The sequence below is a fragment of the Hansschlegelia sp. genome (genome assembly GCF_035538955.1).
Lineage (GTDB): Bacteria > Pseudomonadota > Alphaproteobacteria > Rhizobiales > Methylopilaceae > Methylopila.
In genome coordinates this window covers 1-223,636 of record NZ_DATLJK010000010.1, presented here as the reverse complement: position 1 = coordinate 223,636, position 223,636 = coordinate 1, and the positions used below count along the sequence as shown (strand labels likewise).

At 69.3% G+C, this 223,636-nt stretch carries 208 protein-coding genes, 4 tRNA genes, 1 other RNA gene, 2 pseudogenes and 2 riboswitches (1 of these 217 cut by a window edge); of the genes and pseudogenes, 79 read left to right on the top strand and 136 right to left on the bottom strand.

The genetic code is table 11. The annotated features are described in order from the left end of the window. The 21 genes from ftsZ to VM780_RS07275 all read right to left on the bottom strand — a co-directional run. On the bottom strand, positions 1 to 455 hold the beginning of the coding sequence (gene ftsZ, locus VM780_RS07375) for a cell division protein FtsZ (RefSeq protein ID WP_325446621.1). The gene continues 1,228 nt to the left of window position 1, outside the view; 455 of the gene's 1,683 nt are visible here — the first part of the coding sequence; its start codon is at positions 453 to 455; its stop codon lies off the left edge, out of view. Positions 456 to 559: 104 nt separating this feature from the next. Continuing rightward, positions 560 to 1,885, bottom strand: coding sequence for a cell division protein FtsA (gene ftsA, locus VM780_RS07370; RefSeq protein WP_325446620.1), 1,326 nt, complete (start codon positions 1,883 to 1,885; stop codon positions 560 to 562). Then, positions 1,882 to 2,799: a cell division protein FtsQ/DivIB gene (locus tag VM780_RS07365; RefSeq protein WP_325446619.1), complete on the bottom strand. Its 918-nt coding sequence runs from the start codon at positions 2,797 to 2,799 to the stop codon at positions 1,882 to 1,884. Before VM780_RS07365 ends, ftsA begins: the two co-directional genes overlap by 4 nt. A 77-nt stretch (positions 2,800 to 2,876) precedes the next feature. Beyond that, on the bottom strand, positions 2,877 to 3,797 hold the full coding sequence (locus VM780_RS07360; protein WP_325446618.1) for a D-alanine--D-alanine ligase: 921 nt from the start codon (positions 3,795 to 3,797) through the stop codon (positions 2,877 to 2,879). Between the two features lie 230 nt (positions 3,798 to 4,027). Next, a complete protein-coding gene (gene murB, locus VM780_RS07355) occupies positions 4,028 to 4,942 on the bottom strand; it encodes a UDP-N-acetylmuramate dehydrogenase (RefSeq protein WP_325446617.1) in 915 nt (304 codons plus the stop codon). Next, positions 4,939 to 6,357, bottom strand: coding sequence for a UDP-N-acetylmuramate--L-alanine ligase (gene murC / locus VM780_RS07350; protein WP_325446616.1), 1,419 nt, complete (start codon positions 6,355 to 6,357; stop codon positions 4,939 to 4,941). The genes murB and murC overlap by 4 nt, the downstream gene beginning before the upstream one ends. Before the next feature lie 15 nt (positions 6,358 to 6,372). Continuing rightward, positions 6,373 to 7,506: an undecaprenyldiphospho-muramoylpentapeptide beta-N-acetylglucosaminyltransferase gene (gene murG / locus VM780_RS07345; RefSeq protein WP_325446615.1), complete on the bottom strand. Its 1,134-nt coding sequence runs from the start codon at positions 7,504 to 7,506 to the stop codon at positions 6,373 to 6,375. Then, positions 7,503 to 8,678 (bottom strand): putative lipid II flippase FtsW, encoded by a 1,176-nt coding sequence (ftsW, locus tag VM780_RS07340; RefSeq protein WP_325446614.1) that lies wholly within the window; start codon positions 8,676 to 8,678, stop codon positions 7,503 to 7,505. Before ftsW ends, murG begins: the two co-directional genes overlap by 4 nt. A 90-nt stretch (positions 8,679 to 8,768) precedes the next feature. Beyond that, positions 8,769 to 10,079, bottom strand: coding sequence for a UDP-N-acetylmuramoyl-L-alanine--D-glutamate ligase (gene murD, locus VM780_RS07335; RefSeq protein ID WP_325446613.1), 1,311 nt, complete (start codon positions 10,077 to 10,079; stop codon positions 8,769 to 8,771). Between the two features lie 198 nt (positions 10,080 to 10,277). Next, complete coding sequence (gene mraY, locus VM780_RS07330) at positions 10,278 to 11,399, bottom strand: phospho-N-acetylmuramoyl-pentapeptide-transferase (RefSeq protein WP_325446612.1); 1,122 nt, start codon at positions 11,397 to 11,399, stop codon at positions 10,278 to 10,280. Positions 11,400 to 11,403: 4 nt separating this feature from the next. After that, positions 11,404 to 12,858, bottom strand: a complete 1,455-nt coding sequence (locus tag VM780_RS07325; RefSeq protein ID WP_325446611.1) for a UDP-N-acetylmuramoylalanyl-D-glutamyl-2,6-diaminopimelate--D-alanyl-D-alanine ligase — start codon at positions 12,856 to 12,858, stop codon at positions 11,404 to 11,406. Beyond that, positions 12,855 to 14,315 carry a UDP-N-acetylmuramoyl-L-alanyl-D-glutamate--2,6-diaminopimelate ligase gene (locus tag VM780_RS07320; RefSeq protein ID WP_414652800.1) on the bottom strand — a complete coding sequence of 487 codons (1,461 nt, stop codon included), beginning with the start codon at positions 14,313 to 14,315 and terminating at the stop codon, positions 12,855 to 12,857. The genes VM780_RS07325 and VM780_RS07320 overlap by 4 nt, the downstream gene beginning before the upstream one ends. Further along, positions 14,312 to 16,141 carry a penicillin-binding protein 2 gene (locus VM780_RS07315; protein ID WP_325446610.1) on the bottom strand — a complete coding sequence of 610 codons (1,830 nt, stop codon included), beginning with the start codon at positions 16,139 to 16,141 and terminating at the stop codon, positions 14,312 to 14,314. Before VM780_RS07315 ends, VM780_RS07320 begins: the two co-directional genes overlap by 4 nt. Continuing rightward, positions 16,138 to 16,680, bottom strand: coding sequence for a cell division protein FtsL (gene ftsL / locus VM780_RS07310; protein WP_325446609.1), 543 nt, complete (start codon positions 16,678 to 16,680; stop codon positions 16,138 to 16,140). Before ftsL ends, VM780_RS07315 begins: the two co-directional genes overlap by 4 nt. After that, the gene (rsmH, locus tag VM780_RS07305) at positions 16,677 to 17,708 is read right to left on the bottom strand and encodes a 16S rRNA (cytosine(1402)-N(4))-methyltransferase RsmH (RefSeq protein WP_325446608.1); all 1,032 of its coding nucleotides are present in this window, start codon (positions 17,706 to 17,708) and stop codon (positions 16,677 to 16,679) included. The genes ftsL and rsmH overlap by 4 nt, the downstream gene beginning before the upstream one ends. Next, complete coding sequence (locus VM780_RS07300) at positions 17,705 to 18,169, bottom strand: division/cell wall cluster transcriptional repressor MraZ (protein ID WP_325446607.1); 465 nt, start codon at positions 18,167 to 18,169, stop codon at positions 17,705 to 17,707. The genes rsmH and VM780_RS07300 overlap by 4 nt, the downstream gene beginning before the upstream one ends. Before the next feature lie 353 nt (positions 18,170 to 18,522). Next, positions 18,523 to 19,503, bottom strand: a complete 981-nt coding sequence (locus VM780_RS07295; RefSeq protein ID WP_325446757.1) for an NAD-dependent epimerase/dehydratase family protein — start codon at positions 19,501 to 19,503, stop codon at positions 18,523 to 18,525. 45 nt (positions 19,504 to 19,548) lie between these two features. Then, positions 19,549 to 19,953: RNase P RNA component class A (rnpB, locus tag VM780_RS07290), an RNA gene on the bottom strand. A 67-nt stretch (positions 19,954 to 20,020) separates the two neighbouring features. Continuing rightward, a complete protein-coding gene (locus tag VM780_RS07285) occupies positions 20,021 to 20,887 on the bottom strand; it encodes a lytic transglycosylase domain-containing protein (RefSeq protein ID WP_325446606.1) in 867 nt (288 codons plus the stop codon). 117 nt (positions 20,888 to 21,004) lie between these two features. Further along, positions 21,005 to 21,766 (bottom strand): N-acetylmuramoyl-L-alanine amidase, encoded by a 762-nt coding sequence (locus VM780_RS07280; protein WP_325446605.1) that lies wholly within the window; start codon positions 21,764 to 21,766, stop codon positions 21,005 to 21,007. Continuing rightward, positions 21,763 to 22,503, bottom strand: coding sequence for a TerB family tellurite resistance protein (locus VM780_RS07275; protein WP_325446604.1), 741 nt, complete (start codon positions 22,501 to 22,503; stop codon positions 21,763 to 21,765). Before VM780_RS07275 ends, VM780_RS07280 begins: the two co-directional genes overlap by 4 nt. A gap of 157 nt (positions 22,504 to 22,660) precedes the next feature. On the opposite strand from VM780_RS07275, the gene VM780_RS07270 reads away from it, so the two are divergent. After that, positions 22,661 to 23,536 (top strand): DMT family transporter, encoded by an 876-nt coding sequence (locus tag VM780_RS07270; protein ID WP_325446603.1) that lies wholly within the window; start codon positions 22,661 to 22,663, stop codon positions 23,534 to 23,536. Positions 23,537 to 23,542: 6 nt separating this feature from the next. Here the strand turns inward: VM780_RS07270 and panB are convergent, their stop codons facing one another. The 3 genes from panB to VM780_RS07255 all read right to left on the bottom strand — a co-directional run bounded on the left by panB (position 23,543) and on the right by VM780_RS07255 (position 28,960). Continuing rightward, a complete protein-coding gene (panB, locus tag VM780_RS07265) occupies positions 23,543 to 24,406 on the bottom strand; it encodes a 3-methyl-2-oxobutanoate hydroxymethyltransferase (protein WP_325446602.1) in 864 nt (287 codons plus the stop codon). A gap of 5 nt (positions 24,407 to 24,411) precedes the next feature. Then, positions 24,412 to 28,050 carry a hydantoinase B/oxoprolinase family protein gene (locus tag VM780_RS07260; protein ID WP_325446601.1) on the bottom strand — a complete coding sequence of 1,213 codons (3,639 nt, stop codon included), beginning with the start codon at positions 28,048 to 28,050 and terminating at the stop codon, positions 24,412 to 24,414. Between the two features lie 73 nt (positions 28,051 to 28,123). Continuing rightward, positions 28,124 to 28,960, bottom strand: a complete 837-nt coding sequence (locus tag VM780_RS07255; RefSeq protein ID WP_325446600.1) for an extensin family protein — start codon at positions 28,958 to 28,960, stop codon at positions 28,124 to 28,126. A gap of 146 nt (positions 28,961 to 29,106) precedes the next feature. Between VM780_RS07255 and VM780_RS07250 the strand changes: the two genes are divergently transcribed. Next, complete coding sequence (locus VM780_RS07250; protein WP_325446599.1) at positions 29,107 to 29,709, top strand: isochorismatase family protein; 603 nt, start codon at positions 29,107 to 29,109, stop codon at positions 29,707 to 29,709. Between the two features lie 10 nt (positions 29,710 to 29,719). Here the strand turns inward: VM780_RS07250 and VM780_RS07245 are convergent, their stop codons facing one another. After that, the gene (locus VM780_RS07245; protein WP_325446598.1) at positions 29,720 to 30,172 is read right to left on the bottom strand and encodes a GatB/YqeY domain-containing protein; all 453 of its coding nucleotides are present in this window, start codon (positions 30,170 to 30,172) and stop codon (positions 29,720 to 29,722) included. A 134-nt stretch (positions 30,173 to 30,306) separates the two neighbouring features. Between VM780_RS07245 and carA the strand changes: the two genes are divergently transcribed. The 4 genes from carA to VM780_RS07225 are packed head-to-tail and all read left to right on the top strand — an operon-like array spanning position 30,307 to position 33,725. After that, positions 30,307 to 31,512: a glutamine-hydrolyzing carbamoyl-phosphate synthase small subunit gene (gene carA, locus VM780_RS07240; protein WP_325446597.1), complete on the top strand. Its 1,206-nt coding sequence runs from the start codon at positions 30,307 to 30,309 to the stop codon at positions 31,510 to 31,512. A 16-nt stretch (positions 31,513 to 31,528) separates the two neighbouring features. After that, the gene (locus tag VM780_RS07235) at positions 31,529 to 32,032 is read left to right on the top strand and encodes a hypothetical protein (protein ID WP_325446596.1); all 504 of its coding nucleotides are present in this window, start codon (positions 31,529 to 31,531) and stop codon (positions 32,030 to 32,032) included. After that, positions 32,029 to 32,547: a GNAT family N-acetyltransferase gene (locus VM780_RS07230; protein ID WP_325446595.1), complete on the top strand. Its 519-nt coding sequence runs from the start codon at positions 32,029 to 32,031 to the stop codon at positions 32,545 to 32,547. The genes VM780_RS07235 and VM780_RS07230 overlap by 4 nt, the downstream gene beginning before the upstream one ends. Continuing rightward, entirely contained in the window at positions 32,544 to 33,725 is a 1,182-nt protein-coding gene (locus VM780_RS07225; protein WP_325446594.1) for an MFS transporter, read from the top strand. Before VM780_RS07230 ends, VM780_RS07225 begins: the two co-directional genes overlap by 4 nt. 3 nt (positions 33,726 to 33,728) lie before the next feature. Here the strand turns inward: VM780_RS07225 and VM780_RS07220 are convergent, their stop codons facing one another. Continuing rightward, positions 33,729 to 34,262 (bottom strand): cupin, encoded by a 534-nt coding sequence (locus VM780_RS07220; RefSeq protein WP_325446593.1) that lies wholly within the window; start codon positions 34,260 to 34,262, stop codon positions 33,729 to 33,731. A 288-nt stretch (positions 34,263 to 34,550) separates the two neighbouring features. Here VM780_RS07220 and VM780_RS07215 point away from each other — a divergent pair, with 288 nt between their 5' ends. Beyond that, a complete protein-coding gene (locus tag VM780_RS07215) occupies positions 34,551 to 34,754 on the top strand; it encodes a cold-shock protein (RefSeq protein WP_325446592.1) in 204 nt (67 codons plus the stop codon). 159 nt (positions 34,755 to 34,913) lie between these two features. On the opposite strand, the gene VM780_RS07210 is transcribed toward VM780_RS07215, so the two are convergent. Continuing rightward, positions 34,914 to 35,699 carry an SDR family oxidoreductase gene (locus VM780_RS07210; RefSeq protein WP_325446591.1) on the bottom strand — a complete coding sequence of 262 codons (786 nt, stop codon included), beginning with the start codon at positions 35,697 to 35,699 and terminating at the stop codon, positions 34,914 to 34,916. Between the two features lie 165 nt (positions 35,700 to 35,864). Between VM780_RS07210 and carB the strand changes: the two genes are divergently transcribed. Next, entirely contained in the window at positions 35,865 to 39,188 is a 3,324-nt protein-coding gene (gene carB / locus VM780_RS07205) for a carbamoyl-phosphate synthase large subunit (RefSeq protein ID WP_325446589.1), read from the top strand. 115 nt (positions 39,189 to 39,303) lie between these two features. Continuing rightward, the gene (greA, locus tag VM780_RS07200; RefSeq protein WP_325446588.1) at positions 39,304 to 39,777 is read left to right on the top strand and encodes a transcription elongation factor GreA; all 474 of its coding nucleotides are present in this window, start codon (positions 39,304 to 39,306) and stop codon (positions 39,775 to 39,777) included. 86 nt (positions 39,778 to 39,863) lie between these two features. On the opposite strand, the gene VM780_RS07195 is transcribed toward greA, so the two are convergent. The 6 genes from VM780_RS07195 to VM780_RS07170 all read right to left on the bottom strand — a co-directional run bounded on the left by VM780_RS07195 (position 39,864) and on the right by VM780_RS07170 (position 45,433). Next, the gene (locus VM780_RS07195; protein ID WP_325446587.1) at positions 39,864 to 40,031 is read right to left on the bottom strand and encodes a hypothetical protein; all 168 of its coding nucleotides are present in this window, start codon (positions 40,029 to 40,031) and stop codon (positions 39,864 to 39,866) included. Positions 40,032 to 40,152: 121 nt separating this feature from the next. Beyond that, positions 40,153 to 41,043: a LysR family transcriptional regulator gene (locus VM780_RS07190; protein ID WP_325446586.1), complete on the bottom strand. Its 891-nt coding sequence runs from the start codon at positions 41,041 to 41,043 to the stop codon at positions 40,153 to 40,155. A gap of 42 nt (positions 41,044 to 41,085) precedes the next feature. Beyond that, complete coding sequence (trxB, locus tag VM780_RS07185; RefSeq protein WP_325446584.1) at positions 41,086 to 42,054, bottom strand: thioredoxin-disulfide reductase; 969 nt, start codon at positions 42,052 to 42,054, stop codon at positions 41,086 to 41,088. Continuing rightward, entirely contained in the window at positions 42,051 to 43,031 is a 981-nt protein-coding gene (locus tag VM780_RS07180; RefSeq protein WP_325446582.1) for an ELM1/GtrOC1 family putative glycosyltransferase, read from the bottom strand. Before VM780_RS07180 ends, trxB begins: the two co-directional genes overlap by 4 nt. Positions 43,032 to 43,103: 72 nt before the next feature. After that, positions 43,104 to 44,309, bottom strand: a complete 1,206-nt coding sequence (locus VM780_RS07175; protein ID WP_325446581.1) for a lytic murein transglycosylase — start codon at positions 44,307 to 44,309, stop codon at positions 43,104 to 43,106. Between the two features lie 95 nt (positions 44,310 to 44,404). After that, positions 44,405 to 45,433: a DNA topoisomerase IB gene (locus VM780_RS07170; protein WP_325446580.1), complete on the bottom strand. Its 1,029-nt coding sequence runs from the start codon at positions 45,431 to 45,433 to the stop codon at positions 44,405 to 44,407. Between the two features lie 183 nt (positions 45,434 to 45,616). On the opposite strand from VM780_RS07170, the gene VM780_RS07165 reads away from it, so the two are divergent. Further along, a complete protein-coding gene (locus tag VM780_RS07165) occupies positions 45,617 to 46,627 on the top strand; it encodes an asparaginase (RefSeq protein ID WP_325446578.1) in 1,011 nt (336 codons plus the stop codon). Here the strand turns inward: VM780_RS07165 and VM780_RS07160 are convergent. Beyond that, entirely contained in the window at positions 46,624 to 47,934 is a 1,311-nt protein-coding gene (locus VM780_RS07160; RefSeq protein WP_325446576.1) for a hypothetical protein, read from the bottom strand. The two genes, VM780_RS07165 and VM780_RS07160, sit on opposite strands and share 4 nt — an antisense overlap. Before the next feature lie 516 nt (positions 47,935 to 48,450). Between VM780_RS07160 and VM780_RS07155 the strand changes: the two genes are divergently transcribed. Both VM780_RS07155 and VM780_RS07150 read left to right on the top strand, forming a co-directional pair. Then, entirely contained in the window at positions 48,451 to 49,107 is a 657-nt protein-coding gene (locus VM780_RS07155) for a class I SAM-dependent methyltransferase (protein ID WP_325446574.1), read from the top strand. A 331-nt stretch (positions 49,108 to 49,438) separates the two neighbouring features. Beyond that, entirely contained in the window at positions 49,439 to 50,329 is an 891-nt protein-coding gene (locus tag VM780_RS07150; RefSeq protein WP_325446572.1) for a hypothetical protein, read from the top strand. Between the two features lie 4 nt (positions 50,330 to 50,333). Here the strand turns inward: VM780_RS07150 and VM780_RS07145 are convergent, their stop codons facing one another. Further along, a complete protein-coding gene (locus tag VM780_RS07145) occupies positions 50,334 to 50,561 on the bottom strand; it encodes a hypothetical protein (protein WP_325446570.1) in 228 nt (75 codons plus the stop codon). A gap of 255 nt (positions 50,562 to 50,816) precedes the next feature. On the opposite strand from VM780_RS07145, the gene VM780_RS07140 reads away from it, so the two are divergent. Then, positions 50,817 to 52,280 (top strand): hypothetical protein, encoded by a 1,464-nt coding sequence (locus VM780_RS07140; protein WP_325446568.1) that lies wholly within the window; start codon positions 50,817 to 50,819, stop codon positions 52,278 to 52,280. A 63-nt stretch (positions 52,281 to 52,343) separates the two neighbouring features. On the opposite strand, the gene VM780_RS07135 is transcribed toward VM780_RS07140, so the two are convergent. The 9 genes from VM780_RS07135 to VM780_RS07095 form a co-directional block, all read right to left on the bottom strand. After that, positions 52,344 to 53,648 carry a hypothetical protein gene (locus VM780_RS07135; RefSeq protein WP_325446566.1) on the bottom strand — a complete coding sequence of 435 codons (1,305 nt, stop codon included), beginning with the start codon at positions 53,646 to 53,648 and terminating at the stop codon, positions 52,344 to 52,346. A gap of 113 nt (positions 53,649 to 53,761) precedes the next feature. Further along, entirely contained in the window at positions 53,762 to 55,045 is a 1,284-nt protein-coding gene (locus tag VM780_RS07130; protein ID WP_325446564.1) for an MSMEG_0569 family flavin-dependent oxidoreductase, read from the bottom strand. Positions 55,046 to 55,049: 4 nt separating this feature from the next. Next, a complete protein-coding gene (locus VM780_RS07125; protein WP_325446562.1) occupies positions 55,050 to 55,337 on the bottom strand; it encodes an MSMEG_0570 family nitrogen starvation response protein in 288 nt (95 codons plus the stop codon). Then, positions 55,330 to 56,481 (bottom strand): MSMEG_0565 family glycosyltransferase, encoded by a 1,152-nt coding sequence (locus VM780_RS07120; protein ID WP_325446560.1) that lies wholly within the window; start codon positions 56,479 to 56,481, stop codon positions 55,330 to 55,332. The genes VM780_RS07125 and VM780_RS07120 overlap by 8 nt, the downstream gene beginning before the upstream one ends. Next, positions 56,478 to 57,458 (bottom strand): sll0787 family AIR synthase-like protein, encoded by a 981-nt coding sequence (locus VM780_RS07115; protein WP_325446558.1) that lies wholly within the window; start codon positions 57,456 to 57,458, stop codon positions 56,478 to 56,480. The genes VM780_RS07120 and VM780_RS07115 overlap by 4 nt, the downstream gene beginning before the upstream one ends. Continuing rightward, entirely contained in the window at positions 57,458 to 58,000 is a 543-nt protein-coding gene (locus tag VM780_RS07110) for an MSMEG_0567/Sll0786 family nitrogen starvation N-acetyltransferase (RefSeq protein ID WP_325446556.1), read from the bottom strand. Before VM780_RS07110 ends, VM780_RS07115 begins: the two co-directional genes overlap by 1 nt. After that, complete coding sequence (locus VM780_RS07105) at positions 57,997 to 59,130, bottom strand: MSMEG_0568 family radical SAM protein (protein WP_325446554.1); 1,134 nt, start codon at positions 59,128 to 59,130, stop codon at positions 57,997 to 57,999. The genes VM780_RS07110 and VM780_RS07105 overlap by 4 nt, the downstream gene beginning before the upstream one ends. Further along, positions 59,036 to 60,091: a Nit6803 family nitrilase gene (locus VM780_RS07100; protein ID WP_325446552.1), complete on the bottom strand. Its 1,056-nt coding sequence runs from the start codon at positions 60,089 to 60,091 to the stop codon at positions 59,036 to 59,038. Before VM780_RS07100 ends, VM780_RS07105 begins: the two co-directional genes overlap by 95 nt. Before the next feature lie 26 nt (positions 60,092 to 60,117). After that, positions 60,118 to 60,600, bottom strand: coding sequence for an MSMEG_0572/Sll0783 family nitrogen starvation response protein (locus VM780_RS07095; protein WP_325446550.1), 483 nt, complete (start codon positions 60,598 to 60,600; stop codon positions 60,118 to 60,120). A 280-nt stretch (positions 60,601 to 60,880) separates the two neighbouring features. Here VM780_RS07095 and VM780_RS07090 point away from each other — a divergent pair, with 280 nt between their 5' ends. Then, a complete protein-coding gene (locus tag VM780_RS07090) occupies positions 60,881 to 62,263 on the top strand; it encodes a PLP-dependent aminotransferase family protein (protein ID WP_325446548.1) in 1,383 nt (460 codons plus the stop codon). On the opposite strand, the gene VM780_RS07085 is transcribed toward VM780_RS07090, so the two are convergent. The 10 genes from VM780_RS07085 to VM780_RS07040 form a co-directional block, all read right to left on the bottom strand. Then, on the bottom strand, positions 62,260 to 63,057 hold the full coding sequence (locus VM780_RS07085; protein ID WP_325446546.1) for an ABC transporter ATP-binding protein: 798 nt from the start codon (positions 63,055 to 63,057) through the stop codon (positions 62,260 to 62,262). The genes VM780_RS07090 and VM780_RS07085 overlap by 4 nt on opposite strands. Further along, the gene (locus VM780_RS07080) at positions 63,054 to 63,875 is read right to left on the bottom strand and encodes an ABC transporter permease (protein WP_325446544.1); all 822 of its coding nucleotides are present in this window, start codon (positions 63,873 to 63,875) and stop codon (positions 63,054 to 63,056) included. Before VM780_RS07080 ends, VM780_RS07085 begins: the two co-directional genes overlap by 4 nt. A gap of 100 nt (positions 63,876 to 63,975) precedes the next feature. Beyond that, the gene (locus VM780_RS07075) at positions 63,976 to 65,034 is read right to left on the bottom strand and encodes a putative urea ABC transporter substrate-binding protein (protein ID WP_325446542.1); all 1,059 of its coding nucleotides are present in this window, start codon (positions 65,032 to 65,034) and stop codon (positions 63,976 to 63,978) included. 99 nt (positions 65,035 to 65,133) lie between these two features. Continuing rightward, a riboswitch (guanidine-I (ykkC/yxkD leader) is annotated at positions 65,134 to 65,242 on the bottom strand. A 127-nt stretch (positions 65,243 to 65,369) separates the two neighbouring features. Then, positions 65,370 to 66,161: a trehalose-phosphatase gene (gene otsB / locus VM780_RS07070; RefSeq protein WP_325446540.1), complete on the bottom strand. Its 792-nt coding sequence runs from the start codon at positions 66,159 to 66,161 to the stop codon at positions 65,370 to 65,372. A 90-nt stretch (positions 66,162 to 66,251) separates the two neighbouring features. Then, a complete protein-coding gene (locus VM780_RS07065) occupies positions 66,252 to 67,358 on the bottom strand; it encodes a DUF1513 domain-containing protein (RefSeq protein ID WP_325446538.1) in 1,107 nt (368 codons plus the stop codon). Positions 67,359 to 67,361: 3 nt separating this feature from the next. Next, positions 67,362 to 68,411 carry an imelysin family protein gene (locus VM780_RS07060; protein ID WP_325446536.1) on the bottom strand — a complete coding sequence of 350 codons (1,050 nt, stop codon included), beginning with the start codon at positions 68,409 to 68,411 and terminating at the stop codon, positions 67,362 to 67,364. A gap of 19 nt (positions 68,412 to 68,430) precedes the next feature. Continuing rightward, the gene (locus tag VM780_RS07055; protein WP_325446534.1) at positions 68,431 to 69,678 is read right to left on the bottom strand and encodes a di-heme oxidoredictase family protein; all 1,248 of its coding nucleotides are present in this window, start codon (positions 69,676 to 69,678) and stop codon (positions 68,431 to 68,433) included. Continuing rightward, the gene (locus VM780_RS07050) at positions 69,675 to 71,135 is read right to left on the bottom strand and encodes a multicopper oxidase family protein (RefSeq protein ID WP_325446532.1); all 1,461 of its coding nucleotides are present in this window, start codon (positions 71,133 to 71,135) and stop codon (positions 69,675 to 69,677) included. The genes VM780_RS07055 and VM780_RS07050 overlap by 4 nt, the downstream gene beginning before the upstream one ends. Positions 71,136 to 71,215: 80 nt before the next feature. Beyond that, positions 71,216 to 72,490 (bottom strand): imelysin family protein, encoded by a 1,275-nt coding sequence (locus VM780_RS07045; protein ID WP_325446530.1) that lies wholly within the window; start codon positions 72,488 to 72,490, stop codon positions 71,216 to 71,218. A gap of 216 nt (positions 72,491 to 72,706) precedes the next feature. Then, positions 72,707 to 73,873, bottom strand: a complete 1,167-nt coding sequence (locus VM780_RS07040; protein WP_325446528.1) for an Mrp/NBP35 family ATP-binding protein — start codon at positions 73,871 to 73,873, stop codon at positions 72,707 to 72,709. Between the two features lie 259 nt (positions 73,874 to 74,132). On the opposite strand from VM780_RS07040, the gene mobA reads away from it, so the two are divergent. The 4 genes from mobA (at position 74,133) to VM780_RS07020 (ending at position 77,066) form a co-directional block, all read left to right on the top strand. Then, positions 74,133 to 74,720, top strand: a complete 588-nt coding sequence (gene mobA, locus VM780_RS07035) for a molybdenum cofactor guanylyltransferase (RefSeq protein WP_325446526.1) — start codon at positions 74,133 to 74,135, stop codon at positions 74,718 to 74,720. Between the two features lie 64 nt (positions 74,721 to 74,784). Further along, positions 74,785 to 75,579 (top strand): transporter substrate-binding domain-containing protein, encoded by a 795-nt coding sequence (locus VM780_RS07030; RefSeq protein WP_325446524.1) that lies wholly within the window; start codon positions 74,785 to 74,787, stop codon positions 75,577 to 75,579. A 30-nt stretch (positions 75,580 to 75,609) separates the two neighbouring features. Beyond that, positions 75,610 to 76,350: an ABC transporter permease subunit gene (locus VM780_RS07025; RefSeq protein ID WP_325446523.1), complete on the top strand. Its 741-nt coding sequence runs from the start codon at positions 75,610 to 75,612 to the stop codon at positions 76,348 to 76,350. Then, complete coding sequence (locus VM780_RS07020) at positions 76,347 to 77,066, top strand: ABC transporter permease subunit (protein WP_325446521.1); 720 nt, start codon at positions 76,347 to 76,349, stop codon at positions 77,064 to 77,066. Before VM780_RS07025 ends, VM780_RS07020 begins: the two co-directional genes overlap by 4 nt. Before the next feature lie 6 nt (positions 77,067 to 77,072). On the opposite strand, the gene VM780_RS07015 is transcribed toward VM780_RS07020, so the two are convergent. From VM780_RS07015 to VM780_RS06995, 5 genes are all read right to left on the bottom strand, one after another. After that, complete coding sequence (locus tag VM780_RS07015) at positions 77,073 to 77,504, bottom strand: periplasmic heavy metal sensor (RefSeq protein ID WP_325446519.1); 432 nt, start codon at positions 77,502 to 77,504, stop codon at positions 77,073 to 77,075. A gap of 1 nt (position 77,505) precedes the next feature. Next, entirely contained in the window at positions 77,506 to 77,940 is a 435-nt protein-coding gene (locus VM780_RS07010) for a hypothetical protein (RefSeq protein WP_325446516.1), read from the bottom strand. Then, positions 77,937 to 78,581, bottom strand: coding sequence for a sigma-70 family RNA polymerase sigma factor (locus VM780_RS07005; protein WP_325446514.1), 645 nt, complete (start codon positions 78,579 to 78,581; stop codon positions 77,937 to 77,939). The genes VM780_RS07010 and VM780_RS07005 overlap by 4 nt, the downstream gene beginning before the upstream one ends. Positions 78,582 to 78,609: 28 nt before the next feature. After that, a complete protein-coding gene (locus tag VM780_RS07000) occupies positions 78,610 to 79,158 on the bottom strand; it encodes an EF-hand domain-containing protein (RefSeq protein ID WP_325446512.1) in 549 nt (182 codons plus the stop codon). A 91-nt stretch (positions 79,159 to 79,249) separates the two neighbouring features. Next, positions 79,250 to 79,888, bottom strand: a complete 639-nt coding sequence (locus VM780_RS06995; protein WP_325446756.1) for a uracil-DNA glycosylase family protein — start codon at positions 79,886 to 79,888, stop codon at positions 79,250 to 79,252. A gap of 108 nt (positions 79,889 to 79,996) precedes the next feature. Between VM780_RS06995 and VM780_RS06990 the strand changes: the two genes are divergently transcribed. Further along, a complete protein-coding gene (locus VM780_RS06990) occupies positions 79,997 to 81,556 on the top strand; it encodes a sensor histidine kinase (RefSeq protein WP_325446510.1) in 1,560 nt (519 codons plus the stop codon). Between the two features lie 3 nt (positions 81,557 to 81,559). On the opposite strand, the gene cobT is transcribed toward VM780_RS06990, so the two are convergent. After that, positions 81,560 to 82,609, bottom strand: coding sequence for a nicotinate-nucleotide--dimethylbenzimidazole phosphoribosyltransferase (cobT, locus tag VM780_RS06985; RefSeq protein ID WP_325446508.1), 1,050 nt, complete (start codon positions 82,607 to 82,609; stop codon positions 81,560 to 81,562). Positions 82,610 to 82,727: 118 nt separating this feature from the next. Here cobT and cobS point away from each other — a divergent pair, with 118 nt between their 5' ends. From cobS to VM780_RS06970, 3 genes are read left to right on the top strand one after another with little or no spacing between them, the layout of a single operon-like run. Beyond that, complete coding sequence (cobS, locus tag VM780_RS06980; protein WP_325446506.1) at positions 82,728 to 83,540, top strand: adenosylcobinamide-GDP ribazoletransferase; 813 nt, start codon at positions 82,728 to 82,730, stop codon at positions 83,538 to 83,540. 58 nt (positions 83,541 to 83,598) lie between these two features. Continuing rightward, positions 83,599 to 83,811 (top strand): DUF1289 domain-containing protein, encoded by a 213-nt coding sequence (locus VM780_RS06975; protein WP_325446504.1) that lies wholly within the window; start codon positions 83,599 to 83,601, stop codon positions 83,809 to 83,811. Then, positions 83,808 to 84,107 (top strand): hypothetical protein, encoded by a 300-nt coding sequence (locus VM780_RS06970; protein ID WP_325446502.1) that lies wholly within the window; start codon positions 83,808 to 83,810, stop codon positions 84,105 to 84,107. Before VM780_RS06975 ends, VM780_RS06970 begins: the two co-directional genes overlap by 4 nt. A gap of 10 nt (positions 84,108 to 84,117) precedes the next feature. Here the strand turns inward: VM780_RS06970 and VM780_RS06965 are convergent, their stop codons facing one another. From VM780_RS06965 to VM780_RS06955, 3 genes are all read right to left on the bottom strand, one after another. Next, positions 84,118 to 84,957, bottom strand: coding sequence for a sulfite exporter TauE/SafE family protein (locus VM780_RS06965; protein ID WP_325446500.1), 840 nt, complete (start codon positions 84,955 to 84,957; stop codon positions 84,118 to 84,120). A 7-nt stretch (positions 84,958 to 84,964) separates the two neighbouring features. Beyond that, positions 84,965 to 85,996, bottom strand: coding sequence for a tRNA dihydrouridine(20/20a) synthase DusA (dusA, locus tag VM780_RS06960; RefSeq protein WP_325446498.1), 1,032 nt, complete (start codon positions 85,994 to 85,996; stop codon positions 84,965 to 84,967). A 71-nt stretch (positions 85,997 to 86,067) separates the two neighbouring features. Then, positions 86,068 to 86,877, bottom strand: a complete 810-nt coding sequence (locus VM780_RS06955) for a transglutaminase family protein (RefSeq protein WP_325446495.1) — start codon at positions 86,875 to 86,877, stop codon at positions 86,068 to 86,070. Between the two features lie 157 nt (positions 86,878 to 87,034). Here VM780_RS06955 and VM780_RS06950 point away from each other — a divergent pair, with 157 nt between their 5' ends. After that, on the top strand, positions 87,035 to 88,417 hold the full coding sequence (locus VM780_RS06950; RefSeq protein ID WP_325446493.1) for a DUF6716 putative glycosyltransferase: 1,383 nt from the start codon (positions 87,035 to 87,037) through the stop codon (positions 88,415 to 88,417). 3 nt (positions 88,418 to 88,420) lie between these two features. On the opposite strand, the gene VM780_RS06945 is transcribed toward VM780_RS06950, so the two are convergent. The 8 genes from VM780_RS06945 to VM780_RS06910 form a co-directional block, all read right to left on the bottom strand. Beyond that, a complete protein-coding gene (locus VM780_RS06945; protein ID WP_325446491.1) occupies positions 88,421 to 89,590 on the bottom strand; it encodes an acylneuraminate cytidylyltransferase in 1,170 nt (389 codons plus the stop codon). 74 nt (positions 89,591 to 89,664) lie between these two features. Then, complete coding sequence (locus tag VM780_RS06940) at positions 89,665 to 90,540, bottom strand: N-acetylneuraminate synthase family protein (protein WP_325446488.1); 876 nt, start codon at positions 90,538 to 90,540, stop codon at positions 89,665 to 89,667. Between the two features lie 75 nt (positions 90,541 to 90,615). After that, the gene (locus tag VM780_RS06935; protein ID WP_325446486.1) at positions 90,616 to 91,917 is read right to left on the bottom strand and encodes a DUF6716 putative glycosyltransferase; all 1,302 of its coding nucleotides are present in this window, start codon (positions 91,915 to 91,917) and stop codon (positions 90,616 to 90,618) included. After that, positions 91,914 to 93,014, bottom strand: coding sequence for a hypothetical protein (locus VM780_RS06930; RefSeq protein WP_325446484.1), 1,101 nt, complete (start codon positions 93,012 to 93,014; stop codon positions 91,914 to 91,916). The genes VM780_RS06935 and VM780_RS06930 overlap by 4 nt, the downstream gene beginning before the upstream one ends. A 59-nt stretch (positions 93,015 to 93,073) precedes the next feature. After that, entirely contained in the window at positions 93,074 to 94,456 is a 1,383-nt protein-coding gene (locus VM780_RS06925) for a glycosyltransferase family 4 protein (RefSeq protein WP_325446482.1), read from the bottom strand. 7 nt (positions 94,457 to 94,463) lie between these two features. Next, complete coding sequence (gene ade / locus VM780_RS06920; RefSeq protein WP_325446480.1) at positions 94,464 to 96,185, bottom strand: adenine deaminase; 1,722 nt, start codon at positions 96,183 to 96,185, stop codon at positions 94,464 to 94,466. Between the two features lie 68 nt (positions 96,186 to 96,253). Next, positions 96,254 to 97,549 (bottom strand): NCS2 family permease, encoded by a 1,296-nt coding sequence (locus tag VM780_RS06915; RefSeq protein ID WP_325446478.1) that lies wholly within the window; start codon positions 97,547 to 97,549, stop codon positions 96,254 to 96,256. Between the two features lie 77 nt (positions 97,550 to 97,626). Then, the gene (locus VM780_RS06910) at positions 97,627 to 98,787 is read right to left on the bottom strand and encodes an aminotransferase (RefSeq protein ID WP_325446476.1); all 1,161 of its coding nucleotides are present in this window, start codon (positions 98,785 to 98,787) and stop codon (positions 97,627 to 97,629) included. A gap of 396 nt (positions 98,788 to 99,183) precedes the next feature. Here VM780_RS06910 and VM780_RS06905 point away from each other — a divergent pair, with 396 nt between their 5' ends. After that, a complete protein-coding gene (locus VM780_RS06905; protein ID WP_325446474.1) occupies positions 99,184 to 100,254 on the top strand; it encodes an ATP-binding cassette domain-containing protein in 1,071 nt (356 codons plus the stop codon). 10 nt (positions 100,255 to 100,264) lie between these two features. Here VM780_RS06905 and VM780_RS06900 read toward each other — a convergent pair whose 3' ends face one another. The 4 genes from VM780_RS06900 to VM780_RS06885 all read right to left on the bottom strand — a co-directional run bounded on the left by VM780_RS06900 (position 100,265) and on the right by VM780_RS06885 (position 103,747). After that, positions 100,265 to 102,088: a diguanylate cyclase domain-containing protein gene (locus VM780_RS06900; RefSeq protein WP_325446472.1), complete on the bottom strand. Its 1,824-nt coding sequence runs from the start codon at positions 102,086 to 102,088 to the stop codon at positions 100,265 to 100,267. Between the two features lie 97 nt (positions 102,089 to 102,185). Beyond that, positions 102,186 to 102,959: an SDR family NAD(P)-dependent oxidoreductase gene (locus tag VM780_RS06895; protein ID WP_325446470.1), complete on the bottom strand. Its 774-nt coding sequence runs from the start codon at positions 102,957 to 102,959 to the stop codon at positions 102,186 to 102,188. 105 nt (positions 102,960 to 103,064) lie between these two features. After that, positions 103,065 to 103,247, bottom strand: coding sequence for a hypothetical protein (locus VM780_RS06890; protein WP_325446468.1), 183 nt, complete (start codon positions 103,245 to 103,247; stop codon positions 103,065 to 103,067). A gap of 200 nt (positions 103,248 to 103,447) precedes the next feature. Further along, positions 103,448 to 103,747 (bottom strand): hypothetical protein, encoded by a 300-nt coding sequence (locus tag VM780_RS06885; RefSeq protein WP_325446466.1) that lies wholly within the window; start codon positions 103,745 to 103,747, stop codon positions 103,448 to 103,450. Positions 103,748 to 106,080: 2,333 nt separating this feature from the next. Between VM780_RS06885 and VM780_RS06880 the strand changes: the two genes are divergently transcribed. Continuing rightward, complete coding sequence (locus VM780_RS06880) at positions 106,081 to 106,566, top strand: hypothetical protein (protein ID WP_325446464.1); 486 nt, start codon at positions 106,081 to 106,083, stop codon at positions 106,564 to 106,566. Here the strand turns inward: VM780_RS06880 and msrP are convergent. The 6 genes from msrP to VM780_RS06850 form a co-directional block, all read right to left on the bottom strand. Beyond that, a complete protein-coding gene (gene msrP / locus VM780_RS06875) occupies positions 106,530 to 107,519 on the bottom strand; it encodes a protein-methionine-sulfoxide reductase catalytic subunit MsrP (protein WP_325446462.1) in 990 nt (329 codons plus the stop codon). The genes VM780_RS06880 and msrP overlap by 37 nt on opposite strands. 108 nt (positions 107,520 to 107,627) lie before the next feature. Next, on the bottom strand, positions 107,628 to 108,158 hold the full coding sequence (locus VM780_RS06870; RefSeq protein WP_325446459.1) for a DUF992 domain-containing protein: 531 nt from the start codon (positions 108,156 to 108,158) through the stop codon (positions 107,628 to 107,630). Between the two features lie 70 nt (positions 108,159 to 108,228). Beyond that, the gene (locus VM780_RS06865) at positions 108,229 to 109,431 is read right to left on the bottom strand and encodes a pyridoxal phosphate-dependent aminotransferase (protein WP_325446457.1); all 1,203 of its coding nucleotides are present in this window, start codon (positions 109,429 to 109,431) and stop codon (positions 108,229 to 108,231) included. A gap of 71 nt (positions 109,432 to 109,502) precedes the next feature. After that, the gene (locus VM780_RS06860; protein WP_325446455.1) at positions 109,503 to 109,862 is read right to left on the bottom strand and encodes a DMT family protein; all 360 of its coding nucleotides are present in this window, start codon (positions 109,860 to 109,862) and stop codon (positions 109,503 to 109,505) included. Positions 109,863 to 109,916: 54 nt separating this feature from the next. Beyond that, entirely contained in the window at positions 109,917 to 110,837 is a 921-nt protein-coding gene (locus VM780_RS06855; protein ID WP_325446453.1) for an NAD(P)-dependent oxidoreductase, read from the bottom strand. Positions 110,838 to 111,017: 180 nt separating this feature from the next. Continuing rightward, entirely contained in the window at positions 111,018 to 111,323 is a 306-nt protein-coding gene (locus tag VM780_RS06850) for an usg protein (protein ID WP_325446451.1), read from the bottom strand. Positions 111,324 to 111,557: 234 nt separating this feature from the next. Between VM780_RS06850 and VM780_RS06845 the strand changes: the two genes are divergently transcribed. Both VM780_RS06845 and VM780_RS06840 read left to right on the top strand, forming a co-directional pair. Further along, complete coding sequence (locus tag VM780_RS06845) at positions 111,558 to 112,073, top strand: hypothetical protein (protein WP_325446449.1); 516 nt, start codon at positions 111,558 to 111,560, stop codon at positions 112,071 to 112,073. After that, positions 112,070 to 112,540: a DUF488 domain-containing protein gene (locus tag VM780_RS06840; RefSeq protein ID WP_325446447.1), complete on the top strand. Its 471-nt coding sequence runs from the start codon at positions 112,070 to 112,072 to the stop codon at positions 112,538 to 112,540. Before VM780_RS06845 ends, VM780_RS06840 begins: the two co-directional genes overlap by 4 nt. Positions 112,541 to 112,550: 10 nt before the next feature. Here the strand turns inward: VM780_RS06840 and VM780_RS06835 are convergent, their stop codons facing one another. The 5 genes from VM780_RS06835 to VM780_RS06815 form a co-directional block, all read right to left on the bottom strand. Continuing rightward, on the bottom strand, positions 112,551 to 114,089 hold the full coding sequence (locus tag VM780_RS06835) for a cryptochrome/photolyase family protein (RefSeq protein ID WP_325446445.1): 1,539 nt from the start codon (positions 114,087 to 114,089) through the stop codon (positions 112,551 to 112,553). 32 nt (positions 114,090 to 114,121) lie between these two features. Continuing rightward, the gene (locus tag VM780_RS06830; protein WP_325446443.1) at positions 114,122 to 115,732 is read right to left on the bottom strand and encodes a molybdopterin-binding/glycosyltransferase family 2 protein; all 1,611 of its coding nucleotides are present in this window, start codon (positions 115,730 to 115,732) and stop codon (positions 114,122 to 114,124) included. After that, positions 115,729 to 116,415 carry an XdhC family protein gene (locus tag VM780_RS06825; RefSeq protein ID WP_325446441.1) on the bottom strand — a complete coding sequence of 229 codons (687 nt, stop codon included), beginning with the start codon at positions 116,413 to 116,415 and terminating at the stop codon, positions 115,729 to 115,731. Before VM780_RS06825 ends, VM780_RS06830 begins: the two co-directional genes overlap by 4 nt. Beyond that, on the bottom strand, positions 116,412 to 116,720 hold the full coding sequence (locus VM780_RS06820; protein ID WP_325446439.1) for an XdhC family protein: 309 nt from the start codon (positions 116,718 to 116,720) through the stop codon (positions 116,412 to 116,414). Before VM780_RS06820 ends, VM780_RS06825 begins: the two co-directional genes overlap by 4 nt. 70 nt (positions 116,721 to 116,790) lie before the next feature. Next, complete coding sequence (locus VM780_RS06815) at positions 116,791 to 117,648, bottom strand: penicillin-binding transpeptidase domain-containing protein (RefSeq protein WP_325446437.1); 858 nt, start codon at positions 117,646 to 117,648, stop codon at positions 116,791 to 116,793. A gap of 312 nt (positions 117,649 to 117,960) precedes the next feature. Between VM780_RS06815 and VM780_RS06810 the strand changes: the two genes are divergently transcribed. The 6 genes from VM780_RS06810 (at position 117,961) to VM780_RS06785 (ending at position 123,490) form a co-directional block, all read left to right on the top strand. Then, positions 117,961 to 118,878, top strand: a complete 918-nt coding sequence (locus VM780_RS06810; RefSeq protein ID WP_325446435.1) for an ABC transporter permease subunit — start codon at positions 117,961 to 117,963, stop codon at positions 118,876 to 118,878. Positions 118,879 to 118,885: 7 nt separating this feature from the next. Further along, positions 118,886 to 120,196, top strand: a complete 1,311-nt coding sequence (livM, locus tag VM780_RS06805) for a high-affinity branched-chain amino acid ABC transporter permease LivM (protein ID WP_325446433.1) — start codon at positions 118,886 to 118,888, stop codon at positions 120,194 to 120,196. Next, positions 120,193 to 121,077 carry an ABC transporter ATP-binding protein gene (locus VM780_RS06800; RefSeq protein WP_325446431.1) on the top strand — a complete coding sequence of 295 codons (885 nt, stop codon included), beginning with the start codon at positions 120,193 to 120,195 and terminating at the stop codon, positions 121,075 to 121,077. Before livM ends, VM780_RS06800 begins: the two co-directional genes overlap by 4 nt. An 8-nt stretch (positions 121,078 to 121,085) precedes the next feature. Continuing rightward, positions 121,086 to 121,796 (top strand): ABC transporter ATP-binding protein, encoded by a 711-nt coding sequence (locus VM780_RS06795; protein WP_325446755.1) that lies wholly within the window; start codon positions 121,086 to 121,088, stop codon positions 121,794 to 121,796. 175 nt (positions 121,797 to 121,971) lie between these two features. Continuing rightward, entirely contained in the window at positions 121,972 to 122,328 is a 357-nt protein-coding gene (locus VM780_RS06790; protein ID WP_325446429.1) for a DUF6867 family protein, read from the top strand. Positions 122,329 to 122,389: 61 nt separating this feature from the next. After that, a complete protein-coding gene (locus VM780_RS06785; protein ID WP_325446427.1) occupies positions 122,390 to 123,490 on the top strand; it encodes a branched-chain amino acid ABC transporter substrate-binding protein in 1,101 nt (366 codons plus the stop codon). A gap of 279 nt (positions 123,491 to 123,769) precedes the next feature. Here the strand turns inward: VM780_RS06785 and VM780_RS06780 are convergent, their stop codons facing one another. Next, positions 123,770 to 124,504 (bottom strand): cytochrome c biogenesis CcdA family protein, encoded by a 735-nt coding sequence (locus VM780_RS06780; protein WP_325446425.1) that lies wholly within the window; start codon positions 124,502 to 124,504, stop codon positions 123,770 to 123,772. A 174-nt stretch (positions 124,505 to 124,678) separates the two neighbouring features. Here VM780_RS06780 and VM780_RS06775 point away from each other — a divergent pair, with 174 nt between their 5' ends. After that, complete coding sequence (locus VM780_RS06775) at positions 124,679 to 125,374, top strand: hypothetical protein (RefSeq protein ID WP_325446423.1); 696 nt, start codon at positions 124,679 to 124,681, stop codon at positions 125,372 to 125,374. Here VM780_RS06775 and VM780_RS06770 read toward each other — a convergent pair. Next, a complete protein-coding gene (locus VM780_RS06770) occupies positions 125,369 to 128,365 on the bottom strand; it encodes a TrlF family AAA-like ATPase (protein WP_325446421.1) in 2,997 nt (998 codons plus the stop codon). The genes VM780_RS06775 and VM780_RS06770 overlap by 6 nt on opposite strands. Positions 128,366 to 129,451: 1,086 nt before the next feature. Between VM780_RS06770 and ettA the strand changes: the two genes are divergently transcribed. From ettA to metH, 6 genes and pseudogenes are all read left to right on the top strand, one after another. Continuing rightward, positions 129,452 to 131,104 (top strand): energy-dependent translational throttle protein EttA, encoded by a 1,653-nt coding sequence (ettA, locus tag VM780_RS06765; protein ID WP_325446419.1) that lies wholly within the window; start codon positions 129,452 to 129,454, stop codon positions 131,102 to 131,104. A 7-nt stretch (positions 131,105 to 131,111) separates the two neighbouring features. Beyond that, positions 131,112 to 131,885: a trans-aconitate 2-methyltransferase gene (gene tam, locus VM780_RS06760; protein ID WP_325446417.1), complete on the top strand. Its 774-nt coding sequence runs from the start codon at positions 131,112 to 131,114 to the stop codon at positions 131,883 to 131,885. 9 nt (positions 131,886 to 131,894) lie between these two features. After that, complete coding sequence (locus VM780_RS06755; protein ID WP_325446415.1) at positions 131,895 to 132,485, top strand: MOSC domain-containing protein; 591 nt, start codon at positions 131,895 to 131,897, stop codon at positions 132,483 to 132,485. Positions 132,486 to 132,544: 59 nt separating this feature from the next. Then, entirely contained in the window at positions 132,545 to 133,567 is a 1,023-nt protein-coding gene (locus tag VM780_RS06750) for a metalloregulator ArsR/SmtB family transcription factor (protein WP_325446413.1), read from the top strand. Further along, positions 133,567 to 134,481, top strand: coding sequence for a methylenetetrahydrofolate reductase [NAD(P)H] (gene metF, locus VM780_RS06745; RefSeq protein ID WP_325446411.1), 915 nt, complete (start codon positions 133,567 to 133,569; stop codon positions 134,479 to 134,481). The genes VM780_RS06750 and metF overlap by 1 nt, the downstream gene beginning before the upstream one ends. A 44-nt stretch (positions 134,482 to 134,525) precedes the next feature. After that, a pseudogene (gene metH, locus VM780_RS06735) lies at positions 134,526 to 138,339 on the top strand (methionine synthase). Positions 138,340 to 138,350: 11 nt separating this feature from the next. Here metH and VM780_RS06730 read toward each other — a convergent pair. From VM780_RS06730 to ppdK, 10 genes are all read right to left on the bottom strand, one after another. After that, entirely contained in the window at positions 138,351 to 138,887 is a 537-nt protein-coding gene (locus VM780_RS06730) for a GNAT family N-acetyltransferase (RefSeq protein WP_325446409.1), read from the bottom strand. 89 nt (positions 138,888 to 138,976) lie between these two features. Beyond that, positions 138,977 to 139,837 carry a glutamate racemase gene (gene murI / locus VM780_RS06725; RefSeq protein WP_325446406.1) on the bottom strand — a complete coding sequence of 287 codons (861 nt, stop codon included), beginning with the start codon at positions 139,835 to 139,837 and terminating at the stop codon, positions 138,977 to 138,979. 122 nt (positions 139,838 to 139,959) lie between these two features. Then, positions 139,960 to 140,163, bottom strand: a complete 204-nt coding sequence (locus tag VM780_RS06720; RefSeq protein WP_325446404.1) for a hypothetical protein — start codon at positions 140,161 to 140,163, stop codon at positions 139,960 to 139,962. A 199-nt stretch (positions 140,164 to 140,362) separates the two neighbouring features. Further along, entirely contained in the window at positions 140,363 to 141,376 is a 1,014-nt protein-coding gene (locus VM780_RS06715) for a P1 family peptidase (protein ID WP_325446753.1), read from the bottom strand. Between the two features lie 24 nt (positions 141,377 to 141,400). After that, on the bottom strand, positions 141,401 to 142,801 hold the full coding sequence (locus VM780_RS06710) for a cell wall hydrolase (RefSeq protein ID WP_325446402.1): 1,401 nt from the start codon (positions 142,799 to 142,801) through the stop codon (positions 141,401 to 141,403). 122 nt (positions 142,802 to 142,923) lie between these two features. Next, positions 142,924 to 143,877 (bottom strand): methylmalonyl Co-A mutase-associated GTPase MeaB, encoded by a 954-nt coding sequence (locus tag VM780_RS06705; protein WP_325446400.1) that lies wholly within the window; start codon positions 143,875 to 143,877, stop codon positions 142,924 to 142,926. A 79-nt stretch (positions 143,878 to 143,956) separates the two neighbouring features. Then, the gene (locus VM780_RS06700) at positions 143,957 to 144,343 is read right to left on the bottom strand and encodes a hypothetical protein (RefSeq protein ID WP_325446398.1); all 387 of its coding nucleotides are present in this window, start codon (positions 144,341 to 144,343) and stop codon (positions 143,957 to 143,959) included. 100 nt (positions 144,344 to 144,443) lie between these two features. Then, on the bottom strand, positions 144,444 to 145,394 hold the full coding sequence (gene egtD, locus VM780_RS06695; RefSeq protein WP_325446396.1) for an L-histidine N(alpha)-methyltransferase: 951 nt from the start codon (positions 145,392 to 145,394) through the stop codon (positions 144,444 to 144,446). Then, complete coding sequence (egtB, locus tag VM780_RS06690) at positions 145,394 to 146,662, bottom strand: ergothioneine biosynthesis protein EgtB (RefSeq protein WP_325446394.1); 1,269 nt, start codon at positions 146,660 to 146,662, stop codon at positions 145,394 to 145,396. The genes egtD and egtB overlap by 1 nt, the downstream gene beginning before the upstream one ends. Positions 146,663 to 146,805: 143 nt before the next feature. Further along, complete coding sequence (gene ppdK / locus VM780_RS06685; RefSeq protein ID WP_325446392.1) at positions 146,806 to 149,499, bottom strand: pyruvate, phosphate dikinase; 2,694 nt, start codon at positions 149,497 to 149,499, stop codon at positions 146,806 to 146,808. Between the two features lie 222 nt (positions 149,500 to 149,721). Between ppdK and VM780_RS06680 the strand changes: the two genes are divergently transcribed. Beyond that, positions 149,722 to 151,098, top strand: coding sequence for an Nramp family divalent metal transporter (locus tag VM780_RS06680; protein WP_414652799.1), 1,377 nt, complete (start codon positions 149,722 to 149,724; stop codon positions 151,096 to 151,098). 240 nt (positions 151,099 to 151,338) lie between these two features. Here the strand turns inward: VM780_RS06680 and VM780_RS06675 are convergent. Next, positions 151,339 to 151,830: pseudogene (locus tag VM780_RS06675) on the bottom strand (polysaccharide deacetylase family protein); the annotation flags it as partial. A 144-nt stretch (positions 151,831 to 151,974) separates the two neighbouring features. Between VM780_RS06675 and VM780_RS06670 the strand changes: the two are divergent. After that, a complete protein-coding gene (locus tag VM780_RS06670) occupies positions 151,975 to 153,192 on the top strand; it encodes a PQQ-dependent sugar dehydrogenase (protein WP_325446390.1) in 1,218 nt (405 codons plus the stop codon). A 9-nt stretch (positions 153,193 to 153,201) separates the two neighbouring features. Here VM780_RS06670 and msrB read toward each other — a convergent pair whose 3' ends face one another. Both msrB and VM780_RS06660 read right to left on the bottom strand, forming a co-directional pair. Then, positions 153,202 to 153,606: a peptide-methionine (R)-S-oxide reductase MsrB gene (gene msrB, locus VM780_RS06665; protein ID WP_325446388.1), complete on the bottom strand. Its 405-nt coding sequence runs from the start codon at positions 153,604 to 153,606 to the stop codon at positions 153,202 to 153,204. A 49-nt stretch (positions 153,607 to 153,655) separates the two neighbouring features. After that, positions 153,656 to 155,614, bottom strand: a complete 1,959-nt coding sequence (locus VM780_RS06660; RefSeq protein ID WP_325446386.1) for an AI-2E family transporter — start codon at positions 155,612 to 155,614, stop codon at positions 153,656 to 153,658. 1,142 nt (positions 155,615 to 156,756) lie between these two features. On the opposite strand from VM780_RS06660, the gene VM780_RS06655 reads away from it, so the two are divergent. After that, positions 156,757 to 157,479, top strand: a complete 723-nt coding sequence (locus tag VM780_RS06655) for a hypothetical protein (RefSeq protein ID WP_325446384.1) — start codon at positions 156,757 to 156,759, stop codon at positions 157,477 to 157,479. A 179-nt stretch (positions 157,480 to 157,658) separates the two neighbouring features. Here VM780_RS06655 and aqpZ (VM780_RS06650) read toward each other — a convergent pair whose 3' ends face one another. Then, a complete protein-coding gene (aqpZ, locus tag VM780_RS06650; protein ID WP_325446382.1) occupies positions 157,659 to 158,399 on the bottom strand; it encodes an aquaporin Z in 741 nt (246 codons plus the stop codon). A 189-nt stretch (positions 158,400 to 158,588) separates the two neighbouring features. Here aqpZ (VM780_RS06650) and uvrB point away from each other — a divergent pair, with 189 nt between their 5' ends. From uvrB to VM780_RS06630, 4 genes are all read left to right on the top strand, one after another. Then, positions 158,589 to 161,306: an excinuclease ABC subunit UvrB gene (uvrB, locus tag VM780_RS06645; RefSeq protein ID WP_325446380.1), complete on the top strand. Its 2,718-nt coding sequence runs from the start codon at positions 158,589 to 158,591 to the stop codon at positions 161,304 to 161,306. Between the two features lie 250 nt (positions 161,307 to 161,556). Further along, positions 161,557 to 164,190, top strand: coding sequence for a calcium-binding protein (locus VM780_RS06640; RefSeq protein WP_325446378.1), 2,634 nt, complete (start codon positions 161,557 to 161,559; stop codon positions 164,188 to 164,190). Positions 164,191 to 164,307: 117 nt separating this feature from the next. Next, the gene (gene arfB, locus VM780_RS06635) at positions 164,308 to 164,727 is read left to right on the top strand and encodes an alternative ribosome rescue aminoacyl-tRNA hydrolase ArfB (RefSeq protein WP_325446376.1); all 420 of its coding nucleotides are present in this window, start codon (positions 164,308 to 164,310) and stop codon (positions 164,725 to 164,727) included. Between the two features lie 145 nt (positions 164,728 to 164,872). After that, the gene (locus VM780_RS06630; protein WP_325446374.1) at positions 164,873 to 165,232 is read left to right on the top strand and encodes a DUF6481 family protein; all 360 of its coding nucleotides are present in this window, start codon (positions 164,873 to 164,875) and stop codon (positions 165,230 to 165,232) included. Between the two features lie 72 nt (positions 165,233 to 165,304). Here VM780_RS06630 and VM780_RS06625 read toward each other — a convergent pair whose 3' ends face one another. After that, on the bottom strand, positions 165,305 to 165,808 hold the full coding sequence (locus tag VM780_RS06625; RefSeq protein WP_325446372.1) for a ferritin-like domain-containing protein: 504 nt from the start codon (positions 165,806 to 165,808) through the stop codon (positions 165,305 to 165,307). A gap of 216 nt (positions 165,809 to 166,024) precedes the next feature. Here VM780_RS06625 and VM780_RS06620 point away from each other — a divergent pair, with 216 nt between their 5' ends. After that, complete coding sequence (locus VM780_RS06620; RefSeq protein WP_325446370.1) at positions 166,025 to 166,744, top strand: SIMPL domain-containing protein; 720 nt, start codon at positions 166,025 to 166,027, stop codon at positions 166,742 to 166,744. Positions 166,745 to 166,840: 96 nt separating this feature from the next. Further along, complete coding sequence (locus VM780_RS06615; RefSeq protein WP_325446368.1) at positions 166,841 to 168,184, top strand: methyl-accepting chemotaxis protein; 1,344 nt, start codon at positions 166,841 to 166,843, stop codon at positions 168,182 to 168,184. A 43-nt stretch (positions 168,185 to 168,227) separates the two neighbouring features. Here the strand turns inward: VM780_RS06615 and VM780_RS06610 are convergent, their stop codons facing one another. Continuing rightward, entirely contained in the window at positions 168,228 to 168,728 is a 501-nt protein-coding gene (locus VM780_RS06610) for a ferritin-like domain-containing protein (protein WP_325446366.1), read from the bottom strand. A 301-nt stretch (positions 168,729 to 169,029) separates the two neighbouring features. On the opposite strand from VM780_RS06610, the gene VM780_RS06605 reads away from it, so the two are divergent. Then, entirely contained in the window at positions 169,030 to 169,365 is a 336-nt protein-coding gene (locus VM780_RS06605; protein WP_325446364.1) for a hypothetical protein, read from the top strand. A 58-nt stretch (positions 169,366 to 169,423) separates the two neighbouring features. Here the strand turns inward: VM780_RS06605 and VM780_RS06600 are convergent, their stop codons facing one another. After that, the gene (locus tag VM780_RS06600; RefSeq protein WP_325446362.1) at positions 169,424 to 169,744 is read right to left on the bottom strand and encodes a DMT family transporter; all 321 of its coding nucleotides are present in this window, start codon (positions 169,742 to 169,744) and stop codon (positions 169,424 to 169,426) included. Between the two features lie 104 nt (positions 169,745 to 169,848). After that, positions 169,849 to 169,925, bottom strand: a tRNA-Pro gene (locus tag VM780_RS06595). Positions 169,926 to 170,086: 161 nt separating this feature from the next. On the opposite strand from VM780_RS06595, the gene VM780_RS06590 reads away from it, so the two are divergent. After that, on the top strand, positions 170,087 to 170,395 hold the full coding sequence (locus VM780_RS06590; RefSeq protein ID WP_325446360.1) for a hypothetical protein: 309 nt from the start codon (positions 170,087 to 170,089) through the stop codon (positions 170,393 to 170,395). 62 nt (positions 170,396 to 170,457) lie between these two features. Beyond that, positions 170,458 to 170,640: a CsbD family protein gene (locus VM780_RS06585; protein WP_325446357.1), complete on the top strand. Its 183-nt coding sequence runs from the start codon at positions 170,458 to 170,460 to the stop codon at positions 170,638 to 170,640. 8 nt (positions 170,641 to 170,648) lie between these two features. On the opposite strand, the gene VM780_RS06580 is transcribed toward VM780_RS06585, so the two are convergent. Beyond that, positions 170,649 to 174,185, bottom strand: coding sequence for an ATP-binding protein (locus tag VM780_RS06580; RefSeq protein ID WP_325446355.1), 3,537 nt, complete (start codon positions 174,183 to 174,185; stop codon positions 170,649 to 170,651). A gap of 186 nt (positions 174,186 to 174,371) precedes the next feature. Here VM780_RS06580 and VM780_RS06575 point away from each other — a divergent pair, with 186 nt between their 5' ends. After that, positions 174,372 to 174,524, top strand: a complete 153-nt coding sequence (locus tag VM780_RS06575) for a hypothetical protein (protein ID WP_325446353.1) — start codon at positions 174,372 to 174,374, stop codon at positions 174,522 to 174,524. 113 nt (positions 174,525 to 174,637) lie between these two features. Here the strand turns inward: VM780_RS06575 and VM780_RS06570 are convergent, their stop codons facing one another. Both VM780_RS06570 and VM780_RS06565 read right to left on the bottom strand, forming a co-directional pair. Beyond that, positions 174,638 to 174,979, bottom strand: a complete 342-nt coding sequence (locus VM780_RS06570) for a hypothetical protein (protein ID WP_325446351.1) — start codon at positions 174,977 to 174,979, stop codon at positions 174,638 to 174,640. Between the two features lie 316 nt (positions 174,980 to 175,295). Further along, positions 175,296 to 176,324 carry a hypothetical protein gene (locus tag VM780_RS06565; protein WP_325446349.1) on the bottom strand — a complete coding sequence of 343 codons (1,029 nt, stop codon included), beginning with the start codon at positions 176,322 to 176,324 and terminating at the stop codon, positions 175,296 to 175,298. Positions 176,325 to 176,341: 17 nt separating this feature from the next. Here VM780_RS06565 and VM780_RS06560 point away from each other — a divergent pair, with 17 nt between their 5' ends. Further along, on the top strand, positions 176,342 to 176,779 hold the full coding sequence (locus VM780_RS06560) for a hypothetical protein (RefSeq protein WP_325446347.1): 438 nt from the start codon (positions 176,342 to 176,344) through the stop codon (positions 176,777 to 176,779). A 117-nt stretch (positions 176,780 to 176,896) separates the two neighbouring features. Here the strand turns inward: VM780_RS06560 and VM780_RS06555 are convergent, their stop codons facing one another. From VM780_RS06555 to VM780_RS06490, 14 genes are all read right to left on the bottom strand, one after another. Further along, a complete protein-coding gene (locus VM780_RS06555) occupies positions 176,897 to 177,349 on the bottom strand; it encodes a hypothetical protein (protein WP_325446345.1) in 453 nt (150 codons plus the stop codon). Positions 177,350 to 177,748: 399 nt separating this feature from the next. Beyond that, a tRNA-Lys gene (locus tag VM780_RS06550) sits at positions 177,749 to 177,824 on the bottom strand. Between the two features lie 70 nt (positions 177,825 to 177,894). Continuing rightward, the gene (locus tag VM780_RS06545; RefSeq protein ID WP_325446343.1) at positions 177,895 to 179,400 is read right to left on the bottom strand and encodes a tripartite tricarboxylate transporter permease; all 1,506 of its coding nucleotides are present in this window, start codon (positions 179,398 to 179,400) and stop codon (positions 177,895 to 177,897) included. Positions 179,401 to 179,412: 12 nt separating this feature from the next. Then, positions 179,413 to 179,880, bottom strand: a complete 468-nt coding sequence (locus VM780_RS06540) for a tripartite tricarboxylate transporter TctB family protein (RefSeq protein WP_325446341.1) — start codon at positions 179,878 to 179,880, stop codon at positions 179,413 to 179,415. Between the two features lie 36 nt (positions 179,881 to 179,916). After that, complete coding sequence (locus tag VM780_RS06535) at positions 179,917 to 180,861, bottom strand: tripartite tricarboxylate transporter substrate binding protein BugD (protein ID WP_325446751.1); 945 nt, start codon at positions 180,859 to 180,861, stop codon at positions 179,917 to 179,919. 117 nt (positions 180,862 to 180,978) lie between these two features. Continuing rightward, positions 180,979 to 182,253 (bottom strand): YbfB/YjiJ family MFS transporter, encoded by a 1,275-nt coding sequence (locus VM780_RS06530; protein ID WP_325446339.1) that lies wholly within the window; start codon positions 182,251 to 182,253, stop codon positions 180,979 to 180,981. 106 nt (positions 182,254 to 182,359) lie between these two features. Beyond that, positions 182,360 to 183,910, bottom strand: coding sequence for a 2-isopropylmalate synthase (locus tag VM780_RS06525; RefSeq protein WP_325446337.1), 1,551 nt, complete (start codon positions 183,908 to 183,910; stop codon positions 182,360 to 182,362). A gap of 298 nt (positions 183,911 to 184,208) precedes the next feature. After that, complete coding sequence (locus VM780_RS06520) at positions 184,209 to 184,913, bottom strand: NUDIX hydrolase (RefSeq protein ID WP_325446335.1); 705 nt, start codon at positions 184,911 to 184,913, stop codon at positions 184,209 to 184,211. After that, a complete protein-coding gene (locus VM780_RS06515; RefSeq protein ID WP_325446333.1) occupies positions 184,910 to 186,121 on the bottom strand; it encodes a glycosyltransferase family 87 protein in 1,212 nt (403 codons plus the stop codon). The genes VM780_RS06520 and VM780_RS06515 overlap by 4 nt, the downstream gene beginning before the upstream one ends. Positions 186,122 to 186,191: 70 nt before the next feature. Continuing rightward, entirely contained in the window at positions 186,192 to 187,040 is an 849-nt protein-coding gene (pdxY, locus tag VM780_RS06510) for a pyridoxal kinase PdxY (RefSeq protein ID WP_325446331.1), read from the bottom strand. A 72-nt stretch (positions 187,041 to 187,112) separates the two neighbouring features. Further along, on the bottom strand, positions 187,113 to 189,056 hold the full coding sequence (locus VM780_RS06505) for a putative bifunctional diguanylate cyclase/phosphodiesterase (RefSeq protein ID WP_325446329.1): 1,944 nt from the start codon (positions 189,054 to 189,056) through the stop codon (positions 187,113 to 187,115). Positions 189,057 to 189,223: 167 nt separating this feature from the next. Next, a complete protein-coding gene (ilvC, locus tag VM780_RS06500; protein WP_325446327.1) occupies positions 189,224 to 190,243 on the bottom strand; it encodes a ketol-acid reductoisomerase in 1,020 nt (339 codons plus the stop codon). A gap of 350 nt (positions 190,244 to 190,593) precedes the next feature. Continuing rightward, on the bottom strand, positions 190,594 to 191,145 hold the full coding sequence (ilvN, locus tag VM780_RS06495) for an acetolactate synthase small subunit (protein ID WP_325446325.1): 552 nt from the start codon (positions 191,143 to 191,145) through the stop codon (positions 190,594 to 190,596). Positions 191,146 to 191,286: 141 nt separating this feature from the next. Beyond that, positions 191,287 to 193,050 carry an acetolactate synthase 3 large subunit gene (locus VM780_RS06490; RefSeq protein WP_325446323.1) on the bottom strand — a complete coding sequence of 588 codons (1,764 nt, stop codon included), beginning with the start codon at positions 193,048 to 193,050 and terminating at the stop codon, positions 191,287 to 191,289. 321 nt (positions 193,051 to 193,371) lie between these two features. On the opposite strand from VM780_RS06490, the gene VM780_RS06485 reads away from it, so the two are divergent. The 6 genes from VM780_RS06485 to metC all read left to right on the top strand — a co-directional run bounded on the left by VM780_RS06485 (position 193,372) and on the right by metC (position 197,908). Next, positions 193,372 to 193,872, top strand: a complete 501-nt coding sequence (locus tag VM780_RS06485) for a hypothetical protein (RefSeq protein WP_325446321.1) — start codon at positions 193,372 to 193,374, stop codon at positions 193,870 to 193,872. A gap of 43 nt (positions 193,873 to 193,915) precedes the next feature. Then, positions 193,916 to 194,018, top strand: a riboswitch (TPP riboswitch). 73 nt (positions 194,019 to 194,091) lie between these two features. After that, entirely contained in the window at positions 194,092 to 195,093 is a 1,002-nt protein-coding gene (thiO, locus tag VM780_RS06480) for a glycine oxidase ThiO (protein WP_325446319.1), read from the top strand. Beyond that, the gene (thiS, locus tag VM780_RS06475) at positions 195,062 to 195,259 is read left to right on the top strand and encodes a sulfur carrier protein ThiS (RefSeq protein ID WP_325446317.1); all 198 of its coding nucleotides are present in this window, start codon (positions 195,062 to 195,064) and stop codon (positions 195,257 to 195,259) included. The genes thiO and thiS overlap by 32 nt, the downstream gene beginning before the upstream one ends. Position 195,260: 1 nt before the next feature. Continuing rightward, positions 195,261 to 196,031, top strand: a complete 771-nt coding sequence (locus VM780_RS06470) for a thiazole synthase (protein WP_325446315.1) — start codon at positions 195,261 to 195,263, stop codon at positions 196,029 to 196,031. After that, positions 196,028 to 196,645 carry a thiamine phosphate synthase gene (locus VM780_RS06465; protein WP_325446313.1) on the top strand — a complete coding sequence of 206 codons (618 nt, stop codon included), beginning with the start codon at positions 196,028 to 196,030 and terminating at the stop codon, positions 196,643 to 196,645. The genes VM780_RS06470 and VM780_RS06465 overlap by 4 nt, the downstream gene beginning before the upstream one ends. A gap of 84 nt (positions 196,646 to 196,729) precedes the next feature. Further along, positions 196,730 to 197,908 carry a cystathionine beta-lyase gene (gene metC / locus VM780_RS06460; RefSeq protein WP_325446311.1) on the top strand — a complete coding sequence of 393 codons (1,179 nt, stop codon included), beginning with the start codon at positions 196,730 to 196,732 and terminating at the stop codon, positions 197,906 to 197,908. Between the two features lie 78 nt (positions 197,909 to 197,986). Here metC and pqqA read toward each other — a convergent pair whose 3' ends face one another. The 4 genes from pqqA to VM780_RS06445 all read right to left on the bottom strand — a co-directional run bounded on the left by pqqA (position 197,987) and on the right by VM780_RS06445 (position 200,143). Further along, a complete protein-coding gene (pqqA, locus tag VM780_RS17585; protein ID WP_128779492.1) occupies positions 197,987 to 198,067 on the bottom strand; it encodes a pyrroloquinoline quinone precursor peptide PqqA in 81 nt (26 codons plus the stop codon). 241 nt (positions 198,068 to 198,308) lie between these two features. Then, positions 198,309 to 198,617 (bottom strand): MoaD/ThiS family protein, encoded by a 309-nt coding sequence (locus tag VM780_RS06455; protein WP_325446309.1) that lies wholly within the window; start codon positions 198,615 to 198,617, stop codon positions 198,309 to 198,311. Beyond that, positions 198,610 to 199,692: a sialidase family protein gene (locus tag VM780_RS06450; RefSeq protein WP_325446307.1), complete on the bottom strand. Its 1,083-nt coding sequence runs from the start codon at positions 199,690 to 199,692 to the stop codon at positions 198,610 to 198,612. The genes VM780_RS06455 and VM780_RS06450 overlap by 8 nt, the downstream gene beginning before the upstream one ends. 13 nt (positions 199,693 to 199,705) lie before the next feature. Beyond that, positions 199,706 to 200,143, bottom strand: a complete 438-nt coding sequence (locus VM780_RS06445) for a VOC family protein (RefSeq protein WP_325446305.1) — start codon at positions 200,141 to 200,143, stop codon at positions 199,706 to 199,708. Positions 200,144 to 200,298: 155 nt separating this feature from the next. On the opposite strand from VM780_RS06445, the gene VM780_RS06440 reads away from it, so the two are divergent. Continuing rightward, positions 200,299 to 200,670 (top strand): YciI family protein, encoded by a 372-nt coding sequence (locus tag VM780_RS06440; protein ID WP_325446303.1) that lies wholly within the window; start codon positions 200,299 to 200,301, stop codon positions 200,668 to 200,670. Continuing rightward, the gene (locus tag VM780_RS06435) at positions 200,667 to 201,899 is read left to right on the top strand and encodes an RNA polymerase sigma factor (RefSeq protein ID WP_325446301.1); all 1,233 of its coding nucleotides are present in this window, start codon (positions 200,667 to 200,669) and stop codon (positions 201,897 to 201,899) included. The genes VM780_RS06440 and VM780_RS06435 overlap by 4 nt, the downstream gene beginning before the upstream one ends. 7 nt (positions 201,900 to 201,906) lie before the next feature. Here the strand turns inward: VM780_RS06435 and VM780_RS06430 are convergent, their stop codons facing one another. Further along, a complete protein-coding gene (locus VM780_RS06430) occupies positions 201,907 to 202,773 on the bottom strand; it encodes a LysR substrate-binding domain-containing protein (RefSeq protein ID WP_325446299.1) in 867 nt (288 codons plus the stop codon). 194 nt (positions 202,774 to 202,967) lie between these two features. Between VM780_RS06430 and VM780_RS06425 the strand changes: the two genes are divergently transcribed. From VM780_RS06425 to VM780_RS06375, 11 genes are all read left to right on the top strand, one after another. Continuing rightward, positions 202,968 to 203,735, top strand: a complete 768-nt coding sequence (locus VM780_RS06425; protein ID WP_325446297.1) for an ABC transporter ATP-binding protein — start codon at positions 202,968 to 202,970, stop codon at positions 203,733 to 203,735. 17 nt (positions 203,736 to 203,752) lie between these two features. Further along, positions 203,753 to 204,472: an ABC transporter ATP-binding protein gene (locus tag VM780_RS06420; RefSeq protein ID WP_325446295.1), complete on the top strand. Its 720-nt coding sequence runs from the start codon at positions 203,753 to 203,755 to the stop codon at positions 204,470 to 204,472. Continuing rightward, complete coding sequence (locus tag VM780_RS06415; RefSeq protein WP_325446293.1) at positions 204,472 to 205,335, top strand: branched-chain amino acid ABC transporter permease; 864 nt, start codon at positions 204,472 to 204,474, stop codon at positions 205,333 to 205,335. Before VM780_RS06420 ends, VM780_RS06415 begins: the two co-directional genes overlap by 1 nt. Continuing rightward, positions 205,332 to 206,246 carry a branched-chain amino acid ABC transporter permease gene (locus VM780_RS06410; protein ID WP_325446291.1) on the top strand — a complete coding sequence of 305 codons (915 nt, stop codon included), beginning with the start codon at positions 205,332 to 205,334 and terminating at the stop codon, positions 206,244 to 206,246. Before VM780_RS06415 ends, VM780_RS06410 begins: the two co-directional genes overlap by 4 nt. Further along, a complete protein-coding gene (locus tag VM780_RS06405; protein ID WP_325446289.1) occupies positions 206,246 to 206,791 on the top strand; it encodes a carboxymuconolactone decarboxylase family protein in 546 nt (181 codons plus the stop codon). Before VM780_RS06410 ends, VM780_RS06405 begins: the two co-directional genes overlap by 1 nt. 29 nt (positions 206,792 to 206,820) lie before the next feature. Beyond that, the gene (locus VM780_RS06400; protein ID WP_325446287.1) at positions 206,821 to 208,047 is read left to right on the top strand and encodes an ABC transporter substrate-binding protein; all 1,227 of its coding nucleotides are present in this window, start codon (positions 206,821 to 206,823) and stop codon (positions 208,045 to 208,047) included. Positions 208,048 to 208,145: 98 nt separating this feature from the next. Further along, the gene (locus tag VM780_RS06395; protein ID WP_325446285.1) at positions 208,146 to 209,474 is read left to right on the top strand and encodes an LLM class flavin-dependent oxidoreductase; all 1,329 of its coding nucleotides are present in this window, start codon (positions 208,146 to 208,148) and stop codon (positions 209,472 to 209,474) included. Further along, positions 209,471 to 209,983 (top strand): flavin reductase family protein, encoded by a 513-nt coding sequence (locus VM780_RS06390; RefSeq protein ID WP_325446283.1) that lies wholly within the window; start codon positions 209,471 to 209,473, stop codon positions 209,981 to 209,983. The genes VM780_RS06395 and VM780_RS06390 overlap by 4 nt, the downstream gene beginning before the upstream one ends. Before the next feature lie 318 nt (positions 209,984 to 210,301). Next, entirely contained in the window at positions 210,302 to 211,348 is a 1,047-nt protein-coding gene (locus VM780_RS06385; RefSeq protein ID WP_325446281.1) for a hypothetical protein, read from the top strand. 424 nt (positions 211,349 to 211,772) lie between these two features. Beyond that, entirely contained in the window at positions 211,773 to 212,642 is an 870-nt protein-coding gene (locus tag VM780_RS06380) for a polysaccharide pyruvyl transferase family protein (protein WP_325446279.1), read from the top strand. A 351-nt stretch (positions 212,643 to 212,993) separates the two neighbouring features. Next, complete coding sequence (locus VM780_RS06375; protein WP_325446277.1) at positions 212,994 to 213,452, top strand: hypothetical protein; 459 nt, start codon at positions 212,994 to 212,996, stop codon at positions 213,450 to 213,452. On the opposite strand, the gene VM780_RS06370 is transcribed toward VM780_RS06375, so the two are convergent. The 5 genes from VM780_RS06370 to VM780_RS06350 all read right to left on the bottom strand — a co-directional run bounded on the left by VM780_RS06370 (position 213,449) and on the right by VM780_RS06350 (position 215,522). After that, entirely contained in the window at positions 213,449 to 214,207 is a 759-nt protein-coding gene (locus VM780_RS06370; protein ID WP_325446275.1) for an SOS response-associated peptidase, read from the bottom strand. The genes VM780_RS06375 and VM780_RS06370 overlap by 4 nt on opposite strands. A gap of 25 nt (positions 214,208 to 214,232) precedes the next feature. Next, a complete protein-coding gene (locus VM780_RS06365; protein ID WP_325446273.1) occupies positions 214,233 to 214,757 on the bottom strand; it encodes a histidine phosphatase family protein in 525 nt (174 codons plus the stop codon). 262 nt (positions 214,758 to 215,019) lie between these two features. Continuing rightward, positions 215,020 to 215,096: transfer RNA gene (locus VM780_RS06360), tRNA-Arg, on the bottom strand. 7 nt (positions 215,097 to 215,103) lie between these two features. Further along, positions 215,104 to 215,412, bottom strand: a complete 309-nt coding sequence (locus VM780_RS06355; RefSeq protein WP_325446271.1) for an ETC complex I subunit — start codon at positions 215,410 to 215,412, stop codon at positions 215,104 to 215,106. 33 nt (positions 215,413 to 215,445) lie between these two features. Beyond that, a tRNA-Pro gene (locus VM780_RS06350) sits at positions 215,446 to 215,522 on the bottom strand. 149 nt (positions 215,523 to 215,671) lie between these two features. On the opposite strand from VM780_RS06350, the gene VM780_RS06345 reads away from it, so the two are divergent. The 6 genes from VM780_RS06345 to VM780_RS06320 all read left to right on the top strand — a co-directional run bounded on the left by VM780_RS06345 (position 215,672) and on the right by VM780_RS06320 (position 219,377). After that, the gene (locus tag VM780_RS06345) at positions 215,672 to 215,893 is read left to right on the top strand and encodes a hypothetical protein (RefSeq protein WP_325446269.1); all 222 of its coding nucleotides are present in this window, start codon (positions 215,672 to 215,674) and stop codon (positions 215,891 to 215,893) included. A 10-nt stretch (positions 215,894 to 215,903) separates the two neighbouring features. Further along, positions 215,904 to 216,338 (top strand): thermonuclease family protein, encoded by a 435-nt coding sequence (locus VM780_RS06340; RefSeq protein WP_325446267.1) that lies wholly within the window; start codon positions 215,904 to 215,906, stop codon positions 216,336 to 216,338. Beyond that, entirely contained in the window at positions 216,335 to 216,775 is a 441-nt protein-coding gene (locus tag VM780_RS06335) for an HD domain-containing protein (protein WP_325446265.1), read from the top strand. Before VM780_RS06340 ends, VM780_RS06335 begins: the two co-directional genes overlap by 4 nt. Before the next feature lie 304 nt (positions 216,776 to 217,079). Beyond that, the gene (locus tag VM780_RS06330) at positions 217,080 to 217,499 is read left to right on the top strand and encodes a hypothetical protein (RefSeq protein WP_325446263.1); all 420 of its coding nucleotides are present in this window, start codon (positions 217,080 to 217,082) and stop codon (positions 217,497 to 217,499) included. Between the two features lie 85 nt (positions 217,500 to 217,584). After that, positions 217,585 to 218,901: an SDR family oxidoreductase gene (locus tag VM780_RS06325; RefSeq protein WP_325446750.1), complete on the top strand. Its 1,317-nt coding sequence runs from the start codon at positions 217,585 to 217,587 to the stop codon at positions 218,899 to 218,901. After that, positions 218,901 to 219,377, top strand: a complete 477-nt coding sequence (locus tag VM780_RS06320) for a DUF2269 domain-containing protein (protein WP_325446261.1) — start codon at positions 218,901 to 218,903, stop codon at positions 219,375 to 219,377. Before VM780_RS06325 ends, VM780_RS06320 begins: the two co-directional genes overlap by 1 nt. Positions 219,378 to 219,789: 412 nt before the next feature. Here the strand turns inward: VM780_RS06320 and aqpZ (VM780_RS06315) are convergent, their stop codons facing one another. The 3 genes from aqpZ (VM780_RS06315) to VM780_RS06305 form a co-directional block, all read right to left on the bottom strand. After that, complete coding sequence (aqpZ, locus tag VM780_RS06315) at positions 219,790 to 220,530, bottom strand: aquaporin Z (RefSeq protein WP_325446259.1); 741 nt, start codon at positions 220,528 to 220,530, stop codon at positions 219,790 to 219,792. A gap of 553 nt (positions 220,531 to 221,083) precedes the next feature. Then, positions 221,084 to 223,012, bottom strand: a complete 1,929-nt coding sequence (locus VM780_RS06310) for a PAS domain S-box protein (RefSeq protein ID WP_325446257.1) — start codon at positions 223,010 to 223,012, stop codon at positions 221,084 to 221,086. A 94-nt stretch (positions 223,013 to 223,106) separates the two neighbouring features. After that, the coding region (locus tag VM780_RS06305; protein ID WP_325446255.1) for a hypothetical protein at positions 223,107 to 223,636 on the bottom strand (530 nt) is incomplete at its 5' end.

The window sequence follows — 223,636 nt, the reverse complement described above, 5'->3', positions numbered from 1 at the left end:
GCCTCCGCCGTCTTCATCCGGCGCTGGCCTTCGAAGTGGAACGGCTTGGTGACGACGCCGACGGTCAGGATGCCGGCTTCACGCGCGGCGCGGGCCACCACGGGCGCGGCGCCCGTGCCGGTGCCGCCGCCCATGCCGGCGGTGATGAACGCCATGTGGGCGCCGGAGAGATGGTCGCGGAGCTCGTCGATGACCTCTTCGGCGGCCGCGCGGCCGACTTCCGGCTGCGAGCCGGCGCCGAGGCCCTCGGTCACCTGCACGCCCATCTGGACGATGCGCTCGGCCTTGGAAAGCGTCAGCGCCTGCGCGTCGGTGTTCGCGACGACGAAGTCGACGCCGGCGAGCCCGGCCTCGATCATGTTGTTGACCGCGTTGCCGCCGGCGCCGCCGACGCCGAACACGGTGATCCGCGGCTTGAGCTCCCGGATGTCCGGCATCTTCAGGTTGATCGTCATCGCATGCCTCTAAGGTTCTCGCGCCATCCCGGCGATTGCCATTTCAGTTTCGGCGTTCGGGGGGCGCGCTCGCCCCATCCGACCGTCGGCCGCCGCGCCGCCGGTCAGAAACTCTCTTTCAGCCACCGCCCGACGCGGTGCATGTACGTGTTCTTCTGAGACGGGCCGCCGCGCCTCATGCGCCGCGGATCGACATGCTCGAGCCCCGCGACCTGCGGGAACACCAGAAGCCCTACAGGGGCCGCGAAAGCTGGACCCTTCGCCGCCTCGGGGAGCCCGCGCGCCCCGAGCGGCCGCCCGATCCGGACCGGACGATCGAGAATGCGGCGCGCGAGTTCCGGCAGGCCGGTGAGCTGGCAGGCGCCACCCGTCAGCACCACGCGGCGCGCCTCGGCCGCATAGCCGGAAGCCTTCAGCCGGTCCCGGACCAGCTCCAGGATCTCTTCGACCCGCGGCTTGACGATCTTCACGATCATCGACTTCGGCAGATAGGTCGTGGCGTCGAGCTCGTTCTCGCCGACCGGCGTCACGGCGATCTGCTCGCGCTCGTCGGTCAGCGAGGGGAATACGCTGGCGTGCAGGGTCTTTAGCCGCTCCGCCTCGTCGATCGAGGTCGAGAGGCCGCGCGCCAGGTCGAGGGTGACGTGGTGGCCGCCGAGCGCGACCGCGTCGGAATGCACGAAATTGCCGCCCTTGAAGACTGCGACCGAGGTCGTGCCGCCGCCCATGTCGACGAGCGTCACGCCCATCTCGCTCTCGTCGTCCACGAGCGAAGCGAGGCCGGAGGCGTAAGGCGCCGCCACCATCGTCTCGACGTTGAGGTGCGAGCGCTCGACGCAGAGCATCAGGTTGCGGAGCGGGGCGGCCTCGGCGGTAACGATGTGCATGTCGACGCCGAGATTCTGCCCGACCATGCCGCGCGGATCGCGCACGCCGCGGGTGGCGTCGAGCGCAAATCCCGTCGGGATCGAATGCACCACGGCGCGGTTTGGCCGCACCGTGTGGACGCAGCCGGCCTGCAGCACGCGGCGGATGTCGCGGTCCTCGATCGGACGGCCGGAAGCCGGAACCTCGGCGTGGAAGGTCTCGGAAGCGAGCCGTCCGGCCGACACCGACACGATCACGCTCTCGATCTGCACGCCCGCCATCCGCTCCGCGGCGTCGACCGCGAGTCGGATCGCCTGCTCGGCGGCGTCCATGTCGACCACCTGGCCGCCCTTGACGCCGCGGGAGCGCTGGTGCCCGACGCCGATCAGCTCAACCGTATGGGTGCGGTCGGGCAGCGCGTCGCCGGCCTCGACCGGCCTCAGGCGCGCGACCAGACAAGCGATCTTGGAGGTGCCGACGTCGAGCACGGACACCACCACCGCGCGCCGAGCCGGCAGGGGACGCATCTTCGGCACCACGCCGTAGGGAAAGGCGCCGCTCATGTCTGGCCCGCCTTCTTACGCGCCTTGGCGGCGGCCTTGTCGGCCTCGGCCATGATGGAAGCCGCCTCCGGCGCGAGCTGCACGACCGTGCGCTCCGGCGAACGAAGGTCGACCACTGTGATCCACTTGCCGAACAGGTTCTGACGCTCCTGCATTGTCTCCAGGCGCGCCAGCGCGGCGGAGAAGTCCGTTTCGGGCAGCTTCACCTCGACGCCCGAGCGCAGCCGCAGATTCCAGCGCCGCTCGGCGACCAGCACGGCCGCGTAGGTCTGCTCCTTGATCTTCGGAGCGAGGTCGAGGGCAGCGAGAAGCGCCTGCGCCCTGTCGTTCGCGCCTGGCCCGACGACCAGCGGCAGATGCGCGAAGCGGCTGTCGCGGAACTCGTCGATCGCCGTGCCGTCCGCGGCGAGAATCTGAACCTTGCCGTCGTGCTGCCACAGCGCGAACGGCTTGCGCTCGACCAGGTGGACGGTGACGCGATCGGGGTAGAGCTTGCGGACGGTGGCGTCGGCGACCAGCGGGTTGGCCAGCAGCCTCTCGCGCGCCGCCTTGACGTCCATGAAGGGCAGCGCGGTGTCGTCCTTCACGCCGAGCGCGAGCAGAACCTCGTCGTCGGTCAGGGCGAGTTGCCCTTCCGTCTGCACCGCGACCACGCGGAAACCGAGCGCGTTCGCGGTGGTGATGTGGAGATTCTCGAGCTCGTAGCGCACGGTCGGCCAGTGGCCGCCCTCGACCATGCCGAGCAGGCCGGTGCCGGCGTAGAAGCCGAGGGTGAGCGCGACGCCGAGCCGGCGCTTGCGGACGAGCCGCTCGAACTTGAAGCGGACGTTGGACCAGCGGCTCGCGCCGATCACCTCGTCGACGTCATCGAGGTCCGGCCGCGAGCGGCGGCCGGGCTCGTGGGCCGCGCGCATGTTGGGATCGGTTTTGTAGACCAGCCGGGGCCGGCTCTGCGCCGGACGGCCGTAGCCGAGCGGGGCAAGAGGTTCGTCTAGCGATCTAAGGAGGCGTCCTCCACTAGCCATCGAACGAGCTCACCAAACCCCATGCCGACATAAGCGGCGAGTTCCGGCACGAGCGACGTCTCCGTCATGCCGGGCTGCGTGTTCACTTCGAGGCAGACAAGTTCGCCGCTTCCGCCGTCGCGGTCGTCGAAACGGAAATCGGCCCTGCTGACCCCGCGGCACCCGAGGGCGTGGTGCGCCGCGACAGCCAGTCTTCGGGCCTCTTGGTAAACAAAGGGTGAAATTTGGGCCGGAAGAACGTGCCGAGAGCCGCCCTTCGCGTACTTCGCCTCGAAATCGTAGAAGCCGACGGACGGCAGAATCTCGATGACATCGAGCGCCTCGCCGTTCAGCACGGCGCAGGTAAGTTCCTTGCCCGCAATGAATTTTTCGGCCAGCAGGGTTTCCCCGTGGCCCCAGTCGTCGCGCGTCAGCTCCTGCGGCGGGTGGCCATGATCCTCGTTAACGATCAGCACCCCGACCGACGAACCGCCATCCACCGGCTTCAGGACGTATGGCGGTTCGAGCACATGAGCGGCGGCCGCTTCTGTTCGCGTGACCACCCGCCCCTCCGGCACAGGCACGCCGGCCGCGGCCATGACGATCTTGGCGCGCTCCTTGTGCATCGCGAGCGACGAGGCCAGCACGCCGGAGTGGGTGTAGGGGATGCCCATCACCTCCAGCAGCCCCTGCACGGTGCCGTCTTCGCCGAAGCGGCCATGCAGCGCGTTGAAGCAGACATCCGGCTTCACCCGCAGCAGCATCTCGGGCAGATCGCGGCCGACGTCGATCCGCGTGACGCGATAGCCTTCCGCCTCCAATGCGTTGGCGCAGGCGGCTCCGGACCAGAGCGAGACCTGGCGCTCCGAGGAGAGGCCGCCCATCAGGACGGCGACGTGCTTGGACATGATCGGCGTTTCCCCGGATGTTCGTGTCGTCATCCCGGCCGAAGCGGCGACAGCCGCACAGACCCGGGGTCGCTTTCATTATGGCCCGTCTGGTTCGGCCTTACCGGACCATCCACGTCGGACGTCAGGCGCGACGCTTGAGGCGGACGCCCCGGTCGAGCCGGGAGGAGGACGGGAGTCACGCCCGAGCAGGCAGACGGCTCCGGCTCTGCGCGAGCTGAAGGCCTATGTCAGGCCGCCACCCCTATCCGCTTGATTTCCCATTCCAATTCCACGCCGGAGTGGTCCTTCACCCGGCGCCGCACCTCCTCGCCCAGCGCCTCGATGTCGGCGCCCGTCGCGCCGCCGACATTGATGAGGAAGTTGCAGTGCATCTCCGAAACCTGCGCGCCCCCCACGGCGAGGCCGCGGCAGCCGGCGGCGTCGATCAGCTTCCAGGCGGAATGGCCCGGCGGGTTCTTGAAGGTCGAGCCGCCGGTGCGGCTCTTGATCGGCTGCTTGGTCTCGCGGTGCTCGGCGACGGCGTCCATCTCGGCGCGGATGGTCTCCTGCGCCTCCGCATAGCCCTGCATCAGCGCCCCAGTGAAGATCACGTCCTGCGGCGCGGCGGAGGCGCGATAGGCGTAGCCCATCTCGGCATTCGAAAAGGTGCGGCGCGCGCCGGAGCGGTCGACGCCGTAGACCTCGACGACGCGGTCGCTGGTCTCCGTCCCGTGTGCGCCGGCGTTCATCCTGAGCGCGCCGCCGATCGAGCCCGGAATGCCGTGGTAGAACGCGAAGCCGCCGATCCCCGCCTCCAGCGCCGCGATCGCGACCCGCTTGTCGGCGGCCGCAGCGCCTACCCTGAGACCGGCGTCCGCTTCGGGCGCGATGCCCGCGAACGCCTTGCCGAGTCGGACCACCACGCCCGGCATGCCGCCGTCGCGCACCAGCAGATTCGAACCGAGGCCGATCGGATAGACCGGGACGTCCTGCGGCAGACGTTTCAGGAAGTAGCCGAGGTCGTCCTCGTCGGCAGGCGAGAACAGCGCCTCGGCGGGGCCGCCCACGCGGAACCAGGCGAGGTCGGCGAGGCGCTGGCCGGCGACGAGCTTGCCGCGCAGCTCCGGCGTGAGACCGCCAAGTCTCTCGACAAGCGCGCTCACGCCGCCGCCTGCGGACCGAGCGCCGCGAGCTCCTCCGGCAGCGCCGCCGCCCAGTTGGTGCTGGTCCCGGCGCCGAGCAGCACGACGTAGTCGCCAGGCCGCGCGATGCCCGCCACCACGCCCGCCAGCGCTTGCGGACCCTCGAGCGGAACAACGTGGCGGTGTCCCCGCGCGCGAAGGCCCGCCACGAGCCCATCCTTGTCGGCGCCGGGAATCGGCTGCTCTCCCGCGGGGTAGACATCGGCCACGATGACCGTGTCGGCGTCGTTGAAGCAGCTCGAGAAGCCGTCGAACAGCGCATGCAGGCGCGAATAGCGGTGCGGCTGGACGACAGCCACGACACGCCCCTCGGTGGAGGCGCGGGCGGCCTTCAGCACCGCGCTGATCTCCACGGGATGATGCCCGTAATCGTCGAAGATCGTGACGCCGTTCCATTCGCCGACGCGCGTGAAGCGCCGCTTGACGCCGCCGAACCTCGCGAGGCCGGCGCGGATCTGTTCCGCCGAAATTCCGAGCTCATGAGCCACCGTGATCGCAGCGGTCGCGTTGAGCGCGTTGTGGTGGCCGGCCATCGGCAGCTCCAGGCCGTCGAGCGACGTCTCGCGGCCGGTCTTGCGGTCGCGCACCACGACGCGGAACCGGCAGGTCCCGCCGCGCAGGTCGAGGTCGAGCAGCCGCACGTCGGCCTGGGGGTTCTCGCCATAGGTGACCACCCGGCGGTCCTCGATCAGCCCGACCATGTCCTGGACCGTCGGGTGGTCGAGGCACATCACCGCGAAGCCGTAGAACGGCACGTTCTCCACGAAGGAGCGGAACGCCGCCTTGATGGCGTCGAAGGTTCCGAAATGGTCGAGATGCTCCGGATCGATGTTGGTCACGACGGCGACGTCGGTCGGCAGCTTCAGGAAGGTGCCGTCGCTCTCGTCGGCCTCGACCACCATCCAGTCGCCCTCGCCCATGCGGGCGTTGGTGCCGTAGGCGTTGATGATGCCGCCATTGATCACGGTGGGGTCGAGGCCGCCGGCGTCGAGCAGGGTCGCGACCAGCGAGGTGGTAGTGGTTTTGCCATGGGTGCCGGCGATCGCGACGCAGGTCTTGAGCCGCATCAGCTCCGCCAGCATTTCGGCGCGCCGCACCACCGGCAGACGCCTTTCGCGCGCCGCCGCAAGCTCGGGATTGTCGCGCTTGATCGCCGAGGAGACGACCACGACCTCGGCGTCGCCGAGATTCTCGGCCGCATGGCCGATCGTGACCTCGATCCCCCGCTCGCGCAGGCGCTTCACATTGGCGCCCTCGGCGGCGTCCGTGCCTTGCACCTTGTAACCGTGGTTGGCCAGCACCTCGGCGATGCCGGACATGCCGATGCCGCCGATGCCGATGAAGTGGACGGGGCCGATATCGCGGGGCAGTTTCATGAAGACACGGGAACCCTAGAGCACGGGAGCGGCGGCCCCGGGATAGGGGGCGAGCCGGCGATTCGCCGCCGCCAATACCACATCGGCGAGGCGCGCGGCTGCGTCGGGCGCGCCGACGCGCTTGGCCGCCTCGGCCGCCGCCGCAAGTCCTTCCGGGTCGACCAGCCGCACGCCGAGCTCCTCGGAGAGCGACTGCGGCGTGAAACGGTCCTGCGGCGTCACCACCGCGCCGCCGGCGAGCGCGAGCGCATTGGCGTTGGCGAGCTGGTCGTTGTCTAGCGCATGCGGCAGCGGCACCAGGATGGAAGGGCGGCCGATCACGGCGAGCTCGGCCACCGTCGAGGCGCCGGCGCGGGCGATGACCAGATGGGCGAGCGCCATGCGCGCGGGCATGTCGTCGAAGAAGGAGGCGAGCTCCGCCGACACCCCGGCTTCCGCATAGGCCTTGCGCGCGCTGTCGATGTCCTCGGGCCGCGCCTGCTGGATCACGTGCAGCCGGCCTCTGAGGTCGGACGGCAGCAGCCGCACGGCTGCGGGGACGACTTCGGACATCACGCGCGCGCCCTGGCTGCCGCCGAACACCAGGAGGCGGATCGGCTGCCCTTCCGTCGCCGCCTGATAGCTCACCTCGCGCGCCGCCAGCACCTGCGGCCGCACCGGATTGCCGACATGCGTGGTGGCCAGTCCCGCGGGAAGCTGCGCGACGGTCGGGAAGCCCGTGCCGATCGCGGTCGCGAGCCGGGCCAGCATCCGGTTCGCGCGGCCCATCACGGCGTTCTGCTCATGAAGGACAACCGGGATGCCGAGCAGGCGCGCCGCGACCAGCGGCGGGAACGTCGGGTAGCCGCCAAAGCCGACGACGGCGGCCGGCTTCACGCGGCGCAGGATGCCGAGGCACTGCAGCACGCCGCGTCCGAGCGTCAGGCCGAGCTTCGCATAGGCGCCCGCGCCGCGGCCTCTGAGCGTATCGGCGGGCGCGGCATGCACCGCGCGCGCCGGAAAATGCCCCGCATAAGCGAGCGCGCGCTCGTCGGTGATCAGTTCGACGGCCGCGCCACGGCGCGCGAGCTCCACCGCGAGCGCCTCGGCCGGGAACAGGTGCCCGCCCGTGCCGCCCGCCGAAAGCAGGATGGGCCCGTCGCCGCTCACGCCGGCGCTCCGGCCGGCGTGGCGTGCTGGTGGCGGGCGTGGCGCGCGATCTCGGCCGCGATCGTGTCCGCCCGCGGGCGGCGTCGCGTCAGTCCGAGAAGCATGCCCATGCCGAGAGCGAGCGCGAACATCGAGGAGCCGCCATAGGAGATGAAGGGCAGCGTCATGCCCTTGGCGGGCATCATGTGCAAGTTGACCGCCATATTGATCGCCGACTGCAGGCCGAACAGCATCGAGAGCCCGGCGATCGCGAGCCGCACGAAGCCGTCCTGCTCGCGGCGGGCGTGCATCAGGCCGCGCATCACGATGAAGGCGTAGATCGCCACGATCGCGACGCAGAACAGCAGCCCGAACTCCTCGGCCGTGACCGCGAAGATGAAGTCGGTGTGGCCGTCCGGGATGATGCGCTTGACGGTGCCCTCGCCCGGCCCCTTGCCGAACCAGCCGGCCGAGGTGAAGGCCTCGGTGGCCTTCTGGATCTGGAAATTGTCGCCGGTTTCGGGATCGAGGAAGCGGTCGATGCGGCGCGCGACGTGGGGCAGCAGTTCATAGGCCGTGGCGAGGCCCGCGGCGCCGACGCCGCCGAGACCGACCACCCAGATCCACGGCAGGCCGGCGAGGAAGAAGAGCGCGCTCCAGACCACCGTCGTCAGCACCGTCTGGCCGAGGTCCGGCTGCAGCACGAGCAGGCTGAGGACGCAGCCGAGCAGAGCGGTGGACAGCAGATGGCCGGGCACGTCCCGGCGCTGCGAGCCCTCGGCGAACAGCCAGGCGGCGAGCACCACGAAGGCCGGCTTCACGAATTCCGACGGCTGCACGACAATTCCGGCGAAGCTCACCCACCGCCGGGCGCCCTTGATCTCGGTGCCGATGAACAGCGTGGCGGCGAGCAGAACGACCCCGATCCCGAAGGTGATCCACGCGAGCCGCCGGATCTGCCTCGGGCTCAGGAACGAGACGCCGACCATGATCACGATCGCCGGCGGCAGGAACAGCGCCTGGCGATTGACGAAGTGGAACATGTCGACGCCGATCCGCTCGGCGACGGGCGGAGACGCCGCCAGCGACAGCACGACGCCGAGCACCATCAGGGCGCCGACCGCGAACAGCAGGCCGCGGTCGATCGTCCACCACCATTCGCCAAAAACGGTGCGTTCAGCGCGGGAGATCATCGACCGTCACTCCGGGAGAATTGGCCCGGCCGCCGTCGAGGCGGCCGCTCCGCGAGCATGCATTCGTTAGCGTTAATGAAGTCCGACCGCTCAGCCGGCGAGCGCCCGCACGGCCTTGCGGAAGGCCTCGCCGCGTTCCTCGAAATTGCGGAACTGGTCGAACGAGGCGCAGGCCGGCGAGAACAGCACGACCGGTTCGGCCTCCGCCGAGCGCTCTGCGTCGGCCGTGGCGTCGGCCACCGCGCGGTCGATGGTTCCGGACATGACATGGGGCACGCCCTGCGCGGCGAGCGTGCGCCCGAACGCCTCGGCGGCCTCGCCGACCAGATAGGCGCGCACGACCCGCGGGAAGAACGGCGCCAGCGCATCGATGCCGCCGGTCTTGGGCTTGCCGCCCAGGATCCAGAACACGCGCTCGAACGAGGCCAGCGCCTTTGCGGCGCTGTCGGCGTTGGTGGCCTTGGAGTCGTTGATGAAGACGGCGCGCCCCGGCCCGGGAATCTCCTCCATCCGGTGCGCGAGGCCCGGAAAGGTCAGCAGTCCGGCGCGGGCGGCGTCGTCCGGCATTCCGAGCGCGCGAACGGCGGCCAGCGCCGCGCTTGCGTTCTGGACGTTGTGCGCGCCGCGCAGGGCGCGGGCGCCGGCGAGGTCCAGAGCGTCGTTTTCCGAGATAGGGACGACTTTTACGCCGTCCTGCTGAAGCGATCTCGACATCGCCCGCGAGAATTCGTCGTCCTGCCCGATCACGGCCGTGCCGGAATTGGCGACCAGCCGGCGCTTGATCGCGGCGTAATTCTCCATCGTTCCGTGCCGCTCGAGGTGATCCTCCGAGAGGTTCAGCATGACGCCCACGGTCGGGTCGAGGCTGGGCGCGAGATCGATCTGATAGGACGAGCACTCGATGACATGAACCCGCCCCTGCGCCGGCGGCTCGAGATCGAGGATCGCGACTCCGATATTGCCGCCCATCTGCACGTCCCAGCCGCCCGCGCGCAGCAGATGCGCCGTCAGCGCCGTGGTGGTCGACTTGCCGTTGGTGCCCGTGATGGCGACGAACGGCGCGCCGGGCGCGATCGCGCGGCGCTCCCGGCAGAAGATCTCGATGTCGCCGATGATCTCGACGCCCGCTGCGTTAGCCCGCTCGACCGTCCAGTGCGGCTTCGGATGCGTCAGCGGAACGCCTGGCGCCAGCACCAGCGAGTCGAAGGCCGCGAAGTCGGCCTCGCGGAGATCGCCGACGGGCAGGCCCTCCGCCCTCGCCTTTTCCACGCTGGCGGCGGAATCGTCGAACGCCGTGACCTCCGCCCCGCCGGCGACGAGGCTGCGCACGGTCGCAAGCCCCGAGCCGCCAAGGCCGAACACCGCGACGGGCTTGCCCTTGAACGATGTTGCAGGCGTCACGACGAGCGTCGCCGTGCGCGGTTGATCCAGAGGAAGATCGGCTCGCTGGGCGCGGCGGTTCGCGCCGCGGGGCGCCGTCCTGCGAACGGCTCGCCGGCGTGAGGTTCGCGCCACCCGTCGCGTTCCTGGCTCTCCGGAACGACGCGCAGCGGCGCCCCTCGAAGAACGGCCGCCGTCTCAGCCTCGCTTCTCATCCCCTCACCTCAGCTTGAGCGTCGCGAGCCCGATCAGGGCGAGCACGACGGCGATGATCCAGAAACGCACGACGACCTGCGGCTCCGACCAGCCGAGATGCTCGAAGTGATGGTGGATCGGCGCCATGCGGAACACGCGCCGGCCGGTCAGCTTGAAGGACGCGACCTGGACGATGACCGACACCGCCTCGAGCACGAACAGACCGCCGATGATCGCCAGCACGATCTCGTGCTTGGTCGCGACCGCGACCGCGCCCAGCATGCCCCCGAGCGCGAGCGAGCCGGTGTCGCCCATGAAGATCTGCGCGGGCGGCGCGTTGAACCAGAGGAAGCCGAGGCCGGCGCCGAGCATCGCGCCGCACAGCACCGCGAGTTCGCCGGTTCCTTGCGTGAAGTGGATCTGGAGGTAGTCGGCGAACACCGCGTTGCCGGCGAGATAGGCGATGAAGCCGAAGCTCGCCGCCGCGATCATCACCGGGACGATCGCGAGCCCATCGAGCCCGTCGGTCAGGTTCACCGCGTTGCCGGCGCCGACCACCACCAGCGCCCCGAAGGCGAGGAACAGCCAGCCGAGATCGAGCAGGAAGTTCTTCAGGAACGGGAAGGCCAGCGAGGTCGAGAAGCCGAGGTCCAAGAATGGCAGGTTGTGCGAATGGAACGACGCCGGCTGGCCGGCGATCGCGATCAGATAGACCGCGACGACCGCGATCCCGATCTCGAGCGCGAGCCGCATCTTGCCCGAATAGCCGGCGTGCGTCTGCTTCGTGACCTTGAGGTAGTCGTCATAGAAGCCGATCGCGCCGAAACCGATGGTCACGAACAGCACAATCCAGACGTAAGGGTTCGTGAGGTTGCCCCAGAGCAGGGTCGTGACGATCAGACTCGACAGGATCATCAGCCCGCCCATGGTAGGCGTGCCGCGCTTCAGCAGATGCGACTGCGGTCCATCGGCGCGGATCGGCTGGCCCTTGCCCTGCTTGAGGCGGAGCTGGTCGATGATCCAGGGGCCGAACAGGAACACGAACAGCGTCGCCGTCATCACCGCCCCGCCGGTGCGGAAGGTGATGTAGCGGAAGATATTGAACCCGGGGACGACGCCCGAGAGGTCGGCGAGGAAGGTCAGCATAGGATCACTCGGCCGAGACGGTTTCGTCGGCCGCGATGGGCGCGAAGCGGGCGCAGAGCGCAGCGACCAGGGGGCCCATGCGCGAGCTGTTGGAGCCCTTGACCATGACCGCGTCACCGCCGCGCACGTTCTGGAGCAGGACGGGTTCAAGCTCGGCGGCCGTCGGGGCCCAGGCGCCACGCCGCTGGGCGGGCAGCGCGTCGTGGAGCGCGCGCATCAGCGGCCCGGCCGTGTAGACGAGATCGATCTTCGACGCGGCGACCGCCTCGGCGACCCCGGCGTGCAGCTCCTGCTCGGACGCGCCAAGCTCCAGCATGTCGCCGAGCGCCGCGATGCGCCGACCGGAGGGTCCGACCGGCGTGTGGCCGAGCAGCGCGAGCGCCGCACGCATGGACGCCGGATTGGCGTTGTAGCTCTCGTCGATGACGACCAGCGGTCCGGCGGAGGTCGCAAGCTCGTGCCGCTTGCCGCGGCCGGCGGGCGGCGCGAACCGGGCCAGCGCGAGCGCCGCAAGCGCGAGATCGGCGCCGAGGAGCTTCGCCGCGAGCAGCACGCCGAGCGCGTTCTGCACGAGGTGGCGGCCCGGGGCGCCGATCTTGAAGGTGACCGGCTCGCCAAGGATCGTGGCGGCGACGCAGGAGCTCGTCTCCTTGAGCGCCAGACGGTCCAGCCGGGCGTCCGCGGTGACGTGCTCGCCGAAGCTCATGATCTCCGCGCCGCAGGCGCGCGCCGCGGCGCAGAGCCGCTCGAAATGCGGGCTGTCGCGGTTGATGACGGCGTGGCCGCCGGGAACGAGCCCCTCGAAGATCTCGGCCTTGGCGTCGGCGATGGCCTCGACGTTCGGGAACGCCGCCAGATGCACGGGCTCGACATTCATCACCATCGCGACGTGCGGGCGCACCATCCGGGTGAGCGGCCTGATCTCGTCCGGATGGTTCATGCCGATCTCGAACACGCCGTAGGCGGCCGATTTCGGCAGACGCGAGAGCGTCAGCGGCACGCCCCAATGATTGTTGTGGGAGGCGGCGGAGGCGTGAGTCGGGCCTTCCGCGCCGAGGGCGATCCGCAGCGCCTCCTTGGTGCTGGTCTTGCCGACCGAGCCGGTGACCGCGACGATCTTCGCCTGCGACCGGGCGCGGGCGGCGAGGCCGGCGGCGACCAGCGCGTCGAGCACGTCCGCGACCACGAGCAGCGGCCCAGCGGAGGCGAACTCGGCGGCGTGCGCCTCATCCACCACGGCGAGTGCGGCATTGCGCGCGAAGGCGTCGGCCACGAAGGCATGGCCGTCCTGCCGGTCGCCCTTGATGGCGAAGAACGCCTCGCCGCGCGCGACGCTGCGGCTGTCGATCGAGATTCCGACGATGTCATCGGCCGGCGCGCCGGCGAGACGCCCCCCGGTCGCGAGCGCGAGTTCGGAAGCCGACCAAAGCGGTTCGGCGAAACTGCTGGGCGCGCTCACGCGGCGTCTCCCCTGTTGGCGAGCGTCGCCCGCACGACCTCGTGATCCGAAAACGGGAGCGTCCGATCGCCCACGATCTGGCCCGTTTCGTGACCTTTGCCGGCGATCAGCACGACATCCCCTGGTCCGGCCTCCGAGACCGCCGTCTCGATGGCGCGGCGCCGATCGCCGATCTCCTGCGCGCCCGGCGCGGCGGCCAGGATGGCGGCGCGGATCGCGGCGGGGTCTTCGCTGCGCGGATTGTCGTCGGTGATGATGACGCGGTCGGCCGCGCGGATTGCGATCTCGCCCATCAGCGGACGCTTGCCGGCGTCGCGGTCGCCGCCGGTTCCGAACACCACGGTCAGCCGTCCGGCCGCAAACGGCCGCAGCGCGGCGAGCGCCGCGGCGAGCGCGTCAGGCTTGTGCGCGTAATCGACAAAGATCGCCGCGCCGTTCGACTGCCCGACGAGCTCTAGGCGGCCCGGCACGCCCTGCAGCGCTGCGAGGGCCTCGAAGACGAGGTCGGGCGCGACGCCGGTCGCAAGCGCCAGACCGGCCGCGACGAGCGCATTCTCGACCTGGAAAGCGCCCGCGAGCGGCAGCCGAACCTTTCTGGTCGCGCCGCCATGGGTGAGCGTCAGCGACTGAGCGAGCTCGTCCCGGGCGACGTCATCGAGCCGGATCGCCTCGCCCCGGCGCCCGACCGTGAGCAGCCGCGCGCCGCGGCCGCGCGCGGCTTCGATGAAGGCGCCGGCGTCGGCGGAATCAGCCCACACGACAGCTGCTCCGCCCTCCGGAAGCAGTTCACGGAACAGCCGGAGCTTGGCGTCCCGGTAGTGCTCGACCGTCGGATGATAATCCATGTGGTCGCGTGAGAGATTAGTGAAGCCGACCGCGTTAAGGTTAACGCCGTCCAGCCTTTTTTGATCGAGGCCGTGGGACGACGCCTCCATCGCGAGATGGCTGACCCCCTCGCCGGCCAAGGCGTCGAGCGTACGGTGGAGCGACACCGGGTCCGGCGTGGTCAGCGAGCCGTAGCTCGCGCCGGACGGCTTCGTCACGCCGAGCGTGCCGAGGCTCGCGGCCTCCAGGCCGGCATGCGCCCAGATCTGCCGCAGGAAGGTCACGGTCGAGCTCTTGCCGCTGGTGCCCGTGGCGGCGGCGATCGTCGCTGGCTGGCGCGGGTAGAGCCGCGCGGCCGCCTTGGCGAGGGCAAGTCTGGCGTCGGCGACGAGCACCACCGGCACGGTCGCGCGCACCGGCGCTTCCGACAGAATCGCGACCGCCCCGGCCGCTATCGCGTCCTCGATGAAGCGCGCGCCGTCCGTCCTGGCGCCGGCGAGCGCGGCGAACACCTCGCCCGGCTTCACCGCCCGGCTGTCCGCCGTAAGGCCGGTAACCGGAAGCGACCCGACGGCCGCGTCGAGCCCCGCCTCCGGGAACAGCTCGGCAAGCGTCGGCGTGGTCGCCGTCACTCGCCGATCACCGTGCCGACCGGGATGTTTCCGAGCAGTTCGGTGGCGCTCGGCGCGTTGTAGTCCGGGGTCACGCCGAGCAGCGGCGCGACCCGCTCGACCATGTGGCCGCCGACCGGGACCGCGTTCCAGCCGGACGTCGAGAAGCCGTGCGTCTCGGGCAGCGCCTTCGGCTCGTCCAGCACGACCAGCAGCATGTATTTCGGATCGTCCATCGGGAACACGCCGGTGAAGGCCGTCAGGTTCTTCGTCTTCGAATAGCGCCCGTTCACCACCTTCTCGGCGGTGCCGGTCTTGCCGCCGACCCGATAGCCCGGGATGTCGGCCTTTTTCGCCGAGCCTTTTTCGGCGTTCAGCTTCATCAGATAGCGCATCTCGACGCTGGTCTTGGGCTGAATCACCTGCGGCGACGCCGCCTTCGCGTCCTCGACCGTCCGGTGGAGGAAGGTCGGCTTCACCAGATAGCCGCCATTGACCAGCGCGCTCACCGCCATGACGGACTGAATCGGCGCGATCGCGATGCCGTGGCCGAACGCGATGGTGATGGTGTTCAGTTCGCCCCACTTCGACGGGAAGATCGGCCGCGAACTCTCCGGCAGTTCGGTCTTCAGGCGGTCGAGCTGGCCCATCTTCTTGAGGAAGGCTTTGTGCGCGTCGATCCCAAGGGCGAGCGCGATCCGCGCGGTGCCGATGTTCGAGGAGTGCACGAAGATCTCGGGCACGTTCAGGATGCGGTGCGTGGCGTGGAAGTCGTGGATCAGGAACCGGCCGTAGCGCAGCGGCGCGCGGGCGTCGAAGCGGCTCATCAGATTGACCTTGCCGCTGTCGAGACCCATGGCGAGCGTCAGCGCCTTGAAGGTCGAGCCCATCTCGAACACGCCGACATTGACGCGGTTGATCGCGTCCGGCTTGAGCGCGTCGGAAGGCGTGTTGGGGTCGTAGTCCGGCAGCGAGACGAGCGAGATGATCTCGCCGGTCCGCACGTCCGCGATGGCGGCGGAGGCGGCGATCGCCTTGAACTTGGTCATGCCGGCGACGAGTTCGTCGCGGACGGCGTGCTGGACCTTCAGGTCGAGCGCCAGCCTCACCGGCGGCAGACGGCCGCCCTTGGCGGCGGCGGCGGCCGCTTCGGCGGTCTTGCCGCTGGTGTCGAGATATTTCTCGATCCCGGCGATTCCCTTGTTGTCGACGTCGGCGAAGCCGAGAATGTGGGAGACTTCCGGGCCGTTCGGGTAGACCCGCTTGTTCTCGGTGACGAAGCCGACGCCCGGAATTCCGAGACGGAAGATCGCGACCTGCTCGCGCGGCGAGATTTCGCGCTTGATCCACACGAAGCCGCGCTTGGTCGAGAGCTTCGCCTGCAGTTCCTTCTCGTCGAGGTCCGGCAGCGCCTGGCGCAGGAGGTCGACGGCCTCGTCGACGTCGATGATGTTCTTGGGCTCGGCGTAGAGCGAGGCGACCTTGACGTCGGTCGCGAGCACCAGGCCGTTGCGGTCGACGATGTCCGGGCGGGAGATCGCCGCCACCGTCTGCGCGACTTCCGCGGCGGTTTCGGCGCCCGGCGCGACGGCGTACTGCACCAGGCGGCCGACGATCGCGACATAGACCAGCCCGAAGGCGATCGCAGCGATCCTCAGCCGGCCGCTGGTGAGGCCGAGCCCCTCCCCTGATCCCACCAGAAGACGGATGACGCGGCGGGCGAGCCGCACGCCGGCCACCGACCATTTCCACAGATGGCGGGCGGTCGCGAGGGTGAAGCGGCCGAGCGCCGCGCCGAGCAGCGCGCCGTTGCGGAACGTTCCGTCGAGAACCTCCTGCCCGGTCATCGTGCAAGCCCCATCTTCTTCAGGAAGTCCGTGAGGTTCATCGGCGCGTTCGTCTTCGGCGTCGATGGCCGCGCGTTCGCCGGACGAGACGCCGGCGCCTTGAGCTCGGTCGCCGGCTTGACCGCGATCGTGGTCTTCTTCGCCGGCGGAGGCGGTTTGCGGACGCTCGCCGCGGCGGGCGTGTCGACCGCGATGCTGGCGTCCTCGCCCATCAGGCCGAGCGCCTCGAGCTTCTTGCCGATTTCGTCCACCGGCGCCGGCCTGTCCGGCAGCGAGGCCAGCACGACCGTCTGCTCGCGGGCCAGCGGCGCGAGTTCGAGATGCTGCTTGGCGAAGCCCTGGATCCGGTCCGGCCGCGCGAGATACGCCCACTCGGCCTTGAGCGTCTGGATCGCGTCGCGCTCGGCCGCGATCTCGCGCCTCAGCTTCGCGGCATGCTCCGCATGCATCGTCGCGTCGTATTTGATCCGGTAAACCGTGACCGCCGCCCCGACCAAGGCGCCTAGCGCTATGACGTTGAGGACGCGTGCTATTTTCATGACGCGTCTCCCATCAGCCGCGCGATCGGCAGGCGCGGGACGCCATAGGCGAGAGCGTCGCCGCCGCGCGCGGGCGCGCTGGTCCGCACCGCGGAGCGGAGCCGCGCGGAGCGCGCGCGCGGATTGCGGGCGATTTCCTCGTCGGTCGGCTTCTCGGCGCCGTGCGACAGCGGCTCAAAGGTCGCCGGCGGCACCGGCGCTTCCGGAAGGTGGCGTGAGGCGCCCGAGGCGGTCCGCGTCCGGTCGTTCAGGAACAGTTTGACGATGCGGTCCTCGAGCGAATGGAACGAGACCACGACCAGCCGGCCGCCTGGCTTGAGGCGGCGCTCGGCGGCGAACAGGGCGCCGGCGAGCTGGCGCAGTTCGTCATTGACCGCGATCCGGAGCCCCTGAAACGTCCGCGTCGCCGGATGGATGGCGTCGCTGGAGCGGCCGATCACGCGCTCCACGATGCTGGCGAGCCGGAGCGTGTCGACGATGGGCGCTTTGGCCCGTTCGGCGCAGATCGCGCGCGAGATCGCGCTCGCCCGCCGCTCTTCCCCGAGCGTCCTCAGGAGCGCGGCGAGCTCCTTTTCTTCCAGGGTCGCGATGAGGTCCGCCGCGCTCGGGCCGTCGCCCCCCATCCGCATGTCGAGCGGCCCCTCGAGCCGGAACGAGAAGCCCCGTTCGGCCTCGTCGAGCTGCATCGAGGAAACGCCGACGTCGAGCACGACGCCGTCCAGCGCCGCGATCCCAAGGTCGTCGATGGCGCTCGAGAGGTTGGCGAACCGCTCCTCCACGACCGTCAGCCGACCGTGAAATTGGGAGACCAGGTCGAAGCTCGCCGCGACCGCGTTGGGGTCGCGGTCGAGAGCGACGACGCGGCAGTCGGCCGCCTCGAGGATGGCGCGCGAATAGCCGCCGGCCCCGAACGTGCCGTCGAGAAAGATCTCGCCATCGCGGGGCGCGAGCGCGGCGAGCACCTCCGCGAGCATGACCGGTTGATGCCGAGCGTCGGAGGACGGCCGGGCGCCGCTTGGCGGGCTCATGTCCGCTCCAGCCCTTGAGGCGCGAAGGCGCGCCGGCGAAGCTCCCGCAGGGTTTCGCGCGCAGCCGCCAGATGCGCCTGGAAACGCTCCGGCTCCCAGATCTGGAATTTCGAGCCCTGGCCGACGAACGTCACCTGGTCGCGGATGCCCGCATAGGTCTTGGCGCTCTCGCTCAGCACGATCCGGCCTTCGCCGTCGATTTTGAGCACCTCGCTGACCCCGAGCAGGGCCGTCGAAAGGCTGTCCCGTTCGTCCGAATAGGGCGTCAGCGTCGCAAGCAGTTGATCGATCTCCCGCAGCAGCGCGTTGCCGCCGCCGTCGATCGCCTGAAGCTCCAGCGAGGGATGGATGAAGAGCCCCTCGAAGCCGTCGCGGGCGAGCGTCGCGCGATAGGGCGCGGGGATCGACACCCTCCCCTTGGAGTCGAGCCGGTTGGTGAAGTTGGACACGAACCGGTCCATGGCCCCCCACGCCCGTCGCGCGGGCGTCCGTCCAGCCGCCCCCCATGAACGGCTCCGCATCGAGACGGGCGTCGAGCGTCGGCTCTCCGGCCGCTTGGGCCGCAGATGAAAAAGACCAGCATCCTGCTCGGGAGCCGTCGTTACGCCGTCTCGACGGGATGATTTGGGATAACATGGGCCCCTATGGGCGTCAACGAGACCAACACGTGGTCGCCGGCGCGACGCGGCCCAGGACGCGTGACCTGACAAGGGCCGCTCGCGACCGTTGCGCGACCCGGTCAGTAGAACTTCCTTAGGGTTAAGAAGGGGTTTCGACGGAGCGCCGCGCGACCCCTCAATGGCCGCGACGAGCGTCAGTTTTCCCGGGCGAGCCGCATGGCCTCCGGCGCGTTTCGGAGCCAGGCGACGAAACGTTCGACGCCGCCCGCGACGTCGGCGCTGGTCGGAATCCCGTAGTCCGCCCGGAGCCGGCTCGAATCGCCGGCCGTAAACGGCGCGTCGCCCGGCGGCGCGGAGGTCACGCGCGTGACCGCCCGGCGGCCGCAGGCGCGCTCGATCATCGACAGGAGCTCCGCCACGCTCGTCGGAGCGCCGCCGCAGACATTGTAGATCCGGTGCGGAAGCTTGCGGTCGGGGAAGACCGGCCGGCGCGCGATCGCGGTCACGGCCGCGACGACGTCGCGAATGTCGGTGAAATCCCGCTGAGCCGCTCCGCCGTCGTGAAGCGCCACCTCGCGGCCGTTCAACGCCGCGTCGGCGAAGCTCCAGAAGGCCATGTCGGGTCGCCCCCACTCGCCATAGACGGTGAACAGCCGCAGGCCGATTTGGCGGAGCCCGAACAGCCGCGCATAGGCGAAGGACGCGAGTTCGTTCGCCCGCTTGGTCGCGGCGTAGAGCGAGGCCGGCTCGTCCGCCCGGTCGATTTCCTGAAACCGCGCGTCGTGGCGCACGCCATAGACGGCGCTCGACGACGCATAGATAAGCAGGGCCTCGGCGGCGTGGCGGCGCATGGCCTCGAGCACCGCCAGATGCCCGATCTCGTTCGCCTCCGCATAGGCGAACGGCGCCGTCAGCGAATCTCTGACGCCGGCCCGCGCCGCGAGATGGATCACCACGTCGGGCGCGGCGTCACGAACGAGTGCGGCGAAGCGTTCCGGATCGGCGACGTCGGCCGGAACGAAGCAGATGGAAGAGCCGAGCTGTTCGAGGCGGGCCTGTTTCAGCCGACGGTAGGGCTGTGCGAGATTATCGAGCCCGACGATCTCATGGCCTTGCGCCGCGAGCGCGGCGGCCACGTGGAAGCCGATGAAGCCAGCGACGCCGGTCAGCAGCACGCGCAACGGCCGTCTCCGGTCAGGGTCGCCGATGGCCGATACGAGAACGCCAGCCGGCCTGTAAGCCGGGTTCTGTATGGCGCGCGCACGAGTTTCCCCGCAACGCGCGCGTGACGACCATTCCTCTGGGACGTTCGTCGCCGAACGCCTCTAGCGACCAACCCGGGCGACGGCCCGAAAGCAGGTTGCGGCTGCGCCGAAGCGCGGTCGCGTGTCGCCCCTATTCGGTCTTGCTCCCGGCGGGGTTTGCCATGCCGCTCCCGTTACCGGTCGCGCGGTGCGCTCTTACCGCACCCTTTCACCCTTGCCTGCGGCCGAAGCCGCCGGCGGTTTGCTTTCTGTGGCACTTTCCCTGGGGTCGCCCCCGCCGGACGTTATCCGGCGCCGTGCTTCCGTGGAGCCCGGACTTTCCTCCCCGGCGTGAACCGGAGCGGCCGTCCAGCCGGCTGGCCGGTCCGATGTGGGGGCAAGCGGGCCGGCAGGTCAAGCCCGCCGGCCGCTTTGCGGCGTCGCCCGGTCAGTTTGAGGCGACGCGACGGTTCGCGGAGCCGCCGCGGGCCGCCATGAACCGCTTCACCTTCGCGCAGTAGACGGCGCCGGCGCGCGTCACGCCCTTCACGGCGTGGCCGCCCTGGTACTTCGAAACGGCCGCGCAGGTGTTGCCGCCGGACTTGCGCACCGCTTCGGCGAGATAGCGCATGCCGTAGGTCAGATTGTTGGACGGCTCGTAGAGCGCCTGCCGGCTGCCGCGGAAGCCCATGCCGCGCGCCGTGCGGTAGCTCAGCTGCATCAGGCCGATGAAGCCGCCGGCGCCCGTGGCCTGGGGCTTGTACATGGACTCGACCTGCACGACGGCGTGCGCGAGCGACGGGTCGACCCCCTGCCTTTGGGCGGCGGCGGTCACCATGTCCCGGATCGGTCCCGTCGGCAGGGCCGCAGCGGCCACTGTCGGCTTCGCCGGCATGATCTCGACGTCACGCTCGAGCGAGACGGGCTGGCTCTTTGCCGCCAGGCGACGCGCCGCCGCGCGGCTCATCGCGATGCGCTTCGGAGCGGCGTGAGACTTGGCCGCCACGCGCACCCTGCGGGGCGCGACCTTTTCGGCCACGACGGGCGCCGGGGTCGGAGCAACCGCCGGGGCGGCGTTGCGGGCCGAGGTGAAGGCCGCGGCGGCCGTCGATCGCGTCCTGACGGGAACCACCGGCGCATGAGCCGCGTTAACGGCCTGTTTAGAACTGCCCTGCTGGGCCGAAGTCGAAACTGATTGCTTCTTGATCTGGTTATGAACGCTGGCTCCCCCGCCAAGTCGTTCCTTTACCGGCGTAGCTCCCGCCGAGGCGACGGTCGCCGCGAACATAGCGACGACGATCGTCGATCTACGCATATTTACACTCCCGATTGCGTTAAGCGCCGGGAGACCAGAGCCTTGCGAAAGTGACCTCGGATCGACCACGGTCTGGTGGCAACTTGACTGCGAAGTGTCGAGAATGCGGCAGGGGTATTATCGTGCCGGCAAAGCTCGCAGCAGGTTGCGGAGCGTATCGGCCGTCGAAAAATCCGCGACGCCGTCTACCCGCGCCGGCCTGAAGTGGCGCTGGAAGGCGCGGACCACGGCCGCGGTCGCGCCGTCGAACAGACCGTCGATCTCGACGCCATATCCGTAGAGCGACAAGAGGGTTTGCAGGTCCTCCACCGGCGGTCCCTCATCGCCTTCGCGAAGCGATTCAGAGCCGTCGAGCATCGCGGTCGGCGCCACCCAGTGCCCGACGCCGGACGCCGCCAGAACGTCCCAGGGGAACTTCTCTCCGGGGTCCTGCTTTCGCCGCGGCGCAACATCGGAATGGGCCAGAACGCGTTCCGGTTGTAGTTCCCACCGCGCGCAAATGTCGCGGCTGATATCCACAACGGCGGCGATCTGCGCTTCGGGGAAATTCGGGTAGCCGAATTCGTGGCCGGGATTGGCGATCTCGATGCCGATCGACCGCGAATTGACGTCGGTCTCCCCCTCCCAGGAGGACACGCCGGCGTGCCACGCGCGCCGTTCCTCCGGCACGAGCTGCAGCGTCCGGCCGTCCTCGAGCACGACGTAGTGGCAGGAGACGCCGCTCTCGGCGGCGCACAGCCGGCGGCAGGCCTCCTCGGTGGACTCCATGCCGGTGTAGTGCAGCAGCAGGAGATCGGGCGCGCGGCCGTCGCGGCGCTCGTCATGGTTCGCGGCGGCGCGCACCTCGTGGACGAACCGGCTGTCCGGCGAAAAACTCATGCGAGACCGCGCTCGGCCCGGATGGCGTCCCAGGCGGCGTTGATCGTGGCGAGCTTGGAGCTCGCGATCCTGACCGCCTCCGCCGGCAGACCGCGGGCGAGCGCTCGGTCTGGATGGTTCTCTGCCACGAGCTCCCGGTGGCGCCGCTTCAGCTCCGCGTCGGAGGCGTCGGCCGGCGCGCCGAGCACCTCGTAGGGATCATCGTCGGGGAAGCGCACATAGGCGCCGAGCGCGCGCCGCAGGCGCGACCGCTCGAGCCCGAAGATGGTCGCGACCTCCGTCAGATAGGCCATCTCGCCTTCATGGATCGCGCCGTCGGCGGCGGCGATATGGGCGAGGCCATGCAGCACGTCCTCTAGCGTGGCCGGCTCGTCGCGGAACAGGTTCGCAAGTTGAGTGGCGTAGCTGTCGAAGCCCGCGAGATCGCGGCTCGCCACGTCGAAGGCGTGCGACACCTCGGCGACGTCCTCGGGCGCGATGTGGAAGATCTCGCGGAAGGCCGCGACTTCGGCCGGCGCCACGACGCCGTCCGCCTTCGCCATCTTGGCCGAGAGCGCGATGACCCCGATCGTGAAGGCGAGGCTGCGCCTGTCCTGCTCGGGCGAGACCGGCGGCTTGTGATGGGTTTCTTCGCGGTCGAGCAGAAAATGCCCGGCGAACGCGCCCACGATCGCGCCGAGCGGGCCTCCGAGCGCGTAGCCACCCGCGGCTCCGCCGAGCTTACCCCAAAACGACATGGCGACTCCCTGTTCGGCGCGAGTCTAGCGGGCTTGCGGCGGCGGCGGGAGAGCGCGACGCATCAATCGGCGAGATGGCCCTCATCGCCAAACGTCGTTTGCCGCGGCTTTCCGGTTCGCATTACTGCCGCCTCTCCAAACAAGCGGAGAGCCGACGGTGGATCGGGCCAAGCTGGGACTGCTGCTCGGCTTCGCCGGCGTCGTGATCTTCGGCGGCACGCTGCCGGCGACGCGGCTCGCCACGCCCGAACTGGGTTTCGGCTTCCTCGCCGCGGGCCGCGCCGCCGGAGCGGGACTCATGGCGCTGGCCGCGCTCACGGCGTTGCGGCGGCCGGTCCCGGACGGCCGGACGCTCGGCGTCCTGGTCCTGATCGCGATCTGCGTGGTCTGGGGCTTTCCGCTGTTCAGCGGCTTCGCCATGACGCGCGCCTCATCGTCCCATGGCGGGGTCGTGCTGGCCGTGCTGCCGCTCGCGACCGCTCTCGCCGGCGCGTGGCTCGGCGGCGAGCGACCATCGGCGCGCTTCTGGGCGTTCGCGGCGCTCGGCGCGGCGCTGGTGCTGGGCTTCGCGCTCTGGCGCGGCGACGGCGGAACCACAGGGGTCGGCCTCGGCGACCTGTCGCTGCTGGCGTCCGTCGCGTCAGCCTCGATCGGCTACGCGCTGTCGGCGCGCCTCGCCCGCACCATGCCGGGTTGGGATGTGATCTCCTGGGCGGTCGTCCTGTCGCTGCCGGTCTCGCTCCCGCTCGCAGTGCGGCTCGCGCCGCTCGATCCCGCCACGGTCTCCGCCGCCTCGTGGACGGCCTTCGCCTATGTGACGGCGATGAGCCAGTATGTCGGCTTCTTCGCGTGGAACGCCGGGCTTGCGCTCGGCGGGGTGGCGCGCGTCAGCCAGGTGCAGCTGCTGCAGAGCTTCGTCACCCTCGCGATCGCCGCCCTGCTGCTGGCCGAGCCGGTCGACGCGCCGACGATCGCCTGCGCCGTCGCGGTGGTCGCGGTCGTGGCCCTCGGCAGGCGCGAGCGCGCCCGCTGACGTTCCTCAGCCGGCCGCGATCTTCGGCTTGGTCGCGCCATAAAGATGCTCGTCGCCGGGGAAGCGGCGCGCCCGAACGTCGGCCGCATAGGCCTCCGCGGCGGCCTTCATGGAGGCGCCGACTTCCGCGTAGCGGCGGACGAATTTCGGCACATGCCCGAAGGTCACGCCCATCATGTCGTCGGTGACGAGGATCTGGCCGTCGCATTCGGCCGAGGCCCCGATGCCGATCGTCGGCACCCGAATGGTCGAGGTGATGCGGGCGGCGAGCGGCGCCACGACGCCCTCGATCACCACCGCGAAGGCGCCGGCGTCCGCGACCGCACGGGCGTCCGCGACGATCGCCTCGGCTTCGGCCGCCTGCTTGCCGCGCGCCGCATAGCCGCCGAGCGCGTTCACCGACTGCGGCTGCAGGCCGACATGCGCCAGCACCGGGACCCCGCGCTGCGTGAGGAAATTGACGGTCTCGGCCATCACCGCCCCACCCTCGAGCTTGACCGCGCCGCAGCCGGTCTCCGCCAGGATGCGCGCCGCGCTGCGGAAGGCCTGGGCCGGGCTCTCCTGATAGGCGCCGAACGGCAGGTCGACGACGACGAGCGCGTGCTTCGCGCCGCGCACGACCGCGGCGCCATGCGCGATCATCATGTCGAGCGTGACCGGGATGGTGCTGTCGAGGCCGTAGACCACCATGCCGAGCGAGTCGCCGACCAGCAGAAGGTCGCAGGACTCGTCGAGCGCCTGGGCGACGGGGGTGGTGTAGGCGGTCAGGCAGACCAGCGGCTGGCCGCCTTTGGCGTTGCGGATCGCCGACACCGTCACCGGCTTCGACGGCCGCCCGCCCTCCAGGGGGGTGGGTCGACGTGCGCTCATGAGGCTCAGGACTCCTCGCTGCGGCCCCAGCCGCCGCCGGTCGGCGTTTCTATGACGATCGCATCGCCAGGGTCGACCCTGATTTGGTCGCATGCAGCGACTTGTTCTAGGGCGCCGCCGGCGCGGCGCACGAAATCGCGGCCCGGTTCGCCGTCCTCGCCGCCCGCCATGCCGAACGGCCGCGTGGTCCGGCGGCCGGACAGGATCGCGCAGTCCATCGGCGCGAGGAAACGGATCACGCGGCGCACCCCGTCGCCGGCCGACCATTTTCCCCGGCCACCGGAGCCGCGGCGGATCGAGAACTCGTCGAGCACGACGGGATAGCGCTGCTCCAGAATTTCCGGATCGGTCAGCCGCGAGTTCGTCATGTGGGTGTGGATCGCGTCCGCGCCGTCGAAGCCCGGCCCCGCCGGCGCGCCGGAGCAGATTGTCTCGTAATATTGCAGCCGGTCGTCGCCGAAGGTCAGGTTGTTCATCGTCCCCTGCGCGGCCGCCATGACCTTCATGGCGCCGAACAGGCAGTCGACCACGGTCTGGCTGGTCTCGACATTGCCCGCGACGACCGCGGCCGGCGACCGGGGGCTTAGCATGGAGCCTTCCGGGACAATGATCCGGAGGGGCCTGAGGCAGCCGGCGTTCATCGGGATGTCGTCGTCGACCATGACGCGGAAGGCGTAGAGCACGGCCGCGCGGGTCACCGGCTCGGGCGCGTTGAAGTTATTCGGCTGCTGCGGGCTCGTGCCCGTGAAGTCGACGGTCGCGGTCCGCGCCGCGCGGTCGACCGTGATCTTCACCCGGATGGTGGCGCCCTGATCGGTCGCGCAGGCGAACTCGGCGTCCGAAAGCCGCTCGATGACCCGCGCGACGCTCTCGGCGGCGTTGTCCTGGACATGGCCCATATAGGCCTCGACGACGTCGAGCCCGAAGGTCGCGATCATCTTGCTGAGCTCGGCGACGCCTTTGGCGTTGGCGGCGATCTGCGCCTTGAGGTCGGCGACGTTCTGGTCGGGATTCCGCGCCGGATAGCGCGCGCCGGCCAGGATCTTGCGGATGCGCTCCTCCTGAAACCGGCCGTCCTCGACCAGCGCGACGACGTCGATCGTCACGCCCTCCTCGTCGATCGTGGTCGCGCGCGGCGACATCGAGCCGGGCGCGACGCCGCCGATGTCGGCGTGATGGCCGCGGCTCGCGACCAGGAACAGCAGGCGTTCGCCGGCGTCGTCGAACACCGGCGTGACCACCGTGACGTCCGGCAGATGGGTGCCGCCGTCGTAAGGTGCGTTGAGCGCGAAGGTCACGCCCGGCCTCAGCCGATCGCCGGCGCGGCGCAGCACGGCCTCCACCGAGCGGTCCATCGAGCCGAGATGCACCGGCATGTGCGGCGCGTTGGCGACCAGCGCGCCGTCGGGCGCAAACACCGCGCAGGAGAAGTCGAGCCGCTCCTTGATGTTCACGGAGCTCGCGGTGTTCTGCAGCACGAGCCCCATCTGCTCGGCGATCGACATGAACAGGTTGTTGAAGATCTCGAGCATCACCGGATCGGCCGACGTGCCGACCGCGCGGCTCTGGGCGCGCGGCCGGGCGCGGGTGAGCACGAGATGGTCGCGCGGGCTGAGCTCGGCCTTCCAGCCGTCCTCCACCACCACCGTCTGGTTGGGCTCCACGATCAGCGCGGGGCCTTCCACCACGTGGCCGATCCCGAGCGCTTCGCGCCGGAACCCCCCGGCCTCCCGCGCCGCGCCGCCGGAGAACATCGCCGTTACGCGCTCGGGCGCCGGCGCGGCGCTGGCTTTTGGCGCGCGCTCCGGCTCGTCGAGCCCCGAGCCGCCGCCGGAGGCCTCGACCTCAACGGCCTCGACCACCAGCGCGCGGGCCTCATCCACAAACCCGAAGCGCGCCCGGTGGAAAGCGTCGAAGTCCGCCGCGATCTTTTTGAGATCAACAGCTCGGTCGCCGGAGCTGTCCGCAGCCGCGGAATCGAGCGCGATCTCGAGCGTCGAGTCGGTGCCCTGATAGCGGATGTGAAGGCGCGTCTCGATCAGCGGGTCCGCGACCGACTGGCGACGGAGTTCCTCCCGCGCCTCCTCCGAGAGAGCCGCCGCCGCTGCAGCGATCTGCTCCGCCGCCTCGCCAAGCGGCGCGCCCAGCGTCGTCGTCCGGCTGGCGCGAATGTCGGCGAGGCCCATTCCATAGGCTGACAGCAGGCCCGACAGGGGGTGGATCAGCACCGTGTCGATGCCGAGCGCGTCCGCGACGAGCGCCGCATGCTGCCCCCCTGCCCCGCCAAAACAGTTCAGCGCGTATCTCGTGACGTCATAGCCGCGCGCGACCGAGATCGTCTTGATCGCCTCCGCCATGTTCGAGACGGCGACCGCGATGAAACCGTCGGCCACCTGCTCCGGGCTGCGGCCGTCGCCGATCTCCTCAGCCAGCGCGGCGAATTTCTCCCGCACGACCGCCGCGTCGAGCGGCTCGTCGCGGCCGGGGCCGAAGATCGCCGGAAACAGGTCGGGCTGCAGCTTGCCGACCATGACGTTCGCGTCGGTCACCGTGAGCGGTCCGCCATTGCGGTAGCAGGCCGGCCCCGGCGCGGCGCCGGCGGAGTCCGGACCGACCCGGAAGCGACCGGAGTCGTAATGCAGGATGGAGCCGCCGCCGGCCGCGACGGTGTGGATGCGCATCATCGGCGCCCGCATCCGCACGCCGGCAACTTCGGTCTCGAAGGAGCGCTCGAAGGCGCCGTCGAAATGCGCGACGTCGGTCGAGGTGCCGCCCATGTCGAAGCCGATCACCCGGCCGAAGCCCGCGGCGGCGCCGGTCGCGGCCATCGCCACCACGCCGCCGGCGGGCCCCGACAGGATCGCGTCCTTGCCCTGAAACAGGCTGGCGGAGGTGAGCCCGCCGGCCGACGTCATGAACATCAGCCGGTCGGCGTCGGCCTCCGAGAGGTTCAGCTCGTCGCGCACCTGCGCCACGTAGCGGGCGAGCACCGGCGTCAGATAGGCGTCGACCACGGTCGTGTCGCCGCGCCCGACGATCTTGGGGAGCGGCGAGACCTCGTGGCTGACCGAGACCTGCGGAAAGCCCATCTGGCGGGCGATCGCGGCTGCCGCCTGCTCATGCGCCGGATGCGCGAAGCCGTGCATGAACACGATGGCGAGGGCGCGATAGCCATCCGCCCTGAGGGCCTCCAGCGCCCGGCGGACGGCGGCGGGATCGAGGGCGCGTTCGACCGTCCCGTCCGCCCGCACCCGCTCGTCGATCTCGACCGCGCGATCGTAGAGCGCTTCCGGCTTTTCGATCTTCTTCGCGAACAGTTTCGGCCGCGCCTGATAGCCGATGCGCAGCTGGTCCCCGAGCCCGCGGGTGATGAGCAACGCAGTGCGCTCGCCCTTGCGCTCCAGCAGCGCGTTGGTGGCGACCGTGGTCCCCATCTTGACCGCGCCGATCTTCTCCGCCGGGACCGGCTCGTCGGGTCGCAGCCCGAGCAACTCGCGAATGCCGGCCACCGCGGCGTCGCGATAGGCCCGCGGATTCTCCGATAGCAGCTTGCGAACCTGCAGCGTCCCGTCCGGCGCGCGGCCGATCACGTCGGTGAACGTGCCGCCGCGGTCGATCCAGAATTGCCAGCGTTGTGAGGTCATGAGCCGAGCCCGCGCGCCGAACCGCAAGCGCCCGCAATAGCGCGTGACGGACCGCGCGCGAAGCCGCGACGTCTTATGGGGTGGGCTCTGCCGCGACCGAGCGGGCGGGCGTGACGGAGCCGGTCGAAAGATCCGTATCGGCCGCCGGCCGGGCGCGCGCGACCTCCACGCCTGCGGGCGGGGCGAAGCTCACCGCCGGAGCGTCGCCATCCGCAGGCGGAACGAGGCCAGGCAGGGCGGGCTCCGCGGGTCTCGGCCCGCACCGCGTCACGCGGCCGTCGACGTCGTAGCGCGCGAGGTCGAGATGGATGTGGTCGTCATGCGTCTTGTCGGCGCCGGGCCCCAGAACCGTCTTGAACAGCCCGCAGGCGCCGGACTGCACGTCGCTGAGGAAGGCGGCCGCGCGGGAATCGCCCATCGAGCCGACGGAGATTTCGCGGCCGTCGGCGAGGATGAAGGCCGCCAGGTCGATGCCGTTGCCGTAAGCGTGCTCCGAGAGCCGCGGCTCCCCGGGTTCTCTGCTCCTGCGACAGGCGTAGGAGCCGGCGTTGCGGATCTCCGCCACCTCGGCGCCGAAGCGGGCTCTCGCGGCCGGCTGCACGACGTCGCGCAGCCAGACGTCGAGCGCCGCGGTCATCGAGCAGCCGAGCCGCGCGCTGGGCTCGACGCCGATCGCGCCGGCCGCCAGCGCCAGCACCCGGAAGGGATGCTCGAGCCCGCACGTTTCCTGATCGACGATCTCGTCAAGCGGGCGGACAAAGGCCGTGGCCTTGACCCGGCCTTCGGCGAGGCAGGCATGCTCGGCCTCGCCGCGCCAGGCGGCGCGGTCCTGATGACCGAACGCCCCGACGCCTGCGAGCGCTACGGCCGAGCCGAAAAAGCCGACAAAGATCGCGATGCGAATTTTCATGAACCGTAGAATGCGAGGTATGTGGTTAACGGCCGATCAATCATCCCGGCCAAACGGCCGCGGCGGCTTTCCGTGAGCGGCGGCCTGGGACAGGATGGCCGCGCCCGCGCGACGAACGACGCGGGCCGCCGAGGAGCCCCGACCGCATGACCGAAACGCCCAAGACCCTTCTCGAACTCGCCGGCGCCGCGCCCGCCCCCGCCTCGCTCGCCGACGCGACCCTGGTCGTGATTGACGCGCAGAACGAATATGTCAGCGGCCCGATCGCCCTGCCCGGCGTACAGCCGGCGCTGGCGGCGATCGCGGCGTTGCTCGCCGAAGCCCGCGCGGCCGGAACGCCGGTCGTGCATCTGGTCCATCGCGCGCCCGCCGGCGTGTTCGTCGAGGGAACCGAGGGCGCCGAGATCGCCCCGCAGGCGGCCCCGGCGGAAGGCGAGCCGGTGTTCAAGAAGGAGCTTCCCAACGGCTTCACGAACCCCGAATTCGGCCGGACGCTCGAGCGGCTCGGCCGCAAGAACCTGATTCTCACGGGCTTCATGACCCACATGTGCGTGGATTCGACCGCCCGGGCTGCGGTCGACCTCGGCTACGGCGTCACGATCGTGGAGAACGCGGTCGCGACGCGGCCGCTGCCGGGCGTGCTCGGCCGCCCGGCGCGCTCCGCGCAGGAAGTGCATGACGGCGCCCTCGCAGGCCTCGCCGATCTGTTCGCGGTGGTGACGCCGGACGCCTCCGGCCTCGGCAGGTGAGCCGGCGGCGTCAGCCGCCGAGCTTCGCCTTCACGACGCCGTTCGCCGCGCCGAAATCCATCACGCCGGCATATTTGGACTTCAGGGAGCCCATCACCTTGCCCATGTCCTTGACGGAAGCCGCGCCGGTCTCGGCGATGGCGACGTCGATCGCGGCGGCGACCTGCTCGGGCGACATCTGCTCGGGCAGGAACTCCTGAATGACCAGGATCTCGGCCCGCTCCTTCTCGGCGAGCTCCGGGCGGCCGTTTTCCTGATAGATCGAGGCGGATTCCTGCCGCTGCTTGATCATCTTGGCGAGCAGCTGCTTGAGTTCGTCGTCGGTCGCCGCGCCCTTGCCGGCCCCGCGCGCCTCGATGTCGCGATCCTTGATCGCGGCTCCGACCATGCGCAGCGTCGTGGTGCGGTCGGCGTCGCGGGCCTTCATCGACTCCTTGAGAGCGGCGTTGATCGCCTCGCGCATCGTCTGATCCTCTGAGCCTGCAGGGCTGGCGCGCCGGCGCGTCGGTTGACGGGCTTCCGGGCGGCGCCTAGTTTCCGGCCACAACTGCGCTCTCGGGCGCTGCGCGGCGTTCGCGCTGGGTTAAGGCAATCGTCATGACGGGACAAGACACGGCCGACCGCGGCTGGGATGAGGCGCGCCCGACGGCGCGGCTTCTGCTCGCCGACGGCACGCTGATCGAAGGCCAGGGCATCGGGGCCGAAGGGCTCGCGGCCGGCGAGCTCTGCTTCAACACCGCGATGACGGGTTATCAGGAAATCCTGACCGACCCGTCCTATGCGGGCCAGATCATCACTTTCACCTTCCCGCACATCGGCAATGTCGGCGTCAACGACGACGACATCGAGACCGTCAACGCGGCCGCCTCCTCGGGCGTGCGCGGCGCGGTGTTCGCGGCCGACATCACCTCCCCCTCGAACTGGCGGGCGACGCGCGACCTCGACGCGTGGCTGAAGGCGCGCGGCATCGTCGGCATCGCGGGCGTCGACACGCGGGCGCTGACCACGCTGGTGCGCGACAAGGGCGCGCCGAACGCCGTGATCGCGCATGCGCCGGACGGCCGGATCGGCGAGGCGGAGCTCAAGGCCGAGCTCGAGAAGTTTCCGGGGCTGGAGGGCCAGGATCTCGTGCCGCTCGTCGCCGCTACCCAGCGCTATGGCTGGGACGAAGGCGGCTGGAGCTGGCCGGGCCAGGCCGAGCCGGGCGCCTATGGCAAGCGGCCGGAGGGCCCCTCCAAGCGCGTGGTGGCGATCGACTACGGCCTGAAGCGCAACATCCTGCGCATGCTGACCCAGGCCGGATGCGAGGTCACCGTGCTGCCGCCGACCGCGACGGCCGAAGAGGTGCTGGCGCTCGATCCGGACGGCGTGTTCCTGTCGAACGGCCCCGGCGATCCGGCCGCGACCGGGGCCTATGCGGTGCCGATGATCCAGGGCGTGCTGGAGAAGAAGGTGCCGACCTTCGGCATCTGCCTCGGCCACCAGATGCTGGCGCTCGCCGTCGGCGCCACGACGAAAAAGATGCATCAGGGCCATCACGGCGCGAATCATCCGGTTAAGGACCTGGTCACCGGCAAGGTCGAGATCACCTCGATGAATCACGGCTTCGCTGTGGATCGTGAAACTTTGCCGGAGACCGCGCGCGAGACTCATGTCTCGCTGTTCGACGGCTCGAACTGCGGCCTCGAACTCACGGACCGGCCTGCCTTTTCGGTGCAGCACCATCCGGAAGCCTCGCCCGGCCCGCAGGACAGCCACTACCTTTTCCACCGCTTCGTCGAGATGATGGACAAGCGGGCGTAAAGGACCGACGCAGGGCATGACGACGCGCAGACTTGGCCTTTTCGCCCTGCTCGCCGTCATCCTCGCTGGACCTGGCGCCTGGCTGCTGTGGCCGGCCGAGGAGGCGCCGCAGCCCGAGCCGCGGCAGGCGCAGGATTCCGGCGGAACCCGCCTCTACTGCCAGTTCTACGTGTTCACCGAACAGCGGCCGCGCGTCGCCTTCTACTTCGAGGTGGACCGCGAAGGCGCTGCGCCGGCCTACCGGCAGATCTACGTGGCCGAAGACAATGGCGAGCGCGCCGACTTCGACGGCGTCTCCGAGCCGCGGCCCGCATGGGCGTTCAGCGCCTCCGAGCCCGCCCGCATCTCCTCCCGCATCACCGTGCCCGACGCCTCCCAGGCGGCCCAGCACGAGGAGGACATCGCCATCGAGCTCCACCGATACGAGCCGAAGGCGGAGGGGCCGGTCTGGTTCGAGGCCAGCCTGAAAAACGTCCACTACCAGAATCTGCCCGGCAAGTGCCGGCAGAGCGGCGCATGAGCGGAGCGCTCCGCGTCCGTGACGCGCTCGCCTCCGATATGCCGGCGGTCCAGCGCATCTATGAGCCGGAGGTCCTTTCCGGCTTCGCCACCTTCGAGCTCGAGCCGCCGAACGTCGCCGAGATGACGCGCCGGCGCGACGCGATCGCGGCGGCCGGGCTTCCCTATCTGGTCGCCGAACGGGACGGCCTTGTGCTCGGCTACGCCTATGCGGGCGAATACCGGGCCCGTCCCGCCTATAGCCACACGGTCGAGGACTCGGTCTATGTCGCCGCGGACGCGCAGGGCCAGGGCGTCGGCCGCGCGCTGCTCGCGGAGCTGATCGCGCGCTGCGAGGCGGGGCCGTGGCGGCAGATGGTCGCCGTCATCGGGGATTCCGCGAATTCCGCTTCGGTCGCGCTGCACAGCCGCCTCGGCTTCCGCGAGGTCGGAACTCTCGAGGCGGTCGGCTTCAAGCTGGGGCGCTGGCTCGACACCGTCCTGATGCAGCGCTCGCTCGGCGGAGGCGCGGCGTGATCAGCCGCGGCGTCGTCCTGCGGCTCGGCGTCGGGCAACTCGTCTGCTGGGGCTCCACCTTCTACCTGATCGGCGCTTTCGGCGACCGGATCGCCGCCGATTTCGGCTGGAGCCTGATCGAGACCCAGGCGGGCTTCTCGATCTCCCTGCTGACGATGGGCGTGGTCTCGACGACCGCCGGCCGTATGATCGACCGGCATGGCGGCCGCGCCGCGATGGTCTCAGGATCGCTGCTCGCAGCCCTCGGCTGCGCCGCGCTCGCGGCGGCGACCGGCCCGATCAGCTATGGCGCGGCCTGGATCTGCCTCGGCGTCGCGATGCGGCTCTGCCTCTACGACGCCGCCTTTGCGGCGCTGGCGCGGATCGCCGGGCCCGAGGCGCGACGCGCCATGTCGCAGATCACGCTGTTCGGCGGGCTCGCCTCCACGGTGTTCTGGCCGCTCGGGGCGGAGCTCGCGGATCTTTTCGGCTGGCGCGCCGCGTGCCTCGTTTTCGCAGGATGCGCCCTGCTGACCGCGCCGCTGCACTGGACGATCCCGCAGGGCCGGTTTGAAGCTCCGGATCGCGCTGCGCGGCCCATCGAGCCCGCCGCGCCCGGGGCGCTGGCCCGCTCTGAGCTCCCGGCCGCCATCCTGTTCGCGACCGTCGTCGCGCTCTCGAACGCGCTGCATTACGGCATGTCCGCCCACATCATCGGCGTGCTCGGCGGCCTCGGCGTCGCCGCGGGCGCGACCGCCTGGATCGCCGCTCTGCGAGGCGTCGGGCAGTCCGGCGCCCGGCTCTGCGAGGTGCTGTTCGGGCGCAGGCTGCGCGCCGTCGACCTCAACCTCGCGGCCGCGGCCGGCCTCGCCGCCTCCTTTGTGCTGGGCTTCTGGAGCGGTGCGTCGCTTGCGACGGCTGCCACTTTCTCGCTGATCTATGGCGCGGCGACCGGACTGCTGACCATAACGCGCGGCACCCTGCCGCTCGCGCTGTTCGACCCGGCGCGTTACGGAGTTCTCGTCGGCCGGCTGATCGCGCCGAGCTTCGTGGCCTCGGCCGCAGCGCCCGTCGTCTACGGGGCCGCGATCGAGCGGTTTGGCGCTCCGGGGGCGATCTGGCTGTCGCTGGCGCTCGGGAGCGGCGCGTTCGCGGCCGCCGTCGGCCTCAAGCGCCTCTCGCTCCGTCTCGGACGCTGAACCTCAGCGTTTTTCGGTCCACCTCTGCCTCAACCCGCCGTCCGGGCCGAACACCGGGTCGGTGGCCGGCAGCGGCACCAGCGCGATGCGCGCCGCGGCTGCGTCGTGGTCGCCTTCTTCGGAGCGGATCAGGTCGTAGGGCTGATCCGGCGGATAGCAGCCGACGACCTCGAAATCCTCGCTCGCCGCGACGCGCTTGTGGCCGGTGCCGGCCGGCAGCACGGCGACGTCGCCGGCCGCGATCCGGATCGTCTCGCCGTTCTCGCCGCCGAACTGCACCTCCGCCCAGCCTCGGGCGACGCCGAGCGCTTCGTGGCAGGTCGAGTGGTAATGGTGGAAGGGATACACGCCGTCGCGCCAGAACCCGCCCCAGCCATTGGCCGCGAACAGCGCCTCGGCGCGGACTTCCGGCGCCTCTCCGGAGGCGTCGAACGCCTGGCGGTGAAGCAGCAGCGCAAAGTCGGGGTGGTTCGGCGTGGAGCCGTCGTCTGCGAAGCGGAACTCGTCTGTCGCGACCCTTTGGTCCGATGACTTCAACGCCTTGATCTCCTACGAAACGACCGCCGCAGAGGGCACTCCGACAACGATCCGGCCGTTTCGAGGTTCCGCTCCGGGAGCCGAGGCGCGTCTTGACGAAACCCTGCCCCTATGCGCCATAGTCACGTCTGCAATCAGATTTTTGGATGTCCGGACTGGCTTGCATACGGCGACCCGCCGAAGCTTCCGCCTCCACGACACGCACCAAAGTTCGGATTGTGCCCGGCCGGGGGTTTTTCGGGGCTCCCGTCCAAATGCGCACATGCGCTTGTCTTAGGGAAAGCAGAAATGGCTAGCGGCACCGTAAAGTTCTTCAACACCCAGAAAGGCTACGGCTTCATCCAGCCGACCGACGGCTCCAAGGACGTGTTCGTCCACATCTCCGACGTCGAGCGTTCGGGCCTCCACACGCTCGTCGAGGGCCAGAAGGTCGCCTTCGAGGTCGTGATGGACCGTGGCAAGACCAAGGCGTCGAACCTCCGCGCGGAGTGATCTCGGCTTCGGCCGATGGGTTAGGAACTTTGCGGGGCGCCCTCACCGGCGCCCCGTTTTCGTTCGCGCCCCGGCTCGCTCCGCCCTCGGGTCGTCGAAACAACCCCTCATCGCGCGAAGGCCTCCGCAGTCCGTAGCCGCGGGCGTCCGACAGGCCGCTCAGGTCGTGCGCTGCATCTCGTGCGCGATCCGGCGCGTCAGGCCGCGCGAGCCGATCCGGGTCATGAAGGCGCCGATCTTCGGCAGCGCGCCCGGGATCACGATGGCCTTGCGCTTCTGAAAGCCCTCGAAGCCGGCTTTGGCCACCGCATCGGCCGACACGACGCCGGTCTTGAACAGCTGCGCGTCTCCCATGCCGGCGACCTCGCCGAACTCGGTCGGAACCGGACCGGGACAAAGCGCGGTCACGGTGACGCCGCTGCGCTTCGATTCCTCGTAAAGCGCTTCGGAGAACGACAGCAGATAAGCCTTGCTGGCGTAATACACCGCCATCTCCGGCCCGGCCTGGAAGGCCGCGAGCGAGGCGACGTTGAGGATGCCGCCACGGCCGCGCGCCATCATGCCCGGGAGGAAAAAGCCGGCCAGCGCCGTCGGCGCGGCGACGTTCACCTGAATCATCTCGAGCTGGCGGTCGAACGGCAGCTTCACGAACGGCCCGCGCAGGCCGAAGCCCGCATTGTTGACCAGCACGTCAACGATGTGGCCGCGGCGCCCGATCTCGATGGCGAACGCCTTCACGCCCTCGGGCGTGGCGAGATCCGCCGGGACCGCAGTGGCGCTGACGCCGTGCTTGGCGGAAAGCTCCTCGCCGAGCGCCTTCAGCCGGTCCTCGCGTCGCGCCGCGAGCACGAGGTCGTCGCCATTGGCGGCGAACAGCCGGGCGAGCTCCAGTCCGATCCCTGAGGACGCCCCTGTGACAAGGACGGTTCGGCGCTGCGCGGTCATGATAGATTTCTCCAATGTCGGCCCTGAAGCCGTCCCGCATGTCGCGGAACGCTTCCCTGCCAGCGGCCGACTGTGTATGGAACGCCTTCAGCCACACAATCGCTCTTCACGTGCCACGCGGCGCGCGGCCCGGCCGCTCCGCGCCGCCCCGGAAAGCCCTGTTTCATGCCCAAACGCACTGACATCGCGACGATCCTCATCATCGGCGCGGGACCGATCGTCATCGGGCAGGCGTGCGAATTCGATTATTCCGGAACGCAGGCCTGCAAAGCCCTCAGGGAAGAAGGTTACCGCATCGTCCTGGTGAACTCGAACCCGGCGACCATCATGACCGATCCGGACATGGCGGACGCGACCTATATCGAGCCAATCACGCCCGAGATCGTCGAGAAAATCATCGCCAAGGAGCGCCACGTCGTGCCAGGCGGCTTCGCGCTGCTGCCGACCATGGGCGGCCAGACGGCGCTCAACTGCGCTCTGTCGCTGCGCAAGATGGGCGCGCTTGAGAAACATGACGTCGAGATGATCGGCGCGACCGCGGAGGCGATCGACAAGGCCGAGGACCGTGAGCTGTTCCGCGAGGCGATGACCAAGATCGGCCTCGAGACCCCGCGCTCGCGGCTCGCCCACAATCTGACGGAAGCCCTCGTCGCCTTCGAGGAGATCGGCCTGCCAGCGATCATCCGGCCGTCCTTCACGATGGGCGGCACCGGCGGCGGCATCGCGTACAACCGCGAGGAGTTCCTCGAGATCGTCGAGCGCGGCGTCGACGCCTCGCCGACCGACGAGGTGCTCATCGAGGAGAGCGTGCTCGGCTGGAAGGAGTACGAGATGGAGGTCGTCCGCGACAAGGCGGACAACTGCATCATCATCTGCTCGATCGAGAACATCGACCCGATGGGCATCCACACCGGCGACTCGATCACGGTCGCGCCGGCGCTGACGCTGACCGACAAGGAATATCAGCGCATGCGCGACGCCTCTCTCGCCGTGCTGCGCGAGATCGGCGTCGAGACCGGCGGCTCCAACGTTCAGTTCGCAATCGACCCGGCGACCGGCCGGATGATCGTGATCGAGATGAACCCGCGCGTTTCGCGCTCCTCGGCGCTCGCCTCCAAGGCGACCGGCTTCCCGATCGCGAAGGTCGCGGCCAAGCTCGCCATAGGCTACACGCTCGACGAGATCGACAACGACATCACCGGCGGCGCGACGCCGGCTTCGTTCGAGCCGACGATCGACTACGTCGTCACCAAGATCCCGCGCTTCGCCTTCGAGAAGTTCCCTGGCGCGGAGCCGACGCTGACCACGTCGATGAAGTCGGTCGGCGAGACGATGGCGATCGGCCGCACCTTCGCGGAAAGCCTGCAGAAGGCGCTACGCTCGATCGAGACCGGGCTGACGGGCCTCGACGAGATCGAGATCGAGGGCCTCGGCCAGGGCGACGACAAGAACGCCATCCGAGCGGCTCTCGGCAAGCCGACGCCGGACCGGCTGCTGAAGGTCGCGCAGGCGCTGAGGCTGGGCTTCCCGGCGGACGAGATCCACGAGGCCTGCAAGATCGACCCGTGGTTCATTGCGCAGCTCGAAGGGCTGGTGGCGATGGAGGAGAAGGTCCGCCGACTCGGCCTGCCGACGACGGCTGCGCCGTTCCGCAAGCTGAAGGCGCAGGGCTTCTCGGACGCCCGGCTCGCGACGCTCGCCGGCCTCACCGCCGACCAGGTCGCGGCGCGCCGCCGCTCGCTCGACGTCCGGCCGGTGTTCAAGCGGATCGACACCTGCGCGGCCGAGTTCGCCTCGCCCACGGCCTACATGTACTCGACCTACGCGCCGCCTTTCGCGGGCGAGCCGGTGAACGAGGCGCAGCCGAGCGACGCCAAGAAGATCATCATTCTGGGCGGCGGCCCGAACCGGATCGGCCAGGGCATCGAGTTCGATTATTGCTGCTGCCACGCCTGCTTCGCGTTGTCGGACGCCGGCTATGAGACCATCATGGTCAACTGCAATCCGGAGACCGTCTCGACCGACTACGACACGTCGGACCGGCTGTATTTCGAGCCGTTGACCGCCGAGGACGTGCTCGAGATCATCGAGACCGAACGCTCGGCCGGAACGCTGCACGGGGTGATCGTGCAGTTCGGCGGGCAGACCCCGCTGAAGCTCGCGAACGCGCTCGAAAAGGCCGGCGTGCCGATCCTCGGCACGACGCCGGACGCGATCGACCTCGCCGAAGACCGCGACCGCTTCAAGCGGCTGCTCGACAAGCTCAAGCTGGTCCAGCCGAACAACGGCATCGCCTATTCGGTCGAGCAGTCGCGCATCGTCGCGGGCGATCTCGGCTTCCCGCTCGTCGTGCGCCCCTCCTACGTGCTCGGCGGTCGCGCGATGGCGATCCTACACGACGAGAAGATGCTCTCGGACTACCTGCTCGGCACGCTGCCGGACCTGGTGCCGGAGGACGTCAAGCAGCGCTACCCGAACGACAAGACCGGCCAGATCAACACGGTCCTGTCAAAGAACCCGCTGCTGTTCGACCGCTACCTGACGGACGCGATCGAGGTGGACGTCGACGCGCTGTGCGACCGCAAGGACGTCTTCATCTGCGGGATCATGGAGCACATCGAGGAGGCCGGCGTGCATTCGGGCGATTCCGCCTGTTCGCTGCCGCCGCACTCGCTGTCGCCCGAGATGATCTCCGCCCTTGAGGACCAGACGCGGGCGCTTGCGCTCGCGCTCGAGGTCGGCGGCCTGATGAACGTCCAGTACGCCATCAAGGACGGCGTGATCTACGTGCTGGAAGTCAATCCGCGCGCCTCGCGCACGGTGCCGTTCGTGGCCAAGGTGGTCGGCAAGCCGTTCGCCAAGATCGCCGCGCGGGTCATGGCGGGCGAGCCGCTCGCCTCCTTCGGCCTCAAATCCGCGCCGCTCGGCCATATCGGGGTGAAGGAGGCGGTGTTCCCGTTCGCGCGCTTCCCCGGCGTCGACACGGTGCTGGGGCCGGAGATGCGCTCCACCGGCGAGGTGATGGGGCTCGACTTCGATTACGGCGTCGCCTTCGCGAAGAGCCAGCTCGGCGGCGGCACGCGCGTGCCGCTCGGAGGCACGGTGTTCGTGTCCGTACGCGAGGCCGACAAGGACCGCGTGCTGGCGCCGGTGCGGATGCTCGCCGACCTCGGCTTCAAGATCATCGCGACGTCGGGCACGCAGCGCCATCTCGCTGCGCACGGCATCGACGCGCAGAAGATCAACAAGGTTCTGGAAGGCCGACCGCATGTGGTCGACGCCATCAAGAATGGCGGCGTCCAGCTCGTCTTCAACACCACCGAGGGCGCTCAGGCGCTCGCCGACAGCAGGTCGCTCCGCCGGGCCGCCCTCTTGCACAAAGTGCCGTACTATACCACGCTGTCAGGCGCGGTGGCGGCGGCTCAGGGGATCAAAGCCTATCTTGGCGGAGACCTCGAGGTGCGCTCGCTGCAGTCCTATTTCGGCTGAAACCGGCCCTCGCCGAAACAGATGGAACGGCGGCTGGGCTTCCGGCGTTTATGGCGTCACGTGCGCGCCCCTCGGTTCGAGGGGCGTTGCGTTTGTAGTGTCGAGAGAGACTGAAATGGACAAGATCCCGATGACCGCCGCTGGTCACGCGGCGCTGGAAGCGGAGCTCAAGCACCGCGCGTCGAGCGAGCGCCCGCGCATCATCGCGGCCATCTCCGAGGCCCGCTCGCATGGCGACCTTTCCGAAAACGCCGAGTATCACGCGGCGAAGGAACAGCAGAGCCTGAACGAGGGCCGGATCGCCGAGCTCGAGAACATGATCGCGCGGGCGGAGGTGATCGACGTCTCCAAGCTGCAGGGCGACACCATCACGTTCGGCGCGACCGTCACGGTCGTGGACGAGGACACCGAAGAAGAGAAGGTCTACCAGATCGTCGGCGAGGCCGAGTCCGACGTGAAGCAGGGCCGCGTCTCGATCGGCTCGCCCATCGCGCGCGCGCTTGTCGGCAAGAAGGTCGGCGACACCGTCGAGGTCGCCACGCCGGGCGGCGGCAAGAGCTATGAGGTTCTGAGCGTCCGCTTCGCCTGAAGGCTCAGGCAGGCTCCGCGCTCGAAGCTAACAAAAACGCCCGGTCCGCGAAGCGGCCGGGCGTTTTTTTCGGTCTGCTGTAAGCTTCAGCGGGCGAAGAAGACGAGCCAGATGATCGCCATCGCGGCGGTCGCAGCCACCACGCCGACGATCACCACCAGCGGCATGCCTTTCGGCGCATCGGTGCCCTGTTTGGCTTCGACGTGGTTCACCTGCTGGCCGTGTTCGCCCTGAGTTTTGGTCTGCACGCTCATCCATGTCTCCTGATCGCCCGCGCGGGGCTATTTCCAGGAAACAACGTCGCAGCGGCCATTCCGATCCCTGCCAGGCGCGGACGCCGCTCCTGGATCAGGTGACGAAGTCGTCAACGACGGCTCAGAACTGCCAGCGCTGCGCCATCTCGACCAGGAAGTCGCGGAAGACGTGGATGCGGGCCACGTTCTTCAGCTCTTCCGGATAGACGAAATAGGCCTCGAGTGTCGGCATCTCGTCTCCGTCGAGCACGCGCTGCAACTGTGAACCCTCGTCGACGACATAGTCGGGAAGGACCGCCAGACCGACGCCGGTCTCCGCCGCGTGCTTGATCGCCGTCAGACTGTTGGCGACGAGGCTCGCCGCCCGCGGGTTGCCGGGGGCTCTGGCCGCCGTCTTGAGCCAGTTGATGCTCTGGAGGAACGGCGGCACCGGACCGCCGAACTCGATCAGCCGATGCTGCTGGAGATCATCGAGGCTCGCCGGCCGGCCGTGTCGCTTGAGGTAATCGGCCGAGGCATAGACATGGTAGTGCACCGTGAACAGCCGGCGCTGGATCAGGTCCGGCTGCGTCGGCGCGCGCAGGCGGATCGCGACGTCCGCCTCGCGCATCGCGAGGTCGAGCTCGTCGTCGCTCAGGATGAGCTGCACCTGGATATCCGGATAGGAGTCCATGAACGAGACCAGCCGCGGCGTCAGCCAGCCGGAGCCGAGCCCGACGGTCGTCGTCACCTTCAGCACGCCATGCGGGCGCTCGCGGCTGTCGGTGAGCATCGAGCGCGCCGATTCGAGCTTCGCGAACACCTCCTGGGTGGTCCGGAACAGCAGTTCGCCCTGCTCGGTCAGGATCAGGCCGCGCGCATGGCGGTGGAACAGCGGCGTCTTGAGCTCGTGCTCCAGCGCCGAGACCTGGCGGCTGACCGCCGACTGGCTGAGGCCGAGCGCCTCGCCGGCCTTGGTGAAGCTCCCCGCATCGGCGGCGGCATGGAAGATTCGCAGCTTGTCCCAGTCCATTCGGTCCCCCGCAGCCGACAGACGCGGCAGTTCTCGTCGCGCTCAGGCGGCGGTGCGCGCCGCTTCTTCGGCCGCAAGGAAGCGCTCAGCGTCGAGCGCGGCCATGCACCCCATGCCGGCGGCCGTCACCGCCTGGCGGTAAGTCTCGTCGGCCACGTCCCCCGCGGCGAACACGCCCGGCACATTGGTGAGCGACGTCCCGGGCCTCACGGCCAGATATCCGGACGGCTTCATGTCCAGCTGACCGCGGAACAGCTCGGTCGCCGGCGCATGCCCGATCGCGACGAACACGCCGTCGCAGCGGCGCACGCTCGGCGTGCCGGTGCGGGTATCCACAAGCTTCACGCCCTCGACCTTCAAGGGCTCGCCCGAGCCCAACACCTCGCCGACCGTCGCGTTCCAAACGACCTCGATCTTCGGGTTGGCGAACACGCGGTCCTGCAGGATGCGTTCGCCGCGGAACGACTCCCGGCGATGCACCAGGGTGATCTTGCTGGCGAAGTTCGTCAGGAACAGCGCTTCTTCGAGCGCGGTGTTGCCGCCGCCGACGACCACCACCTCCTTGCCCCGGAAGAAGAAGCCGTCGCAGGTGGCGCAGGCCGACACGCCGTAGCCCTTGAAGCGCTCCTCGCTCTCGAGTCCGAGCCACCGCGCCTGCGCGCCGGTCGCGACCACGAGCGCGTCGGCCGTGATGCGGCCGGACGATTCCGTCTCGATCACGAAGGGACGCCGGCCGAGATCGACCTTCGACACGTGGTCGAACAGCGTGCGCGCGCCCATGCGCTCGGCCTGGAGCTGCATCTGCTCCATCAGCCACGGCCCCTGGATCGGGTCGGCGAAGCCCGGATAGTTCTCGACGTCGGTGGTGATGGTGAGCTGGCCGCCCGGCTGCAGCCCGGAAATCACCAGCGGCTCCAGCATGGCGCGGGCCGCGTAAACCGCGGCCGTCCAGCCGGCCGGGCCGGAGCCCAGGATCGCGAGGCGCACATGGCTGATCGGCTGCGTGGTCATCGGGGAGTTGGTCCGTTGGTTTCGCGGGTCCGGGCCGGAGTCCGGCGGATGCGGTCGTTGCGCAGCGCGGCGCGCGTGGTCACAAGGGCGTGGATCGCATGCGCGACCTCGCGCGTCGAGTCGGGCGGCGCATAGGCGTAGCGCTCGACGGTCCCGGCGAACGGTCGCGTCAAGCCCTGCGCCGCAAGCGCCTCGAGATAGCGCCGCGCCGCCCATGGCGCGCCGCCGGGCGTGAACGTCATGACCGGCGCGCCGGTGGCGACCGCGTCGCTCAGGATCCGGGTGGACTGCGCCGTCACGACGAAGGCCTCCGATTGTCCAAGAATCGACATGTAGGGGTCAGGACGATCGCCTGACCATAGATAATGCGCCACCCCGGCAAGCGCCATAAGCAGCGCCTCGGACGCGCCGGCCGGCGGGCGGACGCTCAGCGCCGCCCCCTGCTCGCGCAGCCGCCGCAGCCCCGCGACGAGGCGGACGGCGTCTTCGCCGCCGATCGGCCCGTCGATCAGGACGCCGATCCGGGGTCCGTCGAGTTCGGGCGCGACCAGCGGAGGCGCGCCGCGCGCCGCGGCGAGCCTCAGGCCGTTGACCCGGCTCGGCCATGTCCGCGTCCTGAGCGCGCCTGCCGGACCCTCGCCTGCCGGCGCGACCGTCAGATCCGGCGAGAATGCGCCGGCCGATCTGCCCATGAACACGGCCACCACGGCGCCCGCGGAAGCTTTCTTGATCCGCGCCAGATAAGGCGCGGCGACCCTGCCGGAGGCGACCACGATGTCGGGCCAACTCGACCCGTCGCTCGGAAGAATGAGGCGCGAGCCCCGCTTCGGGTCGTCACGCGGGTCGATCGGCCCCCAGGGCGCGAGCCAGCGCCAGGGCGCCCGCGGCGCGACGCGCCGGCGCTCGATGCGCTCGGCGACGGCTTCGGCCACGCCGAGGCAGGCTTCTTCGCGATCCGGAGCTCCGTCCGTCAGCACCCATGCCCGCATGTCCTTGGTTGTCGGACGCGGAGCGACCGCGATCAAGGCCGCCGGTCGGAGGAGCCGGAGTTATCCGCCGGATGAAAGCGCCTCGATCAGTTCCAGGCTCGGATAGCCGTCCGCCGGCAGGCCGCGCTGGAGCTGCGCCTTGCGGGTCGCGCGCCGCGTGTCGAAGCCGAGCTTGCCGTCGACCTCCTCGGCCGGCAGCAGGCCATCGCGCGCAAGCAGCTGCTGCAGCGTGCGGATTTCGTCCCCGCTGAGCGCCCGCACCGGCGCGTTGCCCTCCCCGACCGCCGGGGCGCCGTCGAGCCGCGTCGCCAGATAGGCGGCCGTCAGCGCGTAGACGAAGGACTGGTTCCAGGTCCGGTAGACGTCGAAATTCTGATAGGCGAGGAAGGCCGGGCCGTTGCGGCCCATCGGCAGCAGCAGCGCGGCCGGCGCGTCGTCGCGGAACAGCGATCCGTTGCGCGCCCGGACGCCCCAGGCGCGCCATTCGGCGACGCTGTGCTTGGTGTCGATGTCGGCCTCCTGCCACGGCATGTCGGCCGGGACCACGACCTCCTGGATCCAGGGCTCGCCACGGCGCCAGCCGAGGTCGGCGACGTATTTGCCTGCGGAGGTGAGCGCGTCCGGCACGCTGCGCATCAGATCGCGGCGACCGTCGCCGTCGGCGTCGACGGCGGAGCGGACATAATCAGCCGGCATCATCTGGGTCTGGCCGAGTTCGCCCGCCCAGGCCCCGCGCATGTCGGCGGGCGCGAGATCGCCGCTGTCGACGATCTTCAGCACCGCGATCAGCTGAGGGCGGAAGAAATCCGGCCGGCGGCAGTCATGCGACAGCGTCGCAAGCGCGTTGCGGGTGTCGAACTTGCCGAGATTGGCGCCGAAGTCAGTCTCGAGCCCCCAGAAGGCGACGATCACCGCGCCCGGCACGCCATACTGGCGCTCGACGTCGGCAAGCAGGTCCGCCTTCTGCTTCATCATCTGCAGCCCCTTCGGGAGCCGCGGCGGCCCGGCCATCCGGCCGGCGAACTGCAGGAAGGTCTGCTGGAAAACCGACTGGGCGCGGTCCGCAGCGAGAACCTTGGGCTCGATCCGCACGTCCGCGAGCCCTTCGGCGATCGCCCTGTCGGAGACGCCGGCGGCACGGGCCTCTGCGCGCACGCCCTCGAGCCAGGAGTTGAAGTCGCCCCCGCAGGGGGCTTGCGCCGTCGCAAGCGTCGTGGACGCGGCGAGCAGAAATGCGACGGCGGAGCCGCGGGCGACAAGGGTCATGAGGTCCGTTCCGGAACGAGCGCGAGTGAGGCCAGAAAGCGGACCCTTGGATGAAGCGTCAAGCGGGCGAAGAGATGGCGAGGTTGACGCCTTCGTCATCTCCCCCGCTTCAGGCGCGACACGAGGCGCGCGAGCGTCTTCTCGGCGCGCCTCAGGCCAGGGCGGCCGCGGGCGTCCTCGTACGCCTTCTTGAGAGCCCCGGAAGCGAAAGCCTCGACCACGACGGCATGCACATAGGACTTGCGCACCACCGCCGGCGTGTTGGAGAGCCGCTCCGAAACCGCCCGCATCACGGCCGCCAGCTGGCGCTTGCGGGCCCGCTCGCTCGGCGCCGGCTCCACCTCGACGAGCTGCTCGGCCGCCGTCGCGCTGGCGCCGAGCTGGCGCAGGTCCTTGGCGGTGATCGGCAGCCCGGTGATCTCCCGCAGATAGGCGTTGACGTCGGTCGAGGTGATCCGCCTCACCTGGCCGGAATCGTCCTTGTACTGGAACAGCCGCCGCCCCGGCAGCGAGGCGACCCGCGAGAGCGCGCGCGCAAGCCGGCCGGAGCGCAGCTTGCAGCTGATGTCCTTGCCGCCCTTGCCGCGGAAGTTCAGCTGGACGCTCTCGCCTTCGACCCGCACGTGGCGCTTCAGCAGCGTGCTCGCGCCATGCGCCTGGTTGGACCGCACATAGGTCTCGCAGCCGACCCGGATGTGGGTCTCGTCGATCAGCGCGACGGCGGCCGCGAGCGCCTTGGCGCGGCTGAGCTTGGGGCTCGCCAGATCGCGCGCCACGGCGCTGCGCAGCTTCGGAAGCGCCTCGATCACGCGATCGAGCCGCTCCACCTTGCGGGTCTCGCGCACCGTGTCCCAGTCAGGATGGTAGCGGTACTGCGTCCGCCCCGCCTCGTCGCGGCCGATCGCCTGCAGGTGATGGCGCGGATCGGCGGCGACGCGGACTTCGCGGTAAGCGGGCGGAATCGCGAGCGAGCGGATGCGCGACAGCGTCTCCTCGTCCGTGATCCGATGACCCGTCCTGTCGACGTAGAAGAAGCCGCGCCCTGCGCGCTTGCGCTCGATCGACAGGTCGCGCGGCGCGGCGAGCTTCAGCCCGGCCGTCGCGGCGATCTCCTCAACGCTCATGCTTTCCGGTTCAAGTTCGGCCGTCGCGGCGTCCGCCATCCTGCACCTCATGGGGCCGCCCAACCTCGCGCCGGCCGCGATGCAGAACAGCGCGAGGCGGAGCCCGGTTCCCGCGCTTGCGGAAGGCCGCGGTTCTGCTTAGTGCGGCGCGTGTCCCGTCTTCTTCCCGACCGAGGTTCTGCGATGACAGCTTCCGCGCCGCTCGTCGAAGTCACGCGCGGCCTCTCAGTCGAGAGCCGCCACGCCGGCGCGGTCGCGATCGCGGACGTCACGGGCAAGCTCGTGTTCTCGCTCGGCGACCCGGAGCGACTGACGTTCCCGCGCTCCGGCGTAAAGGCCCTGCAGGGCCTTCCGCTGGTCGAGAGCGGCGCCGCGGCGCGGTTCGGGCTGACCGAGGCGGAGCTGGCGCTGGCCTGCGCCTCCCATGGCGGCGAGCCCGAACATGTCGCGACCGCCGCCGGGGCGCTGGCGCGGATCGGACTCACGGCGGACGCGCTCGAATGCGGCGCGCACTGGCCGTTGAACGATGCGGCGGCCCGCGCGCTGGCGGCGAGCGGCGCGGGTCCGACCACGCTCCACAACAACTGTTCGGGCAAGCACGCCGGCTTCCTGTGCCTCGCCTGCGCGATGGAGGTCGACCCCGCCGGCTATATCGAAGCCGACCACCCGGTGCAGCGGGAGGTCACCGCGGCGCTTGAAGGCATGACGGGCGTGCGCCTCGACGAGGCGCCGCGCGGCGTCGACGGCTGCGGCATCCCGACCTACGCCATGCCCCTAAGGGCGGTCGCCACCGCCTTCGCCCGCTTCGGCGTCGGCTACGGGCTTGGCGACAGCCGCGCGGCGGCCGCCCGCACATTGCGCGAGGCGGCATGGTCCGCCCCGTTCCAGATCGGCGGCTCGGGCCGCTTCGACACCGAGGCGATGCAGCTCGCGGCGGGCCGCGTCTTCGTCAAGATGGGCGCGGAGGGCGTCCATGTCGGGGCGATCCCGGAGCTCGGCCTCGGCGTCGCAATCAAGATCGACGACGGCGCCACGCGCGCGGCCGAGGCCGTGATGTCGGCCGTCCTCATCCGGCTGCTCGCGCCTGAGGGCGACTTCGCCGAATGGCTCGCGGGCCGCGCCCGGCGGCCGCTGAAAAACTGGGCGGGCGTCGAGGTCGGCGAGGTGCGGGCGACGGAGCTGCTCGCCGCCTAGCGGCGGGCGTGCATCTCCACCACCGCGCTGCCGCCCAGCGTCTGCGCCGGCCGATCCTCGACGTTGCGCAGCAGCAGCAGGCGCGACGCCTCCTGCAGGAAGGCGTCTGAGCCGAACTCCTTCTCGTAGTAGAAGAACGTCTTCGACAGCAGGTTGAACTCGCCGCCAAGGTAATATTTGACGAGTAGCTTCTGCCAATGCAGCCGGGCCAGCACACGGTTGCGGATCCGGCGGTTCGGCGCCTCGAGCGAGGCGTCGTAATCCGCCTGCGGCGTGCGCCAGTCGCCGTAGTTCTCGGTCAGATACTTGTCGGGGTCCGACGGGATCAGGAACTCGCGGCCCGCGAACTGCACCTTCGCAAACGGCGAACTGCCCTCGCTCCACCACACCGCATTGTCCCAGGCGTGCAGGTGGCTGCCATGCCACACCGTCGAACCCTGGCGGTGATGGAAGAACAGATCGATGTTGACGTTGTTCTTGTGCCTGATCTTGATGAGATCGACCGAGGGCACGAAGACTTCCGTGAACTTCGGACTGCCGGCGATCAACGACTTGATCTCGTCACGCTGGGCGTGGCCCATCACGCCGAGGTCGATGTCCTTGTCCATGCCGAGGAGCTTGCCCTCGCGAATGACGCCGAGCAGCGTGCCGCTGATCAGGAAGAACGGCGCGGCCGGCATCATGAGATCGAAGAGGTCGACCAGAGCCGTGTTGCCCGCCGCCGCCTTCATATAGGTGCGGGCCTTCGGCGCGCTGGTGAACTGGCCCTCGCCGATCCAGCGCAGGATCTCCATCATCATGTAGTAGGCGCGGTCGATCTCGTTCGCCGCGATCGCGATGTCGACCAGATGCGAGGCCTGGCTCGCCTTTGTGACGGCCGCGCGCCGGCTGCGGGTGAACGCCGCCACCGCGAGGTCGACCGTCGACGGGCCGCTCGGCAACCGCCGGTAGAGCTGCAGCGGCACGACGAAATTGTGCTCGATGATCAGCGACAGCAGGACGCTGCGCGCGCGCTCGTTCGCGCCGGTCTCGACCAGCGCGGTCGCGAGGATCACCTGAAGCGGGTAGGTCGCGAGCGATTTGTCCGACGCGTATTTGTCGAACAGCTCCAGAACCTCGGCGTAACGCGCCGTCGAGGAGTAGAGCTCAAGCAACTTTCGAAGGTAAAAAGCTCTCTTGTTGTTCTTTTCAATGTGGTCGCGCGCGAGCCGCTCGGCCTCCTCGGTGCGGCCATTCTCGATGAGCGCCGAGAACTTGTTCTCGTCGACAGCCGCCATTTTCAGCACGCGATTAACAATTGATCGCATGGGCACCTCGCTTGATCCGGCCCCACGGATAACGTGTCTGACGGCGCTTGCACAGTCGTGGGCCAACGTACGGGGGAGGCGACGACGTTGCGAGCGCGAGGGTTCACCGGATGGCCGCAGACGCGCGGCGACCAGCAGCGCGCCCCTGCCATCAAGCCGAGGCAAAACGTCGCGGCCTCGGCGCCTGTACGATCTTTGACGCGAAACTAGCCGAAGGGACGTGTTGACGCCGCCCCGTCAACGAGCAAGCCGCGTAAGCCTATTGGGAGGGGTCGAAATCGGCGCCGCGCTTCGCCGGCGGTTCCATGGTATGCGCGGTGGCCCGGACGCTTCAAGCTGATGGCCCGAATTGGGCCTTTTCGGCCGCAGCGCGGAGATGGCTTTCCGCCCGCTGCACCGCAGCAGGCTTGTTTCGCAGCGCGAACTCGGCTTCGATTGGCGCGGCCGAGCCGCGGTGTCTTCGCGTTCTCGCGAGCGCCATTCGCAGACTAGAGGTTGGGGACGATGGATACGCTAATGCATGATGCTCAGGCCGACGCCACGAAGGCCTATTGGGACAAGTTTTACGCACAGACTTGGTATTCCGATTCGTCGACGTTCTGCCGCTATGTGGCGGAGTCCACCTACTTCCGTGACGCTGTGCTCGACCTCGGATGCGGCAACGGGCGCGACTCCTTCGGCTTCGCCAAGCGCGCCGGCAAGGTGGTGGCCATCGATCAGTCCGAGGTCGCCGTCGCGAACGGCAACAGGAAGGCCGCCGAGGCCAGCCTGCCGCACATCTCCTTCGCACAGTGCGAACTGCAGGACGGAGAGAAGCTCGGCCGGATCATCGCCGAACTGAAGCAGCAGGCGCCGCAGGGCGTGCTGTTCTACTGCCGCTTCGTGCTCCACGCGATCGACGAGCCGACGCAGGACGTCCTGATCTCGGCGGTTGCGGCCGGCATGGGTCCGAACGACGTGTTCGCCGCGGAATTCCGGACCGCGAAGGACGCCGACAAGGACCACGTCCACGGCGATCATTACCGCCGCTACCAGGACGCCCCCGCTCTCGCCCGCGAGCTTTCCAGCCGCTGGGGCCTGACGGTGCGCGTCTATCAGGAAGGAAACGGCTTCTCCCCCTACAAGGACGAGGATCCGGAACTCTGCCGGATGATCGTCCTCGCGCCGCAGTAGGCCGCGCGGAACAAATCGACCGGTCATCGCGGCGCGCGAGCCGCACCTATCAGTTCGCGCGGCGCGGCGCGGACTGCGAGAACCGCCGTCACGACGGGACCGCGCCGCCGCACAGAATGAGGCGTGGTCCTGCGTCGCAGGCTGTGGCGCTTTACAAGCAAGTAGCAAACACCGCACCATCTCAGCTATGCTTTGAACGAGCGAGTATAATCGATTGCTCACTAGGGGCGTCTGCAAGACCGCCCCGAAGGCTCACCTGTCGTGATCTCGGGCCTAATGCCGAGGCCTGCTGACAGGCTTTGGAGCGAGAGTAATAATAAGGGGGCGATAGATGAGTGAGATTGTCGCCGAAGTAGCCGCGCCACCGGCGCCGCCGCAACTCGACATCGAGCTGTTGAAGGCCGACGTCGCGCATCTGTGCGCCGGCGTAAAGAAAGTGAGCGGCGGGATCGAGATCTCCGCGCTCTGCCAGCCCGCTGCACGCAAGAGCATCGCCGCGATCCACGCCGTCAGCGACAATAGCTTCAACCTGCTGTTCTTCCAGAGCGCGCCGAAAGTCGAGGGGCTGGGGCTCTCCAGCTATTCGGTGCTGGTGCCGCGCGCGCTGCTGAGCCGGAAACTGTCCTTTCAGATCATCAATCAGAACGGCGACGTCTACCCCGCCTTTACGGCGAGCCGCCGCAAGCTGAAGCTTCCCGCCAACTGGCAGTTCTCGCCGTACTTCCTGAACCTCACGCACGACCCTTCGGCCGAAGGCAAGTCGGTCGCCCCGGCGCCGGCTGGCGCGTTCATCCGCGCTTTCGCTGTGGCGCAGGACAACTTGGAGGTGGACCTGACGGTCTTCCTGAGCGGAACCGGGGAGGACGCGCCGCAGCGCGCGACGCTTGCGATCAGCCGCGACGGCTCGGACATCTTCGAGACCGACTTCGATCTCCAGCCCGCGAAGAAGGTCTTTCGAGCGGCGGCCGCGATGCACAAGCAGTACACCAACGCCCTGCCCTTCCATGGCGAGCTGTCGGTTCCGATCATGACGGCTTTCGCCGAACGGGGGCTCTACGACCTCGAGGTGAAGGTCGGTTCCGACCGCGCCAGCATTCGGCCGTACAACCGGTACTACTTCCAGAAACCGGCGGTTCTCATGGCCGAAGGAGATCTCGGGACCCATGTCATTCGTCACTTCGCCGATCCGGCCACGGGCAATATACGGATGTGGCTGGAGTAGTCGTTCAGTGGGCCGGGACCCACTGCAGCAGGAGTCCGTCGCGAGTGTCCCGCGCCCAGGAGATTTCGCCGAGGCGGCCCCAAATTCCGGCCCGCTTCAATTCGGCGACCAGCGTCTCCAGAACGTCCGCCGCTTCGACCGGCTCGGTCATCGCCGCGAGAACCTCGCCCGTCTCATGCTCCGCCTCCACGGCGTAGCCCCACTGGCGCTCGAGCTGGATCGCGCTCTTCATGCTGTCTCTTTCCTGTGTCTCTCTCTTTTCCATGGCGCCACCATAGCGGCCGGAGATGACAGTTTTGCGTAGGTCGCTCGTCTGCCCGGAAGCTGCTCGGCGCGCGGCGCGGCGCGCCGGCTTCGCCTTGCGGGGCGCGAACGCTTGCGGGTACGATCCTCGTTTGTACAAGAGGCTAAGGCGCGCCGGGCGCGCTGGTTTCGACGTGCCCTCGCCCTTCGGCGGGTTGGCGGCTAGCGAATTGGACGGAGCGTGATGAGCACGGGGGTCGCGTTGGACATCGAAATCGCCCCCGATTCGCGGATCCTGCCGCCGCGCGACCGCCGCGCGACGACCGAGGCCATCGCCAAGGTATATGGCGAGTGCGCGAGGCTGGCGGAGGAGCAGCGCGACGAGGATGTGATCGCCGCAGCCGACACGCTGTCGCTGTTCGTGAGTTCGGCCCATGCGGCGAACACTCAGCTGCACGCCATCCGCATGTGGAAGGTGAACGCGCTCGCCAATCTGGGCCGCGGCCGCGAAGCCCTGGAGCTGCTGAACTGGATCGAACGCTTCAACGGCGTCTCGTTCAAGACGCGCGAGCGCAAGGCGAAGCTGCTCGCCTATGCGGGCGACGCCGTCGGCTGCATCCACGCCTGCACCGACGCCATTATGGCGCTGCCGCTCGACAAGAAGACCTCGCGCGAGTTCCGCCAGCTCTGTCTGCTGCGCGCCGACGCGATGATCGCGAACGGCCAGCATGACGACGCGCTGCGGCTGCTGACCGATGCGCTGCGAGGCCTGGTGCCGAACTATGACGAGATGCTCACGCTGCGGCGGGCGGTGAAGACGCCGGAGGCGCTCGAACAGATGTTTCTGTTCCTCGCGCCGCACTTCTCCTACGCCGGCCATCGCGCCCGCCACGCGCTGCTGCATTACTCCGTCGCCTGCCGCGACCTCGGCCTGCTCGACCGGGCGATCTTCGCCGCGCGCCAGCGCTTCCTGATCGGCCTGCAGATCGTCCGCTACGGCGAGCGCGAACAGCAGATCAAGGAGGACTGGACCCGCCAGGCGCTGACCTCGATGCTCGACCTGCGCGCCGACCTGGGCTCTCTCGGGCTTGAGTTCTTCCTGATCAGCGGAACGCTGCTCGGCTGCGTGCGCGAAGGCGGCATCCTCAGCTACGACAAGGACATCGACGTCGGCGTGCTGACCGAGCTGCCGGCGGAGACGATCCGCCAGACGCTCGCCTCGAGCGGACGCTTCAAGGTGCGCGCGCTGACCACCGACCGCCTCGTGCAGGTGGAGCATGCGAATGGCGTCGTGATCGACGTGTTCCTGCATTGGCGCGAGAACGGCGTGATCTACCATGAGGGTCAGAAAACCCGCTGGTGGAACTCCGACTTCGAGCTCAAGGATGTCGAATTCCTCGGCGGCTCCTTCAAAATCCCGTCAAACCCCGATCAATATCTGATCGAGAACTACGGCGACAGCTGGTCGATACCGCAACCGGAATTCGAGACGTTCGTCGACACGCCGAACATGATCATTCAGGACAATGATCACATGGTGTGGTATTTCTACACCCGCCTGCACGATTACTACTTCGCGGGCAAGCGCACGCAGCTGTTTAAAGTGTGGAACGCGCTGCAGGAGCTGATCGGCCAGGATGCGGCGGTCAGCAACGCGATGGAGCGCATCAAGCTCGACTCGGCCCCGGCGCCGATGCTGAGCCGGTAGAACCCGCCGCGACGGCGCCGTCGCGTCTCGCCTCTCCGAGGCGCGCCCCGCCCTGCCCCGCCGTCAGGTGTCGGCCAGCAGGCGCGGACGGGGCGAAGCGAACGGGTGGGCGTCTTCGCGCGCGTCGGCCAGCATGATGCGCTTGGCGTTCGACAGGAAGGCGTCAGCTCCGAACGCCGCCTCGTAGGAGGCCATGGCGCGCAGCAGCATCTCGAAATCAGCGCGGTGGTAATACTTGACGAAATTCTGCCGAGAGTAGAGCTGCGCCAGCCGCACGTCCCGCACGCGCCGGTTGGGGGCCTCCAGGGACGCGTTGTACTGCCGGACAGGCGAACGCCACTCCCCGTAATTCTCCGTCAGATACCTGTCCCAGTCGGAAGGCACGAGATAGTCGCGGCCGTTGTACGTGACCGTCTCGAACTTCTCGTCGTCGCGGCTCCACCACTTGCTGTTGTCCCAGACGTGGGCCGGGCCGCCATGCCAGACGGATTCGCCGTCGACATGATGCAGGAACACGTCGACCACCACGCCGTTGCGGTGCTTCACCTTGAAGCCGTCGATGTTCGAGGAAATGTCGGGCGCGAAGGCGAAGGATGAGCCGACGGCCTGCGCCAGACGCTCCACCACCGCCGGATCAAACACGCCGACGTCGATGTCCTTGTCGAATTCGAGCAGACTGTTCTGTCGCTTGATCCCGAGCAGCGTGCCGCTGATCAGGAAGAACTCCCCTGCGCCCTTCATGAGTTCGTGAAAATCGGCCAGCGCCTTGTCGAGGTCGCCGAGACGGTCCGGCTCCGAATAGGTCACGCGCTCGGGCTTGGCGCCATCGAGCCAGCGCAGCGCCTGGTTGGTGATCTCCACGCCACGCTCCACGTCTCCGACCGCGATGGCGACCTCGACGAGATGCGACGCCTGTATGGCCTTGCGGTAGCTCGTGCGTTCGCTGCGCTGGAAGGCGGCGCAGGCCTTGTCCAGCAGGCTCGCCTCCGGCGGCAGCAGACGCAGCAGACGCAACGGGTCGGGCGACTGGTTGCGCAGCACGAGGTCGAGAATGATCTTCTCGGCCTCCTGGGCCTTGCCCTCCATGATGAGAGCGCGTGCCAGCACTCCCTGCCCGTCCTGGGTCTTGAAGATCTTGTGGTTCGATTCGCGCAGCGCCTTCACATAGCCGACGTCGCCGACGTCGAGCTTCATCTCGGCGAGCCGGCAGGCGAACCAGTCGCCCCCGGCCGAGCGGCTGCCCCGCTCGGCGACCCGCAGGCTCTCGGCCTGCGCTGCGGCCCGCATGGCCGTCTTGAGGCGCTGCTTGCGCCTCGACGTCCCGTTGCCCTGCGAAACGATTTTGCTCAGCAGCGCGGCGTAGGACATCGAGCAGGTGTCTCCGGAGCGCCGGCGGCGCAGTGCGGCGCGACTCTGCCCCGAAACAGGCCGCCGTTCCAGTGGCGCGGGCTTCTGCGACCGCCCGCCGCGCCGCGGCGCCTCTAGATGGCGGCGGCGAGCGGCTGCGGCTGGCTGCGAGACCGCCGGTTCTCGATCGCCTCCGCCAGATAGGCGGCGTCGGCCCCGACGCCGACAAAGCGGCCGGAGCCCCAGGTGTGCAGCCAGGGAAGCCCGACGACATAGAGCCCGTCGACCGAGGTGACGCCGCGCCGGTGCGCCGGATAGCCGGAGGCGTCGAGGAACGGCAGATCAACGAACGACCAGTCGGCCGCAAATCCCGTCGCCCAGACGACGCTGGCGATTCCGGCCGCCGCGAGGTCGAGCGCCCCGGCCCCCTCCGCCTCGGCGGGGCGCCAGACGGGCGTATAGCGGCCGCCCTCGGGCGCCGAGACGCCGGTCTCGGCGATGTGCCGGTCGATCAGGTCGCAGATGCCGTTATAGACGACGTCCGCCCCGTCGAGGTTGCGCGCCAGGTCGGCGCCGAACGCCATGCGTCCGCCCTCGCCGCTCACCAGCCGGCCGTGCAGCCGCATGCCCTCCAGCGCGAAGCGCCGAAGATCAATGTCACGGCCGCCGCCGCGGCCGGTCAGATAGTGGTTGGCCTGGCGGCGGACGCCCTCCTTCTTCGGATGGCGTTCCACCGGCAGGTCGTACTGCCCGAGTTCGTCGAGCCATTCGACGGCGTCGCGGCCGCGATAGACACGCGGGCAGCGCGGCGCGGAGCCGACCGCGAGATGCACCTCTCGGCCCGCCAGATGCAGGTCTTCGGCGATCTGGCAGCCAGACTGTCCGGAGCCGACCACCAGCACCGCTCCGGGCGGCGGCTGGTCGGGGTTGCGGTATTCGGAGGAGTGGATCTGGACGAGCGACGGATCGAGCGTCAGGGCGAGCGCCGGGACCTTGGGCTTGTGATAGCCGCTGACGGCCAGCACCACGGCGTCCGCCGTCACGGCGCCCTCGCTGGTCCTGACCCGGAAGCCGCGGCGCGCGTCGGGCGCGATGCGCTCGACGGCCACGCCTTCGCGCACCGGCGCGCCGGCATGGCGGGCGAAGGCCTCCACATAGGCGACGATCTCGTCCCTGCCCATGAAGCCCTTCGGATCATCCCCCTGATAGGGGAAGTCCGGCAGCCGACACTGCCAGTTGGGCGTCACCAGGCAGAAGGCGTCCCAGCGCTGGGTGCGCCAGGAATGCGCGATCCGGTGCTTTTCGAACACCACATGGTCGACGCCGCGCTTCGAGAGATGCGCGCTGACCGAAAGGCCCGCCTGCCCGCCCCCGACGATGACGACCGAGTAGTGCTCGCCTGCTGCATAGGAGGTCATGGCCTCACTCCTCGAAGGACTGGACGAAGACATGCGCGTCCGGCTCGGTCTGGAAGGCGGCCGCGGCGGTCTCGATGCGCGCCAGCTGTCCAAGCGCGCGCGAGCACGGAAAGCCGTAGCGGGCGGCGACGCGGTCGCTCGCGATGGTCAGCGCCTCGCGGGCCGACGCCACGAACGCCTCGACCGGGTAGGCCTCGCCGACGCGGAAGAAGTCGTTGATGACGAGCGAGGGCGAGTAGCAGGTCTCGCGCGCACCATCGGGCCAGCGGATCACGAAGCGCATCTCAGGCATGGGCGAGCTCCGCGAGGCCGCGATAGGCCGGCAGGTGGGCGGAGGCCACGGCCTCCCAGCCGCAGCCCGCCGCGAGGCGCGGCCCCCGGGCGGCGAAGCGCGATCGCAGCGGCTCCGCCAACGCCGCCATCAGCGCATTCGCGATCGAAGCCTCGTTCAACGGGTCGCACCAGGCGACATCGGCGTCGCCGAGATATTCCGTGAAGGGCGCGATCCGCGACGCCACGACCGGCAGCCCGCAGGCGAGCGCTTCGAGCGCGACCAGCCCAAATCCCTCGACCAGCGAGGGGAAAGCCAGCACGTCCGCGACACGGTAAAGCGCCGGCATATCCTCGTCCGGCACGAAGCCCGCGAGCGAGACTGCCTCAGGCGGCAGGCCGGCCTCGGCGCGCTCCTGCGCAAAGGCGCGGCGGTAGTCCGAATGGTCGAGCAGCGAGACCCCGCCGGCGATCACCAGCTGTGCGCCCGGCGCCATCAGCGCCAGCTGGCGGAAGGCCGCCAGGATTCGGCGGCTGTTCTTGCGGCTCTCGACGCCCCCGACCGACAGCACGATCGGCCCTGCGCCAAGCCCGAGCCTCGCCCGCAGCGCCGCTTCGCGGCCATCCGCGATCGGGGTGAAGCGCTCGGCGTCGACGCCGTTGCCGACCACGATCGGCTTCAGGCCGTGCTCGTCGGAGAGCCGCGCCCGCCAGGTCTCGCTCACCGTAAAATGGACGTCCGCCGACACGATCGCTTGGCGCTGCAGCGCCTCGAGCGCAGGGCTGGCGAAGGCGTCGACATGGTGCACCGTGCGGGCGAAGCGGTCGATCGCGCCCTGCTCCTTAAGGGTCGCCAGCGCATTGCCCGAGATGCTGTCCTGAGCGTGGAAGAGGTCGAAGCCCCGGTGCGAAGGAGCGTCGAACCAGGCGAGGTAATCGGCGATGCGCGCCTCGGCCATTTCGAGCACGCCGCCGGAGAAGCTTCGCGCGGGAATGACGACCGTCTCGCACAGGGTTTTGCGGAAGAACCCGGCGCCGGCGGGCGCAAACACCGTCGGCGCGTGGCCGAGCCGCGCCAGCGCGTCGCCGAGCTCCAGCGCATGGACCACGCCGCCGCGCGGATTGGTGGAGTGGCACAGGATCGCGATCCGGAGAGGGGCCCTCATGCCGTCACCCGCCGCCGCGCGCAGCCGATCAGAGGTTTCTGGGCGAGGTCCCACACTGTGGCGCGCGCCCCGCCTGACGCGACGGAGACCAGCCCGCCCTCGCTGATCTGGCCGCAATCGGCGGCCGCGATTCCCCGGGCGTGAAACCTGGCCAGCGTCGCGCCCACGTCGGCGGGCTGCACCGCAATCAGATAGCCGAAGCTCGGAAAGCTCAGCAGCCACCGCTCGAGGTTCACCCCCTCGGGCTTCGGCAGCGCGTCGAGATCGATCTCGATCCCGACTGCCGAGCACTCCGCGAGCATCGCGGCGGTGCCGATCACGCCGGCCTGGCTGATGTCCTTGGCGGCGCACGAGAGTCCCGCCTCGGCGATTTCGGGCAGCAGTTCGAGATCGCCGCGCAGCCGCGCCGCCGGCGCCGCGGTCGCGGCCTCCCAGTTCGAAAACGGTTCGCGGTAGCGCCCGCGCAGGTCGATCGCCACGATGAGCCGGTCCCCCGCCGCCGCGTCGAAACTGGTGAGCAGGCGCCGGGCGCGGCCGAGGATCGCCACCGAAAGCCGGCGCGCGTCCGAGGAGAGGTTTGCGTGGCCGCCCACCACCGGCACGCCGAAGCGTTCCGAAGCCGCCCGCAGCCCGTCCAGCACCGGCGCGGCCGAGGCGTCGCCGTCGGCCCACAGCGCGTCCACCACCGCGATCGGCCGGCCGCCCATGGCGGCGACGTCCGAGACGTTGACCATCACGCCGCACCAGCCGGCGAACCAGGGGTCCTGGTCGACGAACGTGTCCAAAAAGCCCTCTTGGGCGAGCAGCAGGAAGCCGTCGCCGTCGGGGATCGCGGCGCAGTCGTCGCCGACCGGGATGGCGGAGGCGCCGTCGAGCCCGAGCCGCGCCGCCGTCGCGGCGATGTCGGCCTTGGCCGCGAAGGCTCGGCTGCCGCGCAACCGCTCCGCGATCCGCTCGAGCGCGCCCTGGGCGATCATCAGGCCGCCCGCCGGGTCAGCGCCAGGAAGCCGATCTGCGGCGTCTCGAACGGCGGATAGAAGGCGAGGTCTGCCTCCATCTTGAGATGCGGGTGGCCGCGCAGCTCGATCTCCTCCAGAACACGCCAGCGCAGGCGGCGGAACAGCGGGCCGTTCTGCGCCTGCACATGGGCGAGGAAGCGCGTGCAGCCGCGGGCGTGCGCGGACGACACCGCGAGCCGTATCAGCGAGGCGCCGAGCGCGCCGACCCGCCGGTGCGACTGCGCCACGGCGAGCCGAGAGCCCCACCAGACCCCCGGCGCCTCCTCGTGGATGCGCACCGTGCCGACCACTGCGTCGGTCGCGACCACAAAGGACAACAGCGCCACGATCGGCGTCGCGAAATCGTCGATGGCGTCGCGGTCGGACGCGTCGAACAGCCCCTGCTCGGCGCAGAGCACGTCGCGCCGCAGCGCCATCGCGCCGGAGACCTCCCACGGGTCGGTCGCCCATTTGATCTGGTAGCCGCCGGGGACGAAGGGGCGAACGGGCTCGAAGATCATGACGCCAGCGCCCTCTCATAGGCGGAGAGCGCCGAGCAGGCGCCGCATTTAGCGCAGCCGGCCTTGACGTCCGTGGCCTTCAGGCCGCCCGCCACCAGCATCCGGGCGAGCGGCCGCAGGATCGCGTCCATGAAGTCGGCCGAGGGCGTCGGGTGACGCTCGAGCGGCGTGCCGGAGATCGGGACGAACGGCACCACGAAGGGATAGACGCCGAGCCCGATCAGCCGCTCGCAGGTCGCCAGGATCGCCTCCGCGGGGTCGCCGAGGCCCGCGAGGATGTAGGTCGAGACCTGCCCGCGCCCGAACACCGGCACCGCCGCCGCGAACGCCTCGTAATAGCGCGCGAGCGAGACCTGCGCCTTGCCGGGCATGATGCGGGCGCGCACCTCGGGCGTCACCGCCTCGAGATGCATGCCGAGCGCGTCGACGCCGGCTTCCCTAAGACGCCCGAACCAGGCGTCGTCGTTCGGCGGTTCGCACTGCGCCTGGATCGGCAGGTCGACCGCCGCCCTCACCGCCGCGGCGCTCTCGGCCAGAATGGCCGCGCCGCGGTCCTTGCCGGGCGGCGTGCCGGTGGTCATCACCATGTGCCGGACGCCGTCGAGCCGCACCGCGGCCTCCGCCACCTCGGCGAGCTGCGCCGGGGTCTTGCGCTCGACGGTGCGGCCGGCGGCGAGCGACTCGCCGATCGCGCAGAACTGGCAGGTCTTGGCGCGGCTCTGGTAGCGCACGCAGCTCTGCAGCACGGTCGTCGCCAGCACGTCGCGGCCGTGCAGGGTCGCGATCTTCCAGTATTCGACGCCGTCGGCGGTTCTGAGCTCGTAAAAGCGCGGCCGGAGCGGGAACGACACGTCGGCGATCACCTTGCCGTCGCGCGTCAGCCGGGAGCGCCCGAAGGCGTCCGGCTTCTCGACCAGATAGGGGCTGTCGAAGGCCGGCGCTGTGTGGACCGGCGCCATCACGGTCATGCCGTCGATGGTGATCGCCTTGTGGTCCGAAGGACCGGCGCCGCCGCGGCGGCTGTCCGCCCCGGCGCTAGGGTCGACCAGCCGCACTCCGGAGGACTGCAACGCGTTGATCAGCTCCTCCGTCCTCACGGAGATCGGAGCTTTCGGGGGCATCGGCTTCATCGTGCGTCCTCCCGGATGCGGATGAGGAATACGGGCGGCGGACCGGCGCCTGCGGCCGGTCGTCGAGCGTCACGCTGAGCAGTTCTGGGCGCGCGTAATGGCCGACCGAGTCCATCATCCGCTTGCGCTTGGTGACGAGCGCGAGGTCCAGATCGGCGATCAGGATCCCCTCGCCGGCGGTCAGCGGCGGCGCCAGATGGGCCCCTTCGGGCGACACGATCGCCGTCATGCAGCCGCCGGTGAGCGCCTTGCGCAGCCCCTCGTCGGGCGCGATCGCGGCGCGCTGTTCGTCGGTCAGCCAGCCGGTGGCGTTGACCACGAAACAGGCGCTCTCGAGCGCGTGGTGACGGATCGTCACCTCCATCTGGTCGGCGAAGATCGGCCCGACCATCGAGCCCGGAAACTGCGCGGCGTGGATCTCCTCGTGCTGCGCCATCAGGGCGTAGCGGGCGAGCGGGTTGTAGTGCTCCCAGCAGGCGAGCGCGCCGACCCGGCCGACCCTCGTGTCCACGACCTTGAGGCCGGAGCCGTCGCCCTGCCCCCAGATCATCCGCTCGTGATAGGTCGGCGTGATCTTGCGGCGCTTGAGCTTCAGGGCGCCGTCGGCGTCAAAGATCAACTGGGTGTTGTAGAGCGAGCCGTGGTCGCGCTCGTTGACGCCGAGCACGATCACGGCGCCGTGCCGGCGCGCCGCGGCCGAGACCGCGTCCGTGACGGGGCCCGGCACGACCGGCGCCTCGTCATAGAGGCGCAGGTGCTCGGCCCCGATCGCGACTGGCGGGCGCACGAAGGAGAAATACGGGTACCAGGGCACGAAGGTCTCGGGGAAGACGACGAACTCCGCCCCCTTGCCGGCCGCCTCGGCGAGCGCCGCTAGCACGCGGTCGAGCGTGCCGCCGGGCTGTTCGAGGTCGGGCGCGATCTGGACCGCCGCCGCCCGCACGATGCGCTTCTCAGCCATGCCCGCCTCCCCGGCGCGCCGGACGCTCAGAGCGTCCAGGTGTCGAGGATGAAGGCGTTGTCGCGCCGGTGCAGAAGCACGAGGTCGAGCACGTCGAGCGGGCTGATCGGCGTGATGCCCTCGATCAGCGACGGCTCGCCATGGCCGTAGAGCGCCTGCAGCGCGAACCGGCAGGCGTAGACCTTGCCGCCTTCGCTCATGAACTTGGTGATCTGGTTGTTGAAGTTCTGGTGGCCCGGGAAGGCCTCGTCGCCGAGCGTCGGGAAGCCGCGCTGCACGCCGAGCGTCACGCCCGGGCCGTAGAGCAGCACGGAGGTCTCGAAGCCCTTGCGCAGCAGGCGGGTGGCCTGCAGCAGGTTGACGAGGCCGATCGAGCCCTCGAACGCGACGGTGTGGAAGGTGACGAGCGCCTTCTCGCCCGGCAGCGCCTTCACGTCCTCGAACTTCTTGTCCTCGTAGTCGACGAAGAAATCGCCCTTCTTATGGGCGGGCTTGGTCACGGCTGGCATGAGCGCCTCTCCTCCACGCGGCGGGATCGCCGGCTACGGGCAGAGATCAGCAAGCGACGTGCCAGAAGCCGGCGCCCGGTGAGGCGCAGAGACCTCAGTCAAAATACAGTCATTGATGCATTCAATTTCCCGAGAAAATCGCCTTCCGAGCAGGCGCCCCTCGCTCAAACGCAAGGCATCCGCAGCTTTTCTGAGCGGGAGCGAAATCGTGGCCGCGCCGGAGTGACAAACGCGTCTGCAACAATATACATTCAATTATTCGCCGCCGGGGGAGCCGCCTATGAACGACTGGACTCCCGACCTCGCCGTCGGCGGAAAGCCCCATTATCTCGCCATCGCGGACGCGCTCGCGCGCGACATCGACGCGGGCCGGCTCTCGCTCGGAGATCGGCTTCCGCCGCAGCGCAAGCTCGCCCGCAGGCTTGCGATCGATTTCACCACCGTCGCGCGCGGCTATGTCGAGGCGCGCAAGCGCGGCCTCGTCGAGTCGCGCGTCGGCCAGGGGACCTTCGTGAGCGGCCGTCCGTCCGGGGCGCCGGCGCCGCGCTCCTCGCGGCCCGAACTCGTCGACCTGTCGATGAACCTGCCGCCGGAGATCGACGATCCGGCGCTCGTCGGGCGCATGCAGGAAGGGCTCGCGGAGGTCGGACGCGACCTTATCTCGCTGCTGCGCTACCACCCGTTCGGCGGCGCGCCCGCCGATAAGGACGCCGCGACCGCCTGGCTCGGCCGGCGCGCGCTGGTGCCGACGCAGGACCGCATCTTCGTCACGCCGGGCGCCCACGCCGCGCTGCTCGGCATCTTCGGCGTGCTGGCCCGCCGGTCGGACGTGGTGCTGTGCGAGGCGATCACCTATCCGGGGGCCCGCGCCATCGCCGCGCAGCTCGGTCTCAGGCTCGTCGGCCTGCCGATGGACCAGCACGGGGTGACGCCTCAGGCGCTGACGGAGGCGTGCGAGCGGCTCGCCCCGAAGGCGCTCTACCTGAACCCGACGCTGCAGAACCCGACGACGCTGACGATCCCGGAGGAACGGCGCGCCGAACTCGCCGCGATCGCTCGCAGTTTTTCGCTGCCGATCGTCGAGGACGACGCCTATGGCTTTGTGCCGACGGCCAAGATCTCGCCTTTCGCGGCGCTTGCGCCGGAGCTGACCTGGCACATAGCGGGCCTCGCCAAATGCATCGGCGCCGGGCTCAGGGCCGCCTATGTGGTGCTGCCGAGCGCCCGCGCCGGCTTTCCGTTCGCGGCCGCCCTCAAGGCCGCCAACGTCATGGCCTCGCCGCTCACCGTGGCGCTCGCCACGCGCTGGATCGAGGACGGCACCGCCGACACGATCCTGCGCTTCATCCGGCGCGAGACCATGGCCCGCCAGGCGCTGGCGAGCGAAATCTTGCCCGCGGGCGCGTTCCGCGCCGATCCGCTGAGCTTCAATCTCTGGGTCACGCTGCCGAAACCCTGGACCCGCGCGGCCTTCGTCGACCAGATGCGGCCGACCGGCCTCGGCGTCGTGGCGAGCGACGCCTTCACGGCCGGCGGCGCGCCCGAGGAGGCCGTGCGGGTCTGTCTCGGCGGCCCCGCGAGCCGCGACAAGATCCGCCACGGCCTCGAATTCATGGAGCACGCGCTCGGCGAGGCGCCGGCCGCGGTCGCAAGCTTCCTCTAGCCCGCGGCCGCCACCGTCACGCTCCAGGGCGCGCCGGCGTCCGGCTTGGCTAAGCCCAGCACCGGCACCGGGCCTTCGCGCGTCAGGTCGAGATCGTAGGTCACCCGCGCGCCATAGCGGCCGGGCGCCTGCGGGTCGTGGCGCACCTTGTCGAAGGCGATCACGCGGGTGCCGAGGTTGAAGGCCTCCTTGAGGTCGTGCGTCACCATGATGACCGTCATGCCGAGGCGCGCCCACAGCGGCTTGATCAGCGCGTGCATCTGCGCCCGCGTGCCCGGGTCGAGCGCGCCGAACGGCTCGTCGAGCAGCAGCACCTTCGGGTCCTTGGCGAGGGCCTGCGCGATCGCGAGCCGCTGCTGCATGCCGCCCGAGAGCGCGGCGGGATGCTTGTCGCGATGCGCGGAGAGGCCGACCTGCTCGATCAGCGCCTCCGCCTTGTCGCGAGCTTCGCGCCGCGCGGCCCCGAACAGGCGGCCGAGCGCGCGGGATTTTCCGAGCTCATAGGCGAGCAGCACGTTCCCCAGGACGGTGAGGTGCGGGAACACCGAGTAGCGCTGGAACACGACGCCGCGGTCGGGCCCCGGCTCGTCCGGAAGCGCCTTGCCGTCGATCAGCATCCGCCCCCGCGACGGCCTGTCCTGCCCCAGAACCATGCGCAGGAACGTGCTCTTGCCGCAGCCGGACGGGCCGACGATCGCCAGGAAGGCCCCCGAGGCGACCTCGAGATTGAGGTTTTCGAGCACGATCTGGTCGCCGAACTCGACCCAGACGTTCTCAACCGTCAGCGCGCTCATCGCCGCTCCCCCTCATAGGCCCAGGAGAAGGCGGAGCGCGCCAGCCGCGCCAGCGCCAGGTCCATCACGAAGGCGATCAGCGTGATCCAGGCGACGTAAGGCAGAATGACGTCCATCGCGAGGTAGCGGCGCACCAGGAAGATCCGGTAGCCGAGGCCGGAATCGGAGGCGATCGCCTCGGCGGCGATCAGGAACAGGAAGGCCGGGCCAAGCTGCAGCCGCACGGTCTCGATCAGCCGCGGCGTGACCTGCGGCAGCACGACCCGGAGCACGGCGGTCCAGGTCGAGGCGCCGAGGGTCTGCGCCTTGACGAGCTGCTCGGTCGGGATCGCCTGCACGGCGAGCGCGATGTCGCGCACGATCGGCGGCGCCACGCCCACGATGATGAGCACCACCTTCGACAGCTCGCCGAGCCCGAACACGATGAACAGGATCGGCAGCACCGCCATCGGCGGGATCATGGATATGACGCCGATCAGCGGCCCGCCGGCGGCGGTCGCGACCGGCAGCGCGCCGATCGCGACGCCGAGCGTGAGCCCGATCAGCGTCGCGCAGCCAAGCCCGATCGCGAGCCGGCGAAGGCTCGAGACCGTGTCGGCGACCAGCGTGATCTCGCCCGTGCGGCGGTCCTGTTCGGTTGCGAGCCGTCCCATCGTGTCGGTCATCTCGGAGACCGGCGGGAGCAGCTTGTCGTTCGGGTTCGCGGCGCGCCGCTCGGCCGAGCCCAGCACATAGACCGCAGCAAGCAGCAGGAAGGGCAGCATGGCGAGCAGAAGCCTCGCCCCGGCGCCCGGCCGGACGTTCATCGCGCGACGCATACACACCTCATCTGACGGCGACGGTCATGGGCGCGGCCGCGGCTCGGGGCGCGACCGCTCGCGTCCCGGCCCGCGGCCGGGACACAGTGGCGGGCGACGCTCAGAGCTTCCCGTCCGCAGCCATCTTCATGTAGGTCGCGTCGAAGCGCAGCTTGACGTTGCCGGCGTCCCCAAGAGTTTTGCCGCCCGGAAAGCCGATGCCGACCGCGTCCTTGGTCTTGGCGCCTTCGCCGAGCAGGCCGTGGTCGAACGAGAAGGTGCGGACCAGCTCCATGGTCTTCACCACGTCCTGGCTCTCAACCAGCGCGACGGCGTCGGCGGGATTGGAGAACAGCCTGGTGCCGCCGAGCTGCGCCTCGAAGCCGGCGAGGTCCGTGCCGGAGGCCTTGGCCATCGCGGTCTTGGCTTCGCGGGCCTTCTCGCCGTCGCCTTCCATCAGCGCGAGCGTCTCGTACCAGATGCCGACCAGCGCCTTGCCGAAGTCGGGATTGTCCTTCAGCGTCTCGGTGTTCACGCCGAGGCAGTCGATGATCTCGCCGGGAATCTTGGAGCTGTCGAACAGCTCGGTCGTGCCCGGTTCGGCCTTCACCTCGGCCAGCATCGGGTTCCAGGTGACGACATGCGTCACGTCGGGCGACTTGTAGGCGCTGGCGATGTCGGCGTCGGAGGTGTTGACGACCTTCACGTCCTTTTCGCTCAGGCCCGACATGTCGAGCGCGCGCGCCAGCAGGTAGTGCGAGACCGAGAGCTCGACGAGATTGATGCTCTCGCCCTTCAGGTCCGGGATCGCTTTCGCGGTCTTGGAGACGATGCCGTCATTGCCGTTCGAGAAGTCGCCGACGATCAGCAGGGTGGTGTCGACGCCGCCGGCGGCCGGAATTGTCAGGCCGTCCATATTGGTCAGCCCGACGCCGTCGAACTTGCCGGCGGTGAACTGGTTGATCGACTCGACGTAGTCGTTGAGCTGCGTGAGCTTGATGTCGATGCCGTATTTGTCCGCCCATTTCTTCACGATGCCGTTCTCGGCGGCGTACTGCCACGGCATCCAGCCGACATAGATCGTCCAGGCGACGTTGAAGCTCTTCTTCGGCGCGGCCTCGGCGGGCGCGGCGAAGGCCATGAGTGAGAGGGCGAGCGCGGCGGTCAGTTTGCGCAGCATGGATGCTCCTCGGTCGTGCGGCCTGTCGCGGCCATGTCGTTTCCAGGGGAGTTCGCCGCAAGCATGGAGGTCGGTTCGCGGCGGCGAACCCGTGCAGTGACCTCCCGGGCTTTTGCCCCGCCGTGTCTTCCCGCTCTGAGGCCGCGGAAAGTGCGTCTCTCGGACCAGCGCCGCCACCAGGACGGCCGGAACCCTAGACGCTCTGCACGACAAGGCTTGAGCAAGCGCCATGCCAGCCGCAAAGCTTGTGCGCCGCAACGCGCCGCGTGCGGTTCGCGCCGCGCCGGGCGCCCAACGATTGAGCAAAAGCCTAGTTATTGCGGCCTGGGGCGCCGTCAGGCGTCGGCGAGCTGCGCCAGCCAGCGGCGCGCCGCCTCCGGATCGCGCAGGCCGTGGGCGGCCGCGGTCGGGCGATCCGCGGCGCCGACGAGGATCGCGCCCCCGCCCATGGCGACGGCGGCCTCGAAGGCGAACTCGTCGGTCAGGTCGTCGCCGATCACCAGCGGGATTCTGCCCGCGAAGGGCGGCTCCGCCATCAGGGCTCGCACCGCGCCGCCCTTGTCGCAGCCATGCGGGCGGATCTCGACCACCATCTTGCCGGGCTGGAGCTCATGGTCGGGCGCGAACTGGGCGACGAGCTCGGAGACGCGCGTCCGCACCTCGTTCTCACGCTCCGGGACCGCCCGGTAATGCAGCGCGACGCTCGGCCCCTTGTCCTCCAGCAGCAGGCCGGGGCGGACGTCCACGAAAGCGGCGAGCGCAGCCCTCAGCCGCTCCGACGGCCGCTCCCCCGCCGCCGCGATGCGGCCGCCGCCGCGCCGGCGCAGCTCGGCCCCGTGAAGCGCAGCGGTCGGCAGCCGCAACGGCGCCAGGATGCCGTCGGAATCCGCGAGCGCGCGGCCGGTGATGACCGCAAGCGCGCCGCCCAGCCGGTCCGCCAGACGCCCGATCGCCGCGACCGTCTCGGGCGCGATCCGCACCGCCTCCGGCGTCGCCGCGAGATCGAGCACGGTGCCGTCGAGGTCGAGGAACAGCGCGAGCCGGTCCGGAAAACCGTCCGGGCGCGCCGGCGGAGGCGTCAGTTGCGTGGCGCCAGCGGCGCGCGCGTCGACGAGGCCATCCGGCATGGCTGCTCCCGGACCAGAACTTACGCGGGAAATCTGCGTGGGCGGCTAGATAGCAGGCTGAGGCCCGGCCGCAACCCGGCGCAGGCGGCGTCAGCCCGGCAGGGTCGCGAGATGGTTGTCCCAGCGGAGCGCGCTGATGCGGCGGCCGACGATCACCGCGCCGTCCTCGTCGGCCGCGATGCGGATGACCTCGCCGAGCCCGTTGCTGGCGACGAAGCGGCCGGGCTCCAGCTCCGCGGCGAGCCCGCAGCAGTCCGGGATCGCCACCACGCCGACAGCGTCATCGACGGCGAGATCGTAGACCACCACCACGCCGCCCTTGGGGCCGGACGCCGCGAGGAAGCGCCCGGATCGGTCGATCACGAGCGAGCCCACGGAGCCGCCGATGCGCGCATTGATGGCGTAGCCGGCGTCGAGCCATCTGAGCCGCGCGCCGTCGAGCCGGGCCACGAGCGGCCGGTCATGCGCGCCCGCGGCGGTGTCCTGCGCCGCCACCAGCACGCCGCCCTCCGGCGTCACCGCAAGATGACGCAGCGACAGCGAGGCGAAGTCGGGGCCGACCTCAGCGACCGTCTCGACCGCTCCGCTTCCCGGCCGGATGAGGGCGAGGTTGGAGCGGGCGCGCGTGGTCCCGAGCGCGGCGATGCCCGGCTCGCTCTTCGGCTCCCGGGCGCCGTTCGCGACCGCGATCAGGCCGCCGGCGGAGATGACCTCATGCGGCCCGACGCCCGCCGAGCGGAATTCGCCCGCGACCGCGTAACCGCCGCCGACGTCGCGGACCACCACGAAGCCCTCGCCCGTGACAGCGTCGATCTCAGCGGACAGGAAGCTCCGCCCGTCATCCGCATAGGCGCCATGGCCCGAAAACCGGCGGCCGGAACTCGCCCGGAAGCTCGCGCGCACGCTCCGGCCCTCGCCGTCGAGCACGAAGGAGACGTCGCCGGGCCGCCTGCCGACCGCGACCGCCTCCCGACCGTCCGGCCGCGGCGACAGCGCGTGCAGCCGCACCGGGACGGGCGCGCCCGCCGTCTCGGCGAGAGACGCGTCGAGCCGCCCGACCTGAAATGCTCCTGCCGCGTCCATCGCGGAGCCGAGCAGGCGCGGCACGAACGTCTCGGCGCGAAGCGTCCTTGGGCCCACGGTCGCGAGCCCGGCGGCGCCGAGCCCGGCGACCACGTGACGGCGCGTCAGATGCATCGCCTAGTCACCGTCCAGCGCGTTGAAGCCGAGCGGGATTCCGAGCGCCGGCGCTAGATTCTTGGCGAGGTCGTTCTGCGCCGTCTTGAGCGCCGCGATGGCGGCCTCGATCGCCGGGCGGCGCTTCGGGTCCGCAGCGGCCTGGCCGAGGTCGTCCGGCAGCTTCGCGGCGGCGGCTTCGGCGGCCGCGAAGTCCTTGTCGTCGGCGGCGGCGATGTCCTTGGGGGCGGCGGACGCGAAAATCCGCGCCTGGGCCGCGAGGCTCGCGACGGCGGCCCTGATGGCCCGCGCCGAGCGGCCGGACCGCCAGCCCTCCGCCGCCTTCGGACGCGCCATGTCGGGCGAACTCCCGAGCATCGGGAACAGCTTCATGTCGTTGACGCGCTGAAAGCCGCCCGCGAGGTCGGTCATCAGCCGCGCCGCCGCCTGGGCGGGATCGGCGAAATGCACCGGATCGCCCTCGCCGCGCTTCAGCCGCGCCAGCGGACCGTCGGGCGCGCGCCACGCCGCCACGATCTCGTCGGCGATAGCCGCGAGATTGCGCGCCACGGCGACGCCGACCCGGCAGCGCGCCTGCGGGGTCGCCTGATCGGTCTCGTAGAGCAGCCGCTCGAGCGCCGGAAAGCCCTGTCCGGCGACGCTGACCCGCTCGACTGCGTCGGCTGGAAGTTCGCCGGCTTTCGCCTTCGCCTCGAGCTCGCCGAGCGCCTTGGCGACGGCGTTGCGCCGGTCCGGGCCAAAATAGATGCGGTCCGCGCGCAGGCCCACGCTCGCCGGTCCGATTGTGACGTGCTCGACCGCGGCCCAGCCGTCGGCAGCCGTTTGGAAGCGTTCGCGCAGAATCGGAAGATCCGCCGCGAAGTCCCCGTCCCGGCAGGCCTCTTCCCACGCCTTCGCCTGCTCGGCCGTCGCGCCGCGGAAGGTCTCGTAGCGGGGCAGCAGATAGCTCTCGATCATGCCCGCGGCGAGCGGCCCCGGCGCAGGCGGCTCGGTGAGGGCGATCGCAGGAGCGCCGCCGAGCAGGAGAGCGATCAAAGCGAGCCGAAGCCGCATGGCGAGCATCCCGTTCAGATCAAAGGCCGTTGACGAAGTCCACCAGCGCCTTGCGCTCGCCGGCGGAGAGCGCGTCGAAGCGGCCGCGCGCACCGGCCGCCTCGCCGGCGTGCCAAGTGATCGCGGCGCTGACCGTGGCGGCCCGACCGTCATGCAGCAAGCCCGAACCTTGCGCCAGAGCGCGCGACAAGCCCCAGAGCGGCGCCGTCCGCCATTCGGCGCTCAGCGCGCCGGCCTCGCCCATGCCGTCGTCGAGCCCGCGCCCCATGTCGTGCAGCAGCAGGTCCGTATAGGCCGCCGCGACGCCGCCGCCCTCGAGCTTCAGCGCCGGCGCGTGGCAGGCCGCGCAGCCGATCGAGGCGAAGAGAGCCGCGCCGCGGCCGCGGGCCTTGGCGCCCAATGGCGCCGGCCGGGCTTCGAGGAACGCCATCAGGCTCGCCATCAAGGCCGGCGCGACCTCTGGCTCGCCGGGCGCGGCTCCGTGGGGGGCGGCGCGGCACGCCGCCTGAGCCTCGGTGCAGTCGCCCGCCCCGTCCGGCCGAAGCGTGGTGGAGAGCCCCAGATCGAGCGAGAAGGCGAGCGCGGCCTGCGCCTCCAGCGTCGGCTCGGCGGCCTTCCATCCGAACCGGCCGATCGCGCCGCCGCCGATCCGGTTGGCGCGGCCGGAGACGCCGTCGCCGTCGCGGTCGTCCGGATCTTCGCGCGAAACAATCTCCGCCTCGGGCACGCGCGCCAGCAGCCTGAGGCCGGCGAGCGAGGGCGCCACGCGCGGCGACAGCCGCAGGTCCGCGGAGGGCTCGCCATAGCCCCAGCCTTCGACGCGCCACTCGGGCCGCGGCGGAAAGCCGGGCGTCGCGGAGGCGAAGCGCACGGCCGCCCGGCCCTCGCCGGCCGCGTCGCCAAGCCCATCCGGCTGAAGCTCCTGGCCATAGACGGCGTCGCCGGCCCCGGCGGCGTCGCCCAGCCGGACCACGAGGCCCGGATGGGTGGCCGGATCGTCGCGCCCGAGCCGGAAGGTCGTGCGCCCGCCGCCGGCGTGACAGCTGGCGCAGGAGCGCGCGGAAAACAGCGGCCCGAGCCCATCGGCGTGCTTGGTCGAGGACGGCGCCCGCACCCACATCCGGTCGAACACCGCCTTGCCGATCGCGACGTCGAGCCCGTCGGTCGCCGCCGCGCCCACTGTCGCGGTCAAGGCGGCGGCGAGCAGGGAGAGCAGCGCCGGGCGAAGGAGGCGCCGCGCGCGACAGGCGGCGCCGTCTCCCCTCATGCCACCCTCACATAGCCCATCATGCCGGTCTCCTGATGCTCGATCAGGTGGCAATGGACCATCCAAGCGCCGGGGCCGGGCGCGACGAAGGCGATGGTGACGCGGTCGTTCGGGGTCAGCAGCACCGTGTCAGCGTAGTGCACCGGCAGATCGGCGCGGGTCGACTTCACCACCTTGAAGGTCGCGCCGTGCAGGTGGATCGGGTGGACATGCGGAGTTTCGTTGGAAAGCTCCGCCACGTAGGTGCGGCCCTCGCGCAGAGTGAACAGCGGCGGCGGCACGCGGCTGTGGTCGCCGCCCGGCCAGGACTGGCCGTTTATGCTCCAGTTGGTGGTGGTGGCCGCGCACAGGCTGTCGAGCAGCGCTTGCGACAGCGGGTCGTCATCCTTGATGGCGAGCGCGGCCTTGCCGCCCGACGCGGTCGCGAAGGCGAGCCGCAGCCGCTCCGCGCCCTTGAGCTTCGGCTCCGGGATCGGGCTGCGCGTCAGCGGCGCAGGGTCGAAGGCGCGCTTCGGCTGGGCCGCGCCCGCGCCCAAAAAGGTCGCGAGCGTCACGGGCTCGGCCGCGAAGAAGTCCATCAGCCGGCCCTCGCCGCCCGCGGCCGGGGCCCGCACCACAACGTCGAGCCGCATCGCGGGCCCGAGCCGCCACTCGCTCAGCGGGAACGGTGCGATCGGATTGCCGTCGATCGCGATCACGGCCGCCTCCATGCCCTCGAAGCCGACGCTGCCGACGCGGGTCGAGTCGAGGTTGAGCAGGCGCAGCCGCACGTCGCCGCCGGCCGGAACCTCCAGCCTCGGCGCGATCTCGGCGTTGGCGGTCCGCACCGTCCCGAAGGTGCCGGCGCGCAGCTCGCCGCGGCGGGTCGCGAAGGGCAGATAGCCGCCGGTGTTCGGGTCGAGCCGCCAGTCCTTCAGCACGAGCGCGATGTCAGCGTCGTAAGGACGGCTCTCGTCGCCCTCGACGATCATCACGCCCGCGAGCCCGCGGCCGAGCTGGGCGACGGTGTCGCAATGCGGGTGGAACCAGAAGGTGCCGGTGTCCGGCGGGGTGAAGCGGTAGGCGTGGCGCTCGCCGGGCCGCACCGGCTGCTGCGTGACGTAGGGCACGCCGTCCTGGTCGTTCGGGATTCTCAGCCCGTGCCAGTGGATCGAGGTGTGCTCCGGCAGCCGGTTCTCGAAGTCGATCGCGAGCGTCTGCCCCTGCCGGATGCGCACCAGCCGGAACGGGGCGTCGCCATAGGTCCAGATCGAGGTCGCGGGTCCGTCCGGGCCGAGCAGCCGCGCGGGCTTCTCCGAAGCGACCAGCGACAGCGAGACCTCGCCGGAGGCCGGCGCGGCGACCCTCTCCGGCAGCGCCACGGGCGTGCGCGCAAGACCCCTCGCGGAGACCAGCGCGGCGCCCACGACGGCGAGCCCGCCGCCGAGCAGCGTCCTGCGGGAGAGTGCGTTCGGCATGAAAGACGTCCGGATTGATCGCCCGGGGGGCGGCCCGGAAGGCCGGTCGGGGAGCATGCCCCGGACCGGCCGGCGCCGCTTTACTGCGTCACCTTCTCGGGGTTGTCGAGGCTGTCGGAGCCCTCGACGGAGATCTTCACGCCGAGCTTCGCCACCACGGCCTCGACGCCATGGGTCTGCGCCACCAGCGCGTCGATCACGTCCTGCACCAGCTTGTTGCCCTCGGCGTTGCCCTCGCCGATCATCTGGTCATAGGCCATGCCGCCGTCGCCCTTGTCCTTCATGGCCTGGGCCTTGGCGAGGGTGTCGGCGAACAGCGCGTCGAGCTTCTGCGCCTCCTCGGGCGCCTTCGCCTCGGCGTAGGCCTTCGGGGACGGACCCTCGACCACCGTGCCGTCGAGCCGCGTGTACTTGCCCTGCCAGATCTCGGTCATGCCGAGAATGTCGTAGAAGTGCGAGTTGTAGGTGTTGTCCGAGAAGCAGTCGTGCTCCTCCTCCGGGTCGTGTAGGATGAGCCCGAGCTTCATGCGCTCTCCGGCGAGCTCGCCATAAGAGAGGCTGCCGAGGCCGGTGAAGATCGGCGCCAGCGCGGCCCCGCCGCTCTTCTTCATCAACGCGACGCGGGCCTTGCCCTTCGGTCCCCAAAGCTTCTCCATCGCCGTCAGGTCGTCGACCAGAAGGTCGCTCGCAGCCTTCAGATAGGCGGCGCGGCGGTCGCAGTGCTCATGGGTGCAGCCGGCGCCCTGGACATAGTCGGTGGCGGGACGGTTGCCCGCGCCCGGCCCCGTGCCGTTCAGGTCCTGCCCCCACAGCAGGAACTCGATCGCGTGGTAGCCGATCGCCACATTGGACTCGACCTCGCCGGCCTCGTTCAGCGAGATCAGCAGCTTCTTGTCGATCTTCGAGGCGTCGACGGTCTTGCGGCCGAGCTTGAACTTGGGGTTGGCGATCACGTTCAGCCGGTAATACGGGTTCTCGTCCGAGGTCTCGCCATAGCTCGCGTCGACATAGTCGATCAGCCCCTCGTCGAGCGGCCAGGCGTTGACCGCCCCCTCGAGGTCGTCGACCGCCTTGTTGCCGAAGCGGAAGCCCTCGGTCTGCTGATACGGCGCGCGCGCCGCGCGCCACGCCTTGCGGGCCTCGCCGAGCGTCTCGTCGGTCGGGTTCGCGAGGAACGCGTCCACCTTGGCGTCGAGCGCCTTGGCGGTCGTGACCGCGTCGCCATACATCGCCAGCGCGACGTCCGCGTAGGTCTTGGCGACGTCCTTGGCCGCCGGCGCGTCAGCGAGCGCGCCCGAAAGCCCGAGGACGCTCAGGCCCGCCCCCGCGAGCGCCGCGATCCATCTGCTGGTCATGTGCCGTTTCTCCCCTGCCCGCCGGGCGCGATTCAGCCGCGCCCGCACAAGGCCTCGGCAGGCCCCCGCGCGTCGCGTCGGCGGCCACGGAGAACCCCTGCCGAGGGGAAGTCAATCGGCTCCTAAGGGCCTTTGATCTCTCGCCTTTTTCTGTCCCGCCATCGACTTTGAATAAGTCCAGACAGTGCAGAGGCGCGATCCGGAAGCCTTCGCGCCCTACCGCTCGATCACGATCCGCGGGCCCGCGCGACCGGGAGCGCCGGTCGAAAGCCGCGCCCACAGGGCCTCGGCGATGCGGCCATAGGCGGCGGCGTATTCCGAGTTCGGCGCCGAGGCGACGATCGGCGCGCCGGCGTCGGAGGTCTCGCGGATGTCGAGCGCGAGCGGCACTTCGCCGAGGAACGGCGTCCCCATCGCCTGCGCCTCGGCGCGCGCCCCGCCATGGCCGAACAGATGGGCCTGATGGCCGCAGTTCGGACAGTTGTAGTAGCTCATGTTCTCGACGAGCCCGAGGATCGGCACGTCGACCTTGCGGAACATCGCGACGCCGCGCCTTGCGTCCGCGAGCGCGAGGTCCTGCGGCGTCGAGACGATCACGGCGCCCGAGAGCTTGACGCGCTGCGCCATGGTGAGCTGCGCGTCGCCGGTGCCGGGCGGCATGTCGACGATCAGCACGTCGAGCTCGCCCCAGGCGACCTCCGTGAGCATCTGGGTCAGCGCCGACATCACCATCGGCCCCCGCCAGATCATCGCCGTGCTGGCGTCGACCAGGAAGCCGATCGACATGATCTTCAGGCCGTGCGCCTCGAGCGGCTGCATCATGCGGCCCTCGACCTGCGGACGCGCATGCAGCGCGAACAGCGTCGGCACCGACGGGCCGTAGACGTCGGCGTCCATCAGGCCGACCCGCAGGCCCTGCGCCCTGAGGGCGAGCGCCAGATTCGCCGCCGTGGTCGACTTGCCGACGCCGCCCTTGCCGGACGCCACCGCCACGATGTGCCGGACGCCCGGAATTCCGGCGCCGCGCGCGTCGCCAGCGGGACGCGCGGGCGTCTCCGCGCCCGGAGCCGCCGGGCGCGGCGCGCGGCCCATCGACGGCGGCTGCGGTCGGGGCGCAGGCGCGCTGCCGGGCGCGCGTTCGGCGGTGAGCGCGACCAGCACGTCGGACACGCCGGGCAGCGCCCGCACCGCCGCCTCGGCGGCGCGGCGCACGCTCTCGGCGCCCGCGGCCTGTTCGGGCGTGGTCTCGATCGAGAAGATCACGCGGCCGCCAGGCATCACCGAGATGTTCGACAGCGACGACGACTCCGCAAGGCTCGTCGCCCCATCAGGCGCGGGCACCGCAGCAAGGGCCCGCCGGATGTCGTCTTCAGTCGTAGCCATCGCGCACTCCATCTTCTCAGCCGGGCTATGGACCTTCCCGGCCCCCGAGGTCAAACGTCGCACTGTCCCGATAGCCCTTCCGAGGCGTGGCGCGCGGTCCTGCCAGCGCCCTGCCCGGCCGGATTTCGCGGCTCGCTGTCGAGGAAGAGCCCCCGGCCGCAGGCCGAAGTGGTTTGGGCGTAGAGTTCTTGCCGGTAGCCTGGCCGACCGCCGGGGCGCGGTCGCGCGGCCGACATGACGAATGCAGGGAGCCGATTTCATGAGCGTCGCCGGTCTGGTTCTGATGGGCGGCCAAGCCTCGCGCATGGGCGGCGGCGACAAGGCGCTGCTGGCGCTCGCCGGCAAGCCGATCCTCGCCCGTGCGCTCGCCCGGTTTGCGCCGCAGGTCGGGCGGCTTGCGCTGTCGGCGAACGGCGATCCGGCGCGGTTCGCGGCCTTCGGGCTTCCGGTTCTGCCCGACGACGCGAGCGCTCCCGAGGGGCCGCTCGCGGGGGTTTTCGCCGGCCTCGCCTGGGCCGCGGAGCTGCCGGGCGTCAGCCATCTCGCCACGATTCCGGGCGACGGCCCGTTCCCGCCGCTTGACCTGGTGGAGCGGCTGGCGCTGGCGGCCGGCGACGGGGCGGCCGTCGCCATGGGGCCGGACGGCGTCGAGCCGCTGCACGCGCTGTGGCCGCTCGCGGCGCGCAAGCGCCTCGCTCTGCTGGCGGCGGAGGGCGTGCGGTCGCCGAAGCGCGCGCTCGACGCGCTTGCCGCAGCCCCGGTCGATTTCGATGATCCGGACGGCTTTGTGGACGTCGACACGCCGGCTGATTTCGCGCGGGCGGAGGCGCGCGCGCTCAAGACGTAACGTCGCGTTGCCGGGCGCCCCGCGCGGTGGGATGCTCGCGCGACCGAGCCGGCGGAGACGAGTCATGGCCCCCAGACCCTTGCGCTGCGTTCTGCTGTGCCTCGCGGTCGCGGCGGCCGCGCTCGCCTCGGGCGGCGCCCGGGCGAAGCAGTGGACCACGATCCGGATCGCCTCCGAAGGCGCCTATCCGCCGTTCAACATGCTGAATTCCGACAACCAGCTCGAAGGCTTCGACATCGACGTCGCCCGCGCGGTCTGCGCCGCCGAGAAGGTGACCTGCGAATTCGTCGCGCAGGACTGGGACGGGCTGATCCCGGCGCTGCTGGCCGGCAAGTTCGACGCCGTCTTCGCCTCGATGTCGATCACCGCCGAACGCAGGAAGGTCGTCGCCTTTTCGGACAGATACTACGCCTCGCCCGCGCTGTTCGTCGCCGGCAAGACGAGCGGGCTGATGGACTCCTCGCCCAAGGCGCTGTCGGGCAAAACGCTCGGCGCCCAGAGCGGCACGGTGAGCGCGCGCTATCTCGAGGCGGTCTACGCGCCGGCCGGCGCCGAGGTGAAGCTCTACGCCACCCAGGACGAGGCCAATCTCGACCTCTCGGCCGGCCGGGTCGACGCCGTGCTGGCCGACAAGCTCGTCATGCTGCCCTGGCTCGAACACGCCGGCGACGGCGACTGCTGCCAGGTGATCGGTCAGGACGTCAGCGACCCGACCTATTTCGGCGAGGGCATCGGGGCTGCGCTGCGCAAGCAGGACACGGACCTGAAGGCGCTGATCGACAAGGGCATCGCCGACATCCGGGCGGACGGCACCTACGAGCGCATCAACGCCAAATACTTCCCCTTCAGCATCTACTGACGCCGTGACGCGCCGGAAAACGAGCGGCGCATGAGCGAGGCCCTGCGGCCCCTCGCCTTCGGCCCGGCGGGCTGGGGGGACGAACTTCTGGCGGGGCTCTGGCTCACGCTGCGGCTCGCGCTCGCAGCGCTCCCGATCGGACTTGCGATCGGCCTCGCCGCCGCACTGCTCAAGGACGCCCGCTCGGCCGTCGCGCGCGCCCTCGGCGAGACCTACACGACCGTGTTCCGCGGCCTGCCGGAACTGCTGACCATCTTCCTCGTCTACTACGGAGCCCCGCGCCTGATCAGCGGCGCGATCGCGCTCGGCGAGCGGCTCGCGGGGCGGCCGCCGTCCGGCTTCGTGGCCGGCATCGACGCCTTCGCGGCGGGCGTGATCGCGCTCTCGCTGGTGTTCGGCGCGTTCGCGAGCGAGACTCTTCTCGGCGCGATGCGGGGGGTGCCGGCCGGCCAGCGGGAGGCCGCGGAATCGCTCGGCCTGTCGCGCGCCGCGACCTTCCGGCTGGTGCTGCTGCCGCAGATCTGGCGGCTTGCGCTGCCGGGGCTCGCAAATGGCTGGCTCGTCCTGCTGAAGGACACCTCGCTGGTCTCCGTGATCGCGCTGTCGGATCTGATGCGCGTCTCCGACGTCGCGGCGCGGGCGACGCGCGAGCCCTTCCTGTTCTATCTCGTCGCCTGCCTGCTCTATCTCGCGCTGTCGGCCGCCTCGGGCTTCGTCGCCCGCAGGCTGGAGGCGCACGCCGGCCGCGGCGTCGCGCGAGCGACCGCATGAGCGGCGGCGATCTGCTGGCCCTGGCGGGCTTCGATCCGGGGCTGCTCGCGCGCTATGGCCCGAGCCTGCTCCACGGCCTTGCGACCACCCTCGAACTCGTCGCTGTCTCGGTTCCCCTCGGCTTCTGCCTCGCCGCCGGACTTGCGCTGATGCGGCTCGAAGGCGGCGTCCCGCTCCGGGCGCTGGCGGCCGGGTTCGTCGGCTTCTTCCGCGGCACGCCTCTGCTCGCCCAGCTCTTCCTGCTCTACTACGGCGCGGCGCAGTTCCACGGCGCGCTTCAGGCGGCCGGCTTATGGGGCCTGTTCCGCGACGCCTTCTGGTGCGCGGCGTTCACCTTCACGCTCAACACCGCCGCCTATCAGGCTGAGATCCTTCGCGGCGCGGCGCGATCGGTGCCCGCGGGCCAGTTCGAGGCCGGACTGTCGCTCGGCCTCTCGCGCGGCGCGGTCTACCGCCTCATCGTGGCTCCGCAGGCGCTCGCGCTGGCGCTTCGGCCGCTCGGCAACGAGCTGATCCTGATGATCAAGGCGAGCTCGCTCGCGAGCGTCATCACGGTTCTGGACCTGATGGGCGCCACCAAGCGCGCCTTCTCGGCCTCGCTCGATTTCGAAGTCTATCTGTGGGCGGCGCTGATCTATCTCGCGCTGGTCGAGATCGTCCGGCGGGTCTGGAACGCGCTCGAGCGTCGCCTCGCGCGCCACGCGCCCGCGGCTTAGGCCGACTTAGTCCGGATCGCCCCGGTCGATCTTCGCCCGGTCGGCTTCCGGCACCGCCGGCAGCGCGTCGGCGATCGCCTCGTGGATGACCTTCTGGAAGTCCGCCGCCTTGACGCGCGAATTGGCGAAGGCGGCGTCGATCCGCGCCCGGTCGAGCGGGGTCTGGCTCATCGTGTCGCGGGTGGCGCGGCGGGCGTCCTTCAGCTCCTGCAGCGCCTGGGAGAGTTCATCGCGCCGCGCCTCCAGCTTCTCCCGGATCACCGCGCCGACGGACGGCGGATAGCGGCTGCTGATGAAGCCGATCGTGGTGTCGACCGTGCGGGGCGGCGGCTTGAGATGGAAGCCCGTGACGCCGAAAAAGCCCGCCGCCGCGAGGTTCAGGGCGAGCGAAACCGCCAGGACGACGTAAAGGGCGCGAGGCGCGCGGCGTCGCGCCATGTCAGAGATCGCCGGTCGCGAGCGACACCTCGAAGGCGGCGCCCAGATCGAGCCCTGCGGCCGCGAAGGCGCTCTGCGAGGAGTTCGCGCCCGAAACGGCGCCCAGCATCAGCCCGCAGGCGAGCGCCGCCGCGCCGAGGCTCGCGCTCGCAAGGCTGAACCGGCCCGGCGAGGCCAGCCATGAAAACCGCTCGCTCCGCCGCGCCGCGACCTCGCCGACAATCCTGAACGCGAGGCCGTTCGAGACCTCCGCATAAGCCGCCGCCGACAGCAGCTCGGCGAGCCGGACGGCCGCCTGATGCATCTCGCGCGCCGCGGGCGAGCGCGCCATCAGGGCGCGCGCCTCGGCGGCCGCGCTTGCCGGCCAACGGTCGAGATCTCCGCCCAGAGCGTCGAGCCGCCGCTCGAAATCCCTCAGGCCCGCGTCCACGGTCATCCCATCTCTCCACGCGCGGCGAGCCGCATCCGAAGCGTGCGCCGGGCGCGCACCAGCATCGACTCCACCGCCTTCTCGCTCGTCTGCAAGATCCGCGCGATCTCGGCGTTCGATTTTTCCCCGTCGGCCGACAGCAGCAACGCCGCGCGCTGGCGGGCCGGCAGGTCCAGAATATCGCGGCGCACCGCCGCCACCTCATCCTGCGCCGCAAGCGTCTGCTCGGGGCCGGCTTCATCGGCGGGCGGATCGAAGCTGTCCGCGAAGGGAAGCATCCGCCGGATCCGCCGTCGTCGATCATGGTCGACGCACAGATTGACCACGATCCGATGCAGCCAGGTCGAGAACCGCGCGCCGCCGGCGGTCCAGCGCTCCGCCGAGCGCCAGACCCGCCAGAACGCCTCCTGGGCGACCTCCTCGGCGTCGCCGGCGGAGCCCGTGAAGCGGCGCGCCAGCGCCTCTGCGCGGGGGCCGTGGCGGGCGACCAGCGTCGCGAAGGCGCGCTGGTCGCCGGCCGCGATCCGCGCCATCAGGTCGTCGTCCTGGTCGGCCTCGGCGTCGGCGCGTAGCGGCCGCATGCGATCAGCGGCCGCCATACGGCCGTCGCCGAGCGTCGGCTCGATCCGTCGCGCCGCGAGCGTCATGCCGCAACCCCGCCCCCCACGCGCCGCATCAATCGTCGTCTTTGTCCGAACCGGCCTTGCCCGCGCCGGCCTTCTTGCCGCGCTCGGCGATGAAGGCGTCGAGCTCCTGCTTCGTCACCTTCTCGTCCTTGTCGGCGTCGGCGCGCACGAACCACGGCGGCATGGTCGCAAGGAATTCCTGACGGGTGACCTTGCCGTCATGGTCGGCGTCGGCCCGATTGAGCCGCGCCTGCAGAACCTTCGCGCCCTTGCCGCCGCGCCCCGCCGCCCTGTCGGTGATCGCCTTGATCTCCTGGGCGTCGAGCGCGCCATCATGGTTCTTGTCGCGCTTGTCGAACGCCTTGCCGAGCCGCGCCTCGGCCTCGGTGCGATCCAGCACGCCGTCGGAATTCTTGTCTTCGGCCTCGAAGCGCTTGTGAAGGCGGTTCGCCCATTTCTCCGCCCGGTCAGCGCGGCCGGCGCCGGCTGCCTGGCTTGGCTTCGCGGTCGGCTCGTTCGGCGCTTGCGCCGAAGCCGCGCCGGCTGCGGCCGTCGCGATGACGGCAGCGAAAACAGTGGCGGCGATGGTTCGCTCCATGAGGGAAGCTCCTTTTCTGATGTGCCCCTCGTTCTCAGTGCATCTCACGCCGCCGAAGGCCCTTCCCTGCGCGGCGTCCCCCGATACCCGGCTAACGGTCGAACGCGGCGCGGACGAGGCGGCGCAGCGCCGGCGCCGTCTCTTCCTCGAACCAGGGGTTCTTTTTCAGCCAGGCGTTGTTGCGCCAGGACGGGTGCGGCAGCGGCGCAATCCGGAGCGGGCCCGGCCGTTCCAGATATTCGCGCCAGCGCGCGACCGTCTCGGTGAGGCTGTTTCCGGCGTCCGCTCCGAGATGCCAGAGCTGCGCCGGCCGGCCGATCGCGAGCACGAGCTCAACCTTGGGCAGTTCGGCGAACACCGCGGCGCGCCAGGCCGGCGCGCACTCCCGGCGCGGCGGCAGATCGGCGCCGTCGGGCGTCAGGCCCGGGAAGCAGAAGCCCATCGGGACGATCGCGACCCGGCTCTCGTCATAGAACTCCTCGTCCGTCATGCCGAGCCAGCGGCGCAGCCTGACGCCGGAGGGGTCGGAGAACGGCACGCCGCTGGCGTGCACCCGCGTCCCCGGCGCCTGGCCGCAGATCGCGATCCGGGCGGTCGCGCGCGCCCGCACCACCGGGCGCGGCGCGTGCGGCAGCGGCCGCCTCAGCGGCGCATCGCGGCAGATCCTGCAGGCGCGGACGCGCGCGAGCAGCGCGTCGAGCTTCGCCTCGGCCTCCGGCTGCCCGTCGATCTCAAGCCCCGCAGCCAATTCGAGCGGATCTGTCAGCACGGCCTTAATCGTTTCCCGTCATGGTCGGCGCGTCTCCAGATAGGGCGCGGGGCAGGCGAAATCGTGGACATGTTCGATCTTCCGTCGGACCGGGCGTCCGACCGCAGGCCGAACGAGCCGCCCGAGCGCCGCCGCGCCGTGACCGCGAAGCTGCGCGCGGAGCGCGAGCGGCTGACCTCGTCGAGCGGGGTGCGGCCCGCCTTCGACCTCGAGCTCGCCCGCATCTATGCGCAGAACCGGCTTTCGGCGGCGGTGGTGGCGCTCGCGCTCGCCGGCGTCATCGCGGCCGTCGCGACGCTCTGGATCACGCCCCAGGCCGCGGCGGCCTGGCTGGCCGCGGTCACGCTCGGGCACGCGCTGATCGCGCTGTTCGCGCGCCGCTTTCTGCGCCGGCCGGCCGAGAAGCTGAAGATCCGGGCCTGGAAGCTGCGCTTCATTGCGGCCGAGGCGCTCAACGGCGTCGCCTGGGCGTCGATCATCGTCCTGCTCGGGCGCGCCAACGCCGGAGGCAACACGGCCGAGGTCATCTCGCTGTTCGTGATGCTGGTCGGCGTCGCGGTCGCCACCATGCTGGCCGCCAGCGTGCCGGCGGCGGTGTGGGCCGCCACCCTGCCGATCGCCTCGCTGGTGATCGCCGTCTATACGCTGCATGGCGGCGCGGCCTCGACGGCGGTCGCGGCCATGACGGCCGGCACGGAAGTCTATTTCCTGCTGCTCGCCCACCGGCTCTACCGCAACACGCTGGAGACGCTGGAGTTTCGGGCCGAGAAGGACGCCCTGATCGGCGAGCTCGAACAGGCCAAGGCCAATTCCGACGAAGCGCGCCGCCGCGCCGAGGAGGCGAACCTCGCCAAGTCCCGCTTCCTGGCCACCATGAGCCATGAGCTGCGCACGCCGCTCAACGCCATCCTCGGCTTCTCGGAGGTCATGAAGTCGGAGATTTTCGGCCCGCACGCGACGCCGACCTACAAGGAATACGCCGGCGACATCCACCAGAGCGGGCAGCATTTGCTCAATCTGATCAACGAGATCCTCGACCTGTCGCGGATCGAGGCCGGGCGCTACGAGCTCAACGAGGAGAGCGTCCACCTCGCCTATGTGGTGGAGGATTGCCACCATCTGCTGAAGCTGCGCGCCAAGAACCGCGGCATCGTCATCCGGGAGGCGGTCGAGGCCGGCCTGCCGCCCGTCTGGGCGGACGAGCGCGCAATGCGGCAGATCACGCTCAACCTGCTGTCGAACGCCATCAAGTTCACCCCCCAGGGCGGCGAGATCCGGCTCAAGGTCGGCTGGACCGCCTCGGGCGGCCAGTACATCTCAGTCGCCGACACCGGACCGGGGATCCCGGAGGAGGAGATCCCGACCGTGCTGGCCTCGTTCGGCCAGGGCACGCTTGCGATCAAGACCGCCGAGCAGGGCGCCGGCCTCGGCCTGCCGATCGTCAAGGGGCTGATCGACCTGCATGGCGGCACGTTCGCGCTGAAGAGCCGGCTGCGCGAGGGCACGGAAGTGATCGTGACGCTGCCGGCGACCCGGGTAATGGCCCCGCTCGCGCCGATCCCCGAAAAGGGCGCGCCGGCCCGCGCCCGGGCGGAAGCCCCGGCGGCCGCGCTGCGGCGCGCGGGCTGAGCCTCAGCCCTTCTCCGACACCGCAGCTTCCGCGAAAGTCGCCATGCCGGTGTGGCAGGCGACCGCGGCCTTGACGACCGCGACCGCGAGCGCGCCGCCGGAGCCCTCGCCGAGCCGCATGTCGAGCTCGAGGATCGGCTTGAGCTCGAGCCGCTTCAGCAGCCGCTTGTGGCCGGCCTCGGCGGATCTATGGCCCGCCACGCAATGCGCCAGCGCGCTGGCGTCATAGGCGTGCAGCACCGCTGCCGCCGCGGTCGCCACGAAGCCGTCGATCACCACCGGAACGCCTTCCAGCCGCGCCGCCAGGATGGCGCCGCCGATCGCCGCGAATTCGCGGCCGCCGACGCGGCGCAGCGCCTCGAGCGGGTCGTCGAGGTTGCCGGCGTGGCGTTCGAGCGCGGCCTCCACGGCCGCGACCTTGCGGGCGATCCCGTCCTCGTCGACCCCTGTGCCGTGGCCGATCCAGTCCGCCGGCTCGCCGCCGAACAGCGCGGCCGCGAGCGCGGAGGCCACGGTGGTGTTGCCGATGCCCATCTCGCCGACCACCAGCAGGTCCACGCCGCCCGCGATCGCCTCCATGCCATAGGCCATGGTGGCGGCGCATTCGGCCTCGGTCATCGCCGCGTCCTGCGTGAAGTCGGGCGTCGGCTTCTCGGTCGCGAGATCGAACACCTTGAGGCCGATGCCGAAGGCGCCGCAGATCTGGTTGATCGCCGCCTGGCCGGACGAGAACGCGTCCAGCATCTGCCGCGTCACGGCGGCCGGATAGGCCGAGACGCCGCGCTCCGCGACGCCATGCGCACCGGCGAAGATCGCGACCAGCGGCCGGTCCACGGAGGGTTTCGGCTTGCGCTGCCAGGCGGCGAGCCACTCGGCGATTTCTTCGAGCCTGCCGAGCGCGCCGGCCGGCTTGATCAGCTCGGCCTCGCGCGCGCGAACCGCCGCGGCCGCGACCTCGTCGGGCCCCGGCATGCGGCCGAGCAGCGCCCTGATGTCGTCGAAAGGCAGGCCCGTCGGGTTGGGCGGGATGACCGCGCCGGTCGATTGCGGCATGACGGAACCGTGGCGGGTGACGGGAGGAGCGGCATAGCCGAACCGCCGACGCGCGCCAACCCAGACCAAGCGCCGCGGCGCCGTGCTAAACGCAACCCGACTCATCCGGAACCGGCGCATGACGCAAAATGGCCCGACGCCTGCTCCCGATCGCCCGTTCGCCCGCAGGACGCTCGACGCCGTAGGCGACGCGCTCCGGTTCTTCACGCGGCTGCCGGTGCCGGCGGCCTGGTCGGCGGCGCAGCCCAAGGGAATTTTCGACGGCGTCGCCGCCGCGGCGCCGCTCGCGGGCGCGGTGACGGGCGCCGTCGCGGGCGAGGCGCTCGCCGCCTGCCTCGCGCTCGGCCTGCCGCCGCTGCCGGCCGCCGCCTTCGCGGTGATCGCCGGCGTCGCGCTCACCGGCGCGCTGCATCAGGACGGGCTCGCCGACGTCGCGGACGGCTTCGGCGGCGGCGGATCGCGCGAGCGCAAGCTCCAGATCATGCGCGACAGCAGCGTCGGGGCCTATGGGGCGTCCGTGCTGACGCTCGCGCTCGGTGCGCGGATCACGTTGGTCGCGGCGCTCGCCGAACGGCTCGGCGAGGAAGGCGCGCTGCTCGCGCTGATCGCCGCGGCGGCGCTGTCGCGGCCGCTCGCGCTGCTGCCCGCCCTGCTGCTCAAGCCGGCGCGCGACGACGGCGCTGGCCGGGCGGCCCGGCCGCGCGCCATCTGCGTCGCCACCGGGTGCGGGATCGGCGCGCTCGCGGCGCTGATGCTCGCCGGCGCCGGACCGGGGCTCGCCGCGATCGCGGCGGCCGGCGTGACCGCGCTCGGCGTGACCGTGCTGTCGCGGGCGCAGATCGGCGGCTACACCGGCGACGTCTGCGGCGCGGCCACCGAGCTCGCCGAGATCGCGGCGCTCGCCGCCCTGGTCGCGTCCGCCGCCGGCTGAACCGCAGCGCACGAAATCGCGCCTTGCGTCGCTCCGCGCCCCGCGCCATCCATCGCCGATGTTCGACCGTCGACCGATCAAGAGCCCCTGCATCTCCGTCTGCGTCATGGACCCGGCGACCGGCTGGTGCGAGGGCTGCCTGCGGACGCTCGCCGAGATCGGCGCCTGGGGCCAGCTCTCGCCGGAGGAGCGCGAGCGGGTGATGCGGCTGCTGCCGGCCCGCCGGAAGGCGGCGCGCGCCTCCTCCTCGCGCACAGGATCGGGCGGATGAAGCGCCGCCGCGTCTCCGAGATGCTGGTCGCTGTCACGCTTGCGGCGATCGCGACCTTCGTGGTGGCGGATCTCGCAGGCGGCTTCGGGGCCTTCCCGAACGCGCAGTGGGCGAGCGCGATCGCGATGATCTGCCTCGCAGTCTGGATCGGCCCCGGCCTGCTGCGGCGCTATGCGGGCGACGGCGGCGGCGCGCTCCGGGCGGTGGCGATCTGGCTCGCCATCATCTGCGCGTTCGCGCTGCTCTACGTCTACGGCAAGGATTTCCTGGTCGGGCTCGGCGTCAACATCGACTGACGCGCTCGCTTCAGGTCAGCAGGTCGACGATGAAGCGCGTCGCGACCAGCGCCAGGAAGCAGCCGAAGGCGATCCGCAGCCGCCGTTTCGACAGGCCGTGCGCCAGCCGCACGCCGAGCGGCGCGGCGAGCACCGAGACCGGCGCCATCAGCGCGAGCCCGAGCAGCGAGACATAGCCGACCGAAAGCGGCGGCAGCTCCTGGAGATGCGGCAGCCCGGCGACCGCGTAGCCGATCGCGCCCGGGATCGCGACCAGCACGCCGAGCCCGGACGAGGTGCCGAGTGCGGTGTGGATCGGCCGGTTGTGCAGCGTCAGGAACAGCGCTCCGAGCGCGCCGCCGCCGATCCCGATCAGCGCGGACAGCACCGCGATCAGAAAGCCCCACATCGCCGTGGCGGCGGGCCGCGGAAGATCGTCGGCGAGCCGCCAGTGGTCGCGCCCGAACAGCATGTTGGCCGACATCGAGAAGGCGAACAGCGCGAACACCGCCTTGAGCGCGTCGGAACTCGCGACCGCTGCGATCGCGGCGCCGACGGCCGCGCCGGCCGCGACCGGCAGGATCCACAGCCGCAGCGCCGCCATGTCGACCGCGCCGCGGGCGCGCTGGGCGGCGAACGACCGCAGCGAGGTCGGGATGATGATCGCGAGCGACGTGCCGATCGCGAGGTGCATCTGGACCTCGTCGCTCGCGCCGACATGGTCGAACAGCTCGGCCAGCACCGGCACGATCACTGCGCCGCCGCCGACTCCGAACAGTCCGGACAGGATGCCGGTGACGATCCCGCCGACCAGGAGCCCTGCGACGAGCCAGGCGAGTTCGCCCACCGGCAGCGCGGCGATCAGATCCACGAGGGCGTCACGCCGCGACTTCGATGGCCGGGAGGCCGGCCGGAGCCCGCGCGTCGCCGACGAGGTCGAGCGCAGCCCGCAGCACGTCGAGCCCGGCGCCGGCCCGCGGCGCTTGCTCGCTCAGCAGCCGGCGGAAGGCGCGCGCGCCCGGACGGCCGGGGAACAGGCCGAGCATGTGGCGCGTGAAATTCGACAGCCGGCCGCCGCGCGCGAGATGCGCCTCGATCGCCGGGAACAGGCTCTCGACCGCAGCGCGGGCGTCGTCATGCGGCGCGGCTTCGCCGAAGAACAGCGGGTCGACGGCGAGCAGCAGTTCGGGGTTTTGGTAAGCGGCGCGGCCGAGCATCACGCCGTCGAGCGTCACGCCGTCGCGCGGCTCGAGCAGCGCCTTCGCCTGCTCGATCGAGCCGATCCCGCCATTGATCGAGACCGGCAGGTCAGGGAACCGCCGCTTCAAGCGGAAGACGCGGTCGTAATCGAGCGGCGGGACGTCCCGGTTCTCCTTCGGGCTCAGCCCCTTCAGCCAGGCCTTGCGGGCGTGGACGATCAGCGCGTCGCAGCCGGCCGCGACGACCGCGTCCGCGAGCCGGTCGAGCGCCTCCTCGGGGTCCTGGTCGTCGATCCCGATGCGGCACTTCACCGTCACGGGGATGGAAACTGCGGCCTTCATGGCCGCGACGCCTCGGGCGACGCGGTCCGGCTCGGCCATCAGGCAGGCGCCGAAGCGGCCGTCCTGCACGCGGTCGGACGGGCAGCCGACGTTGAGGTTGATCTCGTCATAGCCGACGCCCTCGCAGATCCGCGCCGCCTCGGCGAGTTCTTCGGGCTCCGAGCCGCCGAGCTGCACCGCAAGCGGCTGCTCCTCGGGCGAAAACCCGAGCAGCCGCTCGCGCGGGCCAAACCGGACGGCGCCGGTCGTGACCATCTCGGTGTAGAGCAGCGCTTGGCCGGTCAGCGCACGGTGGAACAGCCGGCAATTCCGGTCGGTCCAGTCCATCATCGGCGCGACGGAGAAGCGGTGGGAGCGAAAGCGGGTCAATAGCGTCTTGGATCGGGAGGCCGGGAGGCCGGGTTATACGCGAGGCGCGGCCGCGCCGAAACCGGGCGCCGCTATACGGTGACCTCGTCGGTCCAGACCTTGAAGCTCTTCAGCTCTCCGGGTCCGAAGGTGTTGGTGAGCGCGACGTCGGCGGCGTCGCGGCCGCGGCCCATCACGATGCGGCCGATCCGCCGGCGGTTGTGGCGCGCGTCGAACGTGTACCAGCGCCCGCCCAGATAGGCCTCGAACCAGGCGCTGAAATCCATCGGCGCCGGGTCCTTCGGCACGCCGATGTCGCCGAGATAGCCGGTCGCGTAGCGCGCCGGGATGTTCATGCAGCGGCACAGCGTGACCGCGAGATGCGCGAAGTCGCGGCAGACGCCCCGCCGCTCCTCATGCGCCTCGTAGGCCGATTTGGTGGCGCGCGCGTGCTCGTAGCCGAAGGAGATGCGGTCATGCACATAGTCGACGATGGCCTGCACCCGGGCCCAGCCGACCGGCGTGTCGCCGAACAGCGACCAGGCCGTCTCGCTCATCCGGTCGGTCTCGCAGTAGCGGCTGCCGAGCAAATAGATCAGCGCGTCGTCCGGAAGATCCTGCACCGCGATGTGGGCGGCGTCTGGCGCGTACAGGTCGGGCTCGCCGCTGTCGGCCACCAGCGCGTCGGTCTGCAGCGTGAAATCGCCGGCGGGCGCCACCATCCGGCTGCAGACATTGCCGAAACCGTCGAGATAGGTCGTGATCGGCGTGTGCGGCCAGGCCGTAATCCGGTCGGCGATGAGAAGATCCTTCTCACGGCTCGGATGCACGTTCAGCACCGCCAGCAACGGCGTCGGCTGCGGGAAGGAGTGGACGATCTCGAATCCGATACGAATTCTCATGGGTGCCGCCGGGTGCGCGCCTCGCGGCGGAAAAATGAATATAGGACATTGGGCCTGAGATTCGAGCGATCGCAGGCCTGAGCGGGGCTGCGCCGCCTCGCCCCGTTCCGCCGGCCTGCGCTCCCCGAAGCCCCTCGCACGAGATCATCCTGCCCGCATGAGTGAGCGCCGCGTCCTGTTCGCCTGCGACCTCGACAGCCAGGTCTTCGGCGCGCTGCCGCTCGCGCTCGCCTTCGAGGCGCGCGGCTGGCGGCCGACCTTCGCGATTGACGCCGGGCGGGGGCTGACCACGTCGGCCGCCGAGCGCCTCGGGGGACGGTTCGAGATCATCGAGCGCTCGCTTGGCGCGCTCGCCCTCGACGAGGCGGCGCTCGGCAGCGACGCCGTCGGGGTCTACGCCACCGGCAGCCGCGTGCTGCTGTTCCGCCATGTCTGCGAGCTCGCGGCCCGCGCGCTGGAGCGGCCGCGCCCGGCGCTGTTCTGCGGCTTCAACGGGCTGGTCCTCGGCCGCTTCGAGGAAGGCGTCGCCTGGCGGCTCGGCTACGACCAGATCTGCCTCAACGGACCGCGCGACCGCGACGCCTTCGCGGCGTTCCTGGCGACCACCGAGTTTTCGGGCCAGCCGGCCGTCATAACGGGGCTCAGGCGCCGCCCCGACTCCCCGCTGCGCGGCCTCAAGCCGCCGCCTGAGGACGGCCGGCGCAAGGTGTTCGTGTTCGCCGAGCAGGTGGCGGTGCCGGGCGATCCGAGGCGGCGGGGCGAGCTCGTCGCAGCGCTCGCGGGGCTCGCCGCCGCGAGCCCCGACTGGGACTTCGTGGTCAAGGCGCGCGTCCGGCCGGAGGAGCAGACGTTTCACGACCAGACGCGCCATGTCGAGCATCTGGTGGCGAAGCTGAATGCGCGCCCGGCCAATCTGCTGATCTCCTACGCCCCGATCGACGACCTGCTGGCGTCCGCCGACCTGTTCGGCACGATCTCCTCGACGGCGCTGTTCGACGCGCTCGACCACGGCGTTCCGGCCGTGCTGGCGGCGGATTTCGGCGTCCGCAACGCCCATGGCACCCATCTGATGCTCGGCAGCGGCGTCTCTGTGCGGCTCAGCGAACTCGGCTCGCTCGACGCGGCGCCGCGGCGTCGGCCGAACCCGCGCTGGCTCGACCGGGTCGGCTATGGGCCTGCTCACTCGGCGGGCGCGCTGATCGACCGGCTCGAGGCGTTCGATCCCGCGGCGCGCCTGCCGCCTGCGCTCTACGGCTTCGACGAGGCGGCGCGCGGCGCAGCGCCCTCGGGGCGCTACTCCGGGCCGATCTCGGCGGCGCGCGCGGCGGCCGAGGCCGCGCTCGCGGCTGGCGACCAGGCCGGCGCCCGCGCCGCGCTCGAAACGCTCGGCGCGGCGCTCGCACGCTCGGACCGCCAGCGCGCGATCGACGAGGCCTGGCGCACCCGCGAGGGCAAGGGCGCGCGCTATGCGCGGCGGCTCGGCCTGTACGGAACCTACAAGACGCTCAGAACGCGGCTGCTCGGCGAGTTTCCGGGCTGAAGGTCAGCCGCCCTCCGCCGCCCTAATCAGCGCCTCGCAGAGCTCGCGCAGCGCGCCGCGGCCGCCGGGCGCGGCGGTGACGTGGCGCGCCGCCGCGAGCGCCTCGGGCCGCGCGTCGCACGGCGCGACCGGAAAGCCGACCGCGTTCAGACAGTCGAGATCGTTGACGTCATTGCCAATATAGACCGTCTCGGCGCGCGTCACGCCGTTCTCGGCGAGCCAGCGGTCGAGCTCCGGCAGCTTGTCCAGAATGCCCTGCCGGGCCTCGATCTTGAGCTTCTTGGCCCGCGCCGAGACCACCGGGTTGACCTCCTTGGACAGGATCAGCGTGCGGATCGCGGTCAGCTTGCGCAGCCGGTCGAGCCCCATCCCATCCGAGCGGCTCGCGAACACCGCCTCGCGGCCGTCCTGGTCGACCAACACCCGGTCGTCGGTGAACACCCCGTCGAAATCCATCACCAGCGCCTTCACCCCGCCCGGAAAGGCGAGCGGCCTGGGGCCGGCGGGCGCGAGAAACGCCTCCGCGAGCGCGAGATCGGCCGCGCTGTCGATCTCGACCGGCGGCGTCTCCACCGGCACCAGCGCGACGGGTCCGCAGAAACGCGAGCCGGCGGCGCGGAACGCGGTCGCGTCCATCGCATAGACCGCGCCGGTCTCGCGGAACTGCGGCGCAAGCTCCTGGCGGCGGCGGCGCGGGGCGGAATGGTCGTGGTTGACGCCCGTCGCGAAACCCCCCTCGCCGATCGTCCAGAGGAAGCCATGGTCGGGCGCGGCCGTGAACGCGCAGACCGCGCCGTCGCGTCCGATGGCGGAGACGCAGGCGTCGATCTCGGCGCCCTGCGTGAAGGGCGAGGTGCATTGCAGGAAGACCAGCACGTCGACCGGATCGCTCTCGGCCTCGATCATCTCGAGCGCGTGCAGCAGCGCGCTCTCGGAGGACGCCTCGTCGGTCGCGATCTCCGCCGGGCGGTCGATCACCCCGGCGCCGGCGGCGCGCGCGGCCACGGCGATCTCGGCGTCGTCGGTCGAGACGTAGACCGCCTGGACCAGCGCCGCATTCTGCGCGGCCGCGATCGTGCGGGCGACCAGCGCAACCCCGCCGAGCGGCCTCAGATTCTTGCGCGGCAGTCCCTTCGACCCGCCCCTGGCGGGGATCACTGCGACGCACCGCACGTCTGTCTGCTCCAGCTATCGAGAAGGTCAGCCGCGCGCTGTGGCACGGCGTGGGCGCGGCCGCAAGACGATCGTCAGCTGGCCGCCCGAAGCCCCGGCAGCCACTTCAGCTTCTTGCGCTGCTCCTCTTCGACGTCGAGCAGGTCCTTGTTCTTGTAGGACAAGGCGATCTCGACGTTGCGGAGGTCACGGCACAACCGGCGCAGCCCGTCCGGCTCGAGCGAGGCGGCGTGGTCGGTGCCCTTCCAGGTGCGGTCGAGGGTGAAGTGGCGCTCGACCCATTCGGCGCCGAGCGTCAGCGCCGCGACGTCGGCCGCGATGCCGAGATGATGGCCGGAAAAGCCGATCTGCTTGACCCGACCCTCGTAGACGTCCCGCAGCCGTGCCACCTCCAGCAGGCAGAGATCGTCGAAGCTGACCGGGTAGCCGGAGGTGCAGGCGTAGAGCACGACGTCCTGGGCGCGGCCGCGCTCTTCATAGAACGCGACCAGAACCTCGATCTCGTCGCGCGTCGTCATGCCGGTCGAGACGTGGATCTCGCCCGCGAAGTTCTCGCAGAGCCAGCCCTGCAGCTCGAAATTGAGGTTGGTCGCCGAGGGGATCTTGATCAGCGACGGGTTCAGCCCCGCGATGTCGCGCGCCGAGGTCATGTCCCAGACCGAGGTCGCGTAGACGATCCCGAGCTCCTCGCAATGCGCCTTGAGCTCCGCATGCTGCTCGACGGTGAACTCCAGCGCCTCGCGATGCGCGCCGTAGCTCTCGCCATAGGCGTTCGCCGGAACCGGGTGCGGCTCGCCATACTGCTTCGGCGACAGCAGTTCGCGGACGTTGCGCTTCTGGAACTTGGCGATGTCCGCCTTGCATTCGCGCGCCGCGACCTCGGCCATGCGCTTGGCGATGTCGAGACGGCCCATATGGTTGCAGCCGATCTCGGCGATCACTTTTACCATCAAGACACTCCAGCCCCGCGCCCCCTGTGGCGCAACCTAGATCAGCGGCCGCGCGAGCGACAGCGAACGTTTTTCTCAGCCGCGCGGAACAAACCTGCGCCCTTCCTTGAGGCGGTTCGCGACCGCCGCCACGAAGCCGAGCCCCCGACGGGGCTTTTCGAGCAGATGCGGCGCGTGCACCGCCATCGGGCCGCCGCGGCCGAGCGCATAACCCATCCAGTCGGGCGAGCCATAGGCCGGCGTCAGCGGCCGTCGCGGCAGCGCGGCGCCGAGCCGGTCCTGCCCGCCCAGCAGGGCGGCGCACTGGTCGAGGAGAACCTCGGGGCGCGCCACTGCGCCGGAGTTCGCGAGCCATTCCGGGCGCACGACTGCGGCCATGTCGGGCCTGAGTTCGGCGAGCGCGGCGAAGCAGCCGGAGCCGACGAAATAGGTCGTGCCCAGAAGCTCCGAGATCCCGAAGTCGGACACGATGCGGGTCGGCACGCCGCGCGCCATGGCCTCGACCGCGATGGTGGAGCTGACCGTCACGGCGAGCGAGGCGCGGTCCAGCAGCTCATGCGCGGGGTCGTGTGTGAAGCTCAGGTTCTTGGGCCTGCCGCCGCGGGCGAACAGCTCCCTTGCGATGTCCTCGAGATGGAAGCGCGTCGCGTGATGCGCGCGCTCGTCGCGCCCGTGGCGCAGCTTCACCAGCACGTCGGCCTGCGGGAAGCGCCGCGCGAGCTCGGCCAGTCCGGCGAGCAGATGGGCGCGCTGCATGCGCCGCGCCGGGATGACGGGCTGTTCGAAGAAGATCACGGTCGGTCGGCCGGATGGCGGGCTCCAGGGCCGGCGCTCCATGCCGAGCAGCCCGGTGACGACGGCGTTGGTTGAATCAACGCCGATCTCGGCGGCCGCCGCGACATAGAGCGCGCGGTCGGCCTCGGTGTTGAAGCACAGCACGTCGGCCGGGGCGCGGCTCATGAAGCCGGCGAGGTGGTCGGCCAGCACCACGCCGGGCGACGCCACCGCCACCACCGGCCGGGACGGCTCGCGCGACAGGTCGGCGGCGGCGAGCGACAGGAAAAGCTCGCGCGCGCGGCCGCCGTCCACCACGGCGATCACCAGCTGGGCGTCGCGGAACAGGCGGGAGCCGACCAGCGTCTCCGCCGCCACCACCGGCACGGTCTCATGCACGCCGCCGGCGCGCAGCTGGCGCGCGGTCAGCTGGCCCGGCTCGGCCGCAAGCGCCGCCACCCGCATGCTGGCCCCCTCGGCCTCGAACAGCCGGCCGATCTGCGCCGCGGTCTTGACGAAGCTGTCGAATGTCCCGAGCGCGAGCAGGCGCCGGCCGGCGAAGCGGCCTTCCGCGGCGGTCTCGGGGGCGGACGTGGCGCTCAAACGGGGCGGCCTCCAGCTCGATCGTCAGGCGCGCCGATGATTCGCAGGCGCGGGTTGAACGCGTCGTGGCCTGCGACCACGGCGAGGATATGGTCGCGCTGGCGGCGTAAATAGTTCACCGGCAGCGCGACGCGCAGGATCTCGAGGTCCGGATCGAGCACGCTTAGCGTGTCGGCGGCCGACGAGGCGACCACCAGAACCGCACCAGGCCGCGGACGCGTCTCCAGAAAAGCGAGTTCGGCCGGCGCGCCGTCCGCCGCCAGCGTCATGCCGCCTTCGCGGGCGAGCGCCGCGGCCCTGGCTTTGTCCTCGCCCCGGTGCGGCCGGTAGAGGAAAGGTCCGGAGCGGCCCTCCGCTTTGAGGGCCGCGAGGCCCGCCAGCACCACGCGCCGGTAGTCTCCCGCGGAGCAGATGCCGGCCTCGACGTGGTTCGAGCCCAGCAGCCAGACCTCGCCGCCGCGCGCGGCCGCGCCGGTCGCCGCGCGCCACGTCTCGTAGGCGTGCGGGAGGATCCGGTCGGAGGCCGCGACCCGCTCCCGCATCAGGCGCTCATAGATCGTGAAGTAGGCGAGCCGCGGCGGATCGGCCGGCGCGCGCTCGCCAAGCGTCCGGCGGCCGAGCTCGGTCCGCAGCCAGCCCGGCCGAAAACGCTCCGGCGACGGCGCGTCGCGGCCGGCGCGGGCGGCCGCGACCTGCGGCGCGACCGAGCCGTCGTCGAGCAGGATGAGCTCCTCATGGGCGACCGTCGCCGCCAGCGCGCGCTGCGAGACGTTGCGATAGTCGCCGAACGCCAGAAAGCGGCGGCGGCCGAGCGTCTTGGCGAGCCGCTCGAGGCTGGCGCGGTGGCCGGCGTCCAGCACGTCGCGGCCGAAGGCCGGCAGCCATCTGGACGGCCGCGGCCGCCCGGGATGCTCCAGGATCCGGCCCCACAGGGCGGCTTCGCGTTTGAGCAGGGCGAGCGCCGCGTCGCGTCCGCCGGCGCGGTCGCCGAGCAGGACGACGTCCGCCGGCCCGCCGGAGGCCCGGCGCCGCCATTCGATCGCGTTCAGAACCTGCAGGGGCGAGGAGACGACGACAAGGTCCGCGGGCGGGCTCATGACGTTCTATACACCGGCGCAGCCTCGGTGCGAGATCGCGCGCGCAGAAGAATGGTTGATCAGGCGTTTACCATGGTCTCCTGCCACAGCGACTCAAGCCGCGGGGCGAGCCGGCCGGGCGCATAATCCAGCGCCTGGCGCCGCCCTGCGGCCCCCATCCGCGCCCGCAGGGCCGGGTCGGCGGCAAGCTCCGCCAGCGCCGAGATGAAGGCCGCGCGGTCGCCGCGGGCGACGAGCCGGCCAGTCTCGCCGTCCAGCACGGTCTCGGCCAGTCCCCCGGCCGCATAGGCGACGACCGGCCGCGCGAAGGCGCCGGCCTCGAGCGGCACCCGGCCGAACGGCTCGTCCCAGAGCGTCGGCAGGGCGACGACGTCGCAGGCGGCGTAAAGCGCCGCGAGCGCCGGCGGCGCCAGCCGCCCATGCAGCCGCATGCGACCATGCGCGCCGGCGGCGATCTCCGTGAGCCGCGCGGTGTCGGGGCCGTCGCCCGCGACGTCGATCTCGGCGTTCGAAAGGCGGGCCAGCAGCTCCGGCCAGGCCTCGAGCAGATGCGCCTGACCCTTGTTGGGGTTGAGCGCGCCGCCCAGCAGAATGCGGAAGCGGCCGTCCGGCGGACGCGGCGCCGGGGCATCGGGCGGGCTCTCGACAGGGATCAGCGGCAGGCGGCGGAGCCTGTCCGCGGCCACGACGCGATCGAGAGAAGCGGCGAGCGCCCGGCTCGTCGCGGCCACGCGCGCGGCCCGCCGCAGCATGTCCTGGCGGAAGCGCAGCGCCCGTTCCGCCGCGCGCGCCGCCACGCGGCCGCGCCAGCCTTCGGCAGGGCTTTCGTCAAACCTTTGGTCGAAGCGCGCGCTGGTGAACCGGTGGTCGCGCACGATCGCGAGCAGCGGAACGCCCGTCCCTTCGAGCGCCACAGCGGCAAGCGTCACCGCGCGGGCGTTGTCGGCGTGGACCAGGCGCGGCCGCAGGCGCGCGACGAGCGCGCGCAGAATGGCCGCCGCCGCGCTTTCCGCGACCGCGACATGGTCCATCCGCAGCCCGCCGGGCGGGTCCTCGCCCGAAAACCGTACCGCAAGCGGGCCGAGGGCCGCGCGGGGATCGCGCAGCGCGCCGGCCGCGGCCTCGGCCCAGAACGCCGGCCATTTGAGCCCGAGCGGACGGCGCTTCAGCCGGTCGACCCGGGCCTGCGAGAGCCGGTGCAGCGGCCAGGCGGCCGGCGCCGGCAGGGCCAGGATCTCGACGCCGTCGAGGCTGCGCCGGCCGGGCGCGGCGAGCGCCTTGTCGAAGGTGACGACGAGCGCGCGGGCGGCGAGCGTCGGCTCGCGCAGCAGCAGATGCAGGCTGATCTCCGCGCCGCCCGCGACATCGGGCGGATAGCGGTCGGAGACCACCAGCACGTCGCGCGGCGGCAGGCTTGCGATCAGGTCGTCGAACGCGCCCACCGGACCGTCAGTCCGCCAGCACCTCGAAACGGTCGACGTCGACCATGCCGAAATCGGTGATCTTGAGATGCGGGATCACCGCGAGCGGCAGGAAGGCGACCTGCAGGAAGGGCTCGGACAGCCCGCAGCCGAGCGCGCGCGCCGCCGAACGCAGCGCGAGCAGCTTGTCGCGCACCGCCTCGTGCGGCTCGAGACTCATCAGGCCGGCGAGCGGCAGCGCGAGCTCGGCGCGCGCCTCTCCGCCCTCCGCCACCACGAAGCCGCCGCCGAGCGCGATCACCCGGTTCGCGGCCGCCGCCATCGACTCCGCGTCGGCCCCGACGACGCAGATGTTGTGGCTGTCATGGCCGACCGAAGAGGCGATCGCGCCGCGCTTCAGGTCAAAGCCCTTCACGAAGCCGCGGCCGATGTTCTGGTTGACGCCGTGGCGCGCGATGACCGCGACCGCCGCCGCGTCCTTGTCGGGGTCCGGCGGCACGCAGCCGCCACGCTCGGCGAGGTCGAGGGTCAGGCTCTCGGTCACGATCTTTCCGGGGATCACGCCGATCACCGGCCGCGGCCCGCCGGGGCCGCGCAACACGAGATCGGCGGCCGAGACGGGGCCGACCTTCATGCTGTCGAGCCCGACAGGCTTCGGCGCCTCCCGGGCCGCGAAGCGCTCCGGCGTCACCAGCTTGCCGCCGGCGATCACATGCGCGACCTGGCAGGTCTCATAGTCCGAGAGCAGGACCAGATCGGCGCGCTTGCCCGGGGCCACCAGGCCGCGGTCCCTCAGGCCGAAGGCGTTCGCCGCCGACCAGCTCGCCACACGGTAGACATGCGCGGCCGGCGCGCCCTGCGCGATCGTCCAGCGGATCATGTGGTCGATGTGGCCTTCCTCGGCGATCTCGACCGGATTGCGGTCGTCCGTGCAGAAGCCGATGAAGGCCGAGGTCTCCGGCTGGATCAGCGGCCACAGCGCGTGCAGGTCCTTGGCGATCGAGCTCTCGCGGATCAGCACGCTCATGCCCTTCTGGAGCTTCTCGAACGCCTCCTCGTAAGTTGTCGCCTCGTGGTCGGTGCGGATGCCGGCCGCCAGATAGCCGTTCAGGTCCTTGCCGCGCAGCAGCGGCGCGTGGCCGTCGATGTGGCCGAACTGGAAGGCCGCGAGCTTCGCCAGGCAACCCGGGTCGCGCGCCAGCACGCCCGGAAAATTCATGAACTCCGCGAGTCCGATGACCTTCGGATGATCGCGGAACGGCAGCAGGTGCTCGACCTCGAGCCGCGCGCCGGAGGTTTCGAGCGGCGAGGCCGGCACGCAGGAGGACAGGTTCACGCGGATGTCCATCAGCGCGGCCTCCGCGCCGGCCAGCGCATACTCGATCCCGGCTTGCCCCAGCACATTGGCGATCTCGTGCGGGTCCCAGATCGCGGTCGTGACGCCATGCGGCAGCACGCAGCGGTCGAACTCGAGCGGCGTCAGCAGCGAGGATTCGACGTGCAGATGGCTGTCGATGAAGCCCGGCACGACGGTCAGGCCGCGTCCGTCGATGGTCTCGACGCCGTCATAGGACGCGAAGGTCCCGACGATCGTGTCGCCGCAGATCGCGACGTCGCTCTCGAACAGGGTGGCGGTGACGACGTCGAGCACGCGCGCGCCCTTGATCACCAGGTCGGCGAGCTCAAGGCCCCTGCCCTGTTCGATCCGCCGCGCGATCGCGCTTTCCTGCCCGTCGGACTCATAGTTCATGGCGAAGCGTCTCCCGCGTGGGCGGCGATCTTGGCCCGGCGCTGGCCCCGGTCAAGCGCGGCGGAGCGCTAGCCCGCAGGCATCAGCGCGTAGCGCAGCAGGAACAGGGCCGCGACGACCCAGACCACCGGCTTCGCCTCACGCGCGCGGCCGGTGACGAGCTTCAGCGCCGCGTAGCAGATGAACCCGAAGGCGACGCCGTTCGCGATCGAGTAGGTGAACGGCATGGCGAGCGCGGCGACGCAGGCCGGCGCCCATTCGGTCACGTCGTCCCAGTCGAGTTCGGCGATGTCGCGCAACATCAGGCAGGCGACGTAGAGCAGCGCCGGCGCGGTGGCGTAAGGAGGCGCCGCGCCCGCGAGCGGTGCGAAGAACAGGCAGAGGAGGAACAGCGCGGCGACCGTCACGGCGGTGAGGCCGGTGCGGCCGCCCGCCGCTGCGCCGGCGGCGCTCTCCAGATAGGCGGTCGGGCTCGACGTGCCGAGCAGCGCGCCCACGGGGATCGCGAGGCTGTCGGCGAGCAGCGCCCGGCCGAGCCGGCCGTTTCCCTGCTCCGGCGTGAGGCCGACCCGGCGCGCGACGGCGATCAGCGTGCCGGTGGCGTCGAACAGCTCCACCAGGAAGAACACGAGGATGACGTTGACCAGCCCACCGGCGAGCGCGCCGCGGATGTCGAGCGCGAACAGGGTCGGCGCGAGCGAGGGCGGCGCCGCGAACACGCCGCGGAAGACGTTGCCGGCGAACAGGAAGCTCAGCGCCGTGACGGCCAGGATGGCGGTCAGCAGCGCGCCGCTGAACCCGCGCGCCGAAAGCCCGGCCACGCACAGGAAGCCCAGCACGGCGAGGATGACGCCCGGCGCGTGAAGATCGCCGAGCGTGACGAAGGTCGCCGGGCTCGCAGCGATCAGTCCTGCGCTCTTCAGCGCGATGATCGCGAGGAACAGTCCGATGCCGGCCGTGATGGCGATCCTGAGCGAGCGCGGAACGCCGCCGACGACCGCCTCCCGAACCCCGGTGACCGTCACCAGAATGAACAGGCAGCCCGAGAGGAACACGCAGCCGAGCGCCGCCTGCCACGTGTAGTGCATCTGCACGACGACGACGTAGGCGAAGAAGGCGTTGAGCCCCATGCCGGGGGCGATCGCCACAGGCGCGTTGGCCAGAAACGCCATCAGCAGACTGCCGAACGCCGCCGCGAGGCAGGTCGCGACGAAGGCGGCCTCTTTGGGCACGCCCGCCGCGCCGAGGATCTCCGGGTTGACGAAGGCGATGTAGGCCATCGTCAGGAAGGTCGTCAGCCCGGCGAGCATCTCCGTCCGCACGGTGGTCCCGTGTGCGCGCAGCGCGAAAATCCGTTCCAGCATGACCTCGCCTCTCGGTGCGTCCGAACGGGCAATTCGCATGCCGAAGATGACCGGCGCGTTGCCGCCGGAGCTGCGGATCAAAAGCGGCGCGTAAACGCCGCCACCCGTTCCGCGGCGCGGTCGAGCGTCGCGTCGTCCTTGGCGAAGCAGAAGCGGGCGGCGGTCGTGACCTTGCTCTCGGCGTAGAAGCTCGAGACCGGGATCGCGGCGACGCCCGCCTCCCGCACCAGACGGTCGCAGAACGCCGCGTCGTCCGTCACCCCGAGCGGCGCCAGATCGACGTTGAGGAAGTAGGTCCCGGCGCTTGGCAGCGGCGTCAGCCCGGCCTCGGCGAAGCCGGCCGCGAGCCGGTCGCGCTTGGCCTGCAGCCCCGCCCGCATGAGGTCGAACCACAGGGCGTCCTTGCCGAGGCCGTAGGCCACCGCCGCCTGCAGATTGGGCGGGGTGGTGAAGGTCAGGAATTGGTGCGCCTTGGCGATCACGCGCAACGTCGCGGCCGGCGCGCAGACGAAGCCGACCTTCCAGCCCGTCAGCCCGAAGATTTTTCCCGCGGAGCCGATCTTTACCGCGCGTTCGGCGAGGCCCGGAACGGACATCACGGAGACATGCCGCCGGCCGTCGAAGACGACGTGCTCCCAGACCTCGTCGGCGACCAGGAGGGCGTCGGAGCCGGCGAGCGTCCGCGCAAGCCCCTCCAGCTCCGCCCGGCCGTAGACCGCGCCGGCCGGATTGAGCGGATTGTTGAGCAGGACGAGCTTTGTGCGCGGCCCGACGGCGGCGCGGATCGCGGCCTCGTCGAGCCGCCAGTCGGGCGGGGTGAGGCTGACGAGCCGCGGCCGCCCGCCGGCGCGGAGCACGAGCGGCAGGTAGGCGTCGTAGAGCGGCTGCAGCAGCACCGCCTCGTCGCCGGGCTCGAGCAGCGCCAGCAGCGCGCAGGCGATCGCCTCGGTGGCGCCGGAGGTGATCAGCACCTCCCGCTCCGGATCGAGCGTTACGGCCTGGAACCGGCGGTAGTGCTCGGCGACCGCAGCCCGCAGCGCCGCCGCGCCCGCCATGGGCGGGTACTGGTTTGACTCATGGAGCACCGCCTCCGCGGCGCGGCGACGGACGTCTTCCGGCCCGGGATCGTCGGGGAAGCCCTGCCCGAGATTGATCGCGCCCGTGTCGCGCGCGAGCTGCGACATGGTGTCGAACACCGTGACCGGGAGGCTGGAGAAGACAGCGTTGAAGGACGTCATGGGCTGTTCTTTATTTAGAACGATTTGATCGGCCTTCGCGGCGGCGAAGCGGCGCCGCAACTGCGAACCAGCTCAAGAGCGTAAGATGCTCCACTTTGCCGCCGTCTTATTCAGAATTTCTTAGGATAGAAAACAGCGTTCTGGCCTTTCGGCTGATTGACACGTTCGCTACTCCGAACGAAAGTCTCCTCACCCCGTCGAGAACCGGCTGTCCCGCGTCACTCTCTCGTCGTGGAACGGGATCATCCTCTCCGCAGACGGAGAGCAGCAGGGCGAGTCGCCGTGGCGAACGTATGGAAACGTTGGCTGTTGAAGCCCTTGGCCGCGCTGTAGCGCCGCCGCCGCGTTTCCGTCTCGCCGGCCCCACGTTGGGGCACAGAATTCCGGGGTTCCGCCATGAACGCTCCGTTGCGCCTCGCGCCGACGCCTATTTTCGCCGAACCGCTGCTGCGGCTCCAGGACGTGCGCATGAGCTACGGCCTGCGCGACGGCGGGGAGCGCCTCGCGCTCGCCGGCGTGTCGCTCGACCTGCCCGCCGGCGACGTGCTGGCCCTCATCGGCTCCTGCGGTTCGGGCAAGTCGACGCTCGCGCAGCTTGCCGCCGGACTCGCCACGCCGGCCGCCGGACGCATCGCGTTCGAGGGTCTGGACATGGCGGCGGCCGGGCCGCGCGCGCGGCGCGCCATCGCGATCCTGGACGCCACGCCCGACCTGCCCTGCAGCCGCACGGTCCGCGACATCGTGACCGAGCGCCGCGCCGTCGGCGCGCACGGCCAGACCCCGGGGCTGGAGCTCGAGCGGCTGTTCGAGCTGCTCGACATGGGGGCGGACCTCGACAGCTATCCGGACGAGCTCTCGGAAGGCGCCCGCCGCCGGGCCGCGCTGGCGCGCGCGCTCGCCGGCAATCCGCGGCTGCTGATCCTCGACGAGGTCACGGCCGGTCTCGATCCCGAGGTCGCGGGCTTCTTCCTTGCGGCGCTGTCGCGCGTCAACGTCGAGACCCGGCTGACGATCCTGCTGATCACCCACGACATGGCGGCCGTCACGGCGATCGCGCCGCGGGTCGCGGTGCTGGACGGCGGCCGGATCGTCGAGCAGGGCGCGACCGCGCGGGTGCTGGCGCGGCCGGAGCATCCGGTGACGCGGCGCTTCGCGGCGGCTGCGACCGGCGCGACGCTGCCGCCCTTCCTGGCCGAGAAGCTGCAGACCGAGCCGACCCCGCGCGGCCGCGCGCTGCTGAGGCTCGCCTTCGAGGGCGCAAGCGCGACCCGGCCGGTGCTGACCAGCGTCGCGCGCGAACTCGGCTTCGACATCGGCATCGTGGCGGGTTCGCTCGGCGCGGCCGGCGGCGAGCCCTATGGGGTGCTGATCGTGGCGGCGCCGTGCGACGAGCCGTATTTCACCGCCGCCGTCGAGCGGCTGGAAGACGCCGAGCTCGCCGTCGAGGTGCTGGGCTTCGTCGCCTGACGCGTCGCCGTCAGGCGACCTTTCCGGCGCCGCCGAAGAACCGCCAGGTGGCGCGGCCGGCCTTCTTGGCGGCGTAGAGCGCCCGGTCGGCGCGGGCGACGATCTCCTCGCCGGCCGCGGATGGCGAGCTCGCGACCGCGACGCCGATCGAGACGCTCGGCTTGATGACGTAGCCCTGCCCCTCGAGCGGCTCCGACAGCACGGAGCACAGCCGCTCGGCGAGCGCGTCGAACTCGCCGGCGCTCTGGCCCGTTGCGACCACCGCAAATTCGTCGCCGCCAAGCCGCGCCGGCAGGTCGCCGCTCCGCGCCGTCGCGCGCAGCCGCTCCGCGATCGCCGCCAGCAGCGCGTCGCCGGCCGCGTGCCCGAACGTGTCGTTCACCGATTTGAAGTGGTCGACGTCGATCAGCAGCACCGCGACCCGGCCGCCCTGCCGCTCGAGCCGGCCGCCGGCGCGCTCCAGCTCGCGCTCGAACATGCCGCGGTTGGCGAGGCCGGTGAGCGCGTCATGGGTGGCGAGGTGCTCGAGCGCGCTCTCGAGCCGCTTGCGCTCGGAGATGTCGGTGTAGGTGCCGACGGCGCGGATCGCGGTCCCGTCCGGAGCGCGCTCGACGACCTTGCCGCGGTCATGGATCCAGATCCAGCTGCCGTCCTTGTGGCGGCAGCGCAGCTCCGCCTCGTAGAACGGCGTCTCGCCGCGCGCGTGCGCCTCGAACGCCGCCTTGGCGGGGCCGCGGTCGTCCTCGTGGATCAGCAGGTCCCAGCGCGCCGCGGTTTTGAACTCTTCCGGGCCGTAGCCGAACATGCGCGCGGCGCGCTGGCTGAAGAAGCCGGCCGCGCTCGGCAGGTCCCAGTCCCACAGCCCGTCATTGGCCCCCTCGAGCGCGTAGGCGAGGCGGCGCGCGTCCGCGTGCAGCGCGCGGCGGGCGCGCTCGCGCTGCGACACGATGGCGGCGACCACCAGCGACGGCAGCATGGTGAGCGCCAGCATCGCCTGCAGCGGCAGCAGCACATGCGCCGCGTTCGCGGCGGTCGCGCCCGGCCAGTAGCCAAGCATTGCGAGCGTCACCGCGCCCATCGAAAAGATCATCGCGGTGAGCGCCGTGTAGAACATGCCGAAGCGCAGCGCGAACCAGAGCAGCGCCGTGCCGGAGAGCTCGATCAGCCAGAGCTGGCCGGTGAGCGGCACCAGCGCGCCCGCCATGGTCAGGGTGAGCGAGGCCGCGGCGAGTTCCAGCGTCCTCAGCCGGCCGGAGCCGTCGCTCCCGAAGCGCCGGCGGAACTCGGCCGCGACCCGGCGCTGCTCGGCGCTGCGCCAGAACAGGCAGGGCGGCAGCAGGATCAGGAAGTTGACGGCGTCGAGCAGCCACCAGGTGAAGCTCAGCGGCGCGACCCCGACCGTGCGGCCGAGCGCGAAGGTGAGCGCCAGCCCGCCGACCACCGAGCCCGGCACAGGGCCGAGCATGGAGATGAAGAACAGGCCGAGCACCGTGCGGGTGCGGGTCGGCTGCTCCTGGGTGACGCCGGTGCGGGCCATCAGCCAGCCGGTGCCGCCGGTCGTCAGGCCGTTGGCGAAGCCGAGCGCGAGCGAGGGCACGAGCCCGTCGCCCACCGCGTAATGCGCCACCGCATTGGCGGTCGCGAGCGCCACATATTCCGGCCAGGCGTCGGCCCGCTTGAGGAAGATCAGCGCGCCGAGCGCGAGCGCGTTGACGGGCCACACCACCGCCGCCACGCCGTGGGGCCGGCCATAGCTCAGGGTCACATAGGCTATCAGCAGATAGCCGAGCGCGAGCAGGGCGCCCTGGACCATGCGCAGGCGCAACAGTGACAACGCAGGAACCCCGCGGCTTCAAACCGCTGGGATCATGCGCCCGGAGCGCCTACCATTTGGTTTCGCGGGCCGTCGAAAATTGCGCGTTTTCGCGGCCTCAGCCGCGGTGCACCGCGAACGGCCCGAACGCCTGGTCGGTCGGCATCACCTGCAGGCGGTTGATGTTGACGTGCTCGGGCAGCGTCGCGCACCAGAAGATCGTCTCGGCGACGTCGTTGGCCGTCATGCCGCGCATGTTGGCGTAGACGTCCGCCGCCTTGCCCTCGTCGCCCTTGAAGCGGACCAGCGAGAACTCGGTCTCGACCATGCCGGGCTCGATGTTCGTCACCCGCACGTTCTTGCCGAGCATGTCGGAGCGCAGCGCGAGCAAAAACTGTTTCACGAAGGCCTTGGTGCCCGCATAGGTGTTGCCGCCGGGGTAAGGGTAGTCGCCCGCCACCGAGCCGAGGCCGAACACATGGCCGCGGCCGCGCGCGATCATGCCCGGCAGGGTCGCCCGTACGGTGTTCACGAAGCCGGTGACGTTGGTGTCGATCATCGTGTGCCAGTCGGCGAGGTCGACCGTGTCGGCGGGGCCGAGGCCGAGCGCCAGACCGGCGTTCGCCGCCACCACGTTGACGCCCGAAAACGCCTCCGGCAGCTCGGCCAGCAGCTTTTCGGTCGCCGCGTAGTCGCGCACGTCGAGCTCGGCGACATGCAGCGCCTCGCCGAGCTCGGCCTTGAGCTTCTCCAGCCGCTCCATGCGCCGGCCCGTGCCCACCACCCTGGCGCCGGCGCCGACGAAGCGGCGGGCGATCGCCTCGCCGAAGCCGGAGGTCGCGCCGGTGACGAACACGGTGAGGCTTTTGGGGTCGAGCATGCCGTAGGACATCGCGCGGGGCTCCGGGATCTGGGGTCAGCCCTCCCCTAGCGCCCTCGGGCCCCGAAGGCGAGCCCAAAGCCGCCGATCAGGTCCACGCAAAAGCCCTGCGCCGCCTCAGTCCTGCGGCGGCAGCGTGGGCGGACCGCCGGGGCGCCGGCGGGCGGCGAGCTCCTTCAGCGCCTCGATCGCGATCGCTTGGCCGGCGCGGGTCTGCACCGTCGCGGCGATGTAGCCGGCGCGGGCATAGCGCTGCAGCACCGCGAGCGCGGCCGCAGGCGTCGCGGCCCGCACGCTCACGCCGCTCGGGAACTGTCAGTCGATGCGGAACATGGGTTTGGCCGGTTGGAACAGCCGGCAGAAACCAGGCGGCTCCCCTCGATTCCACCAACAGAAGCCTATTTGACGAAAAACTTCCGGAAATTTGCCTAAAAAGACCTTGTGCTGATCAAAGGCTCACCGGCCCGCGCAAAACTCGTGCGCGGGCCGGGAGCGTGGCGTCAGCGCGCCTCGATCGTGGTCTTGGTCGTGGTGTCCGGCTCGGCGGTCGTGGTGGTCTTCTTGGTGACGGTGCCGTCGCTGTGCTCGGTGACGGTCTTGCGCTTCTCGACCGTCGCGTCGCCGGCGTCATGGCTCTTGATGGTGGTTTCGCGATGCTCGGTCGCGACCGAAGGCGTGTCGGTGGTGATGGTGGTGGTCTGCGCCTGCGCAGCCCCGCTCGCCGCGAGCGCCGCAGCCACCAGCGCCGCCGGCCCGAGCCGCTTCATGCGGCGCATCATGTCGAGATTCTTCAGCGTCATTTTCGTCCTCCCGGCGGGCCCATGGGCCCGCGCAGCGTGTTGCCCTTCAGAGGGGCCAACGCAGAGCGATGGGGAGGGTTCCGGGGCCGGAGCCACAGCCGTGCGAAGCTAGTGGGACGCGTGCAGTGATCACAACGCTTTCGTTCAGAAGGTGACTTCCCGGCATAGCCTTCGCCCGCATCGACTTTGCTGCTTTAGCTTTCACCGACTCTTGCTTAGCCTTGCGCGGAGTGGAGGGGCCCGACGGAGCGCGCCTCCCCGGCGCTTCGCCTTGTCACTTTTACGCTGCTAACCTTTTTTCCACTGAGGGGCTTTCCTCAATGAAGGTTTCGCATCCTAAACATATCTACCCTCCGGTAAACCGCTGCATCTATTGCGATTCCGCAGAAGGCAAACTGAGTTCCGAGCATATAGTACCCTTTGGCCTACTTGGCAGACACGAACTACCAGAGGCAAGCTGCAGAGACTGCGCGGAAAAAACGGGAAGAATAGAAAACATCGTTCTAAAGGATTATATGGGCGGATTCCGATCAAGGATGCAGTTCCCGAACCGGCGAGGGCGAAAACGAAATTATCCGCTTAAATGTTACGAATTCATCGGATCAGACAATAGCTTCAGAGCTGTAGAAATCTCTCCAGACGAGTACCCTAAGACCCTATTTCTTCCGAAACTTTCGCGACCCGGGATGTTCCTGACGCCCGAACAAAATAGACGGATCGCGTCTGCACCACTGGAGTGGTGGATACACCATGATGATCATGGCGCCAAAATTCTAAGAGAAAAACTTGGATTCATTCCCCTATTTGTAATTGAGCCTGATGTTTCGGCTCTCGCTCATATGATCGGCAAGGTCTGCCATTCCTATGCTTGCGCGGTAATTGGGTATGAAAGGCTTAGAGAATACAAGATGTATTATCCACCCGCACTCCTCGATATGCCTCGAGAGCATATATATTTTATAGTCGGAGGATCAACACCCATTAGACAAAACAACACGTCGTACGAGATAAATATCATTGAATCAGTTATGGGAAATCTTCAGCTAGTTATTGCGACCGTAAGATTCTTAGCGTGGCTAGGAGCTCCAGCATACCGAACTATTGTTGCAAGTCGCCCGGCGCCTCCAAATGCGCCTCGATCCCCCATTCAACGCGGCTCGTTGTCGACCCCCGCACCTGAAGATAGAAATCCTTTTCCGTCGCGGTAGGTCGTCTCACTCCGCCCGCTTTCCCGGTGATCAGCCTGTTGGGCGATCGCTGCAAGCTTACCTATTCGACCGCCACATGGGGATCTAGGTATTTTTTCCTTGACGCCTCCCCTTCCCTCGTGCATGTTCAGAGGACCTTCTCCCGCGGGGAGGCGCGTCCGGACCGGCCGTTCGCGCGGGATGTGAGGGCGGCGCCTGCGGCGCGGAGGCCGGACCTTCGCGGCTCGGGACGTCGGCCTGGGCTCTCCGGCTGAGGAGTTTTGTCTTTTCTCATCCGGCGAGGACGCGAGCGCCCGCCCCGCACTAGGACGGGGCCGCGCCTTCGAGCGCCTTAAGGCGCGGGATGGCCTTGTCGGTTCGGGGCTTCTTCGGAAGCCTCAAGTCCGGAGGCCGCAAAGGGACCGACCCCGCAAGGGGCTGCGGGCCGCCCGCGACCGGAGCGCGATCCCCCCGGCCGTCGACAAGACGCCGTGCGTGGGGCGCCGGGCGACCGGCATTGAAATGTCAGATGCGGTGGCCCGGCGCCCTGCGCCTCCCCTGTTTCCCCTCACGCGGATGTCTCCGCGGGAGACGGAGACGCTTGGGCTGGAGACGGTTTTCTCGGGGGCAAAAAAGGGCCCTCACCCGGCCCTGCGGGCCGACCTCTCCCCCGCGGGGGAGAGGTGAAGAACTCCCGCCGCCGCGCCTTTCGCAGGATGGGGCGCGGAGGCGGGACGTAGGCGCGGCGCTCACCTCTCCCCGGCGGGGAGAGGTCGACATCGCGCAGCGATGGCGGGTGAGGGGGAGCGGGCGGTTTTTGGGGCGAAAGGCCCCCTCACCCGCGAGGCTTCGCCTCGCGACCTCTCCCCGCTGAGGAGAGGTGAAGAACTCCCGCCGCGCCTGTCACAAAACCGGGCGCGGCGGCGGGACGACAGGCGCGGCGCCCACCTCTCCCCGGCGGGGAGAGGTCGACATCGCGCCAGCGATGGCGGGTGAGGGGGGAGCAGGCGGTTTTTTTGGGGCGAGAGCCCCCCTCACCCGCGAGGCTTACGCCTCGCGACCTCTCCCCGCTGGGGAGAGGTGCAGAACTCCCGCCGCGCCTGTCGCAGGGCGGGACAACAGGCGTGGCGCGCGAAGGAGGTCGATATGGCGCTGGTTCCGAACTCCGTCTGGCCGAGGCCCGCCGCCCCGGTCACGACGCGGCGCGTCCCGGCGGCTGTCCCCGTCGCCCCGCCGGCGCCGCCGGACGAGGATTCCGCGCCGCCCGCCTATGGCCGCGTCGCGGCCGCGCCCTGCCCTCCCGCCGCGCCGACGCGCAGGGTCGGCATGCCGGCCGCGCCCGCCGAAGGCCTCACGGCGCGCAAAAAGCTGTCGGACGCCTATGGGCTGTGGCGCGCCTGCCTGTCGGCCTGCTGCCGGCGCGCGGGGTTCTGTCAGGCCGATCTCGGCTGCGCCTGCTTGATCGAGCAGCGCGACAAGCTCGACCTCGAAGGGCTGCGGCGCGGCCTCGCGGCCGGCGGCCGCGCGGTCCAGCCCGAGGAGGCGCCGCTCCCCGGCCCGGCACGCAGACGCAGGAGCGCGGCGCGCCGCAAGGCTCAGCGGTACAGTTCCTCGTTGCCGAGCCATTTGTAGAGGCCGGCGACCTGCTCGGCGTAGCCGTTGAACAGCAGCGTCGGCCGCATCTCGTTGGAACCCAGCACGCGCTCGCTCGCCTGGCTCCAGCGCGGATGGGCGACTTCCGGGTTCACATTGGCCCAAAAACCGTATTCGCCGGGGCCGGCGACCGCCCACAGCGTCTTCGGGCGCTTGTCGGTGAAGTCGACGCTGACGATCGCCTTGACGGATTTGAAGCCGTATTTCCACGGCACGGCGAGGCGGATCGGCGCGCCCATCTGGCGGGCGAGCGGCTTGCCATAGGCGCCGGTCGCCAGAAAGGCGAGGTCGCTGGTCGCCTCCGCCATGGTCAGGCCCTCGGTGTAGGGCCAGTCGAACAGCGGACTCGCCTGGCCGGGCGCGACGTCCGGGTTGAGGAAGGTCTTCATCACCACGTATTTGGCCGAGCCGAGCGGCTTCGCCATCGCGACGAAGTCCTTGAGCGGGATGCCGGACCACGGCAGCGCCATCGACCAGGCCTCGACGCAGCGGTGCCGGTAGAGCCGCTCTTCGGGCGGCAGCTTCTTCAGCAGGTCGTCGACGCCGATCTCGAACGGCTTTTCGACCATGCCGCCGACCTTGATGGTCCACGGCCTGATCGGCAGCGCCTGGGCGTCCTCGGCGACGCTCTTCGAGGTGTTGAAGTCGTAATAGTTGTTGTAGCCGAGATTGTAGGATTCCGGCGTCACCGGCCGGTCGAGCGTGTAGGCCGGGTTGCGCTTCACCGGGTAGAGCCCGGCCGAGGGGTCCGGCGGCTGCGGGGCGGCGGGCTTCTTCTCGCCGAAGCCGAAGAAGGCGCTCGCCGGCGACGCCGCAAGGCCCGCGCCGGCAAGGCCCGCCGCGGCCATGAAGCTTCGCCGGTTCAGCCAGACATGCTCGGGCGTCGCCTCGGACTCGGGGATCGCCCAGGACGGGACGCGTCGGATGAGCATGGTCTTCTCCGCGAAACGGGTTCGTCGCCAGGCTCTACGGACGAAAACGGCCGGAGGTTACGCCTCCGGCCGCATCACGTCGTCACAAGCCCGCGAGGGGGCGCGGGATCAGATCGGATTGAGGGTCAGCGACGAGTAGCCGGCGGCGACCGACAGGCCCGTCTGGCCCTCGAGGCTGAGCGGCTGCAGCGAGATGGTGGCGTCGGAGCCGCCGACCAGGACGTTCGCCCCGGCGCCGATCAGCGCCGCCGCGCTCGCCGAGGCGCCGCGATATTTGCCGGCGAGGTCGCCCGGCCCGAGGTCGCGCGAATGCGCCACCACCGCCCAGGCGAGCACGCCGGGACCGGTCGCGCCGACGTCGACGCCGATCTTGTTGATGTGGCCCATATAGAGGTCGACCGCGTTGCGGCCGGCGGCCGGCCGGTAGACGCAGGACAGTTCGCGGCGCGAGCCGACCACATAGCCGATCGATCCCGGCGTCTCGCAGGTCAGCGTGCCGATCTGGTAGCCCGAGACCGGCGCGTAATAGTGGCGATGCTTCGAGATCGTGACCGAGGGGTGGCCGAGATCGGCGGCGAGCGCCGCGCCGGAGGCGAGGCAGCCGGCCGCGACGAGGCCGGCCTTGAGCAATGCGTGCATGGTGGTGGGTCTCCCGAGAGTCGTCCCCGCGACCACCGAACGTCCGAACTGCGGCTTTCGTTCGACGGCGTCAGCGCAGTTCCGCGCAAAACCGCTGGATGCGGCGGCAGGCCTCCTCCAGCGTCTCGTCGGCCGCCGCATAGGAGATCCGGAAGTTCGGGCCGAGCCCGAAGGCCGAGCCGTGCACCACCGCGACGCCCTCGGCCTCGAGCAGCTCGGAGACGAAGTCCTCGTCGGTCTCGATGGTCTTGCCCGAGCCGGTGGCGCGGCCGAGCGCGCCGGCGCAGGACGGGTAGACGTAGAACGCGCCCTCCGGGGTCGGGCAGGACAGGCCGCGCGCCTGGTTCAGCATCGACACCACGAGGTCGCGTCGCCGCTCGAACGCCTCGCGGAACCCGGTCAGGAAGTCCTGTGGACCCGACAGCGCCTCGAGCGCCGCCCACTGCGCGATCGAGCAGGCGCCGGAGGTCTGTTGGCCCTGCACCATCTCCATCGCCCGGATCAGCTTGTCCGGCCCCGCCGCGTAGCCGATGCGCCAGCCGGTCATGCAATAGGCCTTGGAGACGCCGTTCATGGTCAGCGTGCGGTCGTAGAGCGCCGGCTCGACCTGGGCCGGCGTGGTGAATTCGAAGCCGCCGAACACCAGGTGCTCATACATGTCGTCGGTCAGCACCCAGACATGCTCGTGGCGCAGCAGCACGTCGGTCAGCGCCTTGATCTCGGCGCGCGAATAGGCCGCTCCCGAGGGGTTCGAGGGCGAGTTCAGCAGCACCCATTTGGTGCGCGGCGTGATCGCCGCCTCGAGGTCCTCGGCGCGCAGCTTGAAGCCATGCTCGATCCGGGTGTCGACGATCACCGGCGTGCCGCCGTTGAGCGCGACCATCTCGGGGTAGCTCACCCAGTACGGCGCCGGCACGATCACCTCGTCGCCGGGATTAAGCGTCGCCACGAAGGCGTTGTAGAGAATCTGCTTTCCGCCGGTCGCCACGATGGTCTGCGACGGCCGGTAGTCGAGCCCGTTCTCGCGCTTGAACTTCTGCGCGATCGCCTCGCGCAGCGGCGCGATGCCGGCGACCGGCGGGTATTTGGTCTCGCCGCGCCGGATCGCGTCGATCGCCGCGTCCTTGATGTTCTGCGGCGTGTCGAAGTCGGGCTCGCCGGCGCCGAGCGAAATGACGTCGCGGCCTGCCGCCTTGAGGTCACGCGCCTTCTGCGTGACCGCGATGGTGGCGGACGGCTTTACGCGCGACAGCGCGTCGGCGAGGAAGGCCATTGCGGGCTCCGGGGCTGGATTTTCGCCGGGACCCTATGTCGCCCGGCCCGCGCCGCGCAACCCGGAACGGCTCAGCGCAGCGGCCCCTTGAAGACGAAGAACGCGCCCGCCGCGATCAGCGCGAAGCCGACGATGTGGTTCACCGTCAGCCGCTCGCCCAGATAGGCGACCGAGAAGACGGCGAACACGCTGAGCGTGATCACCTCCTGCATCGCCTTGAGCTCGGCGCCCGAATAGACCGCGCTGCCGATCCGGTTCGCTGGCACGGCGAAGCAGTATTCGATCAGCGCGATGCCCCAGCTTGCGAGGATCGCGGCCCAGAGCGGCGCGCCTTTGAACTTGAGGTGGCCGTACCAGGCGAAGGTCATGAAGACGTTGGAGCACAGCAGAAGGACGAGCGGCGCGAGCGCAGGCGACAACAGGTTCGGCATGGGGACCCTGCAGAGCGGGTGGAGAGAAGCGCGAAGGGACGTCGGGCGGCCCGACTAGCCGGGCGCGACGTCGGGACGGTCGGTCAGCCGCTTGCCCGCGGCGGCCTCGAGCTGGAGCAGCAATGCGGAGTGATCGTAGCCGCCGGCGCCGAGCCTGTCGCGCAGCTCGACGAAGCGGTCGCGCACGTCCTGCGACAGCGGCAGCCTCACGCCGGCCTCGGCGGCGGCGGCGAGCGCGGTGTCGAGGTCCTTGACCTGCGTGGCCACCATCCCGCCCGGCCGGAAGTCGCGCTCGAGCATCCGGCGGCCGTGCTCCTCCAGGATGCGGCTCTCGGCGAAGCCGCCGCGGATCGCCTCGCGCACGGCGGCCGGATCGGCGCCGCCGGCGGCGGCCAGCAGCAGCGCCTCCGACACCGCGCCGATCGTCACGCCGACGATCACCTGATTGGCGAGCTTGGCGAACTGGCCGGCGCCGGCCGGGCCGACGCGGACCGCGCGGCCGAGCGGCTCGAAAACCGGCCTCGCGCGCTCGAAGGCGGCCTCGTCGCCGCCGACCATGATGGCGAGCGCGCCGGCCGCAGCCCCCCGCGTGCCGCCCGAGACCGGCGCGTCGAGATGGGCGACGCCGTGCCCGGCGAGGCGCGCGGCGTGGTCGCGCGCGAGCGACGGCGGGATCGAGCTCATGTCGATCACGAGGCTGCCCGGCTTCAGCGCGGCCGCCGCGGCGCCTGCGCCGAACAGCGTCTCGGCGACCGCAGGCCCGTCGGCCAGCATGGTGATGAGCACGTCGGAGGCTGCGGCGGCCTCGGCCGCCGAGGCAGCGACCGCGGCGCCGTCGGCGCCGAGCGCCCTCGCCTTCTCGGCGGTGCGGCTCCAGGCGATCACCTCGAAGCCGGCCCCGAGCAGGCGGCGCGCCATCGGCGCGCCCATGAGGCCGACGCCGAGGAAACCGATGCGGGGTCGAACGGACGTCATGGCGGACTCCGGGGAGAAGGCTGGCGCGTTACCGCTGCGCCCGTGCGGGCGCAAGGTGACATGAAAGCCATGTCTCTGCGCCGGCGCTTACCCCCCCGACGACGTCGCGCGGCGCCGGTCAGGGCCGGTCAGGCGATGACGCGGCCCCGGTTCCCGGGCTCGGTTCGCCCGAGAGCGATCTCAATGGAGCCGGAACTCGGCCCGCACCGGCTGGAAATCCGCCGGGCCGATCAGCGCCTTGTGCCCCACCCGCACCGAGTGCACCACTCCCTCGATCTCCTTGCGCCACCACTCCAGGAACCGCCGCAGCACCGGAAACTCCGGCGCCCGATCGTATTCCTGCCAGAGGAAGGACTGCAGCAGCTTCGGGTAATCGGGCATGCGGTAGAGGATCTCCGCAGTGATCAGCCCATAGCCCTGCATCTGAAGCTCGAAATCGGCGCTCGCCCGCCGGACGCCTGCCTTCTGGAACTCGGACTCGCTCATCGGCCATGCTCCTTCGCCTCGCGGCGCGGTTGCCGAAGCGCCGCAAAGTCAGTGTGTTACGCGACCCTCATCCATGACAATCCCCAGAAGCTAATAGGTCTTTAACTTCAATAATTTGGCAGCCCTTTGGCCGAACTGCTGCCAGCCGCTTCGCGGCGACGGGGAGGATCTGCCCAGACCCCTCGGGCGTATGACAGGATGCTCAACGTCCAGCCTTCGAGGAAGCTCGTCCCAATGACCCTCAAGCGTCTGATCCTGGTGCTCGCGCTCGCGGCCTTCCCCGGGGTTGCGGCGGCGCAGAGCTGCCTGCGGGACTGCGTAAACGCGCAGATCGCCGCCACAGCCAGCGACATCGAGATCAAGGACGCGGCGCTGGCCTGCCGCCAGACCTGCGAGGACAAGGCCCGCGGCGTGCTGGAGCGCGACGGCCTGCTGGACAAGGCGGCGAACTGCAAAGCGGAACTGCTGACGACCGACGAACTCCGAAAAGTCCGGGCGGCGAGCCCGTCCTTCTACATGCAGTCGAACGTGTTCATCTGGGACGCCAAGAACCCCTTCCCGGACCGCGTGTTGACGAAGATCGATGTGTCGGCCCAGAACCTTGATCTCAACGACGTCGGGTTCACCGGAACGGGTCTCGTCCCGCCCTCGGGCGAAGGCGCCTTCGTGATCCCGGGCTTCTACGACGGCTACCCGGCCGTCCGGTTCGCCGCCAAGGTGCAAAAGATCTGGGCCTGCAAGATCAGATGAGCCGTCTCTTCACGATCGGATATGAGGGCGCGACGCCCGGCGCTCTGGCAGATGCGCTCACGACGGCCGGCGTCGAGACGCTGGTCGACGTGCGCGCGGTGGCGAACTCCCGCCGGCCCGGCTTTTCGAAGCGGTCGCTTGCGGCGGGGCTCGAGGAGCGGGGCGTCGGCTACCTCCACATGCGCGCGCTCGGGACGCCGGCGGAGGGGCGCGCCGCGGCGCGCTCCGGGCGGCACGACGACATGCGTCGCATCTTCGCCGCCCATCTGGAGACCGAGGCCGCAAAGGAAGAGCTTGCGGCGCTGAAGCAGTTCGTCCGCACCGGACGGAAGCTTTGCCTCCTGTGCTTCGAGCGCGAGCCCGAACACTGCCACCGGCTGATGATCGCCGAACGCATCGAGGCGACGGACGCGAACGTCGCAATCGAACATCTGCACCCGCTGCCGGCGACGTTCGAGCGACCCTGAGCGGCCGCGCTCAGCCTTCGTAGGTGGCCGGCAAGTCGTCCAGGAAGGCTTTGGCGTCGCGTCGGATTTCGGCCTTGCGGCGGTCATCCATGCGATCGAGCGTTCGGTACGGCATGGCGAGGCGGTTGGCGCCGCGCAGGCGCGGCTCGTTCCGGATGAGAAAGTCCCAGTAGAGATAGTTGAACGGGCAGGCGTCTTCGCCGGACTTCAGCTTCACGTCGTAGCGGCACGAGCCGCAATAGTCCGACATCCGGTCGATATAGGCGCCGGAGGCCGCATAGGGCTTCGACGCCATCACGCCGCCATCGGCGAACAGCGCCATGCCCTGGACGTTCGGAAGCTCCACCCACTCATAGGCGTCGGCGTAAACCAGCAGGAACCAGTCCTGCACCTCCCGCGGACGCACGCCCGCCAGCAGCGCGAAATTGCCAAGCACCATCAGGCGCTGGATGTGGTGCGCATAGGCGTGGTCGCGGGTGTCGGCGACGCAATGCGCGAGGCAGTTCATGTCGGTCTTGGCCGTCCAGTAGAGGTCCGGCAGCCTGCGGTCGGCGGAAAGGTGATTGGTTTCGCCGTAATCCGGCATTCTCAGCCAGTAGACGCCACGGACATATTCGCGCCAGCCGATGATCTGTCTGACAAAGCCCTCGACCGCGTTGAGCGGCGCCCGCCCCTGCTCGTAGGCCTGGACGGCCATGTCGCAGACCTCGCGGGGGCCCAGCAGGCCGGCGTTCAGATAGGGCGAGATCAGTCCGTGGAAGATGAAGGGGCCGCCAGCCTTCATGGCGTCCTGGTAGTCCCCGAAGGCCGGCAGCGCGAGCGACACGAAATGGCGCAGCGCCTTCAGCGCGTCGGCGCGGCTCGTCGCCCAGCCAAAGTCATGGAGCGTCCCGAAATTGTCCGGGAACAGCCGCTCCACCAATTCCATGACCTCGCGCGTCGCCTGGTCCGGCGCGAAGCGCAGGCGATCCGGGATCCTGGCGTTCTTCGGCAGCCGCTTGCGGTTCTCGACGTCGTAGTTCCACTGGCCGCCGGCCGGCGCTTCGCCATCCATTAGCAGGCCGGTCCTGCGGCGCATCTCCCGGTAGAAGAACTCCATCCGCAGCGCGCGGCGGTCGCCGGCCCAAGCCTCGAAATCGGCGCGCGAGCAGAGGAAGCGGTCGTCCTCGCGCAGCACGACGTCGCAGGCGAGCCGCTCGCGCCAATCATGCATCATCTCGAGCACGCGCCATTCGCCCGGCTCGGTGAGGATCAGCAGCCGGGCGCCGTGGCGCCCGACGGCGCGCCCGACCTCGCCGCCGAGCGAGCCGGTGTTTTGGGGATCCTCGAGCGTGACGTAATCGACCCGCACGCCCTCGTCGCGGAGCTCGGCCGCGAAGCGCCGCATGGCGGCGAACAGGAAGACCAGCTTCTGCTTGTGATGGCGGACATAGCTCGCCTCCTCCATCACCTCCGCCATCAGGACGACGTCGGTCTTCGGGTCGAGCCCTCTGAGCGAGGCGACGTCGCGGGTGAGTTGGTCCGCGAGGACGAGGCGCAGCGTGGTCATCCCGCGCTATACGCGCGAGATCGGCGTTCGTCTCACCCGCGCTCCCGGACCGCCGCAAGCGCCTCGGGCGTGTCGACATCGATCAGCGCGCCATCATCCGCCTCGACCTCGCGGGCGGCGTCGCTCTGCTCGGCGAGCAGATGGCGCCCGCCGGCGTCGCCCTCGATCGCGCACAGAGCGGCGAAGAAGCGGCGACCCCACAGCACCGGATTGCCGCGCCGGCCGTCGCGGACCGGCGCGACGACATGCGCGCCGCCGGCCGGATCGAACACAGCGACGAGGCGGGCGAGCAGCGCAGGCCTCACAAGCGGCATGTCGCCGAGCAGCACGAGCGCCCCGTCGACCGAAGCCGGCAGCGCCTCGAGCCCGGCGCGCAGCGAGGTGGAGAGCCCTTCGGCGAAGTTCGGGTTCGGCACGAAGCGGACCGGCAGCCCCGACAGCGCCACCTCGACGGCCGCTCTCTGGTGGCCGGTCACCACCACGACCTCCGAAAGCCCGCCTGCGAGCGCCGCCTCGACCGCGTGGCGGACGAGCGGCCTGCCCTGCACGGTCTCGAGCAGCTTGTTCGGTCCGCCCATGCGGGTGGACCGCCCTGCCGCCAGCACGACCGCCGCGACCTTCGGAGCGCGCGGAAGATCGCGCTCCTGGCGCGGTTGCGGGCGCGCGGTGATCTCCATCAGCAGCCCTCCGACGCCCATCCGGCTGATGTCGCGGCCGTCGACCGGAAGCTTCGCCAGCAGCCGGTTGAGGATCCAGTCGAAGCCGTTCTCCTTCGGACTGCGCGCGCAGCCGGGCGCGCCGAGCACCGGCGTCCCGTGGAGGTCGCCGAGCAGCAGCAGATTGCCCGGATCGACCGGCATGCCGAGCCGCCGAATCGCGCCGCCCGCGGCCTCGAGCGCCGCAGGGATCACGTCGCGCCGGTCGGTGATGGCGGACGCGCCGAACACGATGATGATTTCCGGCCTTTCGAGCGCCACCTCGTTCAGGCTGCGGACGAGGCTGCGTTCGTCATGCGGGACGCGGCGCTCGGCGACGAGCTTCGCGCCTGCGGGGGCAAGCCGCCGCTGCAGCACCGCGATTGTCTTGTCGACCACCTTCGGATCGAGCCCCGGCAGCAGCGTCGATATCGCCGCCGCCCGCCTGACCTCGAACGGCGCAAGGCGGATCAGCGGCCCGCGCGCGCGGGCAAGCTGCTCGGCGCGGGCGACGAGGTCCTCCGGCAGCGCGAACGGGATGATCTTCACGGTCGCGGCCATCGCGCCGCGCGGCATGGCGGCGTGCTCGGCGAGGGTGGCGAGCGTCACGGCCTCGTCGATGTCGTTGAGCGCGTCGACGCCGCCGCGGTCGACCAGCAGCACGCCGGGACGCTCGGCGAAGATGTTGGCGCGGCCGGTGAAGGCCCGGTCGGCGCGCAGGCCGGGTCCGACCAAGGCGGCGGCGATGCGTTCGGCGGCAGCGTCCTCGGCGACGTCGCCAGAGGCCATTTCGGCCACGACGACCTCGCGCACCCCGCCGCGCTCGAGCGCCGCCACGTCGGCGGCCGTGATGCGCGCGCCCTTCTTCAGCACATAGCCCGAAAGCCGCAGCGCATGCGCGGCGACGCAGCCCTCGGCCCGCGAAACCTGAACCGGTCCGAATTTCACCGGCCGAGCTCCGCCCGGCGCAGCACCGCGGTGATCTCCGCCATGATCGAGACCGCGATCTCGGCGGGCGACGAGGCCCCGATCGCAAGACCGATCGGGGCGCGGATCCGCTCCAGCGCAGCCGGCGTGACGCCCTGCGCCTTCAGCCGTTCGAGCCGCGCGGCGTGCGTGCGGCGGGAGCCCAGCGCGCCGACATAGAAGCAGCCCCGGCCGAGCGCCTCGGCCAGCCCCGGATCGTCGATCTTCGGATCATGGCTCAGCGCCGCGAAAGCGGTGAACGCGTCGAGGCCGAGGTCGGGCAGCGCCGTCTCCGGCCATTCGGCCCTGAGCTCCACCGCGGGAAAACGCTCGGGCGTCGCAAAGGCGGTGCGCGGGTCGACGATCGCGACCTCGTAGCCGAGCGACGCGGCGAGCGGCGCCAGCGTCTGCGCGATGTGGACCGCGCCGGTCAGCACCAGGCGCGGCGGCGGCACATGAACGTTGAGGAACACCGCGCGCCCGGCCGCATCCTCGACGACGCCGCTCCTGGCGGACGTCAGCGCGCGCGTGATGGCTTCCTCCAGCGGATCGCCGGCAGGGTCGAGCACCAGCCGCTGCTCGTCGGTGTCGAGCGCCGTCGCCACCACCGCCGGCCGCCGCGCCGCGCGCGCTGCGTTGAGCGCACTCAGAAGGTCCAGCCTCATGCGACCTTCTCGACGAAAACTTTGATGCGGCCGCCGCAGGACAGCCCGACGCGCCAGGCGGTCTCGTCCGCGACCCCGAATTCGAGCAGCCGCGGCTTGCCGGAGGCGATGACCTCGGCGGCCTCGCTCACCACCGCGCCCTCGACGCAGCCGCCCGACACGGAGCCCTGGAAGTCGCCGCCGGCGTCGATCACCAGATGGCTGCCGACCGGGCGGGGGGCCGATCCCCAGGTCTCCACGACGGTCGCGAGCGCAACGCCGCGCCCTTCGCGGACCCACTCTTCGGCGGTCGAGAGAAGATCCATGCGTGCCTCCGTGCTGCGAGGCCGAGATAGGTCTTCGGCCTGGCGCGCACAATGACGGGCCGCGGCCGCCTCAGCGCGGCGGCGGCGCGAGTCCCATCTCAATGATGAGCTGCTTCGCCTTGTTGAGAGCGTCGTCGGCGGTCATGTTCGGCCTGCCGCTTTCGACCGCCGCTAACACCGTGCTCCGGCCGTTCCGGTCGACCCAGCCGACCGTCCAGGCGGCGTCGTCGCACGCGCCGCTCTTGAGGGCGACGTTGGCGTCCCCCCACCTCTCGGCCGGCACGATCTCGACCGTCCGCGCCTGCGATTCGGCCGACGTCGGAAGCTCGCCGCGTTTTAGGCGGGCGAGAAACTCGACCTGCTCGACGGCGTTGAGCGCGAGCCCTTCGGGGCTGTCGCCGCGGCCGAGCCGCTCCACCGGGCCGCCCGAATCGGCGTTGCCGTAGCGCATCGCCGCGAGCGCCTTGGCGAAGGCGTCGGAGCCGACCCGCCGCGACACCTCCTCATAGACCCAGGACGCTCCCGTGCGGAACGCGTTCCGCAGGCTCACCCCGTCGGGCGGATCGTCCTTGAGCGGCGAGCTGCGTTTGACCGGCGCCCCCGCGTCCGCGACGACGCCCCGGTCCAGGGCGATGACGCTCGCGGGAATTTCGAAGGTCGCGCAGGGCGGCCGGCGGCGATCGCAGGTCAGCCCGCCCGCACTCACCGCCGCGGCCCCGGGCGCCACGTCGCGAATCGCGACGCACGCGGTGGCCCCGGCGAAGACGTTTGAAAACGCGGACTCCAGATCGGGCGGCGTCTGCGCGCGCGCCATGGAGGTCGCGGCGAGCACGAGGCTCAGCGCGGCCGAGGAAGCCCTACCGACGTGACGAAATCCCCCTATGCCCGTGCTCCCCTGGCCATGCTGTTCAAGCGTGGTCGCCGTCATACGCCCCTGATCCCCGGTCGACGACTTCGCATCCGCTCCTCCGACGCGCCCGCAGCCGGAACCCGCCCGGATACGCCGTGCGCCTTCAGGTAAACCGGAATAGATAGCGCCCATGAGGACCACGGGAAGCGCCGCCTCCCGCTGACTTTTCGCCGCCGCCGGACCGCGCCGTCGGCCGGTCCGGCGCGTTGTCGCGAGCCGCTGCCCTTGCTAAAGACTGCCTTCGAACCGTGCTCGCCCACAGAAGGGGCGCCGCCTTTGGTTCGACAGGCGGAACGGACGCCAGAAACGCGAGCGAGGCGACATCAGCGGATGGAGTATTTCGCGCAGCAACTGATCAACGGCGTAACGCTCGGTTCCATCTACGGGCTCATCGCGATCGGCTACACGATGGTCTACGGCATCGTCGGCATGATCAATTTCGCTCATGGCGACATTTTCATGGTCGGCGCGTTCCTGGCGCTGATCATTTATCTGGCGCTCGCGGCGCTAGGCGTGGCCTTCGCCCCTCTGGCGCTGCTGATCGTGCTGGTCCTGGCGATGGCTTTGACGGCGCTCTATGGCTGGACTGTGGAACGCATCGCCTACCGGCCGCTGCGCGGCTCGTTCCGGCTTGCGCCGCTGATCTCGGCCATCGGCATGTCGATCTTTCTCCAGAACTACGTCCAGGTCGCCCAGGGGGCGCGCGTCAAGCCGCTGCCGCCGGTGGTGCCGGGCTATTTCTGGCAGTCGGACGGGGCCGACGGCTTCATCGTGAACATCTCGAACGTGCAGGTGATCATCGTGCTGACGACGATCGTGTCGATGCTCGGCTTCTGGCTGATCGTCGCCAAAACCCCGCTCGGCCGCGCGCAGCGCGCCTGCGAGCAGGACAGCAAGATGGCCGCGCTGCTCGGGGTCGACGTCGACCGCACGATCTCGCTCACCTTCGTGATGGGCGCGGCGCTCGCCTCCGTGGCGGGGCTCATGTACCTGCTCTATTACGGCGTCGCAGACTTCTACATCGGCTTCGTGGCCGGGGTGAAAGCCTTCACGGCCGCGGTCCTCGGAGGCATCGGGTCGCTGCCCGGCGCCATGCTGGGCGGCCTGCTGATCGGCCTGATCGAGACCCTGTGGTCCGCCTATTTCTCGGTCGAGTACAAGGACGTCGCGGCGTTCTCGATTCTGGTGATCGTGCTGATCTTCCTGCCCTCCGGTCTGCTCGGCAGGCCGGAAGTCGAGAAGGTCTGAGCGGCTCGTGGCGGACACCGCGCCGGCCCAGCCCAGTCATCCGCTCGCAGCCGCCCTTCGCGACGCGCTGATCACGGCGCTCGTGGCGCTCGGGCTGGCCGCGCCCATGATGGGGCTGGTCACGGTCCAGGGGCCCGACGGGCTCAGACTGGACCCGCACTGGCAGCGGGTGGCGATCGCGGTCGCGGTCGTCTTCCTCGGCCGCTTCGCCCTCAACCTGACGATCTGGCGGCCCGGCGCCCGGCGATCGGCGAGCTTCGTGCCGCCGCGCGTCGAGGCGACGCTGGCGAAGCTCGCCCGATGGCTGGGCCCGATCGCGATCGCGATGGCGATCGCCCTGCCCTTCCTGCCCGGCGTCGAGCGCTACACGGTCGATCTCGCGATCCTGGTGCTGACCTATGTGATGCTCGGCTGGGGTCTCAACATCGTGGTCGGGCTCGCGGGGCTGCTCGACCTGGGCTACGTCGCTTTCTACGCGGTCGGCGCCTACTCCTACGCGCTTCTCGCGCAGTATTTCGGCCTGTCCTTCTGGGTCTGCCTGCCGCTCGCCGGCATTCTGGCCGCCTTCTGGGGCGTGCTTCTGGGCTTTCCGGTGCTCAGGCTGCGCGGCGACTATCTGGCGATCGTGACGCTCGCCTTCGGCGAGATCATCCGGATCGTCCTGCTCAACTGGTATTGGTTCACCGGCGGCCCGAACGGCATCGGCGGGATTCCGCGGCCGAGCTTCTTCGGCCTCGACTTCACGCCCGGCCCCGGCGGCTTCGCGGCGACCTTCGGGCTGAAGTTTTCCGGGCTGCACCGCATCATCTTCCTCTACTACCTGATCCTGACGCTCGCGCTGATCACCAACTTCGTGACGATCCGGCTCCGCCGCCTGCCGATCGGCCGCGCCTGGGAGGCGCTGCGCGAGGACGAGATCGCCTGCCGGTCGCTTGGCATCAACACGGTCAACACCAAGCTCACCGCCTTCGCGCTCGGCGCCATGTTCGCCGGCTTCGCGGGCTCCTTCTTCGCCACCCGGCAGGGCTTCATCAGCCCCGAGAGCTTCGTGTTCATGGAGAGCGCGCTGATCCTCGCGATCGTGGTGCTGGGCGGCATGGGCTCGCAGATCGGCGTCGCCATTGCGGCCGTGGTGATGATCGGCGGCTTCGAGCTGTTCCGCGAGTTCAAGGACTACCGGATGATCGTGTTCGGAGCCGTGATGGTTGGCATCATGGTGTGGCGGCCGCGCGGGCTGGTGTCGTCCCGCTCGCCTTCGGTGTTCCTCAAGGAGAAGAAGGCGATCTCCGGCGCCCTGGTGCAGGAGGGCCATGGATGACCGTCAGGCCGCTCGACGCGCCGGAACTGCCGCCCGACGTGCTGCTGCGCGTCGAGCATCTGACGATGCGGTTCGGCGGGCTGGTGGCGGTCGACGACGTCTCTTTCGAGGTCCGGCGCGACGAGATCACTGCGCTGATCGGACCTAACGGGGCCGGCAAGACCACCGTGTTCAACTGCATCACCGGCTTCTACAAGCCGACCGTCGGGCGGCTGACGCTGCGTAAGCCGGACGGCGAGGCCTGGCTGCTGGAGCGGCTGCGCGACCATCAGATCTCGCGCGCCGCGGGCGTCGCCCGCACCTTCCAGAACATCCGGCTGTTCGGCGGCATGACGCTGCTCGAAAATCTTCTGGTCGCGCAGCACGCGCCGCTGATGCGAGCCTCCGGCATGACGCTGCTCGGCGTGCTCGGCATCGGCGGCTATGGCCGCGCCGAACGGGCGGCGATCGCCAAGGCCAAGGCGTGGCTCGAGCGCATCGGCCTCCTCGACCGCGCCGACGATCCCGCGGCGGACCTGCCCTATGGCGACCAGCGCCGCCTTGAGATCGCGCGCGCGATGTGCACCGACCCGGTGCTGCTGTGCCTCGACGAGCCGGCCGCCGGCCTGAACCCGCGCGAGAGCGCCGAGCTGAACGCGCTGCTGCGCTCGATCCGCGACGAGGGCGTGGCCGTGCTGCTGATCGAGCACGACATGAGCGTGGTGATGGAAATCTCCGATCACGTCGTGGTGCTCGACTACGGCAAGAAGATCTCCGACGGCTCGCCTGCCGAGGTGCGCGACGACCCGAAGGTGATCGCCGCCTATCTCGGGGTCGAGGACGAGGAGGTGGAAAAGGTCGAGCAGGAGATCGAGCGCATCGCCGAGGAGAGCGAGGCGTGAGCGGAACCATGCTCTCGCTCCGGGGCGTCACGGCCTATTACGGCGCGATCGCGGCGCTGAAGGGCGTCGACATCGACGTGCCGGCCGGCGAGATCGTCACGCTGATCGGCGCCAACGGCGCCGGCAAGTCGACGCTGATGATGACGATCTTCGGCGCGCCGCGGGCCCGCAGCGGCGCGATCCTGTTCGACGGCCGCGACATCACGCATCTGCCGACCTACGAGATCGCGCGGCTCAAGATCGCGCAGTCGCCCGAGGGCCGCCGCATCTTCCCGCGCATGACCGTGCTGGAGAACCTCCAGATGGGCGCGGCGGTGACCAAATTCGCGCATTTCGACGAGGATCTGCGCCGCGTCTTCGACATCTTCCCCCGGCTCAGGGACCGGCAGAACCAGCGCGGCGGCACGCTTTCGGGCGGCGAGCAGCAGATGCTGGCGATCGCCCGCGCGCTGATGAGCCGGCCGCGCCTGCTGCTGCTCGACGAGCCCTCGCTGGGGCTCGCGCCGCTGATCGCCAAGCAGATCTTCTCGGTGGTCCGCGAGCTCAACCGGTCCGAGGGGCTGACGGTGTTCCTGGTCGAGCAGAACGCCTATCACGGCCTCAAGCTCGCCCATCGCGGCTACGTCATGGTCAACGGCCAGATCACCATGAGCGGCGCCGGGCGGGAGCTTCTGGAGCGGCCCGAGGTGCGCGCCGCCTATCTGGAGGGCGGCCGGTGAGGGCGCCCCGCGGAGGCGCGGGTCTTCACCTCTCCCCGGCGGGGAGAGGTCGCGAGGCGAAGCCGAAGCGGGTGAGGGCCTGTCTTGGATCACGAAACCCCCTCACCCGGCGCTACGCGCCGACCTCTCCCCACTGGGGAGAGGTGAAGAAAGGCTCGCGCGTCCGGAGCGCCCCATGGGCCTGATCTGGGAGATTTCGCTCGCCGAGTTCGGCTTCGTCACCTTGATCCTCGGCGGCGGCGCTGCGTGGCTTGCGGGGCGCGCGCTCGCTGGCTCGTGGGAGCCGGCCTGGAAGGCGGCTGTGTGGATGGTCCCGCTCGCCGCCGCCGTGCGCTTCATCCACTACGCGCTGTTCTCAGGCAGCCTGCTGACGCTGCATTATTTCGTCGTCGATCTCGTGATCCTCGTAGCCTTCGCGCTCGCCGGCCACCGCATGACGCTCGCCCGCCGCATGGCCCGCCAATATGGCTGGCTCTACGAGCGCGCCGGGCCGTTCGGCTGGCGGCGGCGCGACCGCGGAGGCGCGGCGTGACAGACGCGGCGCGACGCGCCAACAATGGCTTCTCGACAGCGCGCTCGAAGGGACACTCGGCATGAAACGACATCTCGGAACCGCCATCGGCCTCGGTCTCGCGGTGGCGCTCGCAGGGCCCGCCTATGCGGATGTCGTGGTCGGCGTCGCAGGCCCCATGACGGGCGAGAACGCCGTGTTCGGCGGCCAGATCCGCAACGGCGTCGAGCAGGCGGTGGAGGACATCAACGCCGCCGGCGGCGTCAATGGCGAGAAGCTGGTGGTCAAGGTCGGCGACGACGCCTGCGACCCCAAGCAGGCCGTCAACGTCGCCAACCAGCTGGTCTCTGAAGGCGCCAAGGTGGTGATCGGCCACTACTGCTCGGGCTCGTCGATCCCGGCCTCCTCGGTCTACGCGGAGGAAGGCATCGTCGAGATCTCGCCGGCCTCCACCAACCCGGCCTTCACCGACAAGCGCCCCGGACCGACCATCTACCGCGTGTGCGGCCGCGACGACCAGCAGGGCGCCATCGGCGGCAAATATCTGCTCGACAACTTCAAGGACAAGAAGGTCGCGGTCGTCCACGACAAGTCCTCCTACGGCAAGGGCCTCGCCGACGAGACGCTGAAGACCTTCCGCGAAGGCGGCGGCAAGGAAGTCATGTATGAGGCGATCACCCCCGGCGAGAAGGACTATTCGGCGCTGGTCTCCAAGCTCAAGCAGGCCAATGTCGACGTCGTCTATTTCGGCGGCTACTACCAGCAGGCCGGCCTGATTGTGCGCCAGATGCGCGACCAGGGCCTGCAGGCCAAGCTGATGGGCGGCGACGCGCTGCAGTCGACCGAGTTCCTCGGCATCACCGGCAAGGGCGGCGAAGGCACCATGTTCACCTTCCCGCCGGACCAGACCAAGTCGCCGGCCGCCGGCGCGATCGTGCAGAAGTTCAAGGACAAGAAGATCGTCCCCGAAGGCTTCACGCTCTACAGCTACGCCGCGCTGCAGATCTGGGCCGCGGCCGCCAACGCCGCGAAGTCGGCCGAGGGCGAGGCCGTCTCGGCGGAGATGAACAAGCAGGACTTCAAGACCGTGATCGGCGACCTGAAGTTCGACGACAAGGGCGACCCGACCATCGCGGGCTTCGTGTTCTACGAGTTCAAGGACGGCGGCTACAGCCAGATGTGAGCCCCCTTACCCCTCCTCGCGGCGAAGCCGTGGGGAGGGTGGCCCTTCGCGCGAGCGAAGGGTCGGGTGGGGCCTTCGGGCATAGGGCTCCATCCTCGTCAGCCCGCCTTCGCGGGCATCCACGACTTCCTTCGCCGCCGAACCCACGACCCAAGTCGTGGATGCCCGGGTCAAGCCCGGGCATGACGGTTGAGGTTCAGGCCCCTCTTCCTGAACCCACCCCACCCGGCCGGGCTTCGCCCGTCCACCCTCCCCTCTGCGAGGGAGGGAAAGACAGGCTCACCCCAGCGTCGCCAGGCCCGGAAAGGTCTGCAGCAGCCAGAACGACACCGTCGAGGTCCAGCCGGCGAGGAACGCGATCCCGGTCAGCACCAGCAGGCCGCCCATCACCTTCTCGACCGTCCCAAGATGGCTGCGGAAGCGCTTGAGAAACCCCACAAAGGGCTTCATGGCGAGCGCCGCGATCACGAAGGGCAGACCGAGGCCTGCGGCGTAGACCGCGAGCAGCCCCGCGCCGCGGGCGACCGTCGCCTCCGAGGCCGCCACCGCCAGCACCGCGGCCAGCACCGGGCCGATGCAGGGCGTCCAGCCGAACGCGAAGGCGAGCCCCATCACATAGGCGCCCCACAGCCCGACCGGCTTTTCCACCTCGACCCGCGTATCGCGCATCAGGAACGGGATGCGGAAGGCGCCGAGGAAGTGCAGCCCCATCACGATGATGGCGAGCCCCGCGAGGGTCGCGAGCAGCGGCGCGTTCTGCAGCAGCAGCCCGCCGACTGCCGAGGCCGTCGCGCCGAGCGCGACGAACACGGTCGCAAACCCCGCGACGAACAGCAGCGCGGCGCCGAGCGTGCGCGCCACCGCCCGGCGCGGCGCGTCGCCGCCGATCAGGTCCTCGAGCGTGGCGCCTGCGAGGTAGCACAGATAGGGCGGCACCAGCGGCAGCACGCAGGGGCTCAGGAAGCTCAGGGCGCCGGCGCCGAAGACCGCCGGCAGCGTGACGTTGGACACCATGCGCCGCTCCCCGCGCCAGATTTTTACGCGGCGCGCGCGGGCGGCTTACCGCGGGGCGTGCGGCGATGGAAGCGCGCGCAAGGGGATGTGATGGCGCCGAGAGGCGCGCCTTGACGCTTACCCCGAAGCTGCGCCCGTGCTGAGATCGCGCCGCCCATAGCCCGAGGCTCCCGCGTGACCGATCCGCTCCCGACCTGGTTCGTGGTCTTCGCCTATGCGGACGCGCTCGCCTGCCCGGTGCTGGAGCAGCGCATCGCGGCCGGCGACCTAAAAGCGCTCGGCGCCCTGCTTGGCCAGGACGCTGGCGGCGATCCCGACCTTCAATGGGTCCACTGGCTGGACCCGCACGAGCTTGAGAGGCTGATCGCCGCGTTCGGCGTCAGTGCGACCTTCCGCGAGTACGACGCGGTCGGCGTCGCCCGCCCGAGCTCGATCCGCAACGCGCCCTACCTCGTCCACACTGGCTTCGAGCTGTTCCTGATGCTCGAGGGCCGCAAGCCCTTCGCGGCCTTCTTCAACGAGCATCCGAGCGACTGGGCGGAGGACTATCTTGCGCCATTCGAGCGAGAGGTCGCTGCGGGCCGGCTCTCCAGGCGGAGCGCCTATCAGCCGTTCCCGGAGCCTATGCCCAATCCGGCTGGCGCGCCCTCGCTGGGCGTGCGCCGCGCCTATTATGCGGCGCCCGGCGAGGAATGGCGCTTCGACGCCTATGACGCGATGCTCGCGCGGCTGAGGACGGAAGGCTGGAGCGCAGAGCTCGAGCGGCTCCAGGGGACCCTGCTCGGCTACGAGGACTGGCAGAACGACTGGTGGGCGGCGCAGCGCGCGGAGCTATGGCGACAGCGGGAAGCCCATGGCCATCTTCTATAGGCGGAGACGGAGCCGCTTAGCCCGTTCGAGGAAAGCTGACTCTCCACCCTCGAGAATTTCGCATACTTGCTTCCGGATTTCCTGGTTCTCGAGGCCGCCCGCAATGTAATTCATCGTCGGCAGAGCGCCCGGCTGATGATGCCCGGCTGTTGCAACAATTACCTGATCGGCGTCCGTGTTCACGACCAAATTTGCATTGTGCGTCACTATTATAATCTGGCGCCGAAGTTTAGTCTCGCGAAAACGCTCAACCAGTTCCTCGTACACCGACTTTGGATCAAGATTTTCTTCCGGCTGATCGATCACGAGCGGTCGGTCATCGTTACGATCGATGGACAGATACAACAGAAGCAGTACAATGCCACGAGTACCGGGCGAAAGCCGTTCGATCTCGACGCCGTCGTATTGAACACTGTAGCGAATGCGTATGTGGTCGAGGCTGTAGAGCCAAGCGGAGAGCTCTGCCGCCCATGCGCGGTATCGCTGAAGATTAGAGCGATCCTCCAAGGCTTCGGCAACAAAATCACGGTCATGTTCTGTTCTGAACTTCGCAAGCCCCGATGCAATGTCGTCGGCGCTGCCGGATTCCCAAATCGCCAGCAGCTTCGATTTGACAACATTTAGTAGGGCACCTTTGCCTTGAAAGGGCCCGGCCTTACGGGCGTCGAGCAGCTTCTCGCCGCGGGCCGCCCACCCCTCTACGTCTACAATACGGCGAACATTGAAGGTCAGCTTGCCGAGGGCACCGGGCTGACCAGCGATCTGCTCACCAAGTGGTTCGTATAGGCTTGCAAGTTCGGCGGCCTCGCCGATGATCGCGGCCACCGCCTTCTCGTAGCTGTCCGTGCGCTGCATCGCGAGCACTTTTACTTTGTCGTCGGCCGCTTCGGCCAGTTCTATGGAACGCCGCAACTTGGCAAGGCTGGCTTCGCTCTGGGTGATCTTCTCCGCAAGTCGACTGTAGCTTCGGGCGTTCTCCGTCGCGACCCCGACGACCCGCGTTAGGCGGGCAACTTCGGCATCGAGGTGACCGAGCGTTTGCTGGTCAAGCGCAACACCCTCAGCCAGCCGGGAGACCGTGAGATCAGCATCCGGAGGAAGTGGCGGAAGGGCCTCTCCGCGAAGTCCAGCCGTGCTCGTCTCGAGCTTCTTGATTGCGGCGTTGACCGTACCAGCGGGATCGCCCTTGAACTCGACTTCAAAAGTTCTCCAGTCTTCTTCTGGCAAGCCGGCTTCATTGTGAGCCTCCCTGAGGTCGCGTAGCATAGTAGGCAGGACGCTTTCCTTCCAAGAACGGATAGCATCGAGCAGTGACAGCAAGGTTTGGCGGCGGCGCTGCTGAGCCTGGATCAGGTTCCGGCGCGTGACCGCCGCCTCATCGACCCTTGCGAGAGTTTCAGACGCGGCCTTCGCACTTGCGTTACCACTGCTCACGAGTGCTTGACGGTCGCTCTTGTCCTTCGCCAGTGTTGCTTGGGCGGTGTCGCGCTGCTTCTTCAAACCTTCGAGCGTGTCTTTGCGCTGTCGCTCAACATTGATCTCGTTGGAAGTCTGGGCAATCGCCAGTTCTTGGCGTTGACGTTCAGCGCGCCAGCGTTCGGCACGCAGCGAGAGTAGCTCCCTGAAGTCGGCGGCCTCCATGCGATCTTCCTCGGGATGTGCTTGGAAGACAACCCGTTCGATTTCGGTAAGCAGTTCGTCGGTGACCCCTTCAGCGGAGCAAAGCCGATCCACAAATTGCTGCGACAAATAGCGTACTCGGGAGTCATCGAGAACGTCCTCCATCTCAACGGCCCGAAGGTCGTTGTACGTTTCACCGCCAAGCGCCCATTTCAGTGTAGCGCGGCCGGACCCGACGAGCTTGGCGGCTCGGTAGAGGAATGACTTCTTTGCTTCGTCGTCCTTGGATCGCCGGGCGGCGTAGGCTCCCGCAGCGATTATCTCAGCAAGCGCGGTTTTGCCCGAGCCGCGTGCGCCAATGATCGCAACTAGCCCTGCATTGAGGTCAATGGCTCCATTCGAAAACCACGACGCATTAGTCACAGTGACGCGCTCGATCACTTCGGACGATAGCGCCCCGGTAGGATGCGTCGGACCGACAAAGACACGCGCGTTTGGCTCGAGGACGACCTGCCTGAGGCTCTCGAAGGTGACATCGCCCTTAATCCAAGTATAGAGGTTCCTATCTGGCTTACCAACCCGGGCCAGACTGTGGGCATCGCTGCCGTGCAAGCACGGCTTGCGGCCTCCCCAGCCTAGAATGAGCTGCTCAAGGGTTGCCGCGCCAAGCCCAAGCCAGAAGTCGCGCAGTTTCTGCGATGAACCAAAGATGAAGTGCGCCGCCTTCTCGATCTCCTTCCGCATCGTCACCAGCGAAGCGTCGCCCTGTAAGCCCGCTGTCCCATCGCCTTCGCCAGCCGCCACTGCAACCAGGATGTTGCCTTGAGCCCACTCCGACTTATCGAAGGCTTCCCGGAGCTTTGAACGGCTGACTTTGAACTGATTAGCGCCCTCCCTTAGCGCGGCTTCCGGGGCGAGGTCCCGATCGCGCTTATAGTCCCGGCCCAATCGGATCAGTTCATCGCGGTCGCAAGCATAGGTTTCGCCGTATGCCTCGAAGGTCAGCTTCCGCATGAAGCTCTGCAGCTTCTCTAAGTGATCCCGCTCGTCCGGGCAGACGAGGAGATGAAAGTTGATGACGCCATCAGAGGACGTGCCCATCTCAAAGCGCATTTCGACATTGGGGAAAATCAGCTCGACCTCTTGGAGCCGCCCAGCACTCTTATAAGCGACCACCTGCTCATAGAGCCCGTAGCTGTAGTAGTCAGTGATGCCAAGAGCGCGAATGCGTGGGGATGACTGCTCGATCGCTAACAGGTATGGCTCCCAAGCATTCTGGCCGAAATTGTCCGCCAAAATGGTGCCTGGAGCGTGGATGTGTGGGTCCCAGCGATGCCAGATCGAGCCACGTCGATTCTTTTTGTCGCCCAATTTAAGCCCTCAAGTACATATCAAGAGCAGAACCGCGGCACAGCAGCATCAACTGACGCGCCCCACCCAAACGCCCAATACTACCCCGCTGTTTGAATAATGCAAATCGGCCTCCTGATTATAGGGGATCGCCGTTGGCGAAAGGCGTTCAGCGCCGAAAAAGTCTTCGCCGCCTCGCCGCGGTAGCGGCAAGCGATCCATCCTTAAGCTCGATGGAACCGCGCCTTTCGATAAAGCGCACCATTGCAGACGAAGAATGGAAAACCGCTTCTGAGATTAAATTCCTTGACACCCCTCCCCATCCGTGTTCCACTCCCCTCGTCCTTCCCCGTGCGGGGAGGCGTGTCCGGACCGGCCGGCCATGCGGGGGAGGAGCGGCGCCTGCGGCGGGGAGCACCGGAGCTTTCCGTCCCGGGACGTCGGCTGCGGGCCCCGAAAGCCCAGGCGTCCGCGCCTGAGTTTTTTTCGGGGCTATGACCGCCCGCCCCGCACTATGACGGGGCCGCGCCGTCGAGCGCCTTAAGGCGCGGGATGGGTTTTGGCGAGGCGACGGCCCGAAAGGGACGCCGCGGAGCCCAAAGCCCGCAATGGGACCGACCCCGCGAGGGGCTGCGGGCCGCCCGCGACCGGAGCGCGGTTCCGCAGCCGTCGCCAAATCGCCGCCGCGCGGGACGCCGGGCGACCGGTTCGCCGCTGAACTACGGCATGACAGGTGGCCCGGCGTTCCGCGCCTTCCCTGCGCTGTTTGATTTTTCGGCCATGACCCAACCGCGCCCCCCGCGGCGCCTCCGCGCGCCTGCAGGACGGGACGCGCCTTCACCTCTCCCCGGCCGGGGAGAGGTCGCGAGGCGAAGCCGAAGCGGCTGAGGGCCTGTCTTCAACTGGAAGTCCCCTCACCCGGCGCTGCGCGCCGACCTCTCCCCGGCCGGGGAGAGGTGAAGAGGGGCGCGGTGGCCGCCGGGCTGGCGGCGCGCCGCCCTTGCCGCTCGATGGCGCGGCGCGCTACAAGGCGCGCGACCCTTCCGACATCCGTCCGCGGCGCCCAGTGGCGCTCGCGCGAGAATTCCAGGCGAGCTCTTCCAGCCCATGGCCCAGCGCGAATTCATCTACCACATGGCCGGCGTCTCCAAGGCCTTCGGCCCCAAGAAGACGCTCGACAACATCCATCTCAGCTTCTACCCGGACGCCAAGATCGGCATTCTGGGCGTCAACGGCGCCGGCAAGTCGACCCTGCTGAAGATCATGGCGGGGATCGACAAGGAATACACCGGCGAGGCCTGGGCCGCGAAAGGCGCGCGCGTCGGCTATCTGGCGCAGGAGCCGCAGCTCGACCCGAACAAGACGGTGCGCGAGAACGTCATGGACGGGGTGGCGGCGAAGACCGCGATCCTCGAGCGCTACAACGAGCTCGCCATGAACTATTCGGACGAGACCGCCGACGAGATGACGGAACTGCAGGACCGCATCGAGGCGCTCGGCCTGTGGGATCTGGACTCGAAGGTCGACCTCGCGATGGAGGCGCTCGGCTGCCCGCCGGACGACTGGAACGTCGAAAAACTCTCGGGCGGCGAGAAGCGCCGCGTCGCGCTCTGCAAGCTGCTGCTCGAGGAGCCCGATCTGCTGCTGCTCGACGAGCCCACCAACCACCTCGACGCCGAGACGGTGAACTGGCTCGAAAACCACCTGCGGAACTACAAGGGCGCGATCCTGATCGTAACCCATGACCGCTACTTCCTCGACAACGTCACCAGCTGGATCCTCGAGATCGACCGCGGCCGCGGCATTCCCTACGAGGGCAACTACTCCTCCTGGCTGGTGCAGAAGCAGAAGCGCATGGAGCAGGAGGGCCGCGTCGAGGAGGCGCTGCAGCGCACGCTCAAGCGCGAGCAGGAGTGGATGGGCAACAGCCCGAAGGCGCGTCAGGCCAAGAACAAGGCCCGCATCCAGCGCTATGACGAGCTCGTCGCCAAGGCCTCCGAGGGCGGCCCGACGACCGCGCAGATCGTCATCCCGATCGCCGAGCGGCTCGGCGCCAATGTCGTCGAGTTCGAAAACCTGTCGAAGGGCTTTGGCGACAAGCTGCTGATCGAGGACCTGACCTTCAAGCTGCCGCCCGGCGGCATCGTCGGCGTGATCGGCCCGAACGGCGCCGGCAAGACCACGCTGTTCCGCATGATCACCGGCCAGGACAAGCCCGACTCAGGGTCGATCAAGGTCGGCGAGACGGTGCAGCTCGGCTATGTCGACCAGTCGCGCGACGCGCTCGACGCCTCGAAGAACGTCTGGGAGGAGATCTCCGGCGGGACGGACGTGATCCATCTCGGCAAGCGCGAGGTGAACTCCCGCGCCTATGTGGCGGCGTTCAACTTCAAGGGCGCGGCCCAGCAGAAGAAGGTCGGCGATCTTTCGGGCGGCGAGCGCAACCGCGTGCACCTCGCCAAGATGCTGAAGTCCGGCGCCAACGTGCTGCTGCTCGACGAGCCGACCAACGACCTCGACATCGACACGCTGCGCGCGCTCGAAGAGGCGCTCGAGGATTATGCGGGCTGCGCCGTGATCATCAGCCATGACCGCATGTTCCTCGACCGCATCGCCACCCACATGCTGGCCTTCGAGGGCGACAGCCATGTCGAGTGGTTCGAGGGCAACTTCCAGGACTACGAGGAAGACAAGAAGCGCCGCCTCGGCCCCGACGCCGTGGAGCCCAAGCGCATCAAATACCGCCAGTTCGCGCGGTGACGCCGTGATGGAGGACTGGTCGGCCGCGACCTACCTCCGTTTCGAGAACGAACGCACGCGCCCGGCAGCCGATCTGCTGGCGCGCGTGCCGCTGGAGCGCGCCGGCCTCGTGGTCGATCTCGGCTGCGGGCCCGGCAACTCGACCGAACTGCTGGCGGCGCGCTTTCCGGAGGCTGAGCTCGTCGGGGTCGATTCCTCGCCCGACATGCTGGCCGCCGCGGCCGAGCGCCTGCAGGCGGCGCGCTTCGTCGAGGCCGACGTCGCCAGCTGGACGCCCGCCGCGCGGCCGGACCTGATCTTCGCCAACGCCGTGCTGCAGTGGCTGCCGGACCACGAGACGCTGTTGCCGCGGCTCATCCGCAGCCTCGCGCCGGGCGGCGCGCTCGCGATCCAGATGCCGGACAATCTGTCGGAACCGTCGCATGTCGCGATGGCGGAGGCCGCGCGGGACCCCGCCTGGGCCGCCCGCATCGCCAACGCCGGCGGGGCGCGGACGAAGATCCTGTCGGCGGAGGGCTATTACGACCTGCTGGCGCCGGACGCAGCCGCCGTCGACGTGTGGCGGACGACCTATCTGCATCCGCTCGATGGCGCGGAGGCGATCGCCGATTGGTGCCGGGCCACCGGGCTGCGGCCCTATCTTGATCCGCTCGACGCCGCGGAGCGGGCGCGCTTCCTGCAGATCTACACGGACCGGCTGCGGGCGTTCTATCCCGAGCACGCCAACGGCAAGGCGCTGCTGCGGTTCCCGCGTCTGTTCATCGTCGCGATACGGCGCTAGGCGCGTTCCGTGGCGGACGAGAAGCCGATCGCGATCGCGCCGGCTCGCACCCTGCGGGCGGAGCTTGTGGCCGTGTTGGCCGGCGCCGACGAGGAAAGCTTCGAGACCACGCCGGTCGACGCGCTCGACCTTCGGCTCGACGGCCTGGCGGGCGACCGGCACGCCGGCTTCACGCGGCGCGCCGGCCCGCGCGAGCCGTGGCATCCACGCGGCGCGGAAATTCGGTCGGGCCGGCAGATCTCGATCGTGTCGACTGAGGAACTGGAGGAGATCGGCCGGGCCATGGGCCTCTCTGCGATTGCGCCCGGCTGGATCGGCGCGAATCTGCAGCTCGCCGGACTTCCTCGCCTGTCCTTCCTTCCGACCGGAACCCGGCTGTTCTTCGAAGGCGGCGCGGCGCTCGTCGTGGAGGCCCAGAATGCGCCGTGCCGGCACGCCGGGCGCGCGATCGCTCGCCACACCGAACGGCCGGGCGACGAGCTGACTTTCCCGAAGGCCGCGCGCCGCCTGCGCGGAGTCGTGGCCTCGGTCGAGCGCGCTGGAAAAATCCTCCCCGGCACGGAGGTTCGCGTGCGGCTGCCGGAGCAGTGGATCTATTAGCGGGCCGCGGCGCCGATCTCCCGTTGCGCCCGCGCCGCAAAACATATAAAGACATCTTTATGTCTTTTTCCGCCGCCCGATCGGCCTCTCTCAGTCTGGATTCGGCGCTTGCCGCGCTTCGCGCGGCCGGGGAGCCGACCCGGCTGCGCGTGCTCGCGCTTCTTGCCGAAGGCGAGCTTTCGGTGTCGGACCTGACCGAGATCCTCGGCCAGAGCCAGCCGCGCATTTCGCGCCACCTGAAGCTTCTGGTGGAGGCGGGATTGGTGGAGCGGCATCGGGAGGGCGCCTGGGCGTTCTTCGGGCTCGCCGAGCCGCCGCAAGGCGGGTCGGCGCTGCGCGCTGCGCTCTCAGTCCTCGACGCGAACGACCCGGCGCTGGAGCGGGACCGGCAGAGGCTTTCGGAAGTGCGCGCCGCGCGCAACGAGGCCGCCGCCCGCTACTTCAGCGCGAATGCGACGCGCTGGAACGAGGTGCGCAGCCTGCAGGTCGCCGAAGCCGCGGTCGAGCGGGCGATCATGGAGGCGCTCGGGGAGACCCGCGTCGAGGCCGCGCTCGACCTCGGCACCGGAACCGGCCGCATGCTCGAACTGCTCAGCCCGCGCGTGGGCCGCGCCGTCGGCATCGACTCGAACCGCGAGATGCTCGCGCTCGCCCGCGCCAATCTGCTGCGCGCCGGAGTGTCGAACGCGCAGGTCCGCCAAGGCGACCTCTTCGCCTTGCCGGTGGCGGCGAACTCGTTCGATCTCGTGGTCGTGCACCAGGTGCTTCACTTCCTCGACGACGGCGCCCGCGCCGTTCGAGAGGCCGCGCGGACGTTGCGGCCAGGCGGTCGGCTGCTGATCGTCGATTTCGCCCCTCATGGCATCGAGGCGCTGCGCGAAGTCCACGCGCATCGCCGGCTCGGTTTCGCAGCCGAGACGATCTCGGCGTGGCTGTCGAGCGCGGGGCTCGATCTCGTGAGCCAGCGCAGCCTGCCCCCGCCCGATCAAGCGTCCGACAATCTCACCGTGTCGCTCTGGCTGGCGCGCGATCCACGCGTCGTCTCCGACGCCCATCCCGCCTCGAGTCTGGAGGTCGCCTGATGCCGAACAAGCGTCTGTCCCGCTCCGGCCGCCGGCCGATCCGCGTGTCCTTCGAGTTCTTCCCGCCCAAGACTCCGGAGATGGAGGATTCGCTCTGGCGCGCGGTGCAGCGCCTCGCGCCGCTTGGGCCGAACTTCATGTCCGTGACCTATGGCGCGGGCGGCTCGACCCGCGAGCGCACGCACGCGACGGTCGCGCGCATGGTCAAGGAGACCGACATTCCGCCGGCCGCCCACCTGACCTGCGTCTCGGCCACGCGCGAAGAGGTGGACGCTGTCGTCGACAGCTATCGTGAGGCCGGCGTGCGCCACATCGTGGCGCTGCGCGGCGATCCTGCCGGCGGCGTGGGCGCGAAATTCGAGGCGCACCCGGGCGGCTACGGCTCGACGGCCGAGCTCGTCTCCGGCATCCGCTCCCGGGCCCCCGAGATCGAGCTCTCCGTCTCGGCCTATCCGGAACGGCATCCGGAGAGCCCGAGCGAGGAAGCCGATTTCGACGTCCTCAAGGCCAAGGTCGACGCCGGAGCGAACCGGGCGATCACCCAGTTCTTCTTCGATAACGCGCACTATCTGCGCTATGTCGACAAGGCTCGGGCGCGCGGCATCCACATCCCGATCGTCCCCGGCATCGTGCCGGTCTCGAACTTCAGGCAGACCGCCAACTTCGCCACGAGGGCCGGCGCCAGCATTCCGGACTGGTTCGCTGCGCGGTTCGAAGGCCTTGAAGACGATCCGCAGACACGCCAGCTGATCGCGGCCTCGGTCGCCGCCGAGCAGGTTCTCGACCTGGTCGATCACGGGATCAACGATTTCCATTTCTACACGATGAACAAGGCCGATCTGGTCTACGCGATCTGCCACCTGCTGGGCCTGAGGCCCACGACCGAGGCCGCGAAGCCTGCAGCTGCAGCCTGAAGCAGCGCGACCTTGTCCGAACTTCCCTCGAAAGGAGGGCCGTCATGAGCGACACCGAAGCCAAGATCCGTAAGCTCGCCGCCGAACGCATCCTGGTGCTGGACGGCGCGATGGGCACCATGATCCAGCGCCACAAGTTCTCGGAAGAAGACTTTCGGGGCGAACGCTTCGCGGACTGGAAGCGGGACCTGAAGGGCAACAACGACCTGCTGATCCTGACGCAGCCGGACGTCATCCGCGATATCCATCTTCAGTATTTCCGGGCCGGCGCGGACATCGCGGAGACGAACACGTTCTCGTCCACCACGATCGCTCAGGCCGATTACGGCATGGAAGAGCTCGCCTATGAGCTCAACGTAGAGGGCGCGCGCCTCGCGCGGCAGGCGGCCGATATCGCCGAGAAGGAGGACGGCCGCCCGCGCTTCGTCGCGGGGACGCTCGGGCCGACCAACCGCACGGCGTCGATCTCTCCGGACGTCAACAATCCGGGCTTCCGCGCCGTCACCTTTGACCAGTTGGCCGAAGCCTATGGCGAGGCCGCCCGCGGCCTGCTCGACGGCGGCGCCGACATCCTGCTGGTCGAGACCATCTTCGACACGCTGAACGCCAAGGCCGCGATCTTCGCGATTGAGCAGATTTTCGCCGACCGTGGTTCGCGCGTGCCGGTGATGATCTCGGGCACCATCACGGACCTCTCCGGGCGCACCCTTTCGGGCCAGACGCCGGCGGCCTTCTGGAACGCGCTGAACCACGCGCGGCCGCTGTCGATTGGGCTCAACTGCGCGCTCGGGGCCAAGGAGATGCGCGGGCACATCGCTGAATTGAGCCGCGTCGCCGACACGCTGATCTGCGCCTATCCCAATGCGGGCCTTCCCAACGAGTTCGGGCTCTATGACGAGAGCCCCGAGGCGATGGCCGAGCTCGTCGGCGAATTCGCCTCGTCGGGTCTCGTCAACATCGTCGGCGGCTGCTGCGGCACCACGCCGGATCATATCGCGGCGATCGCTAAAGCGGTGAAGGGCAAGGCCCCCCGGAAGATCCCGGAGATCGCGCCCAAGATGCGGCTGTCCGGCCTTGAGCCGTTCGAGCTGACCGCCGCCTGAACCCGATGGCGAGGGGCCGGATGCGGCCTCTCGCGCGCTGCGCCTCGTCGTCAACTTTCCACGGAACGGAAGCCTCATGACCTCCGCCGCCTCCCGCTTCGTCAATGTCGGCGAGCGCACCAACGTCACCGGATCGGCCAAGTTTCGGAAGCTGATCACCGCCGGGGACTACGCGGCTGCGCTCGACGTCGCGCGCGAGCAGGTCGAGAACGGCGCCCAGATCCTCGACGTCAACATGGATGAGGGCCTGCTCGACAGCGAGAAGGCGATGGTCGAGTTCCTCAACCTGATCGCGGCCGAGCCGGACATCGCGCGCGTGCCGGTGATGATCGACTCATCGAAATGGTCGGTGATCGAGGCGGGCCTGAAATGCGTCCAGGGCAAGCCGATCGTGAACTCGATCTCCATGAAGGAGGGCGAGGAGGCCTTCATCCACTACGCCCGCAAGGTGCGCGCCTATGGCGCCGCGGTCGTGGTGATGGCGTTCGACGAGATCGGGCAGGCCGACACGTTCGAGCGCAAGATCGAGATCTGCGCCCGCGCCTACAAGATCCTGACGGAGCAGGTCGGCTTCCCGCCCGAAGACATCATCTTCGATCCGAACGTGTTCGCGGTCGCGACCGGCATCGAGGAGCACGCCAATTACGGCGTCGACTTCATCAACGCCACGAAGTGGATCCGCGAGAACCTGCCGCACGCTCATATTTCGGGCGGCATCTCGAATCTCAGCTTCGCCTTCCGCGGCAACGAGCCCGTGCGGGCGGCGATGCACTCTGTGTTCCTGTATCACGCGATCGCTGTCGGTATGGACATGGGCATCGTCAACGCCGGCGCCCTGCCCGTCTATGACGACATCGACCCGGAGCTGCGCGAGCTCGCGGAGGACGTGGTTCTCAACCGCCGGCCCGACGCCACCGACCGGCTGCTTGCCGCCGCGGACAAGTTCAAGGGCGGCAAGCAGGAGGCCCGCGTCGTCGACACCAAGTGGCGCGACCAGCCGGTGATCAAGCGGCTCGAGCACGCGCTGGTGCATGGCATCACCGAGTTCATCGAGGCCGACACCGAGGAGGCGCGCAAGGAAGCCGAGCGGCCGCTGCACGTGATCGAGGGCCCGCTGATGGCGGGCATGAACGTGGTGGGCGACCTGTTCGGCGCCGGCAAGATGTTCCTGCCTCAGGTGGTGAAGTCGGCCCGCGTCATGAAGCAGGCCGTCGCCTATCTGATGCCGTTCATGGAGGAGGAGAAGCGCCTCAACGGCGGCACGGACCGCTCAAACGCCGGCAAGATCCTGATGGCGACCGTGAAGGGCGACGTCCACGACATCGGCAAGAACATTGTCGGCGTCGTGCTCCAGTGCAACAACTACGAAGTCATCGACCTCGGCGTCATGGTTCCGGTGCAGAAGATCCTCGCCGCGGCGAAGGAGCATAAGGTCGACGCGATCGGCTTGTCGGGATTGATCACGCCATCCCTCGACGAGATGGTGACGGTCGCGTCGGAGATGGAGCGCGAGGGTTTCGACATCCCGCTGCTGATCGGCGGCGCGACCACCTCCAAGATCCACACGGCGGTGAAGATCCACCCCGCCTATGAGCGTGGTCAGGCGGTTTACGTCGTGGACGCGAGCCGCGCCGTTGGCGTCGTGTCGCAGTTGCTCGCGAAGGATTCCAAGGCGGCTTACGTCGCCGACATCCAGGCCGACTACGCCCGCCTCGCCGAGAACCACGCCCGCGCGCAGGAGGACAAGGTCCGCTCGCCGATCGCGGCCGCCCGCGCCAACCGGCACGTCATCAGCCTCGACCAGGTCCAGCCGAAGCCGTCCTTCCTCGGCACGAAGGTGTTCAAGGAGATCCCGCTCGAGACGCTGATCCCCTACATCGACTGGACGCCGTTCTTCTCGACGTGGGAGCTCAGGGGCCGCTATCCCGAGATCCTTACGGACGAGAAGTACGGCGAGGCCGCCCGAAACCTGTTCGAGGACGCGACCGCCATGCTCAAGCAGATGGCGGAAGAGAAGTGGCTCGAGGCTCGCGCGGTCATCGGATTCTGGCCTGCGGCCTCCCGGGGCGACGACATCGTGCTGTTCACCGACGACACCCGCTCGACCGAACTCGCGACGCTCCACACGCTCCGCCAGCAGATGGCGCGCGGCAAGGAGCGTCCCAACCTCGCGCTGTCCGACTTCATCGCTCCTGAGGGTGCTGGCGTCGCGGACTACATCGGCGGCTTTGCGGTGACCGCAGGCATTGGCGAGGAGGCGGTGACCCAGCGCTTCGCCCGCGCCAATGACGATTACGGCGGCATTCTCGCCAAGGCGCTCGCCGACCGTCTCGCGGAGGCTGCCGCGGAGTGGATGCACGCCGAGGTCCGCCGCACGCATTGGGGCTACGCACCCGACGAGCGGCTCGAGAATGACGAGCTCATCGCAGAGGCCTACCAGGGCATCCGCCCGGCGCCCGGCTATCCGGCGCAGCCCGACCATACCGAGAAGGGCGTGCTGTTTGACCTGCTCGACGCCACCCAAGCGATCGGTCTGAAGCTGACGGAGAGCTACGCCATGTGGCCCGGTTCGGCCGTGTCGGGCCTCTACTTCAGCCACCCGGAGAGCCGCTATTTCGGCCTCGGCAAGATCGACCGCGACCAGACGGCGGATTACGCGGCCCGCAAGGGGCTCGAGCTCGCGGAGATGGAGAAGTGGCTGGCGCCGGTGCTGAACTACAATCCTACCGCGGCCGCGAAGATCGCCGCCGAGTAGGCCACGGCCGCTCAGGCGGCCGCATGCGCGGCTGCCGTACGACTGTAGACGAGATGTCGACCGCTCGGCCGATCAAGCGATCGGACGTATTCGAAGCCCAGCCGCTCGGTGACGCCCAGCGCGTGCTGGTTCTCGGCGGTGGTGACGGCGACGATCTCGCGCAGAGCCAATCGCTCGAAGCCGAGCTGGAGCGCAGCCTGGCCTAGCCGTACCGCGTTGCCCTTGCAGCGGAGCCTTGGGGAGAGCGCATAGGCGAACTCGACACCGCGGTCGCCGGCGAGTTCGCAGCGGCGAAGGCCGCCCCAGCCGGCGAAACCGCCGTCTCGCATGTCCCGCAAGAACCAGAGGCCGAAGCCAGCCTCCCGCCAATGCGCCCGCGCCCGCGCGATGAAGCCGGCTGCGCCCTCCCCCAAACGAGCCCCGCCCAGGGTCGCGACCATCGCGGGATCGGCGAAAGTCGCTGCGACCGCGTCCGCGTAGCCGTCATGCGGCACGTCGGCCAGAAGCCCGTCGATGTCGAGAATGGTCGGGTAGAGGCGGCTCAGCATCGGTTGAGTCCGATCGGTCAGAGGGCGGGCGCCATCCGCAAGCGCGAAAGTCGAACAGCCGATGATGACGAAGATGAGACGGCAAACGGTCAATTCAGCGGAAGCCGCTCGCGCTCGATCGTCCCAAGCCCGCGCGCTTCCAGCGCCGCGATGAGCGGCTTCGGCAGGGGTCGGTCGGAGGTGAAGAGGCAACGCATCGGAGCGCGAACGCGCCCCTCGGGCGACTCCCCGACCAGCGCCACCGCCCGCTTCGCCACCGCAGGCGCGGGGTCGATCCATCCCACCGGCCACGGAGCAAGCTGCTTGAAGCGCCGGGTGAGCAGCGGAAAATGCGTGCAGGCGAGCGCCACCGTATCGGTCCTGCGGCCGCCTGCCTCGACGAAGCACGGGGCGATCTCGGCCGCGAGCTCCGCATCGTCGACCGGGGCGCCGCGAAGCTCCGCCTCCGCGAACGCGGCAAGGTTGGGAGCGCCCACCAGAGTGACATCTGCGCCGCCCGCGAAGGCCTCGATCATTGTCCGCGTGTGCTCGCGGCGAACCGTGCCGGGCGTCGCGAGCACCGTCACAAGTCCAGACTGCGTCGCCGCCACGGCGGGCTTGATCGCCGGCACGGTGCCGACAAAAGGCAGATCGAAGCGGGCCCGCAGCGCGGGCAGCGCCAGCGTCGACGCGGTGTTGCAGGCCACCACCACGAGGTCCGGCCTCTCGCGCTCGATCAGTCTCCCGATCACCGCAAGCACGCGCGAGACGAGAGCCTCGTCGGTCAGTCCGCCATAGGGGAAGGCGGCGTCGTCAGCCGCGTAGACGTAATCGGCCGAGGCAAGGGCGGCGGTCAGTTCGCTCAGCACCGTGAGGCCGCCGAGTCCTGAATCGAACACCAGAATCTTCGGCGCCCTGTCGAGCCGCGGCAGCGTCGTATTGGCGAGCCCCGCGAACAGATCCACGCCCATGTCCCGCCTTCTCAATGCGCATTCGCCCCATGCGATTGAAGCGCCGGATGGTTACCGAAACGTGGCGAGACGGCGACTTAGCCGGCGCCCACCGGGGTATTTTCGGGCTGCCGCTCAGACCGTCACGCGCTGAGATCTGCCGGCGGAGTTGAGACCGGCTGGCCGATCAGCGCGACGAAACGCTGCTCGTTCCAGAGCTCCATCGCGCGGCCGTCACGGCGGCTTTCTGCTTCGGCCAACGCGTCTTCGTCCGTATCGCAATGCAGTTCGACCACGTCCGACATGCGGCCGTCGGCGCTCAGGAAATACAAGCGGTAATATGCCACGAGCTCCCCCAGCCCGCTTCGATGAAACCCTTGGGCGCGCCCCGAACCTCGCGTCCCGCGCCGGCCGGCGCTAGCGTTCTCGATGCTACACGCAACAGGGCGAGCCGCGAATCGTTTTTGCTCGCCTCGCCTCAAAGCTGACGGTCGCGCCCTTTAGGTGCGCTCTCGCTGCAGCAGGGCCCGCACGGCTCGATCGACTTCAGGCGCCGAACTTCGCCTTCCAAGACAGCTGAGCGCCTTCGAATGGAAGCGCCTCCGCTTCGTAGACGCCGCGCGCGACCGCGCGGGATAAGGTCAAGGCCGCGACGTGGCCGAGAGGCGCGAGGCCGCCGATGCGATCCCCGGCGATCTCCTTCCGGCCAGTCGCGGCGGCGAACACGATGTCGCCGTCGAGCGGCGTGTGGCACGGCAGCAGAGCGCGCGCCAGGCCGTCATTTGCGGCGCTTGCGAGCGCCTTCGCCTCCGCCTTGCTGAGCCTTGCGTCAGTCGCGACCAGCGCGAGGGTGGTGTTCGCGCCGGCGGCGGGTTTTACGGGCGCGAACCACGAGGATCGGGAGACCGATCCCGCAGGTCCAAGGCCGCCGAACTCCTCGCCCAGCTCGAATGGCGCGGCCCAGAAATGCGGCCCGTCCCCCACCGTGGCGGAGCCGAGCGCGTTGACCACCGCGAGCGCTCCGACCGTTATGCCCATCGACTCGATCACGGCCGAAGCCGAGCCGACGCCGCCTTTCAGCGTCGCCGTCCGGGCTCCAAGGCCGGCGCCGACGCTGCCGAGATCAAACTCGCGCCTGACGGAGCAGGCGGCCGCAAAGCCGAGCTCCCTATAGGGCGGATAGCGGCCCCAGTTCTTGTCGCCGCCGTTCAGCAGGTCGAACAGGATCGCGGCCGGAACGATCGGAACCCGCGCCGCGCCGACGGCGAAGCCGCGGCCCTGCTCGGCGAGCGCGGCCATCACGCCAGCTGCGGCGTCGAGCCCGAACGCCGAGCCGCCGGAGAGGCAGAGCGCGTCGATAGCGGGGACGGTGCGTTCCGGCGCGAGCAGATCGGTCTCGCGCGCGCCCGGACCGCCCCCGCGCACGTCGACCGAGGCGACCGCCGGCGCGTCGAACACGATCGCCGTGACGCCGGAGGCCAGCGCGGCATCCTGCGCGTGCCCGACGCTGACGCCGGCGACGTCGCTGATCAGATTGAGCCGGCCGGAGGACAGCTGCATGGGCAAGCTATGCGTCTTGAAGGCTCACGCGTCGAGCGGCGCGCGCCAGCGGACCCGGTAGAAGATGTGGCGACCGATCTTGTCTTCCTTGACCATGTCACGGATCCAGTTCGGCCGCACATAGGTCGCGTGGTAGTGCGTGGCGTCGCCGACCTCCGGCAGCCAGGCGCCATTCTCGGCGACATCGCGCGCGATCTGCACTGCGATCCGCCAGGAGTGGAGGTTGCTGACCCGGTCAGGGATGCGGTCGCAGGCGAAGGAGAACTGGCAGGCGTTGCGCCGGTGCTTGTTCTGATAGACGACGCCGCAGACGTCCGACGGATAGTAGCCGGAGCGGACCCGGTTCATCACCACCTGGGCGACGGCGTACTGGCCCTTCACCGGCTCGCCGCGAGCTTCGAAATAGACCGCCTCGGCAAGGCATTGCTCGGCTTTCGCGAGTTGCGCGGCCGGAATGTAGACGCGATGCGACAGGCGGGTCTCGATTCCGCCGTTCAGGTCCCCGCGCAACGCGACCGTCTCGCCCTCCGCGGTCGGGCGCTTGGTAGGCGTGAGAGCGACGTGACGGCTCCGCAGGTCCTCGCCCGGGACGCGGCCGGCGAGCGGCGTGACCGGCAGCGCAGCCACCGCGAGCGGCGTCTCTCCGGCGGGCGTTGTGGTGTGCGGCAGGACCCCGCCTGAGAGCGACGCCACCGACGGCGTCGAGCCGTCATGGTTCAGGCCGGCCTCGCGCGGCACCATCGGAATGCTGGTCAGGCCAGCCTCCGCCAGCGCCTGGTCGGCCTCCTGCGATCCAGGAGACGAGGTCCGCGCCGTCGGGGCCGCGGGGCCCGAGGAGCCCTTGGTCGCAGCCGAGGCGGCGGCTTGGTCCGACCGCGCCGGCGCGCGCGGCGCGAGGTCGCCGACCTGCGGGACGACGTTCAGTCCCGTAAGATCCGGATGGAGAAACGCATAGGCCGGCGCAAGCGCGTCGAACGCCTGGTCATGCGGCTTCGTGACGGCGGCCTCCGTCGGCCCCGCGAGACGAATCAACTGCCGGTCGCCTTTGACCGTCCGGTCGACGAACGGGGCGGGCAGTTCGCTCTTGGCCCCCGCTGCCGGCGGCGGCTCAGGCAGGTCGAGCACGCGCAGGCTCTCCCCTCCGACGAACGGGTCAGGGGCGACCAGGGGTCCGCGACCCGAGCCGAACAGATCGGCGGCTTCGAGCGAGGCGAGTTCCAACGGTTGCGCGACGGCTGCGAGATAATGGCCGCCGCCATACTCTCTCTGCTCGCCGGAGCGCGGAAGAAGGCTGAGCGCGTCCTGGCGGGCGATCGAGGTCGTGGCGAGCGGCAGGATGAGCGCCACGAGGGTGAGGCGCAGGCCCGGCGTCTTCCGGCGACGGGAGCGAGGCGGCGCAGCGAATCTCTGTCCCTGTCCCCGCATGACGCCACGCTCCCCGCGATCGGCGAGGCCTCTTCCAGAAGCGCCGCCCGACCGTTCCGACACACCGCGAAGGTTATCGGTCCTTAACCTTGAGGAGCGGTTAACGCGGCCCTGAGAGAGGGTTAGCGGGCGGTTTGAAGCCGGCCCGCGAGGAGATTTGCGGCGGCCGCCTCGCGGCTGAACGGTCCTTTTTCGGAGCCGAGCACCCCGCTGTTTCTCGCCGCCCGCACGCCTTCCGTCCCGAAGCGGCTCCTAAGCGCAGCCTCGATTCGCGCTTCAGCCTGAGTCCGGCGTCGTCGCTCCAGTCGTCCATGCTGACGCAGAAAAGCCGAATGCGCCGACAGATGTCCCGCAAGCGTATCCAGGCCTTCGCCGGTTTGGGACGAGATGAGCGCAACGGGCGGCGTCCAGCCTGCCTCTTCGCGGTTGCCGAGCGTGAGCGCGCTTTCCAGCTCGTCGCGGGCGCGACGCGCCGCCGGCCCGATATCGGCCTTTGTCACCGCCACGATATCCGGCAATTCCATCACGCCCGCTTTGATGAACTGCAGAGCGTCGCCGGAGGCGGGCTGGACGGCTAGCAGGATAGTGTCGCCCACGAGCGCGACGTCCGCCTCGGACTGGCCGACGCCTACCGTCTCGACGATCACGCGGTCGAACAGCGCGCGCATCAGCACGACAGCGCCGAAAGCTAGCTCCGACAGTCCCCCAAGCCGGTCGCGCGCCGCGAAAGAGCGGATGAACAATCCGCCGTCCTCAGGGTCCGAGGGAATGCGGGCGCGATCGCCCAGAAGGGCGCCGCCGGACCGCATCGACGACGGATCGACCGCGACCACGCCGACGGTCAGCCCCCTGTCGCGAAACATCCGCACGAGCGCGCCGGTGAGCGTGGACTTGCCGACGCCGGGCGGACCGGTGAGGCCGAGCACCTCGCCCTTCGGCGCGGCGTCCGCGGCGTCGAGAAGACGCGCGGCGTCGGCCGTGCCGGCGGCGCGCTCGAGCCGCGCCAGGGCTCGGGCGAGCCCCGGCTTGCCGCCTGCGCGCAGGCTCGGGAGATCGGGAAAGTCGCCGCGGGTCACGTCTCGTCTCGGAATGGGCTGCGCTGCGCCGCCCATCTCGCATGCCGCGTGATAGAGCGCGACGGCGCCTTCGTCGCGGCTATTTCGGCGCAGGGGCCTGCTGCGGCCGAAGTTTGTCGCACCGATCGTGCACCATCGTCTCCGCCTGCTGGAGCGCGATGTTGAACTTCATGTTCTGCTCGGCCGGCAGAACCGCGCGCTGCTCACGCGCCTTGTCGAAGTCGCCGACCGTATAGGCGTAGAAAATCATACGCTCGGTCGGATCCTTGATCTGAAAGTCCGCCACGGAGACGATGCAGCCACAGAACTCCTTCGTGGCCTGCGGCGAGCACTGCGCGAGGTAGGCGTCGTCGACCTGCTGCGCTTCGGCGCCCGGCGCCGCGGGCGCGGCGGCCCCCTGCGCGAAAGCCGACGTCATCGTCCCGAGCAGCGCCGCCGTGGCGATCGCGAGAGTCCCCTTACGCATCGAACATCCTCCGAGACGCGCCTTTCGAGGCGCTTGTTTTTCTGCGGCGGCAGGTTTGGCACGCGGCTCCGACGCCGTCACCCCATCCTTCAGCCTACCGTCAGCAAAGGCCAAGTACGGCGAACAACCGATCCGGATCAGTCCAGACCCGCTCGACGCGCCAGCCCGCGCGGCCCGCAAGGCGTCCGAATTCCTCGACCGAGTACTTGCGCGAGTTCTCGGTATGGATCGTCTCCCCGAGCGCGAAGGAGAACCGCCGGCCGGCGGCGGTCGCCGACTGCCGCCTGAGGCTTACGAGATGCATCTCGACGGCGGAATTGCGAGCGTTCCAGCGCGCCTCATGGGCGAAGCCGTCGAGGTCGAAGCTCCCGCCGAGCTCGCGATTGATCCGTCGCAGCAGGTTCTTGTTGAACTCGGCCGTCACCCCCGCCGCGTCGTCATAGGCCTGAAGCAGGATGCTGAGCTCCTTCTTCAGGTCGACGCCGATCAAGGCCCGCCCCTCGTCGCCGACATGACCGCGGACGCGCTTGAGAAAATCCGTCACGTCCGGCGGCGCAAGATTGCCGATGGTCGATCCAGGAAAGAAGCCGATGCGGGGCGGCAGCCTCGGGAGGTCTGCCGGAAGATCGAAATCCTCCGTGAAGTCCGCCACCAGAGGCCGGATCTCCAGATAGGGAAACCGGCTCTCGATCCGCGCCGCCGAGGCGGCCAGAAAGTCGCCAGCGATGTCCACGGGAACGTAGAGGGCGGGGTTCGCCAGCGCGCCGAGCAGGATCTCGGTCTTGATGCCGGCGCCGGCGCCGTATTCGATCACCACGGCGCGCTCCCCGCAGAAGGACGCGATTTCGCCGGCGCACCGCTCCAGGATCCCGGTTTCGGCGCGCGTCGGATAATACTCGGGCAGCTGCGTGATCTGCTCGAACAGTTCCGAACCGCGATCATCGTAGAGCCAGCGGCAGGGCAGCGTCTTGCAGGATGCGCTCAGGCCGTCGAGCACGTCCGCGCGAAACTGTTCCTGCTGGCGGGAATGCAGATTCACCTTCTCGAGCATCAGGCGTCCTCGGCGAGGCGGAGCCCCGAAAACTGCCATCGCTTGTCCGGCTGGAAGAAGTTTCGGTAGCTGGCGCGGATATGGCCCTCGGGGGTAGCGCAGGAGCCGCCGCGCAGCACGAACTGGCCGCACATGAACTTGCCATTGTACTCGCCGACCGCGCCCTCGGCCGGACGGAAGCCCGGATAGGGCGTGAATGGACTGCGCGTCCATTCCCACACGTCGCCAAACATCTGCTTCAGGCCGCCCTCGGCGCCGGCAGGCTTCGGCCGCAGACGGCCGGAGCCCGCAAAGTTGCCAACCAGCGGCAGGCCTGCGGAGGCGCGCTCCCATTCGGCTTCGGTCGGCAGCCGCTTGCCCGCCCATGTCGCAAAGGCGTCCGCCTCGAAATAGCTGACATGCGTCACCGGCGCGGCGGGATCGACGGGCTGCAAACCTCGCAGCGTCATGGTCCACCACTCGCCGTCACGCTGCTCCCAATAGAGCGGGGCCTCCCAGCGATGCGCGAGGATCTGCGCCCAGCCGTCCGCCAGCCACAGCAGCGGCTCGCGGTAACCGCCGTCCGCCATGAAGGCGAGCCATTCGCGATTGGTGACCAGGCGATCGGCGATCCGAAACGGCTGCAGCAGTTCCTGGTGGCGCGGGCCTTCGCAGTCGAACACGAAGCCGGAGCCGTCATGACCGATCTCGACGATGCCGCCGTCGAAGCCGAGCCAGCCGATCTCCCCGGGCGCGTCCGCGACCGCGACGGGCTCGGAGTCGCGGTAAGCCGGCCGGATCGGGTTTTGAGCGAACAGGTGGAGAATATCGGTGAGCAGGAGCTCCTGGTGCTGCTGCTCGTGGTGACAGCCGAGTTCGATCAACTCCGCCACGTCGGTCTCGACATCCGCGTCGAGCAGCGCCTCCATTGCGCGGTCGACATGCGCACGGAAATCCATGACCTGCTCGAGCGACGGCCGCGTGAGCAGGCCTCGCTTCGGACGCGGATGCCGCTCTCCGATGGTCTCGTAGTAGGAGTTGAAGAGGAAGTTGAAGGCGGGGTTGAAGACCTGATAGCTCGGCGCGTTCGGCCTCAGAACCATCGTCTCGAAGAACCAGGTCGTGTGCGCGAGGTGCCATTTAGCGGGGCTCGCGTCCGGCATGGACTGGGCGGTCGCATCGGCGTCGGAGAGCGGCTGAGCCAGACGACGGCTGTGCGCCCGCACCTCGCGGAAGCGTTCGGCCAGGTTGGAGCGGAAGTCCGGCTTGCGGGCTGAGGCGGGCGTCATTGGCACTCCTGAGGCGACTGTCAGGATACGCAGCAGGCGGAAGCCACGTTACGCATCACACCACCGGGCGGATCGCAGCTCCGCCCATCAGACGAGAACCAATTTCCGCCTGCCGCAGTTCCACAAAATGGCCGCGGCGGCCCTCACGCCGCCGGCGTACCGCTTTCCTTCCTGTTCCGCAGCGCCGCCTGAGCCGCCGCGAGACGTGCGATCGGCACCCGGAAAGGCGAGCAGGACACGTAATCCAGCCCGACTTCTTCGCAGAACGCGATCGAGGCCGGATCGCCGCCATGCTCGCCGCAGATGCCGAGCTTCAGTTTGGGTTGCGTGGCGCGACCGCGCTCGGCGCCGAGCGCGACCAGCTCTCCCACGCCCTCCCGGTCGATGGTCATGAACGGATCGCTCGGCAGCAGGCCCTTGGCGACGTAATGGCTGAGGAACGGCGCAGCGTCGTCGCGGCTGATGCCGAGCGCAGTCTGGGTGAGATCATTGGTTCCGAAGGAGAAGAACTCGGCCGTCTCGGCGATTTCCCCGGCCCGCAGCGCCGCACGCGGCAGTTCGATCATGGTTCCGACCTGGTAGGAAAGGCGCGCGCCGGCGTCAGCCTCGAGCTCCTTGGCGACGGCGTCGATGCGCGCCTTCACGAAGTCGAAATCCGCCCGTCCGACAATCAGCGGGACCATCACCTCGCAGTGCACCGGCGCGCCGGTGGCCCTCCCGGCCTCGATCGCGGCTTCGAAGATCGCGCGCGCCTGCATCTCGGCGATTTCCGGGAAGGCGATCGCCAGCCTGCAGCCCCGAAAGCCGAGCATCGGGTTGAATTCGTGGAGTTCCTCGGCGCGCCGCTTGAGCTTTTCGGGGGCGACGCCCATCGCCGTCGCAACCTCCGCAATGGCGCGGTCGCCATGCGGCAGGAATTCGTGCAGCGGCGGATCGAGCAGCCGGATCGTGACAGGCAGCCCCTGCATGATCTCGAACAGCGCGCGGAAATCGGAGCGCTGATAGGGCAGCAGCTTGGCGAGCGCCTTGCGTCGCCCGTCCTCATCGTCGGCGAGGATCATCTCGCGGACTGCGACGATGCGATCCTCGTCGAAGAACATGTGCTCGGTGCGGCAGAGGCCGATGCCCTTTGCGCCGAAGCCCCGCGCGGCGCGCGCATCCTCGGCGGTCTCGGCGTTGGCGCGCACCTCCATCCGGCTGATCTCGTCGGCCCAGCCTATCAGCGTGTTGAAGTCGCCCGACAGCTCCGGCTCCACCATCGCGACGGGACCGTCGAGCACCTGGCCTGTCGATCCGTCGATCGTGATGACGTCGCCGGCCTTATAGGTGCGACCTGCGACCGTCAGCGTGCCGCCTTTCTCGTCGATCCGGAGCGCGCCCGCCCCAGAGACGCAGGGCTTGCCCATGCCGCGCGCGACAACCGCCGCGTGGCTCGTCATGCCGCCGCGCGTCGTCAGGATGCCGGCCGCCACATGCATGCCGTGGATGTCCTCCGGCGAGGTTTCGACGCGCACAAGGATGACGCTGCGACCGCTGTTCCCTGAAACGGCGGCCTCGGCCGCCTCGGAGGAAAACACGATCTCGCCCTGCGCGGCTCCAGGCGAGGCCGGCAGGCCGCTCGCAATGACCTTGCGCTCGGCCTTGGGGTCGATCGTCGGGTGCAGCAGCTGGTCGAGCGACGCCGGCTCGATGCGCAGGACCGCCTGCTCGCGCGTCAGCACGCCCTCGGCTGCGAGATCGACCGCGACCTTGAGCGCCGCCTTGGTGGTGCGTTTGCCGTTGCGCGCCTGCAGCATCCAGAGCTTGCCGCGCTCGACCGTGAACTCGAGATCCTGCATGTCGCCATAGTGCCGCTCCAGCCGCTCGGCGACGGCGACGAATTCGCGGAACACCTCCGGCATGCGCATCTCGAGCGAGGGCGCGGCGACCCCTCCGGCGATCCGCGCCGCTTCGGTGATGGGTTGCGGCGTCCGGATGCCGGCCACCACGTCCTCGCCCTGGGCGTTCACCAGGAACTCGCCGTAGAGCGCCTTTTCCCCGGTCGAAGGATCGCGGGTGAACGCGACCCCGGTCGCGGAGGTCTCGCCCATATTGCCGAACACCATCGCCTGGACGTTGACGGCCGTGCCCCAGCTCTCGGGAATGGCGTTGAGCCTGCGATAGGTGATCGCGCGAGGATTCATCCAGGAGGAAAACACCGCGCCGATCGCGCCCCACAACTGCTCCAGCGGCGCCTGGGGAAACGCGGCGCCGGTCTCCTTCTCCACCTTCGCCTTGTAGGTCGCCACCAGCCTTCCGAGGTCTTCGACGTCGAGCTCGGTGTCTTCGACGACGCCCTTGCGGTCCTTCGCCTGCTCCAGGAGATCCTCGAACAGGTGGTGTTCGAGACTGAGCACCACGTTGGAATACATCTGGATGAAGCGGCGGTAGCTGTCATAGGCGAAGCGCCGGTCGTCGGCGTTCATCGCTAGGCCTTCGACGGTCTCGTCGTTGAGGCCGAGGTTGAGGATCGTGTCCATCATCCCCGGCATCGAAGCGCGGGATCCGGACCGAACCGACACCAGCAGCGGGTTCGCGGCGTCGCCAAACCTGCGTCCAGTGATCTTCTCGACATGCTCCAGGCCGGCTTTCACCTGCGCGTCGAGCTCGGCAGGATAGGACTTCCCGTTGCCGTAGAAGTAGGTGCAGACCTCGCTGGTGATCGTGAAGCCGGGCGGCACCGGCAGCCCGATATTCGCCATCTCGGCCAGATTGGCGCCCTTGCCGCCCAGCAGGTCGCGCATGTCGGCGCGCCCTTCCGCGCGCCCGTCGCCGAAGGTGAGCACCCATTTCGCCATCGCAGCCGCATCTCCCGCAGCGTTGGGCGGACCATTTCGCGACCGCGAACGTTCCGCGACGGCAGGGAGGTTGCACGCCCACGCCGATGTGACAAGGGCGGCGGCTGGCGGCGGCGCTCTTCGGAGCGGCCGCGTTAGCTCCTGCAAAAATGCAGTTGCGACCTACTTGCAACTGGAGGATTGGCGATCAATTATCCGGAAGCCCTCGAGGCTGGAGCCCGCATGCCGACAGGCGAGGTCAAGACTGTGACTGATGTGGCCGATGTCCCTCGTTCGACCCCGTTTTCGGGCTGGCGCGGCGCGCCGGGCGGAGCGTCGCTCGCGGAGGTGAACGCCTCTGTGTCGGTGGGGGGGCGCACGCCGCTCCGCCGGCTGCTTGCCTTTGTCGGCCCCGGCTATCTGGTCGCCGTCGGCTATATGGATCCCGGCAATTGGGCCACCTCGCTCGCGGGCGGCTCGAAGTTCGGCTACGCGCTGATGGCGGTGGTCGCGCTCTCGAGCCTGATGGCGATGCTGCTGCAGGCGCTGTGCGCCCGTCTCGGCGTCGCCACCGGACGCGACCTGGCGCAGGCCTGCCGCGACGCGTTTCCGAAGGCGGTCTCCTTCCCGCTCTGGGTCTTCGCCGAGGCCGCGATCTGCGCGACGGATCTGGCCGAGGTGATCGGGACTGCGATGGGCCTCACGCTGGTGTTCGGCATACCGCTCGAGATCGGCGTGGTGCTGACCGCGCTCGACGTCGTGCTGGTGCTGGCGCTGCAGCGGGTGGGCTTCCGCTGGATCGAAGCATTCGTCATCGGACTGCTCATGGTCATCGCCGGCTGCTTCGCCATCCAGCTTGCGATGGCGCATCCGGACTTCGCGGCGGTCATCCGCGGTCTCGCTCCGACGACCGAGCTCGTGACCAATCCGGACATGCTCTACATCGCGCTCGGCATCGTCGGCGCGACGGTCATGCCGCATAACCTCTATCTGCATTCCTCGGTGGTCCAGACCCGCGCCTATGGGCGGGACGCGGCCGGCAAGCGCGAGGCGATCCGCTATGCGGTCGCCGACTCCACGATCGCGCTGGCGTTCGCCTTCGTCGTGAACGCCTCGATCCTGGTGCTGGCGGCGGCGGCCTTCCACGACAGCGGCCATGGCGAGGTCGCGGAGCTCGGCGAAGCCCACACGCTGCTTGGACCGCTGCTTGGCGGCACGCTCGCCGCCACCGCCTTCGGCGTCGCCCTGCTCTGCTGCGGCCTGAATTCCACGGTGACCGCGACGCTCTCCGGCCAGGTCGTGATGGAAGGCTTCCTGCGCATCCGGCTTTCGCCCTGGCTGCGCAGGCTCATCACGCGCGCCATCGCGATCGTGCCGGCGATTGGCGTGACGCTGTTCTACGGCGAAAGCGGCACCGGCAAGCTACTGGTGCTGAGCCAGGTCGTGCTGAGCCTGCAGCTGCCCTTCGCGGTCATCCCCCTGGTGTGGTTCACCGCCAGCCGCGCCAAGATGGGCGAGTTCGTCGCTCCCCGCTGGATGTCGGTCGTCGCTGCGCTTGTCGCCGCGGTGATCGTGGCGCTGAACGCGAAGCTGGTGATCGACTTCGCGCTTGGCCAATAGGATGGGGCGGCCGTCGTCGCTCTTCATCGTCGCGTCCTGAAGACGCACGAATTTGACGCCTGCGGCCGAGAGCGACCGGATCGCCGTCGCCACTCCTTCGCCTGAGCCGCGCGTGGGCTGGTTGATGTGCGCGATCACCACGTCGCCTGAGCGAGCGGCGGCTATGCGGCGCGCCACTGCGGCCGCTGGCAGCGAGGCGCCCATGTCGCCATTGAGCGAGAAGCCCGCGACGCGAAAACCTTCCGCAGCGATCTCGTCGAGGGCGTCGCGGCTGTAGCGGGCCGTCGCGCCGCGGAACCAGATCGGCCGGGCGCCTGTCGCCGTCTCCACCGCCGCCGCGCCGCCGCCGACCTCCGCCCGCACCGCCTCGATGGCGCCGGCGGTCGTAATGCCGAACACGCTGTGGGCGTCGGTCACCACCGGCACATGCCGGGCGCCGTGGTTTTCGATCTCGAACAGATCCGGATGAGCCTTCAGGGTTGCGAGAGCCTCGGGGTTGCGCCGCAGCCAGCGTTCGGTGACGAAGATCGTCGCCTTGGCGCGGGTCTCCAGCAGGGCGTCGAGGATGCGGTGGTCGACCGCGCCCGAACAGGCGTCGAAGGTGAGAGCCACTTCGCGGACCGCAGGATCTGGCGACTCGATGGCGAGCCGCGGCTCGAACTCCAGCGCGCGGAGCGGCGTCCCGCCGAAAAGCAGCGCAGCGCTCAAGAGGATCGCCAGACGTGCGGACATCGCCGTTCCCACATTTCCTTCCGCGTCACGAAAAGCGCGCGCTTTTCGGCGAAAGCGGGGCGCGGTAAGCGGCGTCTTGGCGGCCGCCGCCGGCGCGCCTAGCTTGGGCCGCGATCCGCTGGAAAAGGCGGCCATGGAGACCGCATGCGATATCAGCGACGGAACGCGCTTCGCCTGACGCTGGCGCTGGTCGCGCTGGCATGCGGGGCGGCGAGCGCCGCCGACAAGCCTGATGAGTTCTGGTCGCTTGGCGGGCCCCAGAACCGTCAGGGCTTCAAGCTTGCGCCAGTCTCCGCCTTCCCGGTGGCGACGCCCGCGGAGGCCCTGCCGACCGCGAGGCTCCATGCGCCTCCCGGGTTCAAGGTCGAGACCTATGCGAGCGATATCCTCGACGCGCGCATGATGCGCCGGGGCGAAAAAGGCACGCTGTTCGTGTCGTCCCTGTTCGTCGCCAACAAGGTCTACGCCGTCGTCGACAAGGGGGGCCGGCGGGAGGTGAAGACCGTGGTCTCCGGCATGACCCTGCCGAACGGCATCGAGTTCCACAACGGTTCGCTCTATGTCGCCAACGCCAAGGAGATCCTGCGCTATGACGGCGTGGAGGGCCGGCTCGACGACCCGCCGAAGCCCGTGGTCGTCTACGACAAGTTCCCGGGCGAAAGCCCGCATGGCTGGAAATTCCTGAAGATCGGGCCGGACGGCAAGCTTTACGTGCCGGTCGGCGCGCCCTGCAATGTCTGTGAGCCTGACGAACGGCACGCCCGGATTTTTCGGATGGACCTCGACGGCTCGCATGTCGAGACCGTCGCCAAGGGCGTCCGCAACTCGGTCGGCTTCGACTTTGATCCGCGCTCCGGCGATCTATGGTTCACCGACAACCAGCGCGACTGGGTGTCGGACGACATGCCGCTCGACGAGCTCAACCATGTCAGCCGGATCGGCCAGGATTTCGGCTTTCCGTATTGCCATTCCGGCCTGATGACGGACCCCGAGTTCGGCCAGGGCCGCAGCTGCGACGAGTTCGTCAAACCCGCCGCGCTGCTCGGGCCGCACGCGGCGCCGCTCGGCATGCGGTTCTACACCGGCAAGGCCTTCCCCGAGAAATACCGGGGCGCGATCTTCATCGCCCGCCACGGCCCGTGGAACCGGACGCTGAAATACGCCGACGTCGCGGTCGCCTTCCTGAACGAGCGGCGCGAGGTGGTTTCGGTCGAACCGTTCCTCACCGGCTTCGTCGAAGACAATGATTATGTGGGCCGTCCGGTCGACGTGGAGGTGATGCCGGACGGCTCGCTATTGGTCTCCGACGACCACAATGGCGCGATCTACCGCGTCAGCTATGTGGGCGGCGCGGGCGAGTGACCGCCGCCCTCAGTCCTCCGGCTCGAAGTCCAGCGCCACGCCGTTGATGCAGTAGCGCAGGCCGGTCGGCGGCGGGCCGTCGGGGAAGACGTGGCCGAGATGGCTGCCGCAGCGCGCGCAATGCACCTCGGTGCGGACCATGCCGTAGCTGCGGTCCTCGGTGATCCCGACCGAGCCCTCGAGCGGCGCGCCGTAGCTCGGCCAGCCGGTGCCGCTCTCGAACTTGTCTCCGGAGGCGAACAGTTTCTGGCCGCAGCCGGCGCATGAAAACACGCCGCGGCGCTTCTCGTGCAGCAGCGCGCAGCTGCCGGGGCGCTCGGTGCCGTGGCGGCGCATCACCTGATACTGCTCGGGGGTGAGCAGCGCCCGCCACTCCTCGTCGGTGCGGGTGACTTCGTAGCTCTCGTCCAGCATCGCGGGCCTCCGTATCTCCGCCCCCATATAGGCGCCGGCGGAGCGCGCGTCAGGCGGAGACCGCGGCGCGCTCCGGTTGGGGCTCGCGCGCCGGCTCGGAGCGGCGGCGCGCCTCGGCGAGGCAGCGCTCCACGACGTCGCGCAGGCTGACCGCGACCGCATCGGCGCGGGCGGTCTGGCGGACCTCCTCGGCCGGCAGCTCGCGCTCCTCCGAGGTCCAGCAGGCGGCGACCACATAGGCGCTCGGCAGCCGCCGGCGGACGCGACGCACCACCAGCCGGACATGCGCCTCCTCGGCGTCGAGGAACGTCACGCAGACGATCGTCGGACCGGCGGCCTCCATCTCGACCACGCCGCTCGTCAGCAGGAAATCGTCGTCCTCGAGCTGCGGCGCGAGCCCGTGCTTGCCGAGCAGCTGCGCCACGATCTCGGCGGCCGCGCCTTCCACCGGCGTGCGGGCGCCGACGCAGCGCACCCGGTAGGCCCGGTCCGGCGGCCCGACATTTTCCGGCGGCGACGGCAGGTCGGCGGCGCTGGCGTCGTCCTCGACCGTCTCGATCGCGTCGATCGCCTCCGGGTCCTGGGTCTCTTCGCCCTCTTTGGGATCGGTGTCGTCGAAGACGTCGAGGTCCTCGATCAGCTCGGAGACCGAGGCGCGCAGCGCCTCCAGCCGCTCGGCCTGCAGAGCGCCCCGCTCGGCGTCGCGCTGGGCGAGCAGCAGGCCTGGCAGCGCGACCTCCTCGTAATAGGCCGACAGCGAGCGCTCCTGCAGCACCTGCCGGGCCTTTTCGGACGCCTCCAGCGGATCGCGCGCCAGCATGCGCTGGTAGAAGATCTCCGGCGGGCTCAGCGCCGGGCGGTCGCCGAACAGCGTGTCCAGGAAGGACAGGCTCGGCACATGCCGGCCGAGCACCACCAGGCAGACCGTAAGCGGGGTCGCGAGCACCAGGCCGATCGGGCCCCACAGCGCCGTCCAGAAGGTCGCCGACACCACCACCGCGACTGGCGACAGGCCGGTGCTGCGGCCGAACGCCATCGGCTCGATCAGATGCGCGAGCGTGAACTCGGTGATGCCGAACAGTGCCGCGGTGAGCAGGAAGCCGGTCCAGCCCGGATCGACCGCCGCCGCGAGCGCCATCGGGAACAGCGCCCCGATCACCGCGCCGATATAGGGCACGAAGCGCAGCACCGCGGCCATGATGCCCCACAGCGCCGCGCTCGGAACGCCGATCGCCGCGAGCCCGATCCCGATCACCAGCCCGAAGGCGGAATTCAGCGCGAGCTGCGTCAGCAGCAGCCGCGACAGCCGCCGCGCGGCGTCGTCGAGCGCCGCGGTGGTGCGCTGAATGTCCTGCGCGCCGGCGAGCCGCATGAAGCGGTTCCGGATGTCCTCGCGCTGCAGCAGGATGAAGATCACGAAGATGATCATCACGCCGGTGGTCGCCAGCGGATGGATCAGCGGCTCGATCATCGCCCGCAGGTTCTCGAGCGCGGTGGGCGGCGGCTGCCGCACCTGCACCGTCACCGGCTCCTGCGGCTTGCGTTCGTCGGCGCGGCCGGTCGGGAAGGGCTGCGCCGACCCCTTCGGCCGGTCGAGCTCCTCGCCGAGGTCCTGCAGCAGGTCTGCGGCGCGATCGAGCGTCGCGCCGCCGCCGATCATCTCGCCGATCGACTGCACCTTGGCGCGCATCGTCGACTGATATTTTGGGAGATCGCCCGCAAGCTGCGCCACCTGGCCGGCCAGCACGGCGCCGAGGCCGACGATCACCCCGAAGGCCATGAAGACCAGCGCCACCACGGCCAGGCTGCGGGGCACGCGGGCGCGCTTGGCGAGGCTGACCAGCGGCGACAGCACGAAGGCCAGCAGCAGCGCGAGCGCGATCGGGATCAGAAGGTCGCGCCCGACATAGAGCGCGCCCACCACCGCCGCGCCGACGATCGCCCACGACGCCACGATCAGCGGACCCTCGCCGGGCCTGCGAATCCGCTCCGCCACCAGATGCTGCACGCCGCGTGTTCCCTCGCCCGGCATGGTAACGGGCCGCGCGACGACTTGTTCCGCGCCATCGGCGCCCGCCCCCGAGATGGCGCCCGCCGCGTTAACGCCGCCGCGCCTTCTCCGCGCCGCGCCGCCTCTTTCCCTCCTCGCCGCGCAGCGATGGGGAGGGTGGCCTCGGCCGCAGGCCGAGGTCGGGTGGGGCCTCGGGCGTAGCGCTCAGTCTCCGTCATGCCCGCCTTCGCGGGCATCCACGACTTCCTCCGCCGTCTAGCCCACGACCCAAGTCGTGGATACCCGGCTGCGCCGGGCATGACGGCGAGGTTCGCCGGCTCGATCCTGAACCCACCCCACCCGGCCGGGCTTCGCCCGTCCACCCTCCCCTCTGCGAGGGAGGGAGAAGAGCGCGGGCGCGCGTCATCGGCCGCAGGCGCGGCTTGCTCTCGTCCAATCCTGGTCAAACAGCGGGAAGGCGCGGAGCGTCGGGCCGCCGCTCGTTCCGTAGTTCGGATAACCGGCCGCCCGGCGCTCCGCGCGCGGCGTCTTAACGATCGCTGCGGACCGCCTGCCGGCTTGGAACGGTCCTGGCCGAAGCCGGCCGGGAACCCGAAGCGCAGGGGTTTCGCGGAAGCCTTTGGAGCCGCCCAAAACCTCGCGCGTTCCGCGCCATCCGCGCCTTAAGCGCGTCCCCGTCGTAATGCGGGGCGGCGTCGTCGCAGAAGGGAGCCGGCCGCGCCTTTCGACGCTCGCACTCTCAACCCGCCGCAGTGCCGACCGTCCCGGGGCGGAAGACATCCGGTCATCCCCGCCGCAGGCGCCGCCCCTCCCCCACATGGCCGGCCGGTCCGGACACGCCTCCCGCGCGGGAGAAGGTGATCAGAGGAGAGCATGGAGGCGGCGGGGTGTCAAGGATTATTTTCCCAGACCCCCCCAGGCCAGTGGCCGCGGTCCGTCGTGCTATGCGCATCCTGTCTCAGCGGGCCGCCTGATACACTCGACGATAATATTCTAAGCGTCCTAAACTGACTTCGAATCGATCAACCATTCGCCGAGCGCGAATGAACGTTTCGCAAAATCTGCCGAACCATGGAGTTTCTTAGGGTGCCCTAGTATGCCGCCGATGGCGATAGGGCCAAACCTAACGGGATGCGCAAGTGATCGAAAAGGTTATATCGGAATGGCCAATCGTCAGCTCGGCACCCCTCACGTTCTTTGCTGCGCTTTTTGGCCTACTGGCTGTGATAACTCCTGCGATCTGGTGGCTATTAAACACCATGAAATCTGCTGAGCTATCCTCTATGTCTGCAGATATACAAGCGAAAGCAAGCGAGGTCGCATTTCTGAAGAGTCGAATAGATGCGTACGAGTCGAAGCTTGGCGTAACGACGCCAGATGAGGCGCAGAGTAAGGTTCTTGGTTTAGAGCGCCAGCTTTCCAAACCGGAGATAAGATTAAATTTACTTGGTGGAAACATATTTAATCCAGCGATGGCTCCGTGGAAAGATCAAATCTGCGGCGTCGCATTAGATGTTCGCGTATGGAATACCGGATCACCTAGCATTATAACAGAGTGGGGGCTTGTGATCGTATCACGTGGTAATACTCCTATAATTGCACAGCTCACTAAGATGCCTGAGCAGCTGACCACAACAGGTGAATATAATGGCGCAATACTCCGAGCAGCTGATGCCCTAGACACGAAGACCGCTTTCAACGAAGTGGGCCGAGGTGTCGTCGAAGGAATCCTTCTATTCTACGCAAGAATCAAGAGGGATGAGCTTGAACATCCTGATACTCGCCTTGAGCTCTATGCTAAAGATGCATATGAACGTGAGACGAAGGCCGTCATCCGAATGGGTCAGTGGCTTCGCCTCTAGAGGCACAGCCGTACGTCTCGTTCTCGGTATCGGACGAGCGGGAGCTGAACGCCGGTGTTGATGGGCTAAGCACTTTACCTCGATAAGGTGGGGAGAGTGCCAGCGTGAACTAGCCGGCGGCGACGACGCTTGCGAGGCGCACCCCTTAGAAGAGGTAGGAAGATTTTCTTTCTGTCATATCACCCCACCCGGCGCTGCTCCACCACGGTGGTCTCGTCGATGCCGCCCGCCTCGTAGAGCCAGCGCGCCAGGAAGCCAGCCGCGACGGCGCCGGCGATCGGGGCGAGCCAGAACAGCCAGAGCTGGGCAAAATAGCCGCCGTCGGCGTAGAGCGCCGCGCCGGTGGAGCGGGCGGGGTTCACCGAGGTGTTGGTGACCGGGATGGTGATCAGGTGGATCAGCGTCAGCGCGAGGCCGATCGGGATGCCGGCGAAGCCGGTGGCGGCGCCCTTCGAGGTCGCGCCGAGGATGATGAACAGGAAGAAGAAGGTCGCCAGCAGCTCCGTCAGGAAGCAGGCGCCGAGGCCATATTTGCCGGGGCTGAGGTCGCCAAACCCGTTGGAGGCGAAGCCGGCGGGGACGAAGCCGGCTTTGCCGGAGGCGATCAAATAGAGCGCGCCGGCGCCCAGGACCGCGCCGACCAGCTGGGCGGCGATGTAGGGCCCGACATGGCGGTTGGCGCAGCGGCCGGCGGCCCACAGGCCGAGCGTCACGGCGGGGTTGAAATGGCCGCCCGAAATGTGGCCGACCGCATAGGCCATCGACAGGACGGTGAGGCCGAAGGCGAGCGAGACGCCGAGGAAGCCGATGCCGAGATCCGGAAAGGCGGCGGCCAGCACCGCCGCGCCGCAGCCGCCGAAGACCAGCCAGAACGTGCCGAAGAATTCGGCGACCATGCGCCGCGTGAGATCGTCCGTCATCGCGCTCCCCCTGTCAGAGTCCAGGGGCGAAGCCCGGGCCGCGCCGCTGGATCTTCATCTACATAGATGAGCTCTTTTGCCGGCTGCGCGGAAGCCTGACCAAGGGCGGCCCGCCGGGCGGCGGCCGCGCGGGCTTTTCGGGGGCCGCGCAAGGCTCGCGTTCGGCCGGTTCGTGCCTATATTCGGGCCATGCCATCAAAGCCCTCCCGAAAGACCGGTTTCGCCGAAGCGCCGCAGGCCGCGTTCGACGCCGCCGCGCCGTCCGACCTGACCGCCGACCCGGAACTGCTGCGCGCGCTCGGCCGCGGCGGCGCGGCCGCCGACGAGGCCCGCCGCGCGATCGCCGACCGCGCCACGCAGGCGGCCGCGAGCGAGGGGCCCGAGGCGGAGGTGGTGACGCCGGCGCCGAAGCCTGCCCGCGCGCCGCGCGCGAAGCGCAAGGCCGCCGACCCGGCGGGCGCGGTCCCCGACCCGCAGAAGGCGCCGCGCGGCTTTGGGGCGGCGGACGAGACCGACCTCGCCGCCCTGCCGGCGGATTTCGACGCCAAGGCTTCCGTGTCCGCGACCGTGCGGGCGCTCGAGGACCTGATCCAGAACGGCCGGCCGGAGCTCAAGGGCAAGCCCTGGGTCCCGCACCGTCCGCCGCGGCCGGAGAAGCTGGAGAGCGGCCAGACTTTTGGGCTTGTCTCGCCGTTCGAGCCGAAGGGCGACCAGCCGACCGCGATCGCCGAGCTGGTGGACGGCATCCGCCGCCATGAGCGCGACCAGGTGCTGCTCGGCGTCACCGGCTCGGGCAAGACCTTCACCATGGCGAAGATCATCGAGCAGACCCAGCGGCCGGCGCTGATCCTCGCGCCGAACAAGACGCTCGCGGCGCAGCTCTATGGCGAGTTCAAGTCGTTCTTCCCCGAGAACGCGGTTGAGTACTTCGTCTCCTACTACGACTACTACCAGCCCGAGGCCTATGTGCCGCGTTCGGACACCTATATCGAGAAGGAGTCTTCGATCAACGAGCAGATCGACCGCATGCGGCACTCCGCGACGCGGTCCCTGCTGGAGCGCGACGACGTCATCATCGTCGCCTCGGTGAGCTGCATCTACGGCATCGGCTCGGTCGAGACCTACACCAGCATGACCTTCGTGCTGAAGGTCGGCGAGACGGTTTCGCAGCGCCAGCTGATGGCCGATCTGGTGGCGCTGCAATACAAGCGCGCCGACGTGAACTTCGTGCGCGGCACCTTCCGGGTGCGGGGCGACACGATCGAGATCTTTCCGGCGCACTATGAGGACCGCGCCTGGCGGATCGGCCTGTTCGGCGACGAGATCGAGTCGATCCACGAGTTCGACCCGCTGACCGGCCAGAAGATCGGCGAGATGGCGGCCGTGAAGGTCTACGCCAACTCGCATTACGTGACGCCGCGGCCGACGCTGAACCAGGCCATGAAGGGCATCAAGGCCGAGCTCAACGCCCGCCTCGCCGAGCTCACGAAGATGGGCCGGCTGCTGGAGGCGCAGCGGCTCGAGCAGCGCACCACTTTCGACCTCGAGATGATGGAGGCGACCGGCAGCTGCGCCGGCATCGAGAACTATTCGCGCTGGCTGACCGGCAGAAAACCCGGCGAGCCGCCGCCCACGCTGTTCGAATATCTGCCCGACAACGCGCTGGTGTTCACGGACGAGAGCCACGTCACCATTCCGCAGATCGGCGGCATGTATCGCGGCGACTTCCGCCGCAAGGCGACGCTCGCCGAGTACGGTTTCCGGCTGCCGAGCTGCATGGACAACCGGCCGATGCGCTTCGAGGAATGGGACGCGATGCGGCCGCAGACCATCCATGTCTCGGCCACGCCCGGATCGTGGGAGATGGAGCAGACCGGCGGCGTGTTTGCCGAGCAGGTGATCCGCCCGACCGGCCTGGTCGACCCGGAGATCGAGATCCGCCCCGCCCGCTCCCAGGTCGACGACCTGCTGGGCGAGGTCAAGGAGGTCGCCGCCAAGGGCTACCGCTCGCTGATCACCGTGCTGACCAAGCGCATGGCGGAGGATCTCACCGAGTATCTCCACGAGCACGGCGTGCGGGTGCGCTACATGCACTCCGACATCGACACGCTGGAGCGCATCGAGATCATCCGCGACCTGCGCCTTGGCGCCTTCGACGCGCTGGTCGGCATCAACCTCTTGCGCGAGGGCCTCGACATCCCGGAATGCGCGCTGGTCGCGATCCTCGACGCCGACAAGGAAGGTTTTCTGCGCTCAGAGACCTCGCTGGTGCAGACCATCGGCCGCGCGGCCCGCAACGTCGACGGCAAGGTCATTCTCTACGCGGATCACGAGACCGGCTCGATGCAGCGCGCCATGGCCGAGACCGCGCGGCGGCGCGAGAAGCAGCTCGCCTACAACGCCGCGAATGGCATCACGCCCGAAAGCGTGCGCCGCGAGATCGGCGACATTCTCAACTCGGTCTATGAGCGCGACCACGTCACGGTCGACAAGGGCTTCGCGGAGGACGCGCCGAAGATCGGCCACAACCTCAAGGCCACGATCGCCGACCTCGAGGCCAAGATGCGCAAGGCGGCCGGCGACCTCGAATTCGAGACCGCCGCCCGGCTGCGCGACGAGATCAAGCGCCTGCAGGCGACCGAGCTCGCGATCTCCGACGACCCGATGGCCCGCCAGGTCGCGGTCGACGCCGCGGCCGGCGGCTATGCGGGCGAGCGCAAATACGGTCGCAGCGCCAACGTCCCGCCGCGCCGCGGGCCCGCGAAGCCGAGCCTCGACGACATGGGCCCCGGCACCGACCGCGCGACCCCCCTGCTCCAGGGCGACGTCCCGCGCCGGGAGAAGCCGGACATGATGACGACGAACTTCCGGCCGGGCGGCCGGCGGCAGGGGCCGAAGCGGCGGTAGAGCGGTCGCGGTCTTCGTGAGACCCCTTCACCCCGGCCCTTTCCCGCAAGCGGGAGAGGGAGAAGAGGCCGCGGCGCTTCAGGTCCCCCTCTCCCGCTTCCGGGAGAGGGTAAGGGCATTGACCGGATTCGCGCCGCTGCCCTCTCCGCGCCCCCTCGTACTACTGCGTATGCCGCGGCGGTTCGCCGGCTGCTAGCGTCGGGTTTTCCGAAGGGCCGAGCCCCCGGGCCGGCGCATGGAGGCTGCCGCGATGCCCGCGCCCACGGTGTATCAGCCCCTCACCCCGATCTCGGGTTCGCACGCCAACCGTTTCGATAACGCGCCGGTCGTCACCGCGCTGCAGACCGGCGGCTTCGACATCGGCTGGACCTATGTCATCAGCTCGACCGACATCGACGCCCGCATCCAGCGCTTCGGCGCGGACGGCTCGCCCATCAGCGCCCCGTACGGACAGATCTATCCCAGAGGCACGGCGGACGATTTCGAGCGCCATCCGTCGATGGCCTCGAACGGGACAGTTCAGGCCGTCGCCTTCCTGGACCAGACGACGGAGTCTAATTCAAACCCGAACATCCAGCTCAGCCTCTATTCGGGGGCGAGCTTCAACAACAACGCCTTCACGGTGACGATCCCGATCGAGACGGGGTCGATGTACTCCTACGAGCCGACCGTGGTGGCGTTGGACAGCGGCGCCTTCGCGGTCTCCTGGTCCGACACCAGCAATGTCTACGCCACCGTCTACGATCCTGGCGCAGGCCTTCTGAGCAACACCGTGGTCGTGAGCACCGGCGGGGGCGGCGTCTCCACGCCGAGCCAAGGCGTCGGCCAGTTGCAGCGGCTCGGCATGACCTCGCTCTCGGGCGGCAATTACGCGGTGAGCTGGGTCGACGATTCCCAGCACATCCACTTCCGCATCATGTCGCCGACAGGCGGGGTTTCAGGCGACATCGACATCGGCGCCACGTCCGACAACAGCGAGTTCTTCACCTCGATCGTCGAGCTCGCGAACGGCCGCATCTCGCTCACCTACATGACCAGCGACCAATCGGGCGCCACGGATTACGATGTCTTCGTCCGGTTCTACAACGCCGACGGGAGCGGCGGATCGATCCCCTTCCGGGTCAACGTCAACTCCAGCAACGACTATGCGCGCTTCCCCGACTCGACGGCGCTGCTCGACGGGCGGCTGATGGTGGCGTGGGCCGACGGCTCGAATTTCGTCGGCCGGATCCTCAACCCCGACGGCTCCTACGACAGCGACGTCTTCACCATCGCGCCGGAGGGCTATGACCCGGCGCTCAGCCTGGCGACCCTTGCCGACGGCCGGGTGGTGGCGACGTTCGGGCAGAACGAGAACATTCCGGGCTGGAACGGCGAGCAGGACATCTACACCGTCATCCTCGACCCGCGCGTGGCCGCGGTTCATCTCGCCGGCACCGACCAGGCCGACCAGTATATCGGCACCAACTTCGCCGACACCTTCCTGATGGGGCGCGGCAATGATTCCGTGGTGGGCGGCCTGGGGGCCGACACGATCGACGGCGGCCAGGGCGCCGACACCATGGTCGGCGGCAATGGCGATGACGTCTATTACGTCGACAACTCGGTCGACCAGATCATCGAGTACCTCGAGGTCGGCGTCGATCAGGTGTTCGCCTCGGCGACCTTTTCGCTCGCCCCCAGCTTCACCGAGAACCTGACGCTGACCGGCTCGGCCGCGATCAACGGCACGGGCAACGCGCTCGAGAACGTCCTCGTCGGCAATGGCGCGGCGAACGTCCTCGACGGCGGCCAGGGGGCCGACACGATGCGCGGCGGCGTGGGCGACGACACCTATTATGTCGACAATGCGGGAGACCGGGTGATCGAGGCCAACGTGGCGGGCGTCGACACGGTGTTCAGCTCGGTCACCTTCTCGCTCGCCGGACAATACACCGAAAACCTGACCCTGACCGGCTCCGCCAACATTAACGCGGTCGGCAACGGGCTGGTGAACGTGCTGACCGGCAATACCGGCAACAACCAGCTCAATGGCGGCGCGGGCGCCGACGTCATGTCCGGCGACTTCGGCGACGACACCTACATCGTCGATGACGTCGGCGATCAGGTCACAGAGGCGGCAGGCGCCGGAACCGACACTGTCAGGAGCTCGATCACCTATACGCTGGGGGCGAACGTCGAGAAGCTGGTGCTGACCGGCTCCGGCGACATCGACGGGACCGGCAATTCGGCCGCCAATACGCTGACGGGGAATGCTGGCGACAACGTCCTCAACGGCGGCAGCGGCGCCGACACCATGGCCGGGGGAGCCGGCGATGACACCTATTACGTCCAAAGCGCTGGCGATCGCGTCATAGAAGGCAATGTCGTCGGGGTCGACACCGTAATCGCCGCGCTGACGTTTTCGCTCGCGGGGCAGTACATCGAGAAGTTGACGCTGATCGGCGCCGCCAACATCAACGGCGCCGGCAATGCGCTCGCCAACGAGCTGACGGGCAACTCCGGAAGCAACCAGCTCGATGGCGGCGCCGGCGCCGACACCATGACCGGCGGCGGCGGGGCCGATTACTTCCTGTTCAGCTCGACGCTGGGTGCGGCCAATATCGACCAGATCACCGACTTCAGCCATGCCGACGACACGATGCGGCTCGATGACTCCGTGTTCACGGGGCTTTCTGTGGGAGCGCTCTCGGCGGGCGCGTTCTACAAGGCGGCCGGCGCGGTCGCGGCGCACGACGCCTCCGACCGCATCATCTACAACACCACCACCGGCGCGCTGTTCTTCGACCGCGATGGAACCGGAGGGACCTATGCGGCCGTGCAGTTCGCGACGCTGACCACCCACCCGGCGAATGTCGACAACACGGATTTCGTCATCGTCTGAGGGCGTTCCGGCGAGCACTTGGCCCACGCTGTCTGGGCGGCGGGAAAACACTGGCGGGACTTGTCGGGGTCGGGCATGACGGGACGACCGTCGCCCGACCCCGCTTTATGACGCCTCATGATCCGCGTGACGCCCCAGATCTCCATCGACGACAGCGAAATCGAGGAGAGCTTCGTGCGCGCGTCGGGCCCGGGCGGGCAGAACGTCAACAAGGTCGCGACCGCGGTTCAGCTGAGGTTCGACGTGCGGCGCTCGCCGTCGCTGCCGAACGACGTCGCGATCCGGCTGATGCGGCTTGCGGGTTCGCGGCTCAGCAAGGAGGGCGTGCTGGTGCTGACCGCTCAGTCGCACCGCACCCAGGCCGACAATCGCGCCGAGGCGATGGAGCGGCTCGTCAGCCTGATCGCGCAGGCGGCCGAGCGGCCGAAGCGCCGGGTGGCGACCCGGCCGACCCGCGCATCCGAGGCGCGCCGGAGGGAGGACAAATCCCGCCGGGGCGCCACGAAGTCGATGCGGCGGCCGGTCTCGGGAGATTAGGGGCCGCGGCCTTCGGAGAGCTGCGGCGTCGCGGTCACAAGACGTGACGATTGTCACAATATCGCGCGCAAACCATTGCTATTTCAGGCTCCGGCGCTTATGTCGGCGTCCTCACCAACAACAATTCCGAGGCCTATCTCTGTCTATGATGAAGGAAGACACCTTCCAGTCGCGCCGCGATGCGGCCCTCGAAGCCAAGCAAAAGCTTCTTCAGCGTTTCAAGGTCGCAGCAGCGGATCCTGACGCCGAGCGTCGCAAGGCCGAGCGCGCCAAGATCGTAGAGGCGCGCGAGGCGCGGCTGCGGGCGAAGGCTGAGGAAGAGCGCCGCCGCGCCGCCGAGCTGGCCGCCGAAGAGGCGCGCATCGCCGCCGAGAAGGAGGCCGAGCGCGCCGCCGCCGAGGCCGCGAAGCTGGCCGCCCGTCCGAAGGCGATCAATGCCGCAGCCTATGCGCTCGCCGCGCGGGTCATTGCCGACACCGCTTCGATGCGTCGCAAGAGCGCCTGAGCTTCAGAGTTCAACGCATGAAAAAAGCCCCGCTTTTCAGCGGGGCTTTTTGTTTGGATCCGTCAGGCCGCGTCAGGCGGCCTTCTGGTTGACGCCGCCTTCGGCGAGCGCGCTCAGCTTGCGGTCAGCCGACTTCTCTTCCGTCAGGGTCTTCTCCAGCACGGTGGCGCAGTCGTTGCGGCCGAGCTGCCGCGCCCAGGCGACCAGCGTGCCGTAACGCGTCATCTCGTAATGCTCGACGGCCTGCGCCGAGGCGATGATCGCGGCGTCCAGCACCTGCTTGTCGTCGACGTCGCCAGCGATGTCATTGGCTTCCTCGATGATGCCGTTGATCGCCGGGCATTTGACGGCCTTGATCTCGGCGCCGTGCATCTGGAACACCTGCTCGAGCCGCCGCACATGCTCCTCGGTCTCGCCGAGATGGCTCTGCAGCCCCTGCTTCAGCTGCGGCGACGTCGCCTTGTCGATCATCTTCGGCAGCGCCGAGAGGATCTGCTTCTCAGCGTAATATACGTCCTGCAGCTGGTGAACGAAGAGATCGTCGAGCGTCTTGATGTCCTTGGAAAACAAACCCATGACTGGCCTCCTTTGAGGTCTCTGTTGTGAATCTCTGCGCGCGCGCTCGGCGCGTCTCGCGCACTGTCTAATCAACACATGCCGCGAGCGATCGTTCCGAGATTCGACGTGAGGGCCGGCGCTTCGGTCGTCGCCCAACCGCGGTCGCAATCCCGGGCGATGTCTGTAAATCCCTGAACGCCGGATCCGGTCCGTCGTCACCCGCAGGAGACCTCGATGCGCCGCGCCCTCGCCCTTGCGACCGCCCTCGCCGTGCTTCCCTTCGCAGTCCACGCGGAGGGCGAGCGGCGCGCGCCGTCAGTCTCCGTCGTCGGCGAAGGCTCCGTGTCAGCGGTTCCGGATCTCGCGATGGTGACGAGCGGCGTCGTCTCCCGCGCTCCGACGGCGGCGGCCGCGCTCGAGGCGAACGCCGCGGCGATGACCAAAGTGATGGCGGCGCTCAAGACCGCCGGGATCGAGGACCGCGACGTGGCCACTTCGGGGCTCTCGGTGCAGCCGCAATATGATTACGGGGATGGTTCCGGCTCCGGCCCGCGCGCACCAAGACTGGTGGCCTACGAGGTCCGCAACGCGGTTACGGTGCGGTCGCGCGCGCTGGACAAGGTCGGCGACCTGATCGACAGCCTTGTCTCGGCGGGCTCCAACCAGATCGAGAACCTTTCCTTCGAGGTCTCTGACCGGAGCGAGAAGCTCGACGGCGCCCGCCGCGAAGCGATGGCGGACGCAAGGCGCAAGGCAGAGATCTACGCCGCCGGCGTGGGCGCCAAGCTCGGCGCGCCGCTCGCGGTCTCGGAGCAGGATGCGAGCGAACCCGAGCCGATGCGGGCCTTCGCGGCCCGCAAGACGCTCGACGCCGCGCCAGCGACGCCGGTGGCGCGCGGCGAGCAGGAACTGCGGGTGCGCGTCAACGCGCGCTGGGCGCTCGCCGCCGAATAGCCGGCGCAAGGCCGGTCACCCGCCGTTAACGCCGAGGCGTCATGCTCCGCCGCGAGAACCGCATCAGGCGGGTTCCGGAACGGTGGTTGGGGGACCATGACATTCGGGTTCGGGCGCCAGACGGCGCATTCGCAGCCTGTGCAGGCTGCGCCGCGGCAGGACGCCGCTCAGGTTCTGGATCATGCCACGCTGGTGGCCGCGCTCGACGCGCTGAAGCGCGGCGCGGCGATCTCGCAGTGGCCGGAAGGCGACGCCGGCGAGGCCCTGAAGGCCTTCGCGGCCGAGCTCGACCGCCGCGGGCGGCAGGATCTCGAGACCATCGTGGGCTTTGCGGCGCAGGCCGCCGCGACCGGCCTCAGCGTCGGCTGGGTCACGCATGACGTGCGCCAGGTCGCCGAGAGCACCTCGACCATCGCCGGCGCCGTCGAGGAGCTTGCGAACTCCATCTCCGAAATGTCATCGATGGGCCGCTCGGGCGCCGACGACGCCGTGGCCGCGCGCAACGAGACCACGGCCTGCGTCGCCGAGATGCGTCAGGCGGCGGGCTCGATGGACGCGATCCGCGATCGCGTCAGCGGCATCGCGGACCGCATCGCGGTGCTCGAAGACGCGGTGCGGCAGATCGCCGACATGGCCGGCACAATCGAGGCGATCTCCAGCCAGACCAACCTGCTCGCGCTCAACGCCACGATCGAGGCGGCGCGCGCGGGCGACGCCGGCCGCGGCTTCGCGGTGGTGGCGAACGAGGTGAAGTCGCTCTCCGGCCAGACCGCCAAGGCGACCGAGCAGATCCGGGCGCGCATCGCGACGCTCATGGAAGAGACCGACGCGATCAAGCGCGCGACCGCCGAAAGCGCCGACGCGGTCGCCGCGGGCGAAGCCACGATCCGCGCCACCGGCGGCAAGGTGGAGGCCGTCGGCCAACACGTCTCAGTGATCACCACGCAGATGCACGCGCTGGCGGAAGTGCTCAGCCAGCAGCGCGCGGCGACAAATGAGATCTCCGAGAACGTCTCGCGCATCGCGGAGACCGCCAGCAAGACGCGCGGCGAAATCGACGAGGCGCTCGCCAAGCTGGTCGCCGCCGAAAGCGCGGCTCTCGCCGGCGTCGACGCGGCTGCGGGCAAGAACATCAAAAACTACGAGCTGGCGCGGCTCGCCGCCGACAGCGCGATCGCGCACCGCCGGCTGGGATCGATCCTGGTCGGGCTGACGCCGCCGACCTTCCCGGCGGACGAGTTCGCGAGCCGGCTGGACCGGGTGGGCGACCGCTGGCCGGAGCTGATGCAGCGCCGCGACGCGGTCCGCCAGGAAGCGGCCCGCATGATGTCGGCCGCCAAGGCGCAGGATTGGGGCGCGGCCTCCGAGGCCTTCCAGCGCGCCGAGGCGGCGCTCGCGGCGCTCGACAAGGCCGCGGTGGCGGAAGCCGCCCGCGCCTGAAGCGATACCTTGGCGCGGTCGGCGGCCTCCGCCGTCCGCGCCGTCAGGCCGCTGACCGCTCGACCGCCCGCGGGTTGATCTCGGCGACAGCGAGCGCGTTCAGCTTCTCGTCGGTCGCCTTCTCCTCGCTCAGCGTCTCGCCCAGCAGATCGGCCACCTCGTCGAGACCGCAGGCGTCCGCATAGGCGCGCAGCGAGCCATAGCTCGCGATCTCGTAATGCTCGACCTTCTGGGCCGCGGCGATCAGCGCCGCGTCCAGCACTTCGGGGGCGAGATCCTCCTTCAGCAGCTCGTCGGCCTCCTCCGCGAGGCCCTTCATCGCCTTGCACTCCTTCTCCTCGGGCTTGGTCTTGAGCAGCGAGAAGATCCGGTCGAGCCGCTTGATCTGGTCCCTCGTCTCCTGCAGATGGGCCTCGAACGCCGCCCTCAGATCGCTGGACGCGGCCGCCTTGGCGAGCTTCGGCAGCGCCTGCGTGATCTGCTGTTCGGCGCTGTAGACGTCGCTGAGCTCCTCGATCAGCAGGTCCTGCATCTTCTTCGCCATTCTCGCGTCTCCCAATATCGATGGATCGCGGAAACACCGCGCGCTGACGGTCTGTTCCCGGGACACGGTTCGAAGGGCTGCGCATGCGGAGACGCGGCCGGCGTCGGAACGAACTGCGACGTTCGTGCGATAGACAAGGGAACTTCGCAGCACGGAGAAGTCCCGGCAGGCCCGGGCGAGTCTCCGATCAGACTGACGAAACATTAAGCGAAAGATGAGGAAGAGCGCGGCCGGCCGTAATCCGTTAATGCAGGGTTCAGCTTGCCGCCTTCATCCTTCCACTATCAAGGAGACACTGTCCATGTTCGGCAATACTAAGAAGACGATCGCCGCCGCCGTCTCGGCGGCGCTGCTGGGCGCGGTGGCGGTTCCGGCCACGGCCTCGGCGGATTCCCGCCATTGGGGCCGTCATGGCGGCGGCCATCACTACTATCACGGCGGCCGCCATCACTATGGCCATCATCATGGCGGTCACCGCGGCCGCACTGCCGCCATCATCGGCGCGGGCGCGCTCGGCCTAATCGCCGGCGCGGCGGTCGCCAACTCCAACCGCGGCGACGACTGCTATCTGCGGAACCAGCGTTACATCGACTCGCGCGGCTATACGCGGGTGCGCCGCATCGAAGTCTGTCGCTGAACGACCAAACGGGGTGGAGCCTGGCTCCGCCCCGTCTTACTGCAGCTGACGGCCTAGCTCAGGACGCGCTGGTCAACTTCATCATGATAAGGCCGCAGGTGATCAGCGCCGCGGCCGCGAGCCGGCCTGCGCTCGCGCTTTCGCCAAGCACCATCACGCCGACCACGAACGCGCCCACCGCGCCGATCCCGGTCCAGAGCATATAGGCGACGCCGAGCGGCAGCGATCGCATGGCGAGCGCGAGCAGCCCGAGGCTGCCTCCCAGCGCCGCCAGAGTGATCAGAGTCGGCAGCAGCCGCGTGAAGCCGTTCGACTGCTTCATCGCATAGGCCCAGACGATTTCGAGCAGTCCCGCTACGAGCAGATAGATCCAGGCCATTCCGTGCCCCTGATGGGAGCCGGGCCGTCCCGGACCTGATCTCCGCTGAGCGGAGCGAGGACGTGGCCTCTCGGCGCGCGCCCTGCGGGCAGGGCATTTGTCGGTGGTCGGAGTGGCAGGATTCGAACCTGCGACCCCCTCGTCCCGAACGAGGTGCGCTACCAGGCTGCGCCACACTCCGCCGACCGACGGCGGCCTTATAGGGGGCGGCGCGGCGCTCCGCAAGCGGCCGTGGCGGCGTGCGCCCTGCGCCGGCTTCGGAACCTGCGGGAACCGCCGTTAATCCACCGCGTTTGTTGCTGGAACGCCGCCTCCGGCGGCCAGTGAAAGGCCTTTTGCACGATGGCGAACTCAAACATCAACGATAAGAGCGACGAGCTGGCCGGCACGGTCTCCCAGAAGGGCCACGAGGCCGGCGACAAGGCGAGATCCGCTGGCGCGCAGGTCGGCGATTCGGTGGCCTCCGCCGCAGACGCGGGCGCGCGCCGTCTGAAGGACGCCACACGCCGCGGCTCCGAGGCCTATGACGACGCCATGGACGACCTCAGCGACCGCAAGGCGTCGCTCGAGGAGACGATCCGCCGCAACCCGCTGGGCGCGGCCGCTGGCGCGCTGCTCGTCGGCTTCGTTCTCGGGCGTTTCGTTCTCTGACCGCTTGCGAGCCGGGACGTCAGCTCGCTCACAGGGCGCAGGGCGCCGCAGGAGAAACGACGATGGTGAACAAGAACACCGTTAAGGGGACGGCCAAGGAAGCGGTCGGCAAGACCAAGGAAGCCGCCGGCAAGGCGACCGGCGATCGCGAGCTCGAAGCCAAGGGCAAGGGCGAGGCTGCGGCCGGCAAGGTGCAGAAGGCGGCCGGCAAGGCGACCACCGCGATCAAGTCCGCGACGAAGTAATCCCAGCCTCAGCGTTCCGCGCCCGCCCTTAGCTGGGGCGGCGCGGAGCTGCTGGGTTCCTCGGTCAGCCGCCGCACGGCGTCCACCAGGGCCAGCAGCGACGTCCGCGACTTCGTTATCGTGGCCTTGGCGACCGCGCCGGCCGCCGGGTTCATGTCGCGCGCGGAAAATACCAGGGCGGGAATCCCCTGCGGCCGCGCCGCGGCAAGCTCTGGCAGGAGGTCGAGGCCCGACCCGTCAGCAAGCGCGATGTCGACGATCGCCAGATCGAAGCGGCCTCCGGCAAGTTCCCGGCGCGCATCGGCAAGCCCCGGGACCGACACCACGTCTGCAAGCGAGCCCAGCGCCGCCGACACGACCTTAGCCAGGTCGCCGTCATCCTCCACGTGAAGCACGCGCGGCCGTAGGCCGTAGGGCTTGAGGCGGCGGCGCAGAAGCCCGGACAATCTGCGCATATCAATCGGCTTCTGAAGCCAGGCCGCGACCTCCAGGCCGGCCGAGCGCTCGTCCTGGCGACCCTGAGTGATATCGGCCGACACGACGACGATCGGCATGCGCGCGCCGCGCGGCGTCGAGCGCAGCTCACGGATCAGCCCCACGCCGTCGCCGTCCGGAAGCCGGAGATCCACCAGGGCGGCGTCGATGCGCTGCGTCTGCACCGCGTTCAGTGCGCCCCGGACGGTGCCGACGGCGAGCCCCTCGAAACCGGCGTCGCGCATCTGCTCGACCAGGATGGTGGCGACCAGCGGATCATCCTCACAGACCAGCACGGTAGGCCGGAACACCTGCTCCGAGGCCGGCGCAGGACCCGCGGCCTCGGGCTCGGCGTGGCGCGGCAGCCGCACCTCGAATTCCGAGCCATCGCCTGGCGCGCTCCGGCACGAGATCGCGCCCGCATGCCGCTCGACGATCTCGCGCGCGATCGCGAGCCCAAGTCCGGTTCCGCCAAGCCTGCGGCTGTCCGAACCGTCCGCCTGGGCGAACTTGCTGAACAGGCGCGGCTGAAACGCCTCCGGAACGCCGGGCCCGCGGTCGCGCACGGAGATCAGCACGATATCGCCCTCGGCGGCCGTCACGACCGTCACCGTCTCGCCGCGCGGCGAGAACTTGATGGCGTTGCCGAGGAGGTTGGTGACGACCTGGGTGAGCCGGTCGGGATCGCCCCGGACCATCAGGCCGCGCTCGCCTTCGACAAGTTCGACGCTCACCCCGAGATCGTCCGCATAGCCGCGCAGTCCGCCGACGGCCTGTTCGACGAGGTCGCGGACGAGCAGGGGCCGAACTTCGAAGTTCATCCGCCCGGCCTCGATCTTCTCGATGTCGAGGATGTCGTTGATGAGCCGCACCAGACGCAGGCTGTTCGAGTGGGCGATCGCCACGAGATGCCGCGCCTTTTCGCCGAGGGGGCCCGCCGCGCCGCCGGCCAGCAGGCCGAGCGACCCAGCGATCGAGGTCAGCGGCGTGCGGAGCTCGTGGCTCACCGTCGAGACGAACTCGTTCTTGAGCCGCTCGACGCGCTTCCGCTCGCTGATGTCGCGCGCGCTGACGAAGATGCGCTGCACCGCGCCCTCCGCCGAGAACTGCGGCGCCTGCACCATCTCGAACACGCCCGGCGCGGCGGAGCTTGTGACCTCGCGTTCGACGATGGAGACCCGGCCGAGCGCGATGGTGTGGCGGAGGTCGTGTTCGATCGCCTCGCCGCGCGCCTCGCCGAACGTTTCGCGCGGCGAATGGCCGACGGCGTGGCCCGCGGGGATCCCCGACAGGTTCGCGGCGGCGGCGTTCCAGGTCTCGATCCGGAAGCCGCCGTCCGGCTCGACGGCGACGACCGCTTGGGCGTCCGGCGAATGGTCGAAGAAGCCGCGAAACAGCGCCTCGGTCGCGGCGAGGCGGCGTTCGCGGTCCTGGATCGCGGCCGCCGAGACCGCGAGCGCGCGGCCGAGCGCGCCGACCTCGCCCCGCGCGCTTGTGTCGGGACGCGCCGCCAGGTCCCCCGCCTCGAGCCGTCCCGCGTAGGCGATGAGGCGCCGGAGCGGCCGCAGGACCAACGCCTCGCTGCCCACCACGCCGAGCGCGAGCGACGCGGCCAGGATGGCCGCGATCAGCAGCAGCCGCCGGTTCAGCCGCTCGTCGACGGGTCCGACGACCTCGGCGCGGGGCATTGCGGCGATCAGCGTTCCCTGCCCGGCAAGCGTCGGCTGCGAGACGAACACCGCGCGCTCGCCGTCGAGATCCTCGTCCTCGAACGGGCCGCGCTCGCCTGCGAGCGCCCGCCGCACGAAGGGCGCCTCCGCCAGCAGCTCGGCGACGCGGCCGGCCGCGCCCGGCCGCGCGATCAGCACGCCGTTGCGGTCGACAAGCGTCAGGCTGCCGGCGGCGGACTCCTCCGTCGCCGGCTTGTCGAAGGCGTCGCTCATGGCCGCAAGATCGACCGCGGCCACCAGGATCTTCTCGACGCGGCCTTCGCTGCGCAAAGGCAGGACCACGGCGATGCGGGGCTCGCCGTCGCCGCGTGAGATGAACACGCCGCTCACCGTCATCCGTTCGTCCGCGAAGCCGGCGCGGACATAATCGCGGTCGGCCAAGGTCACCGAGGTGATGCCGGGGCGGTTGCCGCAGGTGATCGAGCCGTCGCGGTCAACCGTGTAGAGCGCCCGCACCCACGGGTTCAGCGGCAGGTATTCGGCGAGCTCCGCCCCGCAGGAGGGCGCGCTGGTGCGGACTGCGCGGGAGCGCCCGATGAAGGCCAGCATCTGCCGCGTCTGCTCGATCACGCCGTCCTGGCGCTCGGCCGCGAGGCCCGCGGCAGCTCTCAGGCGGCTCGCCGCGTGCGCCAGCGCGAGCTCCCGCTCAGCGCTGGCGAAATGCACCGTGAGGGCGGCCAGCGGCGCCACGACGGCGACGCCGATATAGGCGATCTGCCAGCGCAGGCTGGAGGCCGGCCCGTCGAACGCGACGGCCAGCATCAGCAGCACGAGCGCCATGGTCTCGGCGAGCGAGACCTCCCCAAAGCCGCGGATCGCCGCAAGGGCCGCAGGGTCGTAGGCGAACAGGGCGAGCGTGAACAGCGGCAGCGCGAGGCCCAGCAGCCGCGTGAGCTGCCGGATCTCCCGCGCGCGCGCCGACCGCGCATGGGTGAGCGCCAGCGCGAGCGCCGCGAGCAGCAGCGTGACGCAGCTCGCCGGGCTCGCGGCCTCCAGCGCCGTCTCGACGAAGCTGAGGCGGCCAAAGGGACCGAGCGCCGCGTCGGGGTATGTCACCACGCGCTCGACCAGAGCGGCCGCAGCGAAGGCGCCCGTCAGCGCAGCCAGCGCCTGCCCCGTCGCTCGAAGGCGCCGGGCGCGCGCGTGGATCAGAAGCCAGCCCCACGCCGCGGCCAGGATGGCCAGGCCCATGAACGGCTGCAGGGCGCCGTGCAGCTCCACGGGGCCCTCTGCGGGGCCGGGCGCAATTCCGAGCATCCCGACGCCGAGGACGCAGAGCGCCGACACCACCGCGCAGACGCCGAAGGCGTAGCGGGATTGTGAGATGGGGCGCGGGAGCATGCGGTCACCTGCGGGCTCAACCGGCAGAGCTTAGCCTGCTCTACAGGCGGGCGCGCAAGCCACTCTTCCGTCCGCAAGAAGTTTTGGGCGCAGCTTCTTGTCGCCTGCCGCCCCGTCAGTGATTCCACCTATTGCCGGCGGAGCAACGATCCGCGCACACTGCGCCATTCTGGGACGGAGCGCGTCATGGACAAGCTGACGGAACTCGGCGCCCAAGCATTCACGGGCGACACGCGCCACGCGCTCAACGCCGCATTCGCGACGGCGGTGGTGCTGCTCGGCGCCGGCGGGGTGGTCGTCCTCACGATCGTCGCGGCGGCCCGGCTTTTCAACGGCTGACGCGCGACGCCGTCCTCGCGGCGGGCGCCGACGACGCCCGTCCCGGCTGTGATCCAGGCGCTCGCGCACTGCTCGGACGGAGCAGCGCGCAAGATCGGCCCCGTCTGGGTTGCTTAGCGGTAGTCGGCGCCCGGCGCCGCGCCGGTCGTCTTGGGACCCTGGTTCTTGGTTGGGTCCGGCGCCTTGTTGGTGGCGTCCCCGCCGCCTTCGGCCGCAGTTTTCTTGCCCTCCTGCTGAGCGGCGACGTCCTGCGGGCTCGTGGCCACGCCGTCGACGGTCTTGTTCATCGCCCCGACCGTCTTAGGGGCCTTCGTCTTGTCGTCCTGCTGGTTCGGCATCGCGGCGCCGCTGTTCTCCTTCGAGGCGGCCTCCGGCTGGTTCGTGCCGGCCGACTGCGCGAGCACGGGCGTCGCCAACAAAATTGCGGCGGCGGACATCATCATCAGCTTCTTCATTTCAAACTCCGTAAATTAGAGGTGGCCTCCTAAACAGTCTGCCGGCGGCCTTGTTCCCCCGATACTCGCCGCCGGTGGCGGCATGGCTGACGCCCACCCTGCCCGCTCCGCAGGCCGGCAGGAGCTGCGGCGGATCTCGCGTCCGCTCAGACCGCCTTCGGACCCCCGGATGTCTAGCGTTGTGCAACGCACCATCCGCTTCCGAATAACGCCAATTCAGTCAGGATTACGGGCCGCCCTGCATCCGCACGTTCGAAATTGTTTCGGAACGCTTCTTATTAGGTCGCGTTTAGGGTCGGCAGGGGCACGCGGCTGGTCACGGACCGGCCTCGTTCAGATGGAGGAAGATCTTGAACATCAGGGAAATTCGCACGATCGCACTCGCGGGAACCTTGCTGGCCGGGCTTTCGGCCCCGGCGTTTGCGCAGTCGAGCTCGACCGTTGGAACCGGCGGCACCTCGGCCGGCGGCGGTGAATCGAGCTCCACGGTCGGCACCGGCGGCTCGTCGTCGGGCGGCAGCGGCTCCGGCTCCTCCTCCACGCTGGGCACTGGCGGCACGTCGGCCGGCGGCGGCGACTCGAGCTCGTCGGTCGGCACCGGCGGTTCGTCGTCGGGTTCTGGCAGCGGTTCCGGCTCGTCCTCCACGCTTGGAACCGGCGGCACCTCCGCTGGCGGCGGGGACTCGAGCTCGTCGGTCGGCACGGGCGGCTCGTCCGCAGGCTCGGGCTCCGGCTCCGGCTCGTCGTCCACGACCGGAACCGGCGGCAGCTCGGCCGGCGGCGGCGACTCGAGCTCCTCAATGGGAACGGGCGGCTCCTCGTCGAGCGCGCCGGGCCATGACTCGTCGGGCCCGGGCAACAGCGAGAACGCGCCCGGCAAGAACAAGTAAGCGGCATTTTTCGCGCGACCCTTCGGGGTCGCGCATGCCGTCTTGGAGGGACTTCCCATGTCTCGGTCTAAGATTGCCCTCACAGCCTTGGCTCTGGGGGCGCTGACAGTTGGGGCGAGCGGGGCCATGGCGGCCTCCAGCTCGTCCTCCTCAAGCTCCGGGCCCGGCGGCTCGGTCTCGACCTCCACCGGGCCTGAGGGACGAACCACGGCGACCGGCCCGGACGGCAAGCCCTGCCGGGTCGTCGAGACGCCGAACGCCGGCGTCTCTGGACGGTCGAACGCCGGCGGCATGTCGAGCTCCGTGACCGCCGGGCCCAACGGCGTGACGTCGTCCAGCGGACCGGCCTCTGCGTCAGGCGGCGCAACGTCGAGCTCCTCGTCGGCGAGCTCGAACGGCAGCGGCGTGGCTACCTCGAGCGACGGCGACTGCGTCGTGACCGTTCCGCCGGGCAAAAAGTGAGGATGCGATGATGCAAAATAGCATGCCACGGCCGTGGCGGTGCGCCGCGCCGGCTCTCGTCGCCGGGCTGTTGCTGGCCGGTCCTGCGGTCGCGCAATCGAGCGCGACCGGCGGCTCCGGCGGTTCTGCGGCCGCCGGCGGGACCTCCGCTACGACGCTCGGAACCGGCGGCACGTCGACCGGCGCCGACGGAACCGGCTCGTCGCTCGCCACCGGCGGCGCTGCAGCCGGCGACAAGACGATGAGCCGGAGCAAGACCCATGAGACTGGCAATGGCGACCTGAAGGGCCAGTCCAAGGCTATGTCGCATGACGGCGGCACGTTCTCGAAGTCGAAGACGAAGACCAATGTCGGCGACGGCGGCGTCGACTCCACGACGCGCACGATGTCTCACGTGCCCGGCCAGAAGCCCACGAAGTCGACCACGACGACCAATACGGGCCAGTGACGCCACCAGAAGGCCGCCGCGCGGACCCGGCGCGGCGGCGGGCGCTTGAACCGCGCCAACCCACGAGCAATCAAATCAACGCCCGCTAGCGGCGTTCGCGGCGTTCCGCGATCGCCGTCACGCCGGCCGAACGGCGGAGGAGATGAAGCCTCCCGCGATCATCATCGCCAGACCCAGGACGAACATGATCCCTGCCGCGGTCAAGGCCTTGGCGGCTAACATGCTGAGTTCCTTAGATTTTCCTGGCGGCCGAATTTTGTCCTGGCCCCAGAGCATGTAGCGCGCTGAGTTCCAACTCAGAACCATGGACAGGCCACAAAGCGCGATGGACACGAGCACCAGCGCCCAAGACGACAACAGAATGTATTTATATGAAGGTGGCGAGTTCTGTATTCCACCCATCTTGTCGGAGAAATTTATCGAGAATAGGAGTATTCCGCTGAATATGCCAATCGACTGCTTTGCGAGCTCCATCGGCTCGCGATAATTATAGTTCAGGAAATCCTCGCGCTCCGCACGGTCGTCCTGCTCGTTCTCAAGGCTGCGATCACTGCCAGCGCCATCTGACATCGCGAACTCCGACCTCCGTCAGCCGTCGGCCTCAAGCTGTGCGAAACTGACCCGCTACCCGTGCCCCGTGCTGTCGGGAAGATCAGCCGACGCGTGATTCCCGATCTAGCGCGCAAATCGCCCCCGCCCATCTGGCGCGTCAGCGAGCCGTGCGGTCGCCCCGACGCCCTCGGCCCGCTTCAGCCAGCGCGACGCTGAGCGTCGATTCTGACGGGGGTCATCGGGCGCAGAATGGGAGACGCAGAGGCGTTTCCCGACGCCGCCGTTCGGCCGCGGCGTCGAGCCCGCGGACGGCGCGGTCGAAGCCCATGGGGAAGGGAAAGAAAACCGGAACTGTAAAAGCAGCGTAAAACTGCCTGTTGTTCCGTTACGCGGCGCTGGATCACCTCGAGAATGAGGTGGTGGGCGCACTAGGGCTCGAACCTAGGACCCGCTGATTAAGAGTCAGCTGCTCTACCAACTGAGCTATGCGCCCGAGACCCGGAGGCCTGCGTTGCGCCGCGGCCGGGGATGTAACAAAGGCCGCCGCACCTGTCCAGCGGCGATCAGCCCTCTTCCTGGAAAACCTCCTCGCGCTTGGCGCGGATCGACGGGAGGAACACCAGCGTGAGCACCAGGAAGGCGACGATCAGCAGCGCGGCGCTGATCGGTCGGGTGACGAACACCGTCCAGTCGCCACGCGAAATGGTCATCGCGCGGCGCAGGTTCTCCTCCAGCATCGGTCCCAGCACGAAGCCGAGCAGCAGCGGGGCCGGCTCGCAGCCGAGCTTGATCAGCACGTAGCCGACGAGCCCGAAGAAGGCGACCGTGTAGAGGTCGAACACGTTGGAGTTCACGCTGAACACGCCGATCGAGCAGAACACCAGGATCGCCGGAAACAGGATCGTGTAGGGGATCGTCAGCAGCCGCACCCACAGCCCCACGAGCGGCAGGTTGAGCAGCACCAGCATCAGATTGCCGATCCACATCGAGGTGATGACGCCCCAGAACAGCTGCGGCTGCTCGGTGGCGACGTTGGGGCCCGGCTGGATGCCCTGGATGATCATCGCGCCGACCATCAGCGCCATCACGGCGTTCGCCGGGATGCCGAGCGTCAGCATCGGGATGAAGGAGGTCTGAGCGCCGGCGTTGTTGGCGGATTCGGGCGCCGCCACGCCGGCGATCGCGCCCTTGCCGAACGATCCGGGGTTCTTGGAGATCCGCTTCTCGACCGTGTAGGCCGCGAAGGAGGACAGAATCGCGCCGCCGCCCGGCAGGATGCCGAGCGCCGAGCCAAGCGCCGTGCCGCGCAGCACCGGTCCGACCATCTGGCGGAAATCGTCGCGCGTCGGCCAGAGATGGGTGATCTTCTTGACCACCACCGCGCGGTCGGTCTCGTTTTCGAGGTTCTTGAGGATCTCGGCGAGCCCGAACACGCCGATCGCCACCGAGACGAATTCGAGCTTGTCGGAGATGTCCGGGATGCCGAGCGTGAAGCGCTGCGCCCCCGAGGTGACGTCGGTGCCGACCAGACCGAACAGCAGGCCGAGCGTGATCATCGCCAGCGCCTTCAGCACCGAGCCGTGCGCAAGCGCCACCGAGGCGATCAGGCCGAGGAAGATCAGCGAGAAATATTCCGCCGGGCCGAATTTGAGCGCGAGCTCCGTTAGCGGCAGGGCGAACAGCGCGACCAGCAGGGTGGCGACCGTGCCGGCGAAGAACGAGCCGAGCGCGGCGATCGCGAGCGCCGGGCCCGCCCTGCCCTGCCGGGCCATCTGGTAGCCGTCGATCGCTGTCACCGCCGAGGAGCTTTCACCCGGCAGGTTGATCAGGATCGCGGTGGTGGAGCCGCCATACTGCGCGCCGTAATAGATGCCCGCGAGCATGATCAGAGAGGTCTCGGGCTTCAGCCCGAAGGTGATCGGCAGCAGCATCGCGATGGTCGCGGTCGGGCCGATGCCGGGCAGCACGCCGATCAGCGTGCCGAGCAGAACGCCGAGAAAGCAGTAGAGCAGATTGACCGGCTCGAGCGAGGCGCCGAAGCCGATGGCGAGGTTCTGCAGCAGGTCCATGAGCGCGCTCCCTCACCTGCCGTGGAAGAAGGGCGCGAGCCACGGCCCGACCAGCGCGTAAGGCAGGCCGAGCCCGTAGCTGAACACCAGGACGCAAAAGACCGTCAGCACCAGCGTGAGCAGCAGCGCCAGCTTGAGGCCGGCGCGGGCGCTCGCGAACGTCGCGATCGCGGCCACCAGCGCGATCGAGCCGGCGAGGCCGAGCCCGCGCACCGTCAGGCCGAACACGATCGGCCCGGCGAGGATGAACAGCAGGCCGCGCCACGGCAGCCCGCCGATCGGCGACTGCGCGCGGCCGAGCCCCTTCACGATGATGATCAGCCCGAGCGCGCCCAGGATGAGCGCCAGCATCAGCGGGAAATAGCCCGGCCCCATCCGGAACGCGCTGCCAAGCGGCAGGTCGACCGTTCCGTAGGCGAAGGCCGCCGCGAAGGCGAGGAACAGGCCGCCGCAGGCGAGCTCGCGGGTGTCGATCTGCATGGCGGCCTCGCCGGCTCGGGTTTGCGGACCCGGCGATCAGTCGGCGTAGACGCCTGCCGCGCTGATGACCGGCCGCCAGCGCTCGATCTCGGCCGTGAGCTTGGTCTTGAGGCCATCCCGCGTCGCTTCGGCGTCGCTCGACGGCGCGGTGCCGAGATCGGCGAAGCGCTTCACCACGAGCGGGTCCTTGAGCGCCTTCTGCAGCGAAGCCGAAAGCTTGGCTGTGATCTCGGGGGACGTGCCCTTGGGCGCGTAGATGCCGTGCCAGATGCCGACCTCGAAGTCCGGCAGGCCCGCCTCGGCGGCGGTCGGCACGTCGGGCAGCGAAGACACGCGCTCCTTGGTGGTGGTGGCGTAGGCCTTGATCTTGCCGGCCTTGATCTGGTTCGTCGTGTTGGTGGTCTGGTCGCACATGAAGTCGACCTGCTTGCCGACGAGGTCCGTCATCGCCGGGCCGGTGCCCTTGTAGGGGACGGTCGTCAGCTGCGCGCCGATCTTGCTCATGAACAGCATGCCGCAGAGATGCGAGGCGGCGCCGACGCCGGCGTTCGCCATGGTGACCTTGTCGCCATTCGCCTTGACGTAGTCGATCAGGCCCTTGAGGTCGGCCGGTTCAAAATCAGACCGCGCGACGATCGTCATCGGCACGTCGGTGACGAGGCCGACATACTCGAACGCGTTCAGCGTGTCATAGGGCAGCTTGCGGTAGAGCACGGCGCTGGTCGCCATGCCGATGTGGTGCAGCAGCAGCGTGTAGCCGTCGGGATCGGCCTTCGCGACGCGGGACGCGCCCAGCGTGCCGCCGGCGCCGCCGACATTCTCCACCAGGATCTGCTGGCCGAGATCCTTGCTCATCGACTCCGCCACGAGGCGCGCAACGGTGTCGGTCGGCCCGCCGGCCGCGAACGGCACCACCATGGTGATCGGGCGGGTCGGGTAATCTTCCGCGGCTGCGCCGCCGGCGAGACCGGCTGCGGCCATGAGCGCGGCGACGACCGCGGCGATACGCGCTTTCTTCACGTGACGCTCCCCCGTGCGGGCGCGGAGAAGCATTCCCCGTCGCCTGTCGCGAGCGGCGCTCTTGGCGGCGCCGACCCGTTAGGCGGACCGGCTAAGCGTCCGTTCCGCCGCAGGATCATCAGCCATCGACGGCGCCGGCGCAACCTCGATCGCGCCGAGATCGCGCTGGCAAAGCGCCAGGATCGCCGCCAGCGCGAGCAGCGCGGCGCCGAAGGCGAGGCCGCCGGTCAGCCCGCCGAACCAGTCGGTGACGAGGCCGGTGAGGACCGGCCCGACGGTCTGGCCGAGGCTGAACGAGACCGTCATGGCCCCGACGCCGGACGCCCAGGCCGCCGGCGCGAGGTTGCGCCGGACGAAGATCGTGGTGGCGGCCGTCGCGGCGAACATGCCGTTCCCGAAGACCACGCCGGACAGGATCTCGGCGGCGAACCCTCCCGCAAACAGCGGCAGGACCGCGCCGAGCGTCGTCACCAGCGTGGCGACCCCCATCCCCCAGCCGCCCTTCAGCCGCCCCAGCGTCCGCGCCCACAGCCAGGGCGCGGCCAGCCCGGCAAGGCCGATGGCGCACCAGAACTCCGCCTCCTGCGCCGTCCCGGCGCCGCCCTGCCGCAGGAAGGCGATCATGAAGGTCATGTAGGTGATGTAGCCCGCGCCGAAGACGCAGTAGGCGGCCAGGATCAGCGCCATGGGCCGCAGCGGCGCCGGCCGCCCGGCGGCGCGGGAGTCGTCGCCCTCGGCCTTGCGGACCGACGGCGCGGCGAGCGGGATCAGCAGCAGCGCCGAAGCGAGGCCGAGCGCGCCCCAGGCGACCCGCCACGACCAAGGCTCGCCGCCGGCGAGCGCGAGCGGCGCGACCGCCGACGACACGATGATGCCGAAGGGCGGCCCGGCGTAGAGCAGCGAGACGACCAGCGAGGCCCGCCGGCCCGCCCGCTCGGAGATCGCGATCGCGACCGCGCCGCCCGCCACCAACGCAAAGGCCCCCGCCACGCCGGCGACGAAGCGCAGAACGGACAGCGACACGAGCCCGACGGAGACTGCGCTAAGCGCGGTGGTGAGCGCCGCCACGACGCCGCCAAGCGCCAGAAGGCGGAAGCTGCCGATGACGCCGGCCGCCCTTCCGGCGGCCGCGGCGCCGACGAAATAGCCGAAGGCGTTCATGGCGTTGGGAAAGCCCGCTTCGGCGTAGCTCCAGCCGAAATCCGCCTGCATGTCGGGCAGCACGAGCGCATAGGCGAAGCGCGCGACGCCGAGCCCGACCGCCGGCGCCATGGCGATCGCCATGACGGCCAGCAGCGGGCCGCGCGAAGCGGGCTGCGAGGAGGACGACTCGGGCGCGGCTGATCTCGACATGACGTGGGCTTGATGCCGGATCAGGAGGCGGCTTACCAGCGCCGCCGGCGCAAGCCGGATAGGCGACGCCGCATGCTTGCGGCCGGCGCGAGGCCGGCCGCCGGGCTCAGGCGCGGATCGCCGCCTGCGCGTTGATCTGCCCGCGCTTGACCGAGAGCTTGTTGAGCGCCGCCACATAGGCGCGCGCCGAGGCGACGAGCGTGTCGGGATCGGCGCCGCGGGCGGTCACCGATTTGTCGCCCTCCTCGAGCCGCACCGAGACCTCGGCCTGCGCGTCGGTGCCCTCGGTGACGGCGTGCACCTGGTAGAGCGACAGCGTCGCCTCGTGCGGCACGACGCGGCGGATCGCGTTGAAGATCGCGTCGACCGGGCCGTTGCCGACCGCCTGCACGGTGGTGTGGACGCCGTCGATGTCGAGCGTCAGCGTCGCGGATTGCGGGCCCATCGTGCCGGCGATGACGGTCAGCGACAGCACCTTGATGCGGTCGTGGCTCGAGGCGATCTGGTTGTCGACCAGCGCCTCGATGTCCTCGTCATAGACGTGCTTCTTGCGGTCGGCGAGCTCCTTGAAGCGCACGAAGGCGTCCTGCAGCTGGTTCTCGCCGAGCTCGTAACCGAGCGCCTTCAGCTTGTCCTTGAAGGCGGCCCGGCCGGAATGCTTGCCCATGACCAGCGAGGTCTTGGTCACGCCGACCGAGGCCGGCGTCATGATCTCGTAGGTCTCGTTGTGCTTCAGCATCCCGTCCTGATGGATGCCGCTTTCATGCGCGAAGGCGTTCTTGCCGATGATCGCCTTGTTGTACTGCACCGGGAACGAGGTCGCGGCCGAGACCAGGCGCGAGATCCGGGTCAGCAGCGTGGACTCCACGCCGGTCTGATAGGGCAGCACGTCGCCGCGCGTCTTGATCGCCATCACGATCTCTTCGAGCGCCGCGTTGCCGGCGCGCTCGCCGATGCCGTTGATGGTGCATTCGATCTGCCGCGCGCCGCCGGCGAGGCCGGCGAGCGAATTCGCGACAGCGAGGCCGAGATCGTCATGGCAGTGGGTCGAGAACGTCACCTTGTCCGCGCCCGGCACGCGCTCGCGCATGGCGACGAACATCGCGCGGTACTCGTCCGGCGTGGCGTAGCCTACGGTGTCCGGCAGGTTGATGGTGGTCGCGCCCGCCTTGATCGCGGCCTCGACCGCGCGGGCGAGGTATTCGTGGCTCGTGCGGGTGGCGTCCATCGCCGACCACTCGACATCGTCGACCAGGTTGCGCGCCTGCGCGACGGTGGCGGCGATGATCTCGAGCACCTCGTCCTCGGTCTTGCGCATCTGGTGCGCGAGATGGATCGGCGAGGTCGATACGAAGGTGTGGATGCGCGGGCGACGCGCGTGACGCACGGCCTCGCCGCAGCGGGCGATGTCGCCCGGAATGGCGCGGGCCAGCCCCGCCACGACCGCGTTCTCGGCGCGGCGCGCGATCTCGGCGACCGCCTCAAAGTCCCCGTTGGAGGCGATCGGGAAGCCGGCCTCGATGATGTCGACGCCCATCTTGTCGAGCAGGCTCGCGACTTCGAGCTTCTCCTCGAACGTCATGGTCGCGCCGGGGCATTGCTCGCCGTCGCGCAGCGTCGTGTCGAAGATCACGACGCGGTCGGTGGAAGCGGTCATATCGTCAGTCCTTCGGTCGGCCGCGCCCGGGTCCGGAGCCGCGGGCGTGCGGGTGTTCGTCTCTGCGTGACGTCGGGCCCCTGAGCGCCCAGGCGAAAGCCCGGCCGGCCCTCAGGGGCGGCTAAGCAGCAGAAGACGAAGGCCGAGCGCGCGCGCGTCCGCGCCGGCCGGAATGGCCGCCGTCCGGTCCGCGAAGATGTCGCCGCTCGCGCGCATGAGGTTCCCGCAAAAACGCGCGCAGGAAGACGCCGCGCGCGCTCCCACATTTACGCCCGGGCGAGCGCGCGATCAACGCGCTTTATCGCGCAGCCTTCAGAAGATGCGCGATGGCGGCGTGGACATAGACCGGCGACATCGCCGTGAGCTCTTCGGCCGAGCGGACCAGGACCGCGCGATCGAGCTCCGGCTCCGCCTCGGCGGCGAGGTTCGCCTCGACGGTGCGGGCGAGCGCCTCGGCGTCGAGATCCGTGTCGAAGCGCCGGATGCAGGCGTAGAGGAAACCGTGCGCCACCACGAAGCGCTTCTCGGTCGGCCGAACCAGCGGCGCGCCGAGTCCCGTCTCCTCCATCAGCTCGCGGGCGAGCGAGCCCTCGAGATCGACGGTGTCGCCGACGACGTCTTCAAGATCGGGCGTGCCGGCCGGGAAGTACATCTGGCCGGCGGTCGCGGTGTGGGGCGCCATGCGGCCGAGCAGCACCGCGCCGTCGGAGGTGACGACCGCCGCGGCGGAGAACACGTTGCCGAGCTCGCGTCCGGGCGCGCCGCCGGCGCGCAGCCACAGGAAGGTGGAATACGGCGCCTCGCGGAAGCGGGCTTCGAGTCGACCCGAGGAAAGATCGACGGTCTCGGCAAGCAGAACGCGGCCGTCGAACAGGCGCGGGTTCTCGGCGAGCCGGTTCGCCCAGTAGCGCTGCGCCTCCGCGCGCTCGCCTTCTCCGATGGCGAGTTCGCCCGGAAGAATGCTGCCGTCGAAGGCGGATACGTCGATGACTTCAACACTCATGCGAAGAACGCCTCCCGGGCTCGCGGCGCGGCTATGGCGGGGACCGGCGCGCGGAGCGCGACCGCCAGCGCGGCGATGAGCGCGACCGGCCCGAGCGGCGCCCCGGCCACCGCCACCGGCATGATCACGATCGGCGCGACCCAGGCAAGCAGCAGCCAGCCGCCGCCCTGCCTCCCTGTCGCCGCCCAGACGGCGATCGCGCCCGACAACGCGGTCATGTCGTAGTTGAACGCGTAAGGCAGCGCGAGCAGCGTCCCTGCGGTGAGCATCAGCGCGCGCGCCGCCGGATCGGCCGTGCGCCGGAAGGCGAAAACCACGAGCGGGAGGACCATCGCCGTGGCCAGCGCCTGCGCCGGCCACGCGGCGCCCGAGCCCAGCAGCGCTTTGGCGGCCTGGTAGACCGTCGGCATCATCGTGACGAAGCCGCCCACGCCCTGCGTCAGGATCTCGCTTTGCACGCCGGTGGTGACCCCAAAATAGAGCCGCCAGGGCTCCAGCCCGAAGACGACGATGCTGAGCGCGACCAAGGCGAGCGTCGTGAGCGCCGCCCAGCCGATCGTCCGCCAGGCCCCGATCGCGACGAGCGCGAAGGGCAGCAGCAGCCCAAGATGCGGCTTGACGGTCAAAAGCCCGATCAGCACGCCCGCGAGCCGCGGCCGCCGGTCGAGCGTGGCGAAGGCCCCGAGCGTCAGCGCGCCCGTCAGATGACCGTTCTGGCCGAACGCGACGTCCACCACGCTCGCCGGCGAGATCGCAGCCAGAACGCAGCAGAGCCGGCGGCGGCCAACCGGCGCCAGCGCCGCGACGGCGGCCAGGAAGGCCGCGCCGGTGAGCGTCGCCCAGAGCGCGAGCGCAGTCAGGTAAGGCAGCGCGCCGAACCCCCAGAACAGCAGCAGGGCGTGCGGCGGGTAGGACCAGTTGTGGTCCGGAAAGCGGGGCCCGAAAACGGCCGCCAGGCTCGCCTGATAGGCGCCTCGGTCGAACAGGATCGTGGGCTCGCCCGCCAGCGCGAGGCGCGCGCCATTCCAGACATTCACGAAATCGCGCCCGAGCGCATAGCCGGCGGCGTCGAGCGGAAGCGTCGCGGGCGCGAGCGTATAGCGCCCCATCAGGATGAAGCCCGCGGCGCAGGTCAGCGCGCTGAGCGCCAGGGGCAGAACGACGGGCGACCGCCGGAACTGCGCCGTCGCGGGACTGTCGGTCGACATGGCGGGATCCGAAGGCGGAAGCGGAGACCTATACTGGGCTCGCCATCGTTAAGCTTTGGCTTCGAGGCCCTCAGATCGCCTCGGGATCGAACATCCTGCTCGGGCGCACGAACTCGTCCTGCGCGGCGACCGTGAGCAGTTCGCGCGACCCCGCCTCAGCGGTCGCCTTCAGCACGCCGTAGATCGACGAGCCCGCCATTGCGAGCGCCTCGGCGGCCGAGCCGGTCGTGAGCAGGTGCACGAAGAACAGCGCCGCGACGGCGTCGCCCGCGCCATTGACCGAAACCGGCAGCAGCGGCGTTCGCAGGCGGAAGGCGCCCTGCCCGTCGACCGCCAGCAATTCGATCGCGTCCTCGGGCGTTTCGGGCGTCTGCAGGCTGGTGACCAGCACGGTTTCGGGCCCAGCGCGGCGCAGCGCCTCCGCCGCGGCCTTGGCCGAGTCGAGGCTGTCGATCCGGACGCCGGTGAGAAATTCGAGCTCGAACTGGTTTGGGGTCGCGACGTCGGCAGTCGGGATCGCGCGGTCGCGCATGAATTCCGGGATTCCGGCGCGCACGAACACGCCCCGCCCGACGTCTCCGATCACCGGGTCGCAACAGTAGAGCGCCCGAGAGTTCGCGGCCTTGACGCGCGCCGCCGCCTCGAGGATCGCCGCGCCTGTCGCCGGATCGCCCATATAGCCGGACAGGACTCCGTCGCACCCGGGCAGCACGCCGCGCTCCTCGACGCCGGTCAGTACCTCGCGGATCGTCTCGGCCGAAAATACAGGCCCGCGCCACGCCCCATAGCCGGTGTGGTTGGAGAACTGCACCGTGTTGATCGGCCAGACCTCATGGCCGAGCCGCTGCATCGGGAACACGGCGGAGGCGTTGCCGACATGGCCGTAGGCGACGTGGCTCTGGATCGACAGGATGTTCATCGCCGCTCCCATGCGCGGATCGGCGCCCTTGTACGATCCTGCCCGGCGCCGCGTCGAGACGGCGCCGGCGCGTCAGCCGGAAACGACGGACAGCCGGGCGCGCCGGTCGGCCTCGATGGCGGCCAGGAAACCTGGGATCTCGCTCGCGGCCATCGGCTTGCTGAACAGGTACCCCTGCATCGTGGTGCAGCCGAGCAGGCCAATCGTGCGCTTCTGGCCCTCGGTCTCGACGCCCTCAACCACGCAGTCGATCTTCAGGTTGCGGGACAGATCGATGATCGTCTTGAGGATGTCGCGCGCGATGCCGTCGTGCTCGATGTCGACGATGAAGCCCCGGTCGACCTTGATCCTGTCGAGCGGCAGGCGGCGGACATAGCTGAGGCTGGAATAGCCGGCGCCGAAATCGTCGAGCGCCACGCGCGCGCCGAGCGCCCGCAGCGCGCCGAGCGAGATCTCCGCGAGCGCGATGTCCCGCATCGCCGCGGTCTCGGTGATTTCGAACACGATCCGGCTGGCGTCGAGCCCGCTGGCGCGCACCTTCTCGATGGTCTTGAGGATCGCCTCGGGCGAGAGATCGCGCGCCGACAGGTTGAACGAGATGCGGATGTGGGGCGGCCACAGACGGGCCTCCGCAAGCGCCTTCCGCAGCAGGATCTGGGTCAGCCGCGTGATCAGGTCGGTGCGCTCGGCGATCGGCACGAAGTCCGCAGGCGACACCGGGCCGAGCTCCGGCGAGTCCCATCGCGCAAGCGCCTCGAAGGTGGTGATGCGGCCGGTCGCGACATCGACCATCGGCTGGAAGACGAGCGACATCTCGCTCTCGAGATCGGCGTTGCGCAGGCTCTGCTCGAGCACGCTCAGGCGACGGATCGCGGTCTCGTGCTCGTGCGAGAACATGATCGGCCGGCCGCGCTCGTTCTGCTTGGCGTGATAGAGCGCGTAGTCCGCCCGCTCGTAGAGCAGCTTGGCCTGGCCCTCGGCCTGGTCGCTCGCCGCAAAGCCGATCGTGCCGGAAATCTTGGCCAGGACGCCAAGCGCCGAGAACGGCGCCAGCAGCGCGTCGCAGACGCTCTGGCCGAACCGCTCCACCTCGTCATGGTCGTGGCCGCCGTCGAGAATGACGCCGAACTCGTCGCCGCCGAGCCGGCAGATGAACGCGCCCCTCTGGGCGATCGTCTGGAGGCGCGCGCCGGTCTCGACCAGCACCTGGTCGCCGACGAGGTGGCCATAGAGGTCGTTCACCGGCTTGAAGCCGTCGAGGTCGAGCAGGCCGACCCAGAACCGATCATGGTCGGCCTGGTCGCGCGAAAGCAGTTCGGTGAGGCGCGCGAAGAACTGCCGGCGGTTCGGCAGCCCTGTCAGCCCGTCGATGTTCGCCAGCCGGTGGTTGTCGTCGCTCAGCCGCTGGGTCTCGACCTGCGCCTCGATCATCTGCGCGAACTCGCGCGAATAGACGAACAGGATGTAGATCATCACGAGCGCGACCAGCGCCATGTTGGCGCCGATCGCCAGCAGAACCGGGTCGCCCGAGCAGATCAGGAACACGCTGTAGGGGATCGCGACGGTGCTGGTGATGCCGAGCGCCGCGGTGCGCACATGCATCAGGCAGAAGATGCAGCTGACGACCGTCAGGCCGACGAAGACGATCACATGCGCCTGCTGGACGCTTGTTCCGTAGCCGTGAAGCGACAGCGCCCACACCAGGAAGGCGAACCCGATCGCGGGGCCCAGCAGGACGGTGGTGCGCAGCAGACGTTCGGCTTCGGCGGGCGCGGGGGTCAGATGGCGCCGGCGGGCCCACACCACCAGCCGGAACACGCTCAGCACGAGCAGCGGGGTGGGCGCGGCGACGAGCGTCAGAGGTGCGACGCCCCAGAAGGTGTAGGCGAGCGCCATCGCGTTGACGCTCAGCAGCACATAGAGGACCGGAACCTGCTTCGAGAAGGCGGCGATCTGGGCGCGCAGCAGCGCGGGGCTGTTTGCACGCTCTTCAGAAGTCTTTCCGCGCGCAGGCATTTTGGGCGTTCCGGATGCGCATGAGGCGACGCGCAGCAGAGCACGCCCTTCTTAAGAGAGCGTTGTCGCCGCACAACCTCCGCGTGCCGGAAAAGTTGCGGCCGATCTTAGGGTTAAGCCGGCCGCAACAAAGCCGGCGAGGCGGCGCTCCGCCTCGCCCGTCCGGCTCAGTTCTTCGACTTGTCGACGAGCGCCTTGGCCTTGATCCACGGCATCATGTCACGAAGCCGGGCGCCGACCTCTTCGATCTGGTGAGCGTTGGCCTTGGCGCGGGTCGCCTTGAAGGAGGTCTGGTTGACCTTGTTCTCGAGCATCCAGTTGCGGGTGAAGACGCCGCCCTGAATGTCGGCCAGCACGCGCTTCATCTCGGCCTTAGTCTCCGGCGTGATGATGCGCGGCCCGGTGACGTACTCGCCATATTCGGCGGTGTTCGAGATCGAGTAGTTCATATTGGCGATGCCGCCCTCATAGATGAGGTCGACGATCAGCTTCACCTCGTGCAGGCACTCGAAATAGGCCATCTCGGGCGCGTAGCCCGCCTCGACCAGCGTCTCGAAGCCCGCGCGGATCAGCTCGACCAGGCCTCCGCACAGCACCGCCTGCTCGCCGAACAGGTCGGTCTCGCACTCTTCGCGGAAGCTGGTCTCGATGACGCCGGCGCGGCCGCCGCCGATCGCCGAGGCGTAAGAGAGGCCGATGTCATGCGCGTTGCCGGACGCGTCCTGCGCGATCGCGATCAGGCAGGGCACGCCGCCGCCCTTCTGGTACTCGCCGCGGACCGTGTGGCCGGGACCCTTCGGGGCGACCAGCAGAACGTCGAGGTCCTTGCGCGGCTCGATCAGGTTGAAGTGCACCGCGAGCCCATGCGCGAACAGCAGCGCCGCGCCTTCCTTGAGGTTCGGCTCCAGGCTCTCCTTGTAGATGTCGGCCTGCAGCTCGTCGGGGGTGAGCAGCATCACCACGTCGGCGGACTTCGCCGCCTCGGCCGGCGACATCACTCGGAAGCCCTCGGCCTCCGCCTTCTTGGCGGTGGCGGAGCCTTCGCGCAGGCCGATGATCACGTTCTTCACGCCGCTGTCGCGCATGTTGAGCGCATGCGCATGGCCCTGGCTGCCATAGCCGATCACGGCGACGGACTTGCCCTTGATGAGGTTCAGATCGGCGTCGCGATCGTAATAGACGCGCATGGCGGGTTCCTTGGGTTCTTGACGTGCGGATGAAGCGGTGCGTGCGGGGCGTCTAGCGCACCGGACGCGCGAAATGAAGCGCGGCCTTCGCGGAGGGGACCTGCAAACGACTCCGACCGCTGGCCCGCGGCGAAGCCGCGTGGGTCGTTTCCGTCTCTTGACCAACCTCAGAGGCCATATGCCTGCGCAGGCGCATCGGGCGCGGCGTTCCGACCAAACGGACGGGCGCGACGGCTATGGCGCGTTGAACGCGGGCCAGTTCGGTTTCAAGCTCTGTGTTCATCTCGAAGGCGGCTAGAATCTCTTCGCGCCGTCGAAGAGCTTCCTGACGACGCTGTAAGAGGCCAAAGCTAGTTCGCCATGCCCTCGGGGCCGCGGGCGATGGCGGCGACGCCGGTGCGGGACACTTCGACCAGGCCGAGCGGCGCCATCAGCACGATGAACTGGTCGAGCTTGTCGGGCTTGCCGGTGATCTCGAAGATGAAGCTCTCGGTGGTGGCGTCGATCACCCGGGCGCGGAACGCCTCGGCGAGCCGCAGCGCCTCGGCGCGCTGGTCGCCCTTGCCGCGCACCTTGATCAACATGAGCTCGCGCTCGAGCGCCTTGCCGGTGAGCGTCAGGTCGACCACCGAATGCACCGGCACCAGCCGGTCGAGCTGCGACTTGATCTGCTCGACCACGTCGGCAGGTCCGGTGGTGACGACCGTGATGCGCGACAGATGGCTCTCGTGGCTGACTTCGGAGACCGTCAGGCTGTCGATGTTGTAGCCGCGCCCCGAGAACAGGCCGATGACGCGGGCGAGCACGCCCGGCTCGTTGTCGACCAGGATTGCGAGCGTATGCCGCGCGACCGGCGTGTGCGGGTCGTCCATGAAATAGGCTGAGCCGGTCGGCTGGCGCATGGGTGAAGGGTTCCGGAACGGGTGTAGGGCGTCATCCCGGACGGCGGCGAGGCCGCCGAGCCGGAACTGCGTGTAGTAAAGAGGCGCTCTTCAGAAGGCGATCCCGGCGCTCCGCTCGCGCTTCGGCCGGGATGACGTCTCCTAGACCAGCATCTTGCCTTCTTCGGAGATCGCGTTCTCGATCCTGTCCTCGCTGGCGTCGCCGAGCAGCATGTCGTTATGCGCGCGGCCCGACGGGATCATCGGCGTGACGTTCTCCATCTTGTCGACGACGCAGTCGACCACGACCGGGCCCGGCGTCTCGACCATCGCCCGGATGGTGGCGTCGAGGTCGCCGGGCTTCTCGCAGCGCAGCCCGGTCGCCCCATAGGCCTCGGCGAGCTTCACGAAGTCCGGCAAAGCCTCGGAGTACGAGTTCGAGTAGCGGCTGCCGTGCAGCAGCTGCTGCCACTGCCGCACCATGCCCATGTATTCGTTGTTCAGGATGAAGATCTTGATCGGCAGCTTGTACTGGATCGCCGTCGAGAGCTCCTGGATGCACATCTGGATCGAGGCTTCGCCGGCGATGTCGATGACGAGCGCCTCCGGGTGCGCGATCTGCACGCCGACCGCGGCCGGCATGCCGTAGCCCATGGTGCCGAGGCCGCCGGAGGTCATCCAGCGGTTCGGCTCCTCGAACTTGTAGTACTGGGCCGCCCACATCTGATGCTGGCCGACTTCGGTCGTGATGTAGGTGTTTGGGCCCTTGGTCAGCTCATAGAGCCGCTCGACGGCCTGCTGCGGCTTGATGGTGTCGGCCGACGCCCGGTAGGCGAGGCAGTTCTTCGCCCGCCAGCGGTCGATCTCGCCCCACCATGACTTCAGCCCATCCGGGTCGATCCGAGCGTTCGAGGCCTTCCAGATCCGCAGCATGTCCTCGAGCACATGGGCGACGTCGCCGACCACGCCGACCTGCACCTTGACGTTCTTGTTGATCTGCGCCGGGTCGATGTCGATGTGGATCTTCTTCGAGTTCGGCGAGAAGGCGTCGAGCCGGCCGGTGATGCGGTCGTCGAAGCGCGCGCCGACGCACAGCATGACGTCGCAGTCATGCATCGCGTGGTTGGCTTCGTAGGTGCCGTGCATGCCGAGCATGCCGAGCCACTGCTTGTCGGAGGCCGGGAAGGCGCCGAGGCCCATCAGGGTCGAGGTCACGGGCGCGCCGGTCAGCCGCGCGAACTCGCGCAGCAGGCGCGTCGCCTCGGGCCCGGAATTGATGACGCCGCCGCCGGTGTAGAAGATCGGCTTCTTCGCCGTCGCCAGCAGTTCGACCGCCGCGCGGATCTTGTCGGCGTCGCCCTTGACCTTGGGATGATAGGTTTTGTGCGAGACGTTCTCGCGGCCCACATAGGCGCCGCTCGCGAACTGGATGTCCTTCGGAATGTCGACGACGACCGGCCCGGGCCGGCCGCTGGTCGCGACATAGAACGCCTCGTGCAGGATCTGCGCGAGCTCGTTGACGTCCTTCACGAGGTAATTGTGCTTGGTGCAGGGCCGCGTGATGCCGACGGTGTCGCATTCCTGGAACGCGTCCGAGCCGATCAGATGCGTCGGCACCTGCCCGGTGATGCAGACCATCGGGATGGAGTCCATCAGCGCGTCGGTCAGGCCGGTGACGGCGTTGGTCGCGCCCGGCCCCGAGGTGACCAGCACGACGCCGCACTTGCCGGTCGAGCGCGCGTAGCCCTCGGCCATATGGGTCGCGCCCTGTTCGTGGCGGACCAGGATGTGCTCGATCGAGTTCTGCTGGAACAGCGCGTCATAGATCGGAAGCACCGCCCCGCCCGGATAGCCGAAGATGTGCTGAACGCCCTGATCGGCGAGCGCGCGGACCACCATCTCCGCGCCGGTCATCGTCTCGGTCATTGTGGCGGTTCCTTTCGCCTTTTTCGACCCTGCTCCGACCCGACGCGAGGTGACGCCGGGCAACAAAAAAGGGCCCGCTGGGGAGCCCTTGCTTGGCGTCATCGGACGTTGAGCGCGAGCCCTATGCGGCCCGCACCGTCGATGACGCCTGTCTTACGAGAATGAGCTTGCGCGGCACGCCGTCGCTTCCTCTGCCGGAAATGCGGGCGGAACCTACGCGCGGAGGTCCCTGGCGTCAAGGCGCGCCCACAAGAAGAAAGCGCGGCGCGTCCGACCGGCGTTTCGGGACGTACAGAACAAGGATCAACCGGAGGGTTCCCGATGAGGACTTTCGCAGCCGTCCTTCTGCTTTCGCTCGCCGCCGCCACGGCGCGCGCGGAGAGCGGCCGCTCCGGCGCCTGGACCTACAATTTTGAGCCGGAGAGCCATGGCGGCGGGATCGTCACGGCGCTCTCGCCTGCCCCCGGCGCATCGTTCAACGACCCGTCTTATCTGGTCGCCCGCTGCCTCGGCGGACGCACGGAGTTTTTAGTGGGAACGTCCGGCGGCTGGGGCCTGTCCGGACGGACGCTCGACGTGCTGGCTCAGCCCGAAGGAACGCCCGGGCCGCCGGCGACCGCGCGCTGGGACGTGTCGTCGAACGGCAAGGCGGTGTTCGCGCCCGAGCCCGTGGACGCGCTGCTCCGCTCGCTGCCCGACCCGGGCCGGCTCCGCATCGCCGTCACGGACGGCATGGGCCAGAGCCACGAGACGATCTTCGACATGACCGGCTTCGCGGAGATCCGCCGCCGCATCGCCGAAGCCTGCCGCTGGGCGCCCTGAGCCCCGCTTCGGTTGACACGCGCGGGCGCGCTCCCCACTGTCTCTTCAGTCCGAGGGGCGCCCGGGGACGGGCTGAGACGGCGTGAGCCGGACCCTTTGAACCTGATCCGGGTCATGCCGGCGAAGGAACGGGGCTCTTGACGGCGTCCACGCCGCCGCCGCTCCCATCGCCGCATCGCCCCGCTGCGTCCGAGGCTCGAGCCGAGGGAGAGTGTTGTCATGCGCGTCACCATCGTCGGCGCCGGCGTCGCGGGCCTCACGGCCGCGATTGAACTCGCCGGGCGCGGCGCCGAGGTCGAGATCCTCGAGCGCGGCGCGGCGATCGGCGAGCGCGCCTGTTCCTGGGCGGCCGGCGGCATGCTGGCGCCGTGGTGCGAGCGCGAGAGCGCCGAGCCGGTCGTGGCCGAGCTTGGGGAGCAGGCGCTCAGCTGGTGGCCGCGCCATATAGACGGCGTGACGCCCAACGGCACGCTGGTGGTCGCGCCGCGGCGCGACGCCGCCGAACTCACCCGCTTCGCCGCGCGCACCGAGCGCTTCGACTGGATCGACGGCGACGCGATCGCCGGACTGGAGCCCGACCTCGCCGGCCGTTTCGACCGCGGGCTGTTCTTCCGGGAGGAGGCGCATCTCGATCCCCGCCGCGCGCTCGCGGCGCTGGCGACGCGCGCTGAACAGCTCGGGGTCAAAATCCGCTTCGGCGTCGATGCCGATCCCGAATCCGCGCCGGGCGACGCGGCGCTCGACTGCCGCGGCTTCGCGGCCCGCCGCGAGACCCCGGACCTGCGCGGCGTGCGCGGCGAGATGCTGCTGCTGCGCACGCAGGACATTTCGCTCAGCCGGCCGGTGCGGCTGCTGCATCCGCGCATCCCGCTTTATATCGTGCCGCGCGCCGACGGGCTGTTCATGGTCGGCGCCACGATGATCGAGAGCGCCGCGCGCGGCCGCGTCACGGCGCGCTCGGCGGTCGAGCTGATCAACGGCGCCTATGCGCTGCATCCGGCGTTCGGCGAGGCCGAGATCGTCGAGACCCGCGCCGACGTCCGCCCCGCCTTCCCGGACAATCTGCCCCGCGTGACGCGCCGGGGCCGCATATTCTCCATCAACGGTCTCTATCGTCACGGCTTCCTGCTGTCGCCCGCGATGGCGCAGCAGGCCGCCGAGGCCGTGATGGCGCTTTCGGAGACCCACGATGAAGCTGATCGTGAACGGCTCACCGCTTGAGGTGGAGGCCGAGACCCTCGCGGGCGCGCTCGCCGCGCTCGATTATGGCGACGCCATCGTGGCGACGGCCGTGAACGGCGCCTTCGTGCCGGCCGCCGGCCGCGCCGCCCGGCCGCTCGCCGAGGGCGACCGCATCGAGATCGTCGCGCCCCGGCAGGGAGGCTGACATGGATTTTTATGGCGTTCCGCTGCGCTCGCGGCTGCTGCTCGGCACTGCGCTCTATCCCTCTCCGGCGATCCTCGCCGACGCCGTGCGCGCGGCGGATTGCGACATCGTCACCGTATCGCTCCGCCGCGAGTCCGGCCGGCTGCGCGAGGGCCAGGATTTCTGGGGGCTGATCCGCGACCTTGGCGTGCGGGTGCTGCCCAACACCGCCGGCTGTCACTCGGTCAAGGAGGCCGTCACCACCGCCCAGATGGCGCGCGAGGTGTTCGGCACGCCGTGGATCAAGCTCGAGGTGATCGGCGACGCCGACACGCTGCAGCCCGACGTGTTCGGCCTGGTGGAGGCGGCCAAAATTCTGTCCGCGGAAGGATTCGAGGTGTTTCCGTACACCACCGCCGACCTCGGCGTCGCGGACCGCCTGCTGGACGCGGGTTGCCGCGTGCTGATGCCGTGGGGCGCGCCGATCGGCACCGGGCTCGGGCTCAACGACGTCTATGCGCTGCGCTCGCTGCGCGCGCGCTTCCCCGACGTGCCGCTCGTGGTCGACGCCGGCATCGGCAAGCCCTCGCACGCCGCCGCCGCTATGGAGCTCGGCTACGACGCCGTGCTGCTCAACACCGCCGTCGCCAAGGCCGCCGATCCGGTCGCGATGGCGGGCGCCTTCGCGCGCGCCATCGAGGCCGGCCGCGCCGGCTATCTCGCTGGCCCGATCGAGCCGCGCGACATGGCCGCGCCCTCGACGCCGGTGCTCGGCCGCGCGAGCCTCGCATGACCGACCGTCTCGATCCGTTCTACCCCGTCGTCGACAGCGCCGCCTGGGTGCGGCGGCTGGTCGGCGCCGGCGCGCGGCTGATCCAGCTCCGCATCAAGCAGAAGCCGGAGGAGGCCTTGCGCGGCGAGATCCGCGAGGCGCTCGCCCTGTGCCGCGCGGCCGGCGCGACGCTCGTTGTCAACGACTACTGGGAGCTCGCCATCGACGAGGGCGCGGACTTTCTGCACCTCGGCCAGGAGGATCTCGACGGCGCCGACCTCAAGGCGATCCGCGCGGCCGGGATCAGGCTCGGCGTGTCGACCCATGATCACGCTGAGCTCGACCGCGCGCTCTCGGTCGATCCTCACCATGTTGCGCTTGGGCCGATCTGGCCGACGATCCTCAAGCAGATGCCCTTCGCGCCGCAGGGACTTGAGCGAATTGGCGAATGGAAGCGGCTGATCGGCGACCGTCCGCTGGTGGCGATCGGGGGGCTGACGCCGGAGCGCGCCCGGCTCTGCCTCCAGAACGGCGCGGACGTCGTTGCGGTCGTCAACGACGTGCTCGGCGCCCCGGACCCCGAGGAACGCGCGCGGGAATGGATCGCCGCGACCCGGAGCCCCGCCCCCGCCTGAGCGGCTTGCAGTTTTGCGCGCCGCTGCCCACAAATGCGGGGCCTCGCGGCGCCGCATCATTCGCAGGATTTGGAAAGCTCACGCATGGCCCGTTCCGGTGACCGCAGATACGGGCCAATGACCGAGCTGGTGCTGGGAGGGCGTGACTCCGACGAGCAGTTCGGCTTCGTCAACCCGCCGGTGGTGCACGGCTCCACCGTGCTGTGGTCGACGGTGGCGGACTTTAAGGCGGCGCGCGGCCGCTACACCTATGGCCGGCGCGGCACCCCCACCTCCGAGGCGCTGAGCGACGCCCTGAAACTGATCGAGGGCGGCCAATACGTGGCGCTCGCGCCGTCGGGCGTGACCGCGGTGGCGCTCGCCCTGATGACGGCGCTCAAGGCCGGCGATCATCTGCTGATGGTCGACACCGTCTACGACCCGACGCGCCGGTTCTGCGACGGCATGCTGCGGCGGATGGGGGTCGAGACCAGCTATTACGACCCCTCCGTCGGCGCCCATGTCTCCGACCTGATGCGGCCCAACACCAAGGCCGTGTTCGTCGAGAGCCCGGGCTCGCTGACCTTCGAGGTGCAGGACGTTCCGGCGATCGCGGGCGCGGCGCACGCGCGCGGCGCGGCGGTCATCATGGACAACACCTGGGCGACCCCGCTGTTCTTCAAGGCGCATGACCACGGCGTCGATCTCGCGGTCTCGGCCGGCACCAAATATCTCGGAGGCCACGCCGACCTGATGATGGGCTGGGTGTCGGCGAACGCCGCGCACGCCGCCGCCCTCCGCGCCACGCATGGCGCGCTCGGCCTGTGCTGCGGCCCGGACGACATGTTCCTCGCGCTGCGGGGATTGCGGACGCTCGGCGTGCGGCTCGCGCACCACCAGGCGGCGGGGCTCAGGGTGGCGCGCTGGCTGCAGTCGCGCCCGGAGGTCGCGCGGGTGATGCACCCCGGGCTCGAGAGCGATCCCGGCCACGCGCTGTGGAAGCGCGACTTCACCGGCGCGTCGGGTCTGTTCGCGATCGAGCTGAAGCCTGGAACGGAGGCCGGGCTCGCGGCCTTTCTGGACGAGCTCGAGCTGTTCGGCCTCGGCTATTCGTGGGGCGGCTTCGAGAGCCTCGCCATCCCGTTCGACGCCCGCCCGATGCGCACCGCCAGCAAATGGGCGCCGCAGGGGCCGACGATCCGGCTCCACATCGGCCTGGAGGACGTCGAGGATCTGGTCGCCGACCTCGATGCAGGGCTTGCCCGCTACGCCGCCGTCGGCTGACGCGCAGACAAAGAAAAGCCCCGCCCAGCGAAGCGCTGGCGGGGCCTTAGACTGCTAGAAGAGACTGAGCTTAGACGCTCAGAGCTCAGCCGGGCTGTACGAGGTGACCTCGAGGCCGACCGGGGTCTCTTCGACGATGGGAGCGGTCCACAGAGCCATTTGATCCTCCATCAATCTCGCGGTTGGTTCGCCCCGCGGGGCGTCGGATCGCCATCTGCGTCCTGTGAGATAGAAGATAGGCAGCCCGGGCGCGGTTCGCCAGTTAATTTCTTGTCATGTTTCGCGCATCGCCGGCTTTCCTGCGCTTCCAGAGGCATGTTCTGGAGCACAGATGAAGTATAAGAGCTTCATAAGCTCCGAGCTGCGGCCGCCGCCGAAGATCCGGCGCTTTCCGGGCCGCTCATCCGCCGCTGATCGCGGTCAGGATGAAGACGTCCGCGCCCGGACGGAGCGGCGTGGCGAGGGTGGCGCGCCTTCCATCGACAAAGACGTTCATGTGCCGGCGGATGGCCGGCGAGGAATCGCAGATCCGGTCGCGCATGCCCGGCCAGCGGGCGTCGAGCGCGTCGACCAGCTCGGCGACGCTGCCCGCCTCCACCTCGAGCCGCCGCTCGGCGCTGGGGAACAGCGTCACGAGCAGCGGCGTCAGCCGCACCACGGCCGGGCTGCGGCCGGCGCTCGTCTGCGCCTCGGGCGTCACGTCACGCATCCACGACGAGCGTCTCGACCGACGAGATCGTCGGCAGGTGCTCGGCGATGCGGGTGAAGCTGCCGCCCTCGTCGGCGCTGGCGTAGACCTCGCCGGAGCCCGTGCCGAAATAGACGCCCGCGGGCTCCATCGCGTCGACCGCCATCGCCTGCCTGAGCACGTTGAAGAAGGCGTTCTGCTGCGGCAGGCCGCGGCGCTGATCGCTCCAGCTCGCGCCGCCGTCGCGCGTGCGCCAGACGGCCGCCTTCGCGTCCGGCATGTAGCGCCCCTTCACGTCGCCATTGAGCGGCGTCAGGAACAGCGTCTCGGGATCCCGCGGATGGACGGCCGCCGGAAAGCCGAAGCTCGACGGCAGGCCGGCCTCGATGCTGTCCCAGCTGCGCCCGCCGTCGTCGCTGCGATACATGCCGCAATGGTTCTGCTGGTAGAGCCGGCCCGAACCGCCCGGCGCCATCACCAGGCAGTGCACGCACTGGCCGAACTCCGGATATTGCTGACCCTCGGGGAAGTAGTCGCAGCGGACCCCGGTGTTGCGCGGCTCCCAGGTCTCGCCGCCATCCTGGGTGTGGAACACGCCCGCCGAGGAGATGCCGACCCAGATGCGCCTGGCGTCCTGCGGGTCGATCACCAGCGAATGCAGGATCAGCCCGGCGCCGCCCGGGTTCCATTCGGGGCGGCTCGGGTGCTTCTGCAGCCCTTCGATATGGCGCCAGCTTTCGCCGCCGTCGTCGCTGACGAACAGGCCCGCCGGCTGCACGCCCGCATAGAGCCGGCCATGCGCGGCCGACAGACTCCACACGGTGGAGACCGGCTCATGCCCCGCCTCATAGGCGAGGCCCTGGCTCGAATGGCTCCAGGTCTCGCCACGGTCGGTCGACTTCCAGACCGCCGGGCCGAACCATTCATTGCCGCCGCCGCCATAGATCACGCCGGTCGCCGGATCGGCGGCCACATGGTTCATCGGCCAAGTCTCGCAATAAGGCCCCCGCAGCCGCCAGTCGACGCGCGCGGCGTCGCTCTCCAGGACGAAGGCCCCCTTCTTGGTGCCGAGCAGCACCATCACTTTCGCGGCCATCTCCCCTCCCCCTTTAGCGCTGCGCGGCGGTTTGCGGCGCGGGCTCGGTGACCACCATCCAGGCGACGCCGAACCGGTCCGCCAGCATGCCGAAGGCTGGCGAGAAGAAGGTCGGGCCGAGCGGCATGCGGACCTCTCCGCCTTCGGCGAGCGCCGCAAACACGCGCTCCGCCTCGCCCTCGCTGCCGACCGAGAGCGCGAGGCTGACGCCGGAGAAGTGCGCCGCGCCGGCGCAACCGCCGTCGGTCGCCATCACCTCGGTCGCGCCGATCCGGAAGCAGGCGTGCATCACCTTGTTCTCGGAGCCGGGCGCGACTGCGCCAGGCGGCGGCGGCTGGGGCGCGTCGCTGAAGCGCATCAGCGCCGTGACCTCTGCGCCGACTGCGCTCTTGTAGAACTCCAGCGCTTCTTCGCAGCGGCCTTCGAACGACAGATAGGGTCGCACGAGCATCGCTCTTCTCCTCGCTCCGGCGCCCGACCGTCGGGCCCGTCGCGCCAAGGACGACCGGAACCGACGGCTCCCGACATCAGGCCTCAGATTTTTCGCGCGGGCTGTCGGCGGAGAGTAGTTTTGCGCGTCCTTGGGGCGAAGGAGAACCGCCGGCGATGCTCTACGCGATGCTTTGTTACGATTCGGAAGACGTGGTCTGCGCCTGGTCGCAGGAGAAGAACGACGCGGTGATGGCCGATCTCGGCGCGGTGCAGGCGAGGCTGGCCGCGCAGGGGCGGCTCGGCCCGGTCGCGCGGCTGATGCCGACGACCGCCGCGACGACCGTCCGCAAGGGCCGGGAAGCCATGGTGATCGACGGGCCCTTCGCGGAGACCAAGGAGCAGCTGCTTGGCTTCTTCATCGTCGACTGCGCCTCGCTCGACGAGGCGATCGAGACCGCGAAGGAGCTCGGCGAGGCCTGCGGCTCCGCCGGCTCGTTCGAGGTCAGGCCGGTCATGCTGCTGAACCCGGTGGCGCCAACCCTATGACGGACCGGGCCTGGATCGACGCGGCGCTGACCGCCGCCCGTCCCCAGGCGGTGAGCGCGCTGCTGCGCTATTTCCGCGACCTCGACGCCGCCGAGGAGGCGTTTCAGGACGCCTGCCTGCGCGCGCTCAGGACATGGCCCGAGAACGGGCCGCCGCGCGATCCGGTCGCCTGGCTGATCTTCGTCGGCCGCAACGCCGCCTTCGACGCCAGGCGCCGCGTCAGCCGGCAGGCGCCGATGCCGGACGAGGAGCTGATCTCCGACCGCGAGGACGCCGAGGCCGCGATGGCGGAGCGGCTCGACGAGGCCGACTATCGCGACGGCGTGCTGCGGCTGCTGTTCATCTGCTGCCATCCGGACCTGCCGGCGCCGCAGCAGATCGCGCTCGCGCTGCGCATCGTGTCGGGGCTGACGGTGCCGGAGATCGCGCGCGCTTTCCTGGTGGGCGAGAGCGCGATGGAGCAGCGCATCACCCGCGCCAAGGCCAGGATCGCCGCGGCCGACGTGCCGTTCGAGGCGCCCGGGCCGGTCGAACGTTCGGAGCGGCTCGGCGCCGTGCTGCTGATGATCTACCTGCTGTTCAACGAGGGCTATTCGGCGAGCTCCGGCGAGGCCCCGCTCAGGGCGCCGCTCTGCGAGGAGGCGATCCGGCTCGGCCGCCTGCTGCTGCGGCTGTTCCCGGCCGAGCCCGAGGTGATGGGGCTGGTCGCGCTCATGCTTCTGCAGCACGCCCGCGCTCCGGCCCGGTTCGACGAGGCCGGCGAGATCGTGCTGCTCGACCGCCAGGACCGGACGCGCTGGAACGGCGCGCTGATCTCGGAAGGAATTGCGCTGATCGGCAAGGCGGTGCGCCATCGCAGGCCAGGCCCTTATCAGGCGCAGGCCGCGATCGCCGCCACGCATGCTCGCGCGGCCCGCGCGGAAGACACCGACTGGGCGGAGATCGACCTGCTCTACGGGCTGCTCGAGCGCATGCAGCCCTCGCCTGTCGTGACGCTCAATCGGGCGGTGGCCGTGTCGAAGCTCAAGGGGCCGCGCGCGGCGCTCGAGCTGATCGCCCCGCTCGAGGACCGGCTCACCGGCTATTTCAACTTCTTTGGCGTGAAGGGCGCGCTGCACATGGAGCTCGGCGAGGAAGCCGCCGCCCGCGAAGCCTTTGGCCGCGCCATCGCGCTCGCCCGCACCGCCGCCGAGGCCGCTCACATAAGAGCCAATCTCGACCGGCTGTGAGCCGGCCTCAATTGCCGACGTGGCGCTCGATGTGGCGCGCGAAATGTTCGGCGGCCTGAGAACTTCCGGTCCGGCGACGCCACAGCATCAGATCGACGGGCGGCAGCGCCGGCAATCCTGAATCGGCCGACAGGCTGACAAGCCCGCGGGCGCTGACGGAAGCCGCGAGCACGATCACCGCCGCGTCGGCGAGCGCCATCGCCTGCAGCCCCGCGATGCTTTCCGACACGCAGGCGACGCGCCATCTGACGCCGTTCTCGTTGAGCGCGGCGAGCGCCACGTCGCGGTAGAGATTGCCTTCCGGCAGCATCGCGAGCGGGATCGGTTCGCGCCGATAGGCGCCGCCGCCTTCGGCGCCGAGCCATACCAGCGGCTCGCTGCGCAGCCGCGCGGTCTCGGCGGCGCGAGGGTCGACCCCCGGCATCCGGGTCGCGATCGCGACGTCGAGCAGGCCCTCGTCCATCTCGGCCGCCAGCTGACGCGACAGTGCGCAGCGGACGCTGACTTCGACGCGCGGATAGGCCCGGCGGAAGCTCGCCAGCGTCTCGGGAAGCAGGAAGGCGGCGTAGAGATCCGGGCAGCCGAGGGTGACGCGGCCCTCGATTTCCTCCGAAGCCAGCTTGAGCTTGGCCTCGTCGTGCATGCGCAGCAGCGCGCGCGCATAAGGCAGCAGCGCCTCGCCATGCGGCGTCAGCCGCAGCCGCCTCAAATCGGCTTCGAAGAGAGGCTGTCCGGCCGCCTCCTCCAGACGCCGCAGCTGCAGGCTCACGGCCGGCTGCGTCCGGTGCAGCTTGCGCGCGACCCGCGTGACGCTCCGCTCCTCGACCAGCATGACAAAGGTGCGAAGCAGGACGATCTCAAGCGTGCGCGCCATGTAAGCCAATTATTTCTTTGGTTTGTGCAAAGCAATATAAATTTGCCTGCGCCATCCGCTGTAGATAGCATCTATTTAATGCAACGTTACTGGCGAGAAACTAGTCTAATGCTCATTCTGTGTGCGGCCATTGATCGTTTCTTGCGCAGATCCTGCGCCGAACCGCTCGTGGCTCGCAATTCGGCTCTCGTCGGATGAGCGCCCCGCTGCTTGAGGTGCGCGGCGTCGCCAAGCGGTTCGGCGGCCTTGCGGCGCTGGACGGCTGCAGTCTCGCCCTTAAGGCGGGAGCCGTCACCGGGCTGATCGGCCCGAACGGCGCGGGCAAGACCACGCTGCTCAACGTCATGACGGGGCTGGTCCGGCCGGACGCGGGTTCCGTGCTGCTGTCCGGGCAGGACGTCACCAGCCTTCCCGCGCATCGCTACGCGGCGCTCGGCGTCGCCCGCACCTTCCAGATCGTGCGCGAGCTCGGCAGCCTGACGGTGCTGGAGAACCTGCTGCTCGCGCCCCGCGGCCAGAGCGGCGAAGGCGTCGCGGCCGGCTTGTTCGCCCGCCCGAAATGGTGGCGCGAGGAGCGGGCGAACGCCGCGAAAGCCCGCGAGCTGCTGGAGCGGATCGGCCTCTGGAGGCTCGCCGACCAGCCCTCCGCCGGCCTGTCCGGCGGGCAGAAGAAGCTGCTCGATCTCGCCCGCGCGCTGCTGCTCGAGCCGAAGCTCATCCTGCTCGACGAGCCGGGCGCCGGCGTCTCGCCGCCGGTCAAGCAGGAGCTCATCCGGCTCGTGCGGGAGCTCAAGGCCGAGGGGGTCTCGTTCGGGCTGATCGAGCACGACATGCATCTGATCGGCGAGCTTTGCGACCACGTGCACGTCATGGCCGAAGGCCGAAATCTGGTCTCGGGCAGCTTCCGCGAGGTCATCGCGGACCGGCGGGTGGTCGAAGCCTATCTGGGCGTGGCCGCGTGAGCGCCCCGGAAGCCGCCATGCCGGCGCTCGCGGCCAGGGAGCTGCGCGCAGGCTATGGCCGCGGCGCCGACATCGTGCGCGGCATCGATCTCGAGCAGGCGCCGGAAACCATCGTCACCGTGATCGGCCCGAACGGCTCGGGCAAGTCGAGCTTTGTCAAGACGCTCGCCGGCCTGCTTCCGGCGCGGGCCGGCAGCGTGAGCGTCACCGGCCGGGACGTGACCGCCGAGCCGCCGGCCCGGCGCGTCGCCGCCGGCCTCGCCTATGTGCCGCAGGAAGCCAACGTCTTCCCGAGCCTGACCATCGGCGAGAACCTCAAGCTCGCGACCGAATTTCTGCGCGGCCGCGCCGGCGTCGGGCCGGAGCAGCGCACGCGCGTTCTGGAGCTCTTTCCCGAGCTCGGCGCCCGCCTCAGGACGCGCGCCGGCGATCTTTCCGGCGGCCAGCGGCAGATGCTGGCCTTCGCGAGCGCTCTCCTCGCCGCGCCCGAAGTGCTGCTGCTCGATGAACCCTCGGCCGGGCTGTCGCCGAAATTCGTCGGCGAGACCATGGAGGCGATCGTCCGCGTCCGGCAGACCGGCGTCACCGTGCTGCTGGTCGAGCAGAACGTCGCCGCCGCGCTGAAGATCGCCGACGAGGTCGTGGTGCTGGTCGCCGGACAGGTCAGCCTGCGCGCGCCGGCGAAAGACGTCAGCCCCGCCGATCTCGGCGACCTGTTCTTCGCGAAGGTCGCCTGATGGTCGCGCAGCTGTTCCTCAACGGCCTCGTCACCGGGCTCCTGCTTGCTTTGCCGGCGCTGGCGCTCACGCTGATCTTCGGCGTGCTCAAATTCGCCAACTTCGCGGTCGGCGCGATGCTGACGCTCGGCGCCTATGCGGCCTGGGTCGCAAACGTTCAGCTTGGGCTTCCGCTGGTCGCCGCCGCGACCATCGCCGCCGCGACCGCAGCGCTTGTGGGCGTGCTCGCGGACCATCTGGCCTTCGAACGGCTGCGCGAGCGCGGCTCCATCACCCTGATGGTCGCCTCGATGGGCGTCTCGCTCGTCATCGAAAACATCTGCCGCTTCTGCTTCGGCAATGCGAGCCGCGGGTTCGACGTCGCGGTCTCGCGCCCGATCCGCTGGAACGGCCTGCGCATCAACCAGGAGCAGATCACGACGGCCATCACGGTCGTCGTCTGCCTCGCCGCAGTCGACCTGCTGCTGCGCTTCTCGCCGCTCGGCCGCGCCATGCGGGCGGTCGCCGACAACGCCTCGCTCGCCGCGGTGCGCGGCGTCGACCGGCGGGTGATCGCGCGGCTGACCTGGGCGCTGTCGGGCGCGCTGCTCGGGCTTGCGGGCGTGCTGGCCGGGCTCGACCGCTCGATCGACCCGCTGGTCGGCTGGAACTACCAGATCCCGATCTTCGCGGCCGCGATCCTCGGCGGCCTCGGCTCGCCGCTCGGCGCCATCGCGGGCGCGCTGGTGATCGGCGTGGCGGAGGAGATGTCGGCTCTCGTGATCCCGACCAATTACCGGCAGGTCGTGAGCTTCACGGTGATCCTCGCGCTGCTGCTGTTCCGCGCCAATGGACTTTTTGGAGCGAAGGCGGCGCGCAAATGACGGCTTATCTGGTCACCATCGCGATCCTGGTCTGCGAAGCCGCGCTGATAGGGCTTGCGCTGAACTTCCAGTGGGGTCTGGCGGGGCTGGTCAATTTCGGCGTCGTCGGCTTCGTGGCGATCGGCGCCTACGTGACCGCGCTGCTCACGCCCGAGCTCGGCTGGCTGCCCGCGATGGCCGCGGCCGCCGCAATCTCGGCCGCGCTCAGCACGGGGCTCGCGCTGCTGTCGATCCGGCTCGAGGAGAATTACCTCGCGATCGTGACGATCGGCTTCGGCGAGATCGTGCGGCTCGTCATCCTCAACGAGGAGTGGCTGACCCACGGCGCCCTCGGCATCGCGGACATCTCTCGCCCGTTCGCAGCGTTCGGCGAAGGGCTCGGCGGCGACCTCGTGTTCATCGTCTTCTCCGGCGCCCTTCTCGCCCTCGTCTTCCTGACGCTTGAAGGGCTGACGCGCTCGCCCTTCGGACGCGCGCTGCGCGCCATCCGGGACGATGCGACGGTCACGGCGGCGCTCGGCAAGCCGGTGTTCGCCCTCAGGGTGCGGGCGTTCGCGGTCGGGGGCGCGGTGATGGGCGTCGCGGGCGCGCTGCACGCCTTCTATCTCCGCTACATCGACCCCAGCCAGTTCACCCCGATCGTCACTGCCTACGCTTTCATGGCCGTGATCGCGGGCGGCCGCGGCTCGAATGTCGGCCTGGTGCTGGGCGCCGGTTCGATCATGGCGCTGCTCGAAGGCACGCGCTTCCTCAAGGATTTCGTCTCGGTGATCGACGGCGTGCAGCTCTCGGCGCTGCGCCTTGGGCTGATCGGCGTCGGGATCGTGCTGCTGCTCATCCTGCGGCCGCAGGGGCTGGTGGCAGAGCCGCGCCGCCGAGCCGCCGACGTGCTGCCCGGAGGCCGCGACTGATGCCCCGCGTCACGCCCTTGCCCTCCTCCGCTCTGCCGCCCGAGCAGGCCGCGCTCTACGAGACCTTCGCGAGCGGCTACGCCGACTTCCGCGACCAGGCGGCCGCGCTGGCGCACGTCCCGGCCGCGCTCGACGGGCTTTACGGGATGCTGCTGCGGCTGCGCGCCGAGGCCGCCGTCCGGCTGCGCTACATCGAGCTCGCTGTCGTCACTGTCTCGAAGATCAATCTCTGCGCCTACTGCGTGGCGCATCATCAGCCGCTGCTCGGCGTCGAGGGCGTGCCGGAGGAGGCGATCGCCGCGCTGCCGGGCTTCGATCATCCGGCCTTCGACGCGACCGACCGCCTGGTGATCGAATACGCCCGGCTTGTCACCGAGACGCCCGGCCGCATTCGCGACGGCGTGTTCGAGCGCCTGCGCGCCGCCTTCTCGGAACGCCAGATCGTCGAGCTCACCCTGCGCATCGCGCTCGCGGGCTTCTTCAACCGCTTCAACGACGCCCTTCAGATCGACGACGGGCGCTCGGCCCCGCTGCTCGAGCCCTGACCACCCGAGCCATGAGAAAGGACGCCCGCATGACCGATGCCCTGTCCATGACCCGCCGCTCCGTCGTCGCAGGCCTTGGCGCGCTGCCGCTCGCCGCCGCGCTGCGGACGCCCGCCATCGCGCAGGCCGCCGACGTGCCGATCGGCATGGTGCTGCCGTTCTCGGGCGCGACCGGCGCCTACGGCCCGGCGATGAAGCAGGCGGCCGACCTCGTCGTCTCCAAGGTGAACGACTCCGGCGGCATCCTGGGCGGCCGCAAGCTCAAGCTGTTCATCGAAGATTCCGAGACCAGCGCCACGACCGCCGTCACCGCCAGCAAGAAACTGCTCGAGGTCAACAAGGTCGAGCTGGTCGGCGGCTTCTGGGGCAGCCCGGAGGCGCTCGCCGCGAAACCCATCATCCTCGCCGCCGACAAGGTGCAGATGCTGTCCTGCGCGGCGAACGCCGTAACCGAGGGCGACACCAAGGGGCTGATCTACCGGCTGCAGGCCAAGAGCAGCCAGTGGGGCCCGGCGGGCGCCAAGGTGATGCAGAAGATCGGCGCCAAGAAGGTCACGGTGCTGGCGCAGCAGAACCCGTTCATCGTCGCCATGGTGGAGCCCTTCAAAGCCGAGATGGCCAAGATCGGCGGCGAGGTCGTCGAGGTCGTCATGTACAACCCCGACCAGGCCTCCTACCGCGCCGAGGTCGAGAAGGCGTTCGGACCGGAGCCGGACGCGGTGTTCGTGCTGCCGCTGCTGACCGACATGGTGTCGATCGCAAAGGAGATCTATCGCGGCGGCTTCACCTCGAAGGTGGTCTCGCTCGGCACCGGAGCGGACGCCGAGGGCAAGTTCCTCAAGGCCGTCGGGCCCGACGTCGCCGAAGGCATCTACCACCTGCAGCCCGCCCCGCCGATCGACAGCCCGTCCTACGCCAGGTTCGTCAAGGAGATGGGCGCGCCCGAGGGCACCGTGTTCCTGTTCGCCGGCAACGCCTGGGACCAGGTCTGCATCACCGCGCTCGCGATGGAGCACGCCAAGACCCAGGAGGCGGCGGTGTGGACCAAGTCGGTCCGCGAGGTCTGCAACCCTCCCGGAGAATTTGTCGACGACGTGGTCGAAGCCCTGAAGATGATCCGCGACGGAAAGAAGATCAATTTCAATGGCGCCGGCTGCACCTGCGACTTCGACGAGAAGGGGGATTCACTGAACAGGTCTTTCTACGTCCAGCTCATCAAGGACGGCAAGAACACGCCGTTCGGCGTGGTGAGCTGACGCTCCAGCGTCCGAGTAGAACTGCCGAACAACAATGACGCGCGGCCATGGAGACCGCGCGCAAGGGAGTCGCGCGCCTGACGGCCGCGGAAGAAAAAATGAGCCATGACAAGCAGATCCACCTATGCGGATTCCTCGTCGCCGGACCCGTGGTGCACAGCCACGCGATCTGGCGCAACCCGGCGCACGAGACGCCGTTTCTGACTCTCGGGCACTACGCCGGCATCGCCCGGACGCTCGAGCGCGGCATGTTCGACTTCGTGTTCTTCGCCGACCGGCTGGCGATCGCCGACCGCTACGGCGACAGCCATGAGATCGGCGTCCGGTTCGGCGATCAGGACGCCACCCGGATGGACCCGGTGCCGATCCTCGGCGCGATGGCGGCCGTGACGTCCCATCTCGGGCTCGGCGCGACGCGCTCCACGACCTATGACGCGCCCTACAACCTCGCGCGCGAGTTCGCGACGCTCGACCACATCTCCGGCGGCCGCGCCGCCTGGAACGTGGTGACCTCGATGAACGACGGCGAGGCGCTCAATTTCGGCGTCGCACAGCACCTCAGCCATGACGAGCGCTACGACCGGGCCGACGAGTTCATGGAGCTCGCCTTCAAGCTCTGGGACAGCTGGGACCCGGACGCGCTGGTGCTCGACCGCGCCGCCGGGATCTACGCCGATCCGGCCAAGGTGCATTACGCCAACCACAAGGGCCGCTGGTTCCAGTCGCGCGGGCCGCTCAACATCCCGCGCAGCCCGCAGGGTCGGCCCGTGATCATACAGGCCGGCTCCTCCGGCCGCGGAAAAGCATTCGCGGCGCGCTGGTCCGAGGTGATCTTCGCCCTGCAGCCGAACCTGACCCGGATGGGCGTCTTCAAAAAGGACGTTGCGGCCGCGCTCGAAAAGGAAGGCCGCGCGCCGGACGCCGCCAAGGTGATGATGGCCGTGATGCCGTTCATCGGCGACAGCCGCGCCGAGGCCGAGGACAAGCGCGACCTGCATGACAGCCTGGTCGACCCGCGGGTCGGGCTTTCGACGCTCGCCGCGCACGCCAACGCCGACTTCTCCTCGCTGCCGCTCGAGGCGACCGTCAACGAGATCGCCGACACCGGAAGCCAGGGCAACCTCGCGGCGTTGCGTTCGATCGCCGGCGACGGCTCGACCACGATCGCCGAGGCCGGCCGCATCTACGGCCGCGGCGTGATGTGCCCGCGCGTCACCGGCACGGCCGAGGACGTCGCCGAGGAGCTCATCTCCATCGTCGACAGCGGCGCGGCCGACGGCTTCGTGATCTCGCCGGCCTTTCTGCCCGAGACCTTCGACGACTTCGTCGACAGGGTCACGCCCATCCTGCAGAAGCGCGGCCGGCTGAGGAGCAGCTACGGCGCAGGCTCGCTGCGCGACCGGCTCACCGGCGTGGTCCGGTCATGAGTGCCGCGGCCGCGCTCAACGGCGCCGCGCCGACCGGCGTCTCTCCCGCCGCCTTCAGGGCGACGATGCGCCGGCACGCGGCCGGCGTCGTCGTCATCACCAGCAGCAGCGGCGGCGTGGCGAACGGCATGACGGCGACTGCGGTCGCGAGCGTCACCGCTGACCCGCCGACGGTGCTGATCGTCGTCAACCGCGGCAGCCAGTCCTATGGGCTGATCCGCCATGGCGGGGCCTTCGCGCTCAACTTCCTCGCGGAATCGCAGCAGAACATCGCGAGCTATTTCGCGGGATCGGAGCCCAAGAGCTTCCAGGCTGTCCCGCACCGTTCCGGCGTGCGCGGCTGCCCGCTCCTGGAGGGCTGCGCCGCGCATCTCGAATGTCTGGTCGAGGACCGTCACGAGGTCGGCAGCCACGCCATCTTCATCGGCCGCGTGGTGGCCGCCGGCGCCGGCGACGCCGCGCCCCTCGCCTATTTCGAGGCCGGCTTCCACGGCCTGAAAGCGCTGTAGCCGGCTGACGCGGATGACGGCGTCATATGGCCGTCATCCGTCGGCTTCATCTTCCGGCGCGCAGCCGGAGGATCGGCCTCGTCCGAACGACGCGACACGAGATCAGACGGGGTTTCGGCGGCCCGCCTTCATGGCGGGGCGGATTGTACGCTGCTGTCGCGCCGCGACTTCGGCTCCGACACGCTGTGTGTCACCTTCAGCCACCGCCTGCGCGACTACGCAGACCAGCAGGGCTTCGGCGAGTCGTTCCTGGCGCGGCGCGGCGTCGACGCCCTGCATTATGTCGCGCATTGGAGCCACTGGTGGCAGACCGACGAGGTGCCGGCCACCTATCAGCGCCTGGTCCGGCCGCTTCTCGGCTCCTATCGCCGGGTCATTCTCTACGGCGCCAGCATGGGCGGCACGGGGGCGCTGCTTCACTCGAAGCTGTTCGGAGCCGACCAGGTCATCTGCATCAGCCCCATCCTCACCGTCCGTCCCGAGCTGACGCCGTTCGACCGCCGCTGGGAGGAGGATCTCCCGGCCATGAGGTTCCGCTTCGATGAATTCGACGGGCTCTCACGCGAGGCGCGCTTCGTCATCCTGTACGACCCCTTCGAGAGCCGAGACGCCGGCCATGTGCGCCTCCTGAGGAGGCATCGCGCGGTCCAGGAAGTTCGGCTGCCCTTCGCGGGCCACAGCGGCCCGGGCTTTCTCAAGGAGCTCGGCCTGCTTTCGGGCGCGATCGCGGGCCTCGCGGACGGCAGCGCGGCGCCGCAGGACGTGACGCGCTGGGTCCGGGCGCGCAAGCGCTCCTCCTTCCGGTACTGGACGTTTCTGGTCGACCGGCTCGCCGCCCGGGGGCGGCCCGAGCCGCTCGAGCGCGCCGTCGCGCGGCTGCTGGCGATCATCGAGGCGGAGCCAGACCTCCGCTGGCGCCGTTACATGACGCGGAAATCGACGCCGTCCGTGGTGGCGGCCTTCCGGGCGCTCGACGCCGGAGCGCGCCTGAGCGACTTTGCCGAGGCCGCGATGCGCCTCAAGGCGCTGCAGCCGCCCCATCTGCAGGCCCTCGCCGAGGCGCATTTCGCGCTGGCTCTGCTGCCGGAAGCGCTCCGGTACGGTCTGCTGTTCCTGGCCGCGGCGCCGGAGGACCGGGCGGTGCAGCCGGTCCTGCGAAAAACCTATGCGGAGATGGCGGAAGCGACCGGTAGCGGAGACCACATGATGGCGCAGCTCGCCGCTCTCGGCGTCCTGCGGCCGCGCTTCCAGCCCGCGCTCGAAAACGTCGCGCGCGAGGCCGGCTATGCCGGCGACATCGCGCAAATGCGCCGCGCCATCGCCCGCCACAGCGCCGAGCGCCTGCAAAAGGGCAAGCGGCCATGAGGAAGCGGCTCTGGCGACCCCGGGAGGAGTCGAACTGCTGTTGCCGTTGAGCATGCGCGGCGTAGCCGCGCTTCACGCCGCCACCCTCGTCAAAGAGGACGCAGGGCCTGCCGCGCGCCGCGCCGTGCTGGCGCCCGGCAGAAGGTCGTAGCCAGCGTCGATCCTCGCGGAGCCGCCTGCGCCCAGATCAGCGGATTTGGGATCGAGCCGGTCTGATATCTGCGAAGGCTGAACCTGCGCCCGCCGACCGGCTGAACGACGCGAACGAGACCAGAGAGCTCGGCTCCGCATCGGATCGCCGGCGCCGCGGCGCGCGACCACTTCCCCGACACGCCGCCCAGCTCCCGAGCGCAATGGACGCATTCCCGACCGTCATATATGGCGGTATTGCGCAGTTTATACGCGGAGCGGGCGGAGTCAGGGCATGATCGAAGTCGACGGCAAGATCCCCATGCGCTGGTGGGACAACACCGACAATTTCGGCGACCTGCTCGGACCATGGCTGGTCACGAAGATGACTGGGAAGCCCGTGTTCTGGGAGGCCCGCGAAAACCCTCATTACATGACGATCGGCTCCATCTTGGGCCGCGTGCGGTCGACTGCGGTCGTCTGGGGAACGGGATCATTCGGAAGCGAGCCTGCGAAACGGTTGTCGAAGGAGGCGCCCTATTTGGCGGTTCGAGGCCCCCTGACGCGGGCGAAACTGGAGATGCACGGCATAGAATGCCCGCGCGTCTATGGAGATCCTGCGCTTTTGGCGCCGGATTACTACAAGTCGCCTGCGCAAAAGAAGCATAAGCTCGGCGTGGTGCTCCGTTGGTCAGAGGAAAAGCGCAAGAAGTCCCTGGTCGACAAGGGCGTCCATGTCATTGACCTACAGACCAAGGACATTGAGGGGGTGCTGGACGGGATCCAGAGCTGCGAGAGAATCTTGACCTCTTCCCTGCACGGCCTGGTGCTTTCCGACGCCTATGGAATCCCCAACGCCTGGCTTTCCGCCACCACTGGCGCAGGCAAGGAGTTCAAATACTGGGATTACCTGATCTCGGTCAAAAAGGTCCGCGATCCGGTCGGCGTCCGGCTTTCCGAGCGACATGTCGACGAAGACTACCTGCTGAACACGCTGAACTTCGATGACCGCGCCATCCAGATCGACCTGGACCTCCTCCGCTCGACATGCCCGTTTCTCCATTCCGACAAGTCCACGGCGGCTGCCGAAGAACGGGTGTCGATCGCGTCGGCCGAGGCGAAGAAAAGGAAGCGCGAAAAGAAACTGCGGCTCGCTTCGGTCTGAGCGGCGAAAGCGCCCCCTGGCGGCGTCAGGTGCGGAGGCGGACGCCGCCGCAACTGCCGTCAGTTGTCGAGCAGGCGACGCCTTCAGCGGCCGAGCGGGACTTCCCCGCCGGCTCGGGGATCAGGCTTGACGATGGCTCTTAGCCGGCCGCTGCAGCGCCGCATCGATGCGGGCGAGCGCGTGACGGTTGAGGTTGAGTACCGCGGCCGCAGCCAAGCGGCGGGCCCGGCGCCCTGCGCTGAAGATCGTGACGGAGCCTAGGCCTCGCCTTATCGGTTTTCCACGGTTGCAAGTTGCCATTCGACAACCGAACCGGTAGCGGTGCCATCACAAGCACCTCGGATCATCGCCATGTCGGGCCGCCTCGCACTTCTCTCAATCGCCCTTTCGCTGACAATCCTCACCGGCTGCGTTCCGCCGAAGGACAGCGTTCCAATGGTAGCGATGTCTGACCGAGCGGCGCGCGCCGAGGCCCTTGTAACCGCAGCCGACAAGGAACGTTGTAGCAGCGAACTTCGTGAGCATGGTTTACAGACGCAAAAACTCGAGCTGAAGGCCGATCCTGAGCTTAGCTACAAGGCTTTTTATCAATCCGATCGGAGAGGCGAGCACGGCAACGAGCTTATAATATTCAACACAGTCTATGAGAATACAAATATTTTCGGGAAGAGTGAGACAGAGGCGGGCTGCACATTCGAAATCAATCCGGACGGCCTTACTTTCATTGAGGCGTGGAAGAACCTGGAAGTCATCAGACAATATCGTGTAAACAGCGAGTTCCTGCAGCAACTGAGGGCTCGCTCCTCCTAAGGAAAGTTTGTCAGGATCAGTTGCTCCACACCTTGCGGTGGATCCTCTTTCTCTCCCCGCGCGACGATCATCAGCGCCTCGTCCGGCAGCGGCCGCTGCAGCGCCTTCGCCTCATCCCAGGGCGCGCGCATCCACACGTCGATCTCCTCCGACGTGGTGAGGATCACCGGCATCGCCTTCGGGTGGATCGGCGCCACGACCGCGTTCGGCTCCGTGGTGAGGAAGCCGTAGACGTCGCAGGTCACCTCGCCCTCTGACTTCTTCCGGACGCAGCTCCAGTTGGTCCAGATCCCGGCGAACACGCAGAGCGGCCGGCTCTCGTCCAGCGCGAACCACACGGGCTGCATCTTGCCGTCAGGCCCGCGCTCATATTCCGAGAAGCTCGTCATCGGCACGACGCAGCGGTTCGCCGGCCCAAGCCAGCGCCTCCAGTGCTGAGAGGCGACGTTGCGGATGTTGGTCGTGCCGATGTCCGGCTCCGCCTTCAGCAGCGCCTGGAAGTCGACGGGCTGGCCCTTCTTCTCGAGGGCCGCGGCGCGCTTCTTTGCCGCCTCGAAAAGCGCGCGGCTCGACGAGGGCATGCCCCAGCGGGCGAGCACCAGCTCGCGGCCCGCGTCCGAGTTGCGGACGATCGGCGCCGGGTAGTCCGGAAAGATCCCCGGCATCGGCGGCAGGTTGCCCGTGCGGTCGACGAGCGCCTTCGTCAGCTCGCGGATCGCCGCCTGGCCCTTCGTGACGCTGTAGAGGTTGCACATCGGCTTCCGCCCGTTCGTTCAGCTGTCACCGATCGCCGGCGAGAAGACTCTGGTTCGCCTCCGCGAAACTCCAACCGCTCCCGCTTCGGTCCAGGCGCCAGATCAGATCGTAGCGATCGGTCGGCCAATCCGCCGGCGCGTCTTCAGCTCCGAGCCGGCGCGCGATCTTCGGGATGACCGAATGCTCCCACGCCACCAGGACGACCCCCTTGCGGGTCATCAGATCCTCGGCCAGCTCGTCGACAGCGTTCTTCGCGAAGGCGTCGCAATAGGTCACGTGCCCCTGCGCTCGCAGATAAGCCAAAAGCGGCGCGACCGTCTGTTGTGGGCGCCGGCTTTGGCCGTCTTCCGTGATCGCCGAGGCGTAGATCGAGTCGGGCGGGCTTTGATCGTCGTCAGGCCGCGCGAAGCGCGCGATGAGCGCGCCGGCCCTCTGCCATCCTCGCGCGTTGAGGCTCTGATCGTCCGGCATGCCGTCTTCCGTGATGCCGAGCTGGCTGTGATGCTCACCGTGCCTGATGAACAGGATGCAATCGGGACCTTCGGGCACTGATTTCCTCTTTGTTGACCCTCAGGTCGTTCGTACGACCTGAACCGCCGCAGCGATCGCCTCTCGGGGTTCGTCTCCTCTCTGGCGGAGGAGCGGGCGCCGGTCTGTGCTTCACCGACCGCGTCTATGACCGCGATCAGCTGGAGGCCGCCCGCCGAGCAGGCCGGCCTCGCCAGGAGGATCGCGCCAAGGCCGAATCCGGCGCGAACGGGTCCTGAACATCAGCGAGGAACGTCGCGCGACGTCAACGTCAAGGAGCTCTTGGCGACCCCGGGTGGATTCGAACCACCGACCAACAGCTTAGAAGGCTGCTGCTCTATCCAGCTGAGCTACGGGGCCGGGAGGTTCAGTGCGTCCAGGGTTCCGGCAGGCCGGCGCGGAAATTGTCCGCATAGGCCATCAGTCGGGGCGGCGCCGCAGGCTTCGGATCCTCGACCCGGTAGGCGATGCCCTCGCGCGTCGCGTAGGCGATCGCCTCCTCCTTGGTGTCGAAGAACAGCCGCACCTGCTGTCGGGTGTCGCCCGAAGAGGTCCAGCCCATCAGCGGCTCGATGCGGCGCGCCTCGGCGAGCTCGTGCTCGAGCACCCATCGCTTGGTCTTGGCGGTTCCCGACTGCATGGCGTTGCGGGCGGGCTTGTAGATGCGCGCGGACATGAACGCGGGCCTCTCTCCGAAACGGTGCGGCGCTGGTCGGGGCGACATGATTCGAACATGCGACCCCCTGCTCCCAAAGCAGGCGCTCTACCAGGCTGAGCTACGCCCCGAGACCAACGAATTGTTGGGGTTCTAGCCGGTCACGAGCCTCCGGACAACCGCGCAAAACCGGAACAGATCGAGAAACGCAGAGCAATCTGGACAACCCGTCCCGAAACTGTCCCGAAGCAGGTTCGCGAAACGTTCACGGCCGTGCGGCATGAGCCGCCCCGACATCGTTGAGCGCCTGACCGAGCTCGCGCACGAATTCGAATCGGTCGCGGCGGCCGATGGAGACGACTCGGCCGACATGGCGGCCGCCGGCGTTATCCGGGACGCTATTGCAGAGATTGTGGCGCTGCGCGCGGCCGCGCTCGGACAGAGGCAGGCGGGCGTCGTCGCGCCCTTTCACGGCGGATGCGCGCCCTCCAAGGATCAATGATGATGCAGCCATGATCAGAATCGCGCTGCTCATCGTCATGCTCGCCTCGCCTGCCCTCGCGCAGGAACCGCCTGGCGTGTTCGCCGACGCGGCGCGCACGATGCCGGAGACGCGAGTCGTCGACGGCGACACGGTCGTCATCTCCGGAGAGCGCATCCGCCTTCGCTCTGGGGCCGGCCCGATCGACGCGCCGGAGCTCGGTAAGGCGAAGTGCCCGCTCGAGCTGTTCCGCGCCGAGGCATCGCGCGATCGGCTGGCTGCTCTGCTGAAGGGCCACGAGCCGGAGATCGTGCGGAAGGGTGCCGACCGCTACGGCCGGACCGTCGCGGTTCTGCTGGTGGACGGCAAGGACCTCGGCGCGGAGCTTGTCCGCGAGGGCCACGCCAAGCCTTGGCCGAAGCTGACTAAGGCGGATCGGCCGACCTGGTGCGGAGAGAGCCGATGAGCACGCTGGAGCGCGCGATCGAGATCGCAAAGGAAGCGCACGCCGGGCAGACGGACAAGGCCGGCGCCGATTACATCCTGCACCCGATGCGGGTGGCGTTCACGCTCCCGCTGGGGAGCGACGCGCGAATTGCGGCCGTGCTGCACGACGTCGTCGAGGATAGCGACTGGACGATCGAGAGGCTGCGCGCAGAGGGATTCAGCGAAGCCGTCCTGGCGGGCGTGGATGCTGTCACGCGGCGCAAGGGCGAGGATTATCTTGGGTTCGTCGCACGCGCGGCGCGCGACCCAATCGGCCGGATGGTGAAGCGTGCCGATCTCCACGACAACATGGACACCAGCCGCCTTGGGGAAATCACCGAGCAGGACCGTGAGCGGCTCGCCAAGTACATGACGGCGCTGTCGCTGCTCGACGAGCTCGAGGCGGGGCTGTCGTAGAGCGGCGGATGAAGCCACCGGTTCTTAAGGACTGACCTTCATCCCCGGGCGTGGCCAAACGTCCTCGTCCGCCGCGAGCGATCACCCGCTTCCCGAGCGCGGGGACACCTCTGCGGATCTGCGTCAGGAAGGCTTCAGATTGTCCCCGGGACGGCCCCGCCCTAGCTGGATGTGAGCGGGTGCTACCGGACCGGCGAGCGGCTATAAGCGGCGCGGAGGATAAGTTTTGGGCGAGGGACTTCGCACTCATCTGCTCCTTGGCGGCCTTGCGGGAGGGGCTGCGACCGTCGTCATGACTATCTCGATGACCCGCATGCACCAATCACTCCCTGCGAATCTAAGATATCCGTTGCCGCCGAAGGAAATTATAGACGTCGCTTTCAACGGCCGGAGCCAAGAGGCGAAGAAGGACCTCGCGATGCTCGGTCATTTTCTTTACGGGGCGGTGGCTGGCGCTTTGCTCGCTTCCCTGGATCCGCGAATTAAACCTTCGGCTGCTGCGGGCGGGGGAATAGCCGTGTGGGCCGTGAGCTATTTGGGTTGGGTTCCTCGGATCCGCATCCTCACTCCGCCCGCGAATCATCCGGCGCCCCGCACGACGCTGATGGTCGCAGCCCACGCAGTCTGGGGCGCGGCGACGGCTCTGATCCTCAGCGAGTTGACAGATGCGCGGCGGACAATCCTCTGCGCCGGTCCGTCGCTGGACGCGCGACGGAACATCTGACCTGCCGCTCCACTTCAGGACCATGGCTGCCGGCTTCGGTTTTGCTCCCCCGAACGCAGCGCCCAGGATGGCTCCGGACCTAAACATGAGGCCTCACGTCACCAGCTCGACAAACGTGCTCGTTATTGGAGGCTCGGGCCTCATCGGCTCAGAGGTCGTCGCACGGTTGATCGCGGAGGGCGCCGGCGTCGTCGCGCTCGCGCGCCGGATTGACGACGCGGCGCGCCGCGTTCCGCAGGTGCGGTGGGTCTGGGCTGACATAGCTTCGATGAAGAGCCCTGCCGACTGGTTCCCGCACCTCGTCGGAGTAGACGCGGTCGTAAACTGCGCCGGGGTGCTCCAGGACGCCCCGGGCGATGACGTGCGGAGCGTTTTCGTCGACGCCGTCGCCGCGCTGACCGCTGCCTGTGGAGACGCCGGTGTCCGCCGGATCGTCCACATTTCCGCCATTGGAGTGGATCGAGGTTCTGAGAGCGACTTCTCAGCCGCCAAGCTTGAGGGCGACCGGGCTCTCATGGGCAGCCCGCTCGATTGGGTCATCCTGCGGCCGTCCGTGGTTCTAGGGCGGCGCGCGTATGGCGGCAGCGCGCTGATCAGGGGCCTTGCGGCTTTGCCCTTTCTTCCCGTCATGCCGGGCACGGGCTTACTTCAGGTCGTCCAACTCGACGACCTCGTGGACACGATACTGTTCTTCCTATCTCCCGGCGCGCCAAACCAGGTGGCGATCGAGATCGCGGGGCCAGAACCGATGCCTCTGCCGTCGATCGTGCAGGCTTATCGCCGATGGCTTGGTCTCCCACGCGCCCGCGTCATGCCGCTACCGGAGGCCTTGGCCTCGTTTCTCTATCGGCTCGGCGATCTTATCAGCCGGCTCGGATGGCGTCCCCCGATGCGCACCACGGCGCAGCGTGAGATCGTGCGGGGAGCGGTCGGAGATCCGGGTGAGTGGATTCGGCTCACCGGAACGCAGCCGAGAAGCGTCTCCGAGAGCCTCGTGGCCGAGCCGGCTAGCGTCCAGGAGCGCTGGTTCGCGTCGCTTTACTTCCTCAAACCAGTGGTCTTCGGCGTCTTTTCGTTGTTCTGGATCGCTACCGGACTAATCTCCATCGGCCCGGGCTACGACACAGGCGTCGCGCTAATGGAGCGCGGCGGCGCCGGCGCTTTTAGCGGCCCTTCCGTACTCGCCGGCGGGCTGGCTGACCTGTTGATCGGGATTGGCATAGCCTTCCGGCGCACCGCGCGAGCCGCACTCTACGGGGCGATTGCAATCTCACTGTTCTATGCGGTGGCGGGAACGGCGATTCTCCCTGAACTCTGGCTCGATCCGCTCGGTCCAATGTTGAAGATCTGGCCGATCTTGGCGCTAAACCTCGTCGCGCTCGCGCTGCTTCCGGATCGCTGATGCTCTACCTCGCGCTCAAATACCTGCATGTGATCGGGGCCGCGGTCCTGTTGGGGACCGGCGCCGGCATAGCATTCTTCATGCTTATGGCGCACCGCACCGGCAACACAGGCGTGATCTCCGCGACCGCCCGAACGGTGGTGCTGGCCGACTTCCTCTTCACTACGACGGCGGTTGTCCTTCAGCCGGTCACGGGCGTCGCGCTCACGTGGACCGCGGGCTATTCGCTGACGGAGGGATGGATCCTGCTGTCCATCCTGCTCTATCTTGTGACAGGCGCGTTCTGGCTTCCCGTGGTGTGGATGCAGATGCGAATGCGCGATATCGCATCTGACGCCGCAGGGCGAGGCGCCGCGCTGCCGCGGACCTATCACCGGCTTTTTTGGTCCTGGTTCGGGTTCGGCTTTCCGGCGTTCGCCGCGGTACTCGGAATCTTCTGGCTGATGATCGCGCGACCGAGCTTCACCATGTTCTGACGCCGGGGCCTTCCTGGCCAGCTGGACGGCGTCTCGATCGCCGCTAGCTTCTGACCCTGCGCGACGATCACCAGCGCGTCGTCCGGCAGCAGCCGCTGCAGCGCCTTGGCCTCGCTCTAGTCCGCCCGCATCCAGACGTCGATCTCCTCCGGCCTGGTGAGGGTCACCGGCATCGCCTTCGGGTGGATCGGCGCGATTGGTCATCGGCTGGCGCCTCACGCCGGTCGACTGGCCCGCCCTCCCGCCCGCACTCTTTTCCGCGCCGGCGGCTTGCCGCCGAACGATCAGCTGACGAGACCGCGCCAGCGACACGCGAATTGCGCCGCTTCGGCGATCTGACGGACGACCGTCAGTAGGTACTGGCGGGTTTAGATGCGACGGGAGGTGCGGGAGCGCATGCTATGCTATCCTCTCACCCCGCTCGCCGCTCCTCCACCACCGTCGTGTCGAGGATCGCGCTGTCTTCGTAGAGCCAGCGCGCCAGGAAGCCGGCGGCGATCGCGCCGGCGATCGGGGCGAGCCAGAACAGCCAGAGCTGCCCGAAATAGCCGCCGTCAGCGTAGAGGGCCGCGCCGGTGGAGCGAGCGGGGTTCACCGAGGTGTTGGTGACCGGGATGGTGATCAGGTGGATCAGCGTCAGGGCGAGGCCGATCGGGATGCCGGCGAAGCCGGTGGCGGCGCCCTTCGAGGTCGCGCCGAGGATGATGAACAGGAAGAAGAAGGTCGCCAACACTTCTGTGAGGAAGCAGGCCCCGAGGCCGTATTTGCCGGGGCTGAGGTCGCCAAACCCGTTGGAGGCGAAGCCGGCGGGGACGAAGCCGGCCTTGCCGGAGGCGATCAGATAGAGCGCGCCGGCGCCCAGAACCGCGCCGACCAGCTGGGCGGCGACATAGGGGCCGACATGGCGGTTGGCGCAGCGGCCGGCGGCCCACAGGCCGAGCGTCACGGCGGGGTTGAAATGGCCGCCCGAAATGTGGCCGACCGCATAGGCCATCGACAGGACGGTGAGGCCGAAGGCGAGCGAGACGCCGACGAAGCCGATGCCGAGATCCGGGAAGGCGGCGGCCAGCACCGCCGCGCCGCAGCCGCCGAAGACCAGCCAGAACGTGCCGAAGAATTCGGCGACCATGCGCCGCGTGAGATCGTTGGGCATCGCGTTCCCCCTCGGGTTCAGAGGCGGAGGCCCGGTCTACCACGCGCCTGTCCAGCGCCGAAGATGGGCCTACTGGCTTAAAGCTTCGTAAAATTGCGGCACTTTCCCCTATCGCGAAGGGAAGGTCATCTGTGCCCGGACGGGTCGCCGCTCGCCTGAACTTGGCGGTGCCGAGGCGCAGGGACAGATAGTGGGGCTCCGGCTAACAACGCGATGGATCATAGTAACTGACAGGAAAGGGCTACAGAAGAAGAATAGCTAGACGCGCGCCCGGAGCAGCCGCGCTTCGCCCCCCCGTGGAGGTCACGCTGAGATACCGAGTCATATGGGAAGAGAACGACGGAGGCATCATCCCCACCTCCGAGAGCGCGACCGAGGCGCTGGTGCTTATCCAACTACATAAAGCAGTGGATAGCGGCAGGTTTACAATCGCAGACGGAAGCGGCCGACAATTGACGATGCAGGACCTTGAGGCGACCGCCGACCGTGAGCCGCAACGCTACGCTCGAGGCGCCGCTGGAGGTTGAAGGGGGCGGCAGCACGCCGGTTCTCCTCAGCTCTCTTCGATGATCGACCGGATACGGGCAGCCAGCTTGTCCATCGGAAACGGTTTGCTCATGACATGCATCCCGGGTTCGAGGTGCCCATTCGCAACAGCGGCGTTTTCCGCATAGCCCGTTATGAAGAGGATCTTGAGGTTCGGCCGACGCATCCGCGCCTTGTCCGCCATCTGCTTTCCGTTCATCCCGCCAGGCAGGCCGACGTCGGTGATTAGCAGGTCGATTTTAGCGTCGGATTCCAGGACCTTCAGCCCTGACGCAGCGTCCCCCGCCTCGATCGCCTGATAGCCGAGGTCCCCGAGGGTATCCCCCACCAGCATACGCACCGTCGGCTCGTCGTCCACAACAAGAACCGTTTCGCCAGCCTCAGCACGCGGCAGCTGCGTCTGGTCCGGGCCGACCTCATCTTCGGCCGGATTGCCCGTATGGCGCGGCAGATAAATCTTCACCGTGGTGCCGTGACCCACCTCCGAGTAGATCCGCACTTGGCCGCCTGATTGCCTGGCAAAGCCATAGATCATGGAAAGACCCAGTCCGGTGCCCTTCCCGGCGGGCTTCGTAGTGAAAAAAGGATCGAAGGCGCGTCTCGCAACCTCTGGCGACATACCGGTTCCGTTATCGGTCACGCAGATCGCGATATATTGGCCGGGTGGCACGTCACGATCAGTCGCGCCGACCTGATCAACCCACGTGTTCGCGGTCTCTATCGTCACGCGGCCACCATCCGGCATCGCATCCCGAGCATTTATGGCGAGATTGAGGATCGCGTTCTCGAGTTGGTTTGGGTCACAGAAACAGGGCCAGAGCCCAGCCGCCAGAACGGTCTCTATGGCTATACTTGGTCCGACCGTGCGACGGACCAATTCCTCCATGTTCGATACGAGGCGGTTGGCGTTGATCGCCTTCGGCTCCAGCGTCTGCTGGCGGGAAAACGCGAGAAGCCGGTGGGTGAGGGTCGCCGCCCGAGACGCGGCGCCTTGGGCGGCAGTGATGTAGCGCTCCAGTTCATTGATGCGACCCTGTGCAAGCCGCGCCGTCATGAGATCAAGACTGCCGGTGATCCCTGTCAGCAGATTGTTGAAGTCATGCGCTAGCCCTCCGGTGAGTTGCCCGACGGCCTCCATCTTCTGCGACTGGAACAGCGCAGCCCGGGAGCGCTCCAGCTCTAATTCCGCCTCGCGTCTTTCGCTTAAATCGCGAGTGACCTTTGCAAAGCCGACCGGCGCGCCGTTCTCATCCCGTATCGCGTCGATCACGACGCTGGCCCAGAAGCGGCTCCCGTCCTTGCGCTGCCGCCACCCTTCCGCGGTGAACCGGCCTTCCCGAGCGGCAGTCTGAAGCGCCTTCAAAGGCGCCCCCGCCTCCCGATCTTCGGGGGTGTAGAAGCGCGAGAAGTGGTGACCCACGATCTCATCGGCGTTGTAGCCCTTGATGCGCTGGGCGCCGGTGTTCCAGTTGGTGACTATCCCTTGCGGGTCGAGCATGAAGATCGCGTAGTCGGTGACACCCTGCACCAGAAGGCGAAAGCGCCGCTCTGTCTCAAGGGCCGCCAGTGTGGCCTCCCGATGCTCGGTCATATCGCGGGTCACCTTGGCGAAGCCGACGAGCCTGTCCCCTTCCCGAATGGGATCGATTACGACCATCGCCCAAAAGCGGCTTCCGTCCTTTCGGACGCGCCAGCCTTCGGCGGCGAAGCGCCCCTCTTCGGAGGCTTGCTTAAGGACCTGCTGCGGAAGGCCAGCTTCACGGTCCTCCGGCGTGTAGAACCGAGCGAAGTTCTCGCCGATAATCTCCTCTGCTGCATATCCCTTGATCCGCTCCGCGCCAGGATTCCAGCTGGAGACGTTGCCCTCGGGATCTAGGATGAATATGGCGTAATCGACGATCGACTGGACCAGTTGCTCATAGGCGCTGGGGTCCAACCGTCCTGTTCCGTCGCGTCCTGGCAAGGCATTCCAATCCAGCTATCTGCAGACCCTGAGCTACGGGGAGCTCGGGGGCCACACTGTCGCGATCTTAAGCGTGTTGGTTCAGCGAACGCACCTGCTCGGTCTTTTGATCCATGCGTCCCCCTTCGGCTGACAGCACCTCCCTGAGCCTAAAGCCGAGGAACTTCGACGCTCCTTCCGATGCGGCCCGCTCGGCGTCAGATAAAGCCTCGTGCAAATCGCTAGGTCCTCGCGCCGAGAAGCCCGGCTCACGATGGGTAAGAACGGCCGCGGCGATTGGGATCATGACGACGACCCGCGGCGGGTGATCCCCACGGTGTTCGCGATCGTCGCGCCGCTCGCGCTCGCAGCGTTGATCTGGTGGCGTTGGGGGTAAGCCCGGATTGACGAGTTGGCCGCTAATGCGCTTTTTCCTTAGGCTTCCGGAGGTCGTCTCGTCGCCGGAGCCTCCCCGCGGCTGCCTCGCCTCAGCAAGTGCTCGCGCCATGGCCAGCGCTTCAGGAAAGCTGCGCCAGTAGAGCGTGATCAATTCGACGTAGCGCGGGATCGCCTTGGAGCCGGTGGCCCAGCGGACGGCCAGCAGTCGATCAGCGTTGA

Bases quoted from the DNA above. Each gene is read 5' to 3' on its own strand.
- VM780_RS07055 (WP_325446534.1), bottom strand. From the start codon at position 69,678: ATGAGGGGAGACGGCGCCGCCTGTCGCGCGCGGCGCCTCCTTCGCCCG.
- pqqA (WP_128779492.1), bottom strand. From the start codon at position 198,067: ATGGCTCTGTGGACCGCTCCCATCGTCGAAGAGACCCCGGTCGGCCTC.
- rsmH (WP_325446608.1), bottom strand. From the start codon at position 17,708: ATGAGCCCGCCAAGCGGCGCCCGGCCGTCCTCCGACGCTCGGCATCAA.
- mraY (WP_325446612.1), bottom strand. From the start codon at position 11,399: ATGCTGACCTTCCTCGCCGACCTCTCGGGCGTCGTCCCCGGGTTCAAT.
- thiS (WP_325446317.1), top strand. From the start codon at position 195,062: ATGAAGCTGATCGTGAACGGCTCACCGCTTGAGGTGGAGGCCGAGACC.
- VM780_RS06445 (WP_325446305.1), bottom strand. From the start codon at position 200,143: ATGCTCGTGCGACCCTATCTGTCGTTCGAAGGCCGCTGCGAAGAAGCG.
- pdxY (WP_325446331.1), bottom strand. From the start codon at position 187,040: ATGAACATCCTGTCGATCCAGAGCCACGTCGCCTACGGCCATGTCGGC.
- VM780_RS06610 (WP_325446366.1), bottom strand. From the start codon at position 168,728: ATGGCGAAGAAGATGCAGGACCTGCTGATCGAGGAGCTCAGCGACGTC.
- VM780_RS06380 (WP_325446279.1), top strand. From the start codon at position 211,773: ATGATCGAAGTCGACGGCAAGATCCCCATGCGCTGGTGGGACAACACC.
- VM780_RS06785 (WP_325446427.1), top strand. From the start codon at position 122,390: ATGAAACGACATCTCGGAACCGCCATCGGCCTCGGTCTCGCGGTGGCG.
- VM780_RS06415 (WP_325446293.1), top strand. From the start codon at position 204,472: ATGGTCGCGCAGCTGTTCCTCAACGGCCTCGTCACCGGGCTCCTGCTT.
- VM780_RS07150 (WP_325446572.1), top strand. From the start codon at position 49,439: ATGAGTGAGATTGTCGCCGAAGTAGCCGCGCCACCGGCGCCGCCGCAA.
- VM780_RS07050 (WP_325446532.1), bottom strand. From the start codon at position 71,135: ATGCCGAACGCACTCTCCCGCAGGACGCTGCTCGGCGGCGGGCTCGCC.
- VM780_RS06335 (WP_325446265.1), top strand. From the start codon at position 216,335: ATGAGCACGCTGGAGCGCGCGATCGAGATCGCAAAGGAAGCGCACGCC.
- aqpZ (WP_325446382.1), bottom strand. From the start codon at position 158,399: ATGACGGACGATCTCACGCGGCGCATGGTCGCCGAATTCTTCGGCACG.
- VM780_RS06940 (WP_325446488.1), bottom strand. From the start codon at position 90,540: ATGGTAAAAGTGATCGCCGAGATCGGCTGCAACCATATGGGCCGTCTC.
- VM780_RS06970 (WP_325446502.1), top strand. From the start codon at position 83,808: ATGAAGCGCCGCCGCGTCTCCGAGATGCTGGTCGCTGTCACGCTTGCG.
- VM780_RS07145 (WP_325446570.1), bottom strand. From the start codon at position 50,561: ATGAAGAGCGCGATCCAGCTCGAGCGCCAGTGGGGCTACGCCGTGGAG.
- VM780_RS07230 (WP_325446595.1), top strand. From the start codon at position 32,029: ATGAGCGGAGCGCTCCGCGTCCGTGACGCGCTCGCCTCCGATATGCCG.
- VM780_RS06455 (WP_325446309.1), bottom strand. From the start codon at position 198,617: ATGCGTGACGTGACGCCCGAGGCGCAGACGAGCGCCGGCCGCAGCCCG.
- VM780_RS06835 (WP_325446445.1), bottom strand. From the start codon at position 114,089: ATGACCACGCTGCGCCTCGTCCTCGCGGACCAACTCACCCGCGACGTC.
- VM780_RS06545 (WP_325446343.1), bottom strand. From the start codon at position 179,400: ATGGACCTGCTGCAGAACCTCGCCATCGGCTTCGGCGCCTCGCTCGAG.
- VM780_RS06605 (WP_325446364.1), top strand. From the start codon at position 169,030: ATGTTCGGCAATACTAAGAAGACGATCGCCGCCGCCGTCTCGGCGGCG.
- murI (WP_325446406.1), bottom strand. From the start codon at position 139,837: ATGGGCGTGGATCTGTTCGCGGGGCTCGCCAATACGACGCTGCCGCGG.
- mobA (WP_325446526.1), top strand. From the start codon at position 74,133: ATGAGCGTCGCCGGTCTGGTTCTGATGGGCGGCCAAGCCTCGCGCATG.
- VM780_RS07315 (WP_325446610.1), bottom strand. From the start codon at position 16,141: ATGACCGGGCAGGAGGTTCTCGACGGAACGTTCCGCAACGGCGCGCTG.
- egtD (WP_325446396.1), bottom strand. From the start codon at position 145,394: ATGCTCGAGAAGGTGAATCTGCATTCCCGCCAGCAGGAACAGTTTCGC.
- VM780_RS07000 (WP_325446512.1), bottom strand. From the start codon at position 79,158: ATGGAGCGAACCATCGCCGCCACTGTTTTCGCTGCCGTCATCGCGACG.
- VM780_RS07040 (WP_325446528.1), bottom strand. From the start codon at position 73,873: ATGGCTACGACTGAAGACGACATCCGGCGGGCCCTTGCTGCGGTGCCC.
- VM780_RS07105 (WP_325446554.1), bottom strand. From the start codon at position 59,130: ATGAAGCCGATGCCCCCGAAAGCTCCGATCTCCGTGAGGACGGAGGAG.
- VM780_RS06580 (WP_325446355.1), bottom strand. From the start codon at position 174,185: ATGCTCCCGCGCCCCATCTCACAATCCCGCTACGCCTTCGGCGTCTGC.
- VM780_RS07165 (WP_325446578.1), top strand. From the start codon at position 45,617: ATGACAGCTTCCGCGCCGCTCGTCGAAGTCACGCGCGGCCTCTCAGTC.
- VM780_RS06800 (WP_325446431.1), top strand. From the start codon at position 120,193: ATGACCGTCAGGCCGCTCGACGCGCCGGAACTGCCGCCCGACGTGCTG.
- VM780_RS06375 (WP_325446277.1), top strand. From the start codon at position 212,994: ATGTCGGGCCGCCTCGCACTTCTCTCAATCGCCCTTTCGCTGACAATC.
- ftsA (WP_325446620.1), bottom strand. From the start codon at position 1,885: ATGAGCGGCGCCTTTCCCTACGGCGTGGTGCCGAAGATGCGTCCCCTG.
- VM780_RS07095 (WP_325446550.1), bottom strand. From the start codon at position 60,600: ATGCCAGCCGTGACCAAGCCCGCCCATAAGAAGGGCGATTTCTTCGTC.
- VM780_RS07130 (WP_325446564.1), bottom strand. From the start codon at position 55,045: ATGACCTCCTATGCAGCAGGCGAGCACTACTCGGTCGTCATCGTCGGG.
- VM780_RS06465 (WP_325446313.1), top strand. From the start codon at position 196,028: ATGACCGACCGTCTCGATCCGTTCTACCCCGTCGTCGACAGCGCCGCC.
- VM780_RS06810 (WP_325446435.1), top strand. From the start codon at position 117,961: ATGGAGTATTTCGCGCAGCAACTGATCAACGGCGTAACGCTCGGTTCC.
- VM780_RS06615 (WP_325446368.1), top strand. From the start codon at position 166,841: ATGACATTCGGGTTCGGGCGCCAGACGGCGCATTCGCAGCCTGTGCAG.
- ftsW (WP_325446614.1), bottom strand. From the start codon at position 8,678: ATGATCTCCCGCGCTGAACGCACCGTTTTTGGCGAATGGTGGTGGACG.
- carA (WP_325446597.1), top strand. From the start codon at position 30,307: ATGACGGGACAAGACACGGCCGACCGCGGCTGGGATGAGGCGCGCCCG.
- trxB (WP_325446584.1), bottom strand. From the start codon at position 42,054: ATGACCACGCAGCCGATCAGCCATGTGCGCCTCGCGATCCTGGGCTCC.
- egtB (WP_325446394.1), bottom strand. From the start codon at position 146,662: ATGACGCCCGCCTCAGCCCGCAAGCCGGACTTCCGCTCCAACCTGGCC.
- VM780_RS07025 (WP_325446523.1), top strand. From the start codon at position 75,610: ATGAGCGAGGCCCTGCGGCCCCTCGCCTTCGGCCCGGCGGGCTGGGGG.
- tam (WP_325446417.1), top strand. From the start codon at position 131,112: ATGGAGGACTGGTCGGCCGCGACCTACCTCCGTTTCGAGAACGAACGC.
- VM780_RS07100 (WP_325446552.1), bottom strand. From the start codon at position 60,091: ATGGCTGAGAAGCGCATCGTGCGGGCGGCGGCGGTCCAGATCGCGCCC.
- VM780_RS06575 (WP_325446353.1), top strand. From the start codon at position 174,372: ATGGACAAGCTGACGGAACTCGGCGCCCAAGCATTCACGGGCGACACG.
- VM780_RS06795 (WP_325446755.1), top strand. From the start codon at position 121,086: ATGCTCTCGCTCCGGGGCGTCACGGCCTATTACGGCGCGATCGCGGCG.
- VM780_RS06910 (WP_325446476.1), bottom strand. From the start codon at position 98,787: ATGACGTCCTTCAACGCTGTCTTCTCCAGCCTCCCGGTCACGGTGTTC.
- VM780_RS06885 (WP_325446466.1), bottom strand. From the start codon at position 103,747: ATGACGCTGAAGAATCTCGACATGATGCGCCGCATGAAGCGGCTCGGG.
- VM780_RS07365 (WP_325446619.1), bottom strand. From the start codon at position 2,799: ATGCGCGCGGCCCACGAGCCCGGCCGCCGCTCGCGGCCGGACCTCGAT.
- VM780_RS06815 (WP_325446437.1), bottom strand. From the start codon at position 117,648: ATGACGGCGACCACGCTTGAACAGCATGGCCAGGGGAGCACGGGCATA.
- VM780_RS06975 (WP_325446504.1), top strand. From the start codon at position 83,599: ATGTTCGACCGTCGACCGATCAAGAGCCCCTGCATCTCCGTCTGCGTC.
- VM780_RS07155 (WP_325446574.1), top strand. From the start codon at position 48,451: ATGCATGATGCTCAGGCCGACGCCACGAAGGCCTATTGGGACAAGTTT.
- metC (WP_325446311.1), top strand. From the start codon at position 196,730: ATGGCCCGTTCCGGTGACCGCAGATACGGGCCAATGACCGAGCTGGTG.
- VM780_RS07190 (WP_325446586.1), bottom strand. From the start codon at position 41,043: ATGGACTGGGACAAGCTGCGAATCTTCCATGCCGCCGCCGATGCGGGG.
- VM780_RS07160 (WP_325446576.1), bottom strand. From the start codon at position 47,934: ATGCGATCAATTGTTAATCGCGTGCTGAAAATGGCGGCTGTCGACGAG.
- aqpZ (WP_325446259.1), bottom strand. From the start codon at position 220,530: ATGCCCAACGATCTCACGCGGCGCATGGTCGCCGAATTCTTCGGCACG.
- ilvC (WP_325446327.1), bottom strand. From the start codon at position 190,243: ATGCGCGTCTATTACGATCGCGACGCCGATCTGAACCTCATCAAGGGC.
- VM780_RS07255 (WP_325446600.1), bottom strand. From the start codon at position 28,960: ATGAAAATTCGCATCGCGATCTTTGTCGGCTTTTTCGGCTCGGCCGTA.
- VM780_RS06490 (WP_325446323.1), bottom strand. From the start codon at position 193,050: ATGACCGAGACGATGACCGGCGCGGAGATGGTGGTCCGCGCGCTCGCC.
- msrP (WP_325446462.1), bottom strand. From the start codon at position 107,519: ATGCTCATCCGACGCGTCCCGTCCTGGGCGATCCCCGAGTCCGAGGCG.
- VM780_RS06750 (WP_325446413.1), top strand. From the start codon at position 132,545: ATGTCTTTTTCCGCCGCCCGATCGGCCTCTCTCAGTCTGGATTCGGCG.
- ftsL (WP_325446609.1), bottom strand. From the start codon at position 16,680: ATGAAAATAGCACGCGTCCTCAACGTCATAGCGCTAGGCGCCTTGGTC.
- VM780_RS06430 (WP_325446299.1), bottom strand. From the start codon at position 202,773: ATGGCGCGCACGCTTGAGATCGTCCTGCTTCGCACCTTTGTCATGCTG.
- panB (WP_325446602.1), bottom strand. From the start codon at position 24,406: ATGAGCGCACGTCGACCCACCCCCCTGGAGGGCGGGCGGCCGTCGAAG.
- VM780_RS06555 (WP_325446345.1), bottom strand. From the start codon at position 177,349: ATGTCAGATGGCGCTGGCAGTGATCGCAGCCTTGAGAACGAGCAGGAC.
- VM780_RS07005 (WP_325446514.1), bottom strand. From the start codon at position 78,581: ATGACGCTCGCGGCGCGACGGATCGAGCCGACGCTCGGCGACGGCCGT.
- VM780_RS06625 (WP_325446372.1), bottom strand. From the start codon at position 165,808: ATGGGTTTGTTTTCCAAGGACATCAAGACGCTCGACGATCTCTTCGTT.
- VM780_RS07090 (WP_325446548.1), top strand. From the start codon at position 60,881: ATGAACGACTGGACTCCCGACCTCGCCGTCGGCGGAAAGCCCCATTAT.
- VM780_RS06470 (WP_325446315.1), top strand. From the start codon at position 195,261: ATGGATTTTTATGGCGTTCCGCTGCGCTCGCGGCTGCTGCTCGGCACT.
- carB (WP_325446589.1), top strand. From the start codon at position 35,865: ATGCCCAAACGCACTGACATCGCGACGATCCTCATCATCGGCGCGGGA.
- VM780_RS06710 (WP_325446402.1), bottom strand. From the start codon at position 142,801: ATGCGGGGACAGGGACAGAGATTCGCTGCGCCGCCTCGCTCCCGTCGC.
- VM780_RS06450 (WP_325446307.1), bottom strand. From the start codon at position 199,692: ATGGCCGCGAAAGTGATGGTGCTGCTCGGCACCAAGAAGGGGGCCTTC.
- VM780_RS06620 (WP_325446370.1), top strand. From the start codon at position 166,025: ATGCGCCGCGCCCTCGCCCTTGCGACCGCCCTCGCCGTGCTTCCCTTC.
- VM780_RS07285 (WP_325446606.1), bottom strand. From the start codon at position 20,887: ATGCGTAGATCGACGATCGTCGTCGCTATGTTCGCGGCGACCGTCGCC.
- VM780_RS06845 (WP_325446449.1), top strand. From the start codon at position 111,558: ATGACCCTCAAGCGTCTGATCCTGGTGCTCGCGCTCGCGGCCTTCCCC.
- VM780_RS06520 (WP_325446335.1), bottom strand. From the start codon at position 184,913: ATGAGTGTTGAAGTCATCGACGTATCCGCCTTCGACGGCAGCATTCTT.
- VM780_RS07080 (WP_325446544.1), bottom strand. From the start codon at position 63,875: ATGCGTCGCGCGATGAACGTCCGGCCGGGCGCCGGGGCGAGGCTTCTG.
- VM780_RS06870 (WP_325446459.1), bottom strand. From the start codon at position 108,158: ATGCACGCATTGCTCAAGGCCGGCCTCGTCGCGGCCGGCTGCCTCGCC.
- VM780_RS06895 (WP_325446470.1), bottom strand. From the start codon at position 102,959: ATGTCCTACGGCATGCTCGACCCCAAAAGCCTCACCGTGTTCGTCACC.
- VM780_RS06560 (WP_325446347.1), top strand. From the start codon at position 176,342: ATGCAAAATAGCATGCCACGGCCGTGGCGGTGCGCCGCGCCGGCTCTC.
- VM780_RS07170 (WP_325446580.1), bottom strand. From the start codon at position 45,433: ATGAGCGTTGAGGAGATCGCCGCGACGGCCGGGCTGAAGCTCGCCGCG.
- VM780_RS06790 (WP_325446429.1), top strand. From the start codon at position 121,972: ATGGGCCTGATCTGGGAGATTTCGCTCGCCGAGTTCGGCTTCGTCACC.
- VM780_RS06530 (WP_325446339.1), bottom strand. From the start codon at position 182,253: ATGTCGAGATCAGCCGCGCCCGAGTCGTCCTCCTCGCAGCCCGCTTCG.
- VM780_RS06905 (WP_325446474.1), top strand. From the start codon at position 99,184: ATGAACGCTCCGTTGCGCCTCGCGCCGACGCCTATTTTCGCCGAACCG.
- ilvN (WP_325446325.1), bottom strand. From the start codon at position 191,145: ATGCGCCAGCCGACCGGCTCAGCCTATTTCATGGACGACCCGCACACG.
- VM780_RS07075 (WP_325446542.1), bottom strand. From the start codon at position 65,034: ATGCTGCGCAAACTGACCGCCGCGCTCGCCCTCTCACTCATGGCCTTC.
- VM780_RS06320 (WP_325446261.1), top strand. From the start codon at position 218,901: ATGCTCTACCTCGCGCTCAAATACCTGCATGTGATCGGGGCCGCGGTC.
- VM780_RS07300 (WP_325446607.1), bottom strand. From the start codon at position 18,169: ATGGACCGGTTCGTGTCCAACTTCACCAACCGGCTCGACTCCAAGGGG.
- VM780_RS07030 (WP_325446524.1), top strand. From the start codon at position 74,785: ATGGCCCCCAGACCCTTGCGCTGCGTTCTGCTGTGCCTCGCGGTCGCG.
- VM780_RS07015 (WP_325446519.1), bottom strand. From the start codon at position 77,504: ATGGCGCGACGCCGCGCGCCTCGCGCCCTTTACGTCGTCCTGGCGGTT.
- greA (WP_325446588.1), top strand. From the start codon at position 39,304: ATGGACAAGATCCCGATGACCGCCGCTGGTCACGCGGCGCTGGAAGCG.
- VM780_RS06600 (WP_325446362.1), bottom strand. From the start codon at position 169,744: ATGGCCTGGATCTATCTGCTCGTAGCGGGACTGCTCGAAATCGTCTGG.
- VM780_RS07010 (WP_325446516.1), bottom strand. From the start codon at position 77,940: ATGACCGTGGACGCGGGCCTGAGGGATTTCGAGCGGCGGCTCGACGCT.
- VM780_RS06420 (WP_325446295.1), top strand. From the start codon at position 203,753: ATGCCGGCGCTCGCGGCCAGGGAGCTGCGCGCAGGCTATGGCCGCGGC.
- VM780_RS06780 (WP_325446425.1), bottom strand. From the start codon at position 124,504: ATGGTGTCCAACGTCACGCTGCCGGCGGTCTTCGGCGCCGGCGCCCTG.
- VM780_RS07085 (WP_325446546.1), bottom strand. From the start codon at position 63,057: ATGAGCGCGCTGACGGTTGAGAACGTCTGGGTCGAGTTCGGCGACCAG.
- VM780_RS06855 (WP_325446453.1), bottom strand. From the start codon at position 110,837: ATGACGTCCGTTCGACCCCGCATCGGTTTCCTCGGCGTCGGCCTCATG.
- VM780_RS06405 (WP_325446289.1), top strand. From the start codon at position 206,246: ATGCCCCGCGTCACGCCCTTGCCCTCCTCCGCTCTGCCGCCCGAGCAG.
- VM780_RS07195 (WP_325446587.1), bottom strand. From the start codon at position 40,031: ATGAGCGTGCAGACCAAAACTCAGGGCGAACACGGCCAGCAGGTGAAC.
- VM780_RS07140 (WP_325446568.1), top strand. From the start codon at position 50,817: ATGAGCACGGGGGTCGCGTTGGACATCGAAATCGCCCCCGATTCGCGG.
- VM780_RS07260 (WP_325446601.1), bottom strand. From the start codon at position 28,050: ATGACCTCACAACGCTGGCAATTCTGGATCGACCGCGGCGGCACGTTC.
- cobS (WP_325446506.1), top strand. From the start codon at position 82,728: ATGACGCAAAATGGCCCGACGCCTGCTCCCGATCGCCCGTTCGCCCGC.
- VM780_RS06330 (WP_325446263.1), top strand. From the start codon at position 217,080: ATGACCCGCATGCACCAATCACTCCCTGCGAATCTAAGATATCCGTTG.
- VM780_RS07060 (WP_325446536.1), bottom strand. From the start codon at position 68,411: ATGCGGCTTCGGCTCGCTTTGATCGCTCTCCTGCTCGGCGGCGCTCCT.
- VM780_RS06395 (WP_325446285.1), top strand. From the start codon at position 208,146: ATGAGCCATGACAAGCAGATCCACCTATGCGGATTCCTCGTCGCCGGA.
- VM780_RS06865 (WP_325446457.1), bottom strand. From the start codon at position 109,431: ATGGCCTTCCTCGCCGACGCGCTGTCGCGCGTAAAGCCGTCCGCCACC.
- VM780_RS06950 (WP_325446493.1), top strand. From the start codon at position 87,035: ATGAGTGAGCGCCGCGTCCTGTTCGCCTGCGACCTCGACAGCCAGGTC.
- VM780_RS06825 (WP_325446441.1), bottom strand. From the start codon at position 116,415: ATGAGGCTGGACCTTCTGAGTGCGCTCAACGCAGCGCGCGCGGCGCGG.
- VM780_RS06345 (WP_325446269.1), top strand. From the start codon at position 215,672: ATGAGCCGCCCCGACATCGTTGAGCGCCTGACCGAGCTCGCGCACGAA.
- thiO (WP_325446319.1), top strand. From the start codon at position 194,092: ATGCGCGTCACCATCGTCGGCGCCGGCGTCGCGGGCCTCACGGCCGCG.
- metF (WP_325446411.1), top strand. From the start codon at position 133,567: ATGCCGAACAAGCGTCTGTCCCGCTCCGGCCGCCGGCCGATCCGCGTG.
- VM780_RS07280 (WP_325446605.1), bottom strand. From the start codon at position 21,766: ATGAGTTTTTCGCCGGACAGCCGGTTCGTCCACGAGGTGCGCGCCGCC.
- VM780_RS07210 (WP_325446591.1), bottom strand. From the start codon at position 35,699: ATGACCGCGCAGCGCCGAACCGTCCTTGTCACAGGGGCGTCCTCAGGG.
- VM780_RS06425 (WP_325446297.1), top strand. From the start codon at position 202,968: ATGAGCGCCCCGCTGCTTGAGGTGCGCGGCGTCGCCAAGCGGTTCGGC.
- VM780_RS06730 (WP_325446409.1), bottom strand. From the start codon at position 138,887: ATGCTGAGCCGCCTCTACCCGACCATTCTCGACATCGACGGGCTTCTG.
- VM780_RS06955 (WP_325446495.1), bottom strand. From the start codon at position 86,877: ATGAGAATTCGTATCGGATTCGAGATCGTCCACTCCTTCCCGCAGCCG.
- ade (WP_325446480.1), bottom strand. From the start codon at position 96,185: ATGAACTATGAGTCCGACGGGCAGGAAAGCGCGATCGCGCGGCGGATC.
- VM780_RS06570 (WP_325446351.1), bottom strand. From the start codon at position 174,979: ATGAAGAAGCTGATGATGATGTCCGCCGCCGCAATTTTGTTGGCGACG.
- VM780_RS06700 (WP_325446398.1), bottom strand. From the start codon at position 144,343: ATGCGTAAGGGGACTCTCGCGATCGCCACGGCGGCGCTGCTCGGGACG.
- VM780_RS07175 (WP_325446581.1), bottom strand. From the start codon at position 44,309: ATGACCCTTGTCGCCCGCGGCTCCGCCGTCGCATTTCTGCTCGCCGCG.
- VM780_RS07115 (WP_325446558.1), bottom strand. From the start codon at position 57,458: ATGATCGCCCAGGGCGCGCTCGAGCGGATCGCGGAGCGGTTGCGCGGC.
- ppdK (WP_325446392.1), bottom strand. From the start codon at position 149,499: ATGGCGAAATGGGTGCTCACCTTCGGCGACGGGCGCGCGGAAGGGCGC.
- otsB (WP_325446540.1), bottom strand. From the start codon at position 66,161: ATGCCGGATGGCCTCGTCGACGCGCGCGCCGCTGGCGCCACGCAACTG.
- VM780_RS06535 (WP_325446751.1), bottom strand. From the start codon at position 180,861: ATGGCCGCAGCCGGTCTCGCCGGCGGCGCAGCCGCGGAAGATTACCCG.
- VM780_RS06505 (WP_325446329.1), bottom strand. From the start codon at position 189,056: ATGCCTGCGCGCGGAAAGACTTCTGAAGAGCGTGCAAACAGCCCCGCG.
- VM780_RS06990 (WP_325446510.1), top strand. From the start codon at position 79,997: ATGTTCGATCTTCCGTCGGACCGGGCGTCCGACCGCAGGCCGAACGAG.
- VM780_RS06850 (WP_325446451.1), bottom strand. From the start codon at position 111,323: ATGAGCGAGTCCGAGTTCCAGAAGGCAGGCGTCCGGCGGGCGAGCGCC.
- VM780_RS06840 (WP_325446447.1), top strand. From the start codon at position 112,070: ATGAGCCGTCTCTTCACGATCGGATATGAGGGCGCGACGCCCGGCGCT.
- murC (WP_325446616.1), bottom strand. From the start codon at position 6,357: ATGAAACTGCCCCGCGATATCGGCCCCGTCCACTTCATCGGCATCGGC.
- arfB (WP_325446376.1), top strand. From the start codon at position 164,308: ATGATCCGCGTGACGCCCCAGATCTCCATCGACGACAGCGAAATCGAG.
- VM780_RS07110 (WP_325446556.1), bottom strand. From the start codon at position 58,000: ATGATCTTCGAGCCCGTTCGCCCCTTCGTCCCCGGCGGCTACCAGATC.
- VM780_RS06370 (WP_325446275.1), bottom strand. From the start codon at position 214,207: ATGTGCAACCTCTACAGCGTCACGAAGGGCCAGGCGGCGATCCGCGAG.
- VM780_RS07120 (WP_325446560.1), bottom strand. From the start codon at position 56,481: ATGAGGGCCCCTCTCCGGATCGCGATCCTGTGCCACTCCACCAATCCG.
- VM780_RS06590 (WP_325446360.1), top strand. From the start codon at position 170,087: ATGGCGAACTCAAACATCAACGATAAGAGCGACGAGCTGGCCGGCACG.
- VM780_RS06630 (WP_325446374.1), top strand. From the start codon at position 164,873: ATGATGAAGGAAGACACCTTCCAGTCGCGCCGCGATGCGGCCCTCGAA.
- cobT (WP_325446508.1), bottom strand. From the start codon at position 82,609: ATGCCGCAATCGACCGGCGCGGTCATCCCGCCCAACCCGACGGGCCTG.
- VM780_RS06915 (WP_325446478.1), bottom strand. From the start codon at position 97,549: ATGCTGGAACGGATTTTCGCGCTGCGCGCACACGGGACCACCGTGCGG.
- VM780_RS07135 (WP_325446566.1), bottom strand. From the start codon at position 53,648: ATGTCCTACGCCGCGCTGCTGAGCAAAATCGTTTCGCAGGGCAACGGG.
- ettA (WP_325446419.1), top strand. From the start codon at position 129,452: ATGGCCCAGCGCGAATTCATCTACCACATGGCCGGCGTCTCCAAGGCC.
- VM780_RS06485 (WP_325446321.1), top strand. From the start codon at position 193,372: ATGAGGACTTTCGCAGCCGTCCTTCTGCTTTCGCTCGCCGCCGCCACG.
- VM780_RS06400 (WP_325446287.1), top strand. From the start codon at position 206,821: ATGACCGATGCCCTGTCCATGACCCGCCGCTCCGTCGTCGCAGGCCTT.
- VM780_RS06525 (WP_325446337.1), bottom strand. From the start codon at position 183,910: ATGACCGCTTCCACCGACCGCGTCGTGATCTTCGACACGACGCTGCGC.
- VM780_RS07065 (WP_325446538.1), bottom strand. From the start codon at position 67,358: ATGCATCTGACGCGCCGTCACGTGGTCGCCGGGCTCGGCGCCGCCGGG.
- VM780_RS07360 (WP_325446618.1), bottom strand. From the start codon at position 3,797: ATGTCCAAGCACGTCGCCGTCCTGATGGGCGGCCTCTCCTCGGAGCGC.
- VM780_RS06680 (WP_414652799.1), top strand. From the start codon at position 149,722: ATGCCGACAGGCGAGGTCAAGACTGTGACTGATGTGGCCGATGTCCCT.
- VM780_RS07125 (WP_325446562.1), bottom strand. From the start codon at position 55,337: ATGCCTGAGATGCGCTTCGTGATCCGCTGGCCCGATGGTGCGCGCGAG.
- VM780_RS07250 (WP_325446599.1), top strand. From the start codon at position 29,107: ATGACCGAAACGCCCAAGACCCTTCTCGAACTCGCCGGCGCCGCGCCC.
- VM780_RS06515 (WP_325446333.1), bottom strand. From the start codon at position 186,121: ATGTCGACCGACAGTCCCGCGACGGCGCAGTTCCGGCGGTCGCCCGTC.
- VM780_RS06880 (WP_325446464.1), top strand. From the start codon at position 106,081: ATGGCGCTGGTTCCGAACTCCGTCTGGCCGAGGCCCGCCGCCCCGGTC.
- VM780_RS06440 (WP_325446303.1), top strand. From the start codon at position 200,299: ATGCTCTACGCGATGCTTTGTTACGATTCGGAAGACGTGGTCTGCGCC.
- VM780_RS06715 (WP_325446753.1), bottom strand. From the start codon at position 141,376: ATGCAGCTGTCCTCCGGCCGGCTCAATCTGATCAGCGACGTCGCCGGC.
- VM780_RS06355 (WP_325446271.1), bottom strand. From the start codon at position 215,412: ATGTCCGCGCGCATCTACAAGCCCGCCCGCAACGCCATGCAGTCGGGA.
- VM780_RS07045 (WP_325446530.1), bottom strand. From the start codon at position 72,490: ATGACCAGCAGATGGATCGCGGCGCTCGCGGGGGCGGGCCTGAGCGTC.
- VM780_RS07235 (WP_325446596.1), top strand. From the start codon at position 31,529: ATGACGACGCGCAGACTTGGCCTTTTCGCCCTGCTCGCCGTCATCCTC.
- VM780_RS06325 (WP_325446750.1), top strand. From the start codon at position 217,585: ATGAGGCCTCACGTCACCAGCTCGACAAACGTGCTCGTTATTGGAGGC.
- VM780_RS06585 (WP_325446357.1), top strand. From the start codon at position 170,458: ATGGTGAACAAGAACACCGTTAAGGGGACGGCCAAGGAAGCGGTCGGC.
- VM780_RS07215 (WP_325446592.1), top strand. From the start codon at position 34,551: ATGGCTAGCGGCACCGTAAAGTTCTTCAACACCCAGAAAGGCTACGGC.
- VM780_RS06410 (WP_325446291.1), top strand. From the start codon at position 205,332: ATGACGGCTTATCTGGTCACCATCGCGATCCTGGTCTGCGAAGCCGCG.
- msrB (WP_325446388.1), bottom strand. From the start codon at position 153,606: ATGCTGGACGAGAGCTACGAAGTCACCCGCACCGACGAGGAGTGGCGG.
- VM780_RS07245 (WP_325446598.1), bottom strand. From the start codon at position 30,172: ATGCGCGAGGCGATCAACGCCGCTCTCAAGGAGTCGATGAAGGCCCGC.
- VM780_RS06340 (WP_325446267.1), top strand. From the start codon at position 215,904: ATGATCAGAATCGCGCTGCTCATCGTCATGCTCGCCTCGCCTGCCCTC.
- VM780_RS06640 (WP_325446378.1), top strand. From the start codon at position 161,557: ATGCCCGCGCCCACGGTGTATCAGCCCCTCACCCCGATCTCGGGTTCG.
- VM780_RS06540 (WP_325446341.1), bottom strand. From the start codon at position 179,880: ATGCAGATCGACACCCGCGAGCTCGCCTGCGGCGGCCTGTTCCTCGCC.
- VM780_RS06670 (WP_325446390.1), top strand. From the start codon at position 151,975: ATGCGATATCAGCGACGGAACGCGCTTCGCCTGACGCTGGCGCTGGTC.
- VM780_RS06390 (WP_325446283.1), top strand. From the start codon at position 209,471: ATGAGTGCCGCGGCCGCGCTCAACGGCGCCGCGCCGACCGGCGTCTCT.
- uvrB (WP_325446380.1), top strand. From the start codon at position 158,589: ATGCCATCAAAGCCCTCCCGAAAGACCGGTTTCGCCGAAGCGCCGCAG.
- VM780_RS06820 (WP_325446439.1), bottom strand. From the start codon at position 116,720: ATGGATCTTCTCTCGACCGCCGAAGAGTGGGTCCGCGAAGGGCGCGGC.
- VM780_RS07275 (WP_325446604.1), bottom strand. From the start codon at position 22,503: ATGTCGTTTTGGGGTAAGCTCGGCGGAGCCGCGGGTGGCTACGCGCTC.
- VM780_RS06435 (WP_325446301.1), top strand. From the start codon at position 200,667: ATGACGGACCGGGCCTGGATCGACGCGGCGCTGACCGCCGCCCGTCCC.
- VM780_RS06930 (WP_325446484.1), bottom strand. From the start codon at position 93,014: ATGAGCCCGCCCGCGGACCTTGTCGTCGTCTCCTCGCCCCTGCAGGTT.
- VM780_RS07020 (WP_325446521.1), top strand. From the start codon at position 76,347: ATGAGCGGCGGCGATCTGCTGGCCCTGGCGGGCTTCGATCCGGGGCTG.
- VM780_RS06860 (WP_325446455.1), bottom strand. From the start codon at position 109,862: ATGCCGAACCTGTTGTCGCCTGCGCTCGCGCCGCTCGTCCTTCTGCTG.